The following is a 230686-nucleotide window of genomic DNA, read 5'->3' as shown; positions in this document are numbered from 1 at the left end:
CGCATCCCCTACCTGCGGTACGGCTGACCGCCGTTCCATCTCCGCCTGCCGGCTAGCCGCCCGCGAGCTGGCCTGAGCCGGCGGGTGCCGGGCCTGTCGTCCTGGTCACCACGGGCCGGTTTCCCCTGCCGACTCGGGCGCACACGGCCTGGGCGTAACTGGCCCCCCTCGCCTCCATCCGCTAAGCACGCGCTCTGAAAGAAGGCGACCGCCCTCCGGCTGAGCCCGCGCTCTCGGCGGCCCATTCCGTCTCCGTCCCAATCCGGTCGCAACTGCGGCCAATCACAGGCAGCGCCGTGACGCCGTCGGCTCTCGGTCTCCTCGCGGCCCACTGATCACCGTTCTCTCCGAATGGGCTCGCTCTGTTCCTCGCTTTGCCCCTGCGGCAGCGACGTAGGTCCGATTAGCGCAGCGTAATCGGACGAATGGATCATGCATCCCCAAGTCCGTCGGTGGCGCGCGAGCGAGCCACCGACGGGAGCGTCGCGTCACGGCCGGCCTGATCTTCCCCAGTCCGTCATTCCGGCAGGGCATGCCGTGGTCCCGGTACAGAGCCCCTCCCATCCTTCGATGCCTTGCCGGCCGCGTACTTCGGGATACGGGGGATGCAAGCCGGACTGTGGCGGAGGTTGAACCTGGAAGCGGCGGTTGGTCGCGGGCCCCCTGACCGTTCAGGAGCTTGGTGCAATCTTGTGGGCGCGGATTCACTCGCGCGCAGGAGCTTGTGCATGCGAATAAATCCGCACCTATCCAGGTTACCAAAGAGGTTATTGCGTAGGGGCAATTCATGAATTGCCCCTACGGTGCCGAAGAGCCGGGCTAGAAACTTCGTGCCATTGCCCGCGCCATATTGCTTCCAGCGTCACCAGACTCAGTAGCCCATCCGCGGCGAACAATGTGATCACCGGTTTTTCGGGGGTGGGCGGAGCAGATCCGCATCAATTGCCCGTGTCGCGGTGATACCTCCGCTGAACTGTGACCCTGGTCACCATTTATTCACTTGGCTAGCTAAAAGTCCTTACTAGAGTTTGGTCATGCTCGGTTCAGTTCGATAACGGGTTAAACATAACCCATATCGAAAGAGCAAAAAGCGTTTCCGATTGATACATCCAGGCTCTATGGTGAATGAAATGAAAACCATGACTATGACCGCGATAGCATCAATACTGATTGCTACCGCGCCCATGGCGTCGGCGGTCTCTTTATCTGTGACGAAGCTGAATTATGCTGACCAACAGGTCTTTACGACCAGCGCAGCGAAGCGGTTGACGCTCAAGAATGTTGGAACAAAGGCTGAAAGTATCTCGACGTTCAAAGTGGTGAGTGAAAACTATCGCATGGTCACAAATACTTGCGGATCATCGCTGGCTGCAGGGCAGAGCTGCTATGCCAACGTGGCTTTTGCTCCGTTATCTGAGGGGGCGTTGACGGGTGGTATCACCGTGCGGACATCGCAGACCAATACTACCGTTACCCTGGCTGGAAATGGTATCAGCCCGCTGGCGGAAAAGGTCGGGCCGAAAAAATGGCATCCCGGTCACTACGCACAGTTACCGAATAAGATCGACTTGGCGGCCGTCAAAAGAATCATGCCGAATATCCCGCCGGTTATCAAGGGTGTAATGGTTCCGGTGGTCTGGAGCAAGATCGAGACCTCGAAAGGTGTTTATGACTTCTCTGTGCTGAAAGCCCAGTTCGACGTGGTCAAGGGGGCGGGAAAACGTATGGTGGTTCTGTTTCAGGATATGTGGTTTGACGACGTGAACCCGCAATGCGTGCCGGCCTACATGCTTGACGATCCGGTCTATGAGGGCGGTCAGCAGGTCGGTTTGAACGCTGAAGGTCAGCCCGCCGGCTGCGAAACCAAGCGCTGGGTGCCGGCCGTCATGGACCGCATCATCGCGGCCCATCAGGCGCTGGGCAAGGCTTTCGACTCGGATCCGATGTTCGAAGGTGTGACGACCGAGGAAAGTGCCGTGGTCGCTCCGAACGCGCGCGACTACGTCGATCAGCTGAAACGGTTGGGGAGCGCACTGCCGCTGGCCTATCCGACCTCGCTGACGAATATGTGGATCAATTGGCGGACCGCGCCCTACACGGCCGAGTTGATCGACCATCTGTATCGCAGCGGTGTTGGCTTCGGCGGCCCGGACACGGTGCCGACCACGCTGTACAGCAACGAGGCCTACCCCTTCTACCCGCAGTACGCCGGCAGGACCTACTCGCTGATGGCGGCGCAACCGACGCATCTGATCTGGAAAGCGAACCCGATCGGTGAAGGCCTGCTGACCCTGGACGACGTGTTCCACTTCGCGGTCAACGACCCGCAGGGCATCAACGCGACGCATCTTTTCTGGTGGTACTTCAAGAACGATAGCAGCCCATATGATTTCTTCGACACGGTCGACGTGATCAAGGCTAACGGCGCCGTCATCAACGATACCTGCCCGGAAAACCTGATCTGCAACACGCAATGATTGAACGATTGATCACCGCACGCTAGGGGCTGCCGGATCGACAGGGCGCAAGCGCCAGTCCGATCCCGCAGCCTCTGCCTTTTCCTGCCACGAGCCACCGGGCCCTACAGTGGCCAATCCTCCGACTTCCGCCACGCCCGCATCAAGCCGTTCGACGGCAAGGTCTCGTCCGTCAGCTTCCGGGCCGTTTCGGCACCGGCGACCGGCAAGCCCGTCGGATCGAGCAGGCCGATCTGCACCAACACGCTGGCCTGATCCCAGTAGATGTGTTCGTTATAGAGCTTGTCGCCACGAAACCGGACGATCGCGACCAGCGGGATCTCCACGTAACGGCCTGTCGGCGGGATGCCCGGCAGCATCCAGTCCATCTCGATATCGTGCGTGAAGCAGAACAGCAGTTCGTCGACCAGGCTCGTTTCCCCAACCGTTCGGGAGATCGGGACCAGACGCGTGTCAGCCGGCGTCTTCGGGATGAAATGGTATTTGTAGAAGCGCTTCAACTGTTTGTGGCCGACACCGCCGGTCATGGTCGGGATGTGATTGACGTAAGGGCTGGCAACCATCGTGGCCATCGTGGCGTCGACGTCGCGGGTCGCGAATTCGCAGGCGCAGTGCTGATCCCACAGGGCCGAGAAATCATGGTGCGGTCCCATCTGCCGACGCAGCAGCACGACGCTGCGCTGATGAGCGATCAGGGCCGAGGCAGGGTCATAGCCGACGTGCCCCTTCCGGAAGAAACCCGCTTCGACGTCCGGATAAACGTAGCGTGTCAGGTGTGGGCTGCCGTCCAGCGCAGACCGCAGCGGTTCCGGCGGATGACCCGGGTTGCCGGCGGTGTGCACGACGACCGGGACGCGCAGGCCGTCAATGTCGGTCGGTGCCAGCGCCAACAGGTCCGGGGTATAAGCCACGGCACAATCCACCCAGCAACGGGTCGCTGCGCGCAGTGCCGGCAGTCCGCCCTCGCCGAAGCCGAGGACGCCGATTCGTCCGATCGTCTCGGGCAACGCACGGAGTCCGTCCGTCAGCGCGCGTAGCGCATCGGGCGTCGTCGAAGCCGAGTCGACGGCGGCCGGCGACGCAAGCATCACCACGTAGCCTTCCTCGGCGAAGAGCCGAGCGGTGTCGTATGTCCCGCGTTGGTCGTCGGCGCGTCCGGGGCATACCAGGAGGCCCGGTCCCTTGCCGGCATCCGGCAGGAAAACGGTCGCCGTGATCTGCGAGCCGTCGTTCAGTTCGACGGTGAGGCTACGCCCGTTCGTCATCACAGGCTGGCCCGGCTGGCAAGGGAACCGCCGGCCGCGTGGTGCGATGCGCGCTTCATTTCTTGCCTCCGGCCTCGGTGCCGCACTGTTCGGAGGCCTCGGCGTATTTCGTTCCCCGGTCCATTGCGTCCAGAACGCACTGCCATTGCGCGATGCTCCGTTCCTTCTGAGAGATTTGGCAGCTGCCGATCAGGCGCTTGCGATCGCGTTCGTAGGTATTCGCCTCGACGATATATTTCTTCATCACGCTTTCGCACAGCGCAATGCGCTGCTGTGTGTCGGCATTCTCCGGCGACGGACCCGAACATCCGGCCAACACGCCTGCTGCGATGATCCCTAGCCCCTTTTTGTCCATGTGCGGTCTCCGAGATTGGTGGAAGGCGGGGCGCAAAGTCTAACTCACTGGCCAGCTCCTTGCGCGACAAATCACGGTTTAGATTGACATTCTGCCAGCGACCGAAAGCCCGTGCCGTCTCGCGATGCCCTGTCGACCCGACGCCTGCTCCAGCGCTGGCGTGGCGCCGCCATCGATCCGGCGGCCTGTCGTGTCGGTATGCGCCATGCGGTATGATCTGCCGGGGTCGGATGCGGTGATGGAGCAAGGCAAAGCCCGGCGCTCTACCCGATGGCTACCGCGCTCGCCGCATTGCGCCGGGGTTCGTGGCAGCGCGACCCACCGCTGCCGGGCGCGAATTTCTTGTCACCGAATGGAACGAGTGATCACCCATGGCCGTTTACCTGTACCTGTCATTGATTCCGGAAGCGCTGATCGCTTCCATGCTGCCGCCCGAGGAATTCGGCCAGTACTACGCGACCGGCCATCAGTGCAAGACGAAGGGGCAGGCGGTCTTCTTCGAGATCGACCCGGAGTTCCGGCATCCTTATTTCCCGATCGAGGCTGGGATCGCCCGCTGTGTGGCCCATCCGGACGGAAAGCCCAAGAACTCGGTCTACATCTCCGTCTATCGTGTGCTGGAACACCTCCCCGTCGAGGTCTTGGGCAAGCTGCATTTGAGTACCAGCTATGGCCAGACACTGGCCCTGGAAGCGCAGGAGCCTGTCCCGGAGCCGGAAGCGACGCGCCATCTATACCAGGATCTTGCGCCGGCGGGTGCGTTACTCGTCAGTACGCTGGATCCGGTTCGCTACTACCACGCCGTCGCCAACGAACCCACGAAATTCATCCGCTATCCGGCCTTGGCCTTCGTCGAACTCGGCCTGGGCGCGCTGGCCGAGGATCCCGAGTATGGTGCGATGGGCGATCTGCCTTACGACTACATGCATCCTTTGCGCGAAGCGCTGATGGTGCTGGAGCCCGGGGTCAAGGACACCAAGCTCGTCGCGCGGGCCCATTCCGCGGAATTTCCGTACCGGATGGTCAAGACCGGCTTTTTCGTCGGCAACGGGCCTCGGCTCAGCTACTACCCGATGCCGAAACCCGAAGTGCTCCGCCGGGACCACGCACGTTGGTGGCGTCTCGCCAATCTCTAGACCGTGCGGCCGGGACCGAGGCCGCGGCGGCCAAGAGCCCGCCGCTGGCTGCATGACCGAGTGCGGGCGGCGCCCGAACCGATCAACCCGATAATAAGGAGGAACTAGCCATTTCTGCGCAAACCACTTTTTCAGTCGTGATCGCCCTGCTGACCGGCCTGGCCGGTGTCGGCTACGTGGTGTGGCAATTCCGTCAGGTGCTCGGACACGGTCAGGGCAACGAACGCATGCAGCAGATCGCCGGCGCGATTCAGGAAGGGGCGTCTGCCTTCCTGGGCCGGGAGTATCGGGTGCTGGCGATTTTCGTCGCCGTCGTTGCGACCGTCATCGCCTCGTTTCTGAGTTGGCAGACGGCGCTTGCCTTCGTTGCCGGATCGATCGCCTCGGCCGGTGCGGGTTACCTCGGCATGTATGTGGCCGTCCGGGCCAATGTCAGGACCGCGGATGCCTGCAGCCATGGCCTACATGACGGACTGCGCGTCGCCTTCGGCAGCGGCGCGATCATGGGCATGTCCGTGGTCAGTTTCTCGCTGCTCGGGCTCGGTTGCCTCTATCTGCTGTTCCGGGGCGATCCGGGCTACCTGACCTACATCACCGGCTTCGGCTTCGGCGCCAGCAGTATCGCGCTATTCGCCCGGGTCGGCGGCGGTATCTACACCAAGGCCGCCGATGTCGGCGCCGATCTGGTAGGCAAGGTCGAGAAAGGCATTCCGGAGGACGATCCGCGCAACCCGGCTTCGATTGCCGACAATGTCGGCGACAACGTCGGCGACGTGGCCGGTATGGGGGCTGACCTGTTCGAGAGCTACAGCGGCTCGATCATCGCGGCGGCGACGCTGGGCGCGACCTTCGGCGGCGCTGCATCGCCCGCCTTCATCGGTCTGCCGTTCCTGGTCGCCGCGGTCGGTGTGCTGTCGGCGCTGTTCGGCATCTACATGGTCCTCGGCGACGGATCCGCATCGATGGAGACTGCTAAAGGCGGCGTCATCGGCGGTTTGCAGCAACGGTTCCACGCCGCGTTTCGACGCCATGTCGCGCGGATCGACGAGAACGCGACGCTGGAGGATCTGCTGAAGGCCTTGCGCCGTTCGGTGTGGGGCGCTTCGGCAGTCGTGCTGGCGTTGTCCCTCATCGTCGTGCTGGGGTCGGGCGTCAGCTTCAATTACTGGCTGGTGATCCTGGTGGGTCTCGTCGCCGGCAACGCGATTGCTTACGCCACCGAGTATTACACCTCGTACACGGAAAAGCCGACCCAGGGCATCGCGCATGCGACCCAGACCGGCGCGGCGACGACTATCATCCAGGGATTGGCCGTCGGTATGATGAGTACGGTCGCGCCGGTGCTGATCGTCGCCATCGCCATCCTGCTCAGCATCTGGCTCGGCATCAAGGCCGATGGTTCGATGGCGGCCGGACTCTACACCGTCGCGCTGTCCGGTGTCGGAATGTTGAGCACGCTGGGCGTTACGCTGGCCACCGATGCGTACGGGCCGGTCGCGGACAATGCCGGCGGCATCGCCGAGATGAGCCACCTGCCGGCCGAGATCCGGTGTCGGACCGATGCGCTGGACAGTCTGGGGAACACCACGGCGGCCACCGGCAAGGGCTTCGCCATCGGTTCGGCGGTGTTGACTGCGCTGGCGTTGATGGCGGCCTATGTGACTGCCGCGAAGATCGATAGCCTCAGCCTGCTCGGGCCGACGGTTCTGCCCGGCATCCTGATCGGGGCGATGCTGCCCTACCTCTTTTCGGCACTGACGATGATGGCCGTCGGCAAGGCGGCCTACCAGATCGTCATCGAAGTCCGCCGGCAGTTCCGGGAAATCCCTGGGTTGATGGACGGTGAGGCCATTCCGGACTACCGCTCGTGCGTGGGTATCTGCACCGAGACGGCGCTGCGCGAAATGATCATACCGGGCGCGCTGGCAGTGGTCGTGCCGCTCGTGGTCGGCTTCATTCTGGGCAAGGAGGCGCTCGCCGGGCTGTTGATCGGGGTCACCAGTTCGGGGTTTTTGCTGGCCGTGATGATGGCCAATAGCGGCGGGGCCTGGGATAACGCCAAGAAGTGGATCGAGGCGGGTCAATACGGTGGCAAGGGGTCCGATGCGCACAAGGCAGCGGTGGTCGGCGACACGGTCGGCGATCCATTCAAGGATACCAGCGGTCCGTCACTGAATATCCTGATCAAGCTGATGAGCATCGTCAGCCTGGTTTTCGCGTCGGCCTTCGGCCCGGGTTGGTTCAGTTTCTGATTCCGGCGCGGTTCGGGCGTTCCGATCGCTTCACTCTGCGAGGGCAAGCCAGGGCCTTGTAGGACTCCGGCTTGTCGTCTGCAGCCTCCCCCCTCGGCGGGGAGCACGGGGCCGTCGCCCCATGCTCCCCTGCAGCAATCAGCGCACGCGGCACTGCTCGGTGTCGGAGATCACCGTGCGGCCCTGGGCGTCGAGGATCTTGCCGACGACCTGACCGCCCACGATGAAGTTGCCGGGGATCTTTACCGCGCCGGCTTCGTTCGTGGCGCTGTCGAAATCGAACGCCACCTCATCGCCCACGGCAACCTCCAGGTTTGACGTCTTGCGGTTGTCGCCCGAAATGATACGGGCCTTGTGGCTTCCGGCGGGCAGATTGGCGCCATCAATCGAAACTTTCGACCGGTTTGCGCGCTTTTCACACGTGATCTTGATGACTGCGGCGCTGGCGTCGCAGGTAGCGAAGGTGAATGCGGCTGCGGTCGTCAGCAGGGCGAGGGTACGAGTCAGTTTGCTCATGCTAATTAGGCTCCAAAAAGCGACTTATTGTGTTTGACCGATGCGACTGCGGGTTTTGCCGTCGATCATCGGTGTCAGTCGGTTAATCCATGCGCTGAGCCGATTCGTTCAAAGGCGCGTCAGTTTTTTCCTGGCGACCGGTTACCCTCTGGTGCGGGAAGGCCTGATTTCTCGCTAGGGGTCTGGCGTGATCCGATGCGCTCAGCGCCGGATGGAGTCGTCCGCGGGTGCTGGCCCTGACCGAACGGCCAGTCGTAAAGCCGGTCACAGAGCCTGTTCGCTGGAACGGAGGTTGAAGCGTTTGGCCGTCTGCGTGGGGGCACACATGAATTGCCCCTACAGCCCGGGAAGAACGGCCTCATTGCGTATAAGTGATCCGAGGTCCATGGGGCCATGAACCTTTCCGACGGAAACCGGCATTTACCAGTCATGAACACCGTGATCGGGATAGAGGGACTGGATGGCTGCTGGATTGTTGGTCGAGATTGACGAGTTGCCGGGAATGTTGCACGCGCGTCCAGATCAACAGGTAAAGACGAGCACCAGGGATACGCGCTCGCCGGACGATGTCGCGTTGTTGGCGCGCATCGGTAATTCGGATAGTGAAGCGATGGAGGTGCTGTACCGGCGTTACTTTCCCCGTGTAGCCCGATTCGCCGGGCGGATGCTGTCGAGCCCCGAGGTGATCGAGGAAGTCGTCAACGACGTCATGTACGTGGTCTGGCGGAAGGCGTCCACGTTCAACGGGCAGGGACAGGTCTCCACATGGATCTTCGGGATCGCCTACCGCATCTGCCTGAAGGCGCGCGGTAATCTTCCCTCGGATGCACACATGCCGCTGGACGAGGCCGAGGACCTGATACCGGGAACCGCCGACCGTGGCCTGGACGCATTCGAACTGGCAGACTGGGTCGAGCATCTGTTTGGTCAACTGCCGCTGGAGCAGCGGGCGGTGCTGGAACTGACCTATCATCACGACCTGAAGTACGGCGAGATTGCCGAGATACTCGGTTGCCCGGAAAATACCGTGAAGACCCGGGTGTTCCATGCCAGAAAGAAGATCCGGGCACTGATGCCCGATGCCAATGGCGAAGCGGCTATACGACTCGGGGGGACGTCATGAAAATGCCTGAAATGCACGAACTGGATAGCCACGACGAGATGGGTCTGCTGTTGCCCTGGTATGTCAATGGCACGCTGGACGCAATGGAGTCAGCCCGGGTGCGGGCTCACTTGCGGGGCTGCAGCCGCTGCCGTGACGAAGTCGCAGCGCAGCGCGAGTTGCGCGCGCACCTCAAGGCGATGCCGCCGGTGTCGGAGATCGATACCGATCTCGCGCTCGGCAAGTTCATGGCGCGCATTCGCGAGGAATCGATCGCGACTCGACAAGCTTCCGCGGCGGGCGGGAATGGCTCCCGCAGGAGTCTGGGCGTCCTGCTGAACTGGTTTGTCCTGCCGGGACAGCGCCCGCTGGTGTGGGCGGGCGTCGCGGCGCTGCTCGCCCTGGCGATACTGCCTCTGGCATCCGACCTCGGTTCCCCGGTCGGCTCGAACGTCTTTCACACGGCGGCGAGTCCGGGCAGTTACGCCAGGTTCGAGGCAAACGATGTCCGCGTGGTGTTCGCACAGCCGTTGACGGCCGAGGCTATCCAGTCGATCGTGGAGTCGCTCCAGGGGCGCGTCGTGGATGGGCCCACCGGTCCCGGCGTCTACACGATTCGATTCGACGCACAGGATCCGTCCCCGGATTTCGTGGCGGAACGCCTGGATCGTCTGCGCGAGCGAGCGGATGTCGCCTTCGCGGCACCGGCCATCCCGGTTTCCGATCCACACCGTTGAGGTCGCTGGTGCGCCGATGCTGAGCCGCCTGTTGCGGGTCGCCTTGTCTTTTGGGGTGGCTGCCGCAAGCGTTGCATCCGCCAGCGCCGCCGGCCCATCAGACCCGGCTTCGGTGCCGCGCCACGAGGCGGCTGCCAACGCATCGCGCGAGATCCTGGTGACCTTCGCCGACGAACGAGAGGGACGGGTGGCGATGGGCGATGCGGTCAGTGCCTACCGCCAGCGGGGCCATTATGGGAATTCGACGTGGAGCGAGCGGCATGCTGCAGAACTGGCGGAAGACTATGGGCTGCTGCAAAAAGGGCAGTGGCCAATTACCGCGCTGGGCGTCCATTGCGTCGTTTATGAGGTGCCGGCGCCCCAGTCGGTCGACCTGATCCTCCGCAGACTCGACGCGGACCGGCGCGTCGAATCCGCCCAGACCATGCGCAATTTCCACGTGATGTCGGCGAGAAGTGTGCCACAGCCGGGGGGCGGCGATCCGTTGGCCCGGATGCAGGCCGGGCTGCAGTCGATGCGCGTCGAACCCGCCCACCGTTTCGCTACCGGGCGGGATGTGGATATCGTCGTGATCGACACAGGCGCGGACGACGGACATCCCGAACTGCGCGGTCACGTGACCTCGCTGGAAAGCTTCGTGCCTGATTCGCAAGAGACCGCGTCTGATGTCCACGGCACCGCCGTTTCCGGCATCATCGCGGCAGCGGCCGGTAACGGGCAGGGCATCGTCGGCATCGCTCCCGACGCCAAGGTTCGCGTGATGAAGGCCTGCTGGCAGAGCCGTTCCCGCAGGCCGGATGCTCAGTGCAGCACCTTCACGCTGGCGCTGGCCCTGAATACCGCGATCAACGCCAAGCCCCGGATCATCAACATGAGCCTGAACGGCCCGGCGGATCCGTTGTTGGGGCGGTTGATCGCGAAGGCGATCCGCGAAGGCATCGTCGTGGTTGCCTCGGAAGCGGACACGCCCGGCCCGGACGACGAGTTCCCAGCTTCCGTTCCCGGCGTGATCGCCGTGCGCACCGCTGCGCCGGCGCGTCTGTCATCCGCGTCGGCGACGGATTCCCTGGCGGCGCCGGGTACGGAGATACTGACGACCGTCCCGCATGCTGCGTATGGCTTCATGACCGGTAGTTCGTTCGCCGCGGCGCACGTTTCGGGCTTGGTTGCGCTGTTGCTGGAGTTGAACCCCGCACTGGGGGGCGAGCAGATTCGGGCCCTGCTGCGCGCGTCGGTCGAGCGCGTTGGCGATGGCGATTCCGGTCGCGTCAGCTGCATCGACGCGTGCAATGCCGTCGCACGGCTGATCAAACGTCCCGGAGTCTGCGCTTCCGTTCATCGCCGGGACCCGGGCGCTGCGAATCGCGGTGCTGCCGAGGTCAGTAGTCTCACCCGTGAATTGCCCCCAGGCGGTGGGCCAGACGTTGCAACGCCCATCCTGACGGTCAGTCTTGCAACCCGCTCCGCCCCTGATTCCCGCCTCATCCCCTTGTCATTCGCACGCTAATCGGGATCCAGGGTCTTCGCCAGCGGCGCTCGCCCCCCGCTCTGTGGTGAACCCGGTTTCGCGGCCGGCGCCACGTCTGCTTGATCCCGCGGATTCGGAGCGTCGCCATCCCGGCGCGTTCCCCCGGGTCTGTCGAGCGCCTACAATCGCCGGTCGACGGGCCCGGAAGACGGGCAATCCGATCCATCCTCGCCGCAACCCTGCCAGGAGCATCCGATGCCTCACAACACCATCGACAATCTCATGCCCAAGGATGTGGCGCTGCAGGCCGAGAATGCGGGCGTCATCAAGGCCAATCTCGACATTCGGTCGACGCTGTTGCTCGCGATGCTGGCGGGCGCCTTTATCGGGTTCGGTGCCGTGTTCAGCACCACCGTGATGACCGGGAACGGTCTTGATGGCGCGGTCAAACTGCCGTTCGGGCTGATGCGGCTGATCGGCGGTGCATCGTTCTGTCTCGGCCTGATCCTGGTCATCATCGCCGGGGCCGAAATGTTCACGGGCAACGTGCTGCTGGTGATGGCGGCGGCGAGCCGGAAGATCGGCGTCGTGCGCGTCCTGCGCAACTGGGGCATCGTGTTCGCCGGGAATTTCGTGGGTGCGACGCTGACAGCCTACCTGATTTTTCAGACCGGCCAGTACGGCTTGATGAAGGGGCAGGTCGGGCTGACCGCCCTGAACATCGCCGAGACGAAGGCGGCCCTGGGTTTCGGCGAGGCGCTGGCCCGCGCCGTTTTTTGCAACGTATTGGTCTGCCTGGCGATCTGGCTCAGCCTTTCCGGTCGGTCCGTCATCGACAAGGTGGTCGTGATCCTGTTCCCGGTGACGGCTTTCGTGACCTCCGGCTTCGAGCATAGCGTCGCGAACATGTACTACCTGTCGTTCGGCCTGTTCATCAAGCACGGGGCCGCGCCCGAATTCTGGAACGGGCTCGGCACCGCAGCGGACGCCTTTCCGGACCTGACCGTCCAGCAGGCGCTGTTCGGTAACCTGTTGCCCGTGACGCTCGGCAACGTCCTCGGCGGCCTGATCATCGGGCTGATGTACTGGGGCATCTACTGCCGCCCCTCGCTCGTGATGTCCGGGGATGACCAAACCCTGATCAGGCGTCTGATCAGGGCGGGAGGGCTGCCTGAGCACGGGGACGTCGGCGGGCGGGTCAGGCTGACGTGCCGCGGGCGCGATTTCCGCGGGCGGCTGCGCGCGATGAGCGAACATGGCCTCATCGCGGAGTTGGACGCGCAGCAGGGGGTGCCAACGGCGGGAGAGCGCCTCTCGCTGCGCATCACGGGGAGTGACGGACGCCTGCAGCTCGACCAGGTCCGGGGTCAGGTCGTGGCCTCCAATCCCGCAAAGAATCTGATGGGGCGCAAGCTGTGCCTGCTGTCGATCGATCTTCCGGAACTCGCGGAGGCCGATAGGCAGCGTATTGCGGAACTCCTGCGAACCTGACGCGCACGCAGCCCTGAGGCGCCGTCTGCTACCGCGCGCCCCGGGTTGCTTGCGGCGGGTACTCAGCTCGGGTCTTCGTAGAACACGTAAGGCGTGGAGTAGTCGCTGATCTCGAAATAGACCTTTTTCTCGCCTGGGTCGGCGCGGCCGTTCAGGTTGGTGTCGAAGACGCCATACCCGAAACGGTAGGGGCGGCCCCGAGAGCCACCCGTCGCGGTGGCCGTGCTGATTTTGTCGATCTTCAGGAAGCGTCTGACCACTTTGTCGCCGGCGTAGATTTCGAGCACGCCGTTGGTTCCCGTCCAGTTCTGGACCGCGCGCCCGAACTGATTCTGGGCTTCCTGGGTGCAACCCGCCAACAGCAGCGGTGCCGCGAGCAATGCCATACGTGCTTTCATCGAGGGTTCCTTGGTGAGACGTTGAGTGGGGTGTCGTCAGGTCTTGCCGCTGCCGGATCGTGCTGGTGGCGCGCGGTGCAAGACGGTGTATCAAGCGGCTGTCTCGCGGTCCTTGGTCAACATCAGACTTTTGCTTTTCGTCATTCCCTTGTCGTAGGGGCCAGTCAACAATTGCTTCTACACGCTGATGGCGGTGCAACTGTTCACGCCCCCCTCGCGCGAGCGGTCCGGGAGGCCGAGGCACGCCGTGAATCCGTCCCTGGAGGCTCGGCTGCGGGTTCCCTCCCGCAGACGCTCTCGCCCGCCCGGCCCGCTCCCACTACCCAACGAGGCAGCAGCGTGAATGGTTACGATGGCGGTGTCCCGGCGTGAGAGTGACGGGGAGCAAGCTCGGTGCGGGTTCGACTTGATCGTGTTCGCACGAGGATATCGCAATCCGGCTGCCGGTATCGAGCTTCCGCTGACCCGGCGTGGTCGCAATTTGAGGGGGCAGTGTTGGCCACGGGTTTACGTCCTCTTGGACGGGTGTGTGATATCACGCAACACATGCGGGAAAAGCCTCACTTTTGGGTGTGGTGAGGACTGAACGTCAGCGCCCGCACCTCAAAGAATGAGAAGTCCCCGTTCCGCCTGAACGCCGAGGTATCGGCGTTCTCTCCGAGCCTAAGCCCCAGACAGGCATGCCCTTACCGGCCGCTCGGCTCGGAAATCCGAGGGTCCCTGCGCAGGGGCACACCCCTCTTCGAGACCGCGTGGCATAAGCAGTGCATGCGACCTCCGGCGTGAATACGATCCGATTCCTTACGTCTCCGGTGCCGGAGTCCCGGCAGGGATTCTCAAGCCGCCACATCCGTATCGCGGTGACGCTTTTGTGCTGCCTGACGCCGGCTGCGCATGCCGCGGGGAGTGCGCCGGCGAACAGCGCGGCGTCGCGGGTGACGGCGAGTAAGGTGAGCGGCTCGACGCCGTCGATCCAGGTTGAAGCCCGTCAGGCTTTGCTGGCCGAGGCGCTGGAGGCGGTCGCGGGCGAGACCGGGGTCCGATTGAAGCATTCGGACCTGCCCGCGGACACGCTTGCTACGGTTTGCAAGGGCGAGACGGTTGAGACCGTCGTCGAGTGTCTGGTCGGTACCCGCGCCAACCTGATCTACCGCTACGCGGAAGCGAAGGATGGAAAGCGCGTCCCGGAAGAGATCTGGGTCAAGGGCAAGGTCAGTCAGCCCGCGGGGGCGGCATATGCAGTTGCAGACCCTGTGAAGAAGGAGGACGGCTCACCCGCTGCGGCCGGTGCGGTCAAGAGTGGGCTGTCCACTCCGCCGCCGGCCAGCCCGCAAGCGACGCAAAAGGCCCTGGAGATGGCGGCCGCCTCGGACGCGGCTCAGAAGCTGGAAGGGCTGTCGCGGCTCGCCGGCCAGGGCTCGGCCGACGATGCCGCCGTGCGCCAGACCCTGGAGCGGGCCTTGTCTGACGAAGATCCGAGCGCCAGGGCTCAGGCCCTTTATGGCTTGTCCCGGCTTGAAGGTGTCAGCACGGTTGGGATGCTTCAGGATGCCCTGCATGACAGCGATGTGTCCGTGCGGTTGATGGCGGTCGACAGCGCCGGTACCGACGCGCAGGGAGCGGCCCTGCTGCAGCAGGCGCTGGGCGACGCCGATGAGACCGTGCGAGAGTTCGCTGCCATGCGTTTGCGGGAGCATGCCGCCGGGGCCGCGGCGCAATAACGGGATTTGATGCGCGCGACAGCCGTGTCGGCTGAGTGAGCGCAGTTTCGACGGATGAGCGTTGGTCGCGCCCGGAGGAGGGCGCGGCCTCGCAGAAGGGAATCGATACCGCGGGCGATGTGACGAGGAAATGGACCCGTCATTGCGGCGGTGGTTGTCGGAGCTCATGCTCCGGATGTTCAGAATCCCGCCTCCGGCAAGCCGGCGGCGTGACCAGGAGTTAACAAATGAAAGCAAAAGTAGAAATCGGGAAGCGGGCTCTCGCCGTCATGGGTATTGCATTGGCCGGAGCCTACGCCGGCAGCGCGTCCGCCCATTCCCAGACCGGGTCTCTGGGCGCGGCCGCATCGGCGCGTGACGTATACAAGGTGACCTGTGCGGCCGGATCGGCTCACTTGTATTTCCGAATCCAGGACGTCGCCCCGGTGGCGGCGCCGCCGATTCGGATCACCGTTCGGAAAGGTGGCACCACGCTGCGCAGCGTCGACACCGTCGATAACGATGGGCGGCCCAGCCCGGCCCGGCGCCTCAGACAGGGGGCCGGGGTCTATACGATGATCATCAACAAGGCGAATACGGCCGGTGCCGAGAATTACTTCGCCGAATTTCACTGCGAGAACGCCGCCAATGTCCACACGGGTACGGGCTGGTACACCACGATCAATCAATAAACAATAATGAAAGCCGCACGGACAAGACACCGGATCTGGGGCGGTCTTCTGCTGGCCCTGGCCGTCCATTCGACGGTGGGGGCTGCGGAACACGGGGATGCCGCGCCACAATGCCGCTTGACCGCCTTGCATGACGGTCAGGCTATCGATCTGCAACACCTGAAGGGCAAGGTGCTTTACGTCGACTTTTGGGCGTCGTGGTGCGGGCCTTGTGCTCAGTCCTTTCCGTTCATGAACAAGTTGACCCACGAGTTCCACGGGCACGATCTCGAGATCATCGGCGTCAATGTCGACGAGGATATCGCCGATGCGAAGGGCTTCCTGGCGCAGCGCCCGGGTCATTTCACATTAGCTGCCGACGGCGACAAGAGCTGTGCGGAACGCTTCGGCGTCAAGGCCATGCCGTCGACCTACCTGATCGACCGCAAAGGCGTCATTCGCCACGTGCATCTCGGCTTTCGTCCGGGTGAGGCCGAGGAGCTGAAGAAGGTTCTCGGCCAATTGCTGGCCGAAAAACCTGCTGCCGCATCGGCGGGCCACGGGATGGTCTCTGCATCCAAGTGAGCGGCAAGTGCCAGTTGTCAATAGGCCTGCTCAGCCTGCTGTCGGTCTTGTCGGCCTGTGCGCCGGTGGCGCCCTGGGAGCGGGGTACGCTCGCCAAACCCCACATGGCGCTGGAGCCCAATCCAGCGCAGCGATCGCTGCGCGTCCATGCGTATCGCAGTCGGGAGTCGGCGGCCGGATGGGGGGAAGCCACGGCCGGCGCCGGTTGTGGGTGCTACTGAGTCTATAGATGTGGCAGCAGTGCACGCCGCCGTAAGCGCCGGTTAACGAGAGTCCTGCCACCATGTCCAAACGTTTGCGGGCTGCGATCCGCCGCCTTCGCGGGTCGTCGGTGTCGGCGGTGATTGCGCGCGCCGAGTCCAGAGCGCCGGCTTGCTGTCCGCCTTCACTGCAGGCGCTGACGGCGGCGGCGCTGGCGCTGCCGGGGCTGGCGCCGTCTTCCGCGCAGGGCGCCGAAGGCGATGAAGCCGGCTTCCAGTACGGCCACTACCAGGAAGGGGGCGGGGCTGGCAGCCAATTCCGCGAAACCGGCAACAGCATCCAGGTCGATACGATTCAGGCTTTCGCAGGCGCGCGTCTGATGGACCGCATGCGCGTGCTGTTCAACTACCAGGAAGACACCTGGGCGGGCGCGACCCCGATCGCTGCGGCGCCGGCCGGTTCGTTAGTTCGGGTAGACAATATCTCGGGCGCATCTGCCTTTTGGGAGGTGCAGAATCCGCTCAGCACCTTCGACCCTAAAAAGGGTGTGGCGGCCTTTTTCGATCCGACAACCGGGCAACAGCTCGTCACGCCGGAGACGGTGCAAGTCATGGCTTATGCTTCGCCGGAGATCCGCCGTCAGGGCGATGTCAATCTCTCCTACGACTGGGACGAGGCGGCGGTCAGCGGCGGCGGCGGCGTCTCGATCGAAAATGATTTCGACGTGTGGTTCGCCAACCTGGGCGGGCGCCTCGATTTCAACCAGAAGTCGACCACCCTGACCTTCGGGGGCAGCTACACGAACAGCGCCATCAGCGCGCAGCGCTTTCGCTACGGAGTGGTTGCGAGCCAGGATCCAGTGCCGCCGAGCGTCGAGGGAACGCGGCAGGACGGCGCGCTGGGGGCCAGCCTGGTGCAGGTACTGGACAAGAGCTCGACTCTATCGGCCAATGTGGGCTTCACACACAGCACCGGATACCTGTCGAATCCCTACAAGTCATCGCTGTTCTTTGCGCCGGTCGTCGCGAGACAGGTGAACTCGCCCGACCCGACGACCGGTTTGCTGTCCTCGGTCGCCGTGGCGGAGTTCGACAACCGCCCTCGCTTGCGCGATCAAGTCAACCTGAGCCTCGGTTATGTCCGCTACATCGACTGGTTCGATGCGTCGCTGCATGCGGACTACCGCTTTTACTCGGATGACTGGGGCATCAATGCCCATACCTTCGAAGCCGCGTGGGAGCAACCCGTCGGAAAGGGATGGATGATCACGCCGCGCATCAGGTATTACACTCAGGGTGCGGCCTATTTCTACAGTCCCTTTTTCGTGCTGGATCAGACCCTCAACTATCGCGAGTTCCTCGAGGTCGCCAGTGGTGACACCGCCATGCTGGACTTTCCCGACAACTGGTCCAGCGACTACCGCCTGTCCGGCTATGGCGCCGTCAGTGGTGGTGTGACCGTCGCCAAGCAATTCAGCCGCGGCGTCGCGGTGCAGGCGGGTCTTGAATACTACAGCCACGCCGGTTCGATGAAGCTGGGCGGCGGCGGCGAGGAGGCCTTCGCCAACTTCAACTTCTACCTGCTGAATCTGGCCATGAAGGTCGACCTGTCAGCCCCGGCCTCGCTGTCGGCCGCGGCGGCGGATCCCCATGCCGGTCACATGGGGCATGAGGGACATCACTTGCACAGCGCCTTTCCGGCTGGCGTGATGTTCGCGCACATGCTGGACGAGCCCGACAAGTTCATGATGGGTTACCGCTACATGTGGAGCCTGCAGAGCGGAAACATGATTCATGGCTCGCATCCGGTCAGTGACCTGGAGATCGTGAACAACGGTTGCGTGATCTACAAGTGCGGCGACTCGCCGCGCGAAATGAACATGCACATGCACATGCTCGACATCATGTATGCGCCGACGTCCTGGCTGAACCTGATGCTGATGCCGACGTTCATGAACATGAACATGTCGATGCGCGAACTCGAAGGGGCGCCCGAGGGCGCCGGTGGCGGTCACCATGGTCACGGCAATAATGACCGGCCGACGGCCTCCGGAGGCGTGGGTGATACCGGGTTTTATGCGATGGGCAAGCTGTTCGACGTCGACGGCCATCATATGCACCTGACCCTCGGTTTCAGCGCGCCGACCGGCGACATCGGGCAGAAGGTCAGCGGTGACTATTACAATCACTACATGATGCAGCTCGGGAGCGGGACCTGGGATTTCCGGCCCAGCCTGACCTACACGGGGCATTACGAAGGCGGTTGGTCGTGGGGCAGTCAGTTCAGCGGCATCAAGCGGCCCAGCGGCGACCGCAACAACGCCGGCTATCGCCTCGGTGACATGTGGCAATGGACGGGCTGGACCAGCTATCAGCTACTCGACTGGATGTCAGCCAATGTACGCGGCGCCTACACACGGCAGTTCGCCATCGTCGGTGGCTACAAGGATTCTTTCTTCACGGCGGGTCCCCAGGACTTCCCGCAAAACTACGGTGGACGCTACTGGGATGTCGGCTTCGGCCTGAATTTCCTCGTCAAGGACGGCCCGTTCAAGGGCAACGGCCTGAGCGTCGAGTGGCTGCAGCCGGTGGAGGCCAATGTCAACGGCTACCAGCTCAAGCCGAACGGCATGCTGTCGGCGACCTGGAGTCTCGAGTTCTAGGCTCCGTCGCGGCGAACGCGCGACTCATCGCCGGCGTGTCTCCGGGCCGCGCGACCCTGGATCCGCGGTCCCATCTTTTCCTGTCGGCGGGGGGTGTGCTTGAAAAGGTCGGCCGCCAAGGGCCTGTATCGCCAACGCTTCAAGGCGATGGGCTCACCGTGCGACATCCAGTTCTATGCCGCGAACGAGGCCGAGGGGCAGCGTGTTGCAGCGGTCGCGATTGCAGACGTCCAGCGTCTCGAGGCGTTGTATTCACGTTATCGCCCGGACAGCTTCCTGTCGGAAATCAATCGGGCCGCGGCCGCCGGCGATTCCATCGAGGTCGACGCGGAAACCGCGGGGCTGCTGAACTATGCCGCAACCGCCTATCGCGAGAGCGACGGTCTGTTCGACATCACCTCCGGTCTGCTGCGTCAGGTTTGGCGGTTCGGCCCCGATTGCAGCTTGCCGGACCCTGCGGCCGTTCAGGCGCTGCTGGATCGCGTTGGCTGGCACAAGTTGCGCTGGGAACCTCCGGTGCTTGCATTCCCTTGCCCGGGCATGGAGATCGATTTCGGCGGTGTCGTCAAGGAGTACGCGGTCGATCGCGCGGCGGCGCTATGCCTCGAGCACGGCTTGCGCCATGGCGTCATCAACCTGGGAGGCGACATCCGGATCATCGGCCCGCATCCGGACGGCAGTCCCTGGCGGATCGGGCTGCGCCATCCGCGGAGTCCCGGCGGTGTGCTCGATACCGTGCTGATGCGCCAGGGGGGGCTTGCCAGCAGCGGTGATTACGAGCGCTGCATCGTGCTGGATGGGGTGCGCTATGGGCACGTGCTCAATCCGAAGACCGGTTGGCCCGTCAGGCATCTTGCAGCGGTCAATGTCGTCGCCGATTTCTGCGTCGTCGCCGGCAGTGCGTCGACCATCGCGATGCTCAAGGAGGATGAGGGGCCCCGCTGGCTGCAGCAGCTCGGTTTGCCCCACCTGTGGGTGGATGTGGAAGGTCAGGTGGGCGGCTCGCTCGCGGTCCCGGCCGCGCACCGCGCCTGAAGACTCCGCCGATCGCGCCGGCTCTGCTTGCCCCACCGTCTCCGCGAGCAGGGGAACTCGTTCGAGCCGTCAGGTCAGGTGCCGGCGGCGGTCTCTGACAACCGCCGCCGGAACACGCCCTGCCTCTTCCCGATTCAGCCGCCGGTAGCTTCGGTCGGCCAGAAACCCGGTATCGGCACGTTCTGGTCGATGTCTTCGTTCGATGGCCAGACGGTGACGGCAAACCCGGTGCCGCCGCAAGCCTGCGGCAGCGGGTTATTCGTCAGATTACGTTTGACGCGCAGCGTGACGGGTGCCCCCTGCCGGAGACGCCGGCTGCTGCCATGGACGTTTCCGTCCGGAAACCGTGGCGTCCGATTGGGTATCCACAGGTTCGCATCGCCGAGGTGAACCGCGGATGTCTTCCGGCAGATGTCCGCGCCCGCGACCTTGATCCTGATTTCATTCGCGCAGCTCTCGCTGTTGAAAAACAAGGCGCCGATCTGGATCGGTACCTGGCCGGGAAAACCGAGCGGAAGCCGGCCATTCCGGCTATTGAAGCCGATCGTATTGCCGAGCGGATCCTTGTGGAGCCGATGCAGCTTGAACAGGCCGCGATCGTAGAAGGGGATGATGAAATTCTGCAATCCTGCATTTTGCAGCACGTCAGTCAAGGCGTTGATCGTCCCACCGTCGCTGCGTTCAAGAAACGGGTTGACGGTGGGCACGATGTAGCTCAGTGCGATGAGGGGAAGTTGGCTCTCCTCGCAGGCGTGCGTCAGCTTGATCATCCCGTTCGTCGTGACACCTTCGACGACTTCGGTGGGCACGAACGTGGGGTGGGCGTTGACTGTCGAGGTCCAGCCCAGCGGGGCAAGTACCAGGGCGGAACAACAAAGGCGCTTCAAGGTATCGGTAATGGACATGGCTTATTTTTCTCTGGCTCAGGAAGATCGGCGCGACCCGGGACGGCCGTGCCGGCCCTCGGCCGGTACGTCACTCGGATCACGCCGCATACGTGCAGCACAATGCGCGCCAGTTTGTGAGCTCTCGGGGTCTGGTGCCCTTCTGTGGTGGGCGGCTGTTCGAACCGTGTTCCGGGTTCGATGTCAGGCGGCCTGACGGATCCGGTTGGGGCGCGAAAAACGGGCGTTTAGGCGAGCCGGCGTAAGCCATCGCACACATTCTGTCCTCTTGAATGGCGGCCGGAGTCCCTCTCTGGTCACGGCTGAGTAGGCACTGGTCGAAAGGTTGAGCGCATAACCCTACCGTTTATACGGAGGCATTTCGCGCACCGGCGAGGCATCTGCCGCATTCATCGTCGAGTCTGCGGGAGGGATTACAGGTAAGTCATTGTAAATACGGCTGTCGACCGTCTGGCATATTTCCTGCCATTTCTGCAGGGCGCTGCAAACATGTGGTGCTGCCGGGTCGAGGTGACCCGGTGCACGGGGGAACCTCCCACGTTCGTGCGGCACGGCTGCTTTGCTGCCGAACGGGAATCGTAAGAAAAATCCGGGAAACCGAAGGAGAACTTAATGTCTTTCCAAATGACCACCAAGAAACTCGCAGCGTACTCCGTTGCGGCGGGATTGATCGCGGCCAGCCAGGGCGCTTTCGCGCACACCGGCGTAAAGGACACGGTCGACGTGACCTCGCTCTCCGGCAAGACGAGCTACAACGCCTTCACGGTCACGCATGGTTGCGGCGGCGATGCGGGCGGCGATCCGTTGCCGGTCATCGGCCAGTCGGTGGTGTTCCCATACGGCGAAAGCGCCGTGTGGGTGAAGCTGGGCGCGACGCCCACGCCGACCACGGCTCAGGAAGTCATCGGCGCACCTTTCGTGAATCTCAGTGCGGGCGGCGTTCAGGACGCATCCGTGTTCCGGGTCCAGAACGAGGAAGCTGACGAACTGGGTGTGGTGCATGCCATCAACTGGAAGAACGGCAAGCTCGACACCACCCTGGTTGCTCTGACGCAGTTCCGCGTCAGCGTGCCGAAGATTGTCGACAAGTGCGTCTCCCGGCTGCGTATCCGGATGGCGGTAGCCAACTGGTGCAAGAAGAGCAACGAAGCGAACGACGCGGAGAACAACCGCGCCGACTGGTGGTTCACGGCGGAAACCGGAACGACGAAGTTCACCGATGCTCAGATCATCCAGCCGAGCTACTGGACCACTCTGACCGCGAACAACCTGGAATTCGATCCGGTTGCCTGCGGCACGGGTTACGAGGTCGCCGTCATGCCGAGTGGCGCGGACATCGACAAGTACCTGCCGCACCCGGCGTTCACGATGAATCCAGCCCCGTTCTGATCGGCCTCGCCGCGGCATAACGCCGCGGCTTGATCGCGACGACCAAGACGCCTCGACCCCGCAAGGGTCGGGGCGTTTCTCGTTGCATGGCCCTCTGTGCCAGCGAGCCGCTCGTCGGATGCCGCGCGGGGCACTCCCTCGGTTTCCCATTCGCGGCTTCACGGTCGCCGCCTCCTATCGGTTGAGCAACGGGTGCCGTTCGTGCTCTGCTGTCTCCCTCATCCCTCTAGAACGAGAGTTCGTATGTCTGCATTGCCTTTGCTTTTCGTCGCGCTGATGATCGCCGCCAACCCGGTTCTGGCCGGAACTGACTTGGCAATCCGCAAGGCGCTGAAGCTTGCGATTCCATCGGCCAGGATCGACTCCATCCGCCCATCCGCTGTTGCGGGCGTCAAGGAAGTGACGCTTGACGGCAAGATCCTTTACGTCTCCGACGACGGGCGTCACGTGTTTCAGGGCCATCTCGTCGAACTGGCTACGCGCAAGGACCTGACCGAGCTTAAGCTGGCGGGCCTGCGCAAGGCGGCTCTGGAGAAACTGGGCAACGACCGGACGATCGTGTTCAAACCCAAGATCGGGCGCTACGTCGTATGGGTGTTCACTGACGTCGACTGCGGCTATTGCCGCAAGCTGCATGGCGAGATCGACCAGTATCTGGCCCAGGGCATCGAAATCCGTTATCTGTTCTACCCGCGCGCCGGCAAGGAGTCCGAGGCCTATGCCAAGTCGGTCTCGGTCTGGTGTGCGGACGACCAGAATGCCGCGCTGACTCAGGCGAAGCGTGGCCAGGATGTCCCGCAAAAGACTTGCGCCAACCCCGTCGACGAGCACATGGCGTTGGGTGAGCGCTTCGGTATGCAGGGCACGCCGCTGATCGTGACGCAGGAGGGTGTGGCGCTGCCGGGCTACGTTCCCGCGGCGGAACTGGTCAAACTGCTGGCGAAAGGTGCGTCGTGACAGGGCAGTGATGTCGTGCGCATGGCGTACGCCACGAGATGCCTCTGCTGTCGTGATGTCGTGCGCACGAAACGCCTGCGCGGCCTGGGCCGGAAAACGAATCAGTCGATGCCGTACAGCGGATCGCTCAGTTCGCGATAGCGACCATCCTGGGCGGACGGATGGCAGGCTTCGCAATTCGCGGCCGATTTGTGCTCGGGCCAGTGGCCCCGTGCCACGTCGCGATGTGTCGCCTTGAACCAGGGGGCGGCGGTGATTCGCGGTTCGGATGCGCCGGACGGAGTGGCCGACGGGCCTTTACGGGCGTTCTTCAGCAGAAAAAGCCGTATCGGCGCGAGGTCCTTGTCGTCCACTGACGCATCGCTGCCGAAATGCTTCGCGAGCCCTTTCAGCACGGTTTTCCAGTCCTCGGCAGGCAGCAGGCCGGCCGCATAGGGGACATGGCAACTGCCGCATTCCGCTGCGTAAGCCGGGTCCATGGCAGGCGGTGCGGCCTGCGTCGTCGCTTGCGGTGCGGTCACCGCGATGCCGGCCGCGAGCCACTCAAGGCTCGCGCGCGGCCTGATCCTGTCTCGGTCAGCCACTTCGCTCGGTATCCTGGGGTCGTGGGGCGTGATCAGGCGCGTGACGCCATTAAAGCCGTCAAATCCGTTTGTGGGAAGCGGCGGAGCCGGGTGACTCCGCCGCTGTGCAAGTCCAGGAAAACTCGCTGTTTACTGGTTCTGAGTTTTCGTGATGAAGGTGCCCGTGTGGATATAGCCCGATGATACCGGGCCCTCGCAATGGAGTTCCAGATCGTAGATCTCCGCCCCCGTTCTGACGGTGCCGACTTTGTCCACCCACAGGGTGTAATTGCCGTTGCCGCCCTCGACCCGAGCGTAACCGCTGTACTGTGTGTTGCCATCGCCGTTGTTGTCCTGGGCGGCTCTTGCCAGGGTGCCTTTGGTGATTCTCACCCGGATGGTCGGCGCAACGACTGGCGCTTTGTCGCGCACCCGCGCGGACAGGCGGAAGGTCGGCGTGTCGCCGCCCTCTTCATTCTCGCAGCTCACGCTGTAGATATCCCGGGCGCTTCCGGCGCTGCCCAGGGGCTCGTTGTTGATCGAGTGGGCGCTGGCCGCCGCACCGTAGGTCAGCAGCAGGGCTGCCGTGCCGCTGCAAGCGGCCATCTTGAACATGTCGAATTTCATTTGTCCTCCTGTGTATCGTGCATCGATTTCTGGCGCCCCCAGACCGGCTTCATTTCATGCTGCGCCGCGAAGCCTGGGAGGCTTCGTCTTACCTTACCTCCCGTTCGAGACGGCGAGGCCGGCCGGATCCTCCGGCCTTCTGCGTCGGGGCGCGCAGCCCCCTCCTTGCGCGGAGGCAGCGGTCTACTGCTGCCCCTCCATGGCTTCGCCCCGCTCTTCCAGCTTCATCGCGGCCAGCGTCCTGACGGTTTCGTCCGGGTCGGCCGCCGCGGCCCGCAACAGCGCGGCGCCGGTGTCGTCGTTCCACGCGCTGCTGACCGCCATCAGCCGCACTGAGGGATCCTGATCGCGCAGGGCGTCCTGCAGCAGCGGCGCGGCCTCTGGCCCGATTCTGAGCGCGAGGCCGTAGACGGCCTGTGCCCGTACGTCGCCGCTCTGGTCGGTCAGGGCCCGCTCCAACCCGGCGCGCACCTCGGGATCGCCCCGTGGCGCCTCGGCAATCAACCGCGACAACGCGCTAGCGCGCGCCTTCTCGTCCCGTGATGACGCCGCGGTTTCGAGCAGCTTGCTCCTGTGCGCCGCCTTCGCCATCGACTTCGGATCGGCCGTCTCGTCGGCGACGCCGCATTCGGCCGTGGCACGACGGGCGGTCCGGTCTTGCGCGTAGCTGCTGCCCAGTATCCATAGCTCCTGCGCACCCTCCGCCTTGGTCCCCCCCGCCACCGATTGCGGCTCCGCGACGCGCATCACGAGGTCCACATCGGCTCCGAGCAGGCAACGCGCGATCTGCTCGACGGTCTCGCCTGCACAGGTCGCCGTCACCGTTTCCTGCGGCAATACCGAAAAGTGGATCTGCATGCCGCTCTTCGTGCCGATTTCGTTCAGCACCTGGGTTAGCGGGGCGCGCTCGGCTTCGAGTATCCAGCCTGCCTTCCCGTTATCGCTGTGCTCCACCCGAATCACGGGCGGCCGAACCGCCGGGGGCTCGCCGGCGGGCGCGGTCGGCGGCAGCAACAGCATCATGCACAAGGCCGAAAGACGAGGTACTCCGCGACGCTTTTCGATGATCGGGTCCAAACGCAAATTCCACCTCGCTGCGCCGGTAAGTGCGCTGCGCTCAATCCGCCGAGGCTGCGCCTCGGACCGGCCAAAAAACCTGGGAGAAAAACGATGCATAAAGCGGGCCCGACTATTGCTGTTGGGTTTGGCGCGTTGAGGCTCGCTGCCGGTTCCCGCGAATAGCGGCGTCAGGTGTGGGAAATAACACAGACCAATGAGTGATTTCACGCATTTCAATGCCTTTGGTATGGATTTATCGATGGGTCTGGAGGCCCGTCGCGATCGCTCCTAAGGTCTGGATTTCGTCATTCCCGCGTCGACGGGGCCATGCATGGTGCCCCCAGTCATACCTCGCATCGAAGGATGCTGCCAGGTTCCGTGATGAGACGCGGGCATTCCCGAGCGGAATCATGGGAACGAAGAACGCCCTTGGAACTTGCTGTGGCGCCTCTCCGGGGGAGCTCTTTCAGGGCTTCAGCCCGATCAGATACGCGAGCACATCTCCCTTTTCCTGTGCGCTGCACTCCCGCCCGAGCACGTCGCCGCAATTCCGCTTGAACCACTTGGCCACCTTCTTCGGATCGGTGAACCGCTTGGCATTGGCCGCCGGCGCCAGCGGGTCGATCGGCTTGTCGGTCTTGGCGTGTTTCCCCGGCTGCCGGGGATCTTCCGTGTGGCACGATGCGCAACTCCAGTCGCTGTGCTTCGTCTTGAAGAACTGCTCGCCACGTGACGCGTCGAACCCAGCGAAACCGGCCGTTTCCGCGGCAGCCTGCTGCTGCAGCGTGGCCAGCATCTCAGCCGGTGTCGCGGCCCCGGCCCCGGCAGTCGGCACCAGCCATAGCATCGAGAGCGGCAGGAGATATAGAACGGCGGAATTTTTCAGCATGCGGGAGCCTCGTATACGGAAGTTGGGTGAGCGCGAAACCTGCGGCGCAAGTCCGGTTTGCGCGGGCGCCACGCCGGCCGCGTCACGGCGAACGCGGCACCGGCGCGGCAGAGCCCGCGTCAGCGCACGAGCAAATCGGTGCCCAGCCACTCGACGATCATGTGCCTGTAGTGCTCTGCCTTGCGGGTCTGCAAGTGTTCCAGCGGGTTCAGGTTGTCGCTCAGCACGACGCCCCGGCTGCGGTCGACGCTGACCAGACGAGCCCGGAGCCAATCCGACTGCTGCGGCGTCAGCGATGGCGTGGCGACGTTCAGCGGCTTCTCCGAAGCCAGAAAGATGTAATCGCCGAAATCGTCGCCTGGTTCGGCGACGAAGACCGATTGGGCAGCGAATACGCGGCCGATGGTCTGGGCAACCGAAGCCAGTGCGGGATTCTGCCCGCCATCGGCGTAGCCAACGAAATTCAGGGCGACGATGCCGTCATTGGCCAGCATCCCGCGCAATTGGGTCAAGGTCTCCTGGGTCAGCAGATGCGACGGTTCCGAACCGCCGGTGAAGCAGTCCAGGATGATCAGGTCGTAAGGCCCCGTCAGGCGGCGAATTTCATAGCGCGCATCGCCGACGACGGCCGTGCCCGTGGGTGTGAAGCCGAAAAACTGGCGTGCCGCGTCGTCGACGGCCGGGTCGATCTCGATGGTGTCGGTGACGATCCGGTACTTGTCACGCAATCCCATCGCCATATGGCCGGCGCCCTGACCGATCAGCAGGGCCCGGCGGATGCGGGGCGATATCGCCGGGATCAGTTCGACGATGTCCTGGTAGGTCAGCGCGTTCGTGCCCTTGGAAATGCTGGCCGCGCCGATCACCGAGGCGTCCGACGTCAGCATGCGCAGGTTCCGGGCCGGCTCGTCGATGACGCGGACCCAACCGTACAGGCTCTCCTGTTCGGAACGGATTGCGAACTTGCCGGCGCCGGAATAGGCATGTCCGGCGCCCACTACGGCCGGCAGCAGCATCAGTCCGAGCACGGCCAGCAACAGGCTAGGCAGGGCGGCGATGGTGCGATCGGACAGGCGCCGTTCGTACAGGGCGATTACGCCGCCGAGTGCGAACAGCACCAGCCCGAGGCCGATCAGGGTTTCGCGGGATCCGACCAGCGGGAACAGGAAGAAGCCGAGCACCAGCGTCCCGATGACGCTGCCGAGGGTGCTGACCGCGTAGATCGATCCGGCGCTGCTGCCGATGCCGTCGAGGCGCGAGGTCGCCAGCTTGATGGCGAAGGGTCCGACCATGCCGAGAAAGGTCAGGCTGGGGGAGAACAGCACCAGCGCACTCACGAAAGCGCCGGCGCGCAGGCCCAGCGGGTCGGTCGCCAGCAGCACGGGTCGCGTGGCCCAGGGAATGACCAATGTCAGCAATGCCGCCAGCGAGATGACCAGCGACAGGCCGGTGCGCGTGGCCCGATCCGCCCAGCGGCCGCCGGTGAAGTAGCCCAGGGCCAGCGCGATCATCGTGACCGAGATCAGCGAGGACCAGACGTAGAGACTGGCGCCGTAGAACGGCGCGATCATGCGGGTGCCGAGCAGCTCGATCACCATGACGGCAGCGCCGGTTACGAAAACGGTCAGATAGATGCCGGATTTGGCGAAGGCATGCCGCGCGCCCGAGTGGGGCGCCGAGGTCGTATCGTTCATCGGTTGGGTCGTCGTCTGGGAGTTGGGCAAATACCGCAAGCCGGCGCATTCGATTGTGCGCTGCGGCCGGCGCCAGGGGCGCAGGGGACTATAGCAGCAAGATACCTGCCAGTGTCACGGTGATGCCTGCCGCGTATTCCGATGGCGAGCGCTGAGCCGATCCGTTGCGGTGGGGGTCGTAGCAGTCTGAAGACAAAACAAGGGGCGATCCATGTCCTTGCGGTGCACGGGTGAAGCGCTCGCAGCCGTCGCGCGATGGTCCAGGTGCGGGTGCTCCGACAGCTTGGGGGTGTGGTGCTGGCGTTGTATCCGGCGTCGAGTCGCGCGATGCCCGTGTGTGCCTGGGAGGAGTTGGACGCGCTAGGGAGACCGGCGTTGGAGCCGGGGCGCCGCGCTGCTTGAACAGACGTTGCACCCCGCGGAGTTCGCGCGCGTCAGTTATTGCGCCCGCATTCCATCACTTTTGAGCTTTAAGGGCGCGGCCAAACCTGTTTGCCCTTCACAACGATTGGCAGATCGCGGTTGATCTGGGCCGCCGACGGTGTGATCTTCACGTCGACGCCCGCGCCGCACGACGGATCCAGCGGTGCTGTTGCGGCCCGCAGGATGGTCAGCGTCGCCGGCGAGTTGTAGCCGTGACCACCGACCCCATCGAAGTTGGAGCCAACCGCCGGCGTCCACAGTTGAACCGTTTCGTCGTTGAAGCCGCTGATCGGGGTCATTTTGCAGATGTCCGCAATGGCGACAACCAGGGTGACCGACTTCGCGCAGGAGGCGTTTGGGATCCGCACGGCTGTTGTCACGAAGGGCACCAGGCCCCGCAACGTGCCGCTGCCGCTGGCCGGCAGGGAGCCGCCCTTCACGTGAAAGCCCACGCGATTGCCCAGCGCGTCGAACTTTTCTTCGCCGTATTTCCAGACGTCGTTGCTGACAACGAGGCGATTGGAGCCAATCCAGCCTTCGAGGTAATCATCGACGTTGCCGGGAGCCGGCGTGCCATCGCTATTGGTGATGGTCGGCTGCATGGCTTCGTCATCTGCCGTGCTGGTCGGAAACACGGTGGAGGTGGCGATAACCGGTGCGCTGCTGTTGCCGCTGACGGGGTCATGGCAGCCGTGAGCCACGACGACGTTGTTGTAGTTCACTTTCCCGGCGTGGCCGAGTGTGGCGCTGCCTTCAATGACCGGCACTTGCAGGCGGGTATGGGAAAACGCCGCCTGGCTGGCGATTGCGATGGCCGTTCCCATCGAAGCAACAATCAGTTTTTTAAGCATTTCTTGGTTCCTGTTTGTTTTCGTCACTGCAAAGTCTCTGGAAATGATGGCTGGGCGAGTGAGGCATGAGTCCAGTTTGAGATCGCCCCGTCCGTTCCAGATCCTCCCCTATAAGCCCTATGCTCGTGGGCAGAGCGCCAAAAACACTTTTCGTGCCATGTAGGCTCGCGCCGCGTCAGAGGCATCTGGACTGACCGGGTCGCGGTGGTTCCGGTGTGTTTCCGTGTGGGAAATCGCTCACAAAGATGGGAAATGACGCAGTTGACAAGGATTCTCGGCGACGCAGGATTCTCGGCACTGTTGCGCCGCGTCCGCTGCCGCGTTCGGATACAGGTCTTCCCCGACAGAAGCCGGTCCCAGTGTCATCAGGGTGGCGCGGCGCAGCCCTGAGCGCCGCGCCGTGCGTGGCGGCTGGCCATCAGCCCTGACGCGGCGTCCTTGAACCAAGGACCAAAGGTCGGTTCGGCGTTCGACGATGTGCAGATGCATTGTTGGCATTATTTCTGCTTTTTCACTGCCTGCCGTTTGGGTCAGCGACACTGGACCGTGCGCCATTGTTTGTGTCCGCCGCCCCGGCCATGGCGGTTTGAGAAATCACGATTCGATGGGTGGCGATGACAAAACTGCAAAAGTTCGCGTTAGGGTCGCTGGCATGGGTGGTGGTAAGTGCAGCCTCAGAGCCTTGCCGTGCAGTTCCGTCGGACGTACCACGCAACGTCGTCGCAACCAGAACGGCCAGCGGCTTCTTGACGCTGGACGCGAGGGCGGCGCCGCTTGGCGCTGCGATCGACGAGCTGTCGCGGGTTGCCGGAGTGGCGATTCACTACTCGGTACTGCCCAAGGAGGTCGTGACGGCGACCTGTGCCGGGACTTCGCTGCTGACGGTTCTCGCGTGCCTGGTTGGACCCGCCGTGAACGTCGTGGCGGTGGATGCGGCCGATGCGGCCCGTGGCGGGTCGGAGGGACAGGCCAATGGCTTATGGATTACGGGCAGCAGCCTGGCACCTCGCGGGGAGACGGGAGAGTCTGGCGCCGGCGGGTGCACGCCCGCTGCGGGTCGGAAGCCCATCCGGTCGGACCGAGACATCAGGACCGCCAGGCTGACTCGAAAGGAAAAGGCGGACCTCATCGAGAAAAGTACCGGTCAGGATGCGGTGCAACGGGCTGATGCCGTCGCGCGTCTGGTGCTGGAGACTGGCCAGGGCGACGTAGAACTGCGTCGAGTCCTTGAGGCGGGGTTGACGGACAAGGATGCCCGGGTGCGCGTTCAGGCGGTTTACGGCTTGGCTCGAGAACCCAGTCCCGAAGCGCTTCCCGCGCTTCGAGAGGCGCTGCATGACGTCGATCCTGACGTGCGCCTGATGGCGGTCGATAGCATCGGTGCCGACGCCGCGATGCGTCCGCTGCTGGAAGAAGCCTTGGGGGACAGCGACGAAACCGTGCGGCAAGTGGCTGCGACGAAACTCAGGTCGGCGGACCGGTGATGACTGGCTGCTGCCGGGTGGAACTTTCGGGCTTTGGCCCGGGTGATGGCGGTGCGCCGAGCCCGCTGCGTAGACGCTGTGGGAGCTTGAAGGCGCCTGCAGCCAACCGTTCGCCCCACGTCATGGGGGCGTCTCAACGCTGGAGAGCAATGCAATGAAAAATAGGGTTATTGGTGCTTTTGGGGTGTTGGCTGGCATCGGGCTTGCGCCGGGGGTGTTGGCCCATACGCAGGGGGGGAGCTTGGGCTCGCCAGCCGCTGCAACGGACTACTACACCGTGACATGCTCCGACGACGGTAACGGTGCCCCGCTTTCGCTGGCGGTGCAGGTTCAGGATCTTTTGCCGGCCGGGTCCGCGCTGGTCAGCGTGACGGCCAAAAAGGGCAACGCGGTGACGCACAGTACCGATATCGGAACCGATGGCGATGCGAACCCAAGCCCGGTGGTGTATCTGAATGGTGGTTCCGGAGTGTACGACCTGATGGTATCGAAGAGCCGAAGCGGAGCCGAGACCTATACCCTGATATTTCATTGCATGACCGGCACGAACGGTACCGGAATACATACGGGGACCAGCGATCCTGGCGTGCGTCAAAACCAGTAGCGTTTTTCAGCGGGTGAGGGGGCGAATTGGCCTCCTCGCTCTTCTCCGACAACTTAATTGGCATATGGTCGAGATCCGTTCGCTGTTCCGGGTAGATCGGGATTCGTGTCGCCTCTTCATTACCGGTCAGAGCCGTTCAGTGGGGTCAGCGCGTGTCGCAGGAGGCGTTGCTTCATCCTTGTGGTGCTCGGCTAGTCTCAAGTCCTCGATGCGGCGAACAAGCACCTGCCGGATGCGGATCGTACCGCTCTTGCTCATCGCCGGGCTGCTATGCGCCGCCCGCCCGGCGTCTGCCGTGAATGACGCGAAGCGAACGCCGATGGATCCCATCTATATTGAGGAGTGCGGGTCCTGTCACGTTCCCTACGCGGCGGAGTTTCTGCCGGCGTCCTCTTGGAAATCGCTGCTCGGAAAGCTGTCGGAACATTTCAAGTTCGATGCCGTTCCGGACAAGGAACATCTGAAGCCGATTTCCGACTACTTGCTAAAACATGCCGGGCCGGTGACCTGGTTCGGAAAACCCCCGTATCCCGAGCAGATCAGCCGAGCTCGCTGGTTTCTCGGCGTCCATCAGAACATCGATGAGGTGGGTTGGCCCCGGATAAGGAAGATGGCCAATTGTGGCGTGTGTCATCCCGACGCTCAGCAGGGGAAGTACAATCGGCTGATCGAGCCGGCCACTCAGTACCCATTTCGTCCTTTCAACGAGCGTTGACGCTTGGCGTTGCCGCACCGCCTGGCAGCTCGCTCGTTATCGGCAAGGGCCATTGCCACGCTTCGGTCTTCGGGCGCGCAGCGCCCGGCACATTCTCGTCGCCGTCGTGCTATGCGTACCCACGGGACAAGTCATCCAGCCGCGAGTTGCCTGTCCACGCGAAGCGCCGGACACGCGCCAGACAGTGCGTGACCGCCAGCCCTGCTGCGTATCCCACCGGTGCGTCCAGCGACACCAAGCGCCAGTCCAACCCGTCGTCCCGTTTGGCCTCGATCGCGATGCGGAACGTGTGGTCGTTGGGATCGCGCATGATCTCGAACGCGCGTAGCGGGAGCGTCAGGCCGCAGGCTCGGCCCTTGACGTAGGCTTCCTTGAGCGTCCAGATCGCCCACGGGGTCAGCGCTGGCTTGCCGTGGCCGTCCCACAAGCCCTGCGCCTCGCGTTCGGAAAACACATCAGGGCTCAGCGCCAGCCAGTCGATGACGCGCGTCGTGTCCTCGATATCGACGCCGACTTCGGCGCGCGCCACCGCAATGAGGGCCAGCGCGCCTGAGTGGCTGAGGTTGAAACGGATGCCCCTGCCAGCGCATTCGGTGGGCAGGTAGGGCTTCCCGTGCTCGGTCGTCAGGAACTGCAATTGGTCGGGTCCGATGCCGACATAGCGGCTCAGAATCCGCCTCAGGGCGGTGTGGGCCGCAACCCATCGTCGGCGGTCCCGCTCGAAACGAAAGCGCTGCGCCCGTTGCCGCTCGGTCTTGTCCAGGCAGCACGGCCACGCATCCGGCGCGTCGAGGTCGACTTCCCAGACGTGGACCTCGTGCTCCTCCACCCGCAGGGGGGGCTTGATTACCTCGGTTTCCGCAAGATCGTGCACAGTGGATGGACTCGGTGCCGTTGTTCGATTGCGCCGTCGGATGCGGTCGGACCGCGACGGGGGTTCACTGCATTCTATGGGTTGCGGTAGGCTTCACGCCAAGGCCTGATCAAACGTTTACAACGTGTGATCCGGGCGACCCCGCCCTGTATCGCGGGAAGCTCTGAATCGATCGAAGCTTCCGTTACCGTAGCAACGCTAAACCCCAACCGCCGGAGAACCGAGCATGCAGGCGCAGGACAGCACGGCAGGCAACGACACGGAGAGTGCCGTCGCGGAAGCCTTCGTGGCCGGAACGGACGGGGTCAGCCCGGCGCCGTTCAGCGCCGCCGAGCCGACGGAAGGGCTGGCGTCAGCCACGAACGCATGGAGTCCTCTGCGGCAACGCCTGTTCCGCGGCCTATGGCTGGCCTCGATTGCCTCGAACATCGGGACCTGGATGCAGGACGCGGGCGCGGCCTGGCTGATGACGACGCTGGCGCCATCGCCCACCTGGGTCGCCGCAGTGCAGGTGGCAACGACGCTGCCGATCCTCGCCTTCGCGTTGCCGGCCGGTGCGCTCGCGGATGTCGTCGATCGCCGCCGCCTGTTGATCGGGGCGGAGATCTGGATGCTGGTGATGGCGGGGTTGCTGGGCGTTACGACGCTGCTGGGCCGGACGACGCCGGAATCGCTGTTGGCCCTGACGCTGGCGCTGGGGCTCGGATCGGCGTTCGCGATGCCGGCCTGGGCGGCGCTGATGCCCGAATTGGTGCCGCGGCCTCAACTCAAGTCCGCGATCACGCTCAACGCGCTGTCGATGAACCTGTCGCGTGCCGTGGGCCCGGCGCTGGCCGGTTTCCTGATCGCCGAGACCGGCACTGGGCCGGTATTCCTGCTGAATGCCGCGTCGTTCCTCGGCATTCTCGCGGTGCTGCTGCGCTGGCAGCGGTCGCCGCGCGACAGCAGTCTGCCGGCCGAGCGGTTGTTCGGCGCGATGCGGGCGGGGATCCGTTATGCCCGACATTCCCCGGCACTGCTCCGGGTCATCGTGCGTGTGGGTACCTTTTTCACGTTCGGGAGCGCTGCGTGGGCGCTGTTGCCGCTGCTGGTCCGTACCGAATGGAAGGGGGGTCCGACCGATTACGGGTGCGTGCTGGCAGCCATGGGTAGCGGTGCGATACTCGCGGTGTTCGGGCTCCCGCGGCTGCGTCGGTTTCTCAACGACGACTGGCTGGTCGGCTTCGCTTCGCTGCTGTACGCGGGTATGCTCGGCTTGCTGGCGCTGGTGCCCGGTCTGTTGCCGGGTCTGGCGGTGGCCGCCGGCGCCGGAGCGGCCTGGCTGACCGTGATGACGACCCTGCAGGGCGCCGCTCAGGTCGCCTTGCCGGCCTGGGTGCGTGCGCGGGGTCTGTCGCTGGCGATGGTCGCGATGATGGGCGGCATGGCCGGAGGCAGTCTGCTGTGGGGTCAGGTCGCGAGCCACAGTTCGCTCCACGATGCGCTGATCATTGCCGGCATCGGCCTGGCAGTCGCAACGCTGGTGACCCTGCCGCTTCGGGTCGGTGGTTTCGAGAAGCACGACCTGACGCCGTCCCTGCACTGGCCTTCGCCCCTCTCCGAACCCGACGTCGAACATGACCGAGGCCCCGTGCTTATCACCCTCGCTTATCGCGTCAAGCCCGATCGGCGCGAGGAGTTTCGTCGGCTGATGAAAACCTTGCGTAAGTCGCGCCGGCGGGACGGGGCGTACTACTGGCAATTGTTTCGCGATACCGCGCATCCTGACTGGTATCTGGAAACCTTTCTGGTCGAATCCTGGGTCGAGCACCTGCGGCAGCACGAGCGCGTCACTGTCGCGGACCAGCGGCTGCAGGACCGTGTTCAGGATTGCCTGCATGAGCGGGCCGAACCCAGTGTTTCGCACTGGATTGCGGAAACCGGCTAGACCGGGGCAGCACGCCCGGGAAACGCAGGATGCGAAAAAAGGCGGCGCCGGGTCAGGCGCCGCCTTCGGTTTGGCCGATGCCCCGCACGCGTGCGCGGGAGCAGAGCGGTTTGGCTAGTTCACCCGAACGATGTGATAGGCCGTGTTGTTGGTCGACGTAATCTCGGCGAGTGTATTGTTCCAGTCCACATAGGCGCCGATATAGTACGTGTTGCCGGAGGTCAGCGTGGCCGGAATCGTGATCGTGCGGGTGTAGGTGGACACGTCGCCCCGGCCCAGCCCGAACGGGAAGGTCTGCAACTGCGTGTCGGCGGTGCTGATCACGGCATTCGTCGAGAGGTACATGCCGACGCTGGTGTTCTGATAGCTCTCGCCGTTGTTTTCGTAAGTGAACTCGACCCGAACCTGCTGTCCCTTGGTCACCTGGTATCGGCGTTGCCCGTTGAAGGTCGTGTACGGCAGCTCGACGCCCGAGGTGTTGTACATCTTGGTCAGGCCGTGGCTGCTGTATTCGCCCGAAGCGCCGGTCCGCTTCATGTGGACGACGCCGACATCCTCGATGACACCGCCGGAATAAAGTCCATAGAGGGCCACCGCGCCATCGTTGGCATCCTCCCCCGAATAGCTCCGTGCCGTCTGGTCAGCCAGGCTCACATGGTTCCAGTCCGAGCCCATGATGTTGTACTCATCCGCTTCATGACCCAGGCCGAGTGCGTGTCCGTACTCATGCATGGCCGTCGTCTCGAATGGCCGGGATGCACCGCCGTAAGGCCAGATGGAGGTCTTGTTCATCGAGGTCGTATAGCCGGCCGCGTTGTAGAAGCAAATGTCGGTTTCCGTTAACCGACCGGATGAATTCCACCAGGAATAGGTCACGGCGGGGCTGCACAGGCTCGCATCGGCGCTGAACCAGACTTCGCTCTGCCCGTTCCCCAAGCCGACCGAGGCATCGTCATAAGTTTGGGTAAACCAGAAGTTGCTGGGGTTCTGATTCCATCGGGAGGCCACGGTGCCGAGCGCGGTTCTGTAGGCATTGCCCGCCGGGAAACTTACGGCCGATGCGCGCAGTGTCGCGTTATTGGTCGGCCAGCGAGCATAGGTGGTGTAGCCGAAAGCCGAGAGGCTCAGCATTTGGGCGCAGAGGCCGAGGACAAGGTGTCGCGTGGTGATTCGGATATTCATCGGTATTGCTCCTGTAAGGGTTTTTGCTGCGGTCCCGCAGGTAGTGCGCGGCAGCCGGAGTTATCTGTTCTTGTCAGCGGGCGCTCGGGGGAACGGCCGGGGTCATGTCGATTTTGGGCAGCGCGGCCTGTGGGTCGTCGCCGCTGAAGGCTTCCAGTCGCGCAACCGGGCTTTTGGTCACGGTGTCCACGATGGCCTGTGCGAAGGCATCGGATCGCATCGCGTTCGACGGCGTTCCAGACGCTTCGGCTTTGGCATGGCTCTGGAAGCTCATCGTCCGACCGGCGACATCGGTTGTGACGACTTCCTGGAAGGCATGGCGTTTGCCGGCATGCACGTTCCTGCCCTTGTCGATCGTGACTTCCTGCCCTTCGTTGCTGTAAACCTGATCGCCGATGACGCGGAACCGGCCTTCCTTGTTGCGAACCAGCGAGCTCAAGGTGCCGCCTTTTTTTGCGAAGACGATGTCTTCGTCGCCGACGTCGAACAGCGGAGTCTGATCGCTGGTCATGAACAGGCCCGTGCGTGGATCCAGGCCACCCAGGAAGCGAAGGGTGACCGTCTTGCCCGCTGGCGCGCCCTTCATGGCGGTGCTGACCTTGAACGTCACGAAGGTGAATGGCAGTTGGGCGCTGTCGGGTCCGGTCGGCTCGGACAGTTCGTATTTCACGTTGTCCACGGTGCCGCGGAATATGAAGTCAGCCTCGCTGACATAGGCATCCAGTTTCGGGGAGCCGCCGGAGCTGGTGGCAAGGCTCTCTGCGGAATAAATTCCGCCAACCGCAATGAGTGCGGCGATAATCTTGCTGAGGTGATTATTGCGGTACATGGTGTTCTCCTCTTCGGTTTGGCTTGGGTCTCGTGCAGCGCTATCGGTTTTTTCTTTGGGTATTTGATAATCCCGATTGGCTAGCGTCCGGATGGTGGTCAATCTAAGTTACCGTCACCCGTGGTTAATCCGGTTTCCTCCGGACTCGGGGGTAGATTACCGGCAGCCGTTTCCTCGCTCCGTGACCGGTTACCAAGCCGCACTGTGAAATATTCCCCGCCTGTCAGCTCCGTCGATCACGACACAGACGCGGTCGCCATGGAGCGGGAGGAACGATCGATGGCAATGCGCAGGGGGTATGCGCTGTTTCGTCTACCCGGGTCATGCGGCTTGCCGATCGAGCGTTATGGCAGGGAGGGATTGGAGGCTCAGGCGGGTCGTTCCTGGCGGTCGCGATGCCGGAATCGAGCGCGCCACGTTCCGATGTTTGGCGGCGGAGTGTCTTGCCGTCTGGGTTGCTCTCTGATGTACTCCGACGTGAACAATGACTACTCCGAACGGCGTGGTCCGATGATGGGATAAGGGTCACCATGACGACAGAGCAGGCGTGCTACGGGCCAACGGGCGGCTTGGCGGAACTTCTGCGGCGGTCCAGCGCGCCCGGTGCCTTGGTGCTGCTGCCCGAAGGAGAAGCCGGCCGCGTCTGTGCGATCCAGCACGCTTTCAGGCAAGCCGGTCGAGGGTTGGTGGGAGCGATATTTCCGGCGCTGGTCGACGGTGCGGCGTTTCGTGAACAGGGATGCTGGATTCTTCCCTTCGAGTCCATGCCACCCGCGGCCTTGCTGGGTGACCTGCCGGGGGTCCCGGAGCAGGCGGCGGCGGAGATTGCCGCCGCCGTCGAGCCGCTGTTGACCGGAGAGCCGTTGACGCTGTTCATGGTCTTCGATGCGATGATCCCGAACATCGGGTCCATTCTCGACGCGCTTTATCTGCGTCTGGCCGATCGTGTCGCGTATGCCGGAGTGAACGCGGGCAGCGAAACATTCCGCCCGATGCCCTGCCTGTTCGACGGCGGCAACCTCGTTGGCGGAGGCGTGCTGTGCCTGCTAATGCCCGGCCCGCAAGGCGCGGCGCTCGATCACGGCTATCTCGCCCCGCCGATGGTCATCTCCGCCACTGCCACTGACGGTAACCGGATTCTCTCGATCGACTGGCGCCCGGCCTTCGCCGTGTACCAGGAACAGGTGCGGTCGCTGTACGGCGTCGAGTTGACGGCGGAGAACTTCTACCGCTGCGCTACCCATTTTCCGTTCGGCTTGCTGCTGGCCAACGACGAAGTCATCGTCAGGATCCCGGTGGCCGTGGAACCCGATGGCTCGCTGCACTGCATCGGAGAGGTGCCACCCCATGCCATGCTGACCCTGCTCCGTGCGCCGGACCTGAATGCCGCGCAGACGGCCCACAGGCTGGCGGAGCGCCTGCGCAGGGATTTCGGCGGTACGGCCGGCCGGGATCTGGTGACCTTCTACTGCGCCGGTCGGCGCGCTCACCTCGGTGCCGACGCCGTCGAAGAACTCGCTTGCCTGGCCCGCGCAACCGGCGCTCGGCAACTGGCCGGCGCCCTGTCGCTGGGCGAGATTGGCAGCCTGAGTTCCTGGGGCTATCCGTTGTTTCATAATGCGACGCTGGTTTGTCGGCCGAGGCTGCCGTAATGGAGCGCGAGCGCATCCTGACCGTGCTGTACGACCTCGCGCTGGTGATCGGCGCGCAGGTCGATCTCGATGCCCTGCTGACCCGCAGTCTCCAGCGGATTCTGCTGCACACGGCGTTTCCGGCCGGCGTCGTGCTGTTGAATTGCGTAGCCCGCAACACGGACATCGAGGCCGAGATCGCGGCCGCCATCGGGAATTTCGCACTGGCGAGCAAGCACGCTCAGACGGTGATGTTGCCGGAGCGCTTGCTGAATGGCCCGGCAGAGCTCTGCCGTGATCCCGAACTGATTTCCTGCATTCCGGGCGCCGAGCAATATCGGTGCTGTCTGCGGCTACCGATCGACGGCCAGGGGGTGATCCTCTTGCTGGCGCCCGCCGAACCGGCGACCGATCTGCCTATCACGCAGGTCTTTCAGCCGGTCATGAGCAACCTCGCCCGCGCCATCATGCTGTGCCGTAATCACGCCGCCTATCTGCGCGGGTTGCGTGAGGCCAAGGAAGCAGCCGAAAGCGCCAGTCTCGCGAAGAGCGCCTTCCTGGCAAACATGAGTCATGAGATCCGCACGCCGCTGAATGCGGTCATCGGTCTCGCCTATCTCGGCCAGCGGGACACGCATGAACCCCAGGCGCGCAGCCAGTTCGGCAAGATCTCCCAGGCGGCAAAGCATTTGCTGCAGATCCTCAACGACATCCTCGACATTTCGAAGATCGAGGCCGGCAAGATGCAGCTGGCCACGGCCACGTTCGAATTGCGCGACGTCATCGAGAATGTCCGTGGGCTGAACGAACACAAGGCCAGAGACAAGGCGCTGGGGTTGGTGGTCGAACTGGGAGCGAACCTCGACGGTGCGTTTCTGGGGGATCCCCTCCGTCTGAGGCAGGTCCTGCTGAATCTGGTCGGCAATGCGTTGAAGTTCACTGACAGCGGCGAAGTGCGCTTGCGGGCACAGGTCGAAGAGGAGGCCAGCCCGGACTCGGGCTTGCTGGTGCGCTTCGAGGTACGGGATACCGGTGTCGGGATCGCCCCGGCCGATCAGGACCGCCTGTTCGAGGCGTTCGAGCAGGCGGACGGCTCATCGACCCGGCCGCATGGCGGGACCGGACTGGGCCTCGCCATTGCCCGGAAGCTTTCGCAGTTGATGGGTGGCGATGCCGGGGTCGAAAGTACGCCGGGACAGGGCAGCACCTTCTGGTTCACGGTGCGGCTGCACCGCCAGACGGCCGCGCCGCCGGCAGCACCCCATCCAGCACCGGCCATCTCGGCGGAGGAAGCCCTGAAACTCCGGCATGCGGGCGCTCGTGTGCTGCTCGCCGAAGACAATATGATTAATCAGGAAGTGACCTCGATGCTGCTCGAAGACGTGGGTTTGTGTGTCGACATTGCGGCAGACGGTGCCGCGGCTGTCGAGCGCGTCCGCTGTGGCGAGTACCGCCTGATCCTGATGGACGTACAAATGCCGGTGATGGATGGGCTGGAGGCGGCGCGCCGCATTCGCGCTCTGCCCGAGGTTTCGGCTCCGCCGATTCTGGCGATGACGGCCAATGCCTTCGAAGAAGACCGGCAGCGCTGTCTCGCGGCCGGCATGGTCGACCATCTCGGCAAGCCCGTCGACCCCGCCGTGCTTTACGGCAAGATCTTGCGCTGGCTGGATCGGCCGCCGGGCGTCGAGCCCGGTACCTGAGTCTGCGCCGGACGGGCAATCGTCGGGTAACCGTTCACGCCCCCTCGCGGGAGCGATCCGGGAGGCCGAGACACGCCGTGAATCCGTCCCTGGAGGCTAGTCTGCGGGTTCCCTCCCGCAGACGGTAGCGCCCTCCCGGCCCGCGCCCACTACCCGACAAGGCAGCAGGGTGAATGGTTACGATCGTCGGCCCCTCCTGTCTGCGGGTCGCTGGTCACTCGTCCTGTCGCTCCCCGCGAGTCCGGCACGCGGGTTTCCTGTGACTCTTGTCACGTCTCGATATTTCGACTAGTATAGAAATATGGAAAGTAAAATGGTTGTGGCCGCGCTGTCGGCCTTGGCTCAGGAGTCGCGCCTCGCGATCTTTCGCCTGCTGGTGCAGGCCGGTCCCGCCGGCTTGTCCGCAGGGCGGATAGCGGAGTCGCTGGCTGTGCCCTCGTCTTCGCTGTCCTTCCATCTGAAGGAACTGAGCCGCGCCGATCTGTTGCTGTCGCGCCAGGACGGCCGCTTCGTGATCTACTCCGCCAACTTCGACGCGATGAACCGGTTGATTTCCTACCTGACCGAGAACTGTTGCGGCGGGGAGCCCTGCGCGACGGACGATGTCGCGGGCGAGGTCTGTTGTGAGGAGCCCAGCGTATGAGTGAGAAACCCTACACCGTCCTGTTCATCTGCACCGGCAATTCGGCCCGCAGCATCATGGCTGAAGGGCTGCTGAACAAATTGGGTGCCGGGCGCTTTTTGGCTTACAGCGCGGGCAGTCACCCGGCCGGGGTGGTGAACCCGTTTGCGCTCGAAAAACTGCAAAGAGAAGGCATCGATACGATCGGGCTGCACAGCAAGAGTTGGGAGGAGTTCGCGCGCCCCGGTGCCCCGGAACTCGACTTCGCGATCACGGTCTGCGATCGGGCTGAGGGCGAGGCCTGTCCGGTCTGGCCGGGGCAGCCGATTACCGCGCATTGGGGCGTTCCCGATCCCGCCGCAGCCATGGGTTCGGACGGCGAACGGCGCCTGGCCTTTGCCCGGGCCTTCGCTCTTTTGGAACGCCGCATCGCGCTCTTCGCCAACCTCAATCCAGCCAGCCTGGAGCGAATCGCGCTGGAGCGCGAGACGCGGCGCATCGGTCTCGAAGGTGCAGGCCCGCGCGGCTGAGGATCAGCCAGGCCGATTGCACTGATTTCACTCTGGTCATTTGCAGGAGTCACGCCATGAAACGCTTTGAAATCTATGAACCCGCCATGTGCTGCTCCACCGGAGTATGCGGGGTCGACGTCGACCCGGTGCTGGCGCAGTTCGCCGCCGATCTGCAGTGGCTGGCCGAGCAGGGCGTCGAGGTTGAACGCTATAACCTATCGCAGCAGCCCCAGGCTTTTGCTGCGAACCCTGCCGTCTTAAAGGAGATGGAGGCGGGGATCGAGCGCCTGCCGGTCGTCGTCGTCGACGGACAAGTCGTCTCGACCGGCGTCTATCCGTCCCGCGATCAACTGCGGCAACGGCTGGAGCACGGTGCGGCGGCCGGTCAGCGGGCGGTCGCCATTCCGGTCGTCGAGGCCGGTGGCTGCAAGCCCGGCAGCGGCTGCTGCTGAACATCGCAGACGGCCCGGCAAGTTCGACCCCATGGAACTGAAGCTGCTGACGACCCGCCACCTGTTCTTCACCGGGAAGGGTGGCGTCGGCAAGACATCGCTGTCCTGCGCGACCGCGCTGGCGCTCGCGGAGTCCGGAAAGCGGGTGCTGGTCGTCAGCACCGATCCGGCGTCGAATCTGGATGAAGTGCTGGAGGTATCACTTGGGTCGATGCCGACCGCGGTACCATCCGTCGACGGCCTGTACGCGCTGAACATCGATCCGGAGGCAGCCGCGCGCGACTATCGCGAACGGACGGTGGCTCCCTATCGGGGCGTGCTACCGCCGGCGGCCATCCAGAGCATGGAAGAGCAGTTCTCCGGCGCGTGTACGGTGGAGATCGCCGCTTTCGATCAGTTCTCGGCGCTGCTGGGCGACCCGGAGCGCACCCGCGAGTTCGACCACGTCATCTTCGATACCGCGCCCACGGGCCATACCCTGCGGCTCCTGTCACTGCCGTCGGCCTGGAACGACTTCATCGGCTCGTCCGCGAATGGCGCCTCGTGCCTGGGTCCACTGGCGGGGTTGGAGCAGCAGCGCTCGTTGTATGCGGCAACGGTGGCAAAGCTGGCGGACTCAGCGCAGACCACCGTCGTGCTCGTCGCGCGCGCCGAGACGGCCGCGCTGCGTGAGGCGGAGCGGACCGCCGGGGAACTGGCCGCGCTGAACATACGCAACCAGGTGCTGGCGATCAACGGCGTGTTCCGCGCGTCGGAGTCGGGCGATCCGGTTGCCGATGCGATGACCGAGCGCATGCGCGCGGCGCTGGCCGCGATGCCCGCCGAGTTGGCCCGCTTACCCCGTTTCGAGACCGCGTTCGTGCCGGGCGGTCTGACCGGGATGGCGGCCTTACGGGATTTCTGTAGGCTCAACGGGGCGCGCGCCGAGCGGAAGGCGCCAGTGGAGTTGTCGCGTGATCTGGATCGGCTCGACCATCTGGTCGCCGCACTCGAAGCCTCCGGACGGGGCGTCATCATGACCATGGGCAAGGGTGGTGTCGGCAAGACCACGGTTGCCTGCGCGATCGCTGCCGCGCTGGCTCACCGCGGGCATCGGGTGCTGCTGTCCACTACCGATCCGGCGGCCCACGTGGCGGCGACGATCGGCGCGCCGGTATCCGGGCTGTCGGTAGCCCGGATCGATCCGGCGGCGGAGGTTGAGCAGTACCGGCGCGAGGTTTTGGAAACCGCAGGGGCAGGCCTCGACGCGCAAGGCCGCGCGCTCCTGGAGGAAGATCTGCGTTCCCCGTGTACGGAAGAGATCGCGGTATTCCGTGCCTTTGCGAAGACGGTGGATGCCGGCAAGGACGGTTTCGTCGTTCTCGACACAGCGCCGACCGGCCACACGATCCTGCTGCTGGATGCCGCCGAAGCCTACCACCGCGAGGTCATGCGGGTGCAGGGCGACATACCCTTGGCCGTCCGCGAGTTGTTGCCGCGTCTGCGCGACCCCGCATTCACCCGCGTGATCATCACGACGCTGCCCGAGGCCACGCCGGTGCACGAGGCGGAGCGTCTGCAGGCCGATCTGCGGCGGGCGCAGATCGCGCCCTACGCCTGGGTCGTGAACCAGAGCCTGCTGGCCAGTGGCACCCGAGATCCGCAATTGGCCGAGCGCGGGGCGCACGAGCTTCCCTACATACGGCGGGTGGCCGACGAACTGGCGGAGCGGTGTGTGCTTGTTCCCTGGCTGCCGGAGCCGCCCGTCGGCGTCAACGGACTGGCCGTCATGATCGAGCGTGCCGCCTGAAGCCGGTCGCGGTGCCCGCCATCACGCATCAATCCGAAGAGGGCCGACCGTGAAAAGACTGCATATTCACCTCGCCGTGGATGATCTGGACAGGAACATCGCGTTCTACAGTGCCTTGTTTCAGACGGCGCCGACGATCCGTCACGCTGATTATGCGAAATGGCTGCTCGACGATCCGCGCGTCAACTTTGCGATTTCCGCTCGTGGCAGAGCGCCGGGGCTCGATCATCTCGGCATCCAGGTCGAATCGGACGACGAGTTGGCGGGCGTGGAGGCGGCCTTGGCCTCTGCCGAACTGCCGGTGGCTGCTCAAAAGCAGGCGGCCTGCTGTTACGCCAAATCCGACAAATACTGGACGGTCGACCCGCAAGGCATTGCGTGGGAAGCCTTCCATTCGCTGAGCGCGATCCCGCTGTTTGGAGAAGACAGCGTCATCCGCGTCGCGCCCGTTTCGAATTGTTGCCAACCGTCTGAACAAGGTGATCCATCGTGAATACGAGACCCCTGAACATCCTGGTGCTGTGCACCGGCAATTCCTGCCGCAGTGTCCTGGGCGAAGCCCTGATCAATCATCTGAGCGCTGGGCGCTTCCGCGCCTATAGTGCCGGCAGCCATCCGGTAGGCAGGATCAATACGAATGCGCTGGCCACGCTGGCGCGACACGGCCTGCCGACCGAGGGCTATACCAGCAAGTCCTGGGATGATCTGGGCGACACCCCGATCGACATCATGATCTCGGTCTGCGACTCGGCCGCCGGAGAGACCTGTCCGGCCTATCTCGGCACCGCGGTCCGTGGGCACTGGGGCCTGCCCGACCCCGCTCATGTCACCGGCAGCCCGGACGTGGTCGAAGCCGCCTTCGAAGAAACCTATGCGGCGCTGGAAAAGCGCATCGGCCAGCTGTTGGCGCTGCCGGTCGAGACGATGTCGAGGACCGATCTGGCCGCCGCGTTGAATCGGATCGGGGAACAGGCCTGAGGCCATTTCGGCCACGTAAACCGGACGCGATTCAAGTGCCCGTCCACCAAACCAGCAGGTCGCCAGACATGAGCACGGTTGATGAATCCAGTTTGCCTCCGGTGGGATCGACGGATCCCAACGCAGAGCCCAAGCGGCTCAGTCTCTTCGACCGCTATCTGACGGTCTGGGTGGCGCTGTGCATGTTCGAGGGGGTTCTGATCGGCAAGGCGATGCCGGGGCCGGTCGCAGCGCTGCGCGAGATGGAAATCTCGCACATCAATCTGCCGATTGCGGTGTTGATCTGGCTGATGATTTTCCCGATGATGTTGAAAGTCGATTTCGGCTCGGTGCTGAACGTCGGCAAGAACCCAAAGGGCTTGCTGGTCACGCTGTTCGTGAACTGGCTGGTGAAGCCGTTCAGCATGGCCCTGCTGGGCTGGCTGTTCTTCAAGCACCTGTTCGTGCCGTGGATAGGGCCGGAAGACGCCGACCAGTACACGGCTGGCGTGATCATTCTGGCTGCCGCGCCCTGCACCGCGATGGTCTTCGTCTGGAGCTATTTGACCGACGGCGATCCGGCTTACACGCTGGTCCAGGTGGCGGTCAACGACCTGATTATGCTCGCGGTCTTCGCGCCGATCGTGAAGTACCTGGTGTCCGGTGCGTCCGGGCTGGAAGTCCCATTCGACGTGCTGCTGTACTCGGTGATCGTGTTCATCGTGATACCGCTGGCAGCCGGCGTGCTGACGCGACGGTGGCTGCTGCAGACGAAGGGTCGGGACTGGCTGGAGCAGGTGTTTCTGCCACGGCTGCATCCGGTCGCGATCAGTGCGCTGCTGCTCACGCTGGTGCTGATCTTCGCCTTCCAGGCCGACAACCTGACCGGCCGCGTGCTCCACGTCGGGTTGATCGCGATCCCGATCCTGATCCAGGTCTATTTCAACTCTGGTCTGGTCTACGGCCTGATGAAGCTGTTCAAGGTCGATTATGCGATCGCGGCGCCGGGCGCGTTGATCGGTGCCAGCAACTTCTTCGAACTGGCCGTTGCCACCGCGATCACGCTGTTCGGGCCCGAGTCCGGCGCCGCGCTGGCCACAGTCGTGGGTGTGCTGGTCGAAGTCCCGGTGATGCTGTCGGTCTGCTCGGTCTGCAATCGCACGCGGGGCTGGTTCACGCCGCCGACGCCCATGTCTGCGGGACGCGGCTGATTGCGCCTGGCCGCTCCGCGAGCGTCACGGGAGCGGCCAGGCCAGCAGGGACAGACTGACGACCAGCACCTGTCCTTCCGGTCTCGCGCGCGCGCCGAGGTCCCATTCGTAGCGGGCCGTCAACTTCCCTCGGATGGCCGGGATCGTCACGCCGATTTCGGGGCCGACGCCGTAGACCCGTTCCCGCGCACCGCGCGCCGAGGCCGGCAAGGCCGAACCGGTGTCGTCCGCGACCTGCCACAGCGCGTAGGCGGCGACGCCGAGGTCGAGTATCTGGAAGAACTTGGCGCCGAAGCCGCCCTGCAACTGCACGGTATCCCCGCGGGTCAGGTCGATCGAGAGCTTCCGGTGGTAATGGTTGTAACTGGCGAGCGCGCTCAGCCGCCACCCGCGATCGTCATCGAAGAACAGCGTTCCTCCCAGCGACAGCTGCTGTGTCCATTGCGGTTGCCCCAGGCCTTCGCGATTCAGCTGCCCGGTGGGTGCGTAGAAGGCATAAGACCCGACGGCATCGTAGCGTTGTGAGCGCCAGCCGATCTTCAGCGGCTGCACGACCAGATCGCCGAGCCCGGATCGCCCGATATCCGTCGGCGGCAGATCGGCCTGGGTCGACAGCCAGGCAACCGGAACCGCGAAGGCAGCGCTGAGATAGGGCCAGCCGTCGGGCTTGATCGTTCCCGATACGCCGATCACGTTGGCATAGGCATCGATGTCGAGTCCTTTGACCGGCAGCGGTTTGCCATTCCGGTCCAGCAACCGGTCGGCCGAGTAATAAAAGAAGCGATCGCCGGCATACACGCCTTCCGGCGATTGCGTGCCCGCGTCCAGCCCCACCGACCCAAGCACCCGTTGGCCCAGTTCGCCGTCGGCCGCCGCAGCAGTCGTGAGCAGCCAAAGCGCCGCGCACCATGTCCTCGTAGGAGCGGGCCATGCCCGCGAGTAAGCGTGTGCCGCGGTGATGCCGATCGGGTTTCCCGACGCGGCCGCGACCGACGCAGGTGTAGGAGCGGGCCATGCCCGCGAGGAAGCATTTGCCGCGGTGATGCCGACCGCGTTTCCCGACGCGGCCGCGACCGACGCAGGTGTAGGAGCGGGCCATGCCCGCGCCTGTCTGCGTGCCCCCATCCGCCATGGGCCTACAACCATACCGCGTCCCAAAATGGATAATCCGCCAACCGCTCCACCAGCCCCGCGCGTAGCGGATTGGCGATGACATAGCGCGCGGCTGTCCGAAAATCTTCGTGGGAGCGTAGGGCGTGATCGTGGTAGGCCGCCTGCCACAGGGCCCCGCGCCGATTCAGGATCCGATTGGCATGGCGGGCACTGGCCGATTTGACCCGGTTGACCAGGCGATCCAGCGCATCCCGTTCCCCCAGTTGCAGCAACCAGTGCGCGTGGTCGGGCATCAGGACCCAGGCCAGCAGCGAGGCGTCGCCCAGGATTTCCCGATCGATGAAACAACGCGCCGCGGCGCACCCGGCTTTAAAACTGGAGAAAAAACACTGGCGCCCGTTCGTCGCCGATGTCACCAGATAGGCTTGATGCGGCATGGAAGCGCGTCCGCGCCGGAGCGCATGATTGCCGGGGGAGTGTGCGTTAGGGTCGGGGTCGCGGGCATGGCCCGCTCCTACGGTGGGGCCGGGTATCTCTTCCCGCAGAAATTGCTCGCGGCGGATATAGCCGTTGGCGTGCAGCACGGTGTGGATCCGGTAAAGGCGGGCTTCGGCCTCGTTCATGTGGCTCGACGTTTCTCCGTGCCCGGCCGTGAGGTCCCGGTCAGGTTGGCCTTTCCCTTGCCCGCTGTTAACTTCGGGCCGGCTCCCCCGACAGCGGTTGATCGCGTGTAGGCGTTGGCCAGCGTGTCGTGCGGATTCTAGCTTTCGGCGGTCGTCAGGAGAAGTCGCGGGCATGGCCCGCTCCTACGATGGTCAACGGGACCGGTTCCGTCAGCTTTGGTCGCTGCGCGTGCGTGACATCAGCCCACCGGCCCTGATCCAGCAGCATGGCTGCGACGTAGGTGCTTTCCAGGTCGGAGCGGCCGGTTACGTGGGTTTTGGCCGCTGCGCGTGCGTGACATCAGTTCACCGGCCCTGATCCAGCAGCATGGCTGCGACGAAGGTGCTTTCGAGGTAGGAGCGGGCCATGCCCGCGACTTGACCAGCCCCACACGGAGCGGATTGGCGATGACCTCGCATGCGGTTGTTCGAAAATCTTCGTGGGAGCGCAGGCGTGATCAAGGCTGTCTGCCACAGGGGGGCACAGCGATGCAGGATCCGATTGGCGTTGCGGGCGCGGATTTGAATGGTTTGACCAGGCGATACAGCACAGCCCGTTCCCCCACCCGGGGGTCGCCGGCATGGCCCGCTCCTACGGTGGCGGCGGATGCGTTGTCAGTCGCGGGCATGGCCCGCTCCTACGGTGGCGGCGGATGCGTTGTCAGTCGCGGGCATAGCCCGCTCCTACAGTGGGGGGCGGGATGTTCTACCGCAGGGATTGCGTGTGCCGAAGATAGCCCCTGGCGTACCGCACGGGGTTTTTCGGCTGAAAGCGGGCTACGGTCTCGTTAATTCGCCTCGGCGATTCTCGTTGCTCCTAGTACGGGTCGCCGGTCTCCATAGGTAACTTTACCGATTGCGCTGCCTGACCGGCGATCGAAGAATGGAACGGCTGATGGGTCGCCCGGAGGTCGCGCTGGTTCACGGTGACACGTTTCCCCGGGTTGCCCTGCAAGCGTTCTCGTCAGTGTACGCAAACTGCGGAAAGCGTGAGGTCCGGGGGCGCCGGGGTGGGCAGTTGAAGAACTTCGTCCACGACGCGCATCACCGGCGACTGGGGACCCGCGGCCAGAAACGAGCCGGCGGGACGCAGCGCTGCTCCCGTTGCCGACGGCTGAAGCCGGCAGACCGGTTCGGTGAAGCAGAGTAGCGCCGTCGTGCCAGCGAATCGATAGGACGTCATGCATTCGATCTGCAGGCGGAGGATAGGACTCTCTACGAGGGCTGATGCAAAGGCAGCCGGCGAGCGACAGTCTGATCTGCCGGATGACAGGGGGCATCAACGCTATCGGCAAAAAAGGGATGTGAGTTCCCGATCATGCGGCCCTCCTCGGCCCCAGCGTGACACCTGAGCAATGACGGCCTCTTCCACGACCACAGGCATCGAGGAAGCACCATGCAACTGCGGGTTGGCTACGAACTCATCTACGACTGCCCCCAGCCGACGCCGATGATCTTGACGTTGAGCATACACTTCACGCGCATCTCCGATATCGTCGTTCCCGATCACCTGATCACGTCGCCGTCCCTGCCCATCACCGCGTATCGCGATACCTACGGCAACTGGTGTACCCGGCTCGTCGCACCGACGGGTCGGCTTCGGCTGTCGGCCGATGCCATCGTGAACGACTCCGGCAGGCCGGATCGCGTCGTTGCCTCGGCCCTGCAGCACCCCGTGGAGGAGTTGCCCGAGGAGACGCTCCAGTTCCTGTTGGGCAGCCGTTACTGCGACACCGATCGTCTGTCACAGACGGCCTGGGATCTCTTCGGCAACGAGCCGACCGGGTGGGCACGGGTGCAGTCCATCTGCGATTTCGTGCATCGCCATGTGACCTTCGGCTATGAGCATGCGCGTTCGACAAGGACGGCCGGGGAGACGCTGACCGAAGGCGTCGGCGTTTGTCGTGACTACGCCCACCTCGCCATTGCGTTCTGCCGCTGCATGAACATTCCCGCCCGCTACTGCACCGGCTATCTGAGCGACATCGGCGTCCCGCCACCCTCCGGTCTGATGGACTTTGCCGGCTGGCTCGAGGCCTATCTGGGCGGTCACTGGTACATCTTCGACGCCCGCAACAACGTGCCACGGATTGGCCGGGTGCTGATTGCGCGCGGCCGCGATGCCGAGGATGTGCCCATTGCCCATACCTTCGGCCCGAACACCCTGACGTCGTTCCGCGTCTGGACCGACGAGGTTCAGGAGCTCTAGGAGGAACGAGCATTCATGGGGCCTCGTACTATTCGCCGATGGGCGAAGGCGCCCGCGGTGGCGGCCCTGCATCGCCACACCCTTCCGCTCCAGCCGGCGGCCTTCGGACTGTCGTCCTTGCATACCGCCCAGATCGCCGGTCTGCCCGTCGAGCAGGCGCTGGCCAGCCTCAGCAGCTCGCCCGACGGATTGAGCGAAAGGGAAGCACAGCGTAGGCAGCGTGAGTTCGGCCCCAACCGGCTTGAGGCCGTTCGAAGCACGCCGCTGTGGATGCGCTTTGCGCGCGAATTCAGCCATTTCTTCGCGCTGATCCTTTGGGTCGCCGCGGGGCTGGCGTTTTTCGCCGAAAATCTGGATCCCGGTCAGGGTATGCGGCAGCTGGGCATCGCGATCATCGGCGTCATCCTGATCAATGGCGTGTTCTCGTTCTGGCAGGAATACCGTGCCGAGCGGGCGCTGGAGGCGTTGCGCCGGTTGTTGCCGCAGCGGATCAGAGTCTTGCGTGATGGCCAAGTGCAGGAACTGGGCGTGGAGTCCCTCGTTCCCGGTGACATCCTCCTGCTCGAGGAGGGCGACAAGGTGCCGGCCGACTGCCGGCTGATCGAGGCGTTCGGGATAAGGGTGAACGCCGCGACGATTACGGGTGAGTCGCTCCCGAAAGCACGCAACGCGGAACCGGATCGGAACGATACGCCGCTCACGGCCAGGAACCTGGTACTTGCCGGGACCACCGTCGTTTCCGGCCTGGCGCGGGGCGTGGTGTTCGCGACCGGCATGCACACCGAGTTCGGCAAGATCGCCCACCTGACCCAGAGCACCGGCGAGACGCCCTCGCCCCTGCAGCGGGAAATCGCGCGTCTGTCGCGCCTCATTGCCATGATGGCCGCCGCCTTGGGCCTTGCGTTCTTCCTGATCGGCCAGACGATCGGTCTGCCGTTTTGGGACAACTTCATGTTCGCCATCGGCATCATCGTCGCGAACGTGCCGGAGGGCCTGCTGCCCACGGTAACGCTCTCGCTGGCCATGGCAACCCAGCGCATGGCCAGGCGCAACGCGCTGGTGCGGCATCTGCCAGCCGTCGAAACACTGGGCTCGACCACGGTGATCTGCTCCGACAAGACCGGCACGCTGACCCAGAACCGAATGACGGTGAAGCGTCTTTTTGCCGACGACCGCTTCCATGAACCGGACGTGGGCAGCGCAAGCGCGCCGGCGGTCGCGAGCCTCTTGGCGCTGCTAAGGACTGCCGCCGTCTGCCACGATGTGCATCGGGTGGTCCGGAACGGCATGGCGGAGCTGCGCGGCGATCCGATGGAAGTCGCCTTGGTCGAGCTGGCAGAGCGCCGTGGGCTGAGTCTGGACGTTGCCCGACGGCTCGCCGAATTGCCCTTCGACAGCGAGCGCAAGCGGATGTCGGTGGTCGGCGAGGAGGACGGCACGCGCATGCTGCGTTGCAAGGGTGCGTTGGAATCGCTGCTTTCCGTCTGCGATCTCGTCCAGTGCGGCGGAGGGGAGCAGCCGCTCGATGCCGCCAGCCGCGCACGCTTGTTGGCTGCTCAGAACGCAATGGCTGCTTCGGGCTTGCGCGTCCTTGCCTTTGCCTGCCGCCGGCTCGAGTCGGGCGAGGAACCGCGGGAGGAGCACCTGACGCTGTGCGGACTGGTCGGTCTGGAGGACCCGCCCCGACCGGAAGTCGCGCCGGCGATCGCGCGCTGCCGCTCCGCCGGCATCAAGGTTGTCATGATTACCGGCGACCATCCCGCAACGGCCGTGGCGATCGCCCGCGAAATCGGCTTGGTGCGGGGCGCTACGCCGGTCGTACTGCGCGGCGACGCCCTGCCGAAGATGACCAAGGCCGAGTTGCAGCTGGCGCTGGATGCGCCGGAGATCCTGTTTGCTCGCGTTACCGCCGAGCAGAAGATGCTGATCGTGCAGGCCTTGCGGCGCAAGGGGGAGATCGTCGCCGTGACCGGCGACGGAGTGAACGATGCGCCGGCCCTGAAAGCGGCGGATATCGGTATCGCCATGGGTATCACCGGCACCGACGTGGCCAAGGAAGCGGCCGACATGATCCTGCTCGACGACAATTTCGCCAGCATCATCGGTGCCGTCGAAGAGGGGCGCGCGGTGTTCGAGAATCTCCGCAAGTTCCTGACCTACATCCTGACCTCGAACATCCCCGAGTTGTTGCCTTACCTGGCCTTCGTGCTGTTCAAAATCCCGCTGCCGCTCACCGTGATCCAGATCCTCGCCGTGGATCTCGGGACGGATATGCTGCCGGCGCTGGCCCTCGGCGCCGAGGCACCGCACGCCGGTTTGATGCGGGAGCCGCCGCGGGCGCGCACCGAGCGCTTGCTGCACTGGCCGCTGCTACTGCGGGCCTATCTGTGGTTGGGCGTGATGGAGGCCGCGATCTCGCTGGCCGCCTTTTTTCATGTGCTGGGGGAAGCGGGCTGGCGTTATGGCGAGTCGTTGGACCGGCACGATCCCGTTTACCTGCAGGCGACCGCGGCCTGTCTCGCGGCCATCGTGCTGGCCCAGGTCGTCAATGTGTTCCTGTGCCGCCATCCTCGGCACTCGGTAGTCCGCTTCGGCCTGATGAGCAATCCGCTGCTGTTGTCGGGCATCGCGCTGGAACTCGGGCTGATACTGCTGATCGTCTACACCGAGCCGGGTAATGCCCTGTTCGGCACGGCGCCGCTACCCGGCAACTGGTGGCTCTGGATCCTGCCTTTCGTCGTAGCGATGGGGCTGGCCGATGAGGTGCGCAAGCGGCTGATCCGGCGTTTCAAGTCCCCATGACAGCGGTATCAGGGATGGCAGCCGGCACGGAGGATTGTGAGAACCACGGTGACATGGCCCAATGCATCAGCAGGGCTGACGGGAAGTCGCCCGACCGAGCCGAAGCGAGTCAAACTCGGATTTTCAACCCAGTAGGGAGCACGCCATGACTGACAAAAAAACGCTGACCACCACCGCCGGTTGCCCGGTCGTCGACAACCAGAACGTGCTGACTGCCGGTCCGCGCGGACCGCAGTTGCTGCAGGACGTGTGGTTCCTGGAGAAGCTCGCCCATTTCGATCGCGAAGTGATTCCGGAACGCCGCATGCATGCCAAGGGTTCGGGCGCCTATGGCACGTTTACCGTGACGCACGACATTACCCGGTATACCCGAGCGAAGCTCTTCTCCGAGGTCGGAAAAAAGACCGAGCTGTTCGCTCGCTTTACCACCGTGGCCGGGGAGCGCGGTGCTGCCGATGCCGAGCGCGACATCCGCGGCTTTGCGTTGAAGTTCTACACCGAGGAGGGCAACTGGGATCTGGTCGGCAACAACACGCCGGTGTTCTTCCTGCGCGACCCGCTCAAGTTCCCCGACCTGAACCATGCCGTGAAGCGCGATCCGCGCACCAACCTGCGCAGCGCGAAGAACAACTGGGATTTCTGGACCTCGCTGCCAGAGGCGCTGCACCAAATCACCATCGTGATGAGCGACCGGGGCATTCCGGCGAGCTACCGCCATATGCACGGTTTCGGCAGCCACACCTTCAGCTTCATCAATGCCCGCAACGAACGTCATTGGGTGAAATTCCATTTCAAATGCCAGCAGGGCATCCGCAACCTGAGCGACGCGGAAGCCGAAGCCATCATCGGCAAGGACCGCGAAAGCCATCAGCGCGATCTCTACGACAGCATCGAGCGGGGTGACTTCCCACAGTGGACGCTGAAGGTGCAGATCATGCCTGAAGCCGATGCTGCGAAAGTGCCCTATCACCCCTTCGACCTCACCAAGATCTGGCCGCATCAGGACTATCCGCTGATCGACGTCGGTGTGATGGAACTGAACCGCAACCCGGAGAATTTTTTTGCCGAAGTCGAGCAGTCCGCGTTCAACCCGGCCAATGTGGTGCCGGGGATCGGCTTCTCGCCCGACAAGATGCTGCAGGGCCGGTTGTTTTCCTATGGCGATGCGCAGCGCTACCGCCTCGGGGTGAACCATCACCTGATTCCTGTCAACGCACCGCGGTGCCCGGTGCACAGCTACCATCGCGATGGCGCGATGCGCGTGGATGGCAACTTTGGTGGCGCCGTGGGTTACGAGCCGAACGAAGAGGGTGAATGGCAGCAGCGACCGAGCTTCGCCGAGCCGCCGCTGAACCTGGAAGGCGCGGCGGATCATTGGGATCATCGCGTCGACGAGGACTACTACTCACAGCCCGGCGCATTGTTCCGCTTGATGACGCCGGACCAGCAGCGCGTGCTGTTCGAAAACACCGCGCGCTCCATCGGCGAGGCACCGCGCCCGATCCAGCTACGCCACATCCGCCACTGCCTGAAGGCCGACCCGGCTTATGGCGAAGGGATAGCCGATGCGCTGGGCATCGCGCTGAGTGAGCTTGCTGACTGAGCGAGCCTCTGGCTCATCCTGCAGGCCGGGTGCCGCTGGGTCAGCGCGGTGCCTGGCCGGTCGCAGGCGACGTCAAACAAATGGGGCGTGGGCTGCCACGGTATACCGAATGCTTCCTGCCAACGCGCGCGAACAAGGGCGGTATGTGCAACTCGGCGCGGCGCTTCCCTCCTCTGGAACGGGAGACCTCGGATCCCGCCGTCTCACGGAGAGCGAAACCCGTGCTGTGGCGCCGGCAGCGACAACGCGCTGCGGTACCGCGGACTCCCTGATCCGTGGTCAGCCGGCGCCGATGCGCCAAGCGAGCAGGACCGCGCCGGACACGACCAGGCTGACTACGGTCACCGGTACGCCCACACGGGCGTGTTGGCTCCAAGTGATGATGACGCCTCGCCGGGCGGCCGCGTCCATCACGATGATATTGGCGATGCTGCCCACCACCAGCAGATTACCCGCGAGGGTGCTGGCGATGGCCAGCAGCGCCCCGTCCGGAGGTGAGGCGATCGGCAGCAGCAGCATCACGGCCGGAACGTTCGAGACCAGGTTGCTGAGCAGGAACGTCATTCCGAATAGCACCGCCGGCTGGCGCAGATCGAGTCCGTATGCTGTCAGGTCGGCCACTGCCTGCTCCGGCAGACCCGTTTGCTCAAAGGCGTGATTGACAATGAACAGGCCGATGAAGAGCAGCAGCACCTGCCAGTCCACCAATCCGAGCATCTGGCGCGAATGAAGTTTACGGGATAGCAGTAGCAGACCCGCTCCGCCCAGCGCGACGATCTCCCGTGGCCAGTCGGTCAGCAGGAACAAACCGAACAAAGTCCCGGCGACGGTGAGCCCTTTGGTTGCCTGCCATCGGTCCAGGGTGTGAGACGAGGCGGTCCCGGCCTCGGCGCTCGGCTCCGTGCCGTGCCGACCTTGCCAGCGTCCGCGCCAGAGCCAGCCGATGATCACCCAAACCATGATCAGTCCGCCCACCACCGGAACGGCCGCTTCCTGAGCGTACGCGACGAAGTCCAGGTGCAGCCGTGCGCCGATCAACATGTTCTGAGGGTTGCCGATCAGCGTGGCTGCCGAGCCGATGTTGGCGGCACAGGCCAGCGCCAGCAGGAACGGCACCGGGTCGAGGCGGCGCAGCAGGCAGACATCGATCAGGACCGGAGCAATCGACAGACACACGACATCGTTGCTGAAGACGGCCGCCAGCACCCCAACCACCCCGATCAGCGCGGCCAGAAGACCGGGCGGCGAGGCCCGCAATTTCCCGAGTTTCCAGGTGATCCAGTCGTAGAAGCCGCCCAGCCGTAGCTGCGCCGAGACCACCATGAAAGAGAACAGCAGAATCAGCGTGGGCATGTGCACGGCCCGTCCGGCCTCGGCCTCACCGATCGACTCGGTGACCAGCAGGGCGATGGCCCCGAGGAGCGCGATCCCGGTCCGATCCAGTTGCAGGAACGGCAGCCCGCCCAGCAACATGCCGAGATAGACCAGAACGAAGACGACGATGACGGTGGTCAAGGCGGAAAAATCCTCGGGCACGGAGGGCGCCATTCGAGCAGGAACCCGATGCTAAATGCAAACGGTGCGGCTGTCTGATCGCGTGGTCGGTATCGCCGCGCAGTCGCGTTGAACAATGGCGGCATGGAGGGATTCAAGATCCTGTTGTTCCGCGCCCCGAGTGAGCAGGACCTCGATGAGGGTCGGTCGGGTTGGCAGCGGCGTTGGCCTTCTTCAGCCGATGGGTTTGGCTTGAGACGAGTGGCGCATGACCGTGTCCTCAGCTACGGAAAGATTCCAAACGTAGTCTCGCTCTGGTCCGATCACGATTACCGATGGAGTCGCTCACCCAACCAGCCGAATCGCACACGCTCCTGCTCCAGCCGTAAACGGGGTTGAATGCGGTCGAAGCGCAGTTCGTCGTAGAGCGCGCCTTCCTCAGACGTCAGGCGTGACAAGTCGTGGCGCGCGGGTTCGGCTTCCTCGCCCCAGTACGAGCGATGTGCGAGCAGCGTCTCCCGGTCCATCAGGAACGATGCCGCATGCGGAAAATGGCCGCGTAACTGGTCGAGGATGGCGAAGCCGTGGGTGTCGATGTCGCCCCAATAGTGCAGATGGCAACGTTGCAGCCACGCGGCGCGCGCCAGGGCCTCCCAGCCGTAGCCGGCGCCGAAGACGACGATGGCTCGCTCGATCGGCGGGAAGGCGAGGAAGTTGGTCTCGTTCTCGGTGATGAATACCCGCTCGATGGGTAGCGCCAGCGTGGCGAAGCTCACCGCGTCCAGGGCGATATCGGGCAGCCCCTGACAACCGGGCAGGCTGGGCAGCACCGGGTCGAGCGGCCGGAAGCGGATGCGAACCGGCTTGTCCCGGAAGCCGTAACGGCGGGCGAACTGCGCCGTGCCGGTGGCCAGGGTGTCGATGGCTTCGGGTGGCAAGGCCAGATCCAGCAGTTCGGTCAGCACCCCCCGGTGGGCTTCGATGAACTTGCTGTCCACTCCCGGCGCGTCCACCTGGCGCAGGTACACGCCCGGACGAGGGTGAGCCTGCAGCCACTCGACGACGGACAACAGACGTCCCCATCGGTCGATCAGTTCCAGCGCCTGAAGCGGGCGCCTGTACAACCAGTCGAGCAGAGCCGGCTGCGCGGCGGCGGTGTGCTGCCACAGAGCCTGGAAGCGCTGAGCCTGCCGGGTTTGCCCGATAAAGGCCCATGCCTCCCGTGGTGAGTCGAGCCAGACGGCCGCCGGCAGCCGCTGCAGACCCTGCACACGATGATTCCACTCGCGCCAGTCGATCCGCACGTGAGGGGTATCGGCCACGGCGCGCACCCAGGCTCGCACCGCTTCGAAGCGGTCGCACAGATCGGCCGCGCTTGGTGCCCTCAAGGTCAGGCGCAGCGGAAAGGGCACGGCATCCGAGACCGCGGCACGCAGCAACTCGCCGCGATCCCACAAACGCTGAACCTGCGCGCGCAGGTCTGCCGGTGTGGTCCAGTTCACCGCGATGCGCCGGCTCCCGCGGCCTTCTGCGCCCGGTATTCCTCAATGGTCAGGCAGCGCAGCCGCGAATCCCGCCCGCCCTCGTTGTGCACGAAGCCCACGCTGGCCACGAAGGGCTCGATGATGTGGATCTTCTGCAGCGGCGTCACGATCAGCAGTTGCAGGTTGAGTTGCTGGAACAGGCGCAGCCCGTATTGGGCCGATTCGTCCGACCCGCGCCCGAAGGCCTCGTCGATGACCACGAAGCGGAACGATCGCGAGCGCACGGCGCCCCATTCCAGCCCGAACTGGTAAGCGAGACTCGCCGCCAGCACCGTGTAGGCCAGCTTTTCCTTCTGGCCACCCGACTTGCCGCCGGAATCGGAATAGTGCTCGTGCTCGGCGCCATCGGCGCGCCAACGCTCGCTGGCCGAAAACAGAAAACCGTTGCGCACGTCGGTGACTTTGGCCGTCCAGCGCCGGTCGGCATCCGCGAGTCCCTCGCGCCCTCGGAAGCGGTCGATGATCGCCTTGACCTGCAGAAACTTGGCTTCCGAATACTGCTCGTCGGCCGAGCCGGTGAGGGCGCCCTCGGTACAGGCGCGCAGATCCTGCTGGAAATCGCGGATCTCGGCATCCGGGCTGGGTTGCGCCACCAGCTTGATGTAGCGGCCAGGGTTGTAGTCGATCGCTTCGAGCGATTGGTTGATGAAGGCGATACGCTCCCGGATTGTTTCGCGCTCCCGCGCGAGTTGGGCATTGAAATTGGCGATTTCGTTGATGGTGTTGACGTTGAGCAGTTCTTTGAAGCGTGCCTCGAAGCGCGGCAGGTCATCGCGCTGCAAACCTTCCAGCAGACGTTCGTATTCGCCGAGCGCCGCCAGGCTCGCGTCCATCTCGACGGTCTCGGCCTTGAACTCCTCCATGAAGCCGCGCATGGCATTGACGATGCGCTCCGTCAGGCGCGTCAGGCGCTTGTCCTCGGCGTCGATGCGGTCCTGCAGCCACTTGCGCAGTTCCTGTTCGCGGTTGTCGCAGGATTCCACCGACAGCTGATGCTCGCCCAGCGCCTCGGCGCGCCAGCCTTCGAGGTAGACGATCCGGGCCTCGGTCAGCGGCATCGCCTCACAGACAGCCCGCGCCTGATCCCGCAGTTCCTGCGCCGCTTCGCGCTTGCTCTTGAGCTCGCCGCGCCTACCGAGTGTCTCGGTCAGCCTGGCCTCGGTTTCGGCCAGCCCGTCCCGTGCCGTTTTCAGCTGCCGGCCCAACTCCTGCAGGGCATTCGATGCGGACTCCAGGCGCTGATGCTCGGCGGCGAGCCCCGCGATCTCGCGAGCCAGACTCTGCCAGTCGATATCCGCATAGCGGGTGAACTCCTCCAGCCGGGCCAGCGCGTCCAGTCGGCCGCGAAGTTGCTGGCGCGACTGCTGGATGTCGCTGATGCCTCGTGCCAAGGCGGCCAGCTGCGCTTCCAGGCGTTCGCGCTGATCGAGCAGTGCGCGCAGCTTGTCGGCGTTGCTCCAGCCCAGCACATAGCGTCTGCGGTCGTCGATGCGGCTGCGGTCGTCCTTTTCGTGGCGTCCCGTCGGCTCCTTGATTTGCCCGGCGCGCGTGATCGCGCGGGCCTCGCGGCGGAACTGCTCGGCGCTGTCGCAGCAGGCCACGTCAAAGCGCTGCCGAAGCTCCTGCTCCAGCCACTCGACGTGGGGCGAATCCGGCTTGATGGCGAGCTTTCTGACCAGCGACTGCGGATGCAGGCCGGCAGCCTGCATCGCTTTCCTCGGTCGGACGTGAAAGTAAACCAGACGCGCGCCCAGATGCTGGCGGTCCACCCACTCCGCCACCGCCCGGTAGTGCGCATCGGGCACCAGCAGCGCGAGGCCGAAGCCGCGCAACAGCCGCTCGGCAGCGCCTTCCCAGTCGCGCTCGTCCTCGCGCACCTGGATGAGCTCGCCAGCGAAAGGCAGTTCCTCCTCGTCGATCGACAATGCGGCGCACAGCGCCTCGCGGATACGGATCTGGGCCGCGTCGATATTGCTCTTGCGGCGCTGCAGGCTGTCGATTTCCTCGGACAGAACCGCATGCTCCTCGCGCCCCTTGCGGAAGGCGAAGTCCTCCTCGCGCTCACGATTGTCCAGGTCGGCGATGCGCTCCCGCAGGGACTCCGCGCGGGAGGCAATCGCCTGTTGCTGAGCGATAAACCCCGCCTCATCGGATGGCGGTGGTTCGTCGATGCGGGCGAGCAATGCGGTATGGCGCTCCGCCTTCTGCTGGCGCTGGGTCTTCTCGGACTCCTTGCGGCGGATCTCGACCGCCAACTGTTCCAGCCGGTCGCCGCCGTTGTCGCGGAGCGCGCGTTCCAGGTTGCCCACCTCGTCCCGGCCGCTGTCGCGCTGCGCGGTCAGGCGTTCGATCTGGGCTTCCAGGCGGGCGGCATCCTCCGCCAGCAGCGTCAGTCTGCGGTCCAGGAGATCGCTCTTGAGCCGGGCGAAGTAGGGCCTCAGCGCGTCACGTCCGTCGCGAAGATTCTGGATCTCCGCGGCGAGTTCGGCGTGGCGCTGGCCGTCGGTCACCAGTGGTACGAGCAGATCGACCTGGCGCTTGGCCCTCAGCACGGCCTGGTGGGCACGGTCGAGGTCGTCGAAGTGACGGATCAGCGCCTCGATGCGCTGTCCTGAGTCGAACGGCTCCAGCATATGGCTGCGCACGAAGTCGGTGAGATTGCCCACCGACTTCATCGACACCGTCTGGTGGAACAGTTCCAGCGCCTGCTCGTGCTCGATGCCGTAGCGCCGGCGAAACCAGGCGCCGTAGGGCGGGAAGCTGTCGAACAATTCGCAACCGGAGGCCCGCAGCCTCTTGCGCAAGGCGGTGATGTCGCTGCCGAATGCGGAGAAGTCTTGGGCGATGCTCATGGCCCGTTCGGCCGCCACGAACAGGCGCGCCGGCTGACCCTGCGGATCCTTCAGCCAGAACACCTGGGCCAGCGTCACCGCCAGATCGTAGCCCTCGTTCCGGAACACGCCCAGAATGACGGAGTAGCTGGACGCATCGCGCAGTGCCACGGGTCGGGCCGTGCCCGTGATCTCGTTGCGCTCGCTCTTGTAGTGGCCGAGCACATAGGAACGCAAGCTGCGCTCACGGGCATCGGCCCCCGCCGCCTTGTTGTAGGCCACCCGATGCGCGGGGACCAGCAGGGTCGTGATGGCGTCGACCAGCGTGGATTTGCCCGAGCCGATGTCGCCGGTGAGCAGGCCGTTACGGCCGTCGAGTTCGAAGCGCCAGACGCGCTCGTCGAAAGTGCCCCAGTTGAGCACCTCCAGCCGCTGCAGCCGAAAGCCGACCCGGGTGTCGTCGGCCACGAAATCGAGGCCAAACGTCGGTGCCTCAAGCATCGACCGACCCCTCGGTCTGGGTCTGGCCGGCCGACGTTGAGCGGTAGACCTCCAGTCGCGCGTCGAAATCGGCCAGCCATTGAGCATCGACGAAGGCCCTGAGGATGCGCCGAACCTCCAGATGCCCCCGTTCCTGGCTACTGCCCGCGGCGGGTTTGAGGCGGCGCAGGAAACCCAGCTCGACCACCTTGGAAATGGTCGCGTCCACCTGATCGACCAGCCGGGCCTCGTTCGTCCCGTCGGGCAGGAATACCCGCATCAGATCGGCGATCTCGTTGCGCGACAGCACGAGTCGCGTGTCGCCGCCACCGGCATCGAACTCCGCCATCCGCTTGCGCAGCAGCGCCAGCATCAGGCTCACCGGATAGGACAAAGGTCGGCGGGCGACGAGCCGCGGCATGCGTGGCGCACCCTCGGAGTCGTCCGGGTCGGGACGGCTCTTGAGGAACGCATAGCCTTCGGCCTCGTCCAGCACCAGGTCGAGCAGCAGCACCGCCGCCTGCTCCCGTACCCGCGGCTGCAGGCGCAGCAAGCAGGCCCACAGGCGCTGGTCGTCGTCGCGGTAGAGCACGCCTTTGAGCAGGAGCACCATGAGTTGCGACAACTCGGGCACGGCTTGCAGAGCGCCGGGCTGGGTTTCGACGGCAGGGTAGTCGGGCGCCGTGTCGTTCATCTTCGCCTTTTCGCTTCTGTCTTCAACGCGTGAAGATTACCCGGGGCAGGTGTGCCACGCGTTCAACCGGCTCACCCTCTGCGCTGCAGGCTTCCCAGCGGACCGGTTCCTCCTCGGCTTCGTCGACGACGGCCCGCAGGCCATCGAAGGCATCGCTGCCATGTCCGGCATGGGCCAGCTCCAGATAGGCCACCAGCTCGGCCAGGCCTTGCTGCAAGGGTTCGGCGGCCAGTAATTCGCGCAGCGTGATCTGCGGCTGGTGCCGTAGCGCATGCTGGACAGCCGCTCGCAGACGCGCCTTGTCGACGACGATCTGGTCGAACAGGCGAGCGGTGTCGATGTCGTCGTCGCCCGCAACCAAGGCCAGCTCGGCCAGGCGCGGCTTCGTGCTCGGGGTGAACAGCGGACGCTCCAGCGGCAATTCGACGTCGGCGCTCATCGCATCGATGGCCATCACGCCGGCAGGCGGCGGGGAGTCGCGCAGCGCCAGTGCCTTGCTCTCGATGCCGTGCAGCAGCTCAAGGATGCGGCGGTTCTCCAGAAAGGCCCGATCGTCCAGAAAGCGGCGCAACTGCTGGGATAGTTGGGCTACGGTGCGTTGCGTGTGTTCCCCGGCTTCCATCCAGTCGTGGTGCACGCGGCGGGTGCGGGGATCGGGCTTCAGCGCCGCGACGGCCGGCAGGGCCAGCACCTGATCGAGCCGTTCGGAAAGCGCCTCCTGCCTCCGGCTCGACATCAGGAAATCCCAGAAGGCGCGAAAGCTGCGGCCCTGGTCGGAATCACCGATCGCGTCGCGCTCGCCCATGATCTCGTCGAGCAGCGCGCCCTTGGCCCCTTCCCACAGCGCGATCTTCTCGCGCACCTTGCGGTCGAGTTGGCGGAAGTTGTGCTCCACCTCCCGGAAGTCGGCCAGCAACTCGCGCGCCAGTTGCTGGAATTGCTGGAAGCGGTCCTTGACCGCCGTGTCGTCCAGCAGCGGCACGTCACCGGCCAACACACGGGCCATTTCGGCATTGAGCGCGTCACGTTTCTGGCGTAGGTCTTCGACCCGCTTGGCCGGGTCCGCCTCGGTGCCGGCGCTGATCTGCTCCAGCAACGCGAACAGCGTCAGCAAGCGCGACTCGGTGCCCACGAAGGGGCGCTCGGTGAGTGATACCAGCCAGGCGATGGCCTTTTCGGTGGCTGGTGTCAGGTCGAACTGCGCTTCGTCCGTACCCGGTTTATAGAATTTGCGCAGCCAGCTCTTGTCGGGTGCGGCCCAGTCGTTCAGGTATTCGGAGGCGCGCTTGGGATAGGCGTCGGCGCCGAGCTGCTCACGCAGCGCATACAGTTCATCCTCCAGCGCCTCGGCCAGATCCGCCTCGCTCATCACCCGGACATTGGGTACTACGAACACCCGGTGCAGGAAGCTCGCCGCCAACGGCGCGTGCGGTGAGGCCAGGAGCCGCCAAGCCGGGTGGCGGTCACGCAGGGTGGCGAGGGTGGCATGGTCCATCGGCGTGTATTCTAGCCGGGGATCGCGCGAGTGCGGGTTTGAAAAGCCAACCGGGCTCACCCCGGGAGCGACGGACACGGACGCCGGAATCGCAAAGGCCGGCTCGAGATCGCTACCAAAACACTCGGGACCGCCGAGTCCTGGTGGCACTCGTGACTCAAGCGGCGATCCCCAACCACGGCTCGCGCCGCGCGGGATTGCGTCCGTCGTTCACGCGTATCCGCCAGGTCCGGCCATCTCGAATGGATCCTCGTCCGCCGGGCCACGCGGAAACACCAACGCCTCCGCGGTCAAAAAGTCCGGGCGTATGCCTGGCTCGCTCGTGTGAGGCGGGATCGACCGACTCACCCGCGGTGGAGAGGGAAAACCAGAGCGACACCTCGGTTTCGGTTGAGCACGAAAAGGCGACAGTTCACCCGAAGTCCAACAAACCGCTGGCGTGGTCGCCGTTATACCCGGTCGTGATGCCCCTGTCGGGACGCAGGAACGCCTGGATCGCACGCATGGCTTCCGGTTCAGACAAGGTTGGTGCATGACCGACACCCGGCACCTCGACAACTTCGAGATCGGGTTTGATGCGCCGCATCTCCGCGACACCCGCCGGTGTGAGGATGTCGCTGTCCGCGCCGCGCACGACGAGCACCGGGACGCGGGCCAGTGCGGCAAAGAGCGGCCGCAGATCGGGCGCGGGACAAGCCGCCGAGGTGGCCAGGGCATTCGCGATGGCCGGGTCATACGCAAACTCCACCCACCCGTCGCTGCGGTCTCGCCCCACGCGGCGGGCAAATCGCTGCCAGAACGCCTCGTCCATCCCGGGAAAGCACGTACCTTGTGTGTGTTCGACCGCCTCGGCCAGTGCCCTCCATGAAGCAAAAGGCCCGGTGTTTCCGACACCGGCGACGATACGCGCGAGTCCTGCAGGATTGAGCACCGGCCCCACATCGTTCAACACGGCGGCACTGACAAGCTGTGGCGCGGTGCCCGCCAGAATCATGGTGATGAGCCCGCCCATCGAGGTGCCCACGAAGACGCACGGGCCCGTCTTCAGCGTATCGAGACAAAAGGCGATATCGTCGGCGTAGGTCGGCAGCATGTAGCGTCGCCACTGCGGATCCTTGTCGGATCGCCCGCGTCCGCGCATGTCCAAGGTCAGCACGCGATGCCCGCTTGAGGCCATCGCAGGTGCGAGGTCGTCAAAGTCCGACGAATTGCGTGTCAGGCCGTGCAAACACAGGAGCGTGCGTCCTGACCACTCCGTCTGCGGGACATAGTCACGCGCATAGATCAGAAGACCGTCCGGGACACGGATCCGTCGTTCCCCGTAGCTGGCCGAACCATGGCTGTGCCCAGTGATTGGCAAGTTGGACTTCAGTTGGGACCGCGACCAGTCCGTGCGGACTGATCGCAGCTCGTCGCGTTGGCCAGGCCCGTTGTCTCCTGTCGGATCGGGTTGCTTCCGGGAAACACGCACCAGAGCATCCTTTGGTGTGGAAGAGAGAAACCCGGGGATGCACTCTTACCCCGCGTCGCATTCAGGGAGGATAGCACTGATACCTCGGTTGGCGGGTTGGTAAGGAGACTCCGTTTACCAAGGCCTGTCGGAAATGGGCAAGCAGGCCGAGCGGCTTTCCGACCAGCGCGGTGAGGGAAACCCTTAGCCATGGCCGTCCCGGCCTAGTTGTGCGCCGGTTAAACCGAAAGCCATTCTGCCACATGCCACGGGATCAGATGTCTATCACGTCTGATCTTGGCGATACATCCGCCTTTCTAAGGGGCGCCCTTATGAGCGATAGGGTTCGATCCGATTGGCGGGATATTTCGATGTCCCCATGGCTCAACGGCCAAGACGCTTGCAGCGACGATATGTCGCACGTCACCTGGAGGCAGTGGGTCGTCTTCTCATGGCGGGACTGCCTATTCTTCCTGGCATTCCTTTCTCCGAGTGTTGGTGCCATGAGCTCATCTATCGCCCATCCATTCCGAGTTGACCCGCTGCATGGGTATTTCAGTGCAGTGCCTTTCGATAGGGCCGCGCGTTGTTTTCAAAGATCGCTGCACTATATCAGGGTGGCCGTCCTTTTAATCCTTCCCATATATCTGACAGCTTGTGCCACCGTCCTCCATGGAACGACCGAGCAACTCGACGTCACTACACAGGTTGACGGCAAACCGTTGGCGGGCGCTAGCTGCGTAGTGAAACGCGGAAACCTGGAAACCTGGGCGGTAACGACACCGGGAAAGATAGAGATTCCGCGAGGGAAGGAAGACCTGCGCATCAGTTGTGTGAAGAACGGTTACCGCATGCCGACAGAAGCCGACATCAAACCGGAATGTGAGGCGCTGGGTTCTGCCGGAGGCGGCGCGTTGGCGGGGGCCGCGCTGGGTGCAACGGCGACCGGCGTCGCTCTGTTCCCGGTTCTGGCGATACCCGGTGCTGGTTGGGTCGTCTGGCCGCTGGCAGTGGGTGGGGGAGCGTTGGTGGGTGGCGCAGCATCGGCGGCCACCGATACGGCCGATGGCGCCGCCTACAGCTACCCAACACCGATCACCATTCCAATGAAGCAAATCACGCCGCGAGAAGGCAATGGGGTAACCCCGGCACCGTGCGCTGCCGAGCAGTGAACGCCCTGAGATACGTTGCGCGGGCAGAAGCAACGCTACAGCCGCATTTTGACCCGCGGAGACGCCTTGTTGTGTCTTTTAAGAAACTCTATGGTAGCAATTAAATCATTTATCTTTCCCCTCTTGAATGATCCTTAGTGTATGCCCGACAGCAATCGGCTCTCCGCTGGGGTTCTGGCGATGGGGATATCTCCATCTTTTTACTTCTAGGAGAAAATACAATGAAAACGAAAACGCCATCGCGGTCACTCGCGCAGCGCGAGTGCACTGCATTGATATCCGCCGCTGCCACCTTGGTCATCGGGTCGGCTCTCGTCACGCCAGTAAGTGCTTGTACGGATTTCATGTTGCCCGAGCCTCCGGCTTCGATGGCCAGTGTTCCCGGTAATCTGACGGCAGTCTCCGCGCGTACGATGGATTTCGAGGTCAATCTGGGGTGGCAGATGCAAAACCAGTCGGCTGGACAAGTCGTCCAGTCAACACCTCCAAACGAAAAAGAGGGGATGTTGGGGCTCAAGTGGACCAGTCTCTACAAATTCATCGGATTTACCGGTCTGCAATATGCCAACAAGCTTGATCCGGATAATCCAGTCATCAAAGATGGCTTGTATTTCGACGGGATGAACGAGAAAGGCCTTTCGGCTGCAATACTATGGCTGGATGCCACTTGGCCGAGCGAAAAGGAGAACAATTATCCGACTCCGCAGCGGGGAGAAAAGAACCTGTCAGTTCACTACCTGGTTAACTATGTGCTTTCGCGTTGCGATACGGCACAGTGCGTAGCGAATTTGTTGCAGGTCTCACCGCAGCCAATCATTTGGGGTGAGTTTCTGGGTGGGGATGTAGGAAAGATGCCGCTAGCCGGTCACTTGGTCGTCCATGATGCCAATAATCGGAGTCTCGTCGTCGAATGGCTGGACAAGAAGCAATTTGTCTATTGGGACGCGGACAAGCAAAAGAATCCGGTCGATCGGGTTAGGGTCGTGACCAATGACCCGCCCTATCCGGATCAGATTGCCATGTTGAAAAATCCTCTTTTCACCAATTTGAAGAAGGCAAATCACTTTAAGGAGTCGAAAGACTACATTACGGCGCCCGAAGAGAATTTGCTGCCTGGGGATTCATCTTCAGGGTCGCGATTCGTTCGCTCGTTCAAGCTAAACCGCGCTTTGTCCGGTAATCCGTCTTTCAAATATAAGCCATATTACTACCTGGGGATGGTGGAGCCCCTCACACAGAAGCCGTTTGACCGATTTGTCGTTCCAGCTCTGTGGCGCGTCCAGTTGGCGAACAAGGTGATTGCGCGAGCTGAGGAGGTCTATGGGGAGTACCCGGCGGTCTTCAAGAAGTCGGATGGTCCATCCGATGATCTAAAGGCGTATTTCCACACCCAGTTCACCTTGATCAGAGATCATTCAAATAAGATTATTTACGTGCGTGGCATCTACAACCAGAACCTGCGCCGTATCGTGCTTTCCGATCTATTAAAGGACAATCCAGATAGCTATACGAAGAATCTGTATGTGGATCCCTTCTCCAAGGGGTCGCACTATAAACTGCAGATGTTCCAGGATGTGGCAGATCAGTTCGAGAAGGATCTGCCGTCTCCGTACGAAAAGTAGCGAGAATTGGTCGGCCCTGAAAACTTCGCTCAAGCGAAGTTTGGCAGGGCCTGGCCATGTCCCGCGTCCGGCCGGGGTCCTGGGAGGGTTGAAGCTGGAGCGGGACCGGCGCTGCCAGGGCCGAAGGGGCGGGCAGGTGGTTGGCTCCTTGCAAGGACGGATCCTTGCAGTGTGTGCGAGGAAATGACCGGCGTGGGCGTCGGTCGGCAGTTCCAACGTCGACTCTCAGGCTCAGTTGCCCCGCTGAAAACTCCCCCGTTTCAGCCCGACCCGCTGGAATCCGGGTTTTCGCGGGTACAGGGACGCCTGCCAGTCATGGCACCGAGTAGAGGAGAGAAAGGGCCAGGACACAGGAGTATTGCTGAGACGTCGGCCGATCGGTGGATGACCCAGCCTGCCGATTGTTCAACGGTACGCGCATTCGGCTCCCGAGCAGTTGGCCGAACATCAGAGCCCGTATCGTGGGCGGTCCGCATAGAAAATGGCATAGTCGGGACCGGGGAAAAAAACAGAAAGGCCGGATGACGCGGCCTTAAATCAGGGATTTATTGGTGGTGGAGTCGGGGCGTGGGTTCGAACTCGTTTTCTCAACGGATGAGGGCTGGTGAGGGTGGTTGGGGGCGGATTGGGGTAGATGTCTCACTGCCGAACGATAAGCCAGACGGCCTCTTCACGCTCCCGCTCAGCGACGGCCAGCGCGGTTCACTCCGCCATTCCGATTGGCTACGCCGTAACCAGCCGTACCCGCAGCACCGGCACCCGCTCCGGGCAGCCTTCCTACACCCGAGGCTGGGCCACCCACACCGCCACGCAAGGCCGGCGTCGCCACGGCGCCAGCCGCCGGGGTGATGGGCCGAGCCACACAGCCCTTCGGCACGCCCGCCGCCTTGCAATACACTACGGCGTCAACTGGTAAGGCGGTTACGGTCAGGGCTAATGCGATTGCCCTCAGAAAGATTGCGCGGTTCATCTTGAGACTCCGAGGTGACGTTACTGGGCTGCGACAAAAAGCGGGATGCCGTCTAATTTTTTGTGTGCGGCAGCCTGACCATTAGAAGCCAGTCACGTCGATTCGTCGATCGAAATTCATTTTCTTGAGCAGCTTGCGCATGGCCAATCGCTCTTTTCGGTCCACGTTGCGGAGATCGAGTTCGTAATCCCGTCGGCGAGTCTTCAGCCGCATGACCGCGCTGGGTTCATTCCATTGCAAGGTTTCGAGGTGATCATCCTCATCGTCGTACCGCTCGAAGGAAAAGGAGACGCCGCGTTCCCATTCTTCCAGAATGGCTTCGTACAACGGCGTGCGAAGCAACGTCAAACCTTGAATGCCGAACGCCGCGGTTGGCGCTGTGACGGCGAAGGAGACGATGAGGTCCTTTCCGCTTTCAGGGGTAATGAACTCGACACGGTCCCGGTTCTGTTGGGCTTCTTTCATCGGACGCCTTGATCTGCCTTCAATCGATATGGGCCCGAGCAGGCCTATGGGGTTCGCCGTCCTGACGGACATGAGGACGCGAACAGGTCCACACAACAGGTCCTTTATTGTTGCATCAAGTGCAGTTGGTGACTAAGAGCGGACTGGACGATACACGTTCGTAGCTGGGTGTCTAATTCCCCGGCGTCTCGGGCCGTCGTTTCAGGCGCGCGGCTTGCACCGTAAGGTGTGCTGCGGCGCGGCGACCATCCTGTTTCTGCTTCGCAGTCACTCGTTACAATGTCTGGGGTCACTTGGCCCGCCAACATGTTGCGCTCAGCGAGCAGCCCGACAACCGCCAGATAATGGCGCGCTCACGCAGTCATAACTGGCGGCCGGCTTGACCCTATTCACAGGACCGCCGCAAAAGGAACATAACGACATTGCCAGCCCCGGAACTCAGCCTCAGCCAACTGGAAAGCCACCTTTGGGAGTCCGCCAACATCCTGCGCGGCCCAGTCGATGCGGCCGACTTCAAGACCTACATCTTCCCGCTGTTGTTCTTCAAGCGCATCTGCGATGTCTGGGACGAGGAATACCAGGAGATCGTCGACGAGGGCGGCGACGAGGAGATGGCCTGGTTCCCGGAATCGCATCGCTTCCAGATCCCCGAAGACTGTCACTGGAACGAGGTCCGGAGTGTCGCCACGAACGTCGGCACTGCGCTGCAGCGGGCCTTGCGCGAGATCGAGAAGGCCAACCCGAACACGTTGTACGGCGTGTTCGGCGATGCGCAATGGAGCAACCGCGAACGGCTGTCAGATGCGCTGCTGAAAGACCTGATTGAACACTTCTCCCGCCTGGCCCTTGGCAACCGGAGCGTCTCCAGCGACATCCTGGGCGACGCCTACGAGTACCTGATCAAGAAGTTCGCGGACGCCACCAACAAGAAGGCCGGCGAGTTCTACACGCCGCGTAGCGTCGTCCGCTTGATGATCGAGATGCTCGACCCGAGACAGGGCGAGACCATTTACGACCCGGCCTGCGGCACCGGCGGTATGCTGCTCGCCGCCGTGCAGCACGTCCAGGAACAGCACGGCGACGTGAAGCGCCTCTGGGGCAAGCTCTACGGCCAGGAGAAGAACCTGACCACCTCGGCCATCGCACGGATGAATCTGTTCCTGCATGGCATCGAGGACTTCCAGATCGTGCGCGGCGATACGTTGCGCAATCCCGCATTCTTCGACATCGATCAGCTTGCCTGCTTTGACTGCGTGATTGCCAACCCGCCTTTCTCCCTGGAAAGGTGGGGCGAGGAGTTGTGGGTCAACGACCCGTTTGGACGTAACTTTGCCGGCCTGCCGCCCTCGTCCAGCGGCGACTTCGCCTGGGTGCAGCACATGGTCAAGTCCATGGCCGAGGGGACCGGACGGATGGCCGTGGTGCTACCGCAGGGCGCGCTGTTCCGCAAAGGGGCGGAGGGCAGTATCCGCAAAAAACTGCTGGAGATGGATCTGATCGAGGCCGTGATCGGACTCGCGCCCAATCTGTTCTACGGCACCGGCCTGGCCGCGTGCATCCTGGTACTGCGCAAACGCAAGCCGGCCACGCACAAGAATAAGGTGATGGTCGCCGATGCCTCGCGCCTGTTCCGCCGGGGTCGTGCGCAAAACTATCTGGAACCGGAGCATGCCCAAGAAATTCAGTCGTGGTTCGAGAAGTTCAATGACGTTCAGCACGCAGTCCGGGTAGTCAGCCTGGACGAAATCAAAGGCGAGGACTGGACGCTGAACATCTCGCGCTACGTGCTGCCGCCGCTGCAGGAAGACGTCCCACCGCTGCCCGATGCCATTGCGGAGTTCAAGGAAGCACTGAAGCGCTGCCGCGAGGCCGAAGAGCGTCTGGCCCGGGTGATGACGGAAGGAGGCTGGTTGAGATGAGCCGGATCACCCAACAGGAACTCGAAAGCTACCTCTGGGGCGCCGCCATCCTGCTGCGCGGCCTGATCGACGCTGGCGACTACAAGCAGTTCATCTTCCCGCTGCTGTTCTTCAAGCGCGTATCGGACGTGTGGGACGAGGAATACCAAGCAGCCCTGGCCGAGTCCGACGGTGACCTGTCCTATGCGCAGTTCGCCGAGAACCACCGCTTCCAGATCCCCGAGGGAGCGCACTGGAACGACCTGCGATAGACGTCGAAGAACGTCGGCGCTGCCATCCAGAAGGCCATGCGCGCCATCGAGTCGGCCAACCCCAACATGCTTGACGGCATCTTCGGCGACGCGCCCTGGACCAACCGCGAGCGCCTGCCCGACGAGACGCTGAAGAACCTGATCGAACATTTCTCGACGCAGACGCTCTCGGTGGCCAACGTGCCCGAGGACGAGTTGGGCAACGCCTACGAGTACCTGATCAAGAAGTTCGCGGACGACTCCGGCCACACGGCCGCCGAGTTCTACACCAACCGCACCGTCGTGCACCTGATGACGCAGCTGCTGGCACCCAAGGCCGGCGAGTCGATCTACGACCCCACCTGCGGCACCGGCGGCATGCTCATCTCGGCGCTGGACGAGGTGAAGCGCTCGGGCGGCGAGTACCGCACCCTCAAGCTCTACGGCCAGGAGCGCAACCTCATCACATCAAGCATCGCCCGCATGAACCTGTTCCTGCACGGCGTGGTGGACTTCGAGATCATCCGCGGCGATACGCTGGCCGACCCCAAACACATCGAGGGCGACCGCCTGCGTCAGTTCGACGTGATCCTGGCCAACCCGCCGTATTCCATCAAGCAATGGAACCGCGATGCCTGGAGCAGCGACAAGTGGGGCCGGCACTTCCTTGGCACGCCGCCCCAGGGGCGAGCAGACTACGCCTTTCAGCAGCATATCCTGACCAGCCTCACCGCCAAGGGCCGCTGTGCTGTGCTGTGGCCGCACGGCGTGCTGTTCCGCAACGAAGAGCAGGCCATGCGGGCCAAGATGATCGAACACGACTGGGTCGAGGCCGTCATCGGCCTCGGGCCGAACCTGTTCTACAACTCCCCGATGGAGTCGTGCATCGTTGTCTGCAACCGACGCAAGCCCGAAGAGCGCAAAGGCAAGGTAATCTTCATTGATGCAGTCAATGAGGTCACCCGCGAGCGCGCGCAGAGCTTCCTCAAGCCCGAGCACCAGCAGCGCATCCTGCAGGCGTTCAAGTCCTTTGTGCCGGAAGAGGGTTTCACTGCGGTGGCGACGCGCGAGCACATCGCCGCCAACGGCGCGAACCTGTCGATTCCACTCTACGTCAAGCGGTCGACCGTAACAGCGAGCGGCAATGGTGACGGCGAAGTCGTGAGCCTGCGTTCAGCCTGGGAGAAATGGCAAACCGACGGACGCGCTTTCTGGCAGCAGATGGATGCACTGCTGGAAGCGCTCGACACGATCAACGCCCCGGATGCCAGCTAGTCAAAGACCAGTTCTGTTTGTTTCTTTACCTGTTAGGTAAATCTTTACTACAATGGAGCGGTACCTTGAAGATTAGCTTCAAGGATAAAGAAATCCGAGATCTATGCGAAAAACAGGCCGCTGCCCAGAAAAAACTCGGGACGGCTTGTGCGCGTAAGTTGCGGGGGCGACTGAGCGACCTGGAAGCCGCGGGACGGGTCACCGATTTGGTAGCAGGTAATCCGCATCCTCTCAGAGGCGGCCGGCGAGGACAATTTGCGCTGGACCTTGCCGGGGGATGGCGCCTCGTCTTCTCTCCGGATCACGACCCTTGTCCCACTCGCCCAGATGGCGGCATTGATTGGGACCAGGTCACCATCGTCTGCGTAGAGTACATCGGGGATTATCATGACTGAGTTGCGTGCACCCTTCGCGCCAGACTGGGTCTCCCCTCCTGGCGACACCATCGTCGACCTCATCGACGAACGTGGCTGGACCCAGGCCGAATTGGCCAAACGTCTCGGCTACACCGAAAAACACATCAGCCAACTGATCAACGGCAAGGTGCCACTTACCGACGACGCGGCGCTGCGTCTGGAGCGCGTGCTGGGCAGCAACGCCGGCTTCTGGCTCGCGCGTGAAGCCAAGTACCGCGAGCACTGCGCCCGACTGGAGGCCGCACGCACGCATGCCGACTGGGTGTCCTGGTTGGATGAACTCCCGGTCAAGGAACTGATGACGAGCGGCGCCATACCCAAGCTTCGCAATGACACCAAGAACAGAAGCGCTTTGGTCGACGCCTGCCTGTGCTTTTTTGGCGTCGCATCCCCGGACGATTGGCGTGCCCACTATGGCGGCATGCAGGTTTCTTTCCGACGCAGCCGGGCAGAGCAGAGTGATATAGGCGCCATATCCGCCTGGTTGCGCTTGGGTGAGCGGCAAGCCGAAAAAATGGATGGTCCGAGATACGACAAAGCACGCTTCGAGAAGGCACTGCGCGAAATTCGTAATCTCACCCACGAAGCGCCGGAGGTCTTCGAACCTCGAATGCGGCAACACCTACGCGAATCCGGCGTCTTGTTGGTGTTGGTGCCAGCGATTTCACGCGCGCATGTTAGCGGTGTCGCACGTTGGCTGAGTCCGACGCGCCCACTTATCCAACTCTCGCTCTACGGCAAGACCAACGACAAATTCTGGTTTACCTTCTTCCATGAGGCTGCACACATCCTGCTGCATGCCAACAGCAAAGAAGACAAAAGATCGGTCTTTCTCGACGATCCCAACGCTAGCGACAGTTCCGACCCCATAGAGCATGATGCCAACCAGTGGGCCGGCAATTACCTGATTCCGGAAAAACACGCGCCTATATTACCCAGTCTGCGCAGTAAGACGGCAGTGATTGAATTTTCCCGCCGGATTGGCGTTCATCCAGGTATCGTTGTCGGGCGCCTTCAGCATGATGGACTAATTGATCCGTCATGGATGAACACGCTGAAACAGAGTTTCCGCTTCAACGCTGAAGCCAATGCCTGAGTACGCCAGATGGCGACAGAGGTTACATGCTTGAGCTTGCAACCTTGCCGCCCGAGCTTGCAACCTTGCTTGCAACCCTGATCGGCAAGGATCGCGATTACCTGCGTAACAAGCACCTGATCCCAATGGTGCGCGACGGCCTGCTCAAATTCCTCTACCCGGAAAGCGCCAAACACCCGAACCAGGCTTACGTGGCCTCAGAGGACGAGGACCCGATATGAATGAGACGGCCCTGAAGCCCGGATGGCGTCGGGTGAAGTTTGGCGAGGTAGTGCGGCAATGTAAGGTGAAGGTTGATCCAGAGACCTCTGGCCTGGAGCGGTACATCGCCGGTGACCACATGGACACTGATGATCTTCGCCTCCGTCGATGGGGCGATATTGGCTCGGGCTATCTGGGGCCAGCCTTCCACATGGGCTTCAAGCCAGGACAAGTCCTCTACGGCTCGCGCCGCACGTATCTGCGTAAGGTTGCCTTAGCTGACTTTGAAGGCATCTGTGCCAACACGACTTTCGTTTTGGAGCCGAAAAGCCCCGACGAGCTATTGCCGGACTTTCTACCGTTTCTGATGCAGACCGAGGCATTCAACGCGTTCTCGGTCAAGAATTCAAAAGGCTCAGTGAACCCATACATCAACTTTTCCGACTTGGAGCGGTTCGAGTTTGTTTTGCCGCCAATGGATGAGCAGAAAACGATTGTCGAGATCCTGCAGGCCTCTCTTTCCGTCGCGGACGCCCAGTCTGATGCACTAAGGAATCTTCAGGGCCTCCGACAATCAACCATCGATCACCTGCTCCGCCTTCCAGAGAGCGGCACATATGTCCGCCTTGAACAGGTTGCGACTATGCAGAATGGTCGCCCCTTTCCAGGCGACGAGTACGGTGATGAAGGCACTAGGCTGCTTCGTCCTGGCAACTTGGGCGCGTCTGGCTATCTGACCTGGCTCACAGATAAGACCGTCTGTCTAGACGCCAAGTGGGAAGTTTCTGCAGCGGACTTCGTGATTCATCCCGGCGATGTTGTCATCAACCTGACAGCACAGTCGCTGGAAGACGGATTCATGGGCCGTGTCTGTCTAACTCGGAAGCACGACAAGAGTCTTCTCAATCAGCGAATCGGGAGGTTCCGCTGCAATGAGAACGTGCTACGGCCGGAGTTTCTGTTCAGATGCTTGCAGACGTCCCGATTTCGCCAGCACGCCCACGCAAACTGCGAGGGCAGCAAGGTTAAGCACATGTTCTGGCAGCACCTTGCCAAGTATAAGATCGGGCTCCCAGACATTTCGGTGCAGGAGGACGTGATTGCCCAGTGCGCCTCGATCGATGAGGCCATTGAGTCCCTCGCTTCTCGCCTGGCTTCGTCGAAGCAGCTGGCTGCGCGTCTGACAAGTCAGCTCGCCGGAGGGACATGACCATGGCCTTTACCGAATCCAACACCGTCGAAGCCTACGTCCGCGACCTGCTCGCAGGACCGATCAAGGCGACACCGGCAAATTCCGCAAAAGAACCCCTGCCCAGCTACGGCCCCAGCCCCAAGGGTATCGGCTGGCGCTACGCAGCCCCCTCCGAGGTACCGCGCCAGATTCAGGAGGTGATGGTCGAGCCCTGGTTGCGCGATGCGCTGATCCGCCTGAACCCGGAGATTGCCGCCCAGGTCGATCGCGCCGATGAAGTGCTCTACAAGCTGCGCGCCATCGTCCTCGCGGTGCGCTCAGACGGCCTGATCCGCGCCAACGAGGAGATGACTGCCTGGATGCGCGGCGAGCGCTCCATGCCCTTCGGCCCGAACAACGAACACGTGCCGGTTCGCCTGATCGACTTCGACGACCCGAAGCAGAACCAGTACATCGTCACCCAGCAGTACATCTATCGTGCCGGCGCCACCGAGCGCCGCGCCGACTTGGTGCTGCTGGTCAACGGGTTGCCGGTGGTGCTAATTGAGGCCAAGACGCCGGTCAAGAAGTGCATCAGCTGGGTGGATGGCGCGGTGCAGGTGCACGACGACTACGAGAAGTTCGTGCCGGAGCTGTTCGTCTGCAACGTGTTCTCGGTGGCCACCGAGGGCAAGGCCTACCACTACGGGTCGATCGGCCTGCCGGTAAAGGACTGGGGACCCTGGCATCTGGATGGCGTGGAGGACGATACGCAGCACCACCCGCTGAAGTCGCTCAAGGCCTCGGCGGAGAGCATGTTGCGGCCGCATGTGGTGCTGGACATCCTGGCCAGCTTCACCCTGTTTGCCACCGACAAGAAGAAGCGCCGCATCAAGATCATCTGCCGCTACCAGCAGTTCGAGGCGGCCAACAAGATCGTCGAGCGGGTGCTGGCGGGCTACCCCAAGAAGGGCCTGATTTGGCACTTCCAGGGCTCGGGCAAGTCGCTGCTGATGGTGTTTGCGGCGCAGAAGCTGCGCCTGCACGCCGGGCTGAAGAACCCCACGGTGCTGATCGTGGTGGACCGCATCGACCTGGACACACAGATCACCGGCACCTTCACCGGCGCCGACATCCCCAACCTGGAGAAGGCCGACAGCCGCGAAAAGCTACAGCAACTGCTGGCGCAGGACGTGCGCAAGATCATCATCACGACGATCTTCAAGTTCGGCGAGGCCGGTGGCGCGTTGAACATGCGCAGCAACATTATCGCGCTGGTGGACGAAGCCCATCGCACGCAGGAAGGCGACCTGGGCCGCAAGATGCGCGAGGCGCTGCCCAACGCCTTCCTCTTCGGCCTCACCGGCACGCCCATCAACCGCGCCGACCGCAACACCTACTACGCCTTTGGCGCGGACGAGGACATCGCCAGCGGCAAGGGCTACATGAGCCGCTATGGCTTCGAGGAGTCGATTCGGGACGGCGCGACGCTGAAGCTGCACTTCGAGCCGCGGCTGATTAACCTGCACATCGACCGCGACCAGCTTGACGCAGAGTTTGCTGAGTTGACACGCGATCTCTCTGCGGCTGACAAGGATGAACTGGCTAAACGCGCCGCTAGGATGGCTGCGTTCCTTAAAACGCCTGATCGCATCCGCAAGATCTGTGAAGATCTCGTCGAGCATTTCCAGACCAAGGTGGAGCCCAACGGTTTCAAGGGTCAGGTCGTCACTTTCGACCGAGAGTCCTGCCTGCTGTTCAAGGCCGAACTGGACAAGCTGCTGCCGCCCGAGGCCACCGATGTCGTGATCTCGGTGCAGGCCGCGGACAAGAAGGGGCACCCGGAGTACGCGAAGTATGACCGCGGCCGCGACGAGGAAGAGCGCCTGCTGGATCGCTTCCGCGACCCGGCGGACCCATTGCAGCTAATCATCGTCACGGCCAAGCTACTGACGGGGTTCGATGCCCCTATTCTGCAGGTGATGTACCTGGACAAGCCGCTGCGCGACCACACGCTACTGCAGGCCATTTGCCGGGTGAACCGCACCTATTCCGAGCAGAAGACCCACGGCCTGATCGTGGACTACCTGGGTATCTTCGACGACGTGGCCGCCGCGCTGGAATTCGACGAGAAGAGCGTGAAGCAGGTGGTCAGCAACATCCAGGAACTGAAGGACAAGCTGCCTGAGGCGATGCAGAAGTGCCTGGCCTTCTTCCATGGCTGTGACCGCACAGTGCAGGGCTATGAGGGCCTGATCGCGGCGCAGCAATGCTTGCCGAACAACGCGATCCGCGACAACTTCGCCGCCGAATTCAGCGTTCTGAACAAGATCTGGGAGGCGCTGTCACCGGACGCTGTGCTGGGGCCCTTCGAGAAGGACTACAAGTGGCTGGCTCAGGTCTATCAGTCAGTGCAGCCTTCCAGCGGCCACGGCAAGTTGATCTGGCACTCGCTGGGCGCCAAGACCATCGAGCTGATCCATCAAAACGTGCATGTCGATGCGGTGCGCGACGACCTGGACACGCTGGTGCTGGACGCCGACCTGCTGGAAGCCGTGCTATCGAACCCCGACCCAAAAAAGACCAAGGAAATCGAGATCAAGCTCAAGCGCCGACTGGGCGGGCACGGCGACAACCCCAAGTTCAAGACGCTTTCAGAGCGGCTTGATGCACTGAAAGACCGCTTTGAGTCCGGCCAGATCAACAGCGTGGAGTTCCTTAAGCAACTGCTTCAGATCGCCAAGGAGACGCTGCAAGCCGAGAAGGAGACGCCGCCCGAGGAGGACGAGGACCGAGGCAAGGCGGCGCTGACGGAGCTACTCAACGAGATCAAGACGCCTGAGACGCCGATCATCGTCGAGAGGGTGGTAACGGATATCGACGAGATCGTTCGGCTTGTACGGTTTCCTGGCTGGCAGGGCACACAGGCCGGCGAGCGCGAGGTGAAGAAGGCCCTGCGCAAGGCTCTCTTCAAGTACAAGCTGCATGCGGATGAGGAGCTGTTCGACAAGGCCTTCAGTTACATTCGGCAGTATTACTGAGGCCGCCTATCCGAGGATGCACATTGCCGATTGGGTGCACCAGAGGGCAGCAGGCTGAATACGTGCTCTCCGTCGGCCAGACGCTAAAGGCGAAACGACCGAAAAGTAGACAGGAAAGCGTCGATCGCCCAAGGTCCTGTCAAAAAGCGATTTGCCCAACCCGCGCCAGTCGTGCGACTCAGTGCGCGTCGGAGAAAGGAGAGAAGGCTTCTGCGGTGGGTGGTTGGTGGAGATGAGGGGGATCGAACCCCTGACCTTCGCATTGCGAACGCCGCTCCTGAGATATAAAGGTTATTTTAATCAAACACTTGCTGCTTGTGCGCACCTGCAGCGAAGCGTTCGAAAGCGTGAGAAACCGCGGCCTGTGCGGATAAGCACGCATAGTTTTTGGCATAGTTCTTCAGAATAGGTTTGCGTCTACCCGCAGTGCGTGCTGCGGAAATTGAACCAGCACAAAGGCCCCGAAAGCTCTCAGAAGATATTGAATGATAGAGATGGCGGAGCGTGTTGAAGCGTCTCTCAATGCCACAGTCACGTCCCAGTAGATGAGCCGGAAGCTCGGCTTTACACCTTCTTGCTTTGCGCGGATGCTGGATCCGTGGTATGACTAGGTAGTACCAGCCCTGTCATCCAATCGAGTCACCTCATGGCCACCGTCGAAAAAATCAGCATCGCGCTCACCGAGGACTTGGCGGCGCTCGTACGTAAGGCTGTGGAGAGCGGGGACTACGCTTCAACGAGCGAAGTGATCCGCGACGCGCTGCGTGACTGGAAGGTCAAGCGCGCCGCCCGGGACGAGCAAGCCGCAGAGTTGCGGCGCCTCTGGCAAGAAGGGATCGATAGCGGTGTCGCAGGCCCGCTCGACATCGACGCTATCAAGCGAGAAGCGCGCACGCTCGTAGAAAAGGCCGGCCGGTAACTCTGGAAACTGCATGCCGACCATCACGCTTTCGCAGAAAGCGAAGCAAGACCTGCAGGCAATCTGGGCCTACATCGCGAACGACAAACCCCGCGCTGCAGACCAGACCCTCGATACCATCAACGAGCGGGTGCAGCTGCTGGCCGACAATCCAAAGCTTGGCCCGCTCCGGACCGACATCGCACCCGATCTGCGTTACCTCGTCATCAACAACTACCTCGTGCTCTATCGGGAGACCGCCGAGGGCGTGTTCATTGTCCGCGTCCTGCACGGCGCCCGAAATCTCTCGGCAATTCTCCGCGACGACACCGCAGAGTAGTGCCGGTCCGATCGAACACCGTTCATGTGCGAGCGCCGGTATACCTTGGGCCAAGCATGACCAAGACGTCATTCATGAACGGAGCCATCCCTGACCCTGGGAGCGCTTCCATAACGCGCCGCAGGAACGACGCGCGGTTGCCGGCGTTGCAGCGAAATAACGCCGATCCATGGCAATCAATCGCCCAAAGGGTTGGGGCGTTGCTCGGAACCCGGGCTGACTGCCGATCGTTCATGTCCGGGAAGCTCGATCCGGATAGAATGGAAAAAACGAAACAGCATTTGAGATGACCGGCGAAGCGCTGCTGCCTGACACACAAGCGATCATTGAGCAACTGGAGGCCCTGAGCGGCTATCCCGTTTCCTGTGTCGCCGATCCCGCGATCGGCACGTTGGCGACCATCAGCGCCGCAACCCCGGACCGGCCGATCCACCTGATTCGCTACCGGCCGGGCGTCGTGTCCCGGGATTACCAGATTGCCGTCGAAGCGGGTTACGCGATCCGCCTCTTCTCCATGCGTCCCGAGGACCGCTTCCAGCTGCGAGCGCGGGGAGGCTGCCGAGAGCGGGTCATCGGGGAGTTCAAGCACTTGAACCCCGAACTCGCCGACAAGCTGGTTCGTGAAGTGGGTGGTCAGTTGTTCGACGGGCTGATGCTCCAGCTGCGGTCCTGTCCCGCCGGGATACTGCTGGATCTATGGCTCTACCGGGACTACCCAGGCCTCCGCCCGCAGCAACGGCAGAACCTGGAAACGCAGTGCCAGGGGAACGTCAATTGCCTTGCGGGCAAATACGACCGCGAGTTTCCGAAACGGATCGTCCAGGGGAACCGCGCGATGAATGCGGCCTATGCCTTGTTCGCCGCCGATCTGCTCCAACAACCGCAGCTGGCGATTCCGTATCGGGCCGCCGGCCTGGAGTCCGTGGGCACGGCGCTGCTCCAACACGTTTCCGGGCAGCCGATCGAGGCGATCGATGATCGCCAGCTGATTACCGCCTGGGCCGAGCAACTGAATGTCGCGGATTGGCTGGACTGGGCCCCGTTGGACTGAGTCGGCACAGAAGTCGAAGACCATGAGTGAACCCATCCACTACCAGCTTGATGAGGCGGCCTTTGACCTGACGCTACTCCCGGAGAATGCACGGACCGTCGGGTCGAGCGCGTTCCGGGCCCAGGTGCAGGCCTTTTTCGAACAGCAGTACCGCGGTGTTGCCGGTGAAACGACGGTCTTGTTCGAGAACGGCAAGATCAGCGTCACTTGGATACCGAGGACGGCCGACGAGGACCCGCGAGCGGCAGTCCTGGCATTGCTCCAGAGTGGCCGTTACGACGAAGCCAAGCCGTTGCTGGAGACGGCGCTCCAGGCCAACCCGCGGGACCACGATGCCTTGTACAACCTCGGTATGGTCTACAGCGATGAGGGGCGTTTGGCCGAGGCCATTAAGCTGCTGCGCCGTGCCACCGACGCACAGCCGGATTATATGAACGCCTGGGTCGCACTCGGCGTCGCGGCGCTGCGCTCCGGCGACGCTGAAGCGGGAAAAACCGCGCTGGAGCGGGCGATCGAACTCGATCCGGACAACCCCCATGCGCTCCGGTCGTTGGGTACGCTGCGCCTCATGAACGGCCAGACCGACCGCGGTATCGAGCTGTTGCGGCGCGCTGTGGCCTTGTCGCCCGACGATCCGGTCGCCCGGTTGACGCTGGCCCAAGGCCTGATCGAACAGGACATCGAGCGGAACACAGCGGAAGCGGATGGCCTGCTGCGCGAGGTCTTGCGGCTGTCACCGCAAGGCGAAGTCGCTGAGAAGGCCAAGGAGGCGCTGGGAAAACTTGCCGCAACCCGGTTCCGCGGTGGCGCTGGCGAAGGTGTCCGGCCGGATGCGCTGCACTACTGTCTCGATGCGCTCGAACGCTTCGACGGCATGGCTCGGGACACGTTGATGCCGATCGTCATGGAAATGGCGAACCTGGGGCAAGGCGGCCTGCCGGTCAACGATCCTGCGAAGAAATTCCGGCTCCAGTTATTGCCCGGCGAATTCAGCGCGCTGCAGCTCGTCTGCATGATGCACGTCGGCTTGAAGCAGATCGATCCAAGCCTCGATTCCGGCTTCGATATCGGCAAGGAATACGCGGCGGCGCAGGCGTTGCATTCGGGGAACGGGCGGCAGGGATGAGGAAATCAGCACCGACTCTGTGCGGCTCGGAACAAAAAGGGCTGCATCAACTCTTTTTCCGAAAAATGTCCACTGTTGTCTCCAGACACGGCCGCAAGTCCAGGTCCGATGACCCAATCTGTAGCCAGTCCTCCGGCTTCTGGTAGAAGTCGAAGCCGCGGCCGATCTTGATTGTCCATCCGTTGGAAAGGCGTACCTCGCGATCGTGCAGTTGGGCATTGACCCGATAGACGAACTTGATGCCGTGGTCGAGCAGGCTATCCGCGATCGTGGCGAATTTTTTCCACATCTCGTCTTGCTGTGCTTTGTTCTCGGCACTGGTGACCAACTCGAGTTCCTGTATGCCTCCGGTCCTGACCAATAGTTCGCAGAAGCGGACAAAGTTACTCATCTGGTGCGGCAGACGGATATAGGGATCTTCGACTTCCACTTTCTTGGCGCCCACTAGATAGTCGCCGAAGATGCTCTGGTAGGAATGCCCGAGGTCGCCATAGTAGATGCGGAAATGCTTTTCCCGGGGGCCTGTCCTTTCATCTATCGGTTTGGGCGCTGGTACTTCCGAGTCCGCCTCTTCAGTTGGCTGCGCCAACTCGACGACGGATGGCTCGGTGCGCGATTCCGGCGCCTGCTGCGCCGCCGAAGGCAGGTCCGGCACTATCGGCCGGTCGTCCGCTTGGTCGTCGATGCGCCGCATCCGATTCGGGTGCTGTGTCGCCGGGATTCCCTTGGATTCCGGGCAGACGATGACGATCTCCTTCTCTGACGAATCGAAATAGGAGAGTTCGATTAGTGCAAACTCATCATCGGCCTTCCGCTTGTTCATCTGCTCCTTGACGCGACGACGCCCTTCTAGGGCATATTCGGTGTATTGATCTAGCTCTTCCCGCGTTGGCTCATCGCCGGGATGGAGGATCTTCAGCAAGCCACAAATCGTCTTCTTGATCCCTGTTTCATCCCTCCCCTCGACCGCCTTGCCGAAACGACAGCGGTTGGTCACATAGTCATACCGGTTGGTCTTCTTGGCGACGTAATGGAAGGCCTCGGCCAGATAATCGGTGATCAGCCCATAGCCCGAAGTCAGAAAGGCGCTACTGTTCTTTGGCATTTCCCACCCCGGAAGATAGGTGTGGAAACGATCCATGATGGCCAGATCAAACGATTGGGGCAACGCGATGAACAGGTCGTGTTTCTCTGACCGGACTAACTGTTCGATGGAATGATCGATATTGCCGATGAACGCGAAGCTGGCATCCGCAATGACATCCGCGCCGCGCGAAAAGCGCCCGTTGGCCATGTAGTCCTTCATGATGGTGATCGTGTTCGGGTCCTTGATCTTGACCCCCCCCACCTCATCGAAGGCAATGATGTCCCAAAACCCCACCATGCCGACCTGTCGCCGATTGTTGTTGTAGAACAGGGTCGGCGTGCTGGCTTGCCCTCCGCTGATCAGGGTCGAGTAGGGCGAGAATTCGCTGAAGACGTAGGATTTGCCGGTGCCACGCGGTCCGAGTTCGATGAAGTTGTAGTTCTTCTCGACGAACGGAATCATGCGGGACAACAGGTGGAGCTTCTGTCGGAACGAGAACTTGGGCGGCTCCAGGCCGATCGTCCGGACGATAACATCCAGCCACTCGTCGCGGGTGAACTGCTTCCGCGCTTCTACGAACGCGTCGAAATCGAACCGGGACAGCTGAATCGGGCGGAGATCCTCTATATAGAACGCGTAGTCGTCGTCCTCAACTTCATTGTGGGCGATGAGTACCTCAGCCCAGATGCCGCCTTCCAGGATCCGATCGATGCCTCGGTAGAACTTCTCGGGAATTGCGATCCTGCGGGAATTGAAGTTCTCCATCTCAGCCCAATGCCGCTTCTCACGCTCCTTGTAGGTGACGTGAACCTTGTCGATGAAGCGGTGCTTGCCGTGCTGCTGCACGTACGACTGTGCCTTGTTCGACTCGTCGGGTCGGACATAATTGTCCTGCAGCGTTGCCAGCACCGCTTCCATACCGGCGTCGATTTCGGCCGGATCGTCGCTGGCACAATAGCGCGCCAGCAGGAACTCCAGCACAAAGGTCGGGACGTTGGTGCCCTTCTTGATCCGGTGCAGTAAATCCTTGCGGACCACTTTGCCGGGGTAAGCCGCATTCAGCTTCTGGTCCAGATCGCTCATCCCGTTACACCGTGTAATCCGTTTCCAGGTTCAGGCTTGCGTAGACAGCAAGGGTCGAGGGGTTGATCGCCTTGACGGTGAATTTCCCTTCGTATTCCATCTGCATGCGCAGGGTCACATTGACCCGCTCCCCCGGCTTCAGCGCGATGGTCCCGGAAGCCGGATTCACAGGGCCCCCGGGCTTGGCTTCGCCGACCACGTTCCCCTTGGCATCGTGTGCCTCCAACGCCAGTTCAACATTGTCGCCCAAGGCAAAAAGCCCCTCTTCCTCGACACTGACTTCGATGCTTGGCAACCGTGTGGTGATCTTCTTCGTTCCCGCGCGATACGCCAGTTCCACCTGCACGACGCGAATGCTTTCCTCCGTCTGCTGGCTCAATCGTGCCACCAGCACCGGCACGATCAGCTCCTGCAGAGAAGCACCGCTGTGAAAGTACGACAACCCCGACTGATAGGGCGCCAAGCTGCGGGGACATATGTACGCTGCGAAGTCCCCTCGAATGCCGGCCCGCTCGGCAGGCAGTAGCAGGTTATGGGCATCGCCGGCGCCCGCGCCTAGCATTGACCGGTCCTTGCGGAACGTCCAGTTGCCGCCTGGTTTCACGCAGACGTCGCCGGAGGACGCGTGGGCGTTCAGGAAAAATCCATGGTCGGTCGCGATCACCGCTTCTGCGTAGCCAAGTTTGCGGAGCTTATGGAGCGCCGCCCGGATCCGCTTTAATTCTTGGGGCACCAGCGCCAGAGCCGTATCAGGATTGTTTTCGAGCTGACTGTCGATGTCGTAGGAGCGGAGCACCAGAAGGTTTGTCGTGGGCGGGATGCGATCCGCGCCCTTTTTCAGAAAGTCGGCAAGGGTCGTCTCGGCGAAGCGGTCGCCAAAGCGGCGGCGGAAGGCATCCATTCGTTCCGTCACGGTCCGAACCGGGAAGTCGCCGAGCATGGGCACGAGCGCGTCGTCCTGGCATTTGAACCAGAGTGCCTGAGCCGCGTCGGGTAGGAGGCTCGCCATTCCCACCAGGGTCACCGAGGGTAAGGAAGCGCAGGCCATATGCAGGTCCACCGGACCATCCTCAGTGAGCTGCTTCTCCAGTTCGACGCCTAGCTCGTAACGCAAGGCATCGATCAGCAGGTAAGCGACCTTCCGACCGCTGTCCTTCAATTGGGGGGCAACAAAGCGATCGAAGACCTGAACATTTCCCAAGCGTCCTGGCAGAGGCCAACCGGTGGACTCCAGATACCGAATAAACTGGGCCTGTGCCTTTTCAGCCAAACTCCGATGCGCTGCCCGGGCCGAGGTAATCACATCGCCCAGCAGATCATAGGGGTCGATTAGGTCTGGAATCGCCTGCTCCAGTTCCCGTTGTAGACGATCGCCCTCACGTAGGCTGACGGCGTAAAAGTCGACCAGTTCGTCCAAGCTCTTGCTGTGAGTCCCTAACTGCCGCGATAAATCTTCGCAGCGTTCGATCAGATCGAACGCCGATTTCAAGAACGCCCATTGCGCCTGATGCTCGGCCCGTGCCGTCCAGACCGAGTGCGTCCGCGAAACCATGATGCCGCGCGCCGTGTCCAGGTCGCTGGCTTCCAGGGCCGTAATTGCCCGGCGCAGGAAGCTGCGTTCTTCAAACGGAAACGTGTCGCGATGACCCAGATCAGCGATCTGCGCGCAGTGGCTCGTTAGCGTCAATTCCTTCTCGATCTCGGGTGCCTTGTCCAGGTAGGCTGGACGCGTGCGGAGGTCGTGCCGAAGCTGCTCGCAGAGATCCTCCACCAACAACCGCGCGGTTGCGGGTGCTCTCGGTACGCCGGAAAGCGCCGCGGGCAGGTCGCTTGGCAGGTCGAAGGCGAACTCGCTGAACAGAAGGTAACGCCAAAGCTCTTCTGCAATCGCCGACCATTTCTTGGCCTTGGTCTTAAGATCAAGGCCCAAGGTCCCCTGAAGAAACGCCTTGGCCTCCCCTATCCAGGCAGCTCCGGCACCCAGCGCATCAGCCTGATCCGGTTGTGGCGCTAACAGCCCCAACAGAATGTCACGAGCCGACTCGGCGCGTAACAGCGCCTTGAGTTGGGGCCAGCCCGTCCCTGTGCCGATCGCGTCGATAGTGGCAAAGGAAGGTTCCGGATCGGCCTGAAACACATTCCGAATTTCAGTGGCGTGATCTGGCTTGGCGCGCAGGCACAGGGCGAGAAACTCGTCGGCGTCGCCATTGGGAAACGTGCCGCCGCACACCGCATACACGGAGAACGGATCGAGTTGTTTTTCTTCCGGCGTAACGGGTGGCTTACCTGGAACGTAGACGAGCAGCGATTCGACCGCATGCTGTCGGTCGCCGACCTGGAGCAAGGCTGCCATCGCTGATTCCCGGCCTTCCAGGCTGCTCTCGCTGGCATCGACCACCACGCAGCGCTCGTCGGCAAATTCCAGGCAGAGGTTTCGATAACGTCCCTGCCGGTCATAGACCACCAGGCATCCCTGCTGCTTCAGCCTAGGCAGCAGGACAGTGTCACGGATAAATTCGGCGATACGCATCGTCAGGGCTCTGAGCTCGTGAACAGCTTTCGATACTTATTCCGCACATTCGATACGCTCCTGATAGACGGTCACCAATTTGTGCGTGTCGCTCAAAGCAGCGATGCGGTGCCAATGAAGCTGCAAAAACGCGAACAGATCGCGCATCTTCAGATTGCCGATCCGCAGGTGGATCACTCTCGGCGGGGGCTCGCTCAGCAACATCCAGTCCGAGAAATCAGCGTCCTTGGTCAGGATGGTCAGGCTGTTCCGCAGGGCGTACTGCCAAATCTCGTGATCCGGCCACTCATCATCTAGATCGAAAACATGAAGGAACTCGCTGTTCTGCCACAGCGAAAAGCGATAGGGCAAATTCGCGTCGATCAGATACCGCGCCATTTCAGGCGACTTTCGAAAGCGTGTATCGCTGCTCCATCAGGATCGCGGCAAAACGCAGGCAGGCCTTGATGTCCTCCGCTTCCAGACTCGGATATTGACGGAGAATTTCGTCCGCGCTGTCCCCTGATCCGAGAAATTCCAGGACGGTCTGAACAGCAATGCGCTTGCCGCGAACCGTCGGCTTGCCGTGGCAGATGTTCGGGTCGATGACGATTCGGCCGTCTAGGAACGTCAACGCGTCGGTATTCATGATTACATTACCTCATGGTCCAATTGATGAAACCCGGGCACCAGAGCATCGGCATCGTATCGGTGCGGATCTGACTGAGCAAAGCCCAGGCTCGTGCCGTTGCCGCATCCTAGTCCTGTGCGTCCTCGACCGCTGGACCTCGCTGTCGATTCCGCTTCGCAGGTTTCGGTGGCGCTTCGTAGAGTTCTTCCAGATCATGGGCGATTGCGAGTGACTTGTCAGCCTTGCATTGGTCGCGCACCCGTCCCGGCCAGAGGGTGTAGGCGAGATGCGCCCAATCGTAGTCGCCCTTCTCGAGCTTCTGCCAGGTCTCCTTCAGCGTCTTCTGCCACTTCGAGAGGCGGAACAGCTTCCAAAGGGGTGCGGCGGTGATCTGCACGCCGTCATTCAGGTTCGGTTTCCAGGGAAGCTGGGCAAAGCGCAGCAATTCATTGCGGAAGTCCTGCAATTCCGCCTGCAGATCAGCCAGCCCTTCGAGGTTTCGTTCCTCGCTCTTGGTACGCACAGGCTTTTGGCGCAACCCCGCTAGCTGCTTGGAGACGTTGTCCAACTTGGGGTCAACGAAGTCATTCACTGCCGTGAACAGCGTCTGGTCGGTCAGCCGGTGGTAGTAGATCCAGAGTGTGTAGCCGCCGGAGGCGATGGACAGTGGCCAGTAGATCGGGGCTTGGCGGCGGCTTTTCGAGTAACGTTTCAGGTGGTCGGCGAAGAATCCGGCCGGCCGACGGAACCAGTCGCGCAGGGAGGTAACGCCGAGCAGTTCGCAGGCTTCCTGTTCCAGCGCGTCGGCGCGGTCGCCCCAGACCACAGCGAGGGCATCACGAACGCGGCGTTCGAGGTCGAGCGGGTGCTCCGGATCGTCCACGAGGATGCCGTCCCACGCCACGTCGAGCGGGTAACTGCCCTCGGCCCGCAACCGGCGGCCTGCTTCAGGCGAAAGCGGGAGACCGTCGTCGCCTTGGAGCATCCCGGGTGGGCAGACCGGCAACGGAGCAAACGGGTCCGGCAACTCCGGCATCGGCCGCTCACCCGTGGCATACCGGATGTCCCAGCGGCCGAACGCTGCGCCGATAAAATACCCAGATACGCTACCTGCAAAATCAGTCGCGGACGGAAATGGGATATCGCTCGGATCAGCAACGTCTTCGACAGAAATGCTATACCTACTCAGGTCGATACCGCTGGCTCCAAGCGAATGCGTACGGGCAACTGCGCCGTCAATGCACATCAACTCATGCACCATTTCGGCGTGCATCCGGTTACAGCTATTCACAAACTCCTTAAACAATGTTTCTAAACTAAGCGCGTTCGGGACAAACGGTATGACGAAATTGTTATCGCGCTCATCCATGCGAAATCGTGACCGCTTCATCGTCAAAATTCGCTTCGAAGACTCCGAGATCACTTCACGAGAGTCTTCCTCAGGTGCAATCCAAGCGACGGCCTTCGTATGCCCGACTGTGTAGGAAAACTTATGAGCTTGGGTGTGAATTGCTGCCCGAACCCAAGATGAGTTAAGAAATCCAAGAAGGTAGAGCGCGTCATGCGGATTGGTCGGCAATACGACGGGCCCGTTAGAGGAGAACATGCACGATGTTGGGTGTGTGCGAAACGCAATAGAGGGCTCACCCCGACGAGAGAACGACAGGCCGGGCTTGAAAAAGAATGACTCACCTTGTCGTGCTTGGGCAGTCTGTCCGTTTACTTGCCGGTTGCGCTCGCCGAGTTCATCACCATTTCCAGCCCACTTCACGATGTTATAGTATGGATAGTAAAAGAGATTGAACTCAGAGCTCTGCGCTACAAAGCACCAAGTCTTCTGCTTGCCGATATAGTCCGGAGTCACCTCCCACCAGACTCGGCGAAACCTCTCGTCGTCGAATGTTTTTCCTCCCGTCCGGCTCACACAGATACCAGATTCCTCAAGCCCGTCGGAGCCTGAGGACAGAACGTCTTCGAGTCCGCTGTCAAGTTCGTAACTGAGACGAGATTTAGGAACACTGTAGAAAGCGCTACGCAGTCTAAATACGTACCTACGTTCGTCACGCAGGACCTCCGGTGTAAGGGATTCACCCCTGACTTTGATGAACTGAATGAATTGTTGCGTTGTAAGTCCTGAAAAAACTTGTGCTGTCGAATCGACCCACGCGCCATCCATTACGTCTAACCCCAAGTCAGCGACCACCCTTAGGCCTGGAATCGCGACCATGGATCGGAATTTTTCGGCGTCTTTGACGGATAGGTAGGATCGGGAGGTTATTGCTCCAACTAATACGCACTTATCCCCGAGCCCGAGACCGCGATCCATGAAGGCGATGCCAAAGTCGGAGTAGGCATTAGGGTATTGGGAGACTGCGTATCGATATGTTGTCGCGCCCATCAGCCCGAACGGCGGATTCATCACCACCACGTCGTAGCGTTTGCGGCAGACGTCGATGAAGGCGAAGCCCTGCGCGGCGTCGTCGGCGAAGAGGCGGCGCTGGAATCCGCCGCCGTTCTCGGCCTGCTCGGCGTAGGCTTCGAGCGCGTCGTAGATCCGCTGCTCGGCCTTCTGCCAGAACTGCTCGTCGTTCAGCCCGCGGAGGTCGAATTGGGCCTGTGCGGGCAGCTCATTGACCGGGAACAACTGGGTCTGCCGGGGCGCAGACTGGCTGTGCGCGAGGGCGCGCGCCTCGACAATTGCAGTGCGAATTTCCTCCTCGATGCGGAGCAGGGAACCCGCTTCGCCGGCCAGGGTCATGCGCTCGAAGATCTTTTCCAGCAGGAAGGCAAACGCTGGCCGCTCGCCGGCCGGGAACTGCTGCTCGACGAACTCGCGGAGCAACTCCTTTTCGCCCGGCATCGGCTCCGCACAAACGATATTCGAGCGGGTGATGCGGGGCCGGTTGGCGGGAGCCACGCCCGCTTCATGCCAGGCGCGTTGGGCACGCAGCCAGAGAGATAGCCCGGCGATTTGCACGGCGCGCGGGTCGATGTCGATACCGTGGAGGTTGTACTCGATGATCAGGCGCGGCACTTCGCGGAGGAACGCGTCCTTGTCGGAAAAGGACGCGGCGAATGCGACGAAGGGCGCGAAGGTCTCGTGGGAGTTAGCGGCGTCGTCCGGGCGTTGGGCGATTTCCCAGGCCTCGCCATAGATGACGGTGAAGAGGTCGAAGGCGTAAAGGCCGAAGTGCATGGAGCCGCAGGCCGGGTCGAGCAGCCGGACTTCGCGCGGGTCCTTGAGCGGGCGATACGGGATGTAGACGGGTTGCCGGAGCAGTTCGTCTTGGGACAGATTTTCTGCTGCGCTCGCTTCACTGCTGGTAGCAGCCTCGCGCTCGGCATCGCCGGGTTGCAGGAAAATCTCGGTGGGCCGGCGGACCAGATAGCGGCAGCGTTCGCCCAGGGCGGTCCCGCCACGGGTCATCTCATACCAGAGGCGGCCGAGGGTGTTGTCGGTGAGGAACTCGACGACGTAGCGCGGGGTGAAGAACTGGTTACGTACCGCCAGTTCCCGGCTGCTGCGCGGTGCGGACGATGCATTGCGCATCTTCTTTCGCTCGGCCGGATCATTGTAGTACTGGTAGATCCAGCCGATGGTTTCGTCCTCGGCCCAAAGCGGTTCGATCGCCGGCGCGCCGAGCAATTGGAAGAGGGCCATCAACGCGCCCTCGCGCGGAAAAAGTCGCCCCTGCCTCGAGTAGCGGTCGAACAGCACGGGCAGGTTCAGCGACAGTTCGTCGAACAAGCTCAGCAGAAAGCGGTGATAGCGTTCCGCGGTGTCGCCGAGCGCGGGGCCCGCGAGCTGCGAGTACAGCCGGAAGGCCTTGGATTCGAACCCCTTGGCTACGGATTCGACGATCAGGCCGCGGGCTTCGGCCATGCGCACGGCCGCCAGGCGGTTCAATACGGTGAAGGACTGTTCGCGCAGCAGCCGGTCGAGCGCGTCCAAGTCGCTGCCGCCGGGATTGGATTTCCGGTAGTGCTCGACGATCTGCCGGAGCACCTGTGCGGTCCCACGCCGGGCATCGTCGATGTCGCCCAGTTGCTCGATGGCCGTCAGAGTGCCGGAGACCGGATCGAGGCCGTAGTCGTTCTGGAGTTGCCGGGTGAATTCAGCGACGAGCAGATTGCGCGCCTCGGTTACGAACTTTTCCAGCAGTCGGCGGGTGGGTTGGTCGAAGGGCATGAGTCCTCAGCGCCGAAAAATGGTAATCCAGGGACCTAGGCCCGACACAGAGCAGACGCTATCGGTCAAAACGTCGCTCCTCGTATTTTCGGGCTTCGCACGGGCGAAATCGTCACTGCTATCGAGAACGCCGCCTAGACGCACGCGGGCGGATTCCAAGGCAACCGAGCGATCACTCGTTCGCTCCGACGCGATGGCTTTCGGGTATTGCCGCGTACATTTTTTTACAGCTTTGCATGCCCTGCTTTCCGCTAGTCCCCGATGTCCTGGACCTCGATGCGTATTTCCATGTCCGCGTACGACGCACATTCTTCTCGCACGCCCTGGAGTTGCCGGATCAGGTCATCGATTTCCTTGCGTGTCCTTAAAACATGAGCGACGTTGACCGACCGGGAAAGTTTCGGGTAGCGCACGTCGCCCCTGCCATGGTCAGGGTCCATATGCTCCCATCTCTGCTCTTCGCCTTTTCGGGCGATCCAGGACTTGAGTTCGCTGAGCCGATTCTGGATGTCGAACTCGCGCGCGATCAGTTGCGTCAGACCTTCGAGATCCTCCGCCGGGTCGAGTAGCAGCTTTTCCAAGGTATCGAGCGCGTTGCCCTGCTCCTCGGTGGTCAAGATCGACCAGTCCGGCAGCCGCTTGAGATCCTCAGCGCCCTCACTCAAGCGATCCTTCTGCCGGGCCGCCAATGCAATCACCGCATCGCGCACACGGCTCTGAAGCCCGGTCAACTGGCTGGTGAGATCGGGGCCATGCTTGAAGAAGTCGTCAGAGGACAAGCGCTGCGTCGCCAGGGCCAGATCTTCGGCGGTGTCTTGCCGCAATTGCCCGGGGATGCCACTGTCGGGCAAGGCCGCGATGCCCTTCAGGTGCTGCTTCAAGGTTCGGACAGTCGCTTCCAGTCCTTGTGCCAGAACTCGGTTGGCTTCGCGTGCCCACACCAGGTGGCCGTAAAGCAGGGAGTCCGGGACACCCAGCCGCTGGGGCGATTCGGATGCGTCGGCGAACAGCAGGTCGGCCAAATCGTTGTTCAGGGTCTCGATGCGAGCGACCCCCGGCAAGTCGAGTGCGCGGAGTTTCTCTGCAAGCGGGCCGAAGTCCTTCTGCAAGAGCGCAAAGGCTTTCGAGGCCGCCTTGCAGATATCGTCCTCCAGCGGCAGCACCGTGTCACCGGTCAATTCGGTCAGTCGCTGTGCCGCCCGCGCCAGCACATCCGGCGCTGGCTGATCGCCCCGCAGTAGCACACCCACTGAGCCGAACGACTTGTTCGTCTTCAGCGCGTCGATGGCCTGGGGGCCGTTGACGACAACCTCTTTTCCGGAAACCTTTAGCTTGATGCCGCTACCCAACAACAACACGGCCACCAAATAGCGCAGGGTGTCGGGGGACCAGCCGAAAGGCGCCGCGGCGAAATGATCGATCAGGCCCTTGCCGTCGATCGAACCGCGACTATCGAGAAACTCGCGAATACTGACCAGTGGCTTGGCGGCCGACTTGATCGTGGCCTTCCCGCCGGAGGTCTCGATCAGACCCAGCGGGTCCGTCTTTGCCGTCACCGAGGCCAGATTGGCCGTACGGAGCAGCTTCTCTGCGAGATCGGTGTCTACCCGGATCGCTGCCTCGCCGTAGCGCTCAAACACTTGCGATGCCACACCACCCAGATGCTTTTTCGCCGCTTCTAAAATGTCCGCGTCCAACGCAGCGACCGCCGTATTCTCGCCGCGGAACAGAAACGAACCTTGGGCCAAAGTGCGCTTGAGCAGGCGCTCCAGGTCGGCCGTCAGTTTCGCCGAGCGATCGAGCTGGGCGGCGCAGTATTCACGGATCTCTTGGTCCGGGTCGGTGCGATGAATTTCGGCAATGCGCTGACAGCGATAGATCTCGCCGATCAACTCGTCGACTTGCGGATCGCTGCGGGTCAGCAGATAGACCGTCGACTGGGAGCCTCTTTGCCGGGATTCGTCGAGCAGCGCGGCACGCCGGGTTTCGTAGTCCGACGGATCGGCGAATTCAATCACGGTTTGCACCGGTTCGCGCTCGCCCGAGATCGCAGCCGTCAATGTGCCGGATTGAAGCTTGAGTCCTGAAGTGACGGCAAGGGTGTTGTGCAGCCGGGTGCTGGGGCCTGGCAGGGCCCCTCGCAAGCTCTCGCTGAAAATGCGCCGCTGCTCCATCGCGCGGACGGGGATGTCCGCACGCTCCTGTTCGATGTCCAGCAGTTTCTCGCTCAGGAAGCACAAGCTGCCGTCCTTCTCACCGAGCGGCACGAGCGGGTCCTTCTGCATGGCCACGACCGCGCCACGGATTTCTTCGAGCCGGGACGGTGCCTGAACCGTTGGGTGCATCAGGGCTGCGAGGTTCTCGACAGTTACCGGCAGATTTCCGAGGATCTGCAGCACCGCAATCGATTTGGCGATCTCCTGATGGAAGTCCGAATCCGGAAAGCGGATGAAGGCTTTTTCGGCGGATTTGGAGATCGACGGAAAGGCGCGCTTGATGTCCTTGTCCAGCGCGTCGAATAAGGTGACGGTATTCGCCAGCCAACCGACCTCGCGATCGGCAACGGGCGGTCGCGAATCCTCGCTTTCGATCAGGATGTCCTGGATGACCTTGATCGCGGAGCGCAAGCCGATGCCTCCGGTGGACTTGGCCAGCGCACCCAGCAGGTGAAGCAGGATGTCAAAATGGGCGGGAAGGAATGGGTAGAGATTGACGAAGGTCTCGCGATCGAGCTCGGCGTCATAGTACTTCGCATCCTGGAGTTTCGTGGCGTGCCGCAGCGACTGTCCGTGGTCACTGAAAAGCTTGCCGAGCGCGGTTTCGCCTGCCGGCGATTTCGCGAGCAGGCGCTTGTAGCAGATTTCCCGGATATCGCTCGATTCCAGATCGATCTGGATGGGGAAGCGGTCTTTGAGCCGGTAGAGCTCCGGCGCATTTAGGTGGGCCCGGGGATCGTCTTCAGTGAGCGTTTGCTGTGCCGTCGCAATGATCCATGCCTTACCCTGGCCAATCGCCTTCAGGTTCTGCGCCAGGCCCTGGAGATTGAGGATCAGGTTCAGACGCGAGGCAACGTACTGGCCCACTTCATCGACGATGAACAGAATGTGCTCTTTGCCGGAACGCCGGCGGATGATGTCCAGCATTTCCGCGACGCGGCGGTCTTCGAAACGGAAGGTCTCTTCGATGTTGGTTGTGAACGACGTGGGTGAGGAATAGAACTGCGGGTAGAACTCGTGAGCGAGTCGCGGAACGATCTCGTCCATGACGAGGGGATCGTTGTGGACCGATTCCCAGGGGATTCCTTCGAGGATTTCACCTGCGCGCGCCTTGAACGCGTCGTAGCGTCCATCCTGTTCGAGCCGACGCTCCAGCGAGGCAAGTTTCACGTTTTCCGAATAGCCGGCCCACTGCAGGACTTTGTAGAAAAGAACCGTCGATACCTCCAGCATCGTGGCGCCCGCGAGCATCTCACTCGCGAGATCGAGCATCACCACCGCCGCCGGGAAGCGCTGGGAGACGGCCGACAGCAGGGCTTTGGCTTGCGGCGTGTGCAGACGATCCTGCAAGTGTTTCTGAAACGGGATGTCGTCGATGACGGTTTGCCCGTCCAGGGCCAAACCAATGTATTTGGTGAACGAGCTCTTGCCTGACCCGTAGAAGCCGGACACCCAGACGCCGATCTCGTTATCCGCAGCGGCGTCCATCGCATCCTGCATCCGGCGCAGCAGCGTTTCGATTTGGCCCTCGATGCTCCGAGTGACGATGTATTCGGCAATCTCGGCCTTGAGTCGGCCGCTGCCGTACGTGATGACCTTTTCGATCGGGCGCTCGATGTTGCGGCTGGAGTCAAACAGATCGCGTATGAGCATGGAGAGTCCTATGTCAGAGGTCAGCCGCCCACGTGAACGGAGCGATAGTTGCCGTCTTCGGGATAGAAGCCCAGGAAACTGAGGCGCGTCCTCCCGGAACGCACGCCGGGATACAGGAACACCGTCGGAACGCGGAACTGGCCTTGCAATCGGCTTTCCAGGGCACCGATCCGGCAGTAGGGATGCAGCGCTTCGAGGTCTGTGACCAATAGGATCGCGTTCGGGGTGTTATCCAGCTTCGACAGAGCGGCTTCGAGACGCTGTTGCAGCGCATCACCTTGTGTCAGTGCCTGTCGGAGCGATTGATTCGTCTTGGCCCAATCCAACGGGGCCCGGCGGTCGCCGGCTAGCCAGATTTTTCGCAGCGGGTGACTGCCGAGTAAATCGGCTATCTCGGTCGCCAGCGAGAAAAGTTGTACCTGCCAGCCATCATTGCGGAGCTTCGCGACCCAAGCGGGCGTCTCTCGCTTCACTTCGAGAATCTGAGACGGATGGAAAACCAGGTAGTAGATTGGCTCGAAGCTGGCGTGCCCGAGATCGCGCCCGTGGCGGATGCGCTCCCGCAACTCGTCGAAGTTAGCCCTGAGCGAGGACATGACACAACGTTTCCATGTCGGGATATTTCCACGTCAGGCGGACCAGATCGCCCGCGGACTGCACGAGGAAGTGGCCCTTGAGTTGCTGTCGCTTCAATTCGTCAAGAACATCCTGTGCCCCCAGGCCGAACAAGGCCCAGTCCTCATGTTGAAGCAGGGTGTTGTCTCCCAATTTCTTGAAATGCAGGTTGTAAGCTAGGTATACCGTCATCGATGGGGTGATGTAAACAGGCTGGATCGTGCGCTTGTTGCGTCTGCCCGACTCGAGAAGGCCGTAGTCGGCACAACAGCCGGTGAGATAGCCCGCCCCGTTCTGGATCATGCTGTCTGACCAAGACTTCTGCATGTGACCGAGATCCAGCGCCTTTCGAATGAAGGCCGCCGCATCATCGTTGCTGATGGCCTGATGGCCGCCGGCGTAACGCTCCCAGTAAACCTGGCGGATGAAGTCAGCGAGAATGGCGTTCGCGCGGGCGGTGTAGAGCAGCAGCACCTGCTGTAGGTCGCGCCGAGGGAGGCAAGGCGCCAGTGCCTTCAAGTCCTTGGCTGGCTGCCCCCCGTCGACCAGGTAACGGGGTGCGAAACACTCCATGATGATGTTCCGGAGTCGCCGAGCGGTCACATTGGGAAATTGTCCCGAATCGCGCGCGCGCTCGTTTAGATCCGCGCTACTCAGGCCCGGCTCCCAGAGATCGAGCAACGCCAAGGTTTCGTTGATGAGTCCGAGCCCGGCGCCCAAGCGGCTTGTGTAGAGCTTCGAGGGTGTCACGCTTCTGTGAAGTAGGGAAAGCACCGGATGCCGCGGCGGAACGCATCGTGGTAGTGGCGAGCGACATCCTCGACCGCTTCACCCGACAATAGTGTTCGCCGCGTACCAACCTTTACTGGGCCGTCGGGTGCCACGAGCCCGCCTTGCGCGATCCGAGCCAGTTCCGCCATCGCCGCTTCACCGCAGGCGGTCGATTCTGTCAACGACTTGAGCATCGGCGTGCGCAGGGCGATCTCGTGAAGCTCGCGTTCCTGTTCCTCGGGTAAGCGAAACAAGTGGAAGACGCGCCCAATGCCGATGTGCTGGTCGTGTAAGCGGCGACCCGCCTCGACGACCCCGTGGTACGCAGCTGCCAAATGCGAGCGCGGGAATACCGGCTGCAGAAAGGCGGAGCTGCTCGCGGAAAAGAACGAGGACGGCCACCAGCCGTGCTGGTCCTTTTCTCCGAGGTAGCCGACGACAGTCCGAAGGCAGAGGTAGGTTTCGATGGTGTTCAGAAAGCCACTCCTTTTTTGAGCTGTTTGAGATGAAGCTGAGGACCTCTTTGGTTGTCGCAGCGCTCACAGGCCATGCTTTTTCAAGTATTCGTCCAAATCGATATAGAGAGTGTCTGCGCCGAGCGCGGGCATGGCAGCTATAAGACGGTCGGTCAACTCGCGTGCGGTAGAGCACAGCGTGGGATCAGCATGACTTCGCGGCCAAGTCTTGTGAATAAGCTTGAGTACTTCTCGAGGAAACAACTCCGGTAGCTTTGTCTCGCTAACAGCATCGGTAACTGGAAAATGGCCGTTAGCTGGAACTAGGACCGTGTCGATTGCCGTTAGGGCTTGAGGAAACGCATTCCCGGTCGCGGCGGCGACTGCGCTAAGCCACTCAGATATTCTTGGATCGCGAAACTCGAAATCCTTCGGCCACGCATCGAGAAACCAGGGTGCAACTCGCTCTCCCCAAATCGCAGCGCCTTGTATCGGGTCTTGGGGCATGATTCTCCAGAGATGTTCGGCGGCGAGTTGACGTCCTTCCGAGTCAGTTTTCCGAAGCAAATCGCGAGCCTCGGAACTCGATAGTGCACCTTGAAATTCCAAAGATGCCATGATGAACATCTGCCAAAGGAGATCCCTGGAATCATGGATATCGCTGGCATGCTCGAGTATGGAGTCGAAGAAGTCAGGCTTCAGAGCAAGAAACAATTCCGTTGAGCATGCGCCGCTTGACAGAAAGCCTCGCCAGACAGCGGATGCTTCGGCCGGCTCGGACCAGGAAAACCACGGCAAGATGTGCGCTTTCGTCCAGTCCGGAGCCAATGCAAAGAGAGTCTGTAGGTGCGACGCAAGGATTACTCTGCCGAATCGATATCCGCATCCCGAAGTGTCTGTCAGCTGAGTCAGGTGCGGCTCAATTTCCGGCGGCAGCCCGGCACCGATCGCTGGCGCACGAGCGTACAAACGCTGAAGCAAAGCCTCCGTCAGTAGACCAGGGGCTTCGTTGATCGCAGCCAGGACCGGATCGCCACTCCCCCAATGCCCATATGAGCGCGGGCTTTCATATAGGGCCGGCGTGAGTTTGCGCCAGAGTTCCCAGAAAGGGCTCTCACCTTCCACGGCAAGTTCTTTTGTGGCTTCTGGTAGCCAGAAGCCGATCGCCCAAGCGACGGTCCGCTCTACTATGAACTCATCCGCCGCGTTCAATAGCATTGCAGAAACGACTTCGAAGGCGGGCAGCTTGTCTTCCGATTCCCTCAGTCCAAGGAGTGTCTCCCGCCATACATCGGCAATCCACTTTCCCTCCGCGCACAGATGCGTGAGCGCTTCTACACCTCGCTGCCAATCACTTTTCACGGCACGCATCCATTCATTCAGGACTCCGTCGCGATCGGGCTCTTTGTCAGTCTCGTCGCGTAGGTATTTCAGGACATCCTGAAGCGGCATGCTGAGAAAATCCTCGGCGGTGATGTCGACCGAACGCCCAGCACTTCGTGTCCACCAAATAGGGAACAATTCCCTATCGTCATCCGAAAGTATCCAGCCAGGGTGAGTTGCCTGTAGGGCAGCTAGCTGTTCCTCCGCTTGCCCACCCAAGGCCTCACCACCCTCCCTTTTTAGCAAAGCGAGCCGAAGCCAGATTGAGCGTTCCCTGCTTTCCCCGTCATCAGCATCGTCCCCCAAGAGGTTGGATGGGCCGGCTAACACGTAATTGATCATGGTGTGGCGTTGCGCCCCATCTGGTGACTTCCACAACTCTCGCAGGAGGAAGAGGCTTTCTGGGAGATACCGAGACTCCCAGAGTCTATTCTCGCTGAGCAAAAATTCAGTCCCTTCGGCCTTGAAGAGAACACCTGCGCTCGCATACGCATGCAAAGCCAGCCTTTGGAAGAGCGGATAAGGCATCGAGCGCCACCGAGAGACCATAGCTCGCGCATCGTTCGGCGCAGTCTTCAGCATCGCGAGCCAAGCATCTCTGACCAAATCAATATAGGCAATCCACGTCCCGACGTCGCGGTTCCGGGGATGCGCGCGAATCGCTGGGCGTCGCAGGTACGATGGATCGCGATTTTCGTCCGCGCGGTCTACGAGCGCAAAGAGGTCAAGTGCTCGCTTCAGCAGGCTGCTCAGATCATCTGCCAATGCCACAAGCAGATTCTCACGATTCGGGCAATCTCTAATGGCACTGACCACTTGTGATATATGGCTTCCACACGCTGGAACGACTTGTCCATCCAGGTACTCGCGGATCGAGGTCGCATTACCATCACCCTCGATTCCCTGAGATTCTTGATCGAAGAATCGATTTGTCCGGGCGGGTTCCAGCCGCAACACCGGGGCAATTAGGCGCAACGCATCGTGGATCAAGAGCGGATCCTCCGCGTCTGTCCTCAGCCTTTTTCGTAGACGGGCAAGTTCCGTCAGTTCACCAGCCGGCGCACGCAGAGCCGAATTGGTCAGAATTCGCCAAGCGCGCTTGAGGTGTGGATCACACAAGGGGGCAGCGGTCGTGTCTGTTGACTGTTCGGCGGATTGGTCAAATTCATGCAGTCTCTCATCTATGTGCCGCCGGAACTCAGCGGTCAAAACTCCGCCATCGAGCACCCAGTGCAGAAGCTTTCGGTTACCCAGGTGTCGGCTCGCCCATCTCATGATGAACTCGGAGTTCTCATGCGACCCGGACCCGACTATCCCAACATCCCAGCTTGTGAGCGGAAAAACCCTCTGCACGCCTGAAACTCGACGGAGAAACCCCCATTCCTCAAGCAGTGGGAGCCACTCGATGGGCGCAGGTGGTTCCTGCTTGGAGAAATGTGCCGCTGCCGCGCGGCTTGAAAGCGCCCACTTGACCCCTTCAATAGTGGGAGTGATTGGGCCAACCGGAACGATACTCGCTGCCTGCGTGACAAGTTTTACTTGCGTATTCAGTCCGTGTTTCTTGCGCTGTGCCCACTCAGCCAAGGAGTCGTACAGAAGGCTGTGATCATGGTCCGGGCGGATGGCATAAGGTATGGCATGGACGCCTTTCGCTTTCCATCGTGCGCGGAGTTCAGACTCAGGATAGGCGCCATGATCGTAACCATCGAATGCCCAAGCGATCGGCTTCGGCGATGCGCCTTCCACTGACGGATCTTGGTCAGCAGCAAAAGCGTCCAGAAGGTAGCGCATAACCGGATCATCGGCGCTGTAACCGATAAATAGAACAGAGAAGTTCTTAAATAGCTCAGTGACAAACCGGCTCGCCCACCGATGCGTGATATAAGCCTTCCCGAAATCCCCGCTTGTATAAATCAACTCTTGTATCGAGGGATCATCCTTATTTGCTCTAACTGGTATTTTTCCGTGGAGATAAACCAGACTCTGCCACCGACTCGTTTCTGGTATCGGTAGCTTCGGGGCAGCATCCGACGAGACTTTGTAACCGAGCCTTTTCGCGGCCTGCTCGAAAAGTCGATCAAAATTCGTGGTGACTAACCGAAATCCGCTGCCGCGCAATCTACCGAGTTCCAGAATTGACTGATGTCTATTGTGCTTGCCGCGCCTTGTCAGGATCTTGACTACCACAGCGCGGACGCAGGCCCTTCCTATCCGCCGTTCAAGGAGATGCAGTGTACGGTCGAAGGCTCCCTGCTCGAACGCAGTCAACTCGGGGCCCTCTCGCTTCTCATGCAGTTCGCCGTAAACCTTCTGAACCAATGTCTCGAAATCAGGCATCGCGGGCATTGAAATCCCGGCGCCGCAGAACAATACGAGTTGTTCAGCCTCAAGAGCGTGAATCAATTCGTCCGGAATATCCGGGCCATCGGAAATCAGGCGCATTGAGTTTGTAAGGTTTGAAACGATCGATGGTGATCTTCGCTGGAGCCCAGCATGTTGAGGTCGCTCCCGAGAGACCTCTTTCAGCGCAGTCCGTTGGCAGATGCGTGGCACCGCCAGTTTATCGCTTCCCCATCGAGTTTGCTGGCGGCTTGTGAGCGTTGAGAATCCTTGTCAATCTCTGGCAATGACTGGAGGCACCAAGGCGCTAAAGGGCCCGTTCGGCTAATGATGCAGGTCCCGATCGCCCGCAGCGACTGGCCCTGGCGTGTTCAGTAGCGCTAAGCAGCCCTCGGCGACCGTGACAAGTGATTGACGTTGCGGGAGGGACGACGACGCATGTGCGGCGGACGCTGCCGCGACCTCTTGCCGGAACAAGCCGTTCGGTTCCCTCTCGTTATGAACCGGCTTCTTTGGAGATTTCTCTGCTAAGGGGACCCCGCCCCCTCGCGCCGGCCAGAACAATAACGGCTTTCCCGGCTGATCGCCGCAAACCTTCCGTGATTGTTCTGGCCCTTGCTACCCCCCGGTCTCGCCGACGGGCAGGCCCGCAGCCGCTGCTGCAGACCACACCCGATAAAGGAGCAAGACCATGCGCAAGACGACTTCCCCGAAGCTGGACCTATACACCCGCGTTACGGACAAGATCCTGGCCGATCTGGCCCAGGGCGTTCGCCCCTGGCTGAAGCCCTGGAACGCCGACAACACCGTCGGGCGGATTTCCCGCCCCTTACGGGCGAATGGCACCCCGTACCGCGGCATCAACGTGCTGCTGCTGTGGGGTGCAACCCTGGAGAATGGTTACCGGAATCCGACGTGGTTGACCTTCAAGCAGGCCGATGCACTGAGCGCCCATGTGCGGAAGGGTGAGAAGGGCTCGCTGGTCGTCTACGCCGACACTTTCCGCAAGACCGAGACGAACGAGGCCACCGGCGAGGAGACCGAGAAGGATGTCCCGTTCCTGAAGTCGTACACGGTGTTCAACGTCGAACAGATCGAAGGCTTGCCGCCTGCGTACTATGCGACCGGTGAACAACCCATCGAACCCGAAGCGGGGCGCGATGCGCGCTTGGAAGTATTTTTTAAAGGAACTGGTGCGATCGTTCGCCATGGCGGGAATCGTGCCTATTACACCCCGGTCACCGATCACGTGCAGATGCCGCCGTTCGCGGCCTTCGAGGACGGGGAAGCGTACTACTCGACCCTGGCCCATGAGCTGACGCACTGGAGCGGAGCGGCCTCCCGTCTGGACCGTGATTTCGGCCGGAAGCGCTGGGGCGATGAAGGCTATGCGCTGGAAGAACTGGTCGCCGAGTTGGGCGCCGCGTTCCTCTGTGCCGATCTCGGCATCACGCCGGAGGTGCGGGAGGATCACGCGGCCTACATCGGTTCGTGGTTGCAGGCCCTGCAGAACGACAAGCGTTGTATCTTCACCGCGGCGGCCCATGCGCAACGGGCCGTGGACTTCCTGCTGGCAACGCAGACGTCGGAGTCGGCCGATACCGAGACCACCGAACCGGTCAACGTAGCGGCGTGACCGCAGATCAGGACACCGGGCGGGCCCCTTCCCCGCCCGGCGCTCCGCCGGCGCGGCCGCGTTCCGGGAACGGCAACGCGGCCGCTTTTGAGATGAGCGATCGCGCCCGCGGCGCCATCGCGCGGATATTGAGCCCGGCGCGCGGGATTCCGCTGTTCGCCGAAACCCGCGCGCCTCGCCTCACGTCGTCACCCGCCGTGAGGGAACAGCCAGAAGAGTGTCAGCGCGGTGAGCGTCAGCAGACTGACGCTCAGTTGCAGGAGCAACAGCCCGCGCAGTTGGGTCACCACGTTCTGCACTGCGCCAAATTCCACGCGCACCGCGGCGGTCACCGCGGTGCGGTGCTGTTGGACACTCGCCGCCACTGCCGCGCGGCTCGCCTCACCCGCCTGCTGCAGCAGGACTTGCGCGCGCTGCTGGCTTTCCTGGATCCAGTGCTGGGACGCGCCGGCCATGTCCGTCCGAAATTCCTCCAAAAGTTGGTGCTGCGCTTCCCGACTCTCCTTGATCAACCGCTCGTTCAGCGTCGCCAGGATCATCACCGGATCATCGCGGCTGACAGCGACGCCGTGCCGGGTGGCGATCTCGCCGATCAGCGCATCCACATCCATTACAAGACGCCCGAGGCGGTGATCTCCTCGAACAGCGCCTGGCGATAAAGCTTCAGACGCTGACGAATCGCCAGGGAACGGTCCGGGGAGGCCAGCGCTTCGTCGAACGTCAGCCGGGCTTTCAATAGATCCTCGACATCCCGGCCAAACGTGGCCGCTTGCATGGCCGGGATCGTGATCACCGCCGCGATGCGGGCGCGATGCTCCAGATAGCCCTTGAACTGCCAGAACGGCTTACCGTCACTCTCAATCGGGCCCCAGTAGGGATTCAGCCACACGACGAACGTGGCCGGATCCGGAAACTGGCTGATCAAGTGTGAGAACCCGCTGACCGTGTCGACCAGCGCCTGGCCGCCGGTCACGACGGTATGGATGACCAGTTCGTGACCCTGCTCGGCGAGCAAGGCCGGAGTCTGGGTGATCATCAGATAGTTCACCAACGGCACGAACGTCGCGGCACCGTTGTCGACGATGGCATCGACCTCGGAACTGGCCAGCCAGTCGAGCAAGGTATCGAAGTTCCGGACGTCGATCTCATCGCCGTTCAGCAGACTGAGCTTGCGGACGTTCAAGGCGCCATAGCCGGTGAATGTCGCGTTCATCGGATCGGTATCGATACACAAGGGCGTTTTGCCTTGCGCTTGGTGGTACTGCGCCAGCATCGCGCTGATGAAGCTCTTGCCGACGCCGCCTTTGGCTTGCAGCACCAGGTGGATCTTTGCCATCAGACCAGGTCCTCTTTCTTGGGTTGGGGGTTCAGGGTGAAGCCGGTCGTGGGCTTCGGGCGGGAATGACCGTCCGGCCGATAACCGGCGGATGGGTTCGGGGCCACTGATGGAGCGGGAGGCACGACGGGCTCCCGGATCCAGCGGTTGACGTACTCGCAGAACGCCTGATAGCCGACGCGGATCCGGCCTTCGTCGGACAAGGTGCGCCAGATGTCCTTGACCGACCAGCCAGCGGCCAAGGCTTGCGCGATCTCGTTCTTCTGCGCTAGAAACGCAGCGCGCTGAACGCCGCGCCCTGCGCCGGTGGCGGGCCCGAGGCGAGCTGCAATGCGGTCTGCGAGTGGTTTCACCATCGGCCCAATATTCCGATGCGCCGCCGCTCGAGAATAGGGGGTAAGGTGACGAGTTTCGGGAGCTTTCTCGGATTTTGCGAGCCGCGGCGGTGCGCGTCAGCGCTTCGCCGTGGTACGCACTGCCAGCGCGGTGTAGTTGTCGGCGGCGCCGGGCGCATCGGCGGCCTGCGCCGCCGCGAGTGCCGCCTCCAGCTGCGACAGCCAATCCGCGGCGGTTGTCGTCGCCCGCAGCGCCTCTTCCATGACCGGCACCGTCAGGTATTCCCAGAAACCGTCGGTGCACAACAAAAAGGCATCGTCGGGTGTCAGGACTAGCGGACCGGATAATCCCGGCCGTGGTTCGTCCGTTTGGCCCAGGGCCTGCAGAATCACGTGCCGGCGCGGAAACGTGGCGCGCTGCGCTTCCGCCAAGGCCCCGCGCGCAATCATCAACTCGACCAGGCTGTGGTCTTCCGTGCGGGCTTGCAGCCGCCCGCCGCGAAAGTGGTACAGGCGCGAATCGCCCACGTGGGCCCAGGCGGCCTGACCATCCGCGATCACCAACGCGACGATGGTCGAGGCCATGTCGGCGGCGCCGGGACCCGCCGAGCGCCCCGCGGCAACTGCATCATGTGCTGCCGCGACGGCCGCGGCGAGCCACTCCAAGGGGTTCCGCGGCGCATCGAATGCCTGCACCACGGCCTCCACCGCGAGGTGGGCGGCGACATCACCGGCACCCTGGCCACCCACGCCGTCGGCCACGACCCAACACCCGGTCGCCGGCGCCGCAATCAGATGATGGCCGAACGCATCCTCGTCGCTGTACCGTCCACCGATACCATGGCAGGACGCGATATCGAAGCCGACGCCGCCTATTTCCACCGGTCGTCGCTTGAAGAAATTCAGCAAGCCCATGGGTGTGTTTCGCGACCGATGCGGTTCCATGCGGTTAATGGTATACTTCGCGATTGGGGCTACAGTAGGATGTCGTGATTGCAGCGAACCGTATCGACACAAACTCGTCCCACGACGAGATCACGCAAGCACCCGGCTTTACGTTGAGGGTTACAGCGTTAATAAGTTAACGGACACGAACTAAACGGAAACCATCACTATTCCACCCGCTCAGTTTTTTACCCTCTTCGGATGTAGAAAGCACACTAGTTTGACCCTGCCAACTACCGCCGAGATTGCTGGCACAGATCACAAGCTTTCCAGCCTCTCTGATCTCTCCAGCTTCTTCAAGCTTTCTTAAAGATTCCTGAAGGCCAGAACAGTCAAAAGTCGCGAATTCATTCACGTTACCAAGCATATCAAATATACCCAAATAATTCCCCGGCTTACGGCCTACAGGATGCGTACGCTGCCCTGAGTTATACTCACCCCATGACACATCATGCGCGGTATCGTAGTCACATTGTCCACTAACTGCCGTTTCCTTTTCTGCATTACAGGCGTATAGCCACTCCTCCCGTGTGGGCAGCCGATACTCATGTCCTGTTCGATCCGAAAGCCACGCTGCATAGGCCACTGCCTCGCGCGGATCTAGGCAGGTCACGGGGTGATCATCTGTCTGATCGAACCCAGGCTCGCGCCAACTCCCCTTTACCTCGCTCACTTTGCTTCCGGTCCAGAGGCTGCAGTTGCTGTGGGTCGCATGGCCCGTTTCGGAAACAAAGCGAGCAAACTGCCCGCGCGTGACCTCGTATTTGCCGATTGCAATGTCGGTGCCGGGTAGGGGAATCATCTCCGGGCAATCCGCGCAGTCCTTGATGACTCTACCGCTCGAACGGCTCGCCGTGGGCTCCGCGTTACGCGCGGCAGCCGGCTTCCGCGGGGCCGCGGCCGCCTTCGGCTTAGGTTTCGGCTTGGGCTTCGGTTTCGCCGCCGCCTTCGGCGCCGGTTCCTCGTCCGGCAGGAAGGCCCAAACCGGACCCGCCGAAAGGCTCAACGCACAGACCATTACCACCACTCTTCTCACGACTCCTCCTTACGTGTTCGAAAAAACTGACCAAAGCCAGAGTGAGCCACCGCCTGCGGCCTAGTCAGCCTCCGCGGGCGGGGCTCGGCGGATACCATGATCCCCCGTGGACGCCCTATGCGGCCCTGTGCGCGCCCGCCCGTGAACCGAACGACCCCTGCACTTGCTCGAGCCAACTCGGCCGGCAGCCGCACCGCCGCGATCCAAGACCATAGGGCTACGCCCCCTGGACCCCCGCAAGCGGCAAAGCAGTAAAGCCGCACGCATTAACGCAGCGTCCTGGCAACACGGAACCCGAGGACGTCGAGCGCACCCCCGGTGGCGTGCCTGGCGCGTTCAGCGACGCGGACGCGGGCTGGTTCAAGGCCCCAGGAACCGCCGCGCACCACGCGCTCCCAGCAACCGCCATCCCAACAACTCTTGGTCCATTCCCAAACGTTGCCGCTCATGTCATAAAGGCCCCAGCCGTTCGGCTGCTTTCGACCCACCGGATGGGTGCGGCCACCCGCGTTGTCCTGATACCACGCCACCGCATCCACGCTCTCGCCCCCACAGTAAGTCATGTCACTCCCCGCCAGGCATGCCGTCTGCCATTCATCCTCGCTCGGCAAGCGATAATCCTGGCCGGTGCGGTCGCTCAGCCAGGCCGTATAGGCCGTGGCATCCTCCCAGCTGACGCAAACCACCGGATGATCGTCGCCCTGATCGAACCCGGGCGAACTCCAATTGGTTTGGGGGTTAGAACCACAATAAACCTCGCGCGTCGCGCGGCCCGTGGCGGCAACGAACTGCCGATACTGTCCCACCGTCACCTCGTACTTCCCCAATGCAATACCCAAGGACGGCAGCGACACCATCTCCGGGCACTCCGCGCAATCCTTGGTCCGTGGCGCGGCCCGCTGCGCCACGGGCTTGCGCGACGCAGCGGCTGCCTTCGGTTTGGGCTTGGGTTTCGGCTTGGGCTTCGCCTTCACCGCCGCCTTCGGCGCCGGCTCCGCGTCCGGCAAAAACGCCCAGACCGGGTTCGCCGCAAGGCCCAACACACCAATCATCACCAGCACTCTTTTCACGACCCCTCCTTTCCCGTTCACGCAGCACGCTGATCAAACCCAGAGTGAGCCACCGCCCGCGGCCCATTCAGCCAACGCGGGCGGGACTCGGCGGATACCATGATCCCCCGTGGACGCCCTATGCGCCCCTGCGCGCGCCCGCCCGTGAACCGAACGACCCCTGCACTTGCTCGAGCCAACTCGGCGGGCAGCCGCACCGCCGCGATCCAACACCATAGGGCTGCGCCGCCTGGACTCACGGGAACGGAAGAAGCCGAAAATGGGGTATGGCACCACACATCAATGTTGCACTCTGGCAACACGAAAGCCGATGAGGTTACCCACGTCGCCGGTGGCGTTACTGTTACGGTACGTGACGCGCACCAGACTTGTATCAGAATGCCAAGAACCGCCGCGCACCACCCTCTTCCCGCAGAAACCCTCCCAGCAACTCTGCGTCCATTCCCATACGTTTCCGCTCATGTCGTATAAACCCCAGGCGTTCGGCTGCTTCTGACCCACCGGGTGGGTACGCCCGCCCGAATTTTCGTGATGCCAAGCCACCGAGTCGACGCTATCACTCCCACAAAATTCGGTCTCCCGACCCGCGCGACACGCCGCTTCCCATTCATCCTCCTTCGGCAATCGGTAAACCTTGCCTGTGCGTTCCGACAGCCATGCGGTATAGGCCAGGGCATCCTCCCAGCTCACACACACTACGGGTTCATCCTCGCTTTGATCGAACTCAGGCGAACGATCCTCACTTTGTCCAAACCCTGGAGAACGCCAACTCGCACCGTCCTGCCACTCTCTGCCAGCAAAGTAGCAGTCGTTGCGCATCGGTCGACCAGTAGCCGCAACGAATCGCGAATACTGTCCCACCGTCACCTCGTATTTCCCCAACGCGACCCCCATACCCGGCAACGCCACCATCTCGGGACAGTCCGAACAACCCTTCCTGCTTGCCGCGGTCTGCCTCGCAGCCGATTTATGCGGCGTTGGGGCGGCCTTTGGTTTCGGCTTGGGTTTCGGTTTCGACGCCGCCTTAGGCGCCGGTTCCTCGTCCGGCAGGAATGCATAGACCGGGGGCATCGCTAGGCCCCACGCAAGCAACAACACCAACTGTGTTCTCACGACCCCTCCTTTCCTGTTCGCAAAAAACGCTGACCAAAGCCAGAGCGAGTCACCGCCCGCGGCCTACTCAGCCAACGCGGGCGGGGCTCAGGGGTTGACATGACCACCCGTGGACGCCCCGTGCGCGCCCGCCACCTCCGTGAACGCGGCGGTTCTGGCCGGTGGGGCGTGCTGGCCAGCCGGAACCCGTTGTTGTTGTTCGTGTTGCCGGTGTCGTTCCTGTTGCGGTTCGTGGCGCGGACGTTCTCTGGTTTGTTGTTCCAGGAGCCCCCGCGCACCACGCGCAGGCGGGTGGTCAGGCTCCCGCGCGGGATCGAATAATCCCCCGCGAAAGAGGGCTGCGCGCAAACGCCAGGTGTCGGCGTGCGCTGCATGGGCGATCCATGAGCGGATCCGTGGTGATACCTCGGTCAGTGTGACGGTACCGGCGCGATACCGGTCGCGCAGGCCGCGCAGGCGATTGGCGAACCGCCTGACGTTGTCCGGGTCGAGACGCCGCAGGCCGCCCGGCGACAGGACGAAACCCAAAAAGCGCGAGGGGTCCCTCGTCGGAAGGATTTCGGTCTTCCGCGGATGCAGCGATAACCTGCGCCGGGCCAGGAACAGCGCAATGCGCTCGCGCCACTCGGAAAGAACCGCCGGGTCGTCGTGAAACAGAGCGAAATCGTCCATATAGCGCAAATAGGGCGCACGCAGAATTTCCTTAACAAAATGGTCGAGCGGGTCGAGATAGAGATTTGCAAACAATTGGCTGGTCAGATTGCCGATCGGCAGGCCCCTGCGTCGTTCCAGCGGCGTGAACAAGTCATCGCCTGGATAATGAATGTCGACCGGCTCCTGTGGGTTTGATCCGTCGATGATGCGATCCAACAGCGCCAGGGTGGGTGCACAGGCAATACGTCGACGCAAATCCTGCTTCAATACGGCGTGATCGATCGCCGGGAAGTAGCGGTAGATGTCCGCGCGCAGCACGTGGACGTGACGGTCGCGGTACTGCTCGTAACGGGCGACCGCGCGGTGCGAACCCCGTCCGGTACGACAGGCGTAGCTGTCAGCGATGAACCCGTTATCGAATAACGGCTCGACAATGCGACACACCGCATGATGCACGACCCTGTCCCGAAATGGCGCCGCCGAAACGCGCCGGGGCTTGGGGTCCTGCACATTGATCATGGTATACCGCCCACCCCGCCAAGTGCCGGAGCGAAGTTCACGTTCCAGGTCCAGCAGATGGGTTTCCAGCCGCGCGAAAAAAGCCGCCGGCCCAGGTTTCCGCCGTTTGCCCCGCACCGCGGTCAACGCCGCGGCCCGGAGATTGGCGAAGTCGACGATCGAGTCAAACAGGTGCTTGTGTTGCTTCGCCATGGGATTTCTTCAGCCAGCCACCGACCAGCCGGCCGGTTTCATCCAGGGCCCGCACGGCAAATTCGTAGCGGCGTTCGTCAAGATGGCGCAGATCCAGCGCCAGCCGGAAGAGCACACGCAGTTTTTCGAGGTTCAGATTGACCCGCGCCAACGATCGGCTGCAGTCCCGCGTATAGGTCGCCTCGATCAGGCCGTCCAGCGTGTCCAGTGCGGCCGATTGCAGCCGGTCGCCCAGCAGGAATTTCTGTGAACGTGGGAATTTTTCAATAGTCGGGTTCAGCCACAGCAGAAATCGGTAGAACGATTCCAATGCCGGTCCCGTTCGGCGAGCCTGATGCGCATCGGTCATGATAAGGTCTACGGTTGGCAGTTCATGAGCAGGTGTTGGTCGTCAGCACCCGCCTGGGTGGTAATGAACATCGCGCGACCAGGGGGCTACGCCCCCTGGACCCCCGAAAGGCGTAAAGGGGACAAGGGATAAGGTTCAACGTAATGTCCTGGCCAGCCGGAACCCGTTGATGTTGCCCGCGACGCCGGAGTCGTTCCTGAGGCGGTCCGTGGCGCGGACGTTCCCTGGTTTGTCGTTCCAGGAGCCCCCGCGCACCACGCGGATCCCGCAATTGCCTTCCCAACAATCTTTCGTCCATTCCCAGACGTTGCCGCTCAGGTCGTAGATCCCACGGGCATTCGGTTCCTTCTTCCCGACCGGGTGTGTTCGGTTCCCCGAGTTCCCGTCATACCAGGCCACCGCGTCGACATCGTTCGAACCACAGTAGTCGTGATCCCCGCCGCCCGCCTGGCAGGCGGAAAACCATTCCTCCTCGGTCGGCAGCCGGTAATCGTGGCCGGTCTTGTCCGACAGCCAGGCCGCATAGGCGACCGCATCGTTCCAGTCGACGCAGACCACCGGATGATCCTCGGTCTGGTCGAATCCCGGCGATCGCCAGCTTCCCCCTTGTTTCCATACGCTACCGGTCCAGACTTCGCAGTCGCTGTGCGTCGCATGGCCGGTTTCGTTGATGAAACGCGCGAACTGCCCGCGCGTGACCTCGTATTTGCCGATCGCGATGTCAGCACCGGGCAGGGGAATCATCTCCGGGCATTCCGCGCAGTCCTTAATGACTTTGCCGCTCGCGCTGCGCGCGCTAGCCGCCGGTTCCCCACCGCCCACCTCTTCCACGCAAATCCGCCGGCTGCCTTCCGTGTAGCAGTTCATTTCCCGCGTCACATCCTTCCGCGCGACCGGCTTGCGCGGCGCGGGGGCGGGCTTTGGTTTCGGTTTGGGCCTGGCCTTCGGCACACTCTTGGGAGTCGCTTTCTGCGCCGGCTCCTCGTCCGGCAAGAACGCCCAAACCGGGCTTGCCGCCAAACCCAACGCGAACAGCAACACGACCGCTCGCCACATGTTCGTCGTCTCCATCCTCGCGCTTCCTCCTGCCACTGCCATATTGATTCGCCCGTCACTTGAAAGCACTGCCCCCACTCGTCGCTGCAGCCCTAGCTTGCCTGGGTTTCGGAAGGCCTGCGTCAGGTCCAAACGGGCCGGCACAGCGATACAGCCCCGGCATCATCGTCCGCGGTGGGGAAAGCCATCACCCCGCGCTTCATGGGCAGCGCTTCAAAATCTCACGCCGACCGGTCCTGACCTCGGTCACTTCCAGTGACTGTTCGCCCGGTGTATAGCGGTAGACCCGGCCGCGGTATTTCGCGGGATTCACGACGGACACGATCAGCCCGCTGGTGGAGGCCTCGATGATGCGTTCCTCACCCACGCCCTGCTTCGGCCAGTACACCGAGACGGTCGGATCCTTCACCGCCCAGGTCCCGGCGCCGGCACAGTCTTTCAGGGTCCACTTGCCGTTCAGCGGTGCGACCAGCTTTGCGCGCTCGCCTTTCAACTGACGCGACAATTCCTCCGGCCTATCCTTCAAGGCCTTGTAACCCCGGTGCGCCGCGACGAACAAATCCCGCGCCTGCTCCAGATCGCCGGCCTTCAGCGCGATCTCCGCCGCCCGCATCTTGCCATCCTGGCTCACCAGCCCCTCTGGCCCTTCCAGCGCCGCGTTCATGCCCTGGTCGATGAAAACCGCGGCCGCCGCATCACCCCGCGCCTCGGCCAGCGCCAGCTCCAATGCGCCCCTTTCGGCGTCGCCGTGCACGGTGTTCAATTGCCCCTCCAACCGCTCGACCTCACGCTGCGCGTTCTGCAGCGCCGTATCCACTTCCCGCCGCCGTTCGTCCACCAGTTCCGCCAGCGACTTGGCCTCGCCCTCCAAGCGCGCGATCTGCTGTTGCAGACTGGCCTGCTGCTCCCGATCCGGCAGCAGGCCTTGCCACAACGGGTAGCTGCCGGCCACCGCGGCGATCAGTGCGAGCGCGCCCCCCCCCAGCACGAGGCTGCGCAGCGCGTTCGGCGACAGCCGGTAAGCGCCCTTGCCACGCAAGGCCAGCCGGAATACCTCCATGTCGCCATAACGCTGCTCCCGCCGGGGCGACAAGGCCCGGTCGACGGCCAGCGACACGGCGCGTGGCACTGCCTTGACCACTTGGGTCAGCGACTCGATGCGGCCCGTCGGAATCTGCCCGGTCAGCATTTCGTACAACATGACCGCGACCGCGTACTGGTCGGCCCGGCCATCGATATCGGCCAAACCCTGTAGTTGCTCCGGCGCCATGTAGTACGCCGTGCCCAGCGCCATCTGCGTCTGCGTCATCTGGCTGGTGGAGATCAGGCGTGCGATGCCGAAGTCCATCACCTTGACCTTGCCGTCTTCGTTCAACCAGATGTTCTCGGGCTTGATGTCGCGGTGCACGGCGGTCTTGTCGTGCGAATAGGCCAGGCCGTGACAGACCTGCTCGGTGATTCTCAGGGCCTCGTCCACCGGCATGGTCTTGCGCAGCCCCTTCAGCGTGTTCAGATAAACGCGCAAGGTCTGCCCGCGCAGCAGTTCCATCGTCAGGAAGGTATGCGGGCCATCCTGTTGCACGTCGAACACCGTGACGATGTTCGGATGGGACATCTCGCTCGACAGTCGCGCTTCGGCCAGAAACCGCTCGTGGGCCTTGGGCCGGGCGAACATCGCCGGCAGCAGCACCTTGATCGCGATGTCCTTGTCGCGGTTCTTGTCGAAGGCCCGGTAGACGGCCCCCATGCCGCCGGCGCCGATCTGCTCCAGAATCTCGTACCGCCCGCCCCCCAGCGTCTGACCCGGTTTCAGGGCCACGCCGGGCGCGCCGGCGGCCGGGCCGCCTTCCACCCGCGTATAGCTCGCCTGGGCCAGGGGCAGGTCGGCCAGCATCGTCTGCGACAAATCGCTGCCGGTCGGCAACGCCGGCCCGCCGAGCAGGCTCTGCCGCGCGTCGTCGAGTTCGTCCAACTGCCGGCGGTACTTGGCGCGCAGCGCCTCCGTCGGCGCGCTGGCCAGCCGCTGTTCGATCTGCTGGCGGCGCTCGGCGACGGCCTGTTCAACCTCGCCGGGCGCCTGGGCGTCGGACAGTTCCAGCACATGCAGTGCTTCGTCTCGCGTCAATGGCATGCGGTTCTCTCTTCTTCAGTCATCTCAAGCTTCCGGCCGGAGCCGTCGCACGACAGTGGCCGAGTCGGTGCCGTGTATTCGTCCCGGCCGTTCGACCAGGGGGCTGCGCCCCCTGGACCCCCGCAAGCGGTAAAGCCGTAAAGCCGCACGCATTAACGCAGCGTCCTGGCAACACGGAACCCGAAGTTGCTGTTCGTAACACCCCCGGTGAGGTCAAAGCTGCGAATGGCAGCGCGGACGCTAGCTGGCTCAGCGAGCCAGGAACCGCCGCGCAGCACGCGCCGCCTGCAATCGCCATCCCAACAACTATCGGTCCATTCGAAAACGTTGCCGCTCATGTCATAGAGCCCCCAGCCGTTCGGCTGCTTCTGACCGACCGGGTGAGTCGTGTTGCCCGAATTGCCGTCGAACCATGCCACAGCGAAAATGTTGTCCGAACCACAATACTCCGACCGCCCGCCGGCCTGGCACGCCGCATACCACTCCTGCTCGGTCGGCAAGCGATAGTCCTTGCCGGTTTGCTGGTTCAAACGCACCAGATACTCCTGGGTATCGTTCCAGCTGACCTGTTCCACCGGACAGTCGTCGCAACCGCTGAAGCCCGAAGGGTTGTTGCCCATCACCGCGCGCCATTCGCCCTGAGTGACCTCGTATTTGCCCATTTCGATGCCGAGCGAGGGCAGTTTCACCATGACCGGTACGCCGGGTGCAGCCGCACCCCCCGAGGTTTCATCGCTGCCCCCACCTGACCCCAACCGGTTCCGCGCCAGCCGCGCGAAACGGCCCTTCGGGTACTGCTCCAGGTAGGCTTCGAAATCCGCCGGATTGGCGCTGTCCTTGATGCTGTCCCAGAACATCAACTCGGCACTCCCCGCACCGCCCCGGGGCGCCGTTGGGGTCGCCTTGCGCGAGACTGGTGGCGCCTTCGGCTGCGACTTGGGCTTCGGTTTCGAACTGGGTTTCGCCGCCGCCTTCGGCGCCGCCTCCTCGTCCGGCAAGAATGCATAGACCGGCGCGGCTACCCCGATGCCGACAGCCAGCAGCAGGCCCGCGCGCCACCTGTTCGTCGTCTTCATCCTCTCGTTTCCTCCCGATTCAAAATCGAGCCCGGCCGGGACGCACCCGTCGTCAGTTATTGATGGCTGCGCTTTCCACCCAGCGGTGCTGCGCTTCCCAGTGGTCGCCGCCCTCCGCTGCGCCATCCCGCAGGCTGTGGGCCACCTCCCGCCCGGTCGACGGATCGCGTGCGGTGACGCGAACCAGACCATCCCGCCCAATGGCCACAGTGACTTCCAGCGGCGCATTCCGGCGCGGATGACTGAGCGGGCCGAAGGTGAAATGGCCCAGGCTGCACTCTTCCGGCGGCTCGCCGCGCCGCTGGACGAATTCGAGCACGATGCGGGTCTGATCATCCCGGTTGGTGTAAAACGTCCGCGTGTACGACACCGGCAAAGGTGCGTTGCGGGCGATCAGCGCTTCGAGGCCCGGCCGGTTGTGACGCCGGTCCCAGACCCGCAGACACAGTTCCGCGCCGGTCACTTGTTGTATCAGCGCATCCAGGCCACCCGCGCGCGCCTGGCGTTCGGCCAGTACGGCCGCGCCGAAGGCGACCGCCTGATGCGGTTGTTTGAGGAGGAGGCTACCCGGAGCGTGCCCGGACACGCGCGACAACTCGCTGGCGACTTGGGGCAGCAAGGATGACCCACCGGTCAACAACATGCGATCGATGTCACGCCACGCTAGGCCCGCCGCCTTAAGGCACCGCTCGCATGCAGTCAGTGTCTGCGCAACTGCCTCCCGAGCGAGGCTATCGAATTCCGGCCGGGTCAACAGGAATTCATACGGTGCGCCGAACAGCAGCAGGGTTTGCCGCACTTGCGCGACCCCCGGTTTCGACAGTTTGATCTTGCTGTCCTCGGCCAGCCGCCGCAATCGCTGGGCCGACGCCGGATCGGCGACCGGCGAGCGCAGCCCCCGTCGGTGGTATTCGGCGGCAACGCGCTGCATGATGCCTTCATCGAGCGTCCGACCACCGAGCTGCGAGACGCCGTCGCTGGCAAGAACATACAGGCCCTCCGGCCCGGCTTGCAGCACGGTCACGTCGAAGGTGCCGCCGCCGAAGTCGTAAACCAGCAGGGTGCGCTCGCTGGCGCCTTCAGCCAGCCCGTAGAACGTGGCAGCGGCGACCGGCTCTTCCACCAGTCGGACGGCGGGCAGGCCCGCCATCGTCGCTGCCCGCAGGGTGGACTGGCGCTGCCGGTCGGTGAACTGGGCTGGCACGGTCACGACCGCCGGCCCGAGCTCCTCGCCGGAAAAGGTATCGGCGTCCTGCAACAGCTTTTTCAGGATCAGCGCCGACAAGGCCTCGGCCGTCCAGGCGCGGCCCAGGTGATCTTCGTAGCGCCACGCGGGATCGCCCAACCGCGCCTTGATGAAACGCGCCAGGTTCAGCTCCGGGGCATCGTCGAGCAATTCCTCCGCGGCACTGCCGATCAGATAGCCCTCGCGCCCGATGTAGGCGACACTCGGGGTTCGGAAGGCGTTCGCATCGTGCAAATCGGGAAAAAGCGCGGGCTGGCCGTGCGCGTTGACATGGGCGATCATCGAGTACGTCGTGCCCAGATCGATGCCGGGAAAGATCACAGGCCCTCCCCACCCATACGAGCGACGCGCGCCGTCAGCGCGCCGGCTTCCAGCCCCAATTGGTCGATCCGTTCCCGGAGCTTGCCGATTTCCGGTCCCAGCGGACGCAGTTCCTTCAACTTGGCCTCGATGGCGCGCAGTTTTGTTTTCGCGTCCCGCCGATCGCGTTCGACCCGCTGCGCCTTTTGGTCTTGGGCGTACCGCAGGGCCTGATCGAGCTGTGCGAAACCCTCCTTTTTGCCGTCATCGACCACTTGCTGGAGCCGTGCCAATCGGTCGCGCAGCAACTCCGAGAGGGTCCGACTCAGCTCGGTTCGCAAGGCTTCGCGGACTTTTTCGATTTCCTTGTCGACCTGTTCGGCCTCGTCCTTCCGCCAAGCCATGTAGGTGTAGATCACCGCGCCGATGAAAAGCGCCAACAGCACCACGCCGAAGGCACCGGCCTGGCGGATGTTGAAACCGACGAAGCCGCCGACCAGCGACAACAACATCATCGCGACGAACACGATCCGGCGCCCTTCTGCCAGCCGCTGCCAGAAACCGCGCCGGGGCAGTTCGCCACGGTAGCGAAGGTCCAGAACCAGGGTTTCGTCGATTCCTTCGGCCAACGCGCGATCATCGGGTGCCGTTAACGATAAGTTGCGCGCAGTGGCGCCGATTTCCGACAAGACGGGCCCCGCCTGCTGCCGCAATTGCTCCATGGCGTCACGAAGCAGCACACAATCCTCGGACACCTGTTGGCGCAACACCCTAACCAGCCGCTTTTGAAAACCCGCCAGCACCTCGGGTTTGAGCAGCAATCGGACGTGCTTGCGCGTCAGCTCACGCTCCAGGTCATCGCCATGCAAACTGGCCAGGAAATGCTCGACACACTGACCAACCTCGCCGGATCTCAGCAAGGATTTCCGACCCTTCTCACGCAAGGCTTGCAGCACACGGGTCAGTTCGTCCGCCAGCCGGGAACGGTATTGGTCGACCGTCAGTTTCACATCCACGGCGCGCGACGCTGCATCCGAGGCGCGCTCCAAACGCGTCTCGCGCAGATGCCGGGACTCCAACTGGCGGAGGTCGGTCTCGAAGCGTTCCGCGACCATGTCGAGTACGCCGCGGCAACGCCGCTGCAAGCCTTGCAAGCCCAGTGCGTGACGCAATGGGTGCCCCGGGCCCGCAACGATGAAGTCCGGAATGAATGCCGACTGCGCGTTTTCCAAATGGATCAGGGGCAGGACCGGCGCCGGCAGTGCCTCGGTCAGCGTTTGCAGGGTTCGTCCGGGGCCGGCCGCCGGCCCGGTCAGCACTGGCCATACCGCCAGCGCGTTGCGTGCCAGCAAGCTCAGCGTTTCGACTTGGACGGCCTCCCACGCCTGGTCGGCAGGTGCTGCCACCACCAACACGCCGAGGCGCTCGGCGATCGACCGAAACAGCCCCGGCTCCGTCGCGACCAACCCGACATCGGCCGGCACCAGCAGTGTCATGTTCCGCAGGGGTGGCGGGGCTTGGAGGCCGATTCGGAGCGGTTCAAGCAAGCCAGCGTCCACACCTGCCGCCGACAGCCGCTGGTTGATCGCTTGCAGAAATAGGCTTGCATCGGAATAGTCGTCGGGTTGTGCCGTCTCGGAGGTGATCGTGTAGCCCTGCTCCTGCAAGCGAATCTCGAGCCAGGACAGAGGCTCGGACAGCTTGACCTGAACCTTGGACTGTTGCGGCCCCATCAGCCAGGTGAGCGCAGTCGCCCGCGCGGCGGGTGTAACCCCCACCAAGATCAGCGTGAGCTCGGGACGCAACCGAAGCGAGGCGGCTACACCACGCGCCGCGTCCTGAAGCGGCGTTGCGGCTTGCCCGCGTTCCAGCCCCCGCGCCAGATCTTCCAGCGCCTGCGGCACTGCATACAAGGCCTCGGTGAGCGGCTGCACATCCATAAGCTTTTCATAAAGTGAAGAAAACGCGCCCGCCAGTGCATTGACAAGGCTGCCAGCTAGGGATATTAACCCAAGTAACCAAAGGCATACGATGGCGACTGCGTCAACAACCACGAGCTTAAGGAGCACGATATGGCCGAACGCATTTCCGAAGCCCTTGACATCGCGAATCAGGAGGCGGAGCGTGCGCGTGCCGCAGCGGATCGCAGCGATGATGCTGCGCAAGCTGCCCAGCACGCCCAGGAGGCGGCACAGCAGAGCGATCAGTCCGCCTCGCAACACGCGGATCACGCCGACCAACATGCCCAGCAGGCCGCGACTGCACGACAAGCGACCGAGAGCGATGCGGAGTCGGCCCACCAGTCCGCCGACGAAGGTCAGACAGCGGCCCGTGGGGCGCAGGATGCCGCGCACCAGGCCGAGGATCAGGCACAGCTGGCAGCCGGCTCGGCTCAGGAGGCGCAGAGCCAGGCGCAGACAGCCCAGCAGCATGCCTTGGAAAGTGAACAGCAGGCACAGGCGGCCGGGCAGGCGGCCGCCCATGCCGAAGACGCCGGCGCACAATCGGAACAAGCGGCGCTGCAGGCGCAGGATCATTCCGAGCAGGCCGGTCAAGCGGCCTACCAGGCTGACTCGGCGGCCCAAACTGCCGATCAATCGGCTCAGGAGGCGGGCAGCCATGCCGGGCAGGCGGCCGGGCACGCTGAAGAGGCGGGCAGCCATGCGCAACAAGCGGGCAGCTCAGCCCAGGAAGCCCAGTCGCAAGCGTCCGTCGCAGGACAGTCGGCGGATCAGGCACGCGAGCAAGCCAGCCAAGCGGAACAGTCGGCCGGCACCGCTCATGCCAATGCCGATGACGCATCGCAGGCGTCCCAAACCGCGGACCAACACGCGACGGAAAGCGGCCAGCACGCGAGTGAGGCACAGGCGCACGCAAGCACGGCCGAGTCTCAGGCCAATGAGGCTACCAGCCAGGCTGGCGAGGCAGCCGCCTTTGCATCACAGGCGGCCGACGGTGCGCAGACCGCTCAGTCCGCGGCGTCCGAAGCCGCGGGCCTCGCGGAGCAAGCGGGCGCCTCGGCTCAGACGGCGCAGAGCGCCGCGCAGGATAGTGAGACCCAAGCCAGTCAAGCCGGCGATGCTGCGGGTCGAGCACAGACCGCACTCAGCAGTCTGGAACAGACCTCCGGGGAGGCGACCAGCGTACTCGGCGAGATCCAGCGGTTGTCGGACCTTACCCAGGAACACGCGAACCAAGCCCAACAGCACAGCCAGCAGGCCAGCCAGCAGACCCAGGAGATCGAGCAGCAACTGAGCGAAGCACAGACGACGCACGGGCAGATTCAGGACGCCCAGCGTCAGGCCGACGAGTTGCTTTCGCAACTCAAGCAGGTCTTGAGTGAGAGCGAAACAGCCAAACAGGCGGCAGAAGAGGCCAAGGCGGAAGCCGAGAGGCTGCGCGATCAGGCGAAGGAAGCGACCGAGCGCACGGAGAATGCCTCGCGCTCCTCGGAACAAGCAGAAGCGACGGCCAACCGTGCCGCAGCCGAGGCGGAGATTGCCGCGGCGCACACTCGGGCCGCGCTGACGCGCGCCATGGCCATGCTGTAGTAACCCTTAGCCCGGTTTTTTCCCATGCCCAGAGTCTTGTGGATTGGTGGCCGTCAAGTTGACATCGATAGCCTGAGCGTCTCCGAACGGCTCGGTCTTTACAACCAGTTATCCGTTGCGAAAGGGCTCTCGCACGGTGCCGACCCGGCACTGCTCGACGCGCTGGAGTCGCGCCGCAGTACCTACACCGATTTGGCGCGCGATGCCCTTGATTCAGCGAAAGACGTCCGGCAGTACGGTGAGGATGCCGCGTGGTTTTCCGCTGTGGCACAAGGTGCTGCCGGTGTCGAATCCCTGAAAGGTGCGGTCGATGCAGCCGCAGCGGCGGGCAAACATGTGCCCGGGGCGAAACCGCTCGCGGAAGCCTGGGGCATCGGTACCAAAATAGGCGATGCGATGAGCGCGTGGAATAGTGACCAACCGGGCAAGGCGAGTTGGAAACTGTTGGAGATGGTCGCGCCGGAGCTGGTCCCCGACAACCTAAAGGGCTTCGTCAAGGCCAGCATGAAATTGCATGAAGCCGGCTACGAAGCCCTCGATGGCAACGCGGAAAAGGCCGCGGCCAAGGCGCTGAGCGCCTATTCCAGCGCCACTGACAACCAATCGCTCGGAGATGGCGTCAACCTTTACAGCGCGGTCCGTGATAGCCAGAAGGGAACGGCGCATTTTTTGGAGGCGGGCGCTGAACGCGATCGACTCAGCGCTATCGCAGCCGACGGGGCGGAGGCCAGCGGGAACATCGCCCAAGACGCGCACGGGAGAGCTCAGCATGTCGGGGAACTGATCAGCATGATTCGAGCTGGCCACGACCCCGCGACGGATCATGCCTTGGGCGCGTTGCGCGAGAGCCTGCCGAGCGATCTGATACCCCACGATCTCATCGATCGCTCAATCGGTAAGTTGCGCGGAGAGGCAGCGTCCCAAGCGGCGAAGACCGGCGGCAGTTTCCTTGGCTATACCGCAGCCGGCGACAGTAGCTCGGTCAGCGCAGCGGCCGATCGTTCCGAGCAGGCAGCCGATCAGTCGTCCGATCACCGACAGTCGGCCGACAGCGCCCTGACCCACAGTGAGGCGGCCGCTCAGGACGTTGCGGCACAATCCCAACGTAGCGGCGGCGCCGGACGAGAGGCCGAGGCTGCGGCAGGGGAGGCACAGCAGGCCGCTTCCAGGGCCGAATCAAACGCCCAGCAAGCCGACCAAGCGTCAGGCGAAGCAAACACGCACAGCTCCACGGCAGATGTCCACGGGCGAGTGACCGTCGATCATTTGGCGGACGCTACCGAACGAGTACAAGAGGCTGGCGGGAGCAGCGAGTCCGCCGCGCATCGGGCTGAGGAAACGCAGGCACAGACCGATCAGGCGACGGCCGCCAGAGACGCGTCGCACGATAGCATGGGACACGCTGTGACGGGCGCGCAACAGGCGCATGAATCATCCAGCGTGGCGGATTCAGGCCAACAGCAGGCGCAGCGCGGTTCGCATGAAGCGGCTGAACAGGCGCAGGCCGGACAGCAGTCAGCGAGTCTTTCGGCGAACCAAGCCACCGACGCGGAACAGGCGCAAGGCCACTCACACGAAGCCGCGCAACAAAGCGACGCCAAATCCGTCGATGCCGGTAGCAGCGCGGACGACGCGCACGCTTCCGGACAGGAATCTGAATCAGCCGCGACGGACGCGGCACAGTCAGCGACCACGGCCGAAGACAGCCGAGCAGAAGCGCAACAACAAGTGGTGCAGGCCGGCGATGCTTCGGATGAGTCCGAGGTCCAGACCCAGACGGCCATCCAACAAAAGGATGAGGCTCAACAGCAGTCGCAGACCGCCGAGCACGAAGCAACCAATACGGGAGAGTTCAGCAGCCAGACCTCGACGGACGCTCAACTGGCAGAGAGTCAGGCGGGTGAGACTCAGGGAGCTCAGGCGCAAACAGGACAGTCGGCGCAGAGCGCAGCTCAGTCGGCCGACACGGCGGGAGAGGTGCAATTGCAAGGCAGCGATGAACTGCAACAGGTACAGCAGACATCGGATGAGGCCGGCACCGTGGCTCAAATGGCAGAAACGCAGCAGGGCGAAGCCCAGGCGGCAAGTCAGGCGGTCGAGCAGTCATTGGCCTCGGCCAACGGGTTAGTCCAGCAGATACAGGGCGTATTCGATCAATCGCGTTCAGAAGTCGAACAACTGCAGCAAAAGCTACGTGAGGCTGAAGAGCTCCGTCGCCTTATCGAGTCGATCCGGGAGGACACCCGGCGCCTTCGTGACGAAACGCAGTCGTTGATGGATGAGGCCGAAGAGCTATCCCAGCAGGCGGAAGCCGCCGAACAAACGTCAAATGCGAGCGCGATGAGTTCCGAGACGGCTGCCGCGCGCGCTCAGGCCGCAATCGGACTTGCGATGGGGGCCTTGTAGCCTGGACCTCCCGTTGGACCGACTCGTTGCGGCGAGCCCGGTTAGCGATGCGCTGATCGAGGGTCTTCCCCATGGTGATGGATACTTGAGCGACTCTGGACGATTTCGCCGTTACGCGACGGCGACTTTCCGGACTGAAGACGATTCATGACGACCGCAAGACGACTCGGCCGCGAATCGCCCCGAATCGCCCGCAGTCGCTGAAGATCGCCCAGAATCCACAGCCGATCGTCCCTGATCGTTCCCAAAAAACGGGCAGGACATGTGAAGTTGGCCACCCAGCAAGCCGGGCATCCACACTTCACTCGGCCTTATTCGCACCACGGTGCTCAACGGGCGGCCTCGCGGCCGAACACCCAGACCGGCACGGCAACACCGCGTAGGTGTGTCGCAGCAACCGGACCGAAGTAGCGGCCGTCGAACGAGGCGGCGTGCTGATCGGAGAGCAGCAGCACCTGGCCTTTGGGTAACACCAGGTCGAGGCGGAGCTGGGGCAGCGGCCGACCGCTCGGATCCATCGAGCGCTGGCGGCTGTTCGGGACCCGCACGCCATTGACCGTAGTCACCGTCTGCTTGATGACGACGTGATCGCCGCCGACGGCTACGACCCGCTTGAGCAGTGGGCTGCTACCGGCAGGGCAGAACCCGGGACTCAGGTAGCCGCGCGCCAGCGCGGTAGTGAACACCGGCTCGCGCGGCGGACAGAACAGGACCCGATCGCCCTTGATTGCTGGACGATGGAGTTGCCAATACAGCCCGACGGGAAAAGAGGCGGTGGGGTTGACACGGGCGCCGGCAAGGCCCAACAGGCCGAACAGCGCGAAGCCACTCATCAGGCTCACCAACACCCGCCTCATCGCGGCTCCGACCCAACTACCGGCCCATGGGCGGCACCCAACCCGTCATCGCGCCCTGAGTCATCGACGAACGTATCGTTCACCCCCGGCGCCGGGATCTCAGCTCGTGCCTGAAACACCGGATCCTGAAAGTACAACGGTTGGCGACCGTAGATCGCCGGCCGTCCGGCCGCGAACACCACCATGTCGCCCGGCGTGGTGATGTGGCCCTGGGCATCCTTCTGTGGCCCGGGCATACGGAGCGCTTCGTCGACCGTCAGCAGCGGGCGCTGGACTTCCTGCAGCGACTTCGAGGCCTGACCGAGCCAGCCGGTCCGTTGCCCGCTCATCGTCACGGCCGTTTTGACGATCGTCGTCTGGCCGGTCATCTTGGAGAGGTATTCGGCCGTCTCCACCCGGTTCGGCGGATAGGCGTTCTGGATGTGGCAGTTGGAAGTGATCGACTCCTCGGGACCGTAGCCGGTCTCCCGGGCTTTCAGCTGGGTCAGGTCCTGGCAGATCAGGTAACACTTGATGCCGTAGCCGGCGAGGAAGGCCAGGGACTCCTGCAGGATCTCCAGTCGCCCGAGGCTGGCGAACTCATCCAGCATCATCAGCAGGCGATGCTGGTAATGCGGTTTCGGCCGGCCGTGCTCAAAGGCCATCTTGCCGGCGAGATTGCGGATGATCAGATTGATCATGACCCGGAGTAAGGGCCGCAGGCGGGCTTTGTCGGTCGGCTGGGTAATCAGATACAAGGTCACCGGCTCGTCGGCGTGCATCAGATCGGCGATGCGGAACTCCGAGCGTGACGTGTTCTGGGCGATCACCGGATCGCGGTAGAGCGACAGATAGCTCTTGGCGGTGGAGACCTTGGAGCCGGATTCCCGCGCTGGGGTATCGATCATGTCGCGGCCGTACTGGCCGATGATCGGATGGCGCTGGCCGTTGGCGTGCAGGGTCTCGACCATCTCGACCCACAGCTCCGCGACCGGTTGCTCCGGATTGGCGAGCAGCGCATCGACCGCGGCGAGAGTCGCGGGCGTGCCTTCGTTGAGCCGCTTGTACAGCACATGCAGGATGCAGCCGACCAGCAGCGCCTGGGCACTCTTCTGCCAGTGATCGTTCAGGCCCCGGCCGTCGGGATCGACCAACAGCGTCGCCAAGTTTTGCACATCGCCGACTTCGTATTCCGTCCCGAGCCGGATCTCGTCGAGCGGATTGAACGCGACGCAGTCGGTGGCCGAGGCCGGCTCGAAGCGCAGCACCCGGTTTGCCGCATGGCGCTGCCGCCAGCCGGCGGTTAGCGCCCACAGTTCGCCCTTCATATCGGTGACGACCGCCGAGTGCGGCCAGCTCAGCAAAGTCGGCACGACCAGCCCGACGCCCTTCCCCGAGCGGGTCGGCGCGTAACAGAGGACGTGTTCCGGCCCGTTGTGGCGAAGGTAGTGGAACCGCGCTGGTCGCCACCAGCGCTTTGGTTCGATCCAGGCGCCGACGTAGACGCCATCGTTGGCGAGCAGCCCCGCGGCTTCGATGTCGTCCCGTTTGGCCCAGCGCGCCGAGCCGTGCAGGTCGACTTCCGGCGAGGCGGTGTTCTCGGCGATGCGGCGGCGGATCTGCAGCATCAGCAGCCCAGCGGCGGTCACGCTGAGTCCGATCGAACCCGCGCGCATCAGGGCCTCGCTACACTGCGTATGCCACTCCAGTCCCCAGGTCACGATGCGCCACGGCGGATAGATACCGGAAAAGGACGTCCCCAGCGCCGGCTGTCCGCCGTATTCATGGGAAAAATACTGGGTGGCGGACGCTAGGCCGAGCCCGAGCAGACCGAGCGCGGCGAACACCGGCTTCCTTCCTCGACCCGACACCCGCCCGGTTTCGGACGGCGGACCGGCGCTGTGGAGCCGGCTCAACGGGACCGCTCCTCGTCATCACGCGCCGCGTCGCGGCTTGGCGCCGGATTGCGGGACTTCAGAGAGGCAGCCCCCGGCGATGGAGTCCTCATCCTATCCGCACTCCGCTCCAAACCCGGTCGCTGGACTTTAGTTGGAGCAGCGCGCCGGCGCGACTCCAACTTCTGCCACTGCTTCCAGGAATGCAGCGGCTGTTCGGCCTGGAGCTGCTTCCGGGCTTGCGTGTAGGCGGTCTTCGCCTGCTGGATCTCGCGGTGCAGCTGGCTGCGGATGGTCTGATAGGCGATGGTCGCCGCGAGGCCTCGCCCCAGCAGCTTCACCGCGGCGCGGCGCAACTTGGCCTGCCGGCGGGCCTCGGCGATGCGGCGTTCGCGCAGCGCCTTGGCCACCCGCCGCGCTTCGTTCTTGCGCACGCGCGCCGCACTACGCTCGGCCAGATAGGTCGCATACAGTGCGGTTTGCTGCGTCCGTTCTTGTAAGGTCTGGCGGCGATAGCTGCGGACCGGAGCTACAACCGTCGCTGCTGGCGTCACCTCCCGCCAAGGTCCGAGCCGCGCCTCCAACGCCGGCAGCGACAACGCGCGGCTGACCGAAGAGGCCTTGCACTGCGTCCCGTCGCCGGCGACGAACACCGCGCCGTTGCCACGCCGCCGGAAGCTCAGATCATTTTGTTGCAGGGCCGCCTGGAATGCCGCCCAACTCGGGGCTTGCTCCAGGTCGGCCTGACATTGGGACTTGATCCAGGCCAGCAGGCTGGCGACGCCGGTGTGGGCGGTCAGATCCCGGGCCTGCGCCGCGGCGGTGGATTGCTGAGCGGTGTGCGGATCCCGCTCCAGGCCGAACTCGACTTCCAGCTCGGCGCACACTTTCGCGCGGGTCCGATGGTCGTAGTACGGCTCGTGCAGGTTGAACGTCCGCGGATGGATCTTGTTGATCGCGACATGTAGATGCAGGTTATCGGTGTCGTGATGCACGACGCTGATGCGCTGGTGCTCGCCGAAGCCGAGGGCTTCACATAGCCGGTCCTCGATCGCCTGGAGTACAGCGGAATCGGGCTGCTCCCCCTCCCGGAAGCTGATGATCATGTGATAGGTCTTGTCCGAACGAGCGCGTTGGTTCAGCGCCTGGACCGCCTTCATCTCGGCCGCGGCCCAGGCGGCATCGACGGCCTGACAGTTCGTCACGCGCACTGCCCCCACGCGCTCGGCGAGGCCTTGGCCGTTGGTCATATAGCCAACCAGGTCTTCCGGGTCGCCGACGGACTGCTCATCGGTCAGGTAGTCGATCAACCCGGCCATGCTGCTTTTGCGCTGCGCACGCATACGGACCTTCTTGGCGATCATGGCGCGAGCAGGGAAATACAATGACCCGGCAAACTCACACCCGCTGCACGGTGGCGAGCAGCGTGGCCTGCAGTGTCTTGAGCTCCGCCAGCATGGCACTGATGTTCCGCGTCAGCGTGGCGCGCTCCAGGACGCTGAGCCGGTCGTCGTTGTGGAGCCACTGTTCGAGCAGCTCGCCGATGCGCGCGAGTTCGCGGTTCGCACGACTCAACGCCAATACCGCCTCGGCATCGAACACGCCGGTCACCGGATGTCCCAAACCAAGATTACGGAGATAGGCGGCGGTCGAGAGCCCACACCGCTGGGCCTGACTCTTGATCGCGACGGCTTCGTCCGTCCGCACCGGGACGCGCAGGCAATAACCAGAATTCCGGTTATCGGCCATGACCGGTCCTGAGCGTCGTAATGGAGGTCGGTTCGTGTGGCGGCATCACGCGCACTGCAACGTGTTTGGCGAGCCAGAGGGCCCAGCGCGCCGCGGTCTTGATCAGCTTGCCGCGGTAGATGGCGTTGTAGCGCGGGGTGCGGCTGTGATAGTTGGCCGCGCGGGTCCACAGATCGCCGCGATCGCGGGCGAGATGACCGGCCAGACGCCAGGCGGCGAGCTCGAATGGGTAACAGTCGGCACCGGCCACGTCCGCCGGTTGAATGCCGAACTGGGCGAGGCCCGACAGGTAATGGGTGTTGAACTGCAACGGACCGACGTCGTGCGTGCCGTTGGTATTGCGGACGCGCTGGCCCGGTCGCCCGTTCTCGATCTCGGCTACCGCCAGCAATATATTGGCCGGGATGGCATAGCGCTGGGCGGCTTCGACGGAACAGACGATGCGTTGCTCCAGGTGCGGGGGCGGCAACGCGTTCATGCGGACCGCTCCGTGTCGGCCGCGAATGCTTCTCTGGATCCCGCCAACCCTGCGGACAACGCCGACTCGCTCGCGCTCGGATCCGCCAAGACAGCATCGCCCAGCGTGCTATCCAACGCCGCCTCGGCCTGCCCGGCACGGATGCGCTCGAACAAGGCTTTGGCACCGGTGACTTCGGCGGCACTGTGGAGAGCACCGCCCATACGATGGGCCGCGATCGAACCAGCGGCGGAGGCCAGGCCACCGACTGCCAGGGCCGTCCCGGCGCCGAAGGTACCGATCCCGGCGTGACTGAAGCCATGACTGACGATACCGGCCATCAGGCCCGGCAACCGGTCGAGCAACAGGAACAGGATCAGCACCACGACCAGGATGACGGTCACCTCCTTAATCTGGATGCCGCCGCTCATCGCGGTGAAGTATTGGGTCAGGATCGAACTGCCGACCCCGAGCAACAGGATCATCGTCATCAGGCTGAGCCCGATGCCGAGCACGGTCTTGTAATAGCTAAGCGCAATCTCCGAGGTCCAGCGGCTGCCGCCGAAGCCCAGCAGGATGCAGCCGGCATAGAGCACGATCCAGCCGGCGCAGAATTGCACCGTGAGGTTGGCGGCGATCAAGGCCAGAATGATCAGGATGGCCAGGGCGACGGTGATGCCGACCAGCGAGACGATCGGGCTGGTCAGGCTCATCGCATCGTAGGTCTTGAACGCCAACTCAAAGCCGAGGTCGAGCACGCCCGAGGGTGCAGTGATCCCGGCGCCCATGGCATTCCCACCAATACGAACCAGGGTGTCGACGAGCGCCTTGCCGATCGCCGGACCGTGCAAGAGCAACCAATAGAAGAACCCCAGCGTCAGCGTGAAGCGGACGAACTCGGCGAAGAACTCCTGCGGGTCGGCCTGGCGCAGCACCAACGTGCCGCCGGTCCAGACCAGGCTGATCACCGCCAGACTCCAGAACAGCGTGCCGGCATAGCCCAGGATCACTCCGCCCCAGGTCGCGGCGACGGTGTGGAAGCGGTCGGTGACATTGGTCAGGATGCCGGCGTTATCGATGGCGGCTGAGGCGTCTACGGAGATCAGCATCAACGATACGATCACCCCACCCGACCATGTGATGGGATTCCGTGACAGAGGCCTTCCCACGCAGTCCCGAGACGAACCCATCATCCTCACGTGGCTGCCCAACCCAGACGTGGCCACATTGGGATGAGGTCGACCCGGAGACGGGAGTTGCAGCCTCCGCGCCTCAATACTTCGCATAGTTCAACACCGGGCTTTTCACGAACTGCCCAGCCAGCGCGGCCTGATCGGCCGCCTGTTGCACGGCTTCGCGGTTCATCAGCGTGGCATTCCGGGCATTCTCGGCCGCCTGCTGCTGCAGCATGAGCGTCCGAATCGACAACAGGTTGTTGGCATTGGCCGCGGCGAGTTGATTCGAGGCGCCCAAGAGTTCGTTCCGCCCTTGCGCTGTCTGCGCGAGGCGCTGCATCGCCCCGAGATCGGTGGCGTCCTGCTGCACCTGCCTCTGCCCTAGCTCGACGCCACGCAGCTGCGCGTCGTTGGCCTTCTTCTGTGCCTCACTGGCCGCGCGGTCGCGGGCATGGATCGCCTGGATCTCGGCCCAGGTACACCCGCGTGCGGTAAAACACGGGGAGCCGGCGTAGTAGCCGGCGCTCTGGAAGCGGGAGAGATAGGCTTCGACGCCACCGCCTTCGGTGTAGTAGCGCAGCAGATCGGCATAAGAGCGGACCCGTTGGTAGGTCAGCGTCGCTTCATTCCAGACCCACGCCACCGGCGCGACGGTGTTCTTGACCATGTCCTCGTACTGCTGCAACTGCAGCGCATAGTCGCGAACCTGGTTCTCGACCTGTTTCACGGTGTTGGCGGCGGTGGTGGTCGCCTCGGCCAACACGGCGGTATCGAGTACGAAGTCGATACTGTAGGCCGGCGCACTCAGCGCCGCGATGACACAAAAGCTCAGCGAGCGGGTTCGGAGTTGCATGGGAGTCCTCAGTGGGCAAAGGGCCGATACGGCCGGTTGAAGGTCAGGTCCTTGGTCGCCACCACGGTCAGCCTGTAACCGGCATGCACCGCGATGGTCGGGGCGACGTTCAGGTTCTTCATCAGGACCGCCGCCCCGGCCGCGCCGAGTTGCTGGCCGAGCGCCGCGGAAAGGGTGCTGCCGGCAGTCTGTTGCAGGCCGAGTCCGCCCGCCCCGCCCTGCGGCTGCTGGGAGTAGGTCGCGCCGGCGGTGATCAGGCTCATCAACAGGGCGTTGCCGAACACCCGCCCCATATGCGTATCGACCTCGCCCGAGAGGCCGGTCAGGCCAGCGCCGCTGGTCCCGGGCTGCTCGCCGATGTCCATCGCCTGTCCATCCGGGAACACCAGCCGCTGCCAGGCGACGAAGACGCGTTCCTGCCCGGCCGACACCTCGTTCGAGTACACGCCGATCAGGCGCGTGCCTTGCGGGATCAACAACTGCTCGCCCGTCGCACTGTCGTACACCGGTTGCGACACCTGGGCGATCACCGGTCCCGGCAATTGGCTGTTGATCGCGCTGATCATCACGGCCGGGATGACGAAGCCGGTGCGGAGCACGTAGGCGGTCTCCTGCGGTTCCGGGCGGTTGTCCAGGCGCCAGCGATCCGCCGAAGGAACAGCGACCGGTATGCGGTCGTCGGCCGAGTCATCAGGGCGCGCTGGCCCGTCGGCGGTCGCGCGCTTCAGTTGGGCTGATTTGGTTCCTCGGGGTGCTCGCCAGCCCTCCAGCGGCCCGCTGGTCGGCCCTTTGACGGCCTCTTCGAAGGCGCTTTGCTTCAGCTGGCGAAGGCGCTGCACCTCCGGATCCGGCGCAGCGTTCGGCTGCAACCGCGGCGGCAGCGGGGGATGATCGAGATCCACCGCGGCGACAGCCACGGGAACCGCAGTTGCCGGTTCGATCGGTGCTGGCGGAGGCGGCGGTACCGGCGGGCGCTTAGCCGGGATCATCCCGTTCGGGTAAGCCCGGGTGAGGCTCTGGGCAAAGCGCGTGGCGTTCCCGCCCTGCGGCTTATCTTCGGCACCGGACGCCGGCGGCTGTGCCCGTTTGACGGCGACCAGCGCCATGATTACCAGGAACCCAAGTACGGCGAGCCCGGTGAACACCAGCGGCAGGTTGTTGACGCGGCGCACCCCGGTGCGGGCGCCACCCGGCGAGGCCGCCGGCGACATGCGACTCGTCATGGCTCAGTCCTGCCGCGTCCAGGCGCTGGCGGGCTGCAGTGCGCCGCCCTGCGTCCCATACAGCCGCTGCAGCGAGCACCCACCGACCTGGATTCGCACCCGATAGTGGTTCAGGTCCGGACGATCGACGACGTAGGTCAGCGCGCCCGCTGTACCCGGCGTCGCCGGTTCGATCGCGTAACCCGCCTTCCGCAGCTCGGCCACCAGCGCGCTCAGGAACGGCTCGTCCTTAGATTCGTTCACCGCCAGCCGCGTGCTCGGGGCGGGCCAGACCACCCGCATCGCCGCGGCGGTATCCTCCGCCAGGCGCACCGCTTGTGGCGCCGGGACCTGAGCCAAGTTACCGGTGTGGGCACAGCCACCCGCGAAGAGAATCGCCAGGGCCAAGACGAGAGGCACGAGATGACGGTTCATCGACCGCTCTCCTTCCCTTCTCGGGTGATCGTCACCTTGGTCTGATGCTCACCGGCCCCGGCAATCAGCAGCATCCGCTCCGGGATGCTGTCGACCACGTAACGATTGCCTTGCACGCGGTAATTGACCATGACCTCTTCGGCCTTCTCGCCCCACGGCCAGAGGCTGTCCTCACCGCGCAGCACCAACAGGCTCGGGGCTTCGGTCTGGGTCAAGGTCTCCGGCAACTGCAGAATGGTCTTGCGGCCGTCGTTGAACACGCGGACCGGCTTCCAGCTCGCCTCGCCCTCGATCCGATAGTTGAAGTCCAGGCGGTCGAGGTAAGCGGGGTGACTCACCGATCCTGAAGAAGCTCCATCGTCCGATCCGCCAGCCCCGCCTATCCCGTGTCTCTGCCGCTCCCGATCGGTGGCCTTGAACGCCGCCCACTGTTGGTGGACATCATCCGGATAGGCGAACGACACCCGCGGCATGTATTCAGTCCGGTGCGAGACCAGCTGCAGGTAATAGGTCCGCCGGTCGGTGGTGATGATCAGACTGGTGCGGAGCCCCACATCCAGCGGCTTCAGCATCACGTGCTCGATCTCGCCTTGGGGGGAACCGGAGCGCGCCGGTTCGATGCGCCAGCGCACCTGATCGCCGGCATTGAAGTTCGAGATGATCTCGCCCGGCTGCAACTCGATGTCGCAGACTTGGATGACGGCACAGACCACGCTCGGTTGCGTCGCGCCGAACAGGAACTGCACCGAGCCATCGCCGCCGGCGACGGGTTTGATGCCGGTGGCACTGGCAGTACGCCAGCGTTGACCGATGGCAAGACCGGCTTTCTCTTGCGGGGACAGGGTCGGGTTCTCCGGGTTGAAAAAGGGCTCCGGCACGCCCTCAACGGGCAGTGCCAGAGCCAACACGGGGAGGAACGCCAGGAGATAAATCAGTTTCATGCTTGCCGACTCCACGACAGGTCTTTGATGAACAGGCCCAGGGGGTTCTTGCGGATCTCGGCCTCGGTGGTGGCCGAGGTGGTGGGCACGCAATAGACGGTGATCAGCGCCGTCATGCGCTGCGGCGGGGCTTTCGGTGCCCCGTCGCGGGTGTAGGTGGTCTCGCTCCAGTCAACCCGCCAGGTGGTCTCGCTCTGCGGTAGCACCGAATGGATCTCGACCGCGACCGTCTCGGTCTCGGCGCGGCGGAAGGGACTCGAGTCTTCGTTCTCGCCATACCAGGCGTTCAGCTTGGCGGTGGCGGGGTCCTGTGGATTAAGCAACGCGTAGACCTTGAAGATCGCGTCGCGCTGTAAGCTGACATCCGGCGTGACCATCCTGGCGGAGGTGATCCAAGTCGCGAGGCTCGCATGGATGATCCGCTCATCGGCGGCACTGGCCCGGTCGGCGATCTGGACGGCCTGCAGTTGGCCGAGCTGATCGACTTCGACCACATACGGAATGAACGTCGACTGCGCGCCGAGGTATAGCGCCCCGCCGATAGCGACAGCGGCGATACCCAGCGCACTGACCGCGACCAGTTGCCAGATGCGCGCGGCATGCAGTGTGGCGCCGACATGGGCGTTCCACTGGATCCGTGCGGCGAGATAGGGATTGGTAGCGGGCTCGGTCATGCAAAGTCCTCCAAGGTGAGTCCGCGGCGCTGCAGCCACGGATGAATCCAGTCGGCGCCGTGCTGGGCCTCGAGCTGCCGGATGGTGGCGATGGACTCTTTGTCACTAACGCCGATGACGCTCAGCGCCAGGGGTCCCAGCGCGAGTTCAAACAGCCGCCGGCCTTGTTCCGAGACGGCGTAGTAGTGCTGCTTCGGCTGCGCCGTCGCGACGATCTCGATCTGCCGGGCGTTGAGACCCATGCGGCCGTACAAGGCCGCGGTGTCGGGATCGCGTGCGTGCAGGTTCGGGAGAAAAATCTTGGTGGCGGTCGACTCGACCAGCACGTCAAGGATCCCGGACCGGGCCGCATCGCTGAGCGACTGGGTGGCCATGACCACCGCGCAGTTGGCTTTGCGCAGCACCTTCAACCACTCGCGCAGTTTGTCCCGAAACACCGGATGACCCAGCATCAGCCAGGCCTCGTCCAGCAGGATCGCAGCGGGTTGACCTTTCAGCGCCCGTTCGATGCGGCGGAACAAATAGAGCAGCACCGGCAAGGCGTATTTCTCGCCGAGCGCCATCAGGTCCTCGATCTCGAATACCGTCAGCCGGTTCAAGGCCAGACCGTCCTGCTCGGCATCCAGTAGGTGGCCCATCGCACCGTCGACGGTGTAGGGCTTCAGGGCTTCGCGAATGGCGTGATCCTGGACGCTGAAGCAAAACGCACTCAGCGTGCGTTCGCCGGAGCGGTGGATCCCTTTCAGGGCTTCGGCGATGGCGTTGCGCTGGACCGGGGTGGTGGTGACGTTGTTCAAGGCCAGCAGCGTGTCGAGCCACTCCGCCGCCCAGGCCCGGTCGTTGGCCGTCTCCAGGTATTGCAAGGGGCAGAAGGCCAAGCGTTCCTCATCCCCAGCGACGCAGTAGTGCTGGCCGCCGGCGGCTTTCGTCAGCGCGAACAGCGACAGGCCCTTGTCGAAGCCGAACAGGCTCATGCCGGGGTAGCGCAGGAATGAGGCCGCCAGCAGGCCCAACAGCGTCGACTTCCCGGCCCCGATCGGGCCGAAGATCAGTGTGTGCCCGACATCGCGCACATGCAGGTTCAGCCGGAACGGCGCGGCACCGCGGGTAATCGCCTGCAACAGCGGCGGTGAGGCGGGGGGATACAGCGGACACGGCGCCTGCGGTAATCCGGTCCAGACCGTCGAGGTCGGCAGCAGGTCGGCCAGGTTCAGCGTGTTGAGCAGCGGCCGGCGGACGTTCTCGTAGCCGTGGCCCGGCAGACTGCCGAGGAAGGCCTCCAGGGTGTTGACCGTCTCGATCCGGGCGACGAACCCCAGGCCGTTGATGATTTTCTCGACCCGCCGGGCGGCTTGCTCAACAAGGGAACGGTCCTCGTCCATCAGTACCACGACGCTGGTGTAGTAGCCGAGACCGACCAGCCCCGAGTTCACTTCGGCCATGGCCGCTTCGGCATCGGCGACCATCGCCATGGCATCCTGATCCACCGGTCCGCGGCCGGTGTTAAATACCTGATCAAAGAAGCCGCGGACCTTCTGCTGCCACTTCTTGCGGAACGTATCCAAGGCCGCCAGGGCTTCGTGGCCGTCGAGCGGAATGAAACGGCTGGACCAGCGGTAGGCGATGGGCAATTCGGCCAGGACATTCAACAGGCCCGGGGTCGACTCCAGCGGAAAGCCCTCGATGGCAACGCATTGGATGAACGAACGGCCGAGCTTCGGAATGACGCCGGTCCACAGTTCCTGTCCGCCGATCAGCGCATCCAGGTAGATCGGACACGACGGCAGGATCACCGGCTGCGGGCGACCCGTGATGCAGGTCTGCAGATGACTGAGGCCGTCATCCAACGTCAACGTCGTGCCGTCTTCCTGGAGAACAGTGCGCGAGCGCAGCCGCTGCAACGTCAGCACCGTCGACAGCCGACTCTCCAGCGCCTCGCAGGATCGTTGAAAGCGCTCGACCAAGCCGCGCGTCTGGGTGTGGCCGTCGGGCCGTTCACTGTCATCGTCGAACAACAGGGCGACGAACTTGGCTTCGGCCAGCAGTGGTGGCAGCCAGGTCACGGTCAACACGAACTGACCTTCATAGAGCGTGCCCAGTCGCTCGAATAGCCGGCGGCGCTCTGCGTCGAGCGCCGCCGTCACGGGATCCGGGAAGTGGGTGGCCGTGCGGTCCGGATACCCCGGTGCCGGACGGCGAATGGCATCGACGTGGAGCATCCAGCCGGAACCAAGGCGCGCGAGTGCCTCGTTGATCCGGAGAGATACCCGTTCGCGCTCGGCCTCGGGGCTGCTGGCCTGATCGCCGCCGGTGTAACTCCAGGCGGCCATCAGGGCGCCGTTCTTGCCGACGATGACCCCATCGGCCACCACCGCGGCATAGTTCAGCAGATCGGCCACCCCGGCGGCAGTAGAGCGGTGTGGGCGCAGGCGCTTGGGTACTGTGAACATCAGCGTCGCACCGTGCGGTTGAACCGGAAGGGCGTCGAGCGAGCCGGGTAATACACCGAATAACGCCGATGGCGGAGATAGACCGTCCGCAGCAGCGGATCGGCCTGCGCCATGCGGCGGAACAGCGTCAGCGCGGTGAGCCACAGCGCACAGCCGAAGCCGGAGGCGAGCCAGTCCTGGGCGGCGAACACCAGTGCGAAGGCCAGCACCCCGGTGAACATCACGCCTTCCCGGTCACCACCGAGGAACAGGTGCGGGCGGTTACCGGCCCGATGGATGGGCGTGGCCCGCAGGGTCATGTCGTGACCTCTGCGGTCCGGGTCTCGTCGCCAATCAGTGCGCCCTGACCGAAGAAGGTGCCCATCAGGTTCTGGGCACCGACCGTCAGGGCCATGACCAGCACCAGGAAGATCAGGCTGCGGAAGAAGTTGTTGAGTTCGCCGCCGAAGATCAGCACGCCACCGGCGACGACGATGCCGATGATCGACACCGCAAAGGCGACCGGGCCAGTCACGGAGGTGCGGAGCGCGGTGAGCCAGGCCTCATACGGCAAGGCCCCGCCGGCACCGACGGCGGCGTTGGCCTCGAAGGGAATCGCCAGCAGGAGTAGCAGGGCGAGCGTGAACCACGCCAGCCGTGGCGGAACGGCTGCCAGAGTCGGGCAGCAAGGGGGAAGGGAAACAGCGCAAGGTACAGTAGGGAATGACATCGAGGACCTCGGGGTCAGGTGGGAAGAAACAGGTACTGGCCATCGCGGTAACCGCTCAGGTGCAGGATCTCGGTGACGCGTCGGCCTGCGGGCGTCAGCGCGATGTGCACGACCACATGCACCGCCTCGCTGATCAGGGGTTCGACGACGGCGGGGGCATGGGGATGCTGGGTGACGTAGAGCGCGAGCTTGGTCAGCCCGCCGCGGGCGTGGTCGGCATGCAGCGTCGCGACGCCGCCGCTGTGGCCGGAGTTCCAGGCCAGCAGCAGGTCCAGCGCTTCGGGACCGCGCACCTCACCGACGATGATCCGGTCCGGGTTCATCCGCATCGCGGTGCGGACCGCGCGGGTCAGGCTGAAATCGGTGGTCGCGACATAGGCCACACTGTTCGGCGCCCGGCACTGGATCTCGCCGGTGTCTTCGATGATGAACAGCCGCTCGTCCGGTGCGTGGTCGACGATGGCCTGCAGGATGGCGTTGGTGAGCGTGGTCTTGCCGCTGCCGGTCCCACCGACTACGAGGATGTTGCGATGGGCCACGACGGCGTCGAGCAGCAGCGCGTGCTGGTCGGACGACAGGACGCCGGCGGCGATGTAGTCATCGAGGGTCAACACCGCCACGGCGCGCTTGCGGATCGCGAAGGCCGGCGCCGTCACGACCGGCGGGATTTGTCCGGCGATGCGGCTACCATCGAGTGGCAAGACGCCTTCGAGCCAGGGCTTCTCAGCGGTGATGGTGGTCTGGAGCGCGGCGGCGAGCGTACGGAGGGCCATCTCGGCCTGGGCGGCACACATCCGGCCGATCGCCTGCATGGGTTCCCCGAGCCGGGCTTGCCACAGCACCCCGTCCGGGTTCAGCAGCAGGTCGGTGGTCTTGGGATCGGCAAGCGCAGACAGGACGGCCGGGCCGAAGTGGCGCCGCAGACTCTCGTCCAGGCGGGCGGCGGACGAGGTGATGTCCGGAACGGCAGCGGTCACTGCGACTCTCCTATAACGGAGTCCATCGCAGGCGAGACTGACGGCGAGACCTCCCCGGTGCGCGCGAACGCGCACCGCGTCACCCAAAATAGGACTGTCTCAGGATCAGGAAGCACGCGGCTGTCTCCACGAAAAGCGTGGAGACAGTGTCGCGAAAGCGCCGCGTGTTGTGCGGGCGAAAGCTCACCAGAATCGGCCGCTTTCTCGGGATTTTGGGCGTGAAGCCGAGAACGGACCCGTCGAGCGGAGTCAGGGCGTTACCGAGGGGCGCTCACCGCCATGAAGGCGGAAGAGGGACGTTGGTGGGTCCCGAAAAGGAAATCCGGAGAAAGAGCGCGAAAGTGGTGAGCTTTCGCGCCCCCAAATGCGACGCCGGCGCTTAGCCTGTTCGGCAGTTGAATCCAGCACGGCCCCACCGGGCACCGCCATGCCGTTTAGTGAAAGAACCCTCTCGACCGACGTTTCGGTCGACGCTCAAACAGTCCCGGGCACTGGCAGCCCGGTCGATCACACTGAAGCAGTGCCCGAAAGGGCGGCGGTCACAGCCGGCGTCCTGGCGGAACGCATCGCCAGCATCGCCGCAGCGAAGGCGCAGTGCGGGAGTCTGCCGAGGTCGATGCCGTCCTGGCCGGACGTATCACGGGGCGCACCCAACGTGCTGCTGCGCTCAGCGCTGTTCGCCGGCGTCCAGGGACGACAGCGGCAAGTGTTCAAGAAGCGGACGCTTCTGGCGTCGACGCAGGACATCGAACTGAAACTGCAAGGCGTCCAACTCGACCAGTCGGATCTCGATGTCTGGCTGCAGATCCTGCACCTCGCCCGCCACCAACTGCCGGGCTATCCGGTGACGTTTAAGGCCCACAGCTTGCTCAAGGCAATGGGCCGCGGGATCAGCAAACCGCACTATGCCTGGCTGGCCGACTCGCTGGCCCGGCTCAGCGGCGCGCTGGTCGAGGTCACATTCAAGGGACGGCACACCTTCGGCGACCATCTGCTGCGGTACTACCGGGATGAGGACACGCAGACCTACGTGGTCGAACTGACGCTGGAAATGTGTCGCCTTTTCGCCAGCGGGTATACCTACCTCGAGTGGGAGCAGCGGCAGCAACTGCGGCGGAAACCTCTTGCGCTCTGGCTACACGGCTATCTTTGCAGCCATGCCACGCCTTACCCGGTCAAGGTGACGACGTTGCACCGACTCTCCGGCAGCTCGGCGCAGAATCTGCGGGACTTCAAGCTGCGCGTGCGCTCAGCGCTGCAGGATCTGGTCGCCATTGGCGCATTGGCCGAGGCAACGCTCACGGATGACGGCCGGGTGATGGTCAAACACACAACCGATCAGTAGCGCTCCTCTCCGATCTCGCCGAGACGAATTACGGCTCCGATCGGGCGAGAACGGGCCGTCCATAATACCAACACGTCATCCGAGCAACCTCCTCAGGGCTGAGCCAGCTCAGCTCCCTCGGGCACCGGGCTTGGCAACCTCCTGGCTACGATCACACCCTTGGGCTCAACGGCCGCTTCCAGCATTGATCCGTCGTCCCCATCGTGTGTTGTCAGGCGACTCATCGGCCAAAACTACCGGTCGGCCGACGTCGAATCGTTGACCGCTACCGCCTCTTTGCTGTCGTTGATGGAGCGACACTAATCGGGTTGTTCACGACCCATAGCTGCTGACCCAATCTAGGGAAAATACATAAGAGCTAGAAAGCTCTACGTTCTCTTAATTGGTTGCTTGTTTGACGGTTTTCCCGAATATCCCTGTTCCAGAAGGGTGAGGCCTTTCTCAAACTCTTTTTCCACATAGGACTTTTTGCGGATCACCACACCGCTCTCGTCGCGTGGCTTATCGCTCGGATTACCTTTGAATGACAGCCAATTGAAGCTGGTCACTACGGCAAATGAATCGTCAGACACCAGAGATTTTCGGTGAGTGTTACCCACATAGACAAACCGGAAATTCGCGTATTTCGTCGCCAGTCGGTTCAGGTCCTTCTCCGCTGCTGGAGTGATCGGTAGCTTTTTCGCGGCATCGTTGTTTCTTGCGCCAGCTCCATCCCCATCGTCCAATCCGTAACCGATGTAGACATCAACTCCGTTCTGCAGGAGCACCTCAAGGGAGGCTACGAATTCCCAATTCACGACTTGATGACGAATCCACGGCGAAATTATTAGGAGGCGCTTCTTTGAATGCAGTAGGGCCTTAGTCAGCAGTCCAGGGTGTTCGTGGCAAAGGATTTGTTGAAGCGTTTCTCCCGACGACTCCGCATCGTTGTCTTTAACAGGATTTGCAGGAGGGGATACGCTTGCCGGTTGGATTGGCGGCGTCGCGACTGGAGCAGGTGCGGGCTTGGTGTAATCCGATACTTGTTCGACAACATCAGAAGCAGGAGCGGCTGACTTGTTGACGAGAAATTTCGCCCCGACTAAATCTTGTCCCCCAAGCTCCCTGAATCGAGCTTCATGATCCAACGAAGGCCCGTCTTCACGCCAGAAGGCAACATCTACCTCGTTCGTGCGAGTCTGATTGCGATAAAACAGCATGACGCAAGGCAGATAGTGAAGCTCTCTGCGTTCCACGCGTCGGACCGACAACAAGTCACTGGCATTCTCACGGCCTGCACGTTGTCGTGCCAATACGCGGTCGAAATCTTCCACTGGAATGTCTTCAACCTCAGGCCTCTTGGATGCCCCTGATGGAATCTCTAACAGGCCAAGTTCCCGCATATCGCGCGGCTTGTATAGGGCATTCGGGCTGATGAACAGCAGTCGCCGTGTGATGGCATCCAGGGAAATCCGGACTGTCTTTTCTTGAGGGGTGATGGTGGATGCGATTGCCAGGGCATTGCGTCCTTTGGCGGTCAACAGGACGCGAGGCTTGCCGTCGCCAATAGCGCGGACGTAGTTGATGAGTTCCAGGGTGTTGAGCCCGGCGAACACAGGCGTCAAAACATTGCTTGGAAGCCCGAGGAATGCAGCTATGTCATCAGGCGTATCTAGGCCTGCCGCTACTGCTTTCAATACGCCTTCATCGATCGGACTCAATGGCTTGTGGTCCAGTGTGAGAACACGCACGGTCAATAGGTAGACTGGCAAGCCAGCGTCCTTGAACGCCGCCAATTCATAGCCTGGACGTGCCGTGGCAGCTTTCTCTAGGGTTTCTTCGAGGTTCATTGCTGTAGCTCTTCAAGCGCGCAGGTATCAGGATGACGACGGATGTAGTCCACCACATCCTTAAGAGGGTTCTGCGCTTCCTCTGCCGTTTGGCAGTACACATGGTCGCCTACAATTGCCAGCAATTCGCGAGCTCTAGACAACGCGACGTTGATGCGCTCCATTTCCTTCAGGAAGCCCAATCCGTCTACCTCGGATCGCGTCACGGAAAATATTACCATGTCCGATTCGCGCCCCTGGAAGGCGTCAACCACATTGATGAAGATCTCTGAGTAGCTGTTCCATTCATGTTTTCGCGTTTGAATGGCAGTCCTGAGGCGCTGCTTCTGATCTCCATACCCTGTGAGGACTGCCACAGATATCTTTTTGTCCTTGAAACGTCCTTTTTGGATGAAGAAATCTATTCTCGACAACAGGGTGACTACCTGCTGTATCTCGTAGTCGTTGTGATACGAGGTGCCGACCCTGGTAGATTTTCTGCCTGTGATCTTGCTAGTCGAATACCACGTAACTGGGCGTGGCAGGGCCTTTGACAAAAATTGCTGCTCCTCACGCTCTACGCTTTTTAGCCTGCCTCCATAGAAGCACTCGGAGATCAGGTTGCCGATGGCAGGGATCATCCGATGTTGTGTCGTCAGCGTCTTGTGCAGGTCCGTCGGCAAGCCGTCCGTAAGATGCCGGAAAAGTGTGGCCTTCTGGTCTGCTACCGTAAGGTTGTATCTCGAGAGCAGGCCAGACGTTCGCAGATGTGGATCTTGGAATGGAGAAAGTTGTTGATTGTCTCCAACCAGGACCGTTCTTCTGGCACGCGACATGGGAACAAGCACCTCTGTGGGGGTGGCAATGGATGCTTCATCAACAATGCACAGGTCATAGGTGATTTCATTCCGCCCAGGCACACCCATGACTCCGAGGCAAGTCCCTGCAACGATCTGCGATGAAGCAATTACTGCTGCCTTGAACTCGCGGCTCCTCCCGAAACGCGCTTCCCATTCCGCATGTGAAATCACGAGCTTCTTGAGCTTGAGCCCGTCATCCGTTCCATTGGCATGAGCATCAGCCCATACGCGAAGGTCTGCGGCAGAGCAGTTCGCGTATTCCTTGAGATCATTCTTGTCTTCAACGTATTGGCCCAGGTCCCTGAGCGATTCTTTAAGCTCCTTAGCAATCTCATCGCGTTCGTGCGTCAAGCCTTCCATGCGTTCGTCCAGATCAGCGCGCTGTTCCGCGTCCAAAGCCTTCTTCGCATCGTCGGTCATTTGGGGCTGGAGTTCATAAATCCCCGCATCCAGTTCTTCTATGCGTGCCTTCAGACTTGCATGTCGTTCCAACGCCATCGCACGCCGGATGTCCGTCAAGCTGAGCCCATGCTGTAAAGCCCATTGCTCAATGAATTCACGCCCTGACTGCAACGCCTCCTTCCGCATCTCGGGCATCTTTGCGTCGAGCAGCATCTTCTTGCTGCTGATGGATATCCTTTCGTCGGATTCATGGCCAATCCGTACAGCCCGTGTCTTGCCCTTGCTGAGCTCGATTATGCGTTCCAGGGAGTTGTCCAGGGCAACGTGTGTCTGCGAGGTAAGGAGGACACGGGCATTCGGGTTCTGTCTCAAAAATTGCAGAACCAATTCAGTAATGAATGTCGTCTTTCCTGTGCCGGGCGGACCTTCCACCAGCATCAATGGAGGCCCGGAAAGCGCCGTCTTGACTGCCTCCCTCTTGTCGTCATCAATATGCGCCTGAATGAAATCCACATCGGCCGGAACAGGCACTGGAATGCTGTCAGGATTCAGGATGTAACGACCCAAATCAGGGTTTACGGATCGACCAAATCTGACCACTTCCACTGCGCTCTTTTGCTTGTCGAGAGCCACATCAGACTTGGTCGTGTCCACTTCAATCTTGCCGCTAACAGGCAACTCAGAATGCTCTGCCTTGTTGCGTTCGTTTGGCGCAATCAACAAGTAGCCGTCGCCGTATGAGATCACCGATCCATTGAACTTCTTGGCGCCGCAGTCAATGACGATGTCTTTGTCAGTCATCAAGTCCGTTTCGCTGCCAGGCGCCATCGTCAATCTGATGAATTCTCCGGATGACTCAGCCTTCCTGTACTGGGCGCTTGCCCGTCGCGACTTCTCCAGATCAGTCTTGGCGCTTAGCAGGTCTGTCCAGGTTCTGTACAACGCCTGTTCGCGTTGATCCAACACACGTTGCTTTTGGTCAGCGGAGAATTCAAGAATCTGCTCTAAAAAGCCATCGAATGTTGCAATCCCATCTGATCCGCCAGGGCCGCGTAGTGCGAACTTGTAGTCCACCTCACATGCGCCTGCCCGTTTTCGTTCCATTTCAGAAGGCAAATATTCGCGGGCCGAGGTAAGCGTGAGCTTGCCAGTCGCCTTCTCGACGGCTGCTGTATATCCGTACTTCTGCCCATAAAGCCTGATGCTGCGATCAGGCCGTTCATCAGTCGGGGCAATTTCATCGCAACATGCCGCCTCAAGATCGCGTTCGACGAATCGTTCAACATCGTCGTCTTGCAAGCCGAGGTCATGTTCGACGATGCCTCTGACCCTTTTCGTCAACGCGAAGAGCAAAGTCCCTTTTAATTGCTGGGCTACTGTCGATTTCAGCCGTTGCAATTCGCTTTGCAAAATTAGGACGCTCCCGGGTCTCGCAGCCGGGTCATCAAGAGCAAGGCAGCGACGCAGCAATCGCCGCACTCCTTCGTCCAACTGAATCTTCTCAAGCGCACTGAGCAATTCGCGATGCGTCGTTAGCGGCGTCTCACATAACGAAGCGATGACCAGGGCAGCGTATCCAAACACGTCTCGGCTGTAGCTGTAGCTCCCATCGTCAGCCTCGGGTGGGGCATATGGAGCCGATGTGAATTGGGCAAGCGTCACGCCGGGCGCTAGAAAATCGCGAATTTTTGAGATACCAAAATCACATATCTTGGGTCGCCAGTCTTCGGTCACCAAGATGTTTGATGGCTTGATGTCCCGATGAACGGTAGATCGTGAATACGCGAAGACGAGACCATCCAGTACCCCCTTGCCTATGGTCCTATAAAATTCATCCCAATTATGGAAGGGACGAGATTCGCAGACAGACTTTAGGTCTCTTTCGACCCAATCCATCACGATGAAATGTGCGCCAAGTTCTTCGTCTCGCCCCGAGTCAATGATCCGAACAATATTCGGATGATTAAGGTCAGATAACGCCTGAACCTCTCGCCGGAACGATTCCTCAATAACCTCATCTGTTCCATCGGCGGAGAGGAAAACCTTTATCGCTACTTCTTTCCCAGTATCAACATCGGTTCCCCTGTAGACTGAAGCCAATCCGCCGCTTCTTGGCTTGTTACGAGTAATGTACCGACCCCCAGAAAATTGAAGGCGTTGCGCCTGGGGAGTTTGATGGTCATCCTTTCTGGGTAGCGTCAGCTTTGATCTTGTCATTAAAGGCTCCGGTTTTTGGGTAAGCAGAGTAGTCAATTTGTGAATGCATCAAATTTTTGGTTTTGTTGCTTGTCTGGCAATTTCTGAGTAATTGACCAGGCTCGCGCTTATTACCCTACGCCCGCCCGAAATCGCCTCAAATTCCTGCAATGTAATCCAATGCAAATCGCCCCTGGCGCGGCATTCACCATACCCGTTTCAAGTGCCAACTTAGCACAAACTGGTGACAGTAATTTTGAGTACCCGTGACTCTCGCGAAGGACGGAAACAGGTTTATTGGCGCCACCGATGAATATGAGTCTGAGTGACCGTTTCGGCCGAGGTGTTGCCGTCGAAATTGCGATTACCGATACCGCTTCACCTTTTTAAGCGGTCAGGCCAGGGTCTGTGTCAAGGAGATTTGTCCCGGCCCGAAGCTGAGCGTCGCCTGCGCGCCGTTGACTAGAATCAGTTGCGGTGGCAGGTGTCCCACGTCCACGTCGTAGAGGATCGGTATGGACAAATCGCGCAGTGCGTCCATCAGGGCTTGGCGTTGGGTAAAGCCTTCGATCACCTCTGCGCCCGTGCGCCCGATCAGGAGCGCATTGGCACGTCGAAACCAGCCCGCGAGCTTCAGTTGATGCAGCGCACGACAATATTGCGCCGTGTTGAAATCACAGTTGTCCAGGTAGATCAGCAAGCCTTCGGGAGCGCACCGGCAGGCAAAGGCGTTGACATCACCCCACGGTGAGCCGCACAGCATCATGATTACATCGAGCGTACCGCCGATCAGTCGCCCCTCGGCACGGAAGGAAAAGGCACGGTCGTGTTCGTGGCCCAAGCACTTCCAACGGACCGGTGCCGTCCGGTCAAAGGCGGTGGTGTCATACGGCAGTGTCGACCAATCGCTATCGTGTGGCTGATACCGGGTCGCTGGAGTTTGAGTGAAGCGAGACCCCGGCGCTAAGGTGACGATGTCGTTCCAGTAGGCGAGGTGCGCGTCCGTCGGATCGATGGGCGCTTCCCATAAGTTGGTCCCGTTCAGCGTGGCGATCTGCGTCATCACGGTGTAGGGGAACATGAAGGTGCTCATGTCCGAGTAGCCGAGCAGCCATTTTGGTTCGGCGCGAGATAAGCTTCCGAAGTCGATCCAAGGCAAGATGTCGATCAGCAATTCGCCACCATTGGGCGGAAAGACGCCGGCAAGGCTCTCGTCCCTCAGCATCTGCTGCAGTTCTAGCGCCCGCTGGCGCGCCGGTGCGCTGCGCAACGTGGTTCCCCACAGGCAATGACCTTCTCGCACCGCGTAGCCGAGCTGCTTCAGCCAGGCATAGGCGAAGCGCATACGCGGCTCCAGTTCTGGCTTCACGCCCGCCGAGGGGGAGGTAATCCCGATGACATTGCCGCGCGCGAGCGGCTTCGGGAAGCGGACCGCGCTAAGCCTTTCGGAACCCGGGTTTAGCCCGGCGCTCAGTGTCTGTCCCCACGGACTGCCGGCCAGAGCCCCGGCGGCTGTCGCTAAGCCGATACTGCGCAGGAATTGTCTTCTGCTCGCGGTCATAACGCTCTCTGAAGTCCCGATCATCCCCCACTGCGCCACCGGATCAGCCCGTTCGCCTGATTATCCGTATGGCGGAAGGCAGGCGACCGCGCGGATCGGGACCGTGTGCACGGTCTGCTCAGGTTGCCGTCGAACGACGGGCGATCAATGCCATTCTCACTTTTCTTGGGACCCAGCATCGATTTCCGTCAAAGCAGTGCCCCACTAGACTTGAAGAGTAGGACAAGACGGTGCCATGGCGATAGTGTTGACTAACAGCCCGACGGGTTCTTCAGGAGCAAGCGTCCGTCCCCGCCCGTGTGGGTTATCGGATCCGGCACGAACAGTTGAGGCACTGGCGTTTCGAACGACCGTGGGCCTGAAGGCTTGTGCCTGGCGATCCATGTCGGACAATCGTGCCCCACTGCGAAGCCGGCCATAGAGCCCGTTCTCGCGAGAAGCTGAACGACGGCCTTCTTACCGACTCTGGCTCCGGATTCAGGGTGTTCTGTCGGCCTTTGCCGTGTCCCGACCAGCAGGCAATCTGTGGATAACATCCGGGGTTGTGGATAACTTTTTTGACACTTAAAGATTAAAGATAAGATTAAAGAAAGATTAGCAACACCAAAGCGGCCTAGGCCACATGCCCTGTAGCCCACGGCTGGCGCGGCTTCCAGCGAGGTTGGCCAACCCCCTGGGTGTCGGCCGTATAACGAGCTTTGCGTCGGTCGTATAACGAGTCTTCCGTCGGTCGTATAACGAATTCGTCGGCCGTATAACGAGTCCGCGTCGGTCGTATAACGAGTCGACCGGGATTGAACTGCGCCGGCCCTCAGTCCATCCGTGACAGGCAGGATCCGATGACAGGAAGCGTTGAGTAGGACCGCTTGAGCCCACCTGGCTCTCTGTATTCTATCCTCAGTGTTACGGTCTCCTGCCGCCTTACCGGCTGTTTCAAGGAGGATATCTGCGCCATGGCTGCCCGAATCCTGGTTGTCGAAGAAGAACGTGCGTTGGCTGAAGCCGTGGCCTTCCGGCTCGGCGCCGATGGGTTCCAGGTTGAACACTGCGCGACCGGGGCCGAGGCCCTGGCCGCCTTGCAAGCCAAGGGCTTCGACCTGATTCTGTTGGACATCGGTCTGCCGGATGCCAATGGCTTCGATCTGTTTCATGAGTTGCGGACGATATGCCCGGCACCGATCGTGTTCCTGACGGCCCGCGCGGACGAAGTCGATCGGGTGTGTGGCCTGGAACTCGGGGCCGATGACTATGTGACGAAGCCCTTCAGTCCGCGGGAACTGGTGGCCCGCGTCCGCACCGTGCTCAGGCGCTGGCGGCGAAAGCCCTCGCCGATTGACGACAGCGGAAGCGCCTTTCGCGTAGACGATGAACGGCGGAGCATCCGCTACCACGGTCAGGCCCTACCGCTGACCCGTTTCGAGTACGACATTCTGCGGCTGCTGCTGGGGCGTCCGGGTCGCATCTTCACCCGGGAAGAGCTGTTGCAGCGCGTCTGGGCTGAGCCGGAGGACCGCTGCGATCGGGCCGTGGATGCCCACATCAAAACGCTGCGGGCAAAATTGGCGGCGGTGTGGCCGGGTTCGGCGGTCATCCGGACGCACCGCGGTCTGGGGTATGCCTTGGCCGAGGAGGAGTTGGCGTGCGCCGCCGGCTGACCCTGGGATTACTGTTGGGGCTGGAAATCCTGTTCGCCGGCTTGATCTGGCAGGAGGCCCGCAATCTGGAGCGGCATTGTCGCGCCGCGACCGAGGCCCTGCTGACCGATACGGCCCAAGTGATCGCCAGGTTGCTCGCGGCCGATCTATACCAGGGTCACTTGCACCCGGATCGGGTAGGCCGCGTGCTCGCGCCGTTGGTGCCAGGCAAGACGCCTCAGACCACTGCGCTGAATCTTCCGGCCGAACCAGCGGCTGCCGTGCACATCCATGTGACGGATCAAACCGGTCGGACCCTGTTCGACTCGCACCGTCCCGAGGTGCTGGCTGCGACACCCGGATCGCAGTCCGGCGACGTCGCGCTGGATCGCTTCGTTACGACCTTGGATCGCAATCCGGCCACCGATGCCCTGAGCTCGATGGTGGTCGTGGCTGCGCCGATCCTGTGGCAGGCGCAAACCCTCGGCGAAGTTCGCGTCGGTAAGCCGATCGTCGGTTTTGAACTGTCGCTTCAGGCCGCGCGCTGGCATTTTCTGTTGGGTGGCTTGTACATGGGCCTCGCTGTGCTCGTGCTGGCCGGCGGCTTCACGCTGTGGTGGCTGCGGCCGCTGGATCTGTTGGCGGAGTACGCCGCCGTGTTGCGGCGTGGGCACTTTCGGGCCTTGCCCAACGTCGGTCGGAGCACTCTCGGCTGGCTGGGCACGGTGCTGGATGCTCTACGCGATGCCATCGCCGGGCGACGCTACGTCGAGGAGTATGTCCAGGCGCTGACGCACGAGATTAAGACGCCGTTGGCGACCCTCCAGGCCACGGCTGAAGTCTTGGAGGATTCGATGCCGCGTCAGCAGCGGCAACTCTTCCTGACGCACATCCAGGAGGCGGTGCATCGCCTGCAGGCCATCGTTGATCGGTTGCTCGAACTCTCGGCCGTGGAGACCCGGCGGAGCCTGACGGAAAAGCGAACGATCCGACTGGCAGACGTCGCAAGCGAAGCGATTACTGCCCTCTCGCCGGAGACGAAGGCCAAGCACGTGATCGTGAGCACCGCGATACCAGCGGGCGCGGCTGTGCGCGGGCAACGGGCGCTCTTGGTCTGTGCCGTGGTCAACCTGCTACAGAACGCGATCGAGTTCTCGCCGGAGGCGGGTCGCGTTGAACTCGCGGTCTCGGTGGTGGGTGATGACTGCACGCTCACCGTCCACGATGAGGGGCCGGGCATTCCAGCCTACGCCCGGAACCGGCTGTTCGAGCATTTCTACTCCCTACCCCGTCCCGGCAGTGGCAAGCGCAGCACGGGACTCGGGCTCACCCTCGTGCGCGAGATCGCCGAACTGCACCACGGACGCATCGACGTGACCAATCACCCCGACGGCGGTGCCATCGCGCGCCTGCGCTTGCCTAAGGCGTAACCGGCACGCGGGTAACCGCGCCGTTTCTTCACACCGCCTTCACACTTCCGCGCGGAATCCGCGCGAATTTCGCATACGGCGTTCACACAGCGGGTGGATGCTGCCGGCCTCAGTTATCGAACCGAGGCCATACCATGCATCACGCTGTGTCCGTCTATACATGTTCCGATCAGGTGCCGGGCCTTCGGCTCACGCCGTTCGCCAAGCCCATTTCGTCTACGAAACCAAAAATCCGGAGAAAGCGGCCGATTCTGGTGAGCTTTCGCCTGCACCAGGGCGCCGAGTGCCGGTACAGTCGGAATCCGCTAGCCAACCGACATGACCACTGAGGCCTGCTTTATGGATGCCGACATTTACGACCTCAACTTGCTTTTCCTGCAGAAGGCGCGGGAATGGCTGGTCTCCGGCCAGGAGCACAAGGCGCGGTTGCTGCTCGGGGTCACGCCCGATGCGGCCGCGGCACTGCGCCGCTTGCCACTTACGGCACTGCGGGATCTCGCTGCGTCGAACGTGCTCTGCTACACGCTGCGCTTGCCGCCGCAACTGTGGCGGGAACTGGCGCGGCAAGAATCGGCGCAGCGCTGTGCCGACCACCTGCGCTGGCATGTGTTGGCGGCGGCCACGCGGAGCACCGATGACCCCATCGCTCCATAGGCACCGGCAGCGCACGCTGGCTTTGCAGTTGCTTAAACGCCGACTGCGCTCGACGCCGGTGCAGCAGTTGACCGGACTGCCGATCCACGAGGTCCGGGCGCTGCACCGTGCGGTGCATGGATCCTCCGGGGCCTCCGGCCCTCTGCATCACACCGCCAGTCTGATGGTCAATCGGCGGGTTCAGGCGCAATTGTCGGTCTACGCACTGCTCTATCGACGCCTGGCTGACGCCACCGCGCTGCAGGCCATTGATGTCGATGCGTTGATCCGCAGCTACGACCTGTTCGTAGACTTGGGCGGTCAGCCAGGCGGGACGGGTACCGGGCGGGGTTTCGATTTCACGTCGGCCTATGTGCTGGTCCGAGATCTGTCGGCTGGAACGGCACGCCTCATGCCCTGCAGTGCCTGTGGCTTGGACTACCTGTTCGCCGATGGCGCCCCGATCGCGCCGACCTGCCCGTTCTGTCCGCGGCGGCCGCCACGGCCGCAATCAGTGAGACGGCGCTCCTCGTCATGATAAGCCTGTCCGGAACTCATGCCATGAGCCCACTTAATTCGCTGCGCGCGAACCCTTTCGCTGCAAACTCGCTATCCATCGCTGATATCCCCGCCCGACAAGATTCCGATAGTCGGTATTGCCTCAAGGAACTGCATCAGGCGACCGGCTACACCCAGGGGCATCGGCCGCGGGATTGGCTGGCGAACCGACCGATTCAGGCCTTGGGCGCTGAAATCGCAATAGGCGGAATTCCGCCTCTTGCTGCCAGACGACGGCTCGGAACCTTCGTCTGTCGAGCATTCGATCGATTGGCCAGAGCCAAAACCAAACACTTAAGTCAATGAACCTCTTGACTCTTCAGGACGCTTCTAGGCTTCTCCGCCTCCACCCACAGACTGTGCTGCGGATGTCTCGCAGCGGCACCATTCCCGCCGCCAAGGTGGGTCGCTCTTGGTTGTTTGTCGAATCAGACTTGCTGGACTGGCTTCGCTCCCGCTACTCTCAGCGGGCGCACAAGCAGCATGTCGACGTAGGAGATGAAACATGCTGTACAAGCAAAAGGGGAGCGCCAGATGGTGGATGCGGTTCCGCACACCAGATGGCCGAGAAATACGCGAATCTACTGGCACGACGGACCGCACCCTCGCCGAGGAGTATGAAGCGAGACGCAAGATGGAAATCTACCGAGTCGCAAAGCTCGGGGATCGACCAAGGAGAACATGGAAAGAGGCGGTAGTTCGCTGGCTGGAGGAGACGACCAAGCGGACGCTGCGCGACGATGTCTCTATGTTTCGGCGACTCGATCGCCATTTTGGGGACTGCTTCCTGGATCAGATCGGACCTGACAAAATCCGGGAGTTGATTCGATCAATGCGCGAGGAGGGCCTGACACCAGCACGGGTCAATCGAGTTCTCTGCCTCGTTCGGGCCGTTCTCAGAAAATCGGAACGGGAGTGGGAATGGATTGATCGTGCCCCTGTGGTCAAGATGCTGCCGGTTGAGAATCGTCGTCTGCGCTGGCTGACCCGTGACGAAGCGCAACGACTGATCGAGGAGTGTCCTCCGCATCTCGCTGCGATGGTTCGGTTCGCACTGGCGACCGGACTGCGGGAAGCCAATGTGACGAAACTCGAATGGTCGCAGGTGGATCTTGAGCGCCGGGTCATGTGGGTGCACCCGGATCAAGCGAAGGGGAAAAAGGCGATAGGGATCCCCTTGAATCGCGATGCCATGGTCGTGCTTCGAGAGCAGCAGGGAAAACACTCGACTCGGGTGTTCACTTACGAAGGACGGCCCATCGAGAAAGCCAATGCCGCGGCGTTTCCAAAAGCATGCAGGCGGGCTGGACTAACCGATATCTGTTGGCACAGCCTCCGCCATACCTGGGCGTCATGGATGACTCAGGCAGGGGTTCCGTTGGACAAGATTCAGCTACTCGGGGGCTGGTCCAACTTGGCTATGGTGCAGCGGTACGCGCATTTGGCTCCGGAGCACTTGGCCGAACATGCAGAGGCCGTATCGTGGGCGGTCCGCATAGAAACTGGCATAGTCGGGACCGGGGAAAACAGAAAGGCCGGATGAATCGGTCTTAAATCAGGGGCTTATTGGTGGAGATGAGGGGGATCGAACCCCTGACCTTCGCATTGCGAACGCGACGCTCTCCCAGCTGAGCTACATCCCCACGCGGAGGCCGTAGCATAGCCGATGGCGCCGGCCGACAACAAGAGTTCGCGGGACGACAAGGACGCGCGTTTCGGCGTTGTTCAGAGCGATTTCAAGGACCCGGATGCGCGACCGCCGAGGTCCGGTTGCTGGCATGGATGAACCGCGTCGGCGGGCGGGCTCGCTGGCCTGTTGGCCGCCTTGCACAGCGGGTGTTGGCGCCTCCTCTTGGTGCGTTGCGGGAGGGCTTTGCCGCTCTTTGGCGCCGGTCAGGCGCTGGTGAGGCCCGTGCCTGCTGGCGTGACGGGGTGGCGCGATTCTTGGTAAGGTTAGGGTCTACCCCTGTTTCCCTGCACTCTCGGAGATCCGCCCGATGGAAAAGACTGCCCAGTTAGAAATCGAAGGACGACCCTACAGCCTCCCCATCGTCGAGGGTACCGAGGACGAAAAAGCCATAGACGTCCAGCGCTTGCGCGCGGACACCGGCTACATCACGCTCGATCCGAGCTATGGCAACACCGGCGCCTGTGTTTCGACGATCACCTACATCGATGGCGACAAGGGCATCCTGCGCTACCGCGGTTATGACATCGCGGAGCTGTGCGAGCGCTCGACGTTCATGGAAGTCTGTTTCCTGCTGATTTACGGCGAGTTGCCGACCGACGAGGAATTTTCGCGTTTCAAGGAGCGGGTGCTGGCTCACTCGCTGATCCACGAGGACATGAAGAGCTTCTTCCAGAGCTACCCGGGACACGCCCACCCGATGGCGATCCTGTCAGCGATGGTATGTTCGCTGTCCGTCTATCATCCCCAGTTGCTGAAGGCCGAGCAGACCGGCGAGGAGCGCGAGGAGACGATCTCGCGCCTGCTGTCGAAGGTCCGGGTGTTGGCCGCGTTCGCCTACAAGCGTTCGGTGGGTGAGGCTTTCGTGTACAGCCGTCCGGAGCTGGATTACCTAGCCAATTTCCTGCACATGATGTTCACGACGCCGATGCGGACCTACGAGCCCGATTCGGTGATACGCAAGGCGTTGGACGTGCTGTTCATCATCCACGCCGATCATGAACAGAACTGTTCGACGTCGACGGTGCGCATGGTCGGCTCTTCCAAGGCGAATCTGTTCGCGGCCATTTCCGCTGGCATCTGCGCGCTGTGGGGGCCGTGGCACGGGGGCGCGAATCAGTCGGTCATCGAGATGCTCGAGGAAATCCACGCGGCCGGCGGCAACTACAAGAAGTTCATCGAGAAGGCCAAGGATAAGAATGACCCGTTCCGGTTGATGGGCTTCGGTCACCGCGTCTACAAGAACTACGATCCGCGGGCCGAGATCATCAAGAAATACTGCGATCAGGTGCTCGACCACCTCGGCATCAACGACCCGACGCTGGAGATCGCCAAGGGTCTCGAAGAAGCGGCGCTGACCGATCAGTATTTCATCGAGCGCAAGCTGTACCCGAACGTCGACTTCTATTCGGGCATCATTTATCGGGCGCTGCAGATTCCGACGAACATGTTCACGGTGATGTTTGCGCTGGGGCGCTTGCCGGGCTGGATTGCCCACTGGAAGGAGATGATCGAGGAACCGGGCATGCGGATCGCCCGGCCGCGGCAGATCTACATGGGGGCGACGCGCCGCGACTATGTTCCTCTTGCCCAGCGCGGTTCGAACTGACACCATCGGCGCAGCGCGCTGCTGACCGGCCGCGAGTCACCGGCTTGTCCGGGCGGCTCGCGCCGGGGCGGTGTGCTGCGTACCCTGTGTCAATCGGAATCACGCCATGCATGTCACCCTGGTCTATGTTCACGTAAAGCCCGACTGCCTCGAGGCTTTCATTGCCGCCACGGCGGCCAACCACGCTGCCTCGGTGCGCGAGCCCGGTAACCGGCGCTTCGACGTCCTGCAGAATCCCGACGAACCGACCCGTTTCATCCTGTACGAGGCCTACGTATCGGCGGAGGATGCCGCGGCCCACAAGGCCACGCCGCACTATGCCGCGTGGCGCGACGCGGTAGCCGACATGATGGCCGAGCCGCGCGTCGGGGTGCCGATGAACGGGCTGTATCCGGAGAGCTGACGTGATCGCACCTTTCGCGATAGGCCGTCTGCCGCGGATCGAGTTCGGTTCCGGCAGCCTCGACAAATTGCCCGGTATTGCGGCGCAGTTCGGCCAGCGTTTTCTGCTGGTGCTGGGCGCGCGTTCGTTCAGCGGCACGCCGCGCGCGGAGGCGCTGTTCGAGTCCTTGCGGGCCGCAGGCCTAACCTGGCATGTCGTGAGTATCCTTGGTGAGCCCTCTCCGGAGATCGTCGACGCGGCCGTGGCCGATTGGCGCGGGGCCGGAATCGACACCGTCGTCGGCATCGGCGGCGGCAGCGTGCTGGATGCGGCCAAGGCGATCGCCGGTCTGCTGCAGCCCGGCAACTCGGTCATGGACCATCTCGAAGGCGTCGGTCCCGAGAAGCCTTATCTCGGGCCCGCCACGCCGTTCATCGCCGTGCCGACAACGGCCGGCACCGGCTCGGAGGCGACCAAGAACGCCGTGCTGTCCCGGCTTGGCCCGGACGGCTTCAAAAAATCGTTTCGCGATGACAAGCTGATGGCCGAGTTCGCGATCCTCGATCCGGATTTGCTCGCAAGCTGTCCGCCGGACCTGATCGCGGCGAACGGCATGGATGCGTTCACGCAGTTGCTCGAGTCCTACGTGTCGATTCGCGCCAACCCGATCACCGATGCGCTGGCACTGACCGGCATGGCCGCGGTACGCGACGGCCTGCTGGCATGGTATCGGGGCGGAGACGGCGCAGCGCCCGCGCGTGAACGGATGGCGCTCGCCTCGCTGCTGTCGGGCATTTGTCTGGCGCAGGCAGGCCTCGGCTCGGTCCATGGACTGGCCCAGCCGCTCGGCTCGCTGTTTCCGATACCGCATGGCGTGGTGTGCGGCACGCTGGTAGCCGCCGCGACACGGCTCAATATCGAGGTGATGCGCGCGCGCGATCCGGGCAATCCGGCGCTCGCGAAGTATGCCGCGGTCGGCCGCTTGTTCGCCGCGCAGGACGCTGTCGCCGAGGGGGAAGCCCAGGACCGGCTGGTTGCCGTTCTGGATGAGTGGACCGACACGATGGCACTGCCGGGCTTGTCGACGCTGGGCGTCGCCGAGGCTGATTTCCCACGGATCATCGCCAACTGTCGCGGTTCCAGCATGAAGACGAACCCGGTCGTTCTGAGCGACGCGGAAGTTGCCCAGGTGCTAGCGGCGCGACTGGTCTGATTCGCCCGGTTTCAGCCCGCCGTTCGGGCGCCTTCCATGTACTCGATCTTCAACTGCACGGTCCGATTGCCGCGGAAGTCGTTGACATCCAGCCGGTAGGCCGCGGTGATGCGGCCGACGTCCAGCCATTGGTGAGGGTCGTCGACGAAGAACGCGATCGCATCGACGCGGCGGTCCGATCCGGTCGGGCGCAGTTGCAGCTTGAGGTGCTGGGTGCCAACGACGGCGCGCTCGACCACATCGAACGTGCCGTCGAACAGCGGTTCGGGGAAGGCCTGTCCCCAGGGGCCGGCTGCGCGGAGCGACTCGGCCGTGCCGATGTCGATCTGCCCCGGCTCCAGCGCGCCGTCGCTTTGTAGCAGCAGGCCTTCCTCTGTGCCGCCCAGGCGCTCGCCGACCATGCGTCCGAAACAATCGCGGAACGCGTCGAGGTGTTCGCGCGAGATGCTCAAGCCGGCGGCCATCGCATGTCCGCCGAAACGCCCGATCAGTTCCGGCTGGGCTGCGGCCATGTCACTGAGCAGGTCGCGGATATGCAGGCCCGGGATGGAGCGGGCCGAGCCTTTCAGTTCGCCGTTCGCGGCTTCGGCGAAGGCGATGACCGGGCGATGGAAGCGGTCCTTGATGCGCGCGGCGAGCAGGCCGACGACACCGGCGTGCCAGGCTTCGTCGAACAGACACAGCCCGCCGCGCTCGAGTGGGGTGTCGATGGCGTCCAGCCGCCGGACATGGACCAGCGCATCCTCCTTCATCTGCCGCTCGATCTCCTTGCGCTGCCGGTTCAGCTCGTCCAGCCGGGTCGCCAGCGTCAGGGCTTCATCCTTTTCGTTGGCCAGCAGGCAGGCGATGCCGAGGCTCATGTCCTCCAGCCGCCCGGCCGCGTTCAGGCGCGGTGCCACCGCGAAGCCGAGGTCCTCGGCGGTCAGGCCGGTGTGCGCCTTGCCCGCCACCTGCAGCAAGGCGGCGATGCCGGGGTGCACCCGGCCGCTTCGAATGCGTTGCAGCCCCTGGTGTACCAGGATGCGGTTCACGAAGTCGAACGGGACGACGTCGGCGACCGTGCCCAGCGCGACGTAGTCGAGCAGTTCCGCCAGATTGGGCTCGGGACGCCCGCCGCCGAACCCGCCCGTTTCTCGCAGTCGCGAGCGCAGCGCGCTGAGCACGTAGAACATCACGCCGACGCCGGCCATCGCCTTGCTCGGAAAAGCGTCGCCCGGCAGGTTCGGATTGACGATCGCGTCCGCCTCGGGCAGCGTCGCGCCGGGCAGGTGGTGATCGGTGACGATGACCTGCCAGCCCAGGCTCCGGGCTGCGCGAACGCCTTCGTGCGAGGAAATGCCGTTGTCGACGGTGATCAGCACGTCCGGATGACGGCTCTGTGCGACCTGAACGATTTCCGGGGTTAGGCCATAGCCGAATTCGAAGCGGTTCGGTACCAGGAAGTCAATGCGCCGCGCGCCGAGCGCGCGCAGGCCTTGCAGCGCGACCGCACAGCTGGTCGCACCGTCGGCATCGAAATCGGCGATGACGAGCAGGGCCCGATCCGCCCGAATCGCCTCGGCGAGCAGGCTTACCGCTTGATCAATGCCCGACAGCAGCCGCGGTGAGGGCAGGCGGGCGAGGGAGTGGTCGAGTTCTTCAGCCGCCGTGATCCGGCGCCCTGCGTAGACCCGCCGCAGCAGCTCCGGCAGTGCGGTGAGTTCGTTAGTATCGGGAACCGTGCGCCGCGCAATGGTGCGGGGTCTGGGGTGAAACAGCATGTCCGCCACTAGCCGTGGCGAACCTGTTGGTGACGGTCGGTTGGCCGGCGGCCATCATCCGTGCGCACAGTGCACGCTAACCGCGAGCATTTGTAGCGCGCCCCGTGCGCGCGGAACATTATTCGTGCGCGTGTTGCCCGCCACCCGCGCGGAACGCTATTCGTGCGCATAGCGCACGCTAAACCAGCTCGCGCGCCTTTTCGAATGCGGCACGGAAATCCAGGAACACCGGCTTGTCCGTCTCGAGCAGCAGGGCCAGCAGCCGGTTCTGCAGCTGGTACTTGATGTCGCCGATGGCCAGCGCACCGATGCCGACGGCGCCGGGGCTGTCGCTCGCATGGACCAGCGGTTCGCCGCAATGCTTCAGCTTGATGCCTTCGATGCCGAGCGGGGGCACAGCATTGACGTCACCAGCGACCTTGAGCTCCTTGGCGTCGGCGAGCACCGACGCGTTTAATACCTGGACCCCCGCCTTGGCGGTACAGAACACGATGTCTGCCTTGGCGATCAGACGCGCCTTATCGGCGTCCGAGCTGGCGAAGGTGCCGCGCAGCGTGCTGCCACAGCGCTGGTTGTATTCGTCGGCCTTCTCCATTGCCGCGGCGATGTTGAACGGATCGACCAGCGTTATGTCAGCGCCGGCCAGCGAGGCGATGACCCCGGTGGCGACGCCGACCGGGCCGGTGCCGCCGAAGACGACACCCTGTTGTCCCTTCAGCGAGAGGCCGTGACGCTCCTTGAGCTTCTTCTCGACCAGAGCGACCAGCGCGGCGGCCGTCGTGAAGGCGCCGCTGGGATCGGCCAGCACCGATACCTCGAACGGGGGCACCATGGCTTTCCTCGCCGCATCGAGCATGTTCAGCGCTACACCGATATCGCGTCCGCCGATGAACACGCCGGTCCGCTTCACGCCGGCCGGGCCGCGCGAGAAGATCGCATCCTGCACCAGACCGTTGACCTGCTCCGTCTGCACGTTGTCGTAGGGCACGAGCACATCGAAGCCTGCGTCCACCGCCATGTTGATATCGAACGGGCTCACATGCGGCATCGGATCGAACATGTGAAGAATGGAACGCTTTTCCATGGTGTCGCCTCGGGTTCGGTCAATCAGATCGGCATAGGGTAGCAGCGTAACCGGGGCCCTGACAGGGAAAAAGCCGGCAAGCCGGCTTTTCCGATGAGCCTGTCGGGTGCGGGGCCCGGCTCAGTCCCGGACGGCCTCGCGCGCGACGGCAAAGGCGTCGTGGTAAGCCAGGAATTCGGGGTTGCCCTCGCGCATGCGTTCCAGCAGGCGCTGCTGCGCCTTGTATTTGATCACGCCGATGGCCAGCGCGCCGATGCCGACGGCGCCGCTCTTCGATCCCGCGATCGGCGTCCCCTTGTGATGCGCTTCCAGACCCGCGATACCTGGGGGCGGTACGGCATTGACGTCGGCGGCCACCTTCAATTGCGGGCCCGCGGCGACCAGTTCGGCGCTCAATACTTCGATGCCGGCCGCGGCGGTCGCGAAGACGACGTCCGCCGTCTTGATCAGTTCGCCCTTGTTGGCATCGGCCTCACCCGCAATCGCGGTCTCGCCGTTCCCATAGGCTTCGTTGCACAACTCGGCGACGCGCTGCGCCTTCTCGAGTTGGCGGCCGACGATCTTGACGTTCGCACCGGCCTTCGCCGCGAGCACGGCGGCGATCTGGCCGACCGGGCCGGTGCCGCCCAGCGCCAGCACGTTCTTGCCGGCGAGATCGGTGTCGAAACGCTGCTTCAGTTCCCGTTCCACCATGGCAACCATTGCGGCAGCCGTCGTGAACGACCCGCTAGGGTCCGCGAACGCCGACACCTGGAAGCCGAAGTCCGGCACCATCGAGGCTTTCGCCGCTGCCAGCATGTCCATCGCCATCTTGACGTCGCGTCCGCCAATGAAGATGCCGGTGCGCTTCAGGCCCTTGGGCTTGCGGGAGAAGATCACGTCCTGGACCAGTGCGGTGATCTCACCGAGTTCGATGTTCAGGTAGGGAATCAGTGCATCCCAGCCGGCGTCCAGTCCCATGTTCACGTCGAACGGGCTGAGGTTTTTCTCGGGGGTGAACATGTGGAGGATAAAGGGCTTATCCATGAAGCGCGCCTCGGTGGTTCTTGGTGTTTTGACGGGTGGGACCATCCTCGCCAGGGCGCGGACGGCCGATTCGGCGCGGAGGATACCACATAACGACCGGCGGGACGGGCCGGTCCCAGGCGGGAGCCCGGTCCCGGCGCCGAGCCTGGCACCGGGACCGGATGGGAAGCCGACCGGGCGGTTATGCGGGATCGGCCAGCAGCTTGGCATGCGCCGCCGCGAGCCGGGCGACCGGCACGCGCGGCGCCGAGCACGAGACATAGTCGAGTCCGACGCTCTGGCAGAAGCGGATCGAGGCAGGGTGTCCGCCCTGTTCGCCGCAGATGCCGACCTTCAGGTTCGGCTTGGTCTGGCGGCCGCGCTCGACCGCCATCTTCATCAGCGTGCCTACACCGTTGACATCCAGCACCTCGAACGGGTTGTCCTTCAGGATGCCGGTCTCGATGTACAGCGGCAGGAACTTGTTCTCGGCGTCCTCACGCGAGAACGACAGCGTCGCCTGGGTCAGATCGTTGGTCCCGAACGAGAAGAACTCGGCGACGCCGGCGAGCGAATCGGCGCGGGTGCAAGCCCGTACGGTTTCGATCATGCTGCCGAACTTGACGTTCAGCGTGACGCCGTACTGGGCTTCGATCTCACCGCGCAGCCGGTCCACGCAGGTCTTGACCCATTTGAGTTCCTCCGCGCTGATGACCTGCGGCACCATGATTTCGGGCGCGACGGCAACGCCGGCCTTGAGACATTCGGCCGCGGCTTCGAGGATGCCGCGGAGCTGCATCTCGTAGATTTCCGGGTAGGTGATGCCGAGCCGGACACCGCGGTGGCCGAGCATCGGGTTGACTTCGAACAATTCGGCGACCTTTTTCAGCATCGCTTCCTTACGCGCGATCACGGCGTTGACTTGATCTTCGCCAATGTCGCTGGTTGCGATGCCGCCGAGCATCATCGCGGCGGCATTCCGGCCGCGGACGGCCAGGCGGTATTCCTTTAATGCTTCGATCTCGTCCAGCAACTGGTGTTCGCCGGGAAGGAATTCGTGCATCGGCGGGTCGAGCAGCCGCACCGTGACCGGTCGCGGCGCCATCGCCGTGAAGATCTCCTTGAAGTCCTGACGCTGGAACGGCAGCAGCTTGTCGAGCGCAGCCTTACGTTCCTCGGTGTTGTGCGCGAGGATCATCTCGACGACCACCGGCAGCCGGTCGGTCGCATTGAACATGCGCTCGGTGCGGCACAGGCCGATACCCATCGCGCCGTATTCGCGGGCCCGCTGCGCCGCGGCCGGCGTGTCGGCGTTCGCCATGACCTTCAGCTGCGACCGCTCGTCGGCCCAGCCCAGCAGGGTCTTCAGTTCGTCGGAGAAGACCGGCGGGATGGTCGGAATCTCGCCGAGATAGACGTTACCGGTGCTGCCGTCGATCGTGATGACGTCGCCCTCGCGCAGCGTGATGTCCCCGATGATCGCGATGCGTGCACGGGAATCGACCTTGATCCCTTCCGCGCCGGCCACGCAGGCCTTGCCCATGCCACGCGCGACGACTGCCGCATGCGAGGTCTTGCCGCCGCGGCTGGTCAGGATGCCCTGGGAGGCGAAGAAACCGTGGATGTCTTCAGGCTTTGTCTCCTCCCGGACGAGAATCACTTTGGTGCCGTTGCGTCCCAGCAGTTCGGCCTGGTCGGCATCGAACACGCACTGGCCGCTCGCGGCGCCCGGCGAGGCCGGCAGGCCTTGGGCCAATGCTTCCTGAGAATGGGACGGGTCCAGTGCCGGATGCAGCAACTGCTCCAGCAGTTCCGGGTTAACGCGGAGCAGAGCCTGTTCCTTGGTGATCAGGCCTTCGCCGACCATCTCGACCGAGGTGCGGACCATGCCGGTCGCATTCATCTTGCCGTTGCGGGTCTGCAGGCAGTACAGCACGCCCTTTTCGATGGTGTACTCGTAGTCCTGCACTTCCTTGTAGTGGCCTTCGAGTTTGTTCCGCAGGTCGACCAGCTGGCGGTACAAGTCGGGCATCTCGGTGGCCATCTCGTGCACCGGTTTCGGTGTGCGGATACCGGCGACGACGTCCTCGCCCTGGGCGTTGACGAGATACTCGCCGTACATTTCGTTCTCGCCGGTGCCGGGATTGCGAGTGAAGCCGACGCCGGTTGCGCAGTCATCGCCCATGTTGCCGAAGACCATCGTCACGACATTGACGGCCGTGCCGTTGGCCATTTCCGGCGTAATGTGGAACTCCCGGCGGTAGTCGACCGCGCGCTTGCCCATCCACGAGTTGAAGACCGCCTGGATGGCGATTTCGAGTTGCTCGTAGACGTCTTCCGGGAACGGCTTGCCGGTATGTTCCTTGACGACGATTAGGAAGCGTTCGGCGATGTCCTTCAGATGGGCGGCGTTCAGACCGATATCGGCCTTGACGCCGGCCTGGCGCTTGACCTCGTCGAACTGCCGGTCGAACAGTTCATCGGGTACGCCGAGAGCGACCTTGCCGAACAGCTGGATGAAGCGACGGTAAGCATCGTAGCCGAAGCGCTCGTTTTGCGTCTGCGCGATCAGTCCTTGCAGGGTTTGGCCGTTCAGGCCGAGGTTCAGGATGGTGTCCATCATGCCGGGCATCGACATCGCGGAGCCGGAGCGTACCGACACCAGCAGCGGGTTGTCGGCGCCGCCGAAGCCCTTGCCGGTTTTCTGCTCCAGTGCCGCGACATGGCTGCGAACCTCGTCGATCAGGCCGTTCGGCAGACGCTTGACGTCGAGGTACTCCAGGCAGGCGGCGGTCGTGATGACGAAGCCGGGCGGCACGTTCAGTCCGATCTGCGTCATCTCACAGAGGTTGGCGCCCTTGCCACCCAGCAGATGCTTGTTTTTGCCGTCGCCCTCGTGAAACGCGTAGACGTATTTGCTGTTCACTGAAAGAACTCCCTTGGCTTTGTAGAGGATTATGCGTTGTGGCGCGAAACCGCCAAATTGTTGTGGTTATGATACCTGATTGGGGTATGGCCGAGCCTGAGAATGCCGGGACGCGACACTGAATTTCGCGGGGGTATCGAGGTCACCGTTGTCGGGCAGGACGCGCCGGTTGGGCGGCCTCGGCCAGCGAGACTCTCTTCTCGCTCGGCTTGGGCTGTTCAGCGAATGCGCAGCACGAGTTTTCCCGTCGAGTGTCCCTCTTCGATGGCGGCGTGTGCGGCTGCAGCCTCGGCCAGCGGAAAAGTGTCCGCGACATGGACGCGCAGCCGGCCCTGGTCGATCCATTCCGCACAGCGGCTCAGTATCTCGATTTGGTGATCGCGCGCCGCGTCAAGGTTCCGCAGCATCGGTGTGAGCATCAACTCGAACCCAATGCGCAGATTTCGCATCCGTGCCTCGGCGAGTGCGGTGTCCCTGATGTCGAGCAGCGTGACCAGATCGCCGAAGTGCGCGGTGCAAGCGATGCTTTGTTGAAAGACCGCGGGCCCGACCGTGTCGAACACGACGTCGGCGCCTGCGCCTCCGGTCAGATCATTGACGGCCATCGCGAAGTCCGTGCCTCGGTAGTCGATGATCTCGTCGGCGCCCAGAGCGCGGACGAAGGCCGCCTTGTCCGCCGAACCGACGGTGGCGATGACCCGCGCGCCGTGGCGCTTGGCCAGCTGGATTGCGACATGTCCGACGCCGCCCGCGCCGGCATGGATTAGCACCGTGTGGCCCGGCTGGAGGCGTGCCCGGTCATACAGTGCGCCCCAGGCCGTGATCATTACCAGCGGCGCCGCCGCAGCCTCTTCGAAACTCATGCTGGCCGGCATGGGTACGGCCCAGCGCTGGTCGAGCACGGTATATTCGGCGTAGTTGCCGGGGTCGCCGCCCAGTCCGCCGTGACAGAAGTAGACCCGGTCGCCAAGCTGGAAGCGATGCGCGTCCGCGCCCTTGTCGACGACGATGCCGGCGCCGTCGCAGCCGAGCACGCAGGGCAGGGCATCCGGGAAAAACACCCCGCGCTGCCGCACTTTGGTATCGATCGGATTGATTCCCGCGGCGTGCAGCGCGACCTTGATCTGTGTCGGGGCGGTGATGGCGGGTTCGGGTATTTCGGCCAGTTGCAGCACGGACGGCAGGCCGACTGCGGTCATCAACATCGCTTTCATAGAGGGTGCTCTCGGTTTGTTCGGTGAGTGTGCCCGGCGCGCAGCTCCGGCGCTGCCGGTCAGCGGCGGAGCGGGGGAGGTCGGCCTATCGCAACCAGATGTTCGCGCCAATAGCGTTTGTTGAGGTCGGAAATGATCACCTGCCCGGCCTTGGCGCTGGAGGCGTGAACGAATTCGTCGCGGCCTATGTAAATGCCCACGTGTGACACCGGTGGCGTGCCGGTATCGAAGAACACCAGGTCTCCCGGGCGGCGCGCATGGACCGGCACCTTGGGTAGCCAGGACGCCTGTTCGACCGCGCGCCGGGGCAGATGGATGCCGTAGCGGCCGAAGACATACCGTACGAATCCGCTGCAGTCGAAGCCCTCGGCCGGGGAATTGCCGCCCCAGCGGTAGGGGGTGCCCTTCAGGCTCAGCGCGAACGGGATGACGGTTGGCTGCGGTACTGCCGCGCGGGGGCGCGGTATTGCGGCGGGTGGGGCTTTCGGGGCGCTGGAGCAGGCCGCGAGGCAGCACAGCACGCCGGCGAGGGTGATACGCCGCCAGTCAGGATCCAAATGCGCGGATTGGGTGCCCAGCATGCCCGTTGCGCCGTCAGAGGTTCGGTGCGCGAGTTTTTACTCCGGACCCGGGGGCCTGTAAAGACCGGGCGGCTAGAAGGCGGCCGCGAACCCGGCCAGGCCGATGAAGCCCGGCGCATCGCCGATGCCGCCATTGGCGCTCCCGAAGACTTCCAGGGTGTCATCCAGGGTGCAGGTGGCGCCGGCCCCGAATACCTGTCCGTTGAAGCTCCGGAACAGTCCATCGCGATCGACGCGCACGGTAGATCCGCGCGGCAAAGCGGCGCCGTTGTGGTAACCATGCACGAACAGGGCGACGTCTTCGGTCAGATCGCGTTGCAGCGACCAGGACAGGGTTTCCTCCACGAGGTTCGATTCGTGGTTGAGGAAAATGCTCGTCAAGCCGATATTCCACTCCAGACCCAGCCCGAAGGGCAGGGTGTGGTCCAGGTTGACGGACCAGGCCCATTGCGTGTGATCGCTCAGTGAGGACGAGCCCCAAGTCGTTTGGACGTAGGTTTCGAGGGCAACGGCCGGGATGCGATAAGCCGGGTTTTCTTCCCAGATCTGATATTTGACATCGAACGTCAACGGGCTGAAACCGACCGTCGTCGGTGCGCCCTCGACCACGGTCAAGCCATTCGTGAACAGACGAAATTCCAGATTGTCCGTGACGCCATACCTCAAGAACAGCTCCCAGTCGTATTGCGGGGCCGTCCGCTGCGTGGCCGAGTAATAGCCCACCGGCGAATTCTCGAAATAAAAGCGGCCTTCGGGCAGCGTGAACGCGCTGTTCGGGAAGTTGGCCGTATCCGGCCCAGGGGTGCTGATATCGGGCTGCGCCCGCTCTTGCGGGGTTGCCGGATCTCGGTACAGATAAGGTGCCCAAATCCACTCACGCGTCGCGGGGCTGGATTCCGGAACCTCGGAACGCGTGAGACCCTTGCCGCGGCGTTCCAGGTTGGTTGGGGTCGCAGCTTCCGATTCCGACCCCCCTGCGGGCCTGCCGCGTCCGGCACAGCTCGGCAAAATCAGTGCGGCCACGACGATCAGGAGCCGCCATGCAACATGCCGGGCGCACCCGCGCATCATCCGGCCGCGGAAGGAGTGGGGCGGAACACGCCGCGCGCCGGTCTGGTGGTGTGCGGCGGGCGCCGCAAGGCGCTGAATTCACAACTTCGGGTGGGCTCGGGTATCATCCGCCGTCCGTCCTGCACCGCATTTCGGTCCGCTGCCGAGCGTTCGGCAGGGCCCGAGCCTGATCAACCCTCTTTCCGTCCGGGACAACATCCGTGTTCGAGGTCATGTTTGCCGTCACCGTTTCGGAGTTCCAGCTTACATGAATCGTAGCCCGCGCAAAGCCATCGTCGCCGGTATTGCCGGCAATGCCATCGAGTGGTACGACTTCGCACTGTACGGCCATTTCTCGGTGATCATCGGCGAGACCTTCTTCCCGAAGGAGGAGCCGGGGTTGGCGATGCTGGCAGCATTCGCCGTGTTCAGCGTCAGCTTTTTCATGCGGCCGCTCGGCGCGCTACTGTTCAGTGCGATCGGCGATCGCTGGGGCCGCAAGCGCGCGCTGTCTCTCTCGATGCTCGGCATGGCGCTGCCTACCGCTGCGATCGGGCTGCTGCCCTCGTTCGGGGATATCGGCGTTGCCGCGACGGTCCTGCTGGTCCTGCTGCGGCTGCTCCAGGGCATTTCGCTGGGCGGTGAGATGGGCGGTGCCGTGACCTATGTGATGGAGCATACGCCGGGTCATCGCATCGGCCTCGCATCCAGCCTGATTCAGGCGAGTACCTGTCTGGGCCTGTTGTCGGGGACGCTGATTTCCAGCGCAATTTCGGCGTGGCTGACGCCGGAGCAGTTCCTGTCCTGGGGTTGGCGGATCCCGTTCCTGCTGGGTCTCGGAGCCGCGTGGATCGGCTTTCGGATTCGACAGAAGATGCCGGAAAGTGCTCTGTACGAAGCCGCCAAGGCGCAGAACACCCTGCACCGCAATCCGGTCGCGGCGGTCATTGCCCGTCACAAGCGGCGGGTCCTGATCGGAGTGGCCGTGGTGACGCCGATGACCTGCTGCTTTTTCTTCGCGTTCGTGTATTTCAACAGCTTCATGCTGGCCAACCTACAGTTTCCGCCCAGTCGTGCGTTGCTCGTGACTTCGGCCGGCCTGATCGTGTCCCTGGCAACGACCTTGCTGGGGGGCTGGCTGGCGGATCGCTGGGGCTACAAGCGCATTCTGGCCATCGGGATCGTGGGGCTGGTCGTCGGCGTCCATCCGCTGTTCGACGCCATGTCCGGCCACCCCGAACCGCGCTGGGTGCTGCCAGCGTTCTTCGCGTTCACGGTCCTGATCGGCATCTACACCAGCTCGGCCTTTGCCGCCGTGACGGGCCTGTTCGCGACCGGAGTGCGCTACAGCGGTGTCAGTCTCGCGGTCAACATCGCCTCGCCGGTGTTCGGCAGCACCGCACCCTTGCTCGCCGCCTGGCTGGTGCGCGATTACGGGACTAACGATGGTTTCGCGGTATTCGGCTACTACCTGACGGCCTTGTGCGCGGCAGCCGTGCTGGCGATCCGGGTGCTGGATCACGGCGCCTTCGAAGGCTGGGGCGTGCCGCCCGGCGAGATGTCCGCCAGGCAACACCATCGAACGGGCCGGTAACGAGCTGAGTCGCGCGATTATCCGGGTCGGTCCGTCGGGCCGTGCGGCTCGGCTTATGGGCTTTCGGCCAGCACCACGGCGCGCTGCGGCGCCGGCAGGCCCTCGCAGGTCAGGGACGGGTTGTGCGGGTCGAGAAAGTCCGTCAGAGACTGGAAACGCATCCAGGCCGTGGCCCGTTGTTCCAGGGGCGTTGTGGCGGCAACGTCCACGACCCGCACATTGCGGTAACCGCAGCGCCGCAGCCAGCCGACCAGAGTCATGCAGGACGGGATGAACCAGACGTTCCGCATCTGGGCGTAGCGATCTTCGGGCAGCAGGCTGTGCCCTTCCGGGCCGTCGATCACCAGCGTCTCGAGAACCAGCTCCCCTCCGGGTCGCAAACACCCCTTCAACTCGAGCAGGTGATCCAGCGGCGAGCGCCGGTGGTAGAGCACGCCCATCGAGAACACCGTGTCGAACGCCTGCAGTTGTGGTGGGACCTGTTCGATGCCCAGCGGCAGCAGATGCACCGGCCATGTTCCCGCGTAACGCTTCACTGCCAGAAATTGCGCGATATGGACCAGCGTGGGGTCGATGCCGACGACCAATTCGGCGCCAGCGCCCAGCATGCGCCATGCGTAGTAGCCGTTGCCGCAGCCCACATCGAGGATCCGCCGTCCGTGCAAGGGCGCGATGGCTGCCTGTAGTCGCTGCCACTTCAGATTCGACCGCCATTCCGCGTCGATATCGATGCCGAATAGCCGGAACGGGCCCTTGCGCCAGGGATGCAGCCGTTGCAACAGGGTCGTGAGCTGTTCCCGCGCGGGTTCCGCGATGTCGTCCGGTGCGCCGATGGTCACGGCCTCGCAAGTGAAGTCCAGTGCCGACGGGCTGGCCGGTGGCAGCTCCGCCACGGTGTTCAGCCACTCACGCCAGCGACCATGGCGGCCGTTCGCGAACACGGCCTCCAGGTCGGTGCGCAACGTGTCGCGCCAGTCTTTCGGGAAGCCCGGCTCGTCGATCGCGGCCAGTCCCGGCCAGCCTGCGGGCTCGCTCATGGGCACGGGCTGCGCCCGGCAAGCCCTGTGATAGACTCGGCGGGTCTGTCCGTGGTGCCGCAACGACGGGTGGCGCCCTTTAGCTCCGGGGTTTGGGAATCATCATGCAAGGTACGGAAATCGAAGCGGTCAAGGCCTATCTGACGCAACTGCAGCAGACGATCTGTAGCCGTCTCGAAGGCGAGGAACCGCTCGCGCGTTTCGTCGAGGATCGCTGGCAGCACCATTCCGGTGGTGGCGGGCAAACGCGAGTCCTTTACGACGGCGAGGTGTTCGAGCAGGGTGGGGTCAATTTTTCTCATGTGCGCGGCGAGCGTCTGCCGGCCTCGGCTACAGCGCACCGGCCGGAACTGGCGGGGCGCAGCTTTCAGGCGCTGGGCGTGTCGTTGGTAATCCACCCGCGCAACCCCTATGTTCCGACCTCGCATGCCAATGTGCGGTTCTTTATTGCCGAGAAAGGCGGTGAATCGCCGATCTGGTGGTTCGGCGGCGGTTTCGACCTGACGCCCTTCTATCCGTGCCTGGACGACGTCGTGCACTGGCATCGCAGCGCACGCGCTGCGTGCGAACCCTTCGGCCCGGAGGTCTATCCGCGTTTCAAGCGCTGGTGCGACGAGTACTTTTTCCTGAAACACCGGAACGAGACGCGCGGCGTCGGTGGCCTGTTCTTCGACGATCTGAACGAATGGGGTTTCGAACGCTCTTTCGCGTTCATGCGCAGCGTTGGCGACCATTACCTGTCGGCCTACCTGCCGATCGTCCAGGCCCGCAAAGCGACGCCGTACGGGGAGCGGGAACGTGCCTTCCAACTCTACCGTCGAGGGCGCTACGTCGAATTCAACCTGGTCTACGATCGCGGAACGCTGTTCGGGCTGCAATCGGGAGGTCGGACGGAATCGATTCTGATGTCGTTGCCGCCGGTTGTGAACTGGCGTTACAACTGGCGGCCAGAGCCCGGCAGTGCCGAAGAAGCGCTTTATCGGGACTATCTGGCGCCGCGGGATTGGCTGGGTTAGGGGCTATAGGTCCTTATCGGCAGCGGCGCCGGACTCACCCTCCGGGACCGGCTCCTTGTGAGCCGTGTCGTTGCGCTTCGTCAGGTCGGCGATCAGGCCATCGAGTGAACCGCCCTCGCCGATCTGGCTCGTGAAGCTCGTACGATAGTTCTGCAGCAGACTGATGCCCTCGATCAGCACGTCGTAAACCTTCCAGTCGCCCTTGGTATTGACCATGCGGTAGTTGATCGCGACGGGTTGCGCGCCGGCCTGCAGGATCTGCGTCCTGACCGTCGTCTTGTCTGCGCTGGACTCGGACGTCGACGGGAGATAGTTGATCTTCCAGTCCGAATATTCCGTGAATGCGGTCGTGTAGGTGCGGACCAGCAGGCGCCGGAACTCGGTCTTGAAGCGCTCACGCTGAGCCGGTGTTGCCGTTTTCCAGTATTTCCCGAGGACCATGATCGAGACACGGTCGAAGTCGATGGCCGGTTGGATGATCGTGTCGACAATGCCGGTGGCCTTGGTGAAGTCGCTCTTGACGTCAGGCCGCTGCAGGCTCTTCTGAAGCTGGTCGGCGGTGTTCTGGATCACCTTTTGCGCAGGGGTCAGGCTGCCCTCGTCGGCTAGCGTCAGCCCGGTGAAGAAAAACACTGCCAGCGAAACCCAAACAGCGAATGCGCGGGCACCAACCACTCGTTCAAAATTCATTGCGTTGTTTCCTAGAGGACCTTTCCCAGCACGTTATAATAGCGCGCCCGGCCACAATAGACTATCGGCTCGATATGACGACGCGCTTCGCTGACGTCGTCCGGCTCTCCCTTCTGACTCCCCAAAGCCACTGACGTGACCAGCCCCAGCCAGTTTCCCGCAACGCGCCTGCGGCGCATGCGTAAGGACGCCTTCAGCCGCCGGCTGATGCGCGAATCCCGCCTGACCGTGGACGATCTGATCTACCCCGTGTTCGTGATGGAAGGCAGCGGGCGGCGAGAAGCCGTGCCGTCGATGCCCGGCGTCGAACGCCTCAGTCTTGACGTGTTGTTGGATGAGGCGCAGGCGCTGTTGGCGCTGGGGATCCCGGCGGTCGCGCTGTTTCCGGTGGTTACGGACGAGTTGAAGAGCCTGGATGCCGCCGAAGCCTTCAATCCCGAGGGGCTCGTGCCGCGCGTGGTCAGGGCGCTGAAGGCGTCCTTTCCGGAGCTCGGTCTGATCACGGACGTCGCGCTCGATCCGTATACCTCACACGGCCAGGACGGTCTGCTGGATGACAGCGGCTACGTGGCCAACGATGCCACCACGGCGGTGCTGGTGCGGCAGGCGCTGTCGCACGCCGAGGCTGGCGCCGACATCGTCGCACCATCCGACATGATGGACGGGCGTATCGGTGAGATACGCCGCGCGCTGGAAGCGGGCGGTCACGTGAACACCCGTATCCTCGCTTATTCGGCAAAGTACGCATCGAGCTTTTATGGGCCCTTTCGCGACGCAGTCGGGTCGGCTGCAAATCTCGGCAGCGGCAGCAAGGAAACCTATCAGATGGATCCGGCGAACACGGATGAGGCCGTGCGCGAGGTTGCGCTGGACCTGGCAGAAGGTGCGGACATGGTCATGGTCAAGCCGGGACTGCCCTATCTCGACGTCGTCTACCGGGTGAAAGAGGCTCTTGGGGCGCCGACCTTCGTCTATCAGGTCAGCGGCGAGTACGCGATGCTGAAGGCGGCCGCGGCGAACGGCTGGCTGGACGAGCGCAAGACCGTGCTGGAGTCATTGCTGGCCTTCAAGCGCGCCGGGGCCGATGCGATCCTGACCTACTTCGCGAAGGATGCCGCCCGGTGGCTGCGCGAAGGGGCGCATCGCTAGCCGCGCTGTCAGGTCCCGGGACGATAAGCCATGAGCCTGCCGCCAGACCTGTATGCTGTTTTCGGTCATCCGATCGGCCACAGCAAATCGCCCCGCATCCACCGGCTGTTCGCGGAGCAGACGGGCCAGAACCTGCATTATGAGGCCAGGGATGTCGACCTGCCGCAGTTCGAGGCGGCGGTGCGCGCCTTCCTGGGTGCGGAAGGCGGGCGTGGCCTGAATTGCACCTTGCCGCTGAAGGAAGCCGCGTGGCGGTTGGCCGATACGCTCAGCGATCGGGCGCGGCGCGCGCAGGCCGTCAACACGCTGGCGCTCCGCTCCGATGGCTCGCTGTTCGGGGACAACACGGATGGCGTGGGTCTGCTGCGTGATCTGATGTGCCGGCTCCGCGTGATCGTGCGGAGCGGGCGGATCCTGGTGATCGGGGCCGGTGGTGCCGCGCGTGGCATCCTCGCCCCGTTGCTTGGGGAATCGCCGGCCGCCGTGGTCATCGCCAACCGCACTCCGGAGCGCGCCCGGATACTGGCGCGGGATTTCTCGGATCTCGGGTCAGTAGGTGCGATGAGTTTCGACGAGCTTGCGGGTCGGCAGTTCGATCTGATCGTCAATGCCAGTGCCGCGAGTCTTACGGGCGAGCTTCCTCCGCTGCCGAACGATCTGCTCGCTTCGGGGGCGGGTTGTTACGATCTCGCCTACGGCACGAAGCCGACGCCGTTCCTGTTGTGGGGGCAGCAGCGTGGAGCAAGGATCAGTGCGGATGGGCTCGGCATGCTGGTCGAGCAGGCGGCCGAGGCCTTCGAGTTGTGGCGGGGCGTGCGCCCGGACACGCGTCCCGTTATCGAACTGCTGAGCGACGAGCGGGGATTCTAGCGGGCGGTACGCGCGGACCTGACGGTTGACCGCTGCCCGCGCAGCGGTGTTAGACGGCGTAAAGGTTCTTCAGCCGCACGTAGCCGTTTTTCGAGATTTCGAAGAACGCCAGTTCTGCCTCGGTCAGCGGCCGTGACTGTCGTGCAGGTGAGCCGACGTACAGGAAGCCGCTCGTGAGCCGTTTGCCCGGCGGGACCAATGCGCCGGCGCCGATCATGACACGGTCCTCGACGAATGCTCCATCCATGACGATCGCGCCGATGCCGATCAGGCACAGATCGCCGATCGTGCAGCCGTGCAGCACGACGCGATGACCGATCGTGACGCCATTGCCGATGATTAGCGGATGGCCGTCGGGATTCGAGGCCGTCTTCTGCGTCACATGCAACACGCAGCCGTCCTGTATGTTGGTTTCGTGCCCGACCCTGATCGCGTTGACGTCGCCGCGGATCACGGTCGTCGGCCACACCGAGGCCTCATCGCCCAGGGCGACGTCGCCGATAATGACCGCGCTGCCGGCGATGTAGACATTCCGTCCCAGCGTGGGCGTGATGCCGTTGAAGGTTTCGATCATGGCTTCGTGCGGGACGCTTTCTCGGCATGGCCCGACAGCCCGAAACGCCGTTCGAGTTCGCTCAGCACCGCCTCCGGCTCAAGCCCTTGATGAGCCAGCAGCACCAGGCAATGGAACCACAGGTCGGCCATCTCGTAGACGATCTTTCCCGGGTTGCCGTCCTTGCCGGCGATGACCGTTTCGGTGGCCTCTTCGCCGATCTTCTTCAGGATGCTGTCCAGACCTTTGGCGTAGAGGCTGGCGACATAGGATTTGTCGGGCGCTTCCGACTTGCGCTGTTCCAGCACAGCGGCCAGTTGCCGCAAGACATCGGTGGTCACGAGCGGTAAATCTCTTCGGGTTTCTTCAGCACTGGGTCCACGGTTTCCCACGCGCCGTCGTCGAGTTTCCGGAAGAAGCAATGGTGACGGCCGGTGTGGCAGGCGATGCCGCCGGCCTGCTCGACCTTCAGCAATACCGTGTCGCCGTCGCAATCGAGGCGGATCTCGCTGACCTTCTGGCGGTGTCCGGACTCTTCGCCCTTGCGCCAGAAACGATTCCGCGACCGCGACCAGTACACGGCATACCCTTCGGCCAGCGTCAGCGCCAGGGCTTCGCGGTTCATCCAGGCCACCATCAACACGTCGCCGGTGCTGGTTTCCTGAGCGACGACCGGAACCAGTCCATCCCTGTTCCAGGTCACCTCGTCCAGCCAGGTCGTGCTCACAGGCGCACCTCGATCCCGCGCGCCGCCATGAACTCCTTGGCTTCGCGGACCGTGAATTCGGCAAAATGGAAAATGCTGGCCGCCAATACGGCATCGGCCTTGCCTTCGAGCACGCCATCGGCCAGATGCTGCAGATTGCCGACGCCGCCCGAGGCGATGATCGGCACCGGGACCGCCTCGCTGATCGCGCGCGTCACCGCGAGGTCGAAGCCGATACGGGTACCATCGCGGTCCATGCTGGTCAGCAGGATCTCCCCGGCACCATAGTCGACCATGCGCTGCGCCCATTCGACCGCGTCGAGCCCGGTCGGCTTGCGCCCGCCGTGCGTAAAGATTTCCCAGCGGAGCGGGTCGGTGCCGACGCACTTGGCATCGATCGCGACGACGATGCATTGCGAGCCGAAGCGCTCGGCCGCGGCCTTGACGAATTCGGGCTCGAACACGGCCGCGGTGTTGATGCTGACCTTGTCGGCCCCGGCATTCAACATACGACGGATATCGTCGAGTTTGCGTATGCCGCCGCCAACCGTCAGCGGGATGAATACCTCGCCGGCCACCTGCTCGACCACGTGCACCATCGTGTCGCGATTCTCGTGGCTGGCCGTGATATCGAGGAAGGTCAGTTCATCCGCGCCTTCCTGATCGTAACGCCGAGCGATCTCGACCGGATCGCCCGCATCGCGAATGTCGACGAAGCGAACGCCCTTGACGACGCGGCCGTTGTCGACGTCCAGGCAGGGAATGATGCGTTTCGCGAGCATCGGGCGGTGGTGGCGTTGGTTCCGGTGGCTCAGTATTCGGCGGCGATCTTTCGCGCGGCCGCGAAATCGAGCGTGCCCTCGTAGATCGCGCGACCGGTGATCGCGCCCATGACGCCGTCGCCCGCGATCGCACCGAGTGCCCGGATGTCGTCGAGGTTCGTGATGCCGCCCGAGGCGATCACCGGGATCTTTATCGAGCGGGCAAGATGGGCGGTCGCCTCGATGTTGACGCCACCCAGCATGCCGTCGCGGCTGATGTCGGTGTAGATGATCGCGACGACGCCGTCATCCTCGAATTTCGTCGCCAAATCGATGACATCGTGATGCGATAGCTTGGACCAGCCGTCGATCGCGACCTTGCCGTTCTTGGCGTCGAGCCCGATGATGATGTGGTTGGGGAACTCGGCGGCCACGTCGGTCACGAAATGGGGCGCGCTGACGGCTTTCGTGCCGATGATTACGAAGTCGACGCCGGCGTTCAAATAACCCTGCACCGTTTCCTCGTCGCGGATGCCGCCACCGACCTGGATCTCGACATCGGGGTAGGCTTCCCGAATCGCGTGGATGACGGTGCCGTTGCGCGGTACGCCGGCGAAGGCGCCGTCGAGGTCGACCAGATGCAAACGGGTGGCGCCGTCCTGCACCCAGCGTCCGGCCACCGCCACCGGGTCATCGGAAAATACCGTGTCGTCCTCCATCCGCCCCTGGCGCAGGCGGACGCACTTGCCGTCCTTCAAGTCGATAGCCGGTATCAGTAGCATCGTGTCCTAAGCCTCGATCAGCCGTTCAATAGGGGAGCAAAGCAGGGTCAGGGTTCCGACCGCCAGCGCAGGAAGTTGGCCAGCAGCCGGAGTCCGTCGGCCTGGCTTTTTTCCGGATGGAACTGCACCGCGATAATGTTACCTTTCGCCACCGCCGAAGCAAACGGCTCGGGGTAGTCGGTTGTGGCGGCGATGCAGCGCGGGTCCGTCGGCTGCGCATAGTAGCTGTGGACGAAATAGAACCAGCGGTCATGGTCCAGCCCGTCCCAGACCGGGTGGGCGCGCAGCGGATGCACCCGGTTCCAGCCCATGTGCGGCACCTTCAGCTCCTGTTGGCTGGACGACGCGTTTCCGGTCGATTCGGCAAAGCGGACGACTCGCCCGGGGATCAGCCCGAGACAGGGTGTGCCGCCGTTTTCTTCGCTCGATTCGAGCAGAGCCTGCATCCCTAGGCAGATTCCGAGCAAGGGCTTCTCGGCCGCGGCTTCGCGAAGCACCACGTCGAGCTGCAGGCGCTGCAGCGCCGCCATGCAGTCGCGGATCGCACCGACGCCGGGGAACACCACGCGATCGGCATGCAGGATCGTCTCGCGGTCAGCCGTCACGGTCACGATGACCGATGGGTCGGCATGCTGCAGCGCTTTGGCGATGGAATGGAGATTGCCCATTCCGTAATCGATTACGGCGACGGTAGACATGTCCGGGGGAGTGCGAAGGTCTGGGAGCGGCGTGGGTTCAGAGGGCGCCCTTGGTGCTCGGCAACACGCCTTGCATCCGGGTGTCGGGTTCGGCCGCCATCCGCAGCGCGCGTCCGAATGCCTTGAAGATCGTTTCGGCGATGTGGTGCGCGTTCGTGCCCTTGAGATTGTCGATGTGCAGGGTGACCTGGGCGTGATTCACAAAGCCGCGGAAGAATTCCAGCAGGAGATCGACATCGAAATCGCCGATCCGGGCCCGCGGAAAAGTGACTTCGTACCACAGTCCAGACCGGCCCGAGAGGTCGATCGTGACCCGGGTCAGGGCTTCGTCCAGTGCGACGTAAGCATGGCCGTAGCGACGGATGCCCTGTTTCGTGCCCAGCGCCCGACTGACGGCTTGACCGACGGTGATGCCGACGTCTTCGACCGTGTGGTGGGCGTCGATGTGCAAATCGCCCGTGGCGGCGATGTCAAGGTCGATCAGACCATGGCGGGCCACTTGATCGAGCATGTGCTCGAGGAAGGGGACGCCCGTGCGCAGCGCGGAGACGCCGGTTCCATCGAGGTTCAGACGGACGGCGATCTGCGTTTCGAGCGTATTGCGCTCGACCGCCGCGGTCCTGGGCTGAGTAGACATCGCTAGGGGTACGAAGACATGTTTGGCCAGCCGCAATGGTATCCGATTTTCGCGCGCCGGGTGGAGCGGAAAAAAGACACGGACTTACCCCGCCGACTCACGAAGCCTTGCGCGTCCCGCTTCGCTGCGTCCGAGTTCGGCGTGGGTAACTCCGTGCGCTGGACCCCCGGCAGGAAAACTGGACCTGATGCGGGCATTGGATGACCTATGCGGCCGCAACCGGGTTTGCGGGTCGTCATGTGGCGGCGGTGTGGGCATGCCCGGCGACCGCCTCATTCTACGTATCGGAACGATACGAGGTCAATCGATTGTCCTATCCATCGCGATGTCTCCCGCGCTGTGATGTCAGCCGCGGCGAGCGCTCGTTGTGTCGGGTATCGATCGGATGAGATGCGCGGCAGAGCTTGTAGCCTGCCGTCTGACCGAGGTCGACGACGTGAGAGAAGCGAGTCGCCAGGAGGGTCTCATAGGGCAGATGGCGATTGGCGACGAGCCATAGGGTGCCGCGTGGGCGCAGGCTGTTCGCGGCGGTCGCGATTAACTGCTGCCCCAGCGCTGGTTCGGTCGCGGAACCGGAATGAAACGGCGGATTCATGACGATCCAGTCGTAGCGTTGCGTCGGCAGCGTCGCCGTCAGGTCGGTCCAGTGGTACCCCAGCTCCACGCGATCTTCCCAGGCCGCAAGATTGCGCCGCGCGGCCGCGAGCGCCTTTGCTTCCGACTCGTAGAGGTCGAGTGCGCGGAGGTCGGGAGAACGTTCCAGCACGTGCCGGCTCAACGCGCCGTAGCCGGCGCCGAAATCCGCACCCGATCCGGTCAACGGACCGTCGAGCGCATCGCACAGCAACCGGGTGCCGGCATCGATCGCATGGGCCGAGAACATGCCCGGCCCGGCCACGAGTCCGACGCCGGGAATCTCCTTGAAGGCGCCCAGTGCCAGCCATTCGGGTGGGGGCGGCGTGTCGCAGTCGGGGGGGCGGGTTAGTGCGATGACCCGGCATTTCGCCTTCGAATAGACACTGGCGACCGGCAAGCCGCAGTCCCGCAGCTTTTTCCCCAGCGACTCTCCGCCGAGCGAGTTGGCGGCGGTGAGCACCAGCATGCTGCCAGGGGCGAGTAGCGACCAGCCCAGCGCGATGTGATACAGGTTCTCTTCCCGGTCCCGCGTGGCTTCAATCAGACACAGATTGAAGGAGCCTGATGCCTCGCTGACGACCGTTAGCCCGGCGCGCTCGAGCGTTGCCGCGTGTCTCCGCTCGGTTTGCAGGCAGGTGATCCGCCGGGGTTCGAACCCTGACAGACCGGCGGTCGAGGTGCTCCGTATCGCCAGGATCGACCCTGTGTCGGGGATTGGTAGGTGCGTTTGCTCGAAAAAACGGGCCAGTGCGTGGCCTTGAGCGTTCTCGGAGGGGGCTGGCATGTGTTGCGGCGGGGTTAGATGGAGAGAGGCCGATGTCGGTTGGCAGGGTGGATCAGGAGCAAGAGGCGCGCGCCGGAGGATCGCTATAATGCGCGCTCGTCATCATATGGAGTTCCCCATGAGCCAATTCGACAACGTCAGCGTACTGACGCAGGCCAATGTTTATTTCGACGGCAAGTGCGTCAGCCATACCGTGATCCTCGGCGACGGCAGCCGCAAGACGCTGGGCGTGTTGTTGCCGTCGACGCTGACTTTCAGCACCGGCGCCCCCGAAACCATGGAAATCACCGGCGGAACTTGCCGTGTGCGTCTGGACGGCCAGGGCGAATGGACGTCCTACTCCGCTGGACAGTCGTTCTCCGTTCCTGCCGACAGTCGCTTCGATATCGAAGCGCTCGACGTCGTGAACTATATCTGTCATTTCGGCTGAGACCAGCCGCTAAAAGCCGAGCAGCGCGAGGATGAGCGTCGTCAGCACGACCGCGAGTATCCAGGCCAGAGGCACGGTGATCAGGACTGCCGCCGTGCCGGCGGCGATCTTCCGCGGCAGGCTCAGAGGCTGCCACCAGCGGTTGAACCGATCGAGCGCCTGCTGCCACCAGCCCAGGGCTTGTTCCTTTTTCTGCTCGCGCCAGGTCGGCCATTCCGCCTTGGCAGCGCGAGCGAGTCGCGTGCCGCGCCGAATCGAGATGAAGAGCAGGGCCAGAAAGACGAAAAGCCCTGTCCAGGCCGTCGCGACCTGGCCGTAGTAGTGACCGAACCCCAGTGTCTCGCTAAAGATGTGCTCGAGTTCCTGTTCGGCGAACTCGATCGCCGTAATGAGGACCTCTTCAAGGATCGGCCAGGTGATGTCGAACGCGAAAATCAACGCGGCGGCGATCACCGCCAAAAGGCCGTAGAAGACCTTTCTGGCGGTGGCCAGCCACTGCTTGCGCTGCGAGGAGCGCCGCGTCGATAACGGAATTCGCATGCGTGCGACTCGTGACTGTCGTCGGGGCGGCAGGGCCGCCCCGCGGTGGGGGCGGACCGGTTAGCCGGCCTTCAATGCACTCAGCACTTCATCCAGCATCTTCTTGGCGTCCCCAAACAACATCCGGTTATTGTCCTTGTAGAACAGCGGGTTGTCTACGCCAGCATAGCCCGATGCCATCGAGCGCTTCATGACGATCGAGGTTTTCGCCTTCCAGACTTCCAGCACCGGCATGCCGGCGATCGGGCTGTTCGGGTCGTCCTGTGCCGCCGGGTTGACGATGTCGTTGGCGCCGATGACCATCGCGACATCGGTTTCCGGAAAGTCCTCGTTGATTTCGTCCATCTCCATGACGATGTCGTAAGGCACTTTCGCCTCTGCCAGCAGCACGTTCATGTGCCCCGGCATGCGGCCGGCGACCGGGTGGATCGCGAAGCGCACGTCGACGCCCTTGTCGCGCAGCAGCTTGGTGATCTCGAACACCGTGTGCTGGGCCTGGGCGACCGCCATGCCGTAACCCGGCACGATGATCACATGGCCCGCGTCGCGCAGCAGCTCGGCCGTGTCCGCGGCGCTGATCGGCTGCACTTCACCTTCCGGCTGGGCACCTGCCGCGGCCGGAGCCCCGCCCTCGGTGCCGAAACCGCCGGCGATGACCGACAGGAAGTGGCGGTTCATCGCGCGGCACATGATGTAGGAAAGGATCGCGCCGGAGGAACCGACGAGTGCGCCGGTCACGATCAGCAAGTCGTTGGACAGCATGAAGCCGGTGGCCGATGCGGCCCAGCCCGAGTAGCTGTTTAGCATCGAGACGACGACCGGCATGTCGGCGCCGCCGATGGCCATGACCATGTGGATGCCGAACAGCAGCGCGATCGCCGTCATGATGCCGAGGTAGATCAGGGCTGTCTGACCGTCCGCGTGGAGGAACAGGGCGCCGACGTAGATCACGCCGATCAGTCCGGCCAGGTTCAGCCAGTGCCGGGCCGGCAGCAGCATCGGCTTGCCGCTGATCTTGCCGGACAGCTTGCCGAACGCGATCACCGAACCGGAGAAGGTCACGGCGCCGATCAGGATGCCGATGTACATCTCGACTTCATGAATCGTCTTCTCTACCCCTTCTAGGCTGATCGTCGTGTCAAAGAAGTTCGCGTACCCGACCAGCACCGCGGCCAGACCGACCAGGCTGTGCATCAGTGCGACCAGTTCGGGCATTTCGGTCATCTTGACCTTGGCCGCGGCGAACAGGCCGATGCCGCCGCCAAGGGCCATCGCGATGACGAGCGGCAGGTAGCTGGTGACCTTCGGCCCGAGCACGGTCGCCAGGATCGCGATCGCCATGCCGACCATGCCGTACAGGTTGCCGCGCCGCGCCGTCTCCGGATTGCTGAGGCCGCCCAGGCTCAGGATGAACAGGATGGTGGCTCCGATATACGAAACCGACATCAAACCTTCGCTCATGGTGTTCCCCTTATTTCCTGAACATGCGCAGCATGCGCTGCGTGACCGCAAAGCCGCCGGCCATGTTGATACTGGTCAGTACGACCGCGAGTCCCGCCAGCACGAGCATCAGCGTGCCCGGGGAGGAGATCTGGATCAGCGCGCCGATCGCGATGATGCTGCTGATGGCGTTGGTCACGCTCATCAGCGGCGTGTGCAGCGCGGGCGTCACGTTCCAGATGACCATGTAGCCGACGAAGCAGGCCAGCACGAACACCGTGAAATGCTCCAGAAAGGCGGCCGGTGCCGTTGCGCCGATGAAACCGAACACCAGTGCTACAGCGGCGATGGCCAGGCTGGCCGATAGCCAGGTCGGTATGGCCGGCTCCTTGGCCTTGGGTGCCACGACGGGACCGGCTGGCGTGGCCATCTTTTGTGTCGGGGCCGCCGAGATCTTGGGGGGCGGGGGCGGCCAGGTGATGCTGCCCTCCTTGATCACGGTGGTGCCGCGGATTACTTCGTCATCCATGTTGACGTTCAGCGTGCCGTCCTTGCCGGGGCACAGTTCCTCGATCAACCGCAGCAGGTTGGTCGCGTAGAGCTGGCTGGACTGGCGTGCGAGCCGGCTGGGCAGGTCGGTGTAGCCGATGATCGTGACGCCGTGCCGGACGACGACCTGACCCGGGACCGTCAGTTCGCAGTTGCCGCCCTGTTCGGCGGCCATGTCGACGATGACGCTGCCGTCCTTCATCGACTCGACCATGCCGGCCGAGATCAGTTTGGGCGCGGGTTTGCCCGGAATCAGCGCGGTCGTTATGACGATGTCGCACTCGATGCACTGACGCGCGATCATCTCGCGCTGGGCCTTCTGGTAGCCCTCGCTCATGAGCTTGGCATAGCCGCCGACGCCGCCACCTTCCTCCTGGTAGTCGACCTCGATGAACTCGGCGCCCATGCTCTTGACCTGGTCCTTGACCTCCGGGCGGGTGTCGGTCGAACGCACGATTGCGCCGAGACCGCCGGCCGCGCCGAGTGCCGCGAGACCGGCCACGCCCGCGCCGATGATGAAGACCTTGGCCGGCGGTACCTTGCCGGCGGCCGTGATCTGACCGGTGAAGAACCGACCGAAATGGTGGGCTGCCTCGATCACGGCCCGGTATCCGGCAATGTTCGCCATCGAACTCAGGGCATCGAGCTTCTGCGCCCGGGAGATGCGCGGTACGCTGTCCATGGCCAGCACGGTTGCCTTCTTGGCGGCGAGCCGGTCCATCAGTTCGGGATGCTGGGCCGGCCAGATGAAGCTGATCAGACAGCTGCCCTCGCGCAGCAATTCGACTTCGTCCGCCGCGACCTCAGGCTGACTTTCGGGCGCTCGCACCTTCAGAATGATGTCCGACGTTTTCCATAGCGTCTTGGCATCGTCGACTATGGTTGCCCCGACCTGGCGAAATGCGTCGTCAGGCAAGTCGGCGTGTTCGCCGGCGCCGGTCTGAATGGCGACCGTGAAGCCCAGCTTCATCAGTTTCTCGGCCACGTCGGGCGTGGTCGCGACACGCTTCTCACCGGCGTGTATCTCTTTGGGTATCCCGATCTGCATCAACGATCTCCTCCACTCGTTATGGGTCAGGCAAAAGTCCACGCCAGTCGTCGAACCAGCGCGTCAAAGCGCGTCTCGGCGCGGACGCAGACCGGGCCAAGCTGCGGAGCCGCCGGGTTCGAGCCTCACCGCGGCGAAACCGGTCGGGGTCGGTGGGCGTCGATTTTACCCACGAAAGCGCACGCCAGCGAACAGTTTCGCCACCGGTGGCGTGTGGTTCGGTTCGAGCGAGCAGGCGGCGCTTGGCCAGGGCGCGCCCGACAAAATCGGTGGACTCCTCGCAGCGGGCGGTGCGACGCACTGCAGGGCAAGTTTTCGCGAAGGCGGGGCGGGTGATGATTCGCGTCAATGCGCAGCGCACGAGATGCGCCTGCTGTGCGCTGTGCACACTAAGCGCCTGCATGGTGGGTCAGAACGACACGGCAAACCCGAGCATGCTGATCGTCGAGGGCGTGAACTTCGTCGTACCGGCGCTGACCTGACCGTAAAGGGCGAAACGCCGGTTGGCGGTCCAGATGAAACCGGCGCCGACGGCATTCTGCTTGACGTCGTCGTAGAAACTCCGCGGCACGGTTACGTTGGGCAGTCGCGGCAGCGACATCGCGTTGTAGAAGCCGTGGATGAATACGGCGAAGTCCTCGTCGAACAGATCGCGTTGCAGGGCCCACTGGAAACTGAACTCCCACACGTTGACACCGTCGCTGGCCTGGACCCGCGTGGCACCGAGGTTGTATTCGAAGTCGATCTCGAACGGCAGGGATTGGTCGAAGTTGAACGTGAACGACGGTTGGGTGCCGGCATTGAACGGGGCGGTTCCGAACCACTGGGTCAGCAGGTAGGCTTCGAATCCGGCCGCCGGGAGGTAATAGTCGGGTTTCTCGGTCCAGAGCTGGATCTTGGTGTCGAAGGCGATCGGCGCAAAGCCCGCGGAGCTCCTGGCGCCTCCTATCCAGCTCGGGCCATTGCCGAACAGGCGGAGTTCGATGTCGTCGGTCAGGCCGTAACGCAACAGGTATTCGGCGTTGTACTGGACCGGTTGTCCGGCCGCGGTACCGTAGAACGTGAACGGCGACATCTCGATGTACGCGCGTCCGGTCGGAAGCGTGAAGGCGCTGTTCGGGAAATTGGCGAGGTCGGGGCCGGGGTTGGCAATGTCCGGTTCCGAACGCCAGCGTTCGATGTTCTCCGGCAAGCGCGCCCGGGAACGATTGTAGCGACCGCGAAAAAAGGTCTGCCTCGCATCGCTCGCCTGTTCCTGTGCGAGGGTGCTAAGGCCATAGCGCGCAGCAAAGGTTCGAGGCGGCGGAGGCGGGTCGGACGACCGGGCACGGTTTCGTGCCTGGTTCCACAGAGTCTTCGCTTCGATACGGCCGTACTCGCGAAAACTCGCGCAGCAGATCAGCCGGTCCTTTTGCGTTGAGGGCGTCGTGGCCGCGTCCGCGGCTCGGTACGTGTCGGTTGGGGCCTGAGGTGCGGCCGTTGCAGGTGGTGAGTGTATCGCAGTGGCCGTCGCCGGTCCGGTCAGTGCGGCGAGCAGCACCAGGGTGGCGCGGTCGTTGTTGCAGGGGTGTCGCGATGCGGTATTCACGTCACTCGAGCAACGGCAGTTCCTCGGCGATACCCGCCTCGACCGCCGCGCGGATCTTCGATTCGAGCTGGTAGTACCGCGCCAGTTTGCGGATCGGCAGCACTTTCTCGAATCGCGGCAGATAAGTCCGGCGCAGCCGGTTGCGCTCCTCCTCGATCTTCAGGCGATTGAGCAGGATTTTTTTGGCCATGCTGTCCGACATCGCGTCGAAGTTTTCGCCGAACTCGGCGATCAAGGCTCTTCGGCGCTCAGTCAGACGGGTGAGATCGCGCTCGTACTCCTCGTACAGGGGCCAGAATGCCCGTGATTCGGCGGCCGTCAACGCCAGGTTCTCGGTGATCAGGCGACGGCGGTCACGGTGGTAGCGGTCAGTCAGCTCTGCCAGCGGGTCGGCGGTCTGGGCCCGTGGGCTGTCGTTCATCCCGCTGCCGGCTGCAATCAGGAGCAGGACACCCCAGATGCCGGGCACGCCTTTCACCGGCAGGATCTGTGTCGGCGCCCGGTGGTTAGCGGCGCGATCGCCGCGGGTAGCGCCGTTCCAGATCATCGAGGAAGCGGTTGATCTGACGGATGCTGCCCTTGAAGACGCCCGGCGCATGCCCGCTGAGCCACCGCTCCGCGTGCTTGTTGGTCGCGGGACTGACGATCAATCCTCCGATCAGCAGGAAGGGCACGCCGAGTACGCCTGGCATTACCACGCCGACCACGCCGGCCGTCATCAGCAACCAGCCGACATCGCGTGGCAGTTTCTGCAACCGCTCCGCGGTCTGATGGTCCACCGACAGGGTTTCCAGCACGTGTTCAAGCGCCTGCGCGCCCTCTACCTGCCCGGTGGAGGCACCGATTGAGACGTTCCCGGCATCTGGCGGTCGCAGAGCACCCGAGTCCCCTACCGGCGCTGTGCCCCCTGAGTTCTTCCGGCGCGCGGCGGATCGCTTGCTTCCGTTTTCAGCCTTTTTCGTGTTCATCGAGTGCCCGGCGAGGAAAGGAAAGTCGGGTTGAGGGATGCATGCGCAGTGCCCCTGAATCGATCACGTCGGCCTGGGTCGCCGCTGATATCCGGTCAGCGTACGCGGACGTTCCGCGCGAGTCGCCGCGGGAAGCAGCGGAAAACGCGGCAGCCGTCGCTGCGCGCCGCTTCGGCGGTAACGGGCCCAGGCACCGCACAATCAGGATGCGGTGCGATCACGTGACCATCGGTGCTCGTGTCGTTAAGGACGGTCGCGGCGCGGTTGCAAACATTCGTTGCAGCCGACGATCGACATTCATCACTCCGACGTTGGCGACGATGTTCGCTGCGATTCCGTTGAATACCCCGGCAAACCCGCCGGCGACACAGAGCAAATTCGGGATCAACGCCATCCGTGAAGCGCTCAGGACCTCCGGGTCGTGGCGGCGTGCCAGCTCGACCAGGTCGGCCAAACGCTCGCAGGAACGCCCCAACACGACCATGTCCCCTTCCGTGTCAAGACGATCCAGGCCATCCGTCGCGACCGAAACATGGGCGGCCTCGGACAGCTCCCACTGTCCCGCAACGCGCCCGATATACACTGGCCTGATGCCACGCCGTCGCAACCCCTCGAGGAAGCGAATCCGTCCCGCCGTATCGAGTTCGCTGCCCCACAGCGGGATACCGAGCCGATGGGCCAGCGCTGCCGTCTCTTGCTCGGTACCTGCCGAGACGACGAAGGTCTCCAGGCCCGCCTTCCGCAGACGATGAATCGCAGCCGCCGATCTAAGCCGGGAGCCCAGGCGAAAAGCCAGCCGAGCCACCTCGTGCCCGTCGATTTCCGCTATCAGTTCCGGGATGTCGGAAGGCTGATCCGGCGGCGCGTCCATCAGCCCGATGACGTGCTCACCCAAGCGGACTTCCAGACGACCTTCTTGGAGAGACAGCAGGGAGGGCTGGCGGACGGCCAGGCCGCGTTCGCGACAGGCGTCTGCCAGCGCCAGAGAGCGCTCATCGCCGAGAAATAAGGCGGCGCCGGCGACATGTCGCAGGAGCGTGTCGCCGTCGGCCAGACGGCTCCGCATTCCGGCGAGTTCAACACCACATTCCGTCAATAGCGGGTCGTCGCCGTCGAACACGATGAACCCGCTCTCCCCCAAGCGTTGAATCGAGGCACCGCTCCGCACCAGTACGCCGGATTCCAGCGCAGCACGTATTGTGTGCAAGGTCACCATTGGTACTGCCAGGACGGGGCCGCTAATCCAGTCCTGGCGCAGAATCGGGCCCATGGTCGTGAGCCCGCCGCCAGCGACGAACCCCACCCCGGCCGTCACCAAGGTCGGCAGAACAGCCTGTTCGGTGATCTGGACAGAGCGCCGGCGCAACGTGGCATCGCCGGTAAATCCGCTCGCGACCGAGGCGAAGTTCGCTGCAATGCGCGCGCCCACCGTATCCGTTCCGGCACGTACGACCTTGACCCCGAGTTGCCCGAACAGCAGCCTCGACCCCGCGAGGACTGTGTCGCCAATGGACTTGCGGACCGGAAACCGAGCACCGCTGACGGCTGCTTCGTCGACCAGGGCCTCGCCTGCGATGACTTCACCGTCGACCGCAATTCCTTCCGCGGCCGTGACCTGGATCTGGTCTCCGGCTCGAAGCCTCGCCGCCGGCACGGACACCCAGCCTTCATCCGCCGTGAGGACCTGCACCCGTTCCGGCAGCGCCAGGGACTCGCCCAACAGACGTCGCGTCTCATCGTCCAAGCGCTTCTGCGAGCGCCGCTGCCAATAACGCAAAGACCAGTCGGTGAGCGCTGCGGCTACGACTTGTCCGGATGCGAGCGTGCAGACCAGCAGCGAAATCCGCGCCAGCGGCACGCCGGCCTTGCCCTGGCTCAGATTGCGCACCGCCTCCCAGGCGGTACTGAGGTTGATCGCGACCAGGATGCTTGCCGCAACGGGTGTTGCCAACGGCAACAGCAGTTCGCCAACGGTGCCGAGTCCGAGAGTGGTGTTGGAGATGCCGAACGTCACCTCCTTGGCGTTGGCGCATCGAGCCGGTGGTGCGGAATTGACCAACTGTATTTCAATCGACCGCACGATCCGGGCCGCGTCGATGCGGAGCGGATCGAACTGCACGCCCAGCGCTCCGTCCCCGTTCTGCGTTACGACCTCCAGCACACCGGGGATGGCCTGAAGCGTGCACCGCACGCGCGGCAGGATACCGCTACTCGTTTCCGCCAACCTCCGGTGGGAAAAGAGCAACGCACCGGGTTTCGCGGCAATGATCCGCAGCGTCGTGATGAACGCGTCGGCACGGCTAAAAGTCACACATTCGTCAGCCGACCATGGGGGAATCGTCGCTTCGTCCAATGCGCCCGCGTCTGAGCCGATGACAGCAGCCAAGCGGGCCAAAAAGGCGTCGCGCCGTTCATCCGGCACTTGGTAAGTGAGTCTCGCCTCGCTGCGCTGGGGATCCAGCGTCAGAGATCGCACTTCCTGCAGTTGCATCGCGCGGCGTGCGAACCGGCGCGTGTGAACCTGCTGCAACGGGCTGAACACATGGGTGTCACGCAACGTGACCGTGTTGGCCTGGTAATGGACCCGAACAGTCATCGAGTTTTCTTCACTCCGGTCCCGCTACTCGATACTGAACGGTTTAAGTCGGCCCGAGGCGACCAGATCGTCGAGTTCCGCGACGACGTGTTTGTCTTCCGCATCGAGTACGTTGTAGAGATCGCGCAGTTTGCGGCGCCGGCGGCTGATTTCGAAGCCGAGTGCGCCGAGCAGCGCGATACCGAAAACGGTCGTGAGTGCGTGATTGAACTGTTCCACGAGTATCTCCGTAAGCCTTGAACGGGAATGAGCCGAGTCGAGCGTTGCAGCCGATGCGGGACTGGGCAATGTCGCAGTGGTCAGCCGAGCATCGCCTCGCCGCCTTCGCGCAGGATCTCGATGGCGCCCTTGAGGCCCGCGCGGTGCAATTGCTCCTTGACGACGTCCTCGATGTTGGCGCCGTGGCGATGCACGGCGAGCAGGTGCAGGAACTTCCGCAAACCGGCAACGGCGGTCACCGGGTCCTTGACCAGGCCCATGTTGAGGTGAAAGCCGTGATATTCGCCGTCGCCGCTGGCGCCTCGGGCGTGCAGGTCACGCGCGAGCAGGATCGGATCCTTGCCGATCAGGTGCGGATGGCGACGCATCAACGCGGTCGATTGCTCCTGATCGAGGATGAACAGCGGGTCGTCGTTCTGGAACCGTGTGATCATCTCGATGTTCTCGCGGATGACACGGGCCGCGGCTGAATTCCAGCCGGAGTCGATCAGGAAGAAATGGAACCGCGGGCCCGCAGTGCTGTCGCTTTCGGCAACCGCGGCCGATGTGTCAGGGACGGCCTGGGCGGTCGCTGTCGCGCGGCTGCGACGCGTGCGACTGCGGGTCTTGTCGAAAAGCATGTCGTCTTGTTGCGTCATGTTCGGTGAGTCCTCTGCTGCTGGAGATTACCGTGTCTGCCTTCACTGGTGGCCCATAGTGGCCTCTTCGTCGATGGGGGGCGCGCCGCTGGTCGCTTTACGCCTCTTGAAGCAGTCGTTCTTCTTCCGCTCCGGCATCGTAGCCCGCGGCCTTCAGTTCCAGTTCCAGTTGATGACGACGCTCGGCCTCGAGCAGCGCGACCTTGCGCATCGGCCAGATTCCATTGGCCAATGCGGCCAGCGCCGCGACGTTGTTGGTCAACACCGACGCGCCGATACCGAAGCCCAGCGTGAACACGCCCGCCACGCACGCCACGTTTGGGGCGATGATCATCGCCCAGCTGCGGGCGATGTTGGCATCGAGCGCGCGCGAAATGTCCCGCAATTCGCACAGTTTACCGAGACTTTGTTCCAGAAAGACGATGTGGGCGGTGTCGGTCGCGATCGACGTCGCGCCGCGCAGCGAGATCGACACATTCGCCTTCTTCAGTGCAATGGAGTCGTTGATGCCGTCGCCGACGAAACAGACCTTGCGCCCCTCTTGCTGTAACCGTTCGACGTAATCGGCCTTGTCGGCCGGAAGCACCTGCGCGAAGTAGCGGTCCATGCCGAGTTCCTCGGCCAGCCGCTTGGTCGGCGCTTCGTGATCCCCCGAGATGATGGCCAGATGCTTGATGCCGCGTTGCCGCAATCCGGCGATGATGTCCTTGACCTCGGGCCGCAGTGCCGCGCGCAGTTCGAGCGCGCCGCCGAGCTGATCATCGATGCCGACCATCACCATGGTATCGCCGTCCTCGTGCACGGCATCGAGTTTGGCCTCGACCGAGGGCGGGATCGGGAGCCCCTCCATTTCCATGTAGCGTTTGCTGCCCACCCGGATCGTGCGGCCTTCCACGACGACGCGGATCCCGTAGCCCACCTGATACTGGGTATCGTCGGTGGCCGGCAGATCCAGGCCCTGCTCCTGTGCCCGGTGGAGGATGGCCAGCGCGATCGGGTGGTGGAACTTGCGCTCCGCGGCCGCGGCATAGCGCAGTACATCGTTCGCAGCGTGTCCGTTCGCGGTCACGATGTCGCCGACCTCGGGACGTTCTCGGGTCAGCGTTCCGGTCTTGTCGAACAGCACCGTGTCGATCTCGTTCATAAGTTCGAGCGCACGCCCGTCCTTGACCAGGATGCCGTTCTGCGCGCACAGCGCCAGTGACGACAGCATCGCCAGGGGGGCGGCCATGCGGATGCCGGTTCCCAGATCGCTGTTCAGCACGGCAACGGCCCCGAACGGTCCCATCGCGGCATAGGCGAGGCCACCGACCGCGAGTGTGGGGATGACCGCCATGTCGGCCAGGCGCTCGCCCTTGTGTTGGGAGGTCAGCTTGTAGCCAGCCGTGTCGTTCAGGATCTGGCTGATCTTGGATGAGGCGGTTTCGCTGCCCGCCTGTTCGACCGAGACGAAGATTTTCCCGGCGACGAGTATCGTCGAGGCGAAAACACGATCGCCAACGCCTTTCTCGGCAGGAGTCGATTCACCGGTCAGCGCATGCTGATCGATCATCGCCATCCCTTCGACGATGTGGCCGTCGACCGGGACCATGTCGCCGGTGTGGACGGCGACGATGTCGCCTTGTGCGACGCGGTCGAGCGGCACCTCGATCTCGACCCCGTCCTGAACCAGCCAGACGAAGCGTGGCTGCTTGCCGAAGGCATTCAGCAGCAGCTTCTTCGAGTTGTCCTCGGTTTTCTTGACCAGCAGCCGGCCGAAGGACAGACACCACGCAAGGACCGCACCCGGGAAGACCTGCAAAGTGGCAAGACAGCCCAGGACGACGATCGAATCGAGTACATCGATACCGAGCCGGCGTTCCTTGAACAGTACTTCGTAGGCGCCCTTGAAGCACGGGATCGCGGTGTAGGCAAACAGGCCCGCCGCCACGGGCAGCAGAGCCGGCACCGCTAACTGGGCCGCCGCCGCGATCGGCAGCGACACCGTGCAGATCGTCAGATCCAGATCCAGCTTGTCGAGGGCATCCTGACGTTCGGCGGTGGCCAGCGCGCCGTCCAGGATCTCGATCAGGCTCAGTGCACCGATGCGGCGTGGGTCGTAATCGATCTGCACCGTGCAACGCAGTGCATGGGTTTGATAACGGTCGACCCCCAGTACGCTGATCAATTCCCGCTCGATCGCTTCGCACAGCACGCTGCGCCGATACAGCGCCGGGTTTTTGAGTTTCAGTGAACCGGGCTTGTGCGCAATGACCTGCCAGCCGGTCACTACATGTCCGTAGCGGTGATAGCGAACCACCCCATGACGGTCGGTCACGTTGGCGATCGGCGCGACCGTGATGGCGCGCGACGGCTTACCGGCACCTTCGGCTTTTGTTGCGTCCGGGGACGCAGCGCCTTCCCGTTCCAGGCAATCGGCAACCCTTGCGAGAACTTCCCGGGCGGAATGGCGGGCCGGGTCGTAATGCAGGTCTGCGCTCGCCTGCTGGCCATTGACGATCGTGACGCTCCGCAGCACTTCCGCGCTGAACGCGCGCCTGAGGAACCGGTGGCTCAGGGGATTGTCGGGGGTTCCGAACAACAATCGACTGGTGACGCGGACAGTGCCGTGACTGGGTAGAGTGATCGCTACGTCGACATGGCCGGACAGATCGACCGGCGTGGCGCGCTCGCGCATGGTGATTTCTCTCGCTGGTTGGATACGAGGCAGCCAGCGCCGTTACCGTTTCGAGTGCCGGTCGTCACTGGCGTGCTGGGCTGCGCGGTTGGCTTTCGCGCCAACACGGGGCCGCGGTTTGGGGCGACGGTCAGGCCTCGCTACTGGCGTCAAGCGGACTCGAGACCGCCTTGGCTTCGTTGAGGGCGTCCAGCGCAGCTCGTCCGCCATCGATGAAACCCTCGACGATCGGGTTGTCTTGCGGGATTGATTTCGCGACGAAGACCGTCGCGTAGACGATACCGTACGAAATCATGTAGGAACTGGTGTACGCGAAGCGTGAAATGGAATTCGCCGCACCCGCGCTGGCGTCACGCAGTTTTTCGCGCGCCTTGGCGGCGTCGTCCGACGCCTGTTCGACGGCATCGCGCATGGCATCCGAAATCGAGCGGAGCGGGTCTGCTTCGCCGGTCGCGGTTTGGGTTGTTTGAGACATAATCCGACGCTTCCTGGCAAGGGTTATTGAAAAACGAAAGGGTGGCAATCGCGCCCGGCATAAAACCGGTTGATTCAGTAGGTATCCCGCACATGCTTCGGGAACGGTATGACGCAGATTATCGATAGCTTACGTTGCCGAGTTGTGAAAGTGAAGCATGCTTCGGCTGGCCTCGGCTATCGGAAAAGCGCAGTAAATCCGACGCCGGTTTCCCTTTTCTCTTGCCGCTGCTGAGGGGACGATCATGCTCACGGCGCACGGTGTTTGCTTCGCCGCGGTTCCTCAGCAAAGCAGCCGCGGTCCCGTTTCGCCGGCGGCGCGCGCGCTGTCCGGTACGTGCGGTATCGCCCCAGGAATCTGGTGGTGTCCGGCGCTGTGAGATACTCGGGCCCACTGCGGCAGAATTTGCCGCGGCTGTCGTCGGGCGGTGCCTGGTCAATAGTTTCGCATGCTTCCTGCGTGGCGGCGTCCGAAACCCGCCCCAGTGCAGGTGAACGGTCCGGATCGATTGGTGGCAGTGAATCGCGAATTCATCGATATCAGGATAGAGGCAAACGATGCAGACCAGCGTGCGATATGAGTCCGGGCGATTATGGGTTGCCGATGGTCGTGTATTCCGGTCCGGGCGCATCCGTCTGGCGCAGGCCTTGATCGACGAACTCATGGCAGAGACCGCCGTGCGTTCGGTAGAACTGGACCTGACCAGCGGAACCTGCCGGATTCGCTGGAACACACCTGAGATCTCGGCGGCCGAGGCGGCGGCTACCTACACCACTGCGCTGGCTGCGGCGCGTCTTGCAGAGGTGACCGCCGGCGTAAGCGGGTGTTGCGGTGACCGCAAGGGTGAGTCGCTGTGGCTCGCCTGTCGGCTCGACAACGGCGTCTTGCTGGCACGCGGCGAGGCCATCCAGTCCGGTCGGCTCCGCTTGCGCGTCGTGGGAGTGCCTGACGGGTATCCGTGGGCCGATGTCGTGCGCTCGTCGCTTGCGCAATGTCCACGGATAACGTCGGTTCGGACGCGGCATTGGCGGTCACGGCTGGAACTCGATTTCGATAGTGATCGGCTGACCCGCGCCCAGGTGCTGGATGCATTGACAGTCGCGTGGCGGACGGCGGGCGTCAAGGCACGGCCCGCGCCGATCGCATCGAGCGAACTGATCGCTCGGGGGCCCCGCCGTTGGGTTTACCTGGCGCTCGGCGTTGGCAGTTTCGGCCTGGCCGTGTTGGGTTTGTTGTTGCCCGGTGTTCCTACGGTACCGTTTCTGCTGGCCAGCAGCTATTTCCTGGCCCGTTCATCGCGCCGCCTGCATCGACGCCTGCTCGATTCCCGGGTCTTCGGCCGCCTGCTGCGCGAATGGCGGACGTATCGAGCGTTGAGTCGTGAGTCCAAGCGCCGATTGGCCGGCTTCGTCGTGACCGCAATCGTGATCTCGACGGTGTTTGCGCCGCTGAATCCGGCGTTGCTGATGACGGTCGCAGCGATGGCGGTCTTGAGCCTGTACGGGATTCACAGCCTCCCTGAACTGGCTTCGAGAGCGTCGCCAGCGCCGGCCTGAACACGTGCCAACGCTGCGGCGTTTAAGGGTTCGACTCAGGTCGTCGTGGACCCGCGCCCCGGGTGATGACGGCTTCCTCCTCTTCGCCCAACCGAACCGCTCGGTTGCAACGTTCGCTCACGGTGCTGCTGGAACTTGGCCTGAAATCCTGACACAGGCTGGCCGGGGAGTGTGGCGGTGAGTACGGATATGCCCTTCATGGGGAATTGATCGCGAAGCGGCACCCTCCCGTTGTACTGTTGCGTGCAGTTGGGCATTCCCCGCAGTGCTTGAGTCAAGGTACGCACTGCGGTAATTCGGCGTTGGCGAGATCCTCGCTTATGCCTCGGAATCCGCGCGGCACCGTTCGAATGGCATGGGTCTCGCATAGATGCAAGATTGGTCGCGTCAGGGCCGCGTGATGGGCCTCGGTGCCGACTGGAAAACCCGCTAAGGTAATCAACGAATCAAGGGGACGTAAAAAGGGATGTTAGCCAAGCGGTTATTGGTTCAGAGACAAGTCGGGGCGATTTCGCATGACACCCGCTGGAAGCAATGCACGCAGCATGATCTGCGCCTCGTTTGGGCGATCGTGTGCGGCCTGGGCTCAATGGCGCCGGCACCGGCAAGCGCCCATCGCTTGTCCAAGTCGCAACTACAGGCCCAGAACCTCGACGCCGAGCAGGAACAGGCCGCGGCCGGAAAGCCCAAGCCCCGGACGGCAAGCCCCACGGTGACCGCGACACCCGTTGTAGCCGCTGGCTCCAAGTCGACACCGGCGGCTGCCAACCCGGTTGGCGCTACGGTCAAGCCGGAGGTCGCTCCCGGTCCGGTACCAGATGGTCGCCCGGGAGGTGCCCGAGTCGATTCGCCGGTGGATCAGGAAAAGGAGGTGGAAGCGCCGCGGTCCACCGAAGAGCCGACCAGTCTCGAGACGGTGGAGATCCTGGGGCGGGAAACGGATCTGCTCGGAGTCACTGCCTCGGCTTCACAGGGTGTCGTGGGTCAGAACCAGTTCAAGTATCGGCCATTGCTGCGCGTCGGCGAACTGGTCGAGGTCGTGCCGGGCATGATGGCGACGCAGCACAGCGGCTCCGGCAAGGCCAACCAGTATTTTCTTCGCGGCTTCAATCTCGACCATGGCACCGACTTCGCCACCTGGGTCGACGGCGTGCCAATGAACATGCCGACCAATGCCCACGGCCAGGGCTACATGGACTTGAACAGCATCATCCCCGAGTTGATCGACCGAGTAGAGTACGGTAAAGGACCCTATTATGCAGAACTCGGCGATTTCGCGGCGGCGGGTTATGCCAACATGCATACGCTGCACCGACTCCCCGAGGGATTCATCAAGTTCACAGGCGGGGAGTTCAATTTCTATCGCACGGTGGCGGCCAATTCGACCCGGATCGGCCCCGGCGACCTTCTCTATGGCGCGGCCTTCAACTTCTATGACGGCCCCTGGGTGCAGCCGATGGACATGAACCAGTACAACGGCTTGATCCGCTACACGATCGACGAAAGGGACTGGGGCATGTCGCTGATCGGGGTCGCCTACAACAACAACTGGACCGCGACGAATCAGATCCCGGAACAACTCGTCAAGGCCAACCTGATCGATCTCTACGGGACCCTGAATCCGACCGACGGCGGCAACTCGAACCGTTACAGCCTGGCGGCGAACGTCTGGAGCAGCGGCGACGGGTATCGCAACGAGGCCAATCTCTACACGGTCTACTACGATCTCGACCTGTACTCCGACTTCACGTTCTTTCTGAACTACCCGGTGCAAGGCGACCAGATCCTCCAGAAGGAACACCGGATGATCTACGGCGGCAACGCCTCGCAGACCTGGTTCAACAAGCTGTTCGGAACGGACATGGACAACACGGTCGGCATCCAGGTGCGGAACGACCAGATCGGCGGACTGGGGCTCGCGAATACCCAGTTCCGGGACGTGTTCAGCACCACCAGCAACGATAACGTCAACCAGATCAGCGTCGGGATCTATCTGAAGAGCGAGAACCGCTGGACGAACTGGTTTCGGACAATCGCCGGTGTCCGTGAGGATATCTACAACTTCAATGTGGACAGTCGGCTGACGCCGGAAAACAACGGCGAGCGCGCGGCGAGTTTGATGAGCCCCAAGGCCAGCCTGATCTTCGGTCCGTGGGCCGAGACCGAGTTCTACATCAACGGCGGTTACGGCTTCCACTCGAACGATGCGCGCGGCACGACCGCCCGCGTCAATCCGGTCAGCGGCGATCCGACGCATCCCGTGACGCCGCTATCGCGCGCGAAGGGCGCGGAAGTCGGTCTGCGCACGCAGTACGTCGAAGGCTTGAACTCGACGCTCGCGTTCTGGTACCTGCACAGCGATTCGGAGCTGGTCTTCGTCGGCGACGAGGGCACGACCGAGCCGAGCGATCCGGGTGATCGGATGGGCGTCGAGTGGGCCAACTACTATCAGCCCTACGACTGGCTGATGCTGGATGCCGACTTTGCTTTCACGAAGTCCTACTTCACGACGCTCCCGAGTAGCGAGAACAATATCCCGAATTCGGTCGGTCAGGTCATCACCAGCGGCGCGACGGTGTTGATGCCCTACGGCTTCTTTTCGACGGCGCGGTTGCGGCATTTCAGCAATGTGCCGCTGAACGAGGCAGGTACGGCCTACATGGGCAGTACGACGCTGGTGAACTGGAATCTGGGGTGGCAGCGAGACAATCTGAAGCTCGAACTGGGCGTGTTCAATCTGTTCGACTCCAAGGCCAACGACATCGCCTACTACTACCAGTACCGGTTGCCGAATCAGCCGCCGGAAGGCGTCGAAGGCAAGCTGATCCACCCGGTCGAGCCGCGACTCTTTCGCGGCACCATCTCGATTTCGTTCTAGAGGCGGATCATCGAAAGGGCGGCTGCCGGGTCGCCCCTCGATCAGTGGTCAGTCAGGATGGCATGCGGGGAATACGCCGCGCCAGGCCCATCGCGTGGCTGGCCAGTCGCTGTTTGGCGGCTGGCCAGCAATCCAGGGCAAACAGGCCCAGGTTGCGAGCCAGTGCGAGGGGAGCGAAACGATTCGAGAACAGTCGCACCAGGCTGTCGGTGAAGAACACGACGTTCTGTAAGTCGCGGCTGCGTGAGGCGGCATAGGCCTCCAGGAAGCCGGCGCTGCCGATGTCCTCGCCGAATTCGGTCCGGCCGATCAATCCCTCTGCCAGTTGCGCAGCATCGCGCAACCCCAGGTTGAACCCCTGTCCGGCGACCGGATGCAGTTGATGGACGGCGTTGCCGATCAGGACCACCCGCCGGTCGGTCATCCGGTCGGCGCGGATCAACTTCAGGGGGAAGGCCTGGCGCGGCGTGGCGATGCTTAAGCGGCCGACCCAATGGCCGAAGGTTTCCTGCAGCATGGCCAGGAACTGTGCTTCCGGCAGACTCCGGAGGTCCTCCGCATCGTGATGGCTCAGGGTCCAGACCACGGAGCAGCGCTTGCGTTCGATGGGCAGCATGGCCAGCGGACCCGAGGCCGTGAAACGCTCGTAGGCCGTGTTGCGGTGGTCTCGCTCCGTGGCGACTTCCAGCACGATTGCCGTCTGGCCATAGTCTCGAACCGTGCTGCCGATATCCAGCAACTTGCGCACGCTGGAATCCCCGCCGTCGGCGCCGACGACCAGCCGTGTCGTCAGGTTCAGGGTGTCGTCGCCCTGTCGAAGCGTTACGCAGATTCGGTCGTCGCCGGCCTTGAGGCCGATCAGTCGAGCCTGCTCGAGCAGGTCGGCCGGCGCGTCGTGCAAGGCCCCGATGACCGCTTCTTCGATCGCACGGGCAGTGGCGACATGGCCCAATGCCTTGACGCCCTCGCGTTCGGCGTTCAGGCGGGTCTTCCCGAAGTGGCCGCGATCGGATACGTGGATGTGCCGGATCGGCGTGGCGTCCGGTTCTATGGCAGCCCAGACGCCGAGGCGCTGGAGGATTTGCACCGACCCTTCGGCGAGTGCCAGGGCGCGTGCTCCGGCCGGTGAGGCCCGCCGCTGGGCTTCGCTCTGGGCATCGACGATGGCGATGCGGAGGGGCGCGTATCGCAAGGCCAACGCCAGGCTGCTGCCGACGAGCCCGCCGCCGATGATGACCAGGTCGTAGTCGAAGCCGCTCATGAGTGCATAAAGGCTTCAATCTCGTCGACGGCCTTCGGCGCCGCGCCCGTCAGCACCTCGTGCCCCTTCTCGGTCACGAGCACGTCGTCTTCGATGCGAATGCCGATGCCCCGCCAGCGCGGGTCGACGTCGGTACAGTCGGCCGGAACGTAGAGGCCCGGCTCGACGGTCAGGACCATGCCGGGCTCGAAGGGTCGCCACGCGTCGTCCGTGCGGTAATCGCCGACATCGTGTACATCCATGCCCAGCCAATGTCCCGTCCTGTGCATATAAAACTTCTTGTAGGCCTCGTCCTTGATCAGGGCGTTGACCTTGCCCTCCAGCAGGCCCAGGGAAACGAGGCCCTTAGTGAGCACCCGGACCGCGGTGTCATGCGGATCATTCCAGTGATTCCCCGGTTTGACGGACTTGATGGCGGCGAATTGTGCTTCCAGCACGAGTTCGTACAAGCTCCGCTGCGGGTCGCTGAAACGGCCGTTGACCGGAAACGTGCGCGTGATGTCCGCTGCATAGTTGTCATGCTCGGCGCCGGCGTCGATCAGCAGCAGATCGCCGTCGCGCAGCAGGTCGCGGTTGTCGGTGTAATGCAGCACGCAGGCATTCTCGCCGCCGGCAACGATGCACGGATAGGCTTGCGAGCGCAGGCCATGTCGGGTGAACTCGTGCACCAGTTCCGCCTCGATTTCATACTCGTAGCGGCCCGGACGGCAGGCCCGCATCGCACGTTTGTGGGCCGCGACCGAGACTTCGGCCGCACGGCGCATGGTCTTGATCTCAGCCGTGCTCTTGACCAGCCGGAGTTCGTGCAGCAGGTGTTCGAGCGCGACGAACTCGAAGGGTGCGCGGACGCCGGCCCGTGCCTTGGCACGCACGGCGTTCACGGCGGCCATGACGTGGCGGTCGAGGTCGTCGTCCCGCCCGATCGCAAAGTAGACGCGCTCGCGGTTCTCGATCAGATCCGGCAGGGCTTTCTGCAATTCCCCGATCGGGAGCGCCTCGTCGGCACCGTAGCCTTCGCGCGCGCCTTCCAGTCCAGCGTTGCGGCCGACCCATACGGCGAGTTTTTCGTCATGTTCGCGGCAGAACACGACGTACTCGCCCTGCTTGCGGCCGGGCGCCAGAACGGCGATCGAATCGTGCTCGTTGAAGCCGGTCAGGTAGTAGAAATCGCTGTCCTGCCGAAAAGGGTACTCGACGTCGCGATTGCGGATGCTCGGTGCCGCGCTGGCGATGATGGCGACGCTGCCTTTGGGCATGAGTCGCATCAGGCGCTTGCGGCGCTGCTTGAATTCGTTCCGGGGGATCATTGGTGGGGTCAGTGGATGCGCGCGCTCGCGGGGCCTTCGCATTCGTGGCGGATCAGCTGGACGCCGATGCGGACGAACTCGGCGATTTCGACATAGTCGCTATCGTCGTCGGTGTCCTCTGCGGCTTCGAGTCGGGAGATGTCGGCAAAGTCCTTCAGTAGTTCTTCGGATTCGCTGCTCCAGGCGCGCTGTCCGGTGGTCTGGCCCAGGCCGAACAGGAAGCCGAGGCACCAGTGTCCGAGCGCCTCGGCGCGCTCGGACAACGGCTCTTCGTCATCTGGTAACAGGGGTTCGAAGCCTAGGTCGCCAGTCGCCAGTCCCTGCTGGGTCGTCGCAAACAGCGTCCGGAGAGAAGCGTCCGCGCCTTGATCAAACGGAACTTCGGTGTCGGGAAAGACTGCGGCCACCCATTGCTCGAAGGTCGAGTGGATGTCAGCACAGAGGAGACCGGTCATCGCACCATGCAACTCGGCCACGCTGGCGTCGAGGCTGTCGCTCGCCGTGAGGTGTCGCATAGCGCCGTAAGAAAGGGATTCAGCCATCCGTCAACTTGTATCGAGGCTCGGTTTTTCCTATCCTACCATTCGCGACGCGGGTGCTCCAAAAACAGGTGTTTCGCGGAATTTCCGGGAGTTTTTCGAGGCCTGATGTGACGTCGGCGCAAGGACGGCAGCCGCTCTCGCTCGCTGCGGAGGGAATCCGACTCGAACTACTGCCGCCCCCGTTTCAGCAACCGTAACGACTTACCAGCGAAGTGTTTGATCATGTCTGAATCCAATCCGCCGATCAAGGTCCAGATTCTCGGGAAAGAGTATCCCGTGGCCTGTTCGCCCGAAGAGCAGCACGAGTTGCTGATCGCCGCGCGCTATCTGGACGAGAAGATGCGGATCATCCGGGACACCGGCCGCGTGATCGGAACCGAACGCATTGCCGTGATGGCGGCGCTCAACATCGCTCACGAGTTTCTGCAGCGAAGTCACGACAGCAGTGGAAGCAGCCAGAACCTTGCTGGGCGATTGTCGGCGATGCGCGAGCGGCTCGATGGTGGGCATGCCTCCGACTAGCGTGAGCATACGGGTGATGCCGTTCCCCTTGCAGGCAGTGCGCAAGGCTGCAAGAATAACGACCGTATCCCCTGCAGCGTTCGAAGCTCACTGGGTTACTCCTTGAGCCTAATCTAAAACCCAGGGATTTCCGATTTGACCGATGTGTGCATGTCCGCTTCGTGCGGAAAGCCTGATTCGACAGACGGCGCTCCCACCTGAACCTCCTGGTTCAAGGGCAGAAGTGATCTACGGCGCAGGTGGGGGGTACGTCTATCACGATCCACTGCGTCTTGACCGAAGCTGCGGCTGAAAGCCGGGTTTCGGCCGTCCGGCTAACCCCACTTGCTGCAGTCGCTCGGCCCCCCGGGTCGATGCTCCCGCTTCGCAGCCGTACTGTCTGGCCCAGACGCTCTCGGTTTTGCTGCGAAAATTCACTGGCGACATGAGCTCACCATCGACATCGTCCGAGACTTCGTCACGCCCCTTGTGGATCTACAAGGCCATCGCCGACGGTTATCCGACCTACCGGGCCGACATCGCCGTACTGTTCGGCAAGGCTTTGCCTTCCTTTGGGATTCATAGCCATTTGGTGGCCCAGTTGGCGCCCGGTGCCGATGCCGGGAGTCTTCCGGAATGGCCCGGCGGCACCCTCGAGGTCCTGCCGCGCTACGACAGCCGTATCCGCAGCCAGCTGGCTGCGTTCTTCGGGGCGACTCGCAGCCTTTTGCGGCTGCGCAAGGGCCGCTTTGATGCGATTCAAGTCCGCGATCAGGTCTTCGTCGCGTTGACCGGCCTCGTCGTTGCGCGTCGACTCGGCATCCCCTTTTTCTACTGGATGTCGTTTCCGTTGTACGAGGCCGCCCAGCGGACCGCGGCGGATCTGGGGTTGAAGCTTGGCCTGGTGCGATTCCTGTTTCTCTGGGCACGTGGCCGGTTGGGCGCTTGGCTGCTGTACCGTGTGGTGCTGCCGCGGAGCGACTTCGTTTTCGTGCAGAGCGATCGGATGCGCGAGGACGTGGCCCGCCTGGGTGTCGATCCGGAAAAAATGATGCCGGTGCCCATGGGGATCGACCCGGAGCGGTTTGCGCGCCCCGCCGCCGTACCCATCGATCGGACACGCCTGGCCGGTAAACGGGTCATCGCCTATCTCGGTACCTGCGATCGGCTGCGTCGTATCGATTTCCTGTTCGAGGTGTTGGCCGAGGTGCGGACGCGGTTTCCCGACGCGATGCTGCTGATCGTCGGCGATGCGCCGGAGGAGGAGGATCAGCGCTGGCTGAGGCAGCGCGCGGTCGATATCGGAGTCGCTGACGACGTCATGATTACCGGTTGGGTCAGCCCTGCGGAGGGGCAGTCCTGGATGGCGACGGCCGAGGTTGCGGTGTCGATCTTCGCGCCCGATCCGCTGCTCGATTCCTGTTCACCCACCAAGCTGGTCGAATACCTGGCCATGGGAAAGGCGGTGGTCGCCAACGATCAGCCGGACCAGTCGGTTGTCGTCAACGAGAGCGAGGCCGGGTTCTGCGTGCCGTTCGAGGTCGAGCCGTTCGCGAGCGCCGTGGTGCGGCTGCTGTCCGATCCCGCCGCAGTCGCGGAGATGGCGGTACGTGGACCCGATTACGTGCGCCGCCGGCGGAGTTATCCGATTCTCGCCGAGCAGGTGGCCGCGGCGTACCGGCGCTGGATCAGCGGCTAACCGCGGACTCGCGCGATCGCTTCCGGGGGTGGGCGGCAGATCATTCGGGACGCTGGATGGCGTTCGGGTGTTCGCGCTGACCAAGGTTTCCTTCCAAATGAGATTGGTTTACAATAAGCGTGCGAGCGGCCGGTATCCCGGCGGTTGCCGCGACCCAGGTCATCGACGCCGTTGCAGCCCACCGCGCTAGCCGCGTTGGTGCAGGTACAGGGATGCGCCCTCCAGAGAACTCAGTTTTGCCTCTCCCCGAACGTGAATTTAACCGATTAGCCGGCGGTTACGCGCTAGCGCTGCTGCTGGTCACAGGACTCCACGCCTGGGGGTGGTGGTGGAGTCGCCATCGGCCCATGGACGAGATCACGCCGGCGATCGTGCCGCAGATGGTTGACGTCGAGTTGGTCGCGGAGCGTCCGGCTGAAGCGTCTCCAGCGCCATCGGCGCCGGCCACCGACGAGCCTAAGCCGCGCAAGCCGGAGCCGAAGCCGGTTGCCAAACCGATTCCGAAGCCGCAGCCGAAGAAGCTCGAAACACCGCAGAAAAAGGTCGAGACCGCGCCGCCGAAGGTCAAGCCCACGAAGCCAGCGGCATCAGCCGAAACGGATGATCTGGCGCAGCGTCTGAAGCAACTGCGCGAATCCCTGGGCAACGATGCGGCGTCGCACAAGGACAGCGCTCCGAGCGCTGCGGCCCGTTCGGCGGCCAAGCCTGCCGCCGGCGGCGGTGCGCGCAGTGCGGAGAAGGCTGCCACTGGCGCGGGGGGCGAAAAGACCACCACCGCCCGGGCCGATCATCTGCACAATCCGAGACCGCCGTACCCGGCCGTTGCGCGAGCGCGGAACTGGGAAGGCGTGTCGCGCCTGCGCGTCTATGTGCTGCCGAACGGTTCGGCCGGGCAGGTGCAGTTGGCAGGCAGCAGTGGCCACGATGTGCTCGACGATGCGGCGGTGGCCGCCGTGCGGGGCTGGCGGTTCGTGCCGGCCAAGCGCGGTGACCAGGCGATTGCCAGTTGGGTGCAGTTTCCGATCGTGTGGAAGTTGAAGTGACCGGCCTTGACGCCGGCCTAGGAGAGTCATGTTGTCCCTCGAGTATTCACATACGCTGATCATCAACGCCACGCTGTGGATCCTGATCGTCTTTTCGATCGCAACCTGGACCATCATCGTGTTCAAGTCGTGGCAGTTCTGGCGGCTCAGGGCCAGCAATGGCGCGTTCCAGACCGCCTTCTGGCAGGCGCCCGACCTGACTGCGGCCGAGCGGCTCAGCGGGCAATGTGGGGGTTCGCTCGCACGGCTGGCGCAAGCGGGCTTCGCGCGGCTGGCTTCGCTGCGGCAGCCCGGTCGCAAGGCTCTGGAAGACTGCGGCGAACCCGACGCCTTGCTGGAGCGGGCTTTGAAGCAGCAAATGGTCAGGGAGGTCCGGCTGATGGAGAGCGGCCTGACCGTGCTCGCCAGCATCGGGAGTACCGCGCCGTTCGTCGGTCTGTTCGGGACCGTATGGGGCATCATGCGGGCGCTGCAGGATATCAGCAAGGCGGGGTCTGCCAGTCTCGACGTCGTTGCTGGTCCGATCGGCGAGGCACTGATAGCCACGGCGATCGGTATTGCCGTTGCGGTGCCGGCGGTGCTGGCTTACAACTTTTTCCTCCGGCGCGGGAAGGTCAACCGGGCGGTGCTCGAACATTTCGCCGACGACTTGTTGCGACTCACGGCCAACGGCCATTCGGGTGGGGGTGCCTGAGATGGCGATGAAGCTCGGCAGCGACGAGTCGGAGGCGATGAGCGAGATCAATGTCACGCCGCTGGTCGATGTGATGTTGGTGTTGCTGGTCGTCTTTCTGGTGACCGCGCCCTTGCTGACGCAGACGGTCGGCGTGAACCTGCCGAAGACGGCGGCAGTGGCGCCGAACAACGAGCCGAAAACGATCAACATCGGCGTCGACTCGGAGGGCAAGATTACCCTCGACCAAGGTCCGATCGCCGACCCGGCGCAACTGGAGGAGAGTCTGCGCGCCGCGGTCGCACAGAACCCGGAGGCCCATTTCCATCTGCATGCCGATCAGGCCGCCAGCTATGGACACGTGGCGAAAGTCATGGCAGCCACTCAACGCGCCGGCATTACGAAACTCGCCTTCGTGACAACGCAAGAATGACGGAGCGCTGCGTTAGTCGCCAGACCGATCGGTAGAGTTCGTGCGCACCGCGCACGCCATGAGATGTCTTGGGCGTGCGCCGTGCTCAGGAGATGCCTGACAAATAACAGGAGCCGCCGCCCCCACAACCCCGGTGGTGCGGGCAGTAGGCGCGCGGCTACAGCACCGCTTTACGCGGCCGCTCGGGCGGTACGGGATGCGTCAGTTTGCCGTAGCGGGACAGGATTTTTTGCACGTAAGCCTGCGTCTCCGCATACGGCGGCACTCCCTTGTAGCGTTCGACGCTGTGTTCGCCCGCATTGTAGGCGGCCAATACCCATTCGACCTTGCCGGAAAAATGCCGTATCAGCCAGTGCAGGTAGGCCGCTCCGCCGCGAATGTTCTCGGCGGGATCCCATGCGTTCTTGACGCCGAAGCGCTGCGCCGTTGCGGGGATCAGTTGCATCAAACCCTGCGCATTCTTCGGTGACAAGGCACCCGGATTGAAGCCGGACTCGGCTTGCATGACGGCCAGCACCAACTGTGGATCGATCGCGTAAGGGGCCGCGATCTGCTGCACCAGCAACTCGAGTTGCTTGTTCGATGGCCGGATCACGTGAGGTGTGCCGAAACGGATAGAGGCCGTCACCGTGGGCGGAGCGACCGGGCGGCAGCCCGGATCACTTTCGAGAGCGACGCTACGCAGCCGGAATGCCATGCGCTCGCCATAGCGATCGCCCAGCTGCCGCGCCTGCTCGAACCAGTTTCGCGCCCGTCCCGGATGCCGCATTACGCCCTGGCCGTTCAGATAGAGCCACCCAAGGTTCAGGGCCGATTCCGGGTCGCCGGCCAAGGCGGCCTTGCAGTAGTGCTGATAGGCCTTTCGGTAGTCCTGCGGCACGCCGTTGCCCTGTTGAAAGCGTTGCGCTTCCCGGCGCCAGTGCGCCGCATCGCTGGTGGGGCTGGCGGCCATGGCCGGAAGTGCGGGGGTGGCCAGCAGGCCGGCGAGCAGCAGCATTTTGTGGATCATCGTCCCTCTCGGCCTAAACAACGCTAACCGTAAGCTTATAAGCAAAAAGCGGTCCCGGCGCAAATCGCCTTCAAGTGTAAGCAACGTCAATGCGTTTGTGTCCTGGCGCTTGAAGGATCAATGGGTTGTTTGGTGCTCGGGCGCGCGCTGGCGGGTATCTCAACGTCAAGGGCGCTTTACAGTGGCGACGACAGTGCTCGGTTCGGTGGGCGTTACCAGCGCGCCCAGATTGGCATCAGATCCGGCGGCAGCGCGGGCAGACGTCCCAGCTTCAGCCAGCAGTGTTCGTTGCTGTGGAAATCGGACCCGGCCGAGGCCAGGAGCCCGAACCGCCGCGCCAGTTCCGCATTGGCCTTGATGTCCGGGGCATGGCCAGTGCCGGCCACGACCTCGATGCCCGTGCCCCCTGCCTCCTTGAAATGCGCTGCCAATTCGCGGCGGGCCGTCGCGGAGAGTTTGTAGCGCTGAGGGTGGGCCAGGATTGCCTGGCCGCCGGAGCGGTTGATCCAGTCGACGGCATCGGCGAGTTCCGGCCAGCAGGTCGCCACATACCCGGGCTTGCCGGGTGTCAGGAAACGCTCGAAGACGGCCTTCACGGTCTTTGCGCGTCCGCTCTGGACAATGTGCTGGGCGAAATGGGTCCGCGTGATCATGCCATCGCCGGCGAGTTTGCGCGTCGCCTCCAGCGCATTGGGAAAGCCGCCGCGTTCAAGGGCCTCGGCGATCCGTTCTGCCCGCTGCGTCCGTGTGTCGCGTAGGGCTCCCAGTGCGGCCGCCAGGCCTTCGTGGTCCGGGTCGATGTGCACGCCCACGACATGTACCGAATGCCCGCGCCACTGGGTCGAGATCTCGACGGCCGGGATCAGCTCGAGGCCATGCTCCGCGGCGGCTGCAGCCGCTTCGGGCAGTCCCTGCGTGGTATCGTGATCCGTCAGCGCGAGGCGGGAGATTCCGGCCATGGCGGCCTGGGCTACCAGTTCCCGCGGCGCGAGAGTCCCGTCAGACGCGGTGGAGTGGCTGTGGAGGTCGAATTCCGGCATGGTTCAGTCGAGTGCGCGCTGCGCAATGGAGTGGGCTGACGCGGGGCGTGTAGTGGCAAGATGATCGCGATAGAGCCTCGCATACAATCCCTGTTGCGCCAACAAGTGCTCGTGGCTGCCTTGCTCGATGATCTGACCGTCTTCGAAGACCACCACGCGTGACGCCTGGCGGATCGCGCTGAGTCGGTGGGCGACGATCAAGGTCGTCCGTCCACTCAGAAACGGCGCGAGGGCGGCATAGAGGCGGGCTTCCGTGTCGTGGTCGAGGGCGGAGGTGGCCTCGTCCAGGATGACGACCTGCGGTTCCGCAAGAATCATGCGCGCGATAGCCAGACGTTGCCGCTGGCCACCCGAAAGTCGCATCCCGAAGCGTCCGAGCACGGTTTCGAGGCCTTGCGGAAAGTCCCGTGCGGTATCGCCGAGCTGGGCTATCGTCAGGGCGTCCCACAGCGCCGCGTCGGAGGTCGGACGGCCGAGCGTCAGATTGGCGCGCAGCGTATCGTTAAAGATGACCGGGTGCTGCAGCACGGTCACGACATGTTCCCGCACCACGTCCATGCCGATCTGTTCCATCGGGACGCCATCGAACGCGATCGTGCCGCCGGTCGGTGGATACAGGCCGATCAGCACCTGGACCAGCGTGGACTTGCCGCCGCCGCTGGCGCCGACGACTGCCACATGTTCGCCGGGTTCGAGATGCAAGCTGATGCCGCGCAGGATTTCCTCCCCGCCCGTCGGGTATTGGAAATGCAGTCGATCGACGGCGACTGCCACGGTCCGGCGATTCGCGAACGGGTTGTGGAGGTGGGGGTAGCGCGGTTCCGGCGCCAGCTCGAACAGCCGGTTGATGCGGTCCAGGGCGGCCCTGGCCCCGAAGAGTGCGTACTGAATACCGAGGATCTCCTGTACCGGCCCCATCATGAACCAGAGATAGCCGAAGACGGCGATCATCTTGCCGATACTGAGGTCGGAAAAGATCACCATCCCCATCGCCAGCGCGCGGAAAACGTCGAAGCCGAACAGGAAGACCAGGGAACTCATCCGGCTGGCGGCATCGCTTTTCCATGCATATGCCGCCGACGCGGTCTTCACGCGTCCTGCCGCCTCCGCCAGTTGCCCGAAATAGTAGGCATCGCGGTTGCTTGCGCGAATCTGATGGATGGCGTCCAGCGTCTCGGTCAGTGCGCCCTGAAAGGCGCTGATCGCCGCGTTTTCCCGCTTCTTGAGTTCCTTGACCCGCTTGCCGAGCACGCTGGTGAAGTAGATCACCGCGGGATTCAGCAGCAGGATGAACAGGGCCAGCGGCCAATGCATCCACAGCAGTATCGCGGCGGTGCCGGTCAGCGAGCACACCGCGACGACGAAGCGGGACAGTGTGCCGGCGACGAACGCGTCCAGGCTGTCCAGGTCGGTGACCAGCAAGGCTCCGACGGCGCCGCTGCCAAGCCCCTCGTATTCCGCCATGGAAACCCGCTCCAGGCGGTCGATCAGTCTGCGCCGAATGCGGTAGATGATGTCCTTGCCGATCTGGCTGAAATGGCGGCCCTGCCAGACTGCGAGCGCGGCGCTGATCAGTCGCAGCAGCAGCGTCGCGCCCATGATGACGCCGATGTACAGGATCGGGCCATGCCAGCTCGACGGAAACACCGCGTCCACCGTGCCGATAGCGACGCCCGGCTTGCCGAGTAGGACTTCATCGACCAGCAGCGGCATCAACAACGGGAGCGGGACGCTGACGGCGGCACCCGCCAGGGCGATCACGTGGGCTGCGATCAGGCGGCGCCGGTTCCTCAGTGCGATTCCGCGGATGTAAGCCCAGTCGATGCGGGAGGGCGTTGGCTCAGCTACTGGCGCGTCAGGTCTGGTCAAAGCGGATTGCCGGGCCGTCGGGGGATAGGGGGCGATTCCATGACGTGGTCATCGCGTCCCCGGAGTCGGGGCGGCGTGCCACTGGGGCAGGCCCTCAAGCCTTCGGAGTCTATCACAGGCTTGTTCCGGGCCATGTCATCTCAGCCAGGCATGGCGCGCGCTTGGAGTCCGGTTTATGCTAATGAAATGTGTGCTGTTTCCTGCGAGAAGCGTGAATGAGCAAGGTCAAGACGTATCAGGTGGAGTTGTCCAAGGAGCCGGGCGCCGTTATCGAAAAGGCCCGGAAGACCGCAAGCAGCAACGGTTTCGAATTTGCCGGCGACGAAACCGGGGGGCGGTTCGCCGGTAAAGGGCTGGAGGGGCGTTATCGCATCGAGGGCGCGCAGATGTCGATCATCATCGACAAGAAACCCCTGATTCTGCCATGGGGTCTCATCGAGTCCTCGATAAAGTCCTTTTTCGTGTGATGGCGATGCGGAGTTTCCCGGTCGCAGCGGGAACCTGCCGTGAGCTACCTGACCCTAGCGGCGCCCGCTGAGCACCGCGACGACGTCAAGGGTTCGATTTTTCTCGCGTTTGCCGCGCGGGCCGATGCGACGGAAGCGGCGCTGCAGTATCTGGGCGAATTGGCGGCGCGTTACCCGGACGCTTCGCACCTGTGCTGGGCCTATCGTATCGGGCAGGGCTACCGCTTCTCAGATGCCGGCGAGCCCGGCGGTACGGCCGGGCAGCCAATCTACCGGGCGATCGAAGGGCAGGGACTGGACCATGTCGTGGTCGGGGTCGTGCGCTATTTCGGTGGCACGAAGCTCGGCGCTGGTGGACTGGTTCGGGCTTATGGCGGGGCCGCCGCGGAAGTGCTACGACAGGCGCCGAAGCACACCGAATGGCCGCGGCGAGCGGTGGAGATCCACGTACCTTTCGCGCATCTGGGCAGCCTCTACCATCTCTTGGATGCCTTGGGTGCTCAAGAACGCCAGGAATCTTTCGACGCGGCGGGAGTGTGCCTGCGCGCCCGCGTCGCCGAAGGTGACCTGGACCGGCTGGCCGAGGCCCTGCGCAGCGCGACGCGCGACGAGTTCAAACTGACCGTGGCCGAACTGGCCTGAGCCGAGAACTTCCCAAGGGAGATATTGCAATGCGACCTGTCGTACGTTTCGCAGTCTTGCTGTGCTCACTGTGTGTCACCGGCTGTTCGATCTCATGGTCGATCAGTGAATCGTCCGAATCGCTGGGGTCGAGTTCAGAGTCGTCGAGTCCGAAGGACGGTGTGGGCAAGGCGAAGATCCCCTATCGGGATGACATCGCCAACATGACCCTTTCGGTGGTCGGTTCCAATTTCACATCCGCCAGCTACATGGCGGCGTTGGGACGCATCGCGGGGCAGCGCGGCATCAGCGACTGGGCCAGCGAAAAGGCGACCTACTACGGCATCGGTCAGGGGCTGAAGAAGGCGGGTGTGGCCAAGGAGGCCATCGGCCGACAGGCCTTCCTGACCGGGGTCCTGGGCTCGCGCTCGGAAGCCCGTTCATGGATCGAGAACGGCTATCGCTACTGAGCGAATGTCCGCGACAGCGTGTGTGCACGCGGTAACTCTGGCGTCGCCGTGATCTGGGGAGCGGCAGGGGCCTCGGCACTGCTGCTCCTGGCCCTGACGTCGGCTGCCGAAGCGGACGTCGTGGATTTCCTCTATATCGAGTCGAACGTCGGCACATCCAGCGGTGGTCACGTTGCCCTGCGGGTCGGTGAGGAGGTGTTCCACTACCAGCACGAAGACGAAGGGCTACTCGTTCTGGCGCGCGATGACTGGTCCCGCTTCAGAACGACCTACAACGACCGGGACAATCGCAACATTCATGTGGCCCGGTTGCCGTTCTCCCCGGCGGAGGTCGAGCGCGTGCGCGACCGGTTCGTGAATTTGTATCTGGTGCAGCGCGGGCATCTGGATTTCCTGGAGGCTCTGGATCGGGATGCGGCGCTGCTGACAAGCGTCGAGTCCGGCCATGCCCCCGCGCTGGCGCGAGTCGGCTTGTTCCGCGTCGGCGCCAGCGCCGAGTTCGACTCCTTGCGTACCCGGATTGCCGAGCAGCGCGGCCCGCATTACCTGTCGCAGGAAGATAGGACGCTGGAGGCACGCATCCACTCCCTGGGCTATGGCGTACCGGCCGTAGCGCCCTTGCACGTCGATCCCGAGCGTCACGCTCCTTATCCCGATACCTTCGAGGGACATTACCGGAACCTGGCATCACAATGGGTGGCTCTGCAGGTGCTGACGGGTGTGTGGTCGCTGCACCCGCAGGCACTCCTGGACGGGACCGGTGATGATGTCCGCGCCGGGCTGAAGCCGGCCGAACGCGAGCGGCTGCGTGAGCTGGCGCGGTCGCTCGAGGCTTCGAGTCTGTCCTTGCTGGGCTCCGCACGGCTCGATGCCGGCGGCGCGCTGCTGCTGGCGCTGGCCCGCCTGGCCGCCGTGCAACATTCGCTGACGCAGGACCGCCTCCTGTTACTGAATCCCTGGTACGGTCTTGATTTCCCGGAATTGCCCGCGAGTTCCGCGACGGCCGTTCTACCGCTGGCCGAGGCCAATCTGCGGCAGCAGTTCGCTGCCGCTCGCCGCGAGTATTTTGCGCTCGAGGAACCGGATGAAGCCTCGCTGAACGTGCTTGAGAATGCCGCGGCGCGGCTCCATGCGGTGCGGCGTGAGGTCCGGACCGGACAGCGCCGCGCCTATCCGGCCGAGAGGATGGTGCCTTCCGCCGCCGGACCCGTCGACGGTGCGATACCTCTGATGTCCAGTCCTCGCTCCCTGACGGACCGGAGCGTTGGGCTTGCCGAGCAGCAGCATCGCGTCTTCCGGGACAAGATGAAGGCGGTCTACGGCTACCATCTGATTCGACGTAACTGCGCAACCGAACTCGTCCGAGCGCTCGGTTCTGCGCTCCCGACGGACCGCGACCAGGAGCGTCTGGTCGGAGGCAATGCGGAGCCCGATGAGGACTTGGCCTTCATCCCGTTTCTGCTGTACGAGAAGCTCGCAAGCCGGCTCGCTCCGGACCGGCGGTACATGCTGCCGTCCTACCGCAATCGCGCGCTGGCCGCTTTGTCTGCACGCGGGAACCCGCTGTGGATCCGCCTGGCCGAGGCGACGACCGCGACGTCCGCGCTCTATGACCCGCGCCCCGGAGATACGCGGTTTCTGTTTTTCACCGAGGACTGGCCGTGGCTGCGCCCCTTGCTGGGCTCCCTGAACCTTGGCTACGGCCTGCTGCATGCGGGAGGAGGGGTTGTCACCGCCGCGTACGACAAGGGCGAACGTGTCAGCGAAGGGCTCCGTGGTGTGCTGTTCAGTCTTCCCGAGTTGGCCTTTTTCAACATTCGCAAGGGCTCGTTCGAGTCTCGCCGGCTGCCTGCGCCGTAAGCTGGAGCGGCACGCGGGCCTGCCCCGCTCGGTTGTGTCGCCCGTCGCTGTATCTTCGATCACCCCGGTGGGTGTCCCGCCGCTTGCAGGCTCAGGCTGGGTGCACGATCATGCCGGCTTTTGGCGACAGGCTGGCCGGATGCCATGAACCCGTTCTTCTTCAAATCTCACGCACTGCTGTCCGCTACCCTCGCGCTTTTGACCGGCTCGGGCTCGTTGGGTCTGATGGACGTCCTGGCGATTATCGCGATCTACCTGGTGGCGGCCCTGGCCTATGGCTGGTGTCTTGTCGTGGTGGCCAAAAAGGCGGTCGGGCTTGCCTTGCCGCTTCGCAAGGCCTATCTGCTCGCTTTGCCGGCGACCCTGGCCTACCTTCCCCTGGGTGTCACGCTGTTGAATGATATCGTTCACCAGAGCTTCCAGCTGGACGACCGCTATGTGTTTCTTTTCGCGATCGCCGTCGCCACCCTCATGCTTGCCGGTTTGTACGGCGTCGTGCTGCATTTTCGCGGTGGCCAGCCCATCGGTTCCGAGAGCGGCTTGACGCTGGCCCTGGCCCTGTTGCTGCTGACCCTCCCGATCGCTCTGCTGCTGCTGGGTCTCGACGCCTGGCTCGGCTTCGTGCCGCGCCCGCGTCTGTTCGACGGCGGTGGATAGCGGCGGAACCGCCAGGCCAGTCGATCGGGGTTTCCCGTCCCTCAACCGGCACCGCTGGCGCCCCGGCGCCGCACCTGCGGACCGTGTGTCCAAATTTGCGTTGCGCTGGCGAAAGTTGTACTTTACGCGGCTATTCAAACGTTACGTAGGGATAAATCGACGTGAGTCAAGACTTTATTTTCACCTCCGAGTCGGTTGCGGAAGGTCATCCCGACAAAGTCGCCGATCAGGTTTCGGATGCGGTACTCGACGAGCTGTTGCGTCAGGACCCGAAATCCCGCGTTGCCGTTGAAACGATGGTCAAGACCGGCATGGTGGTGCTGGCCGGGGAAGTGACCACGAGCGCCTGGGTGGACACCGAAGAGCTGGTGCGCAAGGTCGTGCACGACATCGGTTACGACAATCCCGAGATCGGTTTCGACTGGCAGACCTGTGCGGTATTGACGGCGATCGGCAAACAGTCTCCCGATATCGCGATGGGCGTCGACGAGAAGGCCGATCACGAGCAGGGCGCGGGCGACCAGGGTCTGATGTTCGGCTATGCGACGAATGAGACCGACGTGCTGATGCCGGCGCCCATCACGTACTCGCACCGGCTCGTGCAGCGTCAGGCCGAAGTCCGCAAGAGGAAGGTGTTGCCGTGGCTGCGCCCGGATGCGAAGAGTCAGGTCACGTTCCGCTACGAGAACTACAAGCCGGTGGCGATCGATGCCGTCGTCTTGTCGACGCAGCATTCGCCGGAAGTCAGCCAGAAGGACATCCGCGAGGCCGTCATGGAGGAGATCATCCTCCACGTGCTGCCGTCCGAATGGCTGCACAAGGACACCAAGTATTTTATCAACCCGACCGGCCAGTTCATCGTTGGCGGTCCGGTTGGCGACTGCGGACTGACCGGGCGCAAGATCATCGTCGATACCTATGGCGGCATGGCGCGCCACGGGGGCGGTGCGTTCAGCGGCAAGGACCCGTCCAAGGTCGACCGTTCGGCGGCTTACATGGCCCGCTACGTGGCCAAGAATATCGTGGCTGCCGGCCTGGCTGATCGCTGTGAGATCCAGGTGTCCTATGCCATCGGCGTCGCCGAGCCGACCTCGGTGACCATCGAGACCTTCGGCACCGGCAAGATTCCCGAAGACAAGCTGAGCAAGATCGTCCGGGAGCATTTCGACATGCGCCCGAAGGGCCTGATCGCGATGCTGGATCTGCTGCGGCCGATCTACCTTCCGACGGCGTCCTATGGCCACTTCGGCCGGACAGAGGCCAGTTTCAGCTGGGAGAAAACAGACAAGGCCGATCTGCTGCGCGAGGCGGCAGGTCTCTGAGGCCCTGCTGGAACGCGAGGGGCGGCTTCGATGCCGTCCCTCGCTGATCGGGACTTCCCCGACACAATCACTGGTTACACCAGGAATACCCCGCCATCGGGTTCTCGATGGTGTCGTGAATGCTGAGGAGCGCTGCGACATCGGTGCATCGCAAGATGAGCATCGATGCTAGGCTCGGCCAACACGGCGGAACGGACAACGGCGCTCGGTTTGTTTAGTGGGTCCCATCGTCGGACCCCGGCTAAATCACTGGGAGCACATGCCTATGAACGCTGTAGTCGCTAATACGTCCTTCAAGGATTTCCACGTCGCCGATATGTCGCTGGCGGACTGGGGTCGCAAGGAAATCGCAATCGCCGAGACCGAAATGCCCGGCTTGATGGCGGTGCGTGAAGAATACCGCGCCGCTCAACCGCTAAAGGGTGCGCGGATCACCGGTAGCTTGCACATGACCATCCAGACCGCGGTCCTGATCGAGACGCTGGTCGCCCTGGGGGCTGAAGTTCGCTGGGCGAGCTGCAACATCTTTTCGACGCAGGATCACGCGGCTGCCGCAATCGCCGCGGCCGGCATTCCGGTCTTCGCCTACAAGGGCGAGTCGCTCGAGGAGTACTGGGAATTCACGCACCGCATCCTGGAGTGGGCGGGTGACGCCGGCCCGAACATGATCCTGGACGACGGTGGCGATGCCACCATGCTGGTCGTGCTCGGTTCCAAGGCCGAGAGCGATCGCTCCGTTCTCGACAACCCAACCTGCGACGAGGAACGCGTGCTGTTCGCCGCGATCCGCAAGCGTCTGCAGAGCCATCCCGGCTGGTACAGCAAGATGCTGTCCGGGATCCAGGGTGTCACCGAAGAAACGACGACGGGCGTGCACCGTCTGTATCAGATGCAGGCCGAAGGCCGCTTGCCGTTCCCGGCCATCAACGTCAACGACTCGGTCACCAAGTCGAAGTTCGACAACCTGTACGGTTGTCGCGAATCGCTGGTCGACGGCATCAAGCGCGCGACCGACGTGATGATCGCGGGCAAGGTTGCCGTCGTGGCGGGTTATGGTGACGTCGGCAAGGGCTGTGCGCAGTCGCTCCGGGGACTGGGTGCCACCGTGTGGATCACGGAAATCGACCCGATCTGTGCGCTGCAGGCCGCGATGGAAGGCTACCGCGTCGTGACCATGGACGATGCCTGCTCGAAGGCCGACATCTTCGTGACCGCAACCGGCAACGTCAACGTGATTGCGCATGACCACATGGCGGCGATGAAGAATCAGGCCATCGTCTGCAACATCGGACATTTCGACTCCGAAATCGAGGTTGCCAGTCTGCGCCAGTATCGCTGGGAGAATATCAAGCCCCAGGTCGACCACATCATCTTCCCGGACGGCAAGCGCATCATCCTGCTGGCCGAGGGTCGCCTGGTCAACCTGGGTTGCGCGACCGGCCACCCGAGCTTCGTGATGTCGAACAGCTTCACGAACCAGACCTTGGCCCAGATCGAGCTGTTTTGCCACGGCGAGCGTTACGAGAACAAGGTCTACGTGCTGCCGAAGCACCTCGATGAAAAGGTCGCGCGCCTGCATCTGGAAAAGATCGGCGCCGATCTGACGGTGTTGTCTGCAGAGCAGGCGGCCTACATCGGCGTCCCGGCCGACGGTCCGTACAAGCCGGATCACTACCGCTACTAATCCGGTCTTCCGCGCCCGATTCGCGTCGACGAGACGGCTACGGTCGTCCTCTCGGCGCACTTCTTCATCTTCCGTTGCGGCGACAGGCACCTTGCCCGTCGCTGCCGCGGGCCGGCTGAGTGCGGTCGCTCCTCGGTTCGTCGTTGAGCAGACGCATGCCAGCCATAGTTTCCGAGTGTACCGATGGCATCGCATACCACGAACGGCAAGCTTTACAGTTTCGAATTCTTCCCGCCGAAGAGCGAGGAGTCGGCGAGCGCGCTGCGGGTGACGGTAGACAAGCTGGCCCGGCTCCGTCCACGCTTCTGCTCGGTGACCTTTGGCGCCGGCGGTTCGACACGCGAACGCACCTTCGAGACCGTCGTCGAGATACAGGGCCGCACCGGCATCGAATGTGCCCCGCATCTTTCCTGCGTCGCGTCGACCCGCGAGAACATTCGCGAAGTGCTGGACCGCTACCGCGTTCAGGGTATTCGCCACATCGTCGCGCTGCGCGGTGACCTGCCCTCCGGTATGTTGTCGGCCGGCGAGTTTCGCTACGCTTCCGAGTTGGTCACCTTCATTCGCCAGGAAACCGGAGATCATTTCAACATCGAGGTCGCGGCGTATCCCGAATGTCACCCGCAGGCGCCCAATATCGAACTCGACATCCGCAACTTCAAGCGCAAGGTCGAAGCGGGCGCGAACAGCGCGATCACGCAGTATTTCTACAACCCGGCGGCTTACTTTCGATTCGTCGACGATTGCCGCAAGAGCGGGATCGACATTCCGATCGTGCCCGGGATCATGCCGATCACCAATTACACCCAATTGGCGCGTTTCTCGGAGCTGTGCGGTGCCGATATCCCGCGCTGGATCCGCAAGCGGCTTGAAGGCTTCGGCGACGATCGCCCGGCGATCCGTGCCTTCGGTATCGAAGTCGTGACGGATCTCTGTCGAGCGCTGCTCGATGGCGGGGCCCCGGGCCTGCATTTCTATACCTTGAACCAGTCCGAGGCCAGCCTCGCGATCTGGGACAATCTGGGCATTGCCGCTGCCTGAAGCTTTCGGCATTTCGGCATTTCGGCATTTCGGCATTTCGGCATTTCGGCATTTCGGCACACGGCGTCAAGGGTGCCTCCGGCGCTGGCCGAGGCTGACCGAATGCGCGGAACCGTTCGATGATTTCAGTCAGCCCCGGTTGGTACGGTCTGAGCGGTCGTTCTCGCTGGTCTGTGGTGAGGCGGATTTCGCTCCGATGGGTCGCTATCGACCGGAGGTCCCGATGGTGAGCGACAGCACGCCCCGTTCATCGGAATCGATTTACCGCCACACGACGTGGCGGTCGTTGCTTGTGCTTCTCCCGCTGGTGTCAGTGGGCTGCTCCAGTCCCCCTCCGGCCAAGCCGCCTGCGCCGGTGGTGGTGCGCCCTCCGGATTACCGCCGAGGCCTGCACATCTACCAGGGCGCATGTGCCTCCTGTCATGATGGCGCGAACCTCGAGGCGCCTCCGCTCGACGAGATCGAGGCCTGGGATGAGCGTGTCTTCGACTGGGAATCGGTGTTGCGGCAACACGCCGCGCAGGGCTATCTGAACCCGCCTTCCGACAGCCGGTTGACTGAAGAGGGCATCAACGATGCGCTGCTTTACATGGAGACGCGCATACGGGCAATCGACGAACAGTCGCACAACGTCCAGCCCGTTCAGCCCGGCAGCAGGGCCAACGCCTTTCCGGGCTGACCAGCGCCATTTCTATTTCGTTCAGCTGCAGCCACCCAGCTGTTGCACGGATCCCTGCCTCTGTCGACAATAGCCAGCGACTGACCGTTGCGGGCATCCGCCCGGATTTTCCCTTGCCCCAACCCCCCCGGCACGCATTGTGACTCGCGTCCGGGGTCGCGCTGCGGTGATCCGGCGGTCTCGTGTGCGTTGCGGCAGGTGGTGTCGTCGAGGTGTTGACGAAGTCCCCTTCTCGGGCCAACATACGGCGCGAAGACCTAGCTATGAAGTCTGATAAAATTTAGGCAATTCGCCGGAGGGGTTTGCATGTGGGCTGAGCTTCGGGATCTTCGTGACGGCATCGACCTGGGAACTCCTCCGCGGGATGGACGCGACGTCACGCTGACTATCGATGGGGTGTCCGTTACAGTCCCGGCGGGAAGCTCCGTGATGCTGGCGGCAGCCCGCGCGGGCCATGCGGTGCCCAAACTGTGTGCCTGCGACACCCTCGAACCGTTCGGTAGTTGCCGGGTGTGCCTGGTCGAGGTCGAAGGCCGGAAGGGGTTTCCCGCAAGCTGTACGACGCTGGTGGAAGACGGCATGGCGGTCCGGACCGAGTCGGAGAAGCTGGCGGCGTTGCGCCGAGGGGTCATGGAGCTGTACCTGTCCGATTTCCCTGCCGACGATATCCCGGGCGGGTGGAGTGAATTCCACGAAACCTTGCAGCGACTGGGCGTGACCTCTCATCCCTACGGACCCGGTGAGAACCATCAGGCCAGCCCGGTCGATGAATCCAACCCGTATTTTCTGTTCGATCCCGCGAAGTGCATCGTCTGCAGTCGCTGCGTGAGGGCTTGCGAGGAGATCCAGGGGACCTTTGCCCTGACCATCGACGGACGCGGTTTCGACTCGAAGGTGGCGGCGGGCCAGGATCAGCCGTTTTTCGATTCCGAATGCGTCAGCTGCGGCGCCTGCGTGCAAACCTGCCCGACCCAGGCCCTCGTTGAAAAGAGTCTTTTCGAAGGAGAGTACCGTCATGCCCAATCCATTGAAGCCTGAGCGCAGCGTCGTCACCACGTGCGCCTATTGTGGCGTGGGGTGCGGCTTCAAGGCGGAGACCCGGGCCGGCCGCATTGTGCGGATGATTCCCTGGAAGGAGGGCAAGGCCAATCACGGCCATAGCTGCATCAAGGGGCGTTTCGCCTACGACTACTACAACCATCCCGACCGGGTGCGGACGCCGCTGATCCGTCGTTCGATCGACGAGCCATGGCAGGAAGTTGATTGGGACACCGCCCTCAATCACGCCGCCGGCGAGTTCCGGCGCATCCAGAGCACCTACGGCGCGAAGTCGATCGGTGCGGTGTCCAGTTCGCGTTGCACCAACGAAGAGATATTCCTGGTGCAGAAGCTGGCGCGCGCGGTTTTTGGCAACAACAACATCGACAACTGTGCGCGGATCTGCCATTCGCCGACCCAGTTCGGGCTGTCGGCAACCGTAGGCTGGGGCGCGGCCAGCCAGCATTTCGACTCGATCCTGCAGGCCGACGTAATCATGGTCGTCGGCGCCAATCCGACTGAAGGGCATCCGGTGTTCGGCTCGCTGATGAAGCGGCGGATCCGGCAGGGCGCCAAGCTCATCGTGATCGATCCGCGCCGCACCGAGACGGTCAAATCGGCCCATTGCGAAGCGACGGTCCATCTGCCGCTGCGGCCGGGCAACAACGTGGCGATCTTGAACAGCCTGGGCCATGTCATCGTGCGTGAACGCCTTTACAACGAGGCCTTCGTGCGCGAGCGCTGCGAATGGAACGAGTTCGAGCTGTGGATGGGGCTGGTCGGCAGCGACCGCTATGCGCCCGAGGTCATCGGGCCGGTCGCCGGTGTAGCTCCGGAGGCCATCCGGGCGGCGGCCCGCCTCTATGCCGGTGGGCCGAATAGCGCGATCTATTACGGGCTGGGTGTGACCGAACACTCGCAGGGTTCCACGGGTGTCATGTGCCTGGGCAATTTGTCCCTCGCCTGCGGCATGCTGGGCCGGGAAGGCGTTGGCGTCAATCCGCTACGAGGTCAGGGCAATGTTCAGGGCGGCAGCTGCCTCGGTAGCTGGCCTCACGTGTTCAGCGGCTACCGCTTCGTGACCGACCCCGAGGTGCGTGGTTCATTCGAGCAGGAATGGGGCGTGCCGCTGGACGCGGAGCCGGGCTTGCGTCTGCCGAACATGTTCGACGCGGCGCTCACCGGCCATTTTCGCGGTATGTACATCATGGGTGAAGACCCGGTACAGAGCGATCCGAACCGGCATCACATCGTCGAGGCGATGCGGCAGATGGAATGCGTCGTGCTGCAGGACCTTTTCCTCAACGAAACGTCGAACTATGCCCACGTATTCCTGCCGGGCAGTTCGTCGCTGGAAAAGGAAGGGACCTTCACTAGCGCCGAGCGCCGGGTGAACCGGGTGCGCAAGGTGGTCGAGCCGCTCGCGGGCTACCAGGACTGGGAGATCGTCGTGCGCCTGATGAATGCGATGGGCTACCCGGCGAAGTATGCGCATGCCGGGGAAATTCTCGACGAACTGGCGCGGCTATCACCGGCCTACAAGGGGCTCAGCTTCGAGCTTCTGGAGCGCATCGGATCGGCGCAGTGGCCCTGTGACGAGAACGCCCCTGAAGGGACCGAAGTGCTGCACACCAAGACTTTCCCGCGCGCGAATGGCCGCGGCACCTTCATGCTGACCGAGTTCGTGCCGACTGCCGAGCGCACGAACGACCGCTTCCCGCTGTTGCTGACCACCGGCCGCATCCTGAGCCAGTACAACGTCGGCACGCAGACCCGTCGCACGGCGAATTCGCGCTGGCATCCCGAGGACCGGCTCGAGATCAATGCCGCCGATGCACAGACCCGCGGCCTGCGCGATGGCGACTGGGTCACCGTGACCAGCCGCTTCGGACAGACGCGGCTTCGCGCCAAGCTCTCGACGCGGGTCAACCCGGGCATCGTCTACACGACCTTCCATCATGCGACATCGAAGGCCAACGCCGTGACGTCGGATCTGTCGGACTGGGCGACGAACTGTCCCGAGTACAAAGTCACCGCGGTCGAAGTCGCCCGTGTCGATGTGCCACCCACACGCGCCAAAGCCGAGGCGCGCGAGGATGAGGTGGCGGAGGCCGTCAGCTAATGGGCGCCGCGGTCAAACCGGGTCCGGGACAAATGGGTGAGACGGTACTCGATCTGCAGCGCCTGCTGACGATGGCCAACCAGATCGGCGATTTTTTCGCACCCTACCCGCCGGAAAGGCGGGCCGAAGGCATACGCAACCACTTGCGAACCTATTGGGATCCGCGCATGCGCCAGGATTTGCTGGACTACATCACGGCCGGCGGCGACGGGCTCGTCCCGCAAGTGGTTGAGGGCGCGAAACTTCTGGTCGAAACAGAGCACGACAAGAAGGGCTATTACGGGCCGCCGAAGGCCTGAATTGAGCACACTCCGCGGCAGCTCGGATCGTCACTGATCCGGGTCGCCGCATTTTTCGGTTTTGAGCGGCTTCAGGTGGGTCTCAGGCTGCCCGGGATGATCGGCGACCCTCCGTTAGCGGTATCCATTCCTGATTTCTCAGTCCGGTGGCAGGACAGCTTCCAGCAGTTCGGTGACGTCGAGTGATGCCCCCGCGTCGATGGTGCGACCCTCGGCAGCGCGGAACAGCCGATCTCGGATCGCCAGCCCCAAACCCCCGCCCGCCGGTTCGCGCGCCAGGATCAGGTCCACCTTCTGTTTGTCCAGTTCGCGCAGGCGCGTGAACAGCACGCGAGCAACCGCAGCCAGATCGTCCGACGCCCCCAACGAGGCGAACGCCGCGCTCAAGCCGCCATAGAGTCCCGCTTCCTCCTCCGGAATCAGCAGGCCGATCGTTCGCCCGCGCTGTCGCGTCCGCTCGACGATGTCCGATGCCAGGCGCTGCGCCGCGTCAGCCTCGCCTCGTAGCAGCAGCAGCACCGCGTGCGGCGAGTAGTGCTTCAGCAGGGTTCCCGGCGACGCTGCGTGCTCGTCGTCGGCGCTGACCCGGGGCGCTTCGGGTATCCGCAGTTCCGGCATGACTTCCCGCAGCGCTTCCGGAGACAGGCCGCCGGGCCGCAGCAGGATAGGCGAGGCCGCTGTCAGGTCGATGACCGTGGACTCTAAACCAATCGTGGTCGAGCCGCCGTCCAGCACGAGGTCGACCCGCCCGTCGAGATCCTCCAGAACATGCTGCGCCGTCGTGGGACTCGGGCGGCTGAACTGGTTTGCGCTGGGGGCGGCGATCGGCAGGCCGCAGCCTGCGAGCAGGGCGTGCGCAACGGGGTGGGCCGGTACCCGCACGGCCACGGTATCGCGCCCCGCCGACACGCTCGCGGGTACCTTCGCAGCGCGGTGCAGAATCAGGGTCAGCGGCCCGGGCCAGAAGCGCGCTGCGAGCCGGTGAACGATTTCCGGGATGTTTGCTGCAACCTCATGTACCTGCGCCACCTGCGCCAAATGGACAATCAGTGGATCCGTCAAAGGGCGTTGCTTCGCCTCGAAGATCCTCGCCACGGCCGTGGCGTCCAGCGCGTTCGCCCCCAGGCCGTAAACCGTCTCGGTCGGGAAGGCCACCAGGCCGCCGGCCTTGATGATCCCCGCCGCTCGGACAATGCCCTCGACAGCGGGATGCTGGGGATCGACGTGTATCAGTTCGGTGGGCATGCGCGTGACTGGTGTGCGGATCGGTCGCGGTGTGAGGACGGCGTGAATTGTCCCACAGCTGGCGTCGGACGCATGACTCGGTGTTCGTTGCGACCGATGGCTTAGCGGGCAGTCTGGCCGCTGGCCCGGTATCCGGCCCGCGCGACACGCCGGTGAGCGGAGGTCGCGGAGGCACGGGCTGCCGTCAGAATGTCCGTGTTCAACACGTCGATGTGAGATGTCTCCCTTCCGGGATTACCGACTTTGGGCTAGGTGGAGCGATGGGATTTCCATCACCCGTCGATAGCGTTCCGCTGGCGGAAGCGCGGCATCCTTTGCGTGCCACCGCCTGACAGTCGCTCCGCTCGCTGACCTATCCACGGCCGTTCATGGCTGCGCGTTTGGGCGGTAAATCGCCCTGGGTCGCGATCCTTTGCCGTCTCGCTCGAACATTATTTCCAGGCGCGGTATGGGGTGACGGAAATTTATCCTTTTCCCGTGATGATGTCTATTGCGATCGGATTAACTTTTCTCTCATCAACGATTCTTGTTGTTTTGTCTTAGGTCCTATGTGATACCCAGTATTGTGGATTTTTCATTTATCAGCGGTCTGGAATAATGGCTCGCGTCAGTGGTGATTGGGTTTGTGCCGTCCGTCTGTTCTGACCTCGGATAGACGATTATTCAGGATGTAATGGAGTTAAGGTCGCGGCATCTGGTTTGCCGCCGCCTTACGTGGCTCTGCATCGATTAAGAGTTTCTCCATGGCACAACCGCTGGCGCACCTAGTTGCAATACAGGATGACCACATGCGATCCACTCAATTGGCCTTAGGGCTGCTGACTTTACTCTTGTGTTCGGGTGCTCACGCGGCAGCCCCCGATTTCAATCTGTCTCACCATATTCATAACTGGAGCCGCATCGTCAACGGTGCCACTCCGAAGCGGGCCAGATCGGAACAGCATGCCTTGGCCATGGGCTATGTGATGGTCAACAAGAAAAAGGCGGGTGATTCACAGTTCAGCCAGCTGACCGTCATGAAAGACTTCAACGCCGGCCATTATCCTGTCGTATTCGATTTCAACGGAGGGAAATCCCGATTCCGGGATGACACCGACGATGGGGCAGGTTTTTCCACGCTCCGGCGGGATCGCGTGATTGGCAAGGACACGGATCTGGATCCGGAGGACATGGCACTGCTGTCGCGATTCGGTTGCAGCAAAACCGATCCGGACCCTGTCCTGTCAACGGATGCGACGGTAGCCGACTTCGAGTCCACCTTCTATGCCGCGCCGGCTGCGACAGACTTGCGGTGGTCTGCGTTGAATCTGCAGAGCCGATGGGTCGTCAACCAGATGATCGACGCACTGCTGGAAAGTATCCGTCGCCGCGACCATGCCGCCGTGATGATGGATGACTTGCTGCCGAACATTTCGGCCGGCTGCGCGAACCGGGAGGCCGGAGGGCAGGGATCCTATGCGTCGTACATGGAGGGCAAGAAGGATTTCGTCAAGCGGCTGACCGATATTCTGCATGCGGAGACATCACCTTATGGCTCCGCCTATTTGGTCGCGGGAAATGTCTGGCAGATCACTAGCCCCCAGTTTGCCTCAACCTACGGCGCCTGGTATGCGGATGGCAGTCTTCGTCTCGATCTCTATTATCTCGAAAAGGGGACACAGGACGGCAATAATCAGATAGCCAGCAGCCGCGATCCACAAACCCGCTTACCGGCATTTTCGTACCAGGGGGCTGGCATTCCCAGCAACTTCGTTCCGGCCTCCAGAGTGGTGCTGAACACGGCGCACAAGACCTATCCGCCGACCACGCAGTTCGTGACGGAGCACCTTAGGGTCGCGGGTATGGCCGGCGCCCAGGGCTCCTGGTTCGGCTTTACCCTGGCCATGAACCTGGATCAGCAGTACGCGGATGGCAGCTGGGTCTTCAACAACACGCTGCAACTGCTCCGCGCCGTGCCGAACTTCGACAATCTCGCGCGTGTGCCCCTGGGCTCGCGTCGCTACAGTGCTTCGGCCATGGCGTATACCAGCCCGAACAGCCAGAGTTCGCCGTCCGTGGTCCAGTCGCGTAATCCGTTGAACGGCGAGTTGTATGCGGTGTTCCTGCGGTCGTCGGGAGCCATCAGGCTGAACCTCAATGAGGCCGTCAGTTCGGCCGTGTTTGTCGATCCCTTGTTCAACCCGACCTCCGAGAGTGCGTTGAGTTGTCTGCGTGTTGGGAGGGGCTTTGTCACCCTGAGCTGCGCCAGCCGGGTGGGCCAGGGTATTCGGCTGACACTTCAACGCTCAGGTCGCTAGGGTTGGTAGCCCATTCCTAAAAGGGGCCGTGCGCGGCCCCTGTCCCGGTGCGCTCATTGGCTGTGCCCTCGGCTGGTCGCATTGAGGGCATTTTGCCCATCCGCTTACCGTATGGTGCGGGGCGTCGTCGCGCCATCGATCAGTCCTCCGGCCTTGGGGCACTGCTCAGCGATGCCGGCCCGGATCAGTTCGGCCATCCGCAGCGTGCCCGGACCGGTCGCATCGCGATCGGCAAAGATCAGGTACAGCGTCGCCCAGCGTTCCGCTCCCTCGCGCAAGGGCAGCGCCTCTAGTTCACCGGACTCCAGCTCCCGCCGGATCATGTCTTCCGGATACCACGCATAGCCGAGTCCCATGCAGGCCGCCCGGATGGATGTGCTCTTGTGGCTGACGGTCAGACGTCGTTCGTTGAGCCAGCCCGGTGTGCGGGAGCGATCCCGGCTCGTGTCGCGAATGACCAGATGCCGGTGTTGGCTCAGGTCTTCCAATGTCAGCGGGCGCCCCAGCCGGTGCAGGGGGTGATCGGGACGCGCCGCCGCGATGAAGCGCACCGGCATGATCGGGTCGCCGATGAAGCCCGGTGGAATCCACGAGCCGATGGCCAGATCGACCCGCCCCTCCAGCAGCGCTTCATCGGTTCCGCTCAACACGGATTCGATGAGTTCGATGCGGGTTTCCGGGTGTTCCTTGGCAAAACGCGCGAGACAGTCCAACAGCAGCCAGGTCGGAAAGATGATCTCCACCGCCAGCCGGATTTCGGCTTCCCAGCCGGACGCGAGGCTGGCTGCGGCGCGCTCCAGTCGCATCGCTTCCTCGATCAGAATCTTTCCCCTGCGGTACAACACCTGTCCGGCAGCCGTCAGAACGGCCTTGCGGCCCTGGATTTCAAAGGCCTTGACGCCGAGCAGGCGTTCGAGTTTCTGCACCGCGTAGGTCAGCGTCGACTGGCTCTTGTACAGCGTGGCCGCGGCCTGCGCATAGCCGCCGCCTTCGACGACGGCGATGAAGGTGCGCCACTGCTCCAGTGTGATCTTCGGTGGTGATGTCAAAGCTATCGATAAAGTCGATTAGGTAAGCCGAAATATTGTGCTTTTCCATCGGCGCAATCAAATCTTTAATGGCTTCACCGTTCATCAACTGCTGGAGAAGTCCATGACGAATCTCAACCAGGCCCTCGAATTGTCAGGCCGCGTATCGCTGGCCGCGATCTTTCTGTTGTCGGGTGTCGGCAAGGTCGGCCAGTACGCCGGCACACAGGCCTACATGGCCGCGGCGGGCGTGTCCGGCCAGTGGTTGCCGCTGGTCATCGCGCTGGAAGTCGGCGGGGCGGTGGCGATCATCCTCGGCTGGCGCACACGGGCGGCCGCGCTGATTCTGGCGGGGTTTACGCTGCTGGCCGCCGTGCTGTTCCACAGTGCGCTTTCGGAGCAGATTCAGATGATCCTGTTCCTGAAGAACGTCGCGATCGCCGGCGGCTTCCTGTTGCTGTTCGTGCATGGCGCCGGGCCCTGGAGTCTCGACGCACGCCGTGCCGGCAGCCTCTGGCCGAACGCGCGCTGACCCCCCTTTGGAATCTCGCCCTCATCACGCATTCTGACCGGAGACTGGCCATGTCGACTCGATCGCTGCTACGTACCGTTCCATCCATCGCGGCGTCCGACGGCGCCGGCGTCAAACTGCGGCGCAGCCTGGGGCAGTCGCCGACGTTGCGCCACGACCCTTTCCTGATGCTGGACGAGTTCTTCTCTGACGATCCGGACGATTACCTCCGCGGCTTCCCGGCACACCCGCACCGCGGCTTCGAAACGGTGACCTACATGCTCGACGGCCATATGCGCCACGAGGACAACGTCGGTCATCACGGGGACCTCGGTCCGGGCGACGTGCAGTGGATGACGGCCGGGCGCGGGATCGTCCATTCCGAGATGCCGCAGCAGACGGAAGGCCGGATGCGGGGCTTTCAGCTCTGGATCAACCTGCCGGCCAGGGAGAAGATGAAGCCGGCTGCCTACCGGGACATCCCCGCAGCGGACATCCCGGTCGTCGCGCTGGATCAGGCCGGCGGCACGGTCCGCGTGATCGCGGGCACGTTCGCGCAGGGCGGACAGTGTGTTGCCGGCCCGATTCAGGGCCTCAGCACCGAACCGCTATATTTCGACGTCATCCTTCCTGCGGGCGCCGAGTTCCGCGCGCCGGTGCCGGGGAGCCATCATGCGTTCGTGTACCTTTACGAGGGCACGGCGGTGGTGGGCGACGAGGGCCAGGCGCTGCCGCACCGAGCGGCTGGGATTCTGGGCGATGGCGACACGGTCCGCCTGCGGGCGGGATCGGAAGAGGCGCGCTTCCTGCTGCTCGCCGGAAAGCCTCTCGGCGAGCCGGTGGTGCAGTACGGGCCTTTCGTCATGAACACCCGCGACGAGATCGAACAGGCCCTGGCCGATTACCGCGACGGCACGCTCGGCGCGCCGAGTGCGGCCGCGTGAACGCTCTAAGGGGATGCCGATGACCGCTCAGTCGACCCGTTCCATGCCGATGGATCGCAGCCACACCGCGAGCAGGATGCCCGTCCTGTTCGTCGGCCATGGCAGCCCGATGAATGCGATCGCCGACAGCGAGTTCAGCCGCGCCTGGACGGATATCGGGTCATCGCTGCCGACCCCGCGCGCGGTCCTGTGCGTTTCCGCGCACTGGGAGACGGCAGGAACGCGTGTTACTGCGATGGAGCAGCCGCCGACGATCCATGACTTCCGCGGATTTCCCGAGGCACTTTCCGCCTTCGTTTACCCAGCGCCCGGTTCACCCGAGTTGGCGCGGCGCGTGTGCGAGTTGCTGACCGATCAGGACATTCGAACCGATCGCGAACGTGGTCTTGATCATGGCGCCTGGTCGGTGTTGTGCCGGCTTTTCCCGCGCGCGGATGTTCCCATCGCCCAGCTCAGCCTCGATCGCACCCGGGACCCCGCAGAGCATTTCGCGCTCGGCGCGGCCTTGAAGCCGCTGCGCGACGAAGGTGTGCTCGTTGTCGGGAGCGGGAACATCGTGCACAACCTGCATACGCTCATCTGGAAGGACTCGGCTTTCGACTGGGCCCTCGCGTTCGACGGCGCAATCCGGGCGCGCATCCTCGCGCGCGACTTCGAGTCGGTCATCCACTACGAAACACTGGCACCGGCGGCGCGCGAAGCCGTGCCGACTCGTGAGCATTTCCTGCCACTGCTGTATGTGCTCGGCATGGCGGATCCGCAGGACCGCATCGAGTTTTTCTGCGAGAAGGTGACCTTGGGGTCGATTTCGATGCGTTCGGTCAGGGTGGGCTGAGCGGGAGGGCGAGGTGTCGCGTGCGGCTTTGCCGCCGACCCAGTCGATTCGGGGTGATGCGTTCGGGGAACGTCGGTCGTTGACGGGGCGATTGTGTCGTTGCGGTCAACTGTGCGAAGGTTGTGCCCGCTCGATTCCTACCAACAACTCCTGACGAACCTGGGGGCCACGGCATGTCAGCATCCATGAAAACTCGGTTTGCATTCGGCGGCTGTCCGCATGATTGTCCGGATACCTGCTCGATGGTGTTCGAGGTGGAGGAGGGCCGGCTCAAGGGCGTCAAGGGCAATCCCGATCACCCGCTGACGCGTGGCGGCCTGTGCGTCAAACTCAAGGACTACGAGAAGCGCCACTACCACTCCGATCGCTTGCTGTACCCGCTGCGCCGCAGCGGCCCCAAAGGCAGCAAGCAGTTCGAGCGCATCACTTGGGACGAAGCCCTGGACGAGATCACTAAGCGCTGGAAGGCCATCATCGCCGAGCACGGTCCCCAGGCCATCATTCCCTACAGCTATCTCGGTCATCAGGGTCTGGTGCACGGATTGAACGGGGGCGATGCCTTCTTCAATCGTATGGGTGCGACTGTCTGTGAGCGGACGTTCTGCGGCGAAGGCGCCTCCACGGCCTGGCTGCTGACCGTCGGCCCGACCGCGGGCGTAGATCCCGAGAGCTACATTCATTCCCGCTACATCGTGATCTGGGCGTGCAACTCGGTCAGCACCAACCTTCATCACTGGCACATCGTCAAGGACGCCCAGAAGAGCGGCGCCAAGGTCGTCGTCATCGATGCCTACGCCTCGCGCACGGCCAAGGAGGCCGACTGGCATATCTGCCCAAAGCCGGGCACCGATGGCGCACTGGCCATGGCCCTGATCCATTCCATCATCGCCCAGGGCTTGGTCGACCAGGACTATGTCGCTCAGTACACGATCGGTTATGCGGAACTGGCCGAGCGTGCGAAAGACCGGACGCCGGAATGGGCCTCGGCCATCACCGGCGTCTCCGCCGACGACATCCGCACGCTCGCCAGGGAACTGGCGACCGTCCAGCCGGCGGCGATCCGGATTGGCGTGGCGCTGGAGCGTCATCAGGGCGGTGGCCAGGCCATCCGGGCGGTCACCTGCATTCCGGCGTTAACCGGCGCCTGGCGCCATGTCGGCGGCGGCATGACGCAATTCTCGGTCTGGGAGCATCCGTACAAGTTCGACGTGATCTGCCGCCCCGATCTGATCCCGAAGGGCACGCGCATCGTCAGCAACCTGCAGATCGGCCGCGCGCTGACCGGCGAGATGCCGCTGGATCCGCCGATTCTGTCGATGATGTGCTGGAACTCGAATCCGGTGACCCAGGCACCGGAAACGGACAAGATCGTGCAGGGCCTGCTGCGCGAGGATTTGTTCCTGGTGTCGGCGGAGCACTTCCTGTCCGACACGGCCAGTTACGCCGACATCGTGTTGCCGGCGTCGATGGGCGCGGAGATGGAAGACATCATCCTGTCGTGGGGGCATTTGTACCTGACGTACAACGCCAAGTGCGTCGAGTCGCCGGGCGAGGCGCTCCCCAACAGCGAGATCTTCCGCCGTCTGGCCGCTCGCATGGGCTACGATGAGCCGAACTTCCAGTGGTCGGATTCGGAATGTCTGGAGCGTTTTGTGGACTGGGACGCACCGGCCTGCGACGGCATCGACCTGAGTACGCTGCGCGAACAGGGCTACGCGCGACTGAAGGTCGGGAGTCCCGACGATCGCGCGCCGCACCGGGAGGGCAATTTCCCGACGCCGTCGGGTAAGTGCGAGTTTCTGCTGGACAACCCACGCAACTTCGTCGCGGGTCCGTTCCGGCAGATGTACGACGACTTCCAGCCCGGTGAGGCGCTCGATGTCCTGCCGGATTACGTGCCGGCCCGCGAAAATCCTTCAGTCAATCCGGAACTGGCCCGAAAGTATCCGCTGTCCATCGTGTCTCCGAAGAGCCACTCGTTCCTCAATTCCTGTTACGCGAACATGGACGGCAAACTGAAGGCTCAGGGCGAGCAATTCGTGCTGATCAACGCGGCGGATGCCGCCGAGCGCGGGATTTGTGACGGCGGCACCGTGCGCGTGTTCAACGATCGCGGTGCCTTCGAGGGGCTGGCTCATGTCACCGCTGACGTGAATCCGGGCGTGGTCGTGGCGACGCTGGGGTACTGGCGGCAACTCAATGCCGGCACGGTCAACTGCATCAGCGCGGCCGAGTTTGCCGATATGGGCCACGCCCCGACCTTTTCCGATAACCTGGTGGAGATTTGCAAGGTCTCGGAGTGAAGGAAGGCCCCGGCTACGACGATATGACCACCGGCCCGCGTCATTGCGCCCGCCGCAGGCTCCGACGGGGCGGTGTCCCGCCCCGTGTCTGACGCCAACGTTCACTCTGCGTCCGGGGGGCGCTGTTGCCCACCGCGCCGTTCCGGGAACGATGCTGTGTTCGGTGTAAGCCTGCTTATTCCCGGACAGGATCTTTAGCACTAGCCAGGGAGTGTCCGGCGCGCAGTTGCTTTTCCGGCGCTGGACATGGAAGGACCGCGCGTTGCTGCTGTTGTCCTTACATGTGAGTCTTGCAGCGGAATTCCAGAGCACTTTGAGATTGTTGGGACGGAAGGGCACGACTACGGGCAGGTTGCGACTGGAGCAGCCGGACGTGTTGCACGCGCGGACATCGTAGCTGTACGAAGTGGTGGCGATGTTGCCCGTGGCCGCGGTGTCACTGCAGCTCCGCGTGTCCGCGGGCAGGCTCGCCAACAGCGTCCGGCTGCCGCGGCCGACCCGCCGGTAGATCTCGAAGGCGGTTTCGTCCTCGGAGGCATCCTGCCACTTCAGGTCTATCCGCTCCTGCGACCTCGACGAGGCGCTCAGATTTCTCGGAGTATGAGGCGTTCCGGCCGTGCAGGGTGAAACCTGACCGGGGCGGTCTGCGATATCCGCGCTGACGCCATAGGAGTAGGTCGTGGCCGGCAACAGTCGAGTACCCGGCAGTATCGCAGCGTCGGCACGCGTGTCGGCGCGGACCTCTGGGAATCGCATGGGCCCGGGCGTTGCGAGCGCACGAGCGAGTCCGGTTACCTTTCGATTTGTTCGGGGGCTGCGGCGTCTGAACTGACGGGCGGTTCCGTATCCTGTTCGTCCGTTAGCTCTCTGGTCCTATCGAGCTCGGGCATCGGCATCGGGAATGGCGCAGTGTCGCGGGGAACGCTCTGCTGCACTGCATCGTTGTCCGAATCGGGTGCTTCTATGCCGACCGGTTCATCGCCAGGGCCTGCGGTTGCACAACCCAAGGATAAAAGCATGGAAGCGATGCTGAATCGGATGGAGGATTTTTGTTGTGGCATGTGTGAACCTAGCCGAATGAATCGGCGATGACGACGAGGGTGGGGTCGAACGCTATTTGGCTTCCGGCGGACAACTAGCCGACATCGCTGGCCTGCTGAAGCTCGCGGGTCTTGTCTGGCCTGCGGCGTCCTTGTGGTTCGTAAGCGGAGAAGGCGGACCCCAATGCTGGCAGCCCGCCTCCGGTTAGCTTTCGGACATTAGTCCGTCAGCTGCAGTTGCCGGCACGATGTGCGCAGATTGAGTTCCAGAGGTTGACGAAGCGACTGTCGAACTCGGAGCCGCCCAGGACACCGAACGCCTCGCCGTAGGTGTAGGAAGCCACGGTTACTACGCGATTCCGGCCCGGCTGGGTTTGGGGCTTCGGGCTCGCGCTCGATCCGAAATTCTGGATCCATGGCCCGCCACTCGCGCCAAAGGTTTGCGGGTTGCCGTACTCGCAGTTGAACGGCGCGACATTACGCCAGCGCTGAGCCGAAGTGATTGCCAGCCGCTGGCCACCGAACACATTCCCTGGATAGCCCAGCATGTGAACGTGGTTGCTCCGGCAGCTCCCGGTTTGCCACCCCAACCAACCGGTAACGTCCCCGATTCGGCGTACGACCCCGCTGAACGTGCGATCCTCCAACTCGATCATCGCATAATCGGCGGCATTCGGGACCCCACCGCCGCCAGAGAACCAAGTCGATGTCGTCGTCGCGAAGCGCCAGTTCCATACCTGCAGTGGGGCGGAACCGTTGTAGGTAGCCGGAACGAACTGGAAGTTTGAATACCAGCTTCCCTGACCATTCGCAACACAGTGACCGGCCGTCAGCAAGATCCGTCGCTGAATGACTGCAGCCGTGCACGACGCCGTGCCGCCGGGAGTCGAGAAGTAGAGCTTACCCGTCGTGACGTGTGGGTAAGTCAGCGCATTCGACTGGCTATCCGGTACCATTCCCGATATCGAATACAGCGCACCCGATGTACCGAAGTCGGTCGGTACCGGGTCGTTCTCCGCCGTCAGTGCCCTCAGTGCGGCTTCGTAAAGACGCGACGACCGATCCGGAGCAACCGAGATGATTGGCTTTGATCCGTCTCGCACGATCTTTGCCACCGCCGCGACGGCGGCTGACAGTTTCATTGCTGCCTCGGGAGAGGCAACGGGCTGCAGCGGTTTGGCCGACGCGAAGTCGAGTGCGGAAAAACTTGCTGCCGCTGGTTTGTCGTTTTTCAGCACCACGATGTCTGATGCTGCCAGCACCCCCTGGCTGACGGTAAGGGTCAACAGTGCTCCAACTCCCACGTTGAATTTTCCAATCAATGTACTCATGTCCATTCCCCTCCAAACTGAAATGACGATTGACACTTGCGACGGACGTATTTCGTCGGTCGCGGGGCTAGTATGGGAGTACGCCGTTGGAGTTAATGCGAAATGGTGGCCGGGCTGGTGGGTATTCGGCTATTGACTTCTATGTTTTGGTGAGGTGCGTACGCAATGTGGTCATTGAGTCGTGCGAACGGGTGTTGCTCGGGAACCGCAGTTTGGGTGGGCTGGCTCCGGACCCTCAGTATCCGCATCAACTCAGGCCCTGGTCAGATCACTTGGCTGATATCCGATTCTCGGAACCTCGCTTCTGGCAAGCGCACCAGCGCATGCGATCAACGCAAGATACCGTAAGCAACTCGAGCGCTCGGACTGCACGCAAGTCACGGAAGCCCAAGGCTGCGACATCAACAAATCCAGGGAAGAGAACGCCAAGGCCGGGTTCGTGACGGAACCCCCCGCCGCCAAGGCGGGCTCGCCGACACCGAGCCCCTATACCGGCCAGTGGGTCGCCAAGGGCGCGGCCGGAGCGACGGTCGCCACGATCCGGATCGATAAAAGCGAACATGTCTGGGTCAACGGCAAGACGGTTGCTGCCCAACGCAGTGACGGCGCGCTGGTGTTTCGCTCCGGAAATATGACCTACACCATACGGGGTGATCGGCGGCTGAAGGGTGAGGACTACTGGATGGATTCGGATGCCGGAACGAAGGGGCCGATCAATCCGGAGTAAGGCGGTTCAGTCTTTGACCTGGCGCGACGCGTGTCAGGCCCGAGGTTCGTCCTAAATCGTGCGGGCTGCTGCGGGTCGGAGGCTTTTCCACCGAATGCTGCAGTTCAATCGAGCATGACTGCAGCATGTCCGACAGTGTCGACACAGGGCAAAAGGTGTCTGACCCCAACCCCACCACGCACGGCTTGTACAGCCGACATCCCCGTTACCTTCGAAAATCTCGAAGTCTGGCTGCGGGAAGATCTGATTTTTTTATGATCGAAGGGAACCTATCTTTTCTCCGCACGAAGCGATTGCTTCGCACGAACTTATCAGTCGATTCAATGAGGTGAACCATGACTATTCGTACTTGCCGATCGATCGTCGCGACGGTGCTACTGCTCGTTTTGGGCTCAGGAGCGGCCATGGCGCAGCCGCTGCAGGATTTCATCGCGACCGCCGAGTCAACCTTCGGTGGTCGCGCTTTCGTGGCCGAACGCTATAACCGATACGTCGAGGTGCAAGTGCTCAGTGGCGACCAACTGATTGAGGCGGAGTACGATCCGCGCACGGGACGGCTGATCGACTCGGATGCCTTTGGTGGACCGCGACGCGTGCAGCGCGTTGCAGCAAGCCTCGCTCGGGCCACCGTGCCGCTCGGCGACGCGATCGACGCTGCGCAACGCGCAGTCGGATCAGGCGAGGTGCTGGAAGCGGAACTGCGCCTGTCCGGCACGAACCGGGGTCGGCGGTACATCATCGAGATCCGCACCAGAGACGGCCTGTTTGATGTCATCGTGAACTCCGCGACGGGACGAGTCGTCCGGGTGGTTCGGGACTAACGGAGCCGACCGCCTCGCATGATCTTGCCTGACTCCGGGCGGGTGGATACTCGATGGTTGGCCCAGGCATCAACCATCGGGTGCCGCCCGCCAGGGAGGTGCGACGAAGAACGGAAGAAATTGGTTGGCTCAGGCGAGAGAGCGAGGGCCCTGCCGCAGGGGCGAAGCCAAGGCGGGGAGCCGATAGGCAACGGGTGTTGGAAAGGCATTCGACAACTGGAAACGCGCGAACCGTGCGCGTCATGGCGTGTGAGACCGTAAGTCAGGTGAGAGGATCCAGATGGCTGCGCCCGCTTTCAGTGATAGCCAGCACTGCCGGGTGAGCGATCTTGCGCTGCGGCACTATTGCGTAGTATCGCTCGATCAAATCGGCTGTACGGCCGATCTCCACGACCCCGAAGTTTTCACACACGCGCTCACTGATCGCGGCAGGGGCCGTAAAGACTCCCAGTCCCTGCTGCCCTAACGCTTTCATCAGTGCGCTATCGTCGACCTCCGCGACGATCACCGGGCGAAGTTCCTGATCAGCGAACCAGTCCTCCAGACGCGTCCGCAGGGAGTCGCGGACCGCGGGCAATAGGAACGGTGCTCCATCGAGGCTGCCGGGAAAGTCCCCCACCAGTCCGCTTGCCAGATCCGCTCGCGCGAAAAACGCCACGCTGCTCTGGCCAAGTGAATGGCTAAAGGCGCGCACGTTGAGTTCAGGCAGGGAGCGGTCCGAGAGCACGATGTCGAGTCGGTGTACGGAAATGTCGGCGAGCAGTTCCTCCAGCGGAGCTTCGCGCGTAACGACCCGGACCGGATCCTCAAGGGTCATGGCAGGCGCGAGGATCTCACAGGTGATCAGCTTGGCGAGTGAGTCCACTACCCCGACCGACAGGGTGCGTGGCGACCGAGGTTTGGCGCCAAAGCGCAGCACCTGGGTGAGTTCCCGCCCCAGCGTGAAGATCTCGTCGGCAAACTGGACTACCAGCTGCCCCGTGTCCGTGAGGATCAGCGAGCGGCCTTCGCGCCGAAACAGCGGAACACCGATGCTCTCTTCCAGTTGCTTGATCTGGCCGCTGATGGTCTGCGGGGTCAGATGCAACACCTCCGCGGCTCGGCTTACAGAGCCCTCCCTGTGTACCGTCCAGAAGTAAAGGAGGTAGGTGTAGTTGATATGCCGCATCAGGAGCGCCCAATTGAATGGCCGAAGTTTACCTGAAGCGATCGCCGCGTATCGGACGGGCGGTGCGCGCCGCCACAACTCACGCCGACCAAGGGCCGGTGGTTCGCTTGAGCGAGGTTTGACTCGACCTCACTTTGCTTCCGCTACGCCGGGCAGGCCAGGGACGAACCAGGAGCTTCCCGAACAATTCACCTGACCCGATCATCTGTTCGCGAGATAGACCAAGGCCACGCCGCTCAAGATCAACGCAGCGCCAGCGACAGTCAGCCGATTGAACTGAATCTCCTGAAAGAACAGCCAGGCGAAAAGGGCGACGAAGAGCTGGTAGGAAATTTCGATCAGAGACGCCTGCGGGCCAGCGGCGGGCCCACCTTGGCAGAGGGGACAGGTGCCGTCGCCTTTGCCCCGGTGCGGTCGGTCGGCGAGGCCTGGTTAAACCCCGTCAAGGAGCCCTCCCAAACGAGTGCTCCATTACAGAACGCTGCATAAGGATGTGCGACATGTATCTTGACAAACACCGTATTCAACCGGCTGTGCGATCCGGAATCCAAGCTGGGGATCTTGCGCTGGCTGGAAGGGCCACTGGTACCGGGCGTCGCGACGCCGTCGGTAACCCATCAGCGCTTACTGCGCACCATGGACAGTGTGGTGGAACACGGCGATGCGCTGGACACGGTTCTGGTCGGCTTGTTGCGCCCGTTACTGGACCAAGAGTTGTCGATCGTCTTCTGTCGCCGTGGCCACGCCACTGACCTGGGCCCGGTGGCGTTGCACCGCTCGCAGCACAATCCCCAGGATCGTCCGCTGCCGCTTGACCACCCGCCGCAAGCGCTTGAACTG

193 protein-coding genes, 1 tRNA gene, 1 other RNA gene, 3 pseudogenes and 1 riboswitch (1 of these 199 cut by a window edge) are annotated in these 230686 nt (G+C 63.1%); of the genes and pseudogenes, 92 read left to right on the top strand and 106 right to left on the bottom strand.

The genetic code is table 11. From position 1 onward, the window contains the following. Together ACW73L_RS11830 and ACW73L_RS11825 are read left to right on the top strand one after the other, a co-directional pair. Positions 1-27, top strand: the end of a protein-coding gene (locus ACW73L_RS11830) for an exo-beta-N-acetylmuramidase NamZ family protein (protein ID WP_498922212.1). 1179 nt of this gene lie to the left of the window's left edge; the window shows 27 of its 1206 coding nt (coding positions 1180-1206); its start codon lies off the left edge, out of view; the stop codon is at positions 25-27. A 1103-nt stretch (positions 28-1130) separates the two neighbouring features. Beyond that, positions 1131-2477, top strand: coding sequence for a choice-of-anchor D domain-containing protein (locus ACW73L_RS11825; RefSeq protein WP_498922209.1), 1347 nt, complete (start codon positions 1131-1133; stop codon positions 2475-2477). A gap of 104 nt (positions 2478-2581) precedes the next feature. Here the strand turns inward: ACW73L_RS11825 and ACW73L_RS11820 are convergent, their stop codons facing one another. Further along, positions 2582-3742, bottom strand: a complete 1161-nt coding sequence (locus ACW73L_RS11820) for a dienelactone hydrolase family protein (RefSeq protein ID WP_498922207.1) — start codon at positions 3740-3742, stop codon at positions 2582-2584. A 55-nt stretch (positions 3743-3797) separates the two neighbouring features. Next, positions 3798-4097: a hypothetical protein gene (locus ACW73L_RS11815; RefSeq protein WP_498922205.1), complete on the bottom strand. Its 300-nt coding sequence runs from the start codon at positions 4095-4097 to the stop codon at positions 3798-3800. Positions 4098-4468: 371 nt separating this feature from the next. Here ACW73L_RS11815 and ACW73L_RS11810 point away from each other — a divergent pair, with 371 nt between their 5' ends. Together ACW73L_RS11810 and ACW73L_RS11805 are read left to right on the top strand one after the other, a co-directional pair. Then, positions 4469-5233 (top strand): hypothetical protein, encoded by a 765-nt coding sequence (locus ACW73L_RS11810; RefSeq protein ID WP_498922204.1) that lies wholly within the window; start codon positions 4469-4471, stop codon positions 5231-5233. 137 nt (positions 5234-5370) lie between these two features. Further along, positions 5371-7485: a sodium-translocating pyrophosphatase gene (locus ACW73L_RS11805; protein WP_498922202.1), complete on the top strand. Its 2115-nt coding sequence runs from the start codon at positions 5371-5373 to the stop codon at positions 7483-7485. A gap of 138 nt (positions 7486-7623) precedes the next feature. Here the strand turns inward: ACW73L_RS11805 and ACW73L_RS11800 are convergent, their stop codons facing one another. Continuing rightward, the gene (locus ACW73L_RS11800) at positions 7624-8001 is read right to left on the bottom strand and encodes a hypothetical protein (protein WP_498922201.1); all 378 of its coding nucleotides are present in this window, start codon (positions 7999-8001) and stop codon (positions 7624-7626) included. Positions 8002-8461: 460 nt separating this feature from the next. Between ACW73L_RS11800 and ACW73L_RS11795 the strand changes: the two genes are divergently transcribed. From ACW73L_RS11795 to ACW73L_RS11780, 4 genes are all read left to right on the top strand, one after another. Next, entirely contained in the window at positions 8462-9124 is a 663-nt protein-coding gene (locus ACW73L_RS11795; RefSeq protein WP_498922199.1) for an RNA polymerase sigma factor, read from the top strand. Beyond that, positions 9121-9840, top strand: a complete 720-nt coding sequence (locus ACW73L_RS11790; RefSeq protein WP_498922198.1) for an anti-sigma factor family protein — start codon at positions 9121-9123, stop codon at positions 9838-9840. The genes ACW73L_RS11795 and ACW73L_RS11790 overlap by 4 nt, the downstream gene beginning before the upstream one ends. A 16-nt stretch (positions 9841-9856) precedes the next feature. Beyond that, the gene (locus ACW73L_RS11785) at positions 9857-11347 is read left to right on the top strand and encodes a S8 family peptidase (protein WP_498922197.1); all 1491 of its coding nucleotides are present in this window, start codon (positions 9857-9859) and stop codon (positions 11345-11347) included. Positions 11348-11563: 216 nt separating this feature from the next. Further along, positions 11564-12799: a formate/nitrite family transporter gene (locus tag ACW73L_RS11780; RefSeq protein WP_498922196.1), complete on the top strand. Its 1236-nt coding sequence runs from the start codon at positions 11564-11566 to the stop codon at positions 12797-12799. Positions 12800-12861: 62 nt separating this feature from the next. On the opposite strand, the gene ACW73L_RS11775 is transcribed toward ACW73L_RS11780, so the two are convergent. Further along, complete coding sequence (locus ACW73L_RS11775; protein WP_498922194.1) at positions 12862-13197, bottom strand: hypothetical protein; 336 nt, start codon at positions 13195-13197, stop codon at positions 12862-12864. Between the two features lie 782 nt (positions 13198-13979). Here ACW73L_RS11775 and ACW73L_RS11770 point away from each other — a divergent pair. From ACW73L_RS11770 to ACW73L_RS11745, 6 genes are all read left to right on the top strand, one after another. Continuing rightward, positions 13980-14918, top strand: a complete 939-nt coding sequence (locus tag ACW73L_RS11770; RefSeq protein WP_498922192.1) for a HEAT repeat domain-containing protein — start codon at positions 13980-13982, stop codon at positions 14916-14918. A 227-nt stretch (positions 14919-15145) separates the two neighbouring features. Beyond that, entirely contained in the window at positions 15146-15589 is a 444-nt protein-coding gene (locus tag ACW73L_RS11765; protein WP_498922191.1) for a hypothetical protein, read from the top strand. A gap of 6 nt (positions 15590-15595) precedes the next feature. Further along, positions 15596-16153 (top strand): TlpA family protein disulfide reductase, encoded by a 558-nt coding sequence (locus ACW73L_RS11760; RefSeq protein ID WP_498922190.1) that lies wholly within the window; start codon positions 15596-15598, stop codon positions 16151-16153. A 14-nt stretch (positions 16154-16167) separates the two neighbouring features. Next, positions 16168-16374, top strand: a complete 207-nt coding sequence (locus ACW73L_RS11755) for a DUF4266 domain-containing protein (RefSeq protein WP_498922189.1) — start codon at positions 16168-16170, stop codon at positions 16372-16374. Between the two features lie 62 nt (positions 16375-16436). Then, the gene (locus ACW73L_RS11750; protein ID WP_498922187.1) at positions 16437-19016 is read left to right on the top strand and encodes a DUF3570 domain-containing protein; all 2580 of its coding nucleotides are present in this window, start codon (positions 16437-16439) and stop codon (positions 19014-19016) included. A gap of 147 nt (positions 19017-19163) precedes the next feature. Then, positions 19164-20051, top strand: coding sequence for an FAD:protein FMN transferase (locus ACW73L_RS11745; RefSeq protein WP_498922277.1), 888 nt, complete (start codon positions 19164-19166; stop codon positions 20049-20051). A 134-nt stretch (positions 20052-20185) separates the two neighbouring features. On the opposite strand, the gene ACW73L_RS11740 is transcribed toward ACW73L_RS11745, so the two are convergent. Next, complete coding sequence (locus ACW73L_RS11740) at positions 20186-20956, bottom strand: hypothetical protein (protein WP_498922186.1); 771 nt, start codon at positions 20954-20956, stop codon at positions 20186-20188. A 612-nt stretch (positions 20957-21568) separates the two neighbouring features. On the opposite strand from ACW73L_RS11740, the gene ACW73L_RS11735 reads away from it, so the two are divergent. Both ACW73L_RS11735 and ACW73L_RS11730 read left to right on the top strand, forming a co-directional pair. Beyond that, on the top strand, positions 21569-22345 hold the full coding sequence (locus tag ACW73L_RS11735; RefSeq protein ID WP_498922184.1) for a hypothetical protein: 777 nt from the start codon (positions 21569-21571) through the stop codon (positions 22343-22345). A gap of 243 nt (positions 22346-22588) precedes the next feature. Next, entirely contained in the window at positions 22589-23302 is a 714-nt protein-coding gene (locus ACW73L_RS11730; protein WP_498922183.1) for a DsbC family protein, read from the top strand. A 101-nt stretch (positions 23303-23403) separates the two neighbouring features. On the opposite strand, the gene ACW73L_RS11725 is transcribed toward ACW73L_RS11730, so the two are convergent. From ACW73L_RS11725 to ACW73L_RS11700, 6 genes are all read right to left on the bottom strand, one after another. Next, complete coding sequence (locus ACW73L_RS11725; RefSeq protein ID WP_498922181.1) at positions 23404-23886, bottom strand: hypothetical protein; 483 nt, start codon at positions 23884-23886, stop codon at positions 23404-23406. A 129-nt stretch (positions 23887-24015) separates the two neighbouring features. Then, positions 24016-24492, bottom strand: a complete 477-nt coding sequence (locus ACW73L_RS11720; protein ID WP_498922179.1) for a hypothetical protein — start codon at positions 24490-24492, stop codon at positions 24016-24018. A 183-nt stretch (positions 24493-24675) separates the two neighbouring features. Then, entirely contained in the window at positions 24676-25515 is an 840-nt protein-coding gene (locus ACW73L_RS11715) for a HEAT repeat domain-containing protein (protein ID WP_498922177.1), read from the bottom strand. A gap of 502 nt (positions 25516-26017) precedes the next feature. Beyond that, entirely contained in the window at positions 26018-26440 is a 423-nt protein-coding gene (locus tag ACW73L_RS11710) for a DUF1924 domain-containing protein (protein WP_498922175.1), read from the bottom strand. A 119-nt stretch (positions 26441-26559) separates the two neighbouring features. Then, positions 26560-28134: a fused MFS/spermidine synthase gene (locus ACW73L_RS11705; RefSeq protein WP_498922174.1), complete on the bottom strand. Its 1575-nt coding sequence runs from the start codon at positions 28132-28134 to the stop codon at positions 26560-26562. A 470-nt stretch (positions 28135-28604) separates the two neighbouring features. After that, positions 28605-29408 (bottom strand): hypothetical protein, encoded by an 804-nt coding sequence (locus tag ACW73L_RS11700; protein ID WP_498922173.1) that lies wholly within the window; start codon positions 29406-29408, stop codon positions 28605-28607. 614 nt (positions 29409-30022) lie between these two features. On the opposite strand from ACW73L_RS11700, the gene ACW73L_RS11695 reads away from it, so the two are divergent. From ACW73L_RS11695 to ACW73L_RS11685, 3 genes are all read left to right on the top strand, one after another. Continuing rightward, positions 30023-30892: a HEAT repeat domain-containing protein gene (locus ACW73L_RS11695; protein WP_498922171.1), complete on the top strand. Its 870-nt coding sequence runs from the start codon at positions 30023-30025 to the stop codon at positions 30890-30892. A gap of 154 nt (positions 30893-31046) precedes the next feature. After that, complete coding sequence (locus ACW73L_RS11690; RefSeq protein WP_498922170.1) at positions 31047-31496, top strand: hypothetical protein; 450 nt, start codon at positions 31047-31049, stop codon at positions 31494-31496. Between the two features lie 319 nt (positions 31497-31815). Beyond that, complete coding sequence (locus tag ACW73L_RS11685; protein ID WP_498922168.1) at positions 31816-32211, top strand: hypothetical protein; 396 nt, start codon at positions 31816-31818, stop codon at positions 32209-32211. Positions 32212-32320: 109 nt separating this feature from the next. Here ACW73L_RS11685 and ACW73L_RS11680 read toward each other — a convergent pair whose 3' ends face one another. After that, entirely contained in the window at positions 32321-33085 is a 765-nt protein-coding gene (locus ACW73L_RS11680) for a 4'-phosphopantetheinyl transferase family protein (protein WP_498922167.1), read from the bottom strand. 226 nt (positions 33086-33311) lie between these two features. Here ACW73L_RS11680 and ACW73L_RS11675 point away from each other — a divergent pair, with 226 nt between their 5' ends. After that, positions 33312-35012, top strand: a complete 1701-nt coding sequence (locus tag ACW73L_RS11675) for an MFS transporter (RefSeq protein ID WP_498922166.1) — start codon at positions 33312-33314, stop codon at positions 35010-35012. Between the two features lie 114 nt (positions 35013-35126). On the opposite strand, the gene ACW73L_RS11670 is transcribed toward ACW73L_RS11675, so the two are convergent. Both ACW73L_RS11670 and ACW73L_RS11665 read right to left on the bottom strand, forming a co-directional pair. Continuing rightward, the gene (locus ACW73L_RS11670; RefSeq protein WP_498922165.1) at positions 35127-36194 is read right to left on the bottom strand and encodes a CARDB domain-containing protein; all 1068 of its coding nucleotides are present in this window, start codon (positions 36192-36194) and stop codon (positions 35127-35129) included. A gap of 73 nt (positions 36195-36267) precedes the next feature. Next, entirely contained in the window at positions 36268-37023 is a 756-nt protein-coding gene (locus ACW73L_RS11665; protein WP_498922163.1) for a hypothetical protein, read from the bottom strand. Between the two features lie 530 nt (positions 37024-37553). On the opposite strand from ACW73L_RS11665, the gene ACW73L_RS11660 reads away from it, so the two are divergent. From ACW73L_RS11660 to arsB, 9 genes are all read left to right on the top strand, one after another. Then, positions 37554-38675: an FIST signal transduction protein gene (locus ACW73L_RS11660; protein ID WP_498922161.1), complete on the top strand. Its 1122-nt coding sequence runs from the start codon at positions 37554-37556 to the stop codon at positions 38673-38675. Further along, entirely contained in the window at positions 38675-40357 is a 1683-nt protein-coding gene (locus ACW73L_RS11655) for an ATP-binding protein (RefSeq protein ID WP_498922159.1), read from the top strand. Before ACW73L_RS11660 ends, ACW73L_RS11655 begins: the two co-directional genes overlap by 1 nt. A 301-nt stretch (positions 40358-40658) precedes the next feature. After that, positions 40659-41000, top strand: coding sequence for an ArsR/SmtB family transcription factor (locus ACW73L_RS11650; protein WP_498922157.1), 342 nt, complete (start codon positions 40659-40661; stop codon positions 40998-41000). Beyond that, positions 40997-41509 carry an arsenate reductase ArsC gene (locus ACW73L_RS11645; RefSeq protein WP_498922155.1) on the top strand — a complete coding sequence of 171 codons (513 nt, stop codon included), beginning with the start codon at positions 40997-40999 and terminating at the stop codon, positions 41507-41509. The genes ACW73L_RS11650 and ACW73L_RS11645 overlap by 4 nt, the downstream gene beginning before the upstream one ends. A 56-nt stretch (positions 41510-41565) precedes the next feature. Then, positions 41566-41943 carry an arsenite efflux transporter metallochaperone ArsD gene (gene arsD, locus ACW73L_RS11640; RefSeq protein WP_498922153.1) on the top strand — a complete coding sequence of 126 codons (378 nt, stop codon included), beginning with the start codon at positions 41566-41568 and terminating at the stop codon, positions 41941-41943. A 31-nt stretch (positions 41944-41974) separates the two neighbouring features. Continuing rightward, on the top strand, positions 41975-43732 hold the full coding sequence (arsA, locus tag ACW73L_RS11635) for an arsenical pump-driving ATPase (protein WP_498922151.1): 1758 nt from the start codon (positions 41975-41977) through the stop codon (positions 43730-43732). A gap of 49 nt (positions 43733-43781) precedes the next feature. Beyond that, complete coding sequence (locus tag ACW73L_RS11630; RefSeq protein WP_498922149.1) at positions 43782-44225, top strand: ArsI/CadI family heavy metal resistance metalloenzyme; 444 nt, start codon at positions 43782-43784, stop codon at positions 44223-44225. After that, positions 44222-44710: an arsenate reductase ArsC gene (locus ACW73L_RS11625; RefSeq protein WP_498922147.1), complete on the top strand. Its 489-nt coding sequence runs from the start codon at positions 44222-44224 to the stop codon at positions 44708-44710. Before ACW73L_RS11630 ends, ACW73L_RS11625 begins: the two co-directional genes overlap by 4 nt. A gap of 68 nt (positions 44711-44778) precedes the next feature. Further along, the gene (gene arsB / locus ACW73L_RS11620) at positions 44779-45900 is read left to right on the top strand and encodes an ACR3 family arsenite efflux transporter (RefSeq protein ID WP_498922146.1); all 1122 of its coding nucleotides are present in this window, start codon (positions 44779-44781) and stop codon (positions 45898-45900) included. Between the two features lie 24 nt (positions 45901-45924). Here the strand turns inward: arsB and ACW73L_RS11615 are convergent, their stop codons facing one another. The 3 genes from ACW73L_RS11615 to ACW73L_RS11605 form a co-directional block, all read right to left on the bottom strand. Beyond that, the gene (locus tag ACW73L_RS11615; protein ID WP_498922144.1) at positions 45925-46734 is read right to left on the bottom strand and encodes a SphA family protein; all 810 of its coding nucleotides are present in this window, start codon (positions 46732-46734) and stop codon (positions 45925-45927) included. Positions 46735-47036: 302 nt separating this feature from the next. Continuing rightward, the gene (locus ACW73L_RS11610) at positions 47037-47636 is read right to left on the bottom strand and encodes an REP-associated tyrosine transposase (protein ID WP_498922142.1); all 600 of its coding nucleotides are present in this window, start codon (positions 47634-47636) and stop codon (positions 47037-47039) included. A gap of 1003 nt (positions 47637-48639) precedes the next feature. After that, positions 48640-48858, bottom strand: coding sequence for a hypothetical protein (locus ACW73L_RS11605; protein ID WP_498922141.1), 219 nt, complete (start codon positions 48856-48858; stop codon positions 48640-48642). 213 nt (positions 48859-49071) lie between these two features. On the opposite strand from ACW73L_RS11605, the gene ACW73L_RS11600 reads away from it, so the two are divergent. The 3 genes from ACW73L_RS11600 to ACW73L_RS11590 all read left to right on the top strand — a co-directional run bounded on the left by ACW73L_RS11600 (position 49072) and on the right by ACW73L_RS11590 (position 54289). After that, positions 49072-49884, top strand: coding sequence for a transglutaminase-like domain-containing protein (locus ACW73L_RS11600; RefSeq protein ID WP_498922138.1), 813 nt, complete (start codon positions 49072-49074; stop codon positions 49882-49884). A gap of 15 nt (positions 49885-49899) precedes the next feature. After that, positions 49900-52686: a cation-translocating P-type ATPase gene (locus ACW73L_RS11595; RefSeq protein WP_498922137.1), complete on the top strand. Its 2787-nt coding sequence runs from the start codon at positions 49900-49902 to the stop codon at positions 52684-52686. A gap of 145 nt (positions 52687-52831) precedes the next feature. After that, positions 52832-54289, top strand: coding sequence for a catalase (locus tag ACW73L_RS11590; protein WP_498922136.1), 1458 nt, complete (start codon positions 52832-52834; stop codon positions 54287-54289). A gap of 279 nt (positions 54290-54568) precedes the next feature. On the opposite strand, the gene ACW73L_RS11585 is transcribed toward ACW73L_RS11590, so the two are convergent. The 6 genes from ACW73L_RS11585 to ACW73L_RS11560 all read right to left on the bottom strand — a co-directional run bounded on the left by ACW73L_RS11585 (position 54569) and on the right by ACW73L_RS11560 (position 64187). Beyond that, positions 54569-55804, bottom strand: coding sequence for an anion transporter (locus ACW73L_RS11585; RefSeq protein ID WP_498922134.1), 1236 nt, complete (start codon positions 55802-55804; stop codon positions 54569-54571). 308 nt (positions 55805-56112) lie between these two features. Further along, a complete protein-coding gene (locus ACW73L_RS11580; RefSeq protein ID WP_498922133.1) occupies positions 56113-57285 on the bottom strand; it encodes a DUF3322 domain-containing protein in 1173 nt (390 codons plus the stop codon). After that, positions 57282-60659 carry an ATP-binding protein gene (locus tag ACW73L_RS11575; RefSeq protein ID WP_498922131.1) on the bottom strand — a complete coding sequence of 1126 codons (3378 nt, stop codon included), beginning with the start codon at positions 60657-60659 and terminating at the stop codon, positions 57282-57284. Before ACW73L_RS11575 ends, ACW73L_RS11580 begins: the two co-directional genes overlap by 4 nt. After that, a complete protein-coding gene (locus ACW73L_RS11570; RefSeq protein ID WP_498922129.1) occupies positions 60652-61332 on the bottom strand; it encodes a DUF4194 domain-containing protein in 681 nt (226 codons plus the stop codon). Before ACW73L_RS11570 ends, ACW73L_RS11575 begins: the two co-directional genes overlap by 8 nt. A 22-nt stretch (positions 61333-61354) precedes the next feature. Beyond that, entirely contained in the window at positions 61355-62827 is a 1473-nt protein-coding gene (locus ACW73L_RS11565; RefSeq protein WP_498922128.1) for a DUF3375 domain-containing protein, read from the bottom strand. A 412-nt stretch (positions 62828-63239) separates the two neighbouring features. After that, on the bottom strand, positions 63240-64187 hold the full coding sequence (locus ACW73L_RS11560; protein ID WP_498922127.1) for an alpha/beta fold hydrolase: 948 nt from the start codon (positions 64185-64187) through the stop codon (positions 63240-63242). Between the two features lie 833 nt (positions 64188-65020). Here ACW73L_RS11560 and ACW73L_RS11555 point away from each other — a divergent pair. Both ACW73L_RS11555 and ACW73L_RS11550 read left to right on the top strand, forming a co-directional pair. Further along, positions 65021-65449: a hypothetical protein gene (locus tag ACW73L_RS11555; RefSeq protein ID WP_498922126.1), complete on the top strand. Its 429-nt coding sequence runs from the start codon at positions 65021-65023 to the stop codon at positions 65447-65449. A 221-nt stretch (positions 65450-65670) separates the two neighbouring features. Then, a complete protein-coding gene (locus tag ACW73L_RS11550) occupies positions 65671-67071 on the top strand; it encodes a linear amide C-N hydrolase (RefSeq protein ID WP_498922124.1) in 1401 nt (466 codons plus the stop codon). 1051 nt (positions 67072-68122) lie between these two features. Here ACW73L_RS11550 and ACW73L_RS11545 read toward each other — a convergent pair. Next, positions 68123-68506, bottom strand: coding sequence for a hypothetical protein (locus ACW73L_RS11545; RefSeq protein WP_498922122.1), 384 nt, complete (start codon positions 68504-68506; stop codon positions 68123-68125). A 422-nt stretch (positions 68507-68928) separates the two neighbouring features. Here ACW73L_RS11545 and ACW73L_RS11540 point away from each other — a divergent pair, with 422 nt between their 5' ends. The 12 genes from ACW73L_RS11540 to ACW73L_RS11485 all read left to right on the top strand — a co-directional run bounded on the left by ACW73L_RS11540 (position 68929) and on the right by ACW73L_RS11485 (position 81270). After that, the gene (locus ACW73L_RS11540; RefSeq protein WP_498922121.1) at positions 68929-70425 is read left to right on the top strand and encodes a type I restriction-modification system subunit M; all 1497 of its coding nucleotides are present in this window, start codon (positions 68929-68931) and stop codon (positions 70423-70425) included. Further along, a complete protein-coding gene (locus tag ACW73L_RS11535) occupies positions 70422-70676 on the top strand; it encodes a type I restriction-modification system subunit M N-terminal domain-containing protein (RefSeq protein WP_498922119.1) in 255 nt (84 codons plus the stop codon). Before ACW73L_RS11540 ends, ACW73L_RS11535 begins: the two co-directional genes overlap by 4 nt. Before the next feature lie 36 nt (positions 70677-70712). Further along, a complete protein-coding gene (locus tag ACW73L_RS11530) occupies positions 70713-71930 on the top strand; it encodes an HsdM family class I SAM-dependent methyltransferase (protein WP_498922117.1) in 1218 nt (405 codons plus the stop codon). 65 nt (positions 71931-71995) lie between these two features. Then, the gene (locus ACW73L_RS11525) at positions 71996-72325 is read left to right on the top strand and encodes a type II toxin-antitoxin system RelE/ParE family toxin (protein ID WP_498922115.1); all 330 of its coding nucleotides are present in this window, start codon (positions 71996-71998) and stop codon (positions 72323-72325) included. Beyond that, a complete protein-coding gene (locus ACW73L_RS11520) occupies positions 72318-73442 on the top strand; it encodes a helix-turn-helix domain-containing protein (RefSeq protein ID WP_498922113.1) in 1125 nt (374 codons plus the stop codon). Before ACW73L_RS11525 ends, ACW73L_RS11520 begins: the two co-directional genes overlap by 8 nt. A gap of 26 nt (positions 73443-73468) precedes the next feature. After that, positions 73469-73663, top strand: coding sequence for a hypothetical protein (locus ACW73L_RS11515; RefSeq protein ID WP_498922111.1), 195 nt, complete (start codon positions 73469-73471; stop codon positions 73661-73663). Beyond that, positions 73660-74853, top strand: coding sequence for a restriction endonuclease subunit S (locus ACW73L_RS11510; protein ID WP_498922109.1), 1194 nt, complete (start codon positions 73660-73662; stop codon positions 74851-74853). The genes ACW73L_RS11515 and ACW73L_RS11510 overlap by 4 nt, the downstream gene beginning before the upstream one ends. A gap of 2 nt (positions 74854-74855) precedes the next feature. Next, positions 74856-77855 (top strand): type I restriction endonuclease subunit R, encoded by a 3000-nt coding sequence (locus tag ACW73L_RS11505; RefSeq protein ID WP_498922108.1) that lies wholly within the window; start codon positions 74856-74858, stop codon positions 77853-77855. Between the two features lie 646 nt (positions 77856-78501). Beyond that, complete coding sequence (locus tag ACW73L_RS11500) at positions 78502-78774, top strand: type II toxin-antitoxin system ParD family antitoxin (RefSeq protein WP_498922106.1); 273 nt, start codon at positions 78502-78504, stop codon at positions 78772-78774. Positions 78775-78787: 13 nt separating this feature from the next. After that, positions 78788-79093 (top strand): type II toxin-antitoxin system RelE/ParE family toxin, encoded by a 306-nt coding sequence (locus ACW73L_RS11495; RefSeq protein WP_498922105.1) that lies wholly within the window; start codon positions 78788-78790, stop codon positions 79091-79093. Between the two features lie 286 nt (positions 79094-79379). Further along, the gene (locus ACW73L_RS11490) at positions 79380-80144 is read left to right on the top strand and encodes a hypothetical protein (protein WP_498922103.1); all 765 of its coding nucleotides are present in this window, start codon (positions 79380-79382) and stop codon (positions 80142-80144) included. 22 nt (positions 80145-80166) lie between these two features. After that, positions 80167-81270, top strand: coding sequence for a tetratricopeptide repeat protein (locus ACW73L_RS11485; RefSeq protein ID WP_498922101.1), 1104 nt, complete (start codon positions 80167-80169; stop codon positions 81268-81270). A gap of 46 nt (positions 81271-81316) precedes the next feature. Here the strand turns inward: ACW73L_RS11485 and brxL are convergent, their stop codons facing one another. From brxL to ACW73L_RS11435, 10 genes are all read right to left on the bottom strand, one after another. Continuing rightward, entirely contained in the window at positions 81317-83440 is a 2124-nt protein-coding gene (brxL, locus tag ACW73L_RS11480; RefSeq protein WP_498922099.1) for a BREX system Lon protease-like protein BrxL, read from the bottom strand. A 4-nt stretch (positions 83441-83444) separates the two neighbouring features. Continuing rightward, positions 83445-85970 carry a PglZ domain-containing protein gene (locus tag ACW73L_RS11475; protein WP_498922097.1) on the bottom strand — a complete coding sequence of 842 codons (2526 nt, stop codon included), beginning with the start codon at positions 85968-85970 and terminating at the stop codon, positions 83445-83447. A gap of 36 nt (positions 85971-86006) precedes the next feature. Continuing rightward, positions 86007-86348: a DUF5615 family PIN-like protein gene (locus ACW73L_RS11470; protein WP_498922095.1), complete on the bottom strand. Its 342-nt coding sequence runs from the start codon at positions 86346-86348 to the stop codon at positions 86007-86009. A 1-nt stretch (position 86349) separates the two neighbouring features. Next, positions 86350-86598: a DUF433 domain-containing protein gene (locus tag ACW73L_RS11465; RefSeq protein ID WP_498922093.1), complete on the bottom strand. Its 249-nt coding sequence runs from the start codon at positions 86596-86598 to the stop codon at positions 86350-86352. A gap of 109 nt (positions 86599-86707) precedes the next feature. Further along, complete coding sequence (gene pglX / locus ACW73L_RS11460) at positions 86708-90769, bottom strand: BREX-1 system adenine-specific DNA-methyltransferase PglX (protein WP_498922091.1); 4062 nt, start codon at positions 90767-90769, stop codon at positions 86708-86710. A gap of 251 nt (positions 90770-91020) precedes the next feature. Continuing rightward, entirely contained in the window at positions 91021-94638 is a 3618-nt protein-coding gene (gene brxC, locus ACW73L_RS11455; protein WP_498922089.1) for a BREX system P-loop protein BrxC, read from the bottom strand. Between the two features lie 20 nt (positions 94639-94658). Next, positions 94659-95234 (bottom strand): BREX protein BrxB domain-containing protein, encoded by a 576-nt coding sequence (locus tag ACW73L_RS11450; RefSeq protein ID WP_498922087.1) that lies wholly within the window; start codon positions 95232-95234, stop codon positions 94659-94661. Further along, complete coding sequence (locus tag ACW73L_RS11445; RefSeq protein ID WP_498922086.1) at positions 95215-96003, bottom strand: DUF1819 family protein; 789 nt, start codon at positions 96001-96003, stop codon at positions 95215-95217. The genes ACW73L_RS11450 and ACW73L_RS11445 overlap by 20 nt, the downstream gene beginning before the upstream one ends. Beyond that, on the bottom strand, positions 96000-96491 hold the full coding sequence (locus ACW73L_RS11440) for a BrxE family protein (protein WP_498922276.1): 492 nt from the start codon (positions 96489-96491) through the stop codon (positions 96000-96002). The genes ACW73L_RS11445 and ACW73L_RS11440 overlap by 4 nt, the downstream gene beginning before the upstream one ends. A 72-nt stretch (positions 96492-96563) precedes the next feature. Further along, entirely contained in the window at positions 96564-100304 is a 3741-nt protein-coding gene (locus ACW73L_RS11435) for an SIR2 family protein (protein ID WP_498922085.1), read from the bottom strand. Between the two features lie 589 nt (positions 100305-100893). Between ACW73L_RS11435 and ACW73L_RS11430 the strand changes: the two genes are divergently transcribed. Next, positions 100894-101838, top strand: a complete 945-nt coding sequence (locus ACW73L_RS11430) for an ArdC family protein (RefSeq protein ID WP_498922084.1) — start codon at positions 100894-100896, stop codon at positions 101836-101838. 188 nt (positions 101839-102026) lie between these two features. On the opposite strand, the gene traM is transcribed toward ACW73L_RS11430, so the two are convergent. The 15 genes and pseudogenes from traM to ACW73L_RS11355 all read right to left on the bottom strand — a co-directional run bounded on the left by traM (position 102027) and on the right by ACW73L_RS11355 (position 117679). After that, positions 102027-102443 (bottom strand): conjugal transfer transcriptional regulator TraM, encoded by a 417-nt coding sequence (gene traM / locus ACW73L_RS11425; RefSeq protein ID WP_498922082.1) that lies wholly within the window; start codon positions 102441-102443, stop codon positions 102027-102029. Positions 102444-102448: 5 nt separating this feature from the next. Next, on the bottom strand, positions 102449-103174 hold the full coding sequence (locus tag ACW73L_RS11420) for a nucleotide-binding protein (protein WP_498922081.1): 726 nt from the start codon (positions 103172-103174) through the stop codon (positions 102449-102451). Continuing rightward, on the bottom strand, positions 103174-103530 hold the full coding sequence (locus ACW73L_RS11415; protein WP_498922080.1) for a TraK family protein: 357 nt from the start codon (positions 103528-103530) through the stop codon (positions 103174-103176). Before ACW73L_RS11415 ends, ACW73L_RS11420 begins: the two co-directional genes overlap by 1 nt. A 96-nt stretch (positions 103531-103626) precedes the next feature. After that, positions 103627-104424, bottom strand: a complete 798-nt coding sequence (locus ACW73L_RS11410; protein WP_498922079.1) for a PP2C family protein-serine/threonine phosphatase — start codon at positions 104422-104424, stop codon at positions 103627-103629. Between the two features lie 166 nt (positions 104425-104590). After that, positions 104591-105256: an SUMF1/EgtB/PvdO family nonheme iron enzyme gene (locus ACW73L_RS11405; protein WP_498922077.1), complete on the bottom strand. Its 666-nt coding sequence runs from the start codon at positions 105254-105256 to the stop codon at positions 104591-104593. 500 nt (positions 105257-105756) lie between these two features. Continuing rightward, complete coding sequence (locus ACW73L_RS11400) at positions 105757-106560, bottom strand: formylglycine-generating enzyme family protein (RefSeq protein ID WP_498922075.1); 804 nt, start codon at positions 106558-106560, stop codon at positions 105757-105759. A 279-nt stretch (positions 106561-106839) separates the two neighbouring features. Next, the gene (locus tag ACW73L_RS11395) at positions 106840-107673 is read right to left on the bottom strand and encodes a formylglycine-generating enzyme family protein (RefSeq protein ID WP_498922073.1); all 834 of its coding nucleotides are present in this window, start codon (positions 107671-107673) and stop codon (positions 106840-106842) included. Then, positions 107670-108047: an SUMF1/EgtB/PvdO family nonheme iron enzyme gene (locus ACW73L_RS11390; protein ID WP_498922275.1), complete on the bottom strand. Its 378-nt coding sequence runs from the start codon at positions 108045-108047 to the stop codon at positions 107670-107672. The genes ACW73L_RS11395 and ACW73L_RS11390 overlap by 4 nt, the downstream gene beginning before the upstream one ends. A gap of 154 nt (positions 108048-108201) precedes the next feature. Continuing rightward, positions 108202-108846, bottom strand: a pseudogene (locus ACW73L_RS11385) (RNA-directed DNA polymerase); the annotation flags it as partial. A gap of 163 nt (positions 108847-109009) precedes the next feature. Beyond that, the gene (gene avd / locus ACW73L_RS11380; protein ID WP_498922071.1) at positions 109010-109387 is read right to left on the bottom strand and encodes a diversity-generating retroelement protein Avd; all 378 of its coding nucleotides are present in this window, start codon (positions 109385-109387) and stop codon (positions 109010-109012) included. Between the two features lie 135 nt (positions 109388-109522). Then, positions 109523-110458 (bottom strand): formylglycine-generating enzyme family protein, encoded by a 936-nt coding sequence (locus ACW73L_RS11375; RefSeq protein WP_498922069.1) that lies wholly within the window; start codon positions 110456-110458, stop codon positions 109523-109525. 184 nt (positions 110459-110642) lie between these two features. Beyond that, the gene (locus tag ACW73L_RS11370) at positions 110643-112574 is read right to left on the bottom strand and encodes a serine/threonine-protein kinase (RefSeq protein WP_498922067.1); all 1932 of its coding nucleotides are present in this window, start codon (positions 112572-112574) and stop codon (positions 110643-110645) included. A 152-nt stretch (positions 112575-112726) separates the two neighbouring features. Next, complete coding sequence (locus ACW73L_RS11365; RefSeq protein ID WP_498922066.1) at positions 112727-113650, bottom strand: formylglycine-generating enzyme family protein; 924 nt, start codon at positions 113648-113650, stop codon at positions 112727-112729. 52 nt (positions 113651-113702) lie between these two features. Further along, positions 113703-115217, bottom strand: coding sequence for an Hsp70 family protein (locus tag ACW73L_RS11360; RefSeq protein ID WP_498922065.1), 1515 nt, complete (start codon positions 115215-115217; stop codon positions 113703-113705). Beyond that, positions 115214-117679, bottom strand: a complete 2466-nt coding sequence (locus tag ACW73L_RS11355) for a hypothetical protein (RefSeq protein WP_498922063.1) — start codon at positions 117677-117679, stop codon at positions 115214-115216. The genes ACW73L_RS11360 and ACW73L_RS11355 overlap by 4 nt, the downstream gene beginning before the upstream one ends. On the opposite strand from ACW73L_RS11355, the gene ACW73L_RS11350 reads away from it, so the two are divergent. Continuing rightward, on the top strand, positions 117632-118747 hold the full coding sequence (locus ACW73L_RS11350) for a hypothetical protein (protein WP_498922062.1): 1116 nt from the start codon (positions 117632-117634) through the stop codon (positions 118745-118747). The two genes, ACW73L_RS11355 and ACW73L_RS11350, sit on opposite strands and share 48 nt — an antisense overlap. A gap of 24 nt (positions 118748-118771) precedes the next feature. Continuing rightward, positions 118772-121153: a hypothetical protein gene (locus tag ACW73L_RS11345; RefSeq protein WP_498922061.1), complete on the top strand. Its 2382-nt coding sequence runs from the start codon at positions 118772-118774 to the stop codon at positions 121151-121153. A 329-nt stretch (positions 121154-121482) separates the two neighbouring features. Here the strand turns inward: ACW73L_RS11345 and traF are convergent, their stop codons facing one another. The 15 genes from traF to trbB all read right to left on the bottom strand — a co-directional run bounded on the left by traF (position 121483) and on the right by trbB (position 135506). Beyond that, positions 121483-122010 carry a conjugative transfer signal peptidase TraF gene (gene traF, locus ACW73L_RS11340; protein WP_498922060.1) on the bottom strand — a complete coding sequence of 176 codons (528 nt, stop codon included), beginning with the start codon at positions 122008-122010 and terminating at the stop codon, positions 121483-121485. Continuing rightward, positions 122007-123905, bottom strand: coding sequence for a type IV secretory system conjugative DNA transfer family protein (locus ACW73L_RS11335; protein WP_498922058.1), 1899 nt, complete (start codon positions 123903-123905; stop codon positions 122007-122009). The genes traF and ACW73L_RS11335 overlap by 4 nt, the downstream gene beginning before the upstream one ends. Continuing rightward, positions 123902-125248, bottom strand: coding sequence for a TraI/MobA(P) family conjugative relaxase (gene traI, locus ACW73L_RS11330; protein WP_498922057.1), 1347 nt, complete (start codon positions 125246-125248; stop codon positions 123902-123904). The genes ACW73L_RS11335 and traI overlap by 4 nt, the downstream gene beginning before the upstream one ends. Positions 125249-125282: 34 nt before the next feature. Next, positions 125283-125633 carry a plasmid mobilization protein gene (locus ACW73L_RS11325; protein WP_498922056.1) on the bottom strand — a complete coding sequence of 117 codons (351 nt, stop codon included), beginning with the start codon at positions 125631-125633 and terminating at the stop codon, positions 125283-125285. Then, entirely contained in the window at positions 125623-126111 is a 489-nt protein-coding gene (locus ACW73L_RS11320) for a lysozyme family protein (RefSeq protein WP_498922054.1), read from the bottom strand. Before ACW73L_RS11320 ends, ACW73L_RS11325 begins: the two co-directional genes overlap by 11 nt. Next, positions 126108-127199 (bottom strand): P-type conjugative transfer protein TrbL, encoded by a 1092-nt coding sequence (gene trbL / locus ACW73L_RS11315; RefSeq protein ID WP_498922052.1) that lies wholly within the window; start codon positions 127197-127199, stop codon positions 126108-126110. Before trbL ends, ACW73L_RS11320 begins: the two co-directional genes overlap by 4 nt. Positions 127200-127362: 163 nt before the next feature. Further along, positions 127363-128118: a P-type conjugative transfer protein TrbJ gene (trbJ, locus tag ACW73L_RS11310; protein ID WP_498922051.1), complete on the bottom strand. Its 756-nt coding sequence runs from the start codon at positions 128116-128118 to the stop codon at positions 127363-127365. A gap of 8 nt (positions 128119-128126) precedes the next feature. After that, positions 128127-129341 carry a TrbI/VirB10 family protein gene (locus tag ACW73L_RS11305; protein ID WP_498922050.1) on the bottom strand — a complete coding sequence of 405 codons (1215 nt, stop codon included), beginning with the start codon at positions 129339-129341 and terminating at the stop codon, positions 128127-128129. Positions 129342-129344: 3 nt separating this feature from the next. Further along, the gene (locus ACW73L_RS11300) at positions 129345-129755 is read right to left on the bottom strand and encodes a conjugal transfer lipoprotein TrbH (RefSeq protein WP_498922048.1); all 411 of its coding nucleotides are present in this window, start codon (positions 129753-129755) and stop codon (positions 129345-129347) included. Continuing rightward, complete coding sequence (gene trbG, locus ACW73L_RS11295; RefSeq protein ID WP_498922046.1) at positions 129752-130696, bottom strand: P-type conjugative transfer protein TrbG; 945 nt, start codon at positions 130694-130696, stop codon at positions 129752-129754. The genes ACW73L_RS11300 and trbG overlap by 4 nt, the downstream gene beginning before the upstream one ends. After that, complete coding sequence (locus ACW73L_RS11290; RefSeq protein ID WP_498922044.1) at positions 130693-131370, bottom strand: VirB8/TrbF family protein; 678 nt, start codon at positions 131368-131370, stop codon at positions 130693-130695. Before ACW73L_RS11290 ends, trbG begins: the two co-directional genes overlap by 4 nt. After that, positions 131367-133820 carry a VirB4 family type IV secretion/conjugal transfer ATPase gene (locus tag ACW73L_RS11285; protein WP_498922042.1) on the bottom strand — a complete coding sequence of 818 codons (2454 nt, stop codon included), beginning with the start codon at positions 133818-133820 and terminating at the stop codon, positions 131367-131369. The genes ACW73L_RS11290 and ACW73L_RS11285 overlap by 4 nt, the downstream gene beginning before the upstream one ends. After that, positions 133820-134119: a conjugal transfer protein TrbD gene (locus ACW73L_RS11280; RefSeq protein WP_498922040.1), complete on the bottom strand. Its 300-nt coding sequence runs from the start codon at positions 134117-134119 to the stop codon at positions 133820-133822. The genes ACW73L_RS11285 and ACW73L_RS11280 overlap by 1 nt, the downstream gene beginning before the upstream one ends. Then, positions 134116-134529: a TrbC/VirB2 family protein gene (locus ACW73L_RS11275; RefSeq protein ID WP_498922038.1), complete on the bottom strand. Its 414-nt coding sequence runs from the start codon at positions 134527-134529 to the stop codon at positions 134116-134118. Before ACW73L_RS11275 ends, ACW73L_RS11280 begins: the two co-directional genes overlap by 4 nt. 14 nt (positions 134530-134543) lie before the next feature. Further along, the gene (gene trbB / locus ACW73L_RS11270; protein ID WP_498922036.1) at positions 134544-135506 is read right to left on the bottom strand and encodes a P-type conjugative transfer ATPase TrbB; all 963 of its coding nucleotides are present in this window, start codon (positions 135504-135506) and stop codon (positions 134544-134546) included. A gap of 520 nt (positions 135507-136026) precedes the next feature. Between trbB and trfA the strand changes: the two genes are divergently transcribed. Next, entirely contained in the window at positions 136027-136851 is an 825-nt protein-coding gene (gene trfA / locus ACW73L_RS11265) for a plasmid replication initiator TrfA (RefSeq protein WP_498922034.1), read from the top strand. Between the two features lie 368 nt (positions 136852-137219). On the opposite strand, the gene ACW73L_RS11260 is transcribed toward trfA, so the two are convergent. The 3 genes from ACW73L_RS11260 to ACW73L_RS11250 all read right to left on the bottom strand — a co-directional run bounded on the left by ACW73L_RS11260 (position 137220) and on the right by ACW73L_RS11250 (position 143678). After that, positions 137220-138680 (bottom strand): phospholipase D-like domain-containing protein, encoded by a 1461-nt coding sequence (locus ACW73L_RS11260; protein ID WP_498922033.1) that lies wholly within the window; start codon positions 138678-138680, stop codon positions 137220-137222. Next, positions 138677-142138: an AAA domain-containing protein gene (locus ACW73L_RS11255; protein ID WP_498922031.1), complete on the bottom strand. Its 3462-nt coding sequence runs from the start codon at positions 142136-142138 to the stop codon at positions 138677-138679. The genes ACW73L_RS11260 and ACW73L_RS11255 overlap by 4 nt, the downstream gene beginning before the upstream one ends. Positions 142139-142511: 373 nt before the next feature. Beyond that, positions 142512-143678, bottom strand: a complete 1167-nt coding sequence (locus tag ACW73L_RS11250; RefSeq protein WP_498922029.1) for a S66 family peptidase — start codon at positions 143676-143678, stop codon at positions 142512-142514. 953 nt (positions 143679-144631) lie between these two features. Between ACW73L_RS11250 and creB the strand changes: the two genes are divergently transcribed. The 6 genes and pseudogenes from creB to ACW73L_RS11220 all read left to right on the top strand — a co-directional run bounded on the left by creB (position 144632) and on the right by ACW73L_RS11220 (position 149476). Then, positions 144632-145333 carry a two-component system response regulator CreB gene (creB, locus tag ACW73L_RS11245; RefSeq protein ID WP_498922027.1) on the top strand — a complete coding sequence of 234 codons (702 nt, stop codon included), beginning with the start codon at positions 144632-144634 and terminating at the stop codon, positions 145331-145333. Further along, positions 145318-146742 (top strand): two-component system sensor histidine kinase CreC, encoded by a 1425-nt coding sequence (gene creC / locus ACW73L_RS11240; RefSeq protein ID WP_498922025.1) that lies wholly within the window; start codon positions 145318-145320, stop codon positions 146740-146742. Before creB ends, creC begins: the two co-directional genes overlap by 16 nt. A gap of 318 nt (positions 146743-147060) precedes the next feature. Beyond that, positions 147061-147396 (top strand): flagellar transcriptional regulator FlhD, encoded by a 336-nt coding sequence (locus ACW73L_RS11235; RefSeq protein ID WP_498922023.1) that lies wholly within the window; start codon positions 147061-147063, stop codon positions 147394-147396. Continuing rightward, positions 147377-147913 (top strand): FlhC family transcriptional regulator, encoded by a 537-nt coding sequence (locus ACW73L_RS11230; RefSeq protein ID WP_498922021.1) that lies wholly within the window; start codon positions 147377-147379, stop codon positions 147911-147913. The genes ACW73L_RS11235 and ACW73L_RS11230 overlap by 20 nt, the downstream gene beginning before the upstream one ends. Positions 147914-148235: 322 nt before the next feature. Further along, positions 148236-148379: pseudogene (locus ACW73L_RS11225) on the top strand (helix-turn-helix domain-containing protein); the annotation flags it as partial. A gap of 59 nt (positions 148380-148438) precedes the next feature. Next, entirely contained in the window at positions 148439-149476 is a 1038-nt protein-coding gene (locus ACW73L_RS11220) for a tyrosine-type recombinase/integrase (RefSeq protein ID WP_498922019.1), read from the top strand. Between the two features lie 24 nt (positions 149477-149500). On the opposite strand, the gene ACW73L_RS11215 is transcribed toward ACW73L_RS11220, so the two are convergent. Further along, positions 149501-149576 (bottom strand) — tRNA-Ala (locus ACW73L_RS11215). Between the two features lie 354 nt (positions 149577-149930). Between ACW73L_RS11215 and ACW73L_RS11210 the strand changes: the two genes are divergently transcribed. From ACW73L_RS11210 to ACW73L_RS11200, 3 genes are all read left to right on the top strand, one after another. After that, positions 149931-151229: a citrate synthase gene (locus ACW73L_RS11210; protein WP_129883180.1), complete on the top strand. Its 1299-nt coding sequence runs from the start codon at positions 149931-149933 to the stop codon at positions 151227-151229. 106 nt (positions 151230-151335) lie between these two features. Next, a complete protein-coding gene (locus tag ACW73L_RS11205; RefSeq protein WP_498922016.1) occupies positions 151336-151632 on the top strand; it encodes an antibiotic biosynthesis monooxygenase in 297 nt (98 codons plus the stop codon). Position 151633: 1 nt separating this feature from the next. Then, positions 151634-152824 (top strand): iron-containing alcohol dehydrogenase, encoded by a 1191-nt coding sequence (locus tag ACW73L_RS11200; protein WP_498922014.1) that lies wholly within the window; start codon positions 151634-151636, stop codon positions 152822-152824. Between the two features lie 11 nt (positions 152825-152835). Here the strand turns inward: ACW73L_RS11200 and recJ are convergent, their stop codons facing one another. The 7 genes from recJ to ACW73L_RS11165 all read right to left on the bottom strand — a co-directional run bounded on the left by recJ (position 152836) and on the right by ACW73L_RS11165 (position 162417). Further along, on the bottom strand, positions 152836-154584 hold the full coding sequence (recJ, locus tag ACW73L_RS11195; protein ID WP_498922274.1) for a single-stranded-DNA-specific exonuclease RecJ: 1749 nt from the start codon (positions 154582-154584) through the stop codon (positions 152836-152838). A gap of 178 nt (positions 154585-154762) precedes the next feature. Beyond that, entirely contained in the window at positions 154763-155668 is a 906-nt protein-coding gene (locus ACW73L_RS11190) for an NAD(P)-dependent methylenetetrahydromethanopterin dehydrogenase (RefSeq protein ID WP_129883184.1), read from the bottom strand. Positions 155669-155788: 120 nt separating this feature from the next. Continuing rightward, entirely contained in the window at positions 155789-156694 is a 906-nt protein-coding gene (locus ACW73L_RS11185; protein ID WP_498922012.1) for an NAD(P)-dependent methylenetetrahydromethanopterin dehydrogenase, read from the bottom strand. Positions 156695-156875: 181 nt separating this feature from the next. After that, on the bottom strand, positions 156876-159599 hold the full coding sequence (ppdK, locus tag ACW73L_RS11180; RefSeq protein WP_498922011.1) for a pyruvate, phosphate dikinase: 2724 nt from the start codon (positions 159597-159599) through the stop codon (positions 156876-156878). 218 nt (positions 159600-159817) lie between these two features. Continuing rightward, complete coding sequence (locus ACW73L_RS11175) at positions 159818-160813, bottom strand: zinc-dependent alcohol dehydrogenase family protein (RefSeq protein WP_498922009.1); 996 nt, start codon at positions 160811-160813, stop codon at positions 159818-159820. Between the two features lie 59 nt (positions 160814-160872). Then, a complete protein-coding gene (locus ACW73L_RS11170) occupies positions 160873-161394 on the bottom strand; it encodes a C40 family peptidase (protein WP_498922007.1) in 522 nt (173 codons plus the stop codon). Positions 161395-161466: 72 nt separating this feature from the next. Continuing rightward, entirely contained in the window at positions 161467-162417 is a 951-nt protein-coding gene (locus tag ACW73L_RS11165; protein ID WP_498922005.1) for a transporter, read from the bottom strand. Positions 162418-162712: 295 nt separating this feature from the next. Here ACW73L_RS11165 and ACW73L_RS11160 point away from each other — a divergent pair, with 295 nt between their 5' ends. After that, the gene (locus ACW73L_RS11160; protein WP_498922003.1) at positions 162713-164038 is read left to right on the top strand and encodes an MFS transporter; all 1326 of its coding nucleotides are present in this window, start codon (positions 162713-162715) and stop codon (positions 164036-164038) included. 53 nt (positions 164039-164091) lie between these two features. Here ACW73L_RS11160 and cmoB read toward each other — a convergent pair whose 3' ends face one another. Then, entirely contained in the window at positions 164092-165075 is a 984-nt protein-coding gene (gene cmoB, locus ACW73L_RS11155) for a tRNA 5-methoxyuridine(34)/uridine 5-oxyacetic acid(34) synthase CmoB (protein ID WP_498922001.1), read from the bottom strand. A 104-nt stretch (positions 165076-165179) separates the two neighbouring features. Here cmoB and hemF point away from each other — a divergent pair, with 104 nt between their 5' ends. Further along, complete coding sequence (gene hemF / locus ACW73L_RS11150) at positions 165180-166091, top strand: oxygen-dependent coproporphyrinogen oxidase (RefSeq protein WP_498922000.1); 912 nt, start codon at positions 165180-165182, stop codon at positions 166089-166091. Positions 166092-166094: 3 nt separating this feature from the next. Here hemF and ACW73L_RS11145 read toward each other — a convergent pair whose 3' ends face one another. After that, positions 166095-166781: an MlaC/ttg2D family ABC transporter substrate-binding protein gene (locus ACW73L_RS11145; protein WP_498921999.1), complete on the bottom strand. Its 687-nt coding sequence runs from the start codon at positions 166779-166781 to the stop codon at positions 166095-166097. 135 nt (positions 166782-166916) lie between these two features. Between ACW73L_RS11145 and hemB the strand changes: the two genes are divergently transcribed. Together hemB and aroE are read left to right on the top strand one after the other, a co-directional pair. Next, positions 166917-167930 (top strand): porphobilinogen synthase, encoded by a 1014-nt coding sequence (gene hemB / locus ACW73L_RS11140; protein ID WP_498921998.1) that lies wholly within the window; start codon positions 166917-166919, stop codon positions 167928-167930. A gap of 30 nt (positions 167931-167960) precedes the next feature. Continuing rightward, complete coding sequence (gene aroE / locus ACW73L_RS11135; protein ID WP_498921997.1) at positions 167961-168800, top strand: shikimate dehydrogenase; 840 nt, start codon at positions 167961-167963, stop codon at positions 168798-168800. 49 nt (positions 168801-168849) lie between these two features. Here the strand turns inward: aroE and ACW73L_RS11130 are convergent, their stop codons facing one another. The 8 genes from ACW73L_RS11130 to ACW73L_RS11095 all read right to left on the bottom strand — a co-directional run bounded on the left by ACW73L_RS11130 (position 168850) and on the right by ACW73L_RS11095 (position 174357). Further along, positions 168850-169374 carry a gamma carbonic anhydrase family protein gene (locus ACW73L_RS11130; protein ID WP_498921996.1) on the bottom strand — a complete coding sequence of 175 codons (525 nt, stop codon included), beginning with the start codon at positions 169372-169374 and terminating at the stop codon, positions 168850-168852. Next, on the bottom strand, positions 169371-169694 hold the full coding sequence (locus ACW73L_RS11125) for a phosphoribosyl-ATP diphosphatase (RefSeq protein ID WP_498921994.1): 324 nt from the start codon (positions 169692-169694) through the stop codon (positions 169371-169373). Before ACW73L_RS11125 ends, ACW73L_RS11130 begins: the two co-directional genes overlap by 4 nt. Beyond that, the gene (gene hisI, locus ACW73L_RS11120; protein ID WP_498921993.1) at positions 169691-170080 is read right to left on the bottom strand and encodes a phosphoribosyl-AMP cyclohydrolase; all 390 of its coding nucleotides are present in this window, start codon (positions 170078-170080) and stop codon (positions 169691-169693) included. Before hisI ends, ACW73L_RS11125 begins: the two co-directional genes overlap by 4 nt. After that, on the bottom strand, positions 170077-170841 hold the full coding sequence (hisF, locus tag ACW73L_RS11115; RefSeq protein ID WP_129883199.1) for an imidazole glycerol phosphate synthase subunit HisF: 765 nt from the start codon (positions 170839-170841) through the stop codon (positions 170077-170079). The genes hisI and hisF overlap by 4 nt, the downstream gene beginning before the upstream one ends. A gap of 29 nt (positions 170842-170870) precedes the next feature. Beyond that, positions 170871-171602, bottom strand: a complete 732-nt coding sequence (gene hisA, locus ACW73L_RS11110) for a 1-(5-phosphoribosyl)-5-[(5-phosphoribosylamino)methylideneamino]imidazole-4-carboxamide isomerase (RefSeq protein WP_129883200.1) — start codon at positions 171600-171602, stop codon at positions 170871-170873. A 47-nt stretch (positions 171603-171649) separates the two neighbouring features. Next, positions 171650-172300: an imidazole glycerol phosphate synthase subunit HisH gene (gene hisH, locus ACW73L_RS11105; RefSeq protein ID WP_498921992.1), complete on the bottom strand. Its 651-nt coding sequence runs from the start codon at positions 172298-172300 to the stop codon at positions 171650-171652. Positions 172301-172337: 37 nt separating this feature from the next. Then, a complete protein-coding gene (gene hisB, locus ACW73L_RS11100; RefSeq protein WP_139559440.1) occupies positions 172338-172937 on the bottom strand; it encodes an imidazoleglycerol-phosphate dehydratase HisB in 600 nt (199 codons plus the stop codon). Between the two features lie 313 nt (positions 172938-173250). After that, positions 173251-174357, bottom strand: a complete 1107-nt coding sequence (locus tag ACW73L_RS11095) for a class I SAM-dependent methyltransferase (protein WP_498921991.1) — start codon at positions 174355-174357, stop codon at positions 173251-173253. A 118-nt stretch (positions 174358-174475) separates the two neighbouring features. Here ACW73L_RS11095 and ppnP point away from each other — a divergent pair, with 118 nt between their 5' ends. Continuing rightward, positions 174476-174787: a pyrimidine/purine nucleoside phosphorylase gene (gene ppnP, locus ACW73L_RS11090; protein ID WP_498921989.1), complete on the top strand. Its 312-nt coding sequence runs from the start codon at positions 174476-174478 to the stop codon at positions 174785-174787. A gap of 9 nt (positions 174788-174796) precedes the next feature. Here the strand turns inward: ppnP and ACW73L_RS11085 are convergent, their stop codons facing one another. From ACW73L_RS11085 to ACW73L_RS11035, 11 genes are all read right to left on the bottom strand, one after another. Then, positions 174797-175327, bottom strand: a complete 531-nt coding sequence (locus ACW73L_RS11085) for a hypothetical protein (protein WP_498921987.1) — start codon at positions 175325-175327, stop codon at positions 174797-174799. Positions 175328-175387: 60 nt separating this feature from the next. Further along, a complete protein-coding gene (gene pntB / locus ACW73L_RS11080) occupies positions 175388-176788 on the bottom strand; it encodes a Re/Si-specific NAD(P)(+) transhydrogenase subunit beta (protein WP_498921985.1) in 1401 nt (466 codons plus the stop codon). Positions 176789-176798: 10 nt separating this feature from the next. Then, positions 176799-178364 (bottom strand): Re/Si-specific NAD(P)(+) transhydrogenase subunit alpha, encoded by a 1566-nt coding sequence (locus ACW73L_RS11075; RefSeq protein ID WP_498921984.1) that lies wholly within the window; start codon positions 178362-178364, stop codon positions 176799-176801. 409 nt (positions 178365-178773) lie between these two features. After that, the gene (locus ACW73L_RS11070; protein WP_498921982.1) at positions 178774-179952 is read right to left on the bottom strand and encodes a transporter family protein; all 1179 of its coding nucleotides are present in this window, start codon (positions 179950-179952) and stop codon (positions 178774-178776) included. Between the two features lies 1 nt (position 179953). Next, a complete protein-coding gene (locus tag ACW73L_RS11065) occupies positions 179954-180499 on the bottom strand; it encodes a hypothetical protein (RefSeq protein WP_498921980.1) in 546 nt (181 codons plus the stop codon). Beyond that, positions 180459-180920, bottom strand: coding sequence for a hypothetical protein (locus ACW73L_RS11060; RefSeq protein ID WP_498921978.1), 462 nt, complete (start codon positions 180918-180920; stop codon positions 180459-180461). Before ACW73L_RS11060 ends, ACW73L_RS11065 begins: the two co-directional genes overlap by 41 nt. A gap of 217 nt (positions 180921-181137) precedes the next feature. Beyond that, a complete protein-coding gene (locus ACW73L_RS11055) occupies positions 181138-183516 on the bottom strand; it encodes a P-type ATPase actuator domain-containing protein (RefSeq protein ID WP_498921977.1) in 2379 nt (792 codons plus the stop codon). 24 nt (positions 183517-183540) lie between these two features. Then, positions 183541-183735 (bottom strand): hypothetical protein, encoded by a 195-nt coding sequence (locus tag ACW73L_RS11050; protein WP_498921975.1) that lies wholly within the window; start codon positions 183733-183735, stop codon positions 183541-183543. An 80-nt stretch (positions 183736-183815) separates the two neighbouring features. Continuing rightward, on the bottom strand, positions 183816-184373 hold the full coding sequence (locus ACW73L_RS11045; protein ID WP_498921973.1) for a hypothetical protein: 558 nt from the start codon (positions 184371-184373) through the stop codon (positions 183816-183818). A gap of 97 nt (positions 184374-184470) precedes the next feature. Then, positions 184471-187050 (bottom strand): heavy metal translocating P-type ATPase, encoded by a 2580-nt coding sequence (locus tag ACW73L_RS11040; RefSeq protein WP_498921972.1) that lies wholly within the window; start codon positions 187048-187050, stop codon positions 184471-184473. Between the two features lie 130 nt (positions 187051-187180). After that, complete coding sequence (locus ACW73L_RS11035) at positions 187181-187525, bottom strand: hypothetical protein (protein ID WP_498921970.1); 345 nt, start codon at positions 187523-187525, stop codon at positions 187181-187183. Between the two features lie 557 nt (positions 187526-188082). On the opposite strand from ACW73L_RS11035, the gene ACW73L_RS11030 reads away from it, so the two are divergent. Beyond that, positions 188083-189081 (top strand): YbaN family protein, encoded by a 999-nt coding sequence (locus ACW73L_RS11030; RefSeq protein ID WP_498921968.1) that lies wholly within the window; start codon positions 188083-188085, stop codon positions 189079-189081. Positions 189082-189700: 619 nt separating this feature from the next. Further along, positions 189701-191959, top strand: coding sequence for a TonB-dependent receptor (locus tag ACW73L_RS11025; protein WP_498921967.1), 2259 nt, complete (start codon positions 189701-189703; stop codon positions 191957-191959). A 52-nt stretch (positions 191960-192011) separates the two neighbouring features. Here ACW73L_RS11025 and ubiH read toward each other — a convergent pair whose 3' ends face one another. The 3 genes from ubiH to ACW73L_RS11010 are packed head-to-tail and all read right to left on the bottom strand — an operon-like array spanning position 192012 to position 195069. Continuing rightward, positions 192012-193220, bottom strand: a complete 1209-nt coding sequence (gene ubiH, locus ACW73L_RS11020) for a 2-octaprenyl-6-methoxyphenyl hydroxylase (RefSeq protein WP_498921965.1) — start codon at positions 193218-193220, stop codon at positions 192012-192014. Continuing rightward, on the bottom strand, positions 193217-194524 hold the full coding sequence (gene pepP / locus ACW73L_RS11015) for a Xaa-Pro aminopeptidase (RefSeq protein WP_498922272.1): 1308 nt from the start codon (positions 194522-194524) through the stop codon (positions 193217-193219). The genes ubiH and pepP overlap by 4 nt, the downstream gene beginning before the upstream one ends. 11 nt (positions 194525-194535) lie before the next feature. Continuing rightward, positions 194536-195069: a UPF0149 family protein gene (locus ACW73L_RS11010; protein ID WP_498921963.1), complete on the bottom strand. Its 534-nt coding sequence runs from the start codon at positions 195067-195069 to the stop codon at positions 194536-194538. Between the two features lie 222 nt (positions 195070-195291). Between ACW73L_RS11010 and ACW73L_RS11005 the strand changes: the two genes are divergently transcribed. The 6 genes from ACW73L_RS11005 to ACW73L_RS10980 all read left to right on the top strand — a co-directional run bounded on the left by ACW73L_RS11005 (position 195292) and on the right by ACW73L_RS10980 (position 199418). Next, complete coding sequence (locus ACW73L_RS11005; RefSeq protein ID WP_129883216.1) at positions 195292-195591, top strand: cell division protein ZapA; 300 nt, start codon at positions 195292-195294, stop codon at positions 195589-195591. A gap of 65 nt (positions 195592-195656) precedes the next feature. Beyond that, a non-coding RNA gene (gene ssrS, locus ACW73L_RS11000) (6S RNA) lies at positions 195657-195841 on the top strand. A gap of 174 nt (positions 195842-196015) precedes the next feature. After that, positions 196016-197269, top strand: a complete 1254-nt coding sequence (locus ACW73L_RS10995) for a glycosyltransferase family 4 protein (protein WP_498921961.1) — start codon at positions 196016-196018, stop codon at positions 197267-197269. Between the two features lie 347 nt (positions 197270-197616). Further along, positions 197617-198312, top strand: a complete 696-nt coding sequence (locus ACW73L_RS10990; RefSeq protein WP_498921959.1) for an energy transducer TonB — start codon at positions 197617-197619, stop codon at positions 198310-198312. 31 nt (positions 198313-198343) lie between these two features. Further along, a complete protein-coding gene (locus ACW73L_RS10985; RefSeq protein ID WP_498921958.1) occupies positions 198344-199006 on the top strand; it encodes a MotA/TolQ/ExbB proton channel family protein in 663 nt (220 codons plus the stop codon). Between the two features lie 7 nt (positions 199007-199013). Beyond that, the gene (locus tag ACW73L_RS10980; protein WP_498921956.1) at positions 199014-199418 is read left to right on the top strand and encodes an ExbD/TolR family protein; all 405 of its coding nucleotides are present in this window, start codon (positions 199014-199016) and stop codon (positions 199416-199418) included. Between the two features lie 157 nt (positions 199419-199575). Here the strand turns inward: ACW73L_RS10980 and ACW73L_RS10975 are convergent, their stop codons facing one another. From ACW73L_RS10975 to ACW73L_RS10965, 3 genes are all read right to left on the bottom strand, one after another. After that, a complete protein-coding gene (locus tag ACW73L_RS10975) occupies positions 199576-200427 on the bottom strand; it encodes a transglycosylase SLT domain-containing protein (protein WP_498921954.1) in 852 nt (283 codons plus the stop codon). A gap of 212 nt (positions 200428-200639) precedes the next feature. Next, the gene (locus ACW73L_RS10970; protein WP_498921952.1) at positions 200640-201467 is read right to left on the bottom strand and encodes a PHP domain-containing protein; all 828 of its coding nucleotides are present in this window, start codon (positions 201465-201467) and stop codon (positions 200640-200642) included. 3 nt (positions 201468-201470) lie between these two features. Beyond that, on the bottom strand, positions 201471-203336 hold the full coding sequence (locus ACW73L_RS10965) for an ABC transporter ATP-binding protein (RefSeq protein ID WP_498921950.1): 1866 nt from the start codon (positions 203334-203336) through the stop codon (positions 201471-201473). Between the two features lie 215 nt (positions 203337-203551). Here ACW73L_RS10965 and ACW73L_RS10960 point away from each other — a divergent pair, with 215 nt between their 5' ends. The 12 genes from ACW73L_RS10960 to ACW73L_RS10905 all read left to right on the top strand — a co-directional run bounded on the left by ACW73L_RS10960 (position 203552) and on the right by ACW73L_RS10905 (position 215596). Further along, on the top strand, positions 203552-203803 hold the full coding sequence (locus ACW73L_RS10960) for a hypothetical protein (RefSeq protein WP_129883223.1): 252 nt from the start codon (positions 203552-203554) through the stop codon (positions 203801-203803). Between the two features lie 39 nt (positions 203804-203842). Further along, positions 203843-204445, top strand: coding sequence for an IMPACT family protein (locus ACW73L_RS10955; protein WP_498921948.1), 603 nt, complete (start codon positions 203843-203845; stop codon positions 204443-204445). A 29-nt stretch (positions 204446-204474) separates the two neighbouring features. Further along, on the top strand, positions 204475-204894 hold the full coding sequence (locus tag ACW73L_RS10950) for a putative lipoprotein (protein WP_129883225.1): 420 nt from the start codon (positions 204475-204477) through the stop codon (positions 204892-204894). 18 nt (positions 204895-204912) lie between these two features. Continuing rightward, positions 204913-206754: a hypothetical protein gene (locus ACW73L_RS10945; RefSeq protein WP_498921946.1), complete on the top strand. Its 1842-nt coding sequence runs from the start codon at positions 204913-204915 to the stop codon at positions 206752-206754. A gap of 144 nt (positions 206755-206898) precedes the next feature. Beyond that, positions 206899-207411 (top strand): hypothetical protein, encoded by a 513-nt coding sequence (locus tag ACW73L_RS10940; protein WP_498921944.1) that lies wholly within the window; start codon positions 206899-206901, stop codon positions 207409-207411. A 161-nt stretch (positions 207412-207572) separates the two neighbouring features. Further along, on the top strand, positions 207573-208733 hold the full coding sequence (gene metK, locus ACW73L_RS10935) for a methionine adenosyltransferase (RefSeq protein WP_498921943.1): 1161 nt from the start codon (positions 207573-207575) through the stop codon (positions 208731-208733). 118 nt (positions 208734-208851) lie between these two features. Further along, positions 208852-208947, top strand: a riboswitch (S-adenosyl-L-homocysteine riboswitch). Between the two features lie 51 nt (positions 208948-208998). After that, the gene (ahcY, locus tag ACW73L_RS10930) at positions 208999-210417 is read left to right on the top strand and encodes an adenosylhomocysteinase (RefSeq protein ID WP_498921942.1); all 1419 of its coding nucleotides are present in this window, start codon (positions 208999-209001) and stop codon (positions 210415-210417) included. Positions 210418-210600: 183 nt separating this feature from the next. After that, on the top strand, positions 210601-211458 hold the full coding sequence (metF, locus tag ACW73L_RS10925; protein ID WP_498921941.1) for a methylenetetrahydrofolate reductase [NAD(P)H]: 858 nt from the start codon (positions 210601-210603) through the stop codon (positions 211456-211458). Positions 211459-211681: 223 nt separating this feature from the next. Next, entirely contained in the window at positions 211682-212137 is a 456-nt protein-coding gene (locus tag ACW73L_RS10920; protein ID WP_498921939.1) for a c-type cytochrome, read from the top strand. A gap of 306 nt (positions 212138-212443) precedes the next feature. Further along, positions 212444-213175, top strand: a complete 732-nt coding sequence (locus ACW73L_RS10915; protein ID WP_498921937.1) for a 2Fe-2S iron-sulfur cluster-binding protein — start codon at positions 212444-212446, stop codon at positions 213173-213175. Further along, the gene (gene fdhF / locus ACW73L_RS10910; RefSeq protein WP_498921935.1) at positions 213153-215297 is read left to right on the top strand and encodes a formate dehydrogenase subunit alpha; all 2145 of its coding nucleotides are present in this window, start codon (positions 213153-213155) and stop codon (positions 215295-215297) included. The genes ACW73L_RS10915 and fdhF overlap by 23 nt, the downstream gene beginning before the upstream one ends. Beyond that, positions 215297-215596: a formate dehydrogenase subunit delta gene (locus ACW73L_RS10905; protein WP_498921933.1), complete on the top strand. Its 300-nt coding sequence runs from the start codon at positions 215297-215299 to the stop codon at positions 215594-215596. Before fdhF ends, ACW73L_RS10905 begins: the two co-directional genes overlap by 1 nt. Positions 215597-215734: 138 nt before the next feature. Here the strand turns inward: ACW73L_RS10905 and ACW73L_RS10900 are convergent, their stop codons facing one another. Beyond that, on the bottom strand, positions 215735-216841 hold the full coding sequence (locus ACW73L_RS10900) for an L-threonylcarbamoyladenylate synthase (RefSeq protein WP_498921932.1): 1107 nt from the start codon (positions 216839-216841) through the stop codon (positions 215735-215737). A 788-nt stretch (positions 216842-217629) separates the two neighbouring features. Between ACW73L_RS10900 and ACW73L_RS10895 the strand changes: the two genes are divergently transcribed. Beyond that, entirely contained in the window at positions 217630-219138 is a 1509-nt protein-coding gene (locus ACW73L_RS10895; RefSeq protein WP_498921930.1) for a hypothetical protein, read from the top strand. 104 nt (positions 219139-219242) lie between these two features. Here ACW73L_RS10895 and ACW73L_RS10890 read toward each other — a convergent pair whose 3' ends face one another. After that, positions 219243-220187, bottom strand: a complete 945-nt coding sequence (locus ACW73L_RS10890) for a LysR family transcriptional regulator (RefSeq protein ID WP_129883237.1) — start codon at positions 220185-220187, stop codon at positions 219243-219245. Positions 220188-220290: 103 nt separating this feature from the next. Here ACW73L_RS10890 and ACW73L_RS10885 point away from each other — a divergent pair, with 103 nt between their 5' ends. From ACW73L_RS10885 to ACW73L_RS10870, 4 genes are all read left to right on the top strand, one after another. Next, positions 220291-220698, top strand: a complete 408-nt coding sequence (locus ACW73L_RS10885; RefSeq protein ID WP_498921929.1) for a DoxX family protein — start codon at positions 220291-220293, stop codon at positions 220696-220698. A 50-nt stretch (positions 220699-220748) separates the two neighbouring features. Continuing rightward, a complete protein-coding gene (locus tag ACW73L_RS10880; RefSeq protein WP_498921928.1) occupies positions 220749-221621 on the top strand; it encodes a pirin family protein in 873 nt (290 codons plus the stop codon). A gap of 19 nt (positions 221622-221640) precedes the next feature. Then, the gene (gene ygiD / locus ACW73L_RS10875; RefSeq protein ID WP_498921926.1) at positions 221641-222456 is read left to right on the top strand and encodes a 4,5-DOPA-extradiol-dioxygenase; all 816 of its coding nucleotides are present in this window, start codon (positions 221641-221643) and stop codon (positions 222454-222456) included. 185 nt (positions 222457-222641) lie between these two features. Further along, complete coding sequence (locus tag ACW73L_RS10870) at positions 222642-224759, top strand: molybdopterin-containing oxidoreductase family protein (RefSeq protein WP_498921924.1); 2118 nt, start codon at positions 222642-222644, stop codon at positions 224757-224759. 1267 nt (positions 224760-226026) lie between these two features. On the opposite strand, the gene ACW73L_RS10865 is transcribed toward ACW73L_RS10870, so the two are convergent. Beyond that, positions 226027-227130: a trypsin-like serine peptidase gene (locus tag ACW73L_RS10865; protein WP_498921922.1), complete on the bottom strand. Its 1104-nt coding sequence runs from the start codon at positions 227128-227130 to the stop codon at positions 226027-226029. A gap of 439 nt (positions 227131-227569) precedes the next feature. On the opposite strand from ACW73L_RS10865, the gene ACW73L_RS10860 reads away from it, so the two are divergent. Together ACW73L_RS10860 and ACW73L_RS10855 are read left to right on the top strand one after the other, a co-directional pair. Beyond that, positions 227570-227857 (top strand): hypothetical protein, encoded by a 288-nt coding sequence (locus ACW73L_RS10860; protein ID WP_498921920.1) that lies wholly within the window; start codon positions 227570-227572, stop codon positions 227855-227857. Positions 227858-228192: 335 nt separating this feature from the next. Continuing rightward, entirely contained in the window at positions 228193-228678 is a 486-nt protein-coding gene (locus ACW73L_RS10855) for a PepSY domain-containing protein (protein ID WP_498921918.1), read from the top strand. A 262-nt stretch (positions 228679-228940) separates the two neighbouring features. Here ACW73L_RS10855 and nhaR read toward each other — a convergent pair whose 3' ends face one another. Beyond that, positions 228941-229846, bottom strand: a complete 906-nt coding sequence (gene nhaR, locus ACW73L_RS10850) for a transcriptional activator NhaR (RefSeq protein ID WP_498921916.1) — start codon at positions 229844-229846, stop codon at positions 228941-228943. A gap of 519 nt (positions 229847-230365) precedes the next feature. Here nhaR and ACW73L_RS10845 point away from each other — a divergent pair. Further along, positions 230366-230575: pseudogene (locus tag ACW73L_RS10845) on the top strand (hypothetical protein); the annotation flags it as partial. Positions 230576-230686 lie beyond the last annotated feature (111 nt).

The sequence above is a fragment of the Methylolobus aquaticus genome (assembly GCF_054172105.1).
The sequence above is the reverse complement of the archived record's forward strand: the minus strand, read 5'-3'. Positions and strand labels throughout refer to the sequence as shown.

Coding starts and splice junctions, on each gene's coding strand:
- ACW73L_RS11825 (WP_498922209.1), top strand. CDS start 1,131: ATGAAAACCATGACTATGACCGCGATAGCATCAATACTGATTGCTACC.
- ACW73L_RS11820 (WP_498922207.1), bottom strand. CDS start 3,742: ATGACGAACGGGCGTAGCCTCACCGTCGAACTGAACGACGGCTCGCAG.
- ACW73L_RS11815 (WP_498922205.1), bottom strand. CDS start 4,097: ATGGACAAAAAGGGGCTAGGGATCATCGCAGCAGGCGTGTTGGCCGGA.
- ACW73L_RS11810 (WP_498922204.1), top strand. CDS start 4,469: ATGGCCGTTTACCTGTACCTGTCATTGATTCCGGAAGCGCTGATCGCT.
- ACW73L_RS11800 (WP_498922201.1), bottom strand. CDS start 8,001: ATGAGCAAACTGACTCGTACCCTCGCCCTGCTGACGACCGCAGCCGCA.
- ACW73L_RS11795 (WP_498922199.1), top strand. CDS start 8,462: ATGGCTGCTGGATTGTTGGTCGAGATTGACGAGTTGCCGGGAATGTTG.
- ACW73L_RS11790 (WP_498922198.1), top strand. CDS start 9,121: ATGAAAATGCCTGAAATGCACGAACTGGATAGCCACGACGAGATGGGT.
- ACW73L_RS11785 (WP_498922197.1), top strand. CDS start 9,857: ATGCTGAGCCGCCTGTTGCGGGTCGCCTTGTCTTTTGGGGTGGCTGCC.
- ACW73L_RS11780 (WP_498922196.1), top strand. CDS start 11,564: ATGCCTCACAACACCATCGACAATCTCATGCCCAAGGATGTGGCGCTG.
- ACW73L_RS11775 (WP_498922194.1), bottom strand. CDS start 13,197: ATGAAAGCACGTATGGCATTGCTCGCGGCACCGCTGCTGTTGGCGGGT.
- ACW73L_RS11765 (WP_498922191.1), top strand. CDS start 15,146: ATGAAAGCAAAAGTAGAAATCGGGAAGCGGGCTCTCGCCGTCATGGGT.
- ACW73L_RS11760 (WP_498922190.1), top strand. CDS start 15,596: ATGAAAGCCGCACGGACAAGACACCGGATCTGGGGCGGTCTTCTGCTG.
- ACW73L_RS11750 (WP_498922187.1), top strand. CDS start 16,437: ATGTCCAAACGTTTGCGGGCTGCGATCCGCCGCCTTCGCGGGTCGTCG.
- ACW73L_RS11745 (WP_498922277.1), top strand. CDS start 19,164: ATGGGCTCACCGTGCGACATCCAGTTCTATGCCGCGAACGAGGCCGAG.
- ACW73L_RS11740 (WP_498922186.1), bottom strand. CDS start 20,956: ATGTCCATTACCGATACCTTGAAGCGCCTTTGTTGTTCCGCCCTGGTA.
- ACW73L_RS11735 (WP_498922184.1), top strand. CDS start 21,569: ATGTCTTTCCAAATGACCACCAAGAAACTCGCAGCGTACTCCGTTGCG.
- ACW73L_RS11730 (WP_498922183.1), top strand. CDS start 22,589: ATGTCTGCATTGCCTTTGCTTTTCGTCGCGCTGATGATCGCCGCCAAC.
- ACW73L_RS11720 (WP_498922179.1), bottom strand. CDS start 24,492: ATGAAATTCGACATGTTCAAGATGGCCGCTTGCAGCGGCACGGCAGCC.
- ACW73L_RS11715 (WP_498922177.1), bottom strand. CDS start 25,515: ATGATGCTGTTGCTGCCGCCGACCGCGCCCGCCGGCGAGCCCCCGGCG.
- ACW73L_RS11710 (WP_498922175.1), bottom strand. CDS start 26,440: ATGCTGAAAAATTCCGCCGTTCTATATCTCCTGCCGCTCTCGATGCTA.
- ACW73L_RS11705 (WP_498922174.1), bottom strand. CDS start 28,134: ATGAACGATACGACCTCGGCGCCCCACTCGGGCGCGCGGCATGCCTTC.
- ACW73L_RS11700 (WP_498922173.1), bottom strand. CDS start 29,408: ATGCTTAAAAAACTGATTGTTGCTTCGATGGGAACGGCCATCGCAATC.
- ACW73L_RS11695 (WP_498922171.1), top strand. CDS start 30,023: ATGACAAAACTGCAAAAGTTCGCGTTAGGGTCGCTGGCATGGGTGGTG.
- ACW73L_RS11690 (WP_498922170.1), top strand. CDS start 31,047: ATGAAAAATAGGGTTATTGGTGCTTTTGGGGTGTTGGCTGGCATCGGG.
- ACW73L_RS11685 (WP_498922168.1), top strand. CDS start 31,816: ATGGATCCCATCTATATTGAGGAGTGCGGGTCCTGTCACGTTCCCTAC.
- ACW73L_RS11675 (WP_498922166.1), top strand. CDS start 33,312: ATGCAGGCGCAGGACAGCACGGCAGGCAACGACACGGAGAGTGCCGTC.
- ACW73L_RS11670 (WP_498922165.1), bottom strand. CDS start 36,194: ATGAATATCCGAATCACCACGCGACACCTTGTCCTCGGCCTCTGCGCC.
- ACW73L_RS11665 (WP_498922163.1), bottom strand. CDS start 37,023: ATGTACCGCAATAATCACCTCAGCAAGATTATCGCCGCACTCATTGCG.
- ACW73L_RS11660 (WP_498922161.1), top strand. CDS start 37,554: ATGACGACAGAGCAGGCGTGCTACGGGCCAACGGGCGGCTTGGCGGAA.
- ACW73L_RS11655 (WP_498922159.1), top strand. CDS start 38,675: ATGGAGCGCGAGCGCATCCTGACCGTGCTGTACGACCTCGCGCTGGTG.
- ACW73L_RS11650 (WP_498922157.1), top strand. CDS start 40,659: ATGGAAAGTAAAATGGTTGTGGCCGCGCTGTCGGCCTTGGCTCAGGAG.
- ACW73L_RS11645 (WP_498922155.1), top strand. CDS start 40,997: ATGAGTGAGAAACCCTACACCGTCCTGTTCATCTGCACCGGCAATTCG.
- arsD (WP_498922153.1), top strand. CDS start 41,566: ATGAAACGCTTTGAAATCTATGAACCCGCCATGTGCTGCTCCACCGGA.
- arsA (WP_498922151.1), top strand. CDS start 41,975: ATGGAACTGAAGCTGCTGACGACCCGCCACCTGTTCTTCACCGGGAAG.
- arsB (WP_498922146.1), top strand. CDS start 44,779: ATGAGCACGGTTGATGAATCCAGTTTGCCTCCGGTGGGATCGACGGAT.
- ACW73L_RS11610 (WP_498922142.1), bottom strand. CDS start 47,636: ATGAACGAGGCCGAAGCCCGCCTTTACCGGATCCACACCGTGCTGCAC.
- ACW73L_RS11605 (WP_498922141.1), bottom strand. CDS start 48,858: ATGACGTCCTATCGATTCGCTGGCACGACGGCGCTACTCTGCTTCACC.
- ACW73L_RS11600 (WP_498922138.1), top strand. CDS start 49,072: ATGCAACTGCGGGTTGGCTACGAACTCATCTACGACTGCCCCCAGCCG.
- ACW73L_RS11595 (WP_498922137.1), top strand. CDS start 49,900: ATGGGGCCTCGTACTATTCGCCGATGGGCGAAGGCGCCCGCGGTGGCG.
- ACW73L_RS11590 (WP_498922136.1), top strand. CDS start 52,832: ATGACTGACAAAAAAACGCTGACCACCACCGCCGGTTGCCCGGTCGTC.
- ACW73L_RS11575 (WP_498922131.1), bottom strand. CDS start 60,659: ATGCTTGAGGCACCGACGTTTGGCCTCGATTTCGTGGCCGACGACACC.
- ACW73L_RS11570 (WP_498922129.1), bottom strand. CDS start 61,332: ATGAACGACACGGCGCCCGACTACCCTGCCGTCGAAACCCAGCCCGGC.
- ACW73L_RS11565 (WP_498922128.1), bottom strand. CDS start 62,827: ATGGACCATGCCACCCTCGCCACCCTGCGTGACCGCCACCCGGCTTGG.
- ACW73L_RS11550 (WP_498922124.1), top strand. CDS start 65,671: ATGAAAACGAAAACGCCATCGCGGTCACTCGCGCAGCGCGAGTGCACT.
- ACW73L_RS11545 (WP_498922122.1), bottom strand. CDS start 68,506: ATGAAAGAAGCCCAACAGAACCGGGACCGTGTCGAGTTCATTACCCCT.
- ACW73L_RS11535 (WP_498922119.1), top strand. CDS start 70,422: ATGAGCCGGATCACCCAACAGGAACTCGAAAGCTACCTCTGGGGCGCC.
- ACW73L_RS11530 (WP_498922117.1), top strand. CDS start 70,713: ATGCGCGCCATCGAGTCGGCCAACCCCAACATGCTTGACGGCATCTTC.
- ACW73L_RS11520 (WP_498922113.1), top strand. CDS start 72,318: ATGACTGAGTTGCGTGCACCCTTCGCGCCAGACTGGGTCTCCCCTCCT.
- ACW73L_RS11515 (WP_498922111.1), top strand. CDS start 73,469: ATGCTTGAGCTTGCAACCTTGCCGCCCGAGCTTGCAACCTTGCTTGCA.
- ACW73L_RS11510 (WP_498922109.1), top strand. CDS start 73,660: ATGAATGAGACGGCCCTGAAGCCCGGATGGCGTCGGGTGAAGTTTGGC.
- ACW73L_RS11505 (WP_498922108.1), top strand. CDS start 74,856: ATGGCCTTTACCGAATCCAACACCGTCGAAGCCTACGTCCGCGACCTG.
- ACW73L_RS11500 (WP_498922106.1), top strand. CDS start 78,502: ATGGCCACCGTCGAAAAAATCAGCATCGCGCTCACCGAGGACTTGGCG.
- ACW73L_RS11495 (WP_498922105.1), top strand. CDS start 78,788: ATGCCGACCATCACGCTTTCGCAGAAAGCGAAGCAAGACCTGCAGGCA.
- ACW73L_RS11490 (WP_498922103.1), top strand. CDS start 79,380: ATGACCGGCGAAGCGCTGCTGCCTGACACACAAGCGATCATTGAGCAA.
- ACW73L_RS11485 (WP_498922101.1), top strand. CDS start 80,167: ATGAGTGAACCCATCCACTACCAGCTTGATGAGGCGGCCTTTGACCTG.
- brxL (WP_498922099.1), bottom strand. CDS start 83,440: ATGAGCGATCTGGACCAGAAGCTGAATGCGGCTTACCCCGGCAAAGTG.
- ACW73L_RS11475 (WP_498922097.1), bottom strand. CDS start 85,970: ATGCGTATCGCCGAATTTATCCGTGACACTGTCCTGCTGCCTAGGCTG.
- ACW73L_RS11470 (WP_498922095.1), bottom strand. CDS start 86,348: ATGGCGCGGTATCTGATCGACGCGAATTTGCCCTATCGCTTTTCGCTG.
- ACW73L_RS11465 (WP_498922093.1), bottom strand. CDS start 86,598: ATGAATACCGACGCGTTGACGTTCCTAGACGGCCGAATCGTCATCGAC.
- pglX (WP_498922091.1), bottom strand. CDS start 90,769: ATGCCCTTCGACCAACCCACCCGCCGACTGCTGGAAAAGTTCGTAACC.
- brxC (WP_498922089.1), bottom strand. CDS start 94,638: ATGCTCATACGCGATCTGTTTGACTCCAGCCGCAACATCGAGCGCCCG.
- ACW73L_RS11450 (WP_498922087.1), bottom strand. CDS start 95,234: ATGTCCTCGCTCAGGGCTAACTTCGACGAGTTGCGGGAGCGCATCCGC.
- ACW73L_RS11435 (WP_498922085.1), bottom strand. CDS start 100,304: ATGCGCCTGATTTCCGATGGCCCGGATATTCCGGACGAATTGATTCAC.
- ACW73L_RS11430 (WP_498922084.1), top strand. CDS start 100,894: ATGCGCAAGACGACTTCCCCGAAGCTGGACCTATACACCCGCGTTACG.
- ACW73L_RS11420 (WP_498922081.1), bottom strand. CDS start 103,174: ATGGCAAAGATCCACCTGGTGCTGCAAGCCAAAGGCGGCGTCGGCAAG.
- ACW73L_RS11415 (WP_498922080.1), bottom strand. CDS start 103,530: ATGGTGAAACCACTCGCAGACCGCATTGCAGCTCGCCTCGGGCCCGCC.
- ACW73L_RS11410 (WP_498922079.1), bottom strand. CDS start 104,424: ATGGGCTTGCTGAATTTCTTCAAGCGACGACCGGTGGAAATAGGCGGC.
- ACW73L_RS11405 (WP_498922077.1), bottom strand. CDS start 105,256: ATGATTCCCCTACCCGGCACCGACATTGCAATCGGCAAATACGAGGTC.
- ACW73L_RS11390 (WP_498922275.1), bottom strand. CDS start 108,047: ATGCAGCGCACGCCGACACCTGGCGTTTGCGCGCAGCCCTCTTTCGCG.
- avd (WP_498922071.1), bottom strand. CDS start 109,387: ATGACCGATGCGCATCAGGCTCGCCGAACGGGACCGGCATTGGAATCG.
- ACW73L_RS11375 (WP_498922069.1), bottom strand. CDS start 110,458: ATGGAGACGACGAACATGTGGCGAGCGGTCGTGTTGCTGTTCGCGTTG.
- ACW73L_RS11370 (WP_498922067.1), bottom strand. CDS start 112,574: ATGCCATTGACGCGAGACGAAGCACTGCATGTGCTGGAACTGTCCGAC.
- ACW73L_RS11365 (WP_498922066.1), bottom strand. CDS start 113,650: ATGAAGACGACGAACAGGTGGCGCGCGGGCCTGCTGCTGGCTGTCGGC.
- ACW73L_RS11355 (WP_498922063.1), bottom strand. CDS start 117,679: ATGGGCGGCCGCCTGCCCGGCCGCCTGTGCCTGCTGTTCACTTTCCAA.
- ACW73L_RS11345 (WP_498922061.1), top strand. CDS start 118,772: ATGCCCAGAGTCTTGTGGATTGGTGGCCGTCAAGTTGACATCGATAGC.
- traF (WP_498922060.1), bottom strand. CDS start 122,010: ATGAGGCGGGTGTTGGTGAGCCTGATGAGTGGCTTCGCGCTGTTCGGC.
- traI (WP_498922057.1), bottom strand. CDS start 125,248: ATGATCGCCAAGAAGGTCCGTATGCGTGCGCAGCGCAAAAGCAGCATG.
- ACW73L_RS11325 (WP_498922056.1), bottom strand. CDS start 125,633: ATGGCCGATAACCGGAATTCTGGTTATTGCCTGCGCGTCCCGGTGCGG.
- ACW73L_RS11320 (WP_498922054.1), bottom strand. CDS start 126,111: ATGAACGCGTTGCCGCCCCCGCACCTGGAGCAACGCATCGTCTGTTCC.
- trbL (WP_498922052.1), bottom strand. CDS start 127,199: ATGCTGATCTCCGTAGACGCCTCAGCCGCCATCGATAACGCCGGCATC.
- trbJ (WP_498922051.1), bottom strand. CDS start 128,118: ATGCAACTCCGAACCCGCTCGCTGAGCTTTTGTGTCATCGCGGCGCTG.
- ACW73L_RS11305 (WP_498922050.1), bottom strand. CDS start 129,341: ATGACGAGTCGCATGTCGCCGGCGGCCTCGCCGGGTGGCGCCCGCACC.
- ACW73L_RS11300 (WP_498922048.1), bottom strand. CDS start 129,755: ATGAACCGTCATCTCGTGCCTCTCGTCTTGGCCCTGGCGATTCTCTTC.
- trbG (WP_498922046.1), bottom strand. CDS start 130,696: ATGAAACTGATTTATCTCCTGGCGTTCCTCCCCGTGTTGGCTCTGGCA.
- ACW73L_RS11290 (WP_498922044.1), bottom strand. CDS start 131,370: ATGACCGAGCCCGCTACCAATCCCTATCTCGCCGCACGGATCCAGTGG.
- ACW73L_RS11285 (WP_498922042.1), bottom strand. CDS start 133,820: ATGTTCACAGTACCCAAGCGCCTGCGCCCACACCGCTCTACTGCCGCC.
- ACW73L_RS11280 (WP_498922040.1), bottom strand. CDS start 134,119: ATGACCCTGCGGGCCACGCCCATCCATCGGGCCGGTAACCGCCCGCAC.
- ACW73L_RS11275 (WP_498922038.1), bottom strand. CDS start 134,529: ATGTCATTCCCTACTGTACCTTGCGCTGTTTCCCTTCCCCCTTGCTGC.
- ACW73L_RS11260 (WP_498922033.1), bottom strand. CDS start 138,680: ATGAACCTCGAAGAAACCCTAGAGAAAGCTGCCACGGCACGTCCAGGC.
- ACW73L_RS11255 (WP_498922031.1), bottom strand. CDS start 142,138: ATGACAAGATCAAAGCTGACGCTACCCAGAAAGGATGACCATCAAACT.
- ACW73L_RS11250 (WP_498922029.1), bottom strand. CDS start 143,678: ATGACCGCGAGCAGAAGACAATTCCTGCGCAGTATCGGCTTAGCGACA.
- creB (WP_498922027.1), top strand. CDS start 144,632: ATGGCTGCCCGAATCCTGGTTGTCGAAGAAGAACGTGCGTTGGCTGAA.
- ACW73L_RS11235 (WP_498922023.1), top strand. CDS start 147,061: ATGACCACTGAGGCCTGCTTTATGGATGCCGACATTTACGACCTCAAC.
- ACW73L_RS11230 (WP_498922021.1), top strand. CDS start 147,377: ATGACCCCATCGCTCCATAGGCACCGGCAGCGCACGCTGGCTTTGCAG.
- ACW73L_RS11220 (WP_498922019.1), top strand. CDS start 148,439: ATGCTGTACAAGCAAAAGGGGAGCGCCAGATGGTGGATGCGGTTCCGC.
- ACW73L_RS11210 (WP_129883180.1), top strand. CDS start 149,931: ATGGAAAAGACTGCCCAGTTAGAAATCGAAGGACGACCCTACAGCCTC.
- ACW73L_RS11205 (WP_498922016.1), top strand. CDS start 151,336: ATGCATGTCACCCTGGTCTATGTTCACGTAAAGCCCGACTGCCTCGAG.
- recJ (WP_498922274.1), bottom strand. CDS start 154,584: ATGCTGTTTCACCCCAGACCCCGCACCATTGCGCGGCGCACGGTTCCC.
- ACW73L_RS11190 (WP_129883184.1), bottom strand. CDS start 155,668: ATGGAAAAGCGTTCCATTCTTCACATGTTCGATCCGATGCCGCATGTG.
- ACW73L_RS11185 (WP_498922012.1), bottom strand. CDS start 156,694: ATGGATAAGCCCTTTATCCTCCACATGTTCACCCCCGAGAAAAACCTC.
- ACW73L_RS11175 (WP_498922009.1), bottom strand. CDS start 160,813: ATGAAAGCGATGTTGATGACCGCAGTCGGCCTGCCGTCCGTGCTGCAA.
- ACW73L_RS11170 (WP_498922007.1), bottom strand. CDS start 161,394: ATGCTGGGCACCCAATCCGCGCATTTGGATCCTGACTGGCGGCGTATC.
- ACW73L_RS11160 (WP_498922003.1), top strand. CDS start 162,713: ATGAATCGTAGCCCGCGCAAAGCCATCGTCGCCGGTATTGCCGGCAAT.
- cmoB (WP_498922001.1), bottom strand. CDS start 165,075: ATGAGCGAGCCCGCAGGCTGGCCGGGACTGGCCGCGATCGACGAGCCG.
- hemF (WP_498922000.1), top strand. CDS start 165,180: ATGCAAGGTACGGAAATCGAAGCGGTCAAGGCCTATCTGACGCAACTG.
- ACW73L_RS11145 (WP_498921999.1), bottom strand. CDS start 166,781: ATGAATTTTGAACGAGTGGTTGGTGCCCGCGCATTCGCTGTTTGGGTT.
- aroE (WP_498921997.1), top strand. CDS start 167,961: ATGAGCCTGCCGCCAGACCTGTATGCTGTTTTCGGTCATCCGATCGGC.
- ACW73L_RS11130 (WP_498921996.1), bottom strand. CDS start 169,374: ATGATCGAAACCTTCAACGGCATCACGCCCACGCTGGGACGGAATGTC.
- hisF (WP_129883199.1), bottom strand. CDS start 170,841: ATGCTCGCGAAACGCATCATTCCCTGCCTGGACGTCGACAACGGCCGC.
- hisA (WP_129883200.1), bottom strand. CDS start 171,602: ATGCTACTGATACCGGCTATCGACTTGAAGGACGGCAAGTGCGTCCGC.
- hisH (WP_498921992.1), bottom strand. CDS start 172,300: ATGTCTACCGTCGCCGTAATCGATTACGGAATGGGCAATCTCCATTCC.
- hisB (WP_139559440.1), bottom strand. CDS start 172,937: ATGTCTACTCAGCCCAGGACCGCGGCGGTCGAGCGCAATACGCTCGAA.
- ACW73L_RS11095 (WP_498921991.1), bottom strand. CDS start 174,357: ATGCCAGCCCCCTCCGAGAACGCTCAAGGCCACGCACTGGCCCGTTTT.
- ppnP (WP_498921989.1), top strand. CDS start 174,476: ATGAGCCAATTCGACAACGTCAGCGTACTGACGCAGGCCAATGTTTAT.
- ACW73L_RS11085 (WP_498921987.1), bottom strand. CDS start 175,327: ATGCGAATTCCGTTATCGACGCGGCGCTCCTCGCAGCGCAAGCAGTGG.
- pntB (WP_498921985.1), bottom strand. CDS start 176,788: ATGAGCGAAGGTTTGATGTCGGTTTCGTATATCGGAGCCACCATCCTG.
- ACW73L_RS11075 (WP_498921984.1), bottom strand. CDS start 178,364: ATGCAGATCGGGATACCCAAAGAGATACACGCCGGTGAGAAGCGTGTC.
- ACW73L_RS11065 (WP_498921980.1), bottom strand. CDS start 180,499: ATGATCTGGAACGGCGCTACCCGCGGCGATCGCGCCGCTAACCACCGG.
- ACW73L_RS11060 (WP_498921978.1), bottom strand. CDS start 180,920: ATGAACACGAAAAAGGCTGAAAACGGAAGCAAGCGATCCGCCGCGCGC.
- ACW73L_RS11055 (WP_498921977.1), bottom strand. CDS start 183,516: ATGACTGTTCGGGTCCATTACCAGGCCAACACGGTCACGTTGCGTGAC.
- ACW73L_RS11045 (WP_498921973.1), bottom strand. CDS start 184,373: ATGACGCAACAAGACGACATGCTTTTCGACAAGACCCGCAGTCGCACG.
- ACW73L_RS11040 (WP_498921972.1), bottom strand. CDS start 187,050: ATGCGCGAGCGCGCCACGCCGGTCGATCTGTCCGGCCATGTCGACGTA.
- ACW73L_RS11035 (WP_498921970.1), bottom strand. CDS start 187,525: ATGTCTCAAACAACCCAAACCGCGACCGGCGAAGCAGACCCGCTCCGC.
- ACW73L_RS11030 (WP_498921968.1), top strand. CDS start 188,083: ATGCAGACCAGCGTGCGATATGAGTCCGGGCGATTATGGGTTGCCGAT.
- ubiH (WP_498921965.1), bottom strand. CDS start 193,220: ATGAGCGGCTTCGACTACGACCTGGTCATCATCGGCGGCGGGCTCGTC.
- ACW73L_RS11010 (WP_498921963.1), bottom strand. CDS start 195,069: ATGGCTGAATCCCTTTCTTACGGCGCTATGCGACACCTCACGGCGAGC.
- ACW73L_RS11005 (WP_129883216.1), top strand. CDS start 195,292: ATGTCTGAATCCAATCCGCCGATCAAGGTCCAGATTCTCGGGAAAGAG.
- ACW73L_RS10995 (WP_498921961.1), top strand. CDS start 196,016: ATGAGCTCACCATCGACATCGTCCGAGACTTCGTCACGCCCCTTGTGG.
- ACW73L_RS10990 (WP_498921959.1), top strand. CDS start 197,617: ATGGACGAGATCACGCCGGCGATCGTGCCGCAGATGGTTGACGTCGAG.
- ACW73L_RS10980 (WP_498921956.1), top strand. CDS start 199,014: ATGAAGCTCGGCAGCGACGAGTCGGAGGCGATGAGCGAGATCAATGTC.
- ACW73L_RS10975 (WP_498921954.1), bottom strand. CDS start 200,427: ATGATCCACAAAATGCTGCTGCTCGCCGGCCTGCTGGCCACCCCCGCA.
- ACW73L_RS10970 (WP_498921952.1), bottom strand. CDS start 201,467: ATGCCGGAATTCGACCTCCACAGCCACTCCACCGCGTCTGACGGGACT.
- ACW73L_RS10960 (WP_129883223.1), top strand. CDS start 203,552: ATGAGCAAGGTCAAGACGTATCAGGTGGAGTTGTCCAAGGAGCCGGGC.
- ACW73L_RS10950 (WP_129883225.1), top strand. CDS start 204,475: ATGCGACCTGTCGTACGTTTCGCAGTCTTGCTGTGCTCACTGTGTGTC.
- ACW73L_RS10940 (WP_498921944.1), top strand. CDS start 206,899: ATGAACCCGTTCTTCTTCAAATCTCACGCACTGCTGTCCGCTACCCTC.
- ahcY (WP_498921942.1), top strand. CDS start 208,999: ATGAACGCTGTAGTCGCTAATACGTCCTTCAAGGATTTCCACGTCGCC.
- metF (WP_498921941.1), top strand. CDS start 210,601: ATGGCATCGCATACCACGAACGGCAAGCTTTACAGTTTCGAATTCTTC.
- ACW73L_RS10920 (WP_498921939.1), top strand. CDS start 211,682: ATGGTGAGCGACAGCACGCCCCGTTCATCGGAATCGATTTACCGCCAC.
- ACW73L_RS10915 (WP_498921937.1), top strand. CDS start 212,444: ATGTGGGCTGAGCTTCGGGATCTTCGTGACGGCATCGACCTGGGAACT.
- fdhF (WP_498921935.1), top strand. CDS start 213,153: ATGCCCAATCCATTGAAGCCTGAGCGCAGCGTCGTCACCACGTGCGCC.
- ACW73L_RS10905 (WP_498921933.1), top strand. CDS start 215,297: ATGGGCGCCGCGGTCAAACCGGGTCCGGGACAAATGGGTGAGACGGTA.
- ACW73L_RS10900 (WP_498921932.1), bottom strand. CDS start 216,841: ATGCCCACCGAACTGATACACGTCGATCCCCAGCATCCCGCTGTCGAG.
- ACW73L_RS10895 (WP_498921930.1), top strand. CDS start 217,630: ATGCGATCCACTCAATTGGCCTTAGGGCTGCTGACTTTACTCTTGTGT.
- ACW73L_RS10885 (WP_498921929.1), top strand. CDS start 220,291: ATGACGAATCTCAACCAGGCCCTCGAATTGTCAGGCCGCGTATCGCTG.
- ACW73L_RS10880 (WP_498921928.1), top strand. CDS start 220,749: ATGTCGACTCGATCGCTGCTACGTACCGTTCCATCCATCGCGGCGTCC.
- ygiD (WP_498921926.1), top strand. CDS start 221,641: ATGACCGCTCAGTCGACCCGTTCCATGCCGATGGATCGCAGCCACACC.
- ACW73L_RS10870 (WP_498921924.1), top strand. CDS start 222,642: ATGAAAACTCGGTTTGCATTCGGCGGCTGTCCGCATGATTGTCCGGAT.
- ACW73L_RS10865 (WP_498921922.1), bottom strand. CDS start 227,130: ATGAGTACATTGATTGGAAAATTCAACGTGGGAGTTGGAGCACTGTTG.
- ACW73L_RS10855 (WP_498921918.1), top strand. CDS start 228,193: ATGACTATTCGTACTTGCCGATCGATCGTCGCGACGGTGCTACTGCTC.
- nhaR (WP_498921916.1), bottom strand. CDS start 229,846: ATGCGGCATATCAACTACACCTACCTCCTTTACTTCTGGACGGTACAC.